Raw genomic sequence first — 225,422 nt, forward strand, 5'->3', positions numbered from 1 at the left:
ACCAGCCCGCCGCCCTTCGGGCTCATGCACAGGCCGTCCTTGTAGTTGACGGTCGAATATTCGACCGCAACCGTCACGTCCCCTTCGGGCAGATCGTCAAGCTCAAGCTGCTGGACCGCCGCTGTTGCCTTGCCGTCTTCGTCCTGCGTCATCACGAGTGCGTTGAACATTTTCCGTCTCCTTTGATTTTCCTTCGGCCTTGTCGTCTGGCCCTTGATGGTCCGGGGGCCGGGGCGTGGCCCCGGTCCGGTTCTGCGGGCGCTATCCTACGCCCGGATTGTCCGCTCCGCTATCGCAGCCTGCAGCGGGTCGACGCTTCGACCCCGTCTCTTCCGTATTTCAGGCGGATCACGCATCCTCCGGCATGAAGATCAGATCGCTCACCGGCGGGGTCTCTCCCGCCTCGCTTAGCATCTGGTGGACCTGGCCGCGATGGTGGGTCTGGTGGTTGAACATATGCGCGATGCACATCGCCGTCGGCTGGCTGACTGTCCGGCCAAGGGTCGCGGAATGAAAGCTGAGCGTTCCGTGCAGATCGACGTTCGACAGGGTCTGCGCCCAGATCCTGATTCGCCCGTCGAGCCGGAAACGCGCGCCGTCCCAGTCGGACGGCGTGACCTTGAACGCGGTATTCTCGGCCGCCGGAACATCCGGTGCAGGCACGTCGCTGCACCAGCGGCTCATCCAGAGGGTATCGGCCCACAGGATGTGGTTGAGCGTGGCAAAGATCGACCCGAAGAACGCGCCACGATCCTGCCGCAGCGCCTTGTCGTCCATCCGCTTGATGGTGTGACGCAACTGGCTGTTCTGCCAGCCGTTGTAGCGCGCCATCGTCAGAACATAGCCCTTGTCGATCAAGGCTTGGGGCCTTTCCAGTCGATCGGGCATATCTCGGCGGATTTGCCGCCGAAGTCCCAAACCCGACCGTAATCGCGCACTTTGGATTTCAGACCGCGCGCCGCGATGATATCCGGCCCCATCCAGTATTTCGAATTCGAGATCATGACCGGATGCTCGGGATCCTTGCCGGCAATTGTCTCGATCTCGCCTGAGATCTTGCGCCCGATCTGGATCGCGCGGCGGTTTCCATCGCGTATGATCTGCACCGGCGCACGTTCGGCCCCGATGATCTCGGACACCAGCATGGTGAACAGGCCCGTCGTGCCGCCAGCCGCGCCCGAGAATATCTGCAAGATCCCGTTGTAGGCCTTGCCGCTGGCCCGTTCGTCCACGTAGGCGGCAACCTTCCAGTTGCCTTCGCCCATGCGCCCCGGAATATCGACCAAAAGCCCCACGTTGAGCCCGCCGAGGTCTTCGCCCTCGTAGTGGCCTTCGTCGATGGCGATCGCCATCCACGCATGACAGTGCCCTTCGGTCGGGGGGTGCGCGCCCAGGCTGACAACGCAGGGGCAGAAAACCTCGCACGAACAATTCAGGAAAAGCTCCCCCTTGATCGCCCAGTCCGTCGGGGTCGCCTCGCGCCGTTTCGGATTGGGCATGCGGCTGTCGATCCTCTGGCTGATCGGCAGCCTGTCGGCATCGCTGCGTTTATTGGTCGCCATTGGTTATCCTCCCGAAATGATGGGCCAGCCTGCCACGACGCCTGCGCCGAGGATCAGGGCGAAACCCATTGGTCTTGTTACAACGTGTCCGATTTGCGGCAGCTTTTCCAGCACCATAAAGAGCGTCGCCAGCCCCATCCACGCAAGGTTCATCACACCGCCCGCAAATCCCAGCGCCATGAAGCCCCAGCAGCAGCCCACGCAAAAGCCCCCCAGCCCCGAGCCCATGCGCAGCCCGCCCGCAAAACCGGTGCGCCAGTGGCCCAGAAAATACATCGCGGGCGCGTGGCACACGCCGTGGCAGACCTCCTTGGCGCGGGTGAACTGGAACAGGCCGACCGCCAGCAGCAGCGCGACCGCAAACCAGCGGGACGTCGCGATGCCCAGCATGTCGATCATCCCACCGAAGAGCAGCGCCAGTTGGAGCCCCGCCAGCCCCAGCGCCGCCACGAGCCATACGCCGAAGTATCCCGCGACCACGCCGGCCCATCCCGCGCGGGTGCCATTGGCGCTGACCATCAGGTCCTCGTAGGCGCGCAGGGTCGGCACCAGCGTCGGCAGCATCATCGCCGCCATCATCAGCGCCCACATCGACGCCAGCGGCCAGAATTCGGCCATCGGCATCTGCATGTCCATGCGCGGGTCCATCCGGCGCATGGCTTCGGCAATCCCGCCGGGCCGGCCCAGCAAATCCAGCCCCATATCAAGGCTCGCAACGGCCAGCATCCACCACGCGGCAAGGATCAGCCCGAAAAAGCCAAGCCAGAGCGTGGATCGCAGCAGATGGGGCATCAAGGACCGACCTCGTGGATGTTTCGAAGCGCTGAATTTCCGGCAGAAAAACCGGAATCACCCCAAGGGTAAATGCCAAACCCCCGAAAAGACGAAAAAACGCGATACGGCGCGGCACAGCCGTTGGCTGCCGGTGCCGCCTGCCCTGTGCGCTGCACCAATGCTGAACCAATTCGGTGTCACATGCGTTGAAGGGCAGACCACCCGCCGCCCGAAAGGACACACCATGGACCTGATTTCCGTCATCAACGTGCTGCTTGCCCTGTTTACCATCGGCTTTGGCGCCGTCGGCTGGCTGGCCCCGAAATACACTATGGACACGGTCGATCTGAAAGATACGGGGTCCTCGATGGGCACATCGGAAGTGCGTGCAGCCTCGGGCGCGCTATTCGTGATGGCGGGCATCGGCGCGCTGATCCTCGGCACGCCGGGCGCATATGCGATGATCGGCTTCATCTGGGCCGGTGGCGGTCTGGGCCGCATCACATCGCTGATCCTTGACGGGCAGACCCGCCGCAAGTGGATTTTCTTTGCCAGCGAGGTGGCGGTGGCGGTGATCGCGCTCGGCGTGAACCTGTAGCCCCTTGAAGAACGGCCGCAATTGACCTATCTCAGAGGTGTCCTTCGGGACTATGGACATAAACGCGCTCGTAATAAGCGGATCGGACCCGGGGGCGGTACCCGGCGGCTCCACCAAACATCCTTCATTTGGGGATCATGGGGCCGAAATAGGATCGACGAACGTCTAAAGGGGTTATGCTTTGTCTCGGCTGACTGCCACCGTTATCGGCGTAAAACGTACAATTGCAAATGACAATCGTGCACCAGTAGCGATGGCCGCGTAAGCGGTCGGAGCGACTGAAACTTAAGTCCTAGTGCTTTGCAGCGCTAGGCGGGGTTCGCAGGCACCTGGCAACAGAAGCCTGCATTTACACCTTCCCCGTTTTCCCGACCCGCGCGCCAGCGGGCGCAGACCCACCTGACGGGGCGGATCACATCATTTTGCCGCTGAAATGACTGTTTTATTTGCCATTTATCGCGTTCTGCACCGCGCGACGGGGGCTGTACCGCGACTTGTCTTCTGGCCCCTTTCGCTTGGATTAGAAATCGCTATGGTGGCTATAACGATCATACGGGGATGAGCGATGAGCCGCAGTATCGATTACGGAAACCTGATGCATGACGCCATGCGCGGCCTGATCCGCAAGGTACTTCTGGACGTTGCGGAAAACGGGCTGCCCGGCGCACATCACTTCTTCATAACCTTCGACACCAGCCATCCGGATGCTGAACTGGCCGACTGGCTGTCAGACCGCTATCCCAGCGAGATGACAGTGGTCATGCAGCATTGGTACGACAATCTCGACGTGACCGAAGAAGGTTTCGGCATCACGCTCAATTTCGGCGATGCGCCCGAACCCCTCTATATCCCTTATGACGCGATCCGCACCTTCGTGGACCCTTCGGTCGAATTCGGCCTGCGGTTCGAACAGCAGGGCGAGGATGACGAGGACGATACTCCGCCCGCGCCAAAGGACGGCAAGGCCAAGACCTCCACGTCGAAACCAGATACCGCGCCCGAGAAAAAAGCCGAAATCGTCTCGCTCGACAGTTTTCGCAAAACATAGGTTTGCGCGGCGGCGGACAGGCCGCTAAACAGCCCCTGACCGGAACATACGATCAGGAGCGCCGCACATGGCCGATACCCGCACCGAAACCGACAGCTTTGGCCCTCTCGAAGTGCCCGCAGACAAGTATTGGGGCGCGCAAACCCAGCGTTCGATCATGAACTTTCCCATCGGCTGGGAAAAACAGCCGGTGGCGATCGTGCGCGCGCTCGGCGTTATCAAGCAGGCCTGCGCCATGGCGAACAAACGCTCTGGAAAGCTGGACGAAAAACTGGCCGATGCCATCATCACGGCAGCCAGCGAAGTCGTATCCGGCAAGTTCGACGACAACTTTCCGCTGGTCGTGTGGCAAACCGGATCCGGCACGCAATCCAACATGAATGCCAACGAGGTCATCGCCAACCGCGCGATCGAGATCCTCGGAGGGGAGCTGGGCACGAAAGATCCCGTTCACCCCAACGACCACTGCAACATGGGGCAGTCGTCGAACGACACCTTCCCGACCGCGATGCACATCGCGACCGCGATGACCGCGCGCGATGTCACCCTGCCCGGCCTCGAGAAACTGCATGCGGCGCTGGCCGAAAAAGTGCGCGAATTCGACGGCATCATCAAGATCGGCCGCACCCACACACAGGACGCGACACCGCTGACGCTGAGCCAGGAGTTCTCCGGCTACACCCATCAGGTCGCCATGGGCATCCGCCGCGTAAAGGACGCACTGGGCCGCATTTACGAACTGGCACAGGGCGGCACCGCCGTGGGCACCGGCCTCAACACGGCCAAGGGATGGGATGTCGAAGTCGCCGCGAACATGGCCGAAATCACCGATCTGCCCTTCGTCACGGCGCCCAACAAATTCGAGGCGCTGGCCGCCCATGACGCGATGGTCGAGATGTCCGGTGCGCTGAAAACCGTTGCCGCGTCGCTGTTCAAGATTGCCAACGACATCCGTTTCCTCGGCTCAGGCCCGCGCTGCGGTCTGGGCGAACTGATCTTGCCCGAAAACGAACCCGGATCGTCGATCATGCCCGGCAAGGTCAACCCGACGCAATGCGAGGCGCTGACGCAGGTTTGCGCGCATGTCATGGGCAATGACGCCGCCGTCGGTTTCGCCGGCAGCCAGGGCCATTTCGAGCTGAACGTCTACAAACCGATGATGGCCTATAACGTGCTGCAATCCATGCAGCTTCTGGGCGATGCCGCATCCGCATTCACCGACAACCTGATTGTGGGTCTGAAGGCGGACGCCGACCGCATCGAACGCCTGATGCGCGAATCCCTCATGCTGGTTACGGCGCTCGCGCCCGAAATCGGCTATGACAACGCCACCAAGGTCGCCAAGACCGCGCACAAGAACGGCACAACCCTGAAGGAAGAGGCGATTGCACTGGGGTTTGTTGATGCCGAGACATTCGACCGCGTCGTGCGTCCCGAGAACATGATCGGGCCCAAGTGAGCACGCCGGTCAACCTCAACAAGGTCCGCAAGGATCGGGCGCGTCAGCAACGGCGCGCCCGCGCGGACGAAAACGCAGTGAAATTCGGCCGCACCAAGGCCGAGCGCCAGCGCGAGGCGGCCGAGGCGGACCAGAACATACGCAAGATCGACCAGCACAAGCGCGAGCCATGACGGCGCGGCCTGTCAAACATTCGGTCACGCTGCACGGACACCGCACGTCCATATCACTGGAAGAACCGTTCTGGCGCGAATTGCGCCGGATCGCACGCGAACGGGATACACCGATCAACGCGCTGGTGGCCGAGATCGACGCCGCGCGCGGGATGCAAAGCGGTCTGGCTTCCGCGATCCGGATCTTCGTGCTCGAAAATCTCAAGCAACGCGCGGACCGCTCGGGCTGAAGACCGCCACCCGGTCAGGGCGGCGGATTTCACGTTCCGAAAGGATCTCCTAGGCGATGGACGCCGCGTAGATCGCCTCGACATTGGCGGCGAGGGCGGCGTTGAATTCCGCATCCGACATTTTCACGTTCAGACCTTCCGCCAGTGCGCGGCTGAAGGATGCGATCATCTTGTGGTTCTGCGCCAGCAGTGCACAGGCCTCATCGGTCGAATATCCCCCCGACAGCGCCACGACGCGCACGACACGGGCGTGATCCGCTGCCGCATCGTAAAGCCCGGCTTTCGTGGGGATCGTCAGTTTCAGAATCACATCCACGCCTTCGGGCAACCCGTCGAGGTGTTCCATGATCCGGGCGTTCAGGATATCCTCTGCCTCGGCCTTGGAGTCGGAGTGGATGTTCACTTCGGGCTCGACGATCGGGACCAGACCCGCGGCGGCCACCTGACGCGCCACATCGAATTGCTGGGCCACCACATCGGCGATCCCCTTGGCGTCCGCGCGATGGATGAGCGAACGTTCCTTGGTGCCGAAGATCCCCTTTTCGTTGGCTTTCGCCAGCAATGCGTCCAGATCCGGCATCGGCTTGAGCATCTGGACCCCGTCGGCCTCATCCGCGAGACCCTTGTCGATCTTCAGGAAGGGCACCACGCCACGGTCTTCCCACAGCGCCTGCGCCGTCGGCTTGCCGTTCACCTCGCCATCCATCGTCCGCTCGAAGAGGATCGCGCCCAGCACCTTTTCGGAGGTGAAGGCATCGGCAGTGATGATCCGCGTGCGCATCGCGTGGACGGCTGCGAACATTTCGGCGTCGCCGTTGTAATCTTCGGGCTCGACACCGTATTGGCTCAGCGCCTTGGGGGTCGATCCCCCCGACTGGTCCAATGCGGCGATAAATCCGTTTCCGGTTGCGATCCGGTTGCGCTGTTCGTCTTTCGTGGCCATGGAACCTGCCCTTGTGCGAGTGCTGAAATCTGACAGTCTCTTAGAGGAAGCCCTGTCCATAATCCAGTCAAAGCCAGAGTGTTAACGCTCACGCCGCTCGATTTTCAGGCGAATGCCCCGATCCGAGCGCACCGTCAGATGTGCGACCGGAACCGGCGCGGGGCCGTCGGCGAGATCGAAGCGGAAATCGCGCAACAGCCGGCTGAGGATCAGCGGGCCTTCTATCATCGCGAACCCCGCACCGGGACAGACCCGCGCGCCCGCGCTGAAGGGGATGAAAGCGTCGCGCTGGCAGGCGCGCCCGTTCTGCGTATGCCAGCGGTCGGGATCAAAGCTGTCGGGCCCATCCCACAGCCGCTCGTGCCGGTGCAGGTGCCACGGGCTGACCACCAGTTGCGAGCCGCGTCTGACAGGCCGGTCGCGGAACCGCTCAGGGCAGCTGTTTTCGCGCACCATCATCGGCACCGGCGGATAAAGCCGCAGGGTTTCGCGAAATACATCACGGCTGAGCCGCAACTGCGACATGACCGCGAAATCGCAGGTCCCGAGCGCTTCGGCCTCGAGGGCAAGCCGGTCCTGCCAGTCAGGGTAAAGCGCCATCAGATAGAGGGCCCAGGCCAATGTCGATGCGCTGGTCTCGTGCCCGGCAAGAAAGAAGATCGCGACCTGATCGACCATCTCTTCGGTGCTGAAGGTGTCGCCGGTTTCGGGGTCGCGCGTGGTCATGATCTTGGTCGCGAGGTCGTCGGGCGCATCGCCCGCCGCGATTTCATCCGCGCGGGCGCGGGTCAGATCGGTAATCAGGCGGCGGATATGCGCGGCACTGCGCCGCGTGGTACGCCCGAAGGGGCGCGGCATCCAGCGCGGCAGCGGGACAAGTGCCGCAAGGTTCAGGATCGGCTGGCTGCGCTGGTAGCTGCGGAAGGCCTGAAAGGTCTCCTGCGCCAACCGGTGTTCAATGGGCAGCGAAAAGAGCGTGCGAAAGATGACGTCGGCGGCGGCGTGGCTTGCCTCTTCCTCGATCTCGACCTCGCGGCCCGCAAGCGCATCGAGACGCAGCGCCGCCGCCTCTGCCGCGTCCCACATCGCGGGGAATGTATCGCGCAGCCGCCCGCCCTCGAACGCGGGGTCGATGATCCGGCGCTGGCGTTTCCAGGTTTCGCCATTGGTCACGAAGACCGAGTTGCCCAGAAGCGGTCGCAGCCCCTCGCCCACCCGCGCGGACTTGGGGAAATCCTCGGGCCGGTCCTTCAGCACCGTACGCACAAGATCGGGTTCGTTGATCAGGTAGCTGCGGAAGAACGGCGTGCGGAACTCGGCCATCCACGCGCGGTAGAGCCGTCCGGGCTGCGCCGACAGGATATCCGCGCGAAACAGCCGTGCGTATTGCCACAGCGATACACGGTCCGGGCGACTGGGCGGTTTCGGCGGTATGGGCGCAGTCATCGGCTGGTGGCCGTGAACCGGTTGACGGGTTTTTCGATCCGCGACGCCGACGGCTTGCGGCCCGCATAGCGGTCCGCGAGTGTCAGCGGCCCTGCCGTGATCCGGAAATAGTCGTAGTCACCGGGCCGGTCGAAGGCGCAGAGATACTGGAAATGCAGGCGGAAGAAACGCCAGCGCAGCGCGCGCCACCGCTCCGGGCTGAGAGTTTGCGTAAAGGCCGCCGAGAAGACCAGCGGCCAGACCTTGTCCGGCGGGGCAACACCGCTGACCGCAACAGGATCGCACAGGGCAAAGGCGCAGCCGTCGCCGGGGGCGGTCACATCGACCCATGCGATGGCATGCTGTCGCGACAGAAATGCCAGATCGGCGCGCAGGCGGTAAGCCTCCGGCAGAAACGACACCATCGGCACGACCTGCCCCAAACTCAGAAATCCCAGCGCGGGACCATCGTGGGGAACCCTGCCCGCGCGCAGCAGATCGGCCAGCACGCTGACCCCCAGATGCGCGCCGGACGAATGGCCGACGACAAGCACCTCGTCGATATCGTCTTGCGACAGCGCGTCGGCAATGGCATCGGCGAACTGGCTGATCCGGGTCTCCAGCGCGGGAGGATTCGCCCCGCGCGTCGCCGCGCCAAAGGCGTAGTCATGCATGAGGTAATAGGCAAAGAACTTGCCGTCCTTGGCCTTGAACCACCGCAGCAGGCGCCACGCGGCCACCAGACCCAAGACCGCCGCCCCCGCCTGCACCGCGACACCGCCGCCCGCGAGGACAGCCGCCGCAATGACCGCCACCACAAGAAGAGCGGCAAGGGCGGCCTGCCCCAGCAGCATACCGACTGGATAGAGCGCCGCGATCACCGGCCCCTTGCGCAGGCGCATCAGCCGCCACAGCGCTCCCGTCGACATATAGACCCACGCGGTGCGCAGAAGTTGCCAGTAGGTCGCGGGAATCGAGGTGTTCATGCTGTCGCGCACGATGTCCGACCACACCAGGACATCCACCGAAGCATCCACAGCAATATCATCAATTAGCGCGTTGATATTCCAACCGTATCTTTCACCGCCCTGACGCGGCGACAGAGTTATCTCGTAGCCCGAGCATTCCGCCTGCGCGGCGCCCTCCTTGCGGTAGAGTTCACGGTAGCGGCGCGGATGGATCGGATCGTATCCCGGTATGTAGAAAACCCGCCGGCGGGCGACGGTGGCGGAATTGCGGGGCATCTTGCTGCTGGGCCTCTGGCGGTTTTACCCATGCTAACGCGGGTTTCCGGCCAAAGTAAGACATTTGGTTCCCGGCGCGTCAGCCCAAAGCGCCCAGGGCGGGGAAGGTTTCGAGCAGCCAGAAGCTGAAGGTCGAAAACGCACCGGTCAGCATGGCCACGCCAACGACCAGCAAAAGCAGGCCCATGACACGCTCGATCGTTTTCATATGCCGCTTCAGCCTGTTCATCATGCCCATGGCACGGGTCATGAACATCGCGGCCAGAAGAAACGGAATTCCCAGACCGAAGGCGTAGATCGCCAACAGCAGGGTGCCGCGGGTGACCGATGCCTCGCTTGCGGCAAGCGACAGGATCGCGCCCAGCTGCGGCCCGATGCACGGTGTCCAGCCAAAGGCGAACGCCAGCCCCAGAATATAGGCCCCGAAGGACGTTCCGCCCTTGTCCCCTGCATCCATCCGCGCCTCGCGGTCCAGAAACGGAATTCTGAAAACGCTCAGGAAATGGAGGCCGAAAACAATGATCACCACCCCGGAAATCTGGGTGAACAATAGCTGGTTCTGCAAGAAGAACGCCCCGAAGGCCGAGGCGGTGAAACCCAGCAGGATAAATACGGTACTCAGCCCCAGCACGAAAAACAGCGCCGCCACGATAGCGCGACGTCGCGCCGCACGTTCTGAGGACATGTCAGACAGGCTGACCCCGCTCATATACGCCAGATAGGGCGGCACGATGGGCAGAACACAGGGCGACAGAAAGCTGATGATCCCCGCCACAAGGGCGATGGTCATGGCGGGCAAGAGGCTCGCGTCAATAAGATCGATTCCTTCCATGCGCTACAGCTAGCCTTTGAAGAGGCCGCCGTCACCCACAAGAGCGGTCACAAGGTTGTGGACAGCGTGAAACATCTGCCTTAGCTGAATGGATATGAAAGAGATCCTTGATGCGACCGGCCTGTTGTGCCCCCTGCCCGTGCTGAAAGCGCGCAAACGTCTGCAGTCGCTCGCCGTGGGCGACCGGCTGGAAATGCGCGCGGACGATCCCGCCGCCGTGATCGACGTCCCGCATTTCTGCGCGGAATCGGGGCATCAGTTGGTTGAAACCCGCGAAGAAGCGTCAGGCGTACAGGTCTACCTGATCGAGAAACGCTAGGGCCTTTCGGCGGTACAACAGCCCGAACTGAAAAAGGCAGGCCAGCTGGCCTGCCTTTCTCGTTTCATTCACCGTGTCGTGCCGGTCAGCGACCACCCAGAGACCACCAGCCCTTGCGGCGGGATTTGTCTTTTTTGGGCTCTTCGGCCACTTCCGCCTCTGCGGGCTCAGCTGCTGCCGGCTCTTTAGCCGGTGCTTCGGAGGCTACTTCGGCAGGTGCTGCTGCTTGCGGTTCAGCCGGTGCTTCCGCTGCCGCTTGGGCAGGCGCTTCGCTTTGAGGTTCAGCCGGTGCTTCGGGCGCTGCCTGGGCAGGCTCCTCTTTCGCCGCCGCAGGCTCCGCGCTCTCGGCCGGAGCCTCAGCAACGTCCTTCTTGGGCGCCTTCGGCTTGCGGGTACGCTTCGGCTTCGGCTTCTCGGCCTTCGCTTCTGCGGCCGGTTCTTCCTTTACCTCTTCGGCAGGCTCGGCCTGCGGGGCATCCGCTGCGGGTGTGTCCGCTGCGGTATCGGCCTGCTCCGCGGGCTTGTCGGCCTTGGGCTTGCGGCTTCGCGAGCGACTGCGCGGCTTCGGCTTGTCCTCGGATGACGCCTTGGCGTCGTCCTTGCTGTCGGCATCCTCGGCCTTGGCGGGTGACGCGTTATCGGCTTTCTCGGACGACGCATCGTCGTTGGACTTGTCATCCGACCCGCCGTTTTCACTGTTCTGGTCATCGCCGTTGCCCGACCGGCCACCACGGCTGCGCCGCCGCCGGCGCCGCTTGCGCTTGGGCTTGCCATCCGTGTCGTCACCGTCACCGTTGCCGCTGTTCTGCGGCTGGTTCTGCTTGGTCTCGGACTGTTCCTCGTCGGCTTCGTCCTCGCTTGCGACATCCTCGTCGATCTGGTCCATCAGCGACGTGTCTACCGACACGACCGCCTCGGTCTGGGCCACGGTGCGGGTCGCGGTCTTGAACTTCTCCATCGAGAAATCGGGGCTGACCAGATGCGGCTCGCCCTCGATGCGGACGGACATGCCGTAGCGCGCCTCGATATGGGCGATATGCTCACGCTTCTGGTTCATCAGGAAGTTGGCGATGCCCACCGGCGCCTTGATCAGCACCTCGCGGGTGCGCCGACGGGTGCCTTCCTCTTCGATCTGGCGCAGGATCGACAGCGCAAGGTTGTCGTCCGAACGGATCAGGCCGGTGCCGTGGCACGCGCCGCAGGGCTGCGTTGTCGCCTCGATCATGCCGGGCCGTAGACGCTGGCGCGACATTTCCATCAGACCAAATCCCGAGATGCGGCCCACCTGGATGCGCGCGCGGTCGGTCTTGAGCTTGTCTTTCATCCGCTTCTCGACGGCGGCGTTGTTCTTGCGCTCGTCCATGTCGATGAAGTCGATCACGATCAGACCTGCAAGGTCGCGCAGACGCAGCTGACGGGCAACTTCCTCGGCGGCCTCGAGGTTGGTCTTGACCGCTGTCTGTTCGATCGACCCTTCCTTGGTGGCACGGCCCGAGTTCACGTCGACGGCGACCAGCGCTTCGGTCACGCCGATGACGATGTAGCCCCCCGAAGGCAGCTGCACCGTTGGGTTGAACATGCCCGACAGGTAGCTTTCCACCTGATAGCGCGCGAAGAGCGGCAGCTGGTCCTCGTAGCGCTTCACGTTCTTGGCGTGGGACGGCATGATCATCTTCATGAAGTCCTTGGCGATGCGGTAGCCGCGCTCGCCCTCCACGAAAACTTCGTCGATGTCGCGGTTATAGAGATCGCGGATCGAGCGTTTGATCAGATCGCCCTCTTCGTAGATCTTCGCGGGAGCGATGGATTTCAGCGTCAGCGCGCGGATCTGTTCCCACAGGCGTTGCAGGTACTCGTAGTCGCGCTTGATCTCGGCCTTGGTCCGTTTCGCACCGGCGGTCCGCACGATCAGGCCGGCACCCTTGGGCACCTTGATCTCGTTGGCGATTTCCTTGAGCTTCTTGCGGTCCGCAGCATTGGTGATCTTGCGGGATATCCCGCCGCCGCGCGCGGTGTTCGGCATCAGGACGCAGTAGCGGCCCGCGAGGCTGAGATAGGTTGTCAGCGCCGCACCCTTGTTGCCGCGCTCTTCCTTGACGACCTGCACCAGCAGGATCTGGCGGACCTTGATGACTTCCTGAATCTTGTACCGGCGCGGGCGCGGTTTGCGCACGGGGCGGATGTCTTCGTGGTCGTCATCGTCGGCAACGGATTCGATGCTGTCGTCCTTCGACGCCGCATCGGATTTGGTATCGCCGTCGTCCTCGTCGTCCTCGTCCACATCCGGTGTGTCGACCGGCGTCTCCTTCACCCGCTCCATGGGCGAGGACGCCTCGTCGTCTGGCACATCGATGTCACCATCGTCACCCAGATCGACGGTTTCCATACCCTCGATCTCGGCGGAGGTTGTCGCGTCGTCCGTCACGGTATCCTGCGCCTTGGCGCGGGGCTTGCGCGACCGCGAGCGGCCCGACCGCTTGGGTTTGCTGTCTTCGTCGTCCTTGTCTTCCTGCGCCTGGGCAAAAGCGCGCTCTTCTTCCAGCAGCGCTTCGCGGTCGGCAACGGGGATCTGGTAGTAATCGGGGTGGATTTCCGAGAACGCGAGGAACCCGTGACGGTTGCCGCCGTAGTCGACAAAGGCCGCCTGAAGCGACGGCTCGACCCGTGTTACTTTTGCAAGATAGATGTTGCCGGCAAGCTGGCGTCTGTTCTCGGATTCAAAATCAAATTCCTCGACCTTGTTTCCGTCGACCACCACAACGCGGGTTTCTTCCGCGTGGGTGGCATCGATAAGCATTTTCTTAGGCATGATACTCTTCTGCACAAACTCCGGCGCGCAGGACGACCCGGGGGCGCTGCGCGAAAAGTTATGTGTCTTGTCAGGGCGATAGGTGACGGCGCGGCCAGTCTGCCCGAAGGGCAACCTGTTCCATTTCTGTGTGCACGCACGCGCGTCATCGCGGTTCTTCTCCGATGCGCGACCGCGTCAGAGTGCCCCTGCCGCCGTGCGCATCCGTTTATGACTGTGCCGCCTCGGGATCCTTTGTGCGGTCCTCGGCATACATCAGCGTCTCATGTGCCATTTCTGGCGCTACCCTTCTGTCACACGCCGCGTTTTCGCGCGGGGTAACAGCGAATTCTCTAGCGGTCCAATGCCGTAACGGAAACCGGACCCCATCCTTCTAAATAAGGGGAGCGCCACCCCAAACACAATGGGGAATCTCATTTGCGGCACTTGAATTGGCAGATTTGGTAGCACGAGGGTCGAAATGAGGCAGATAGGGTCACTTGCGAAAGGTTGCCCAAGGCGGGCCGAATGGCTACGCTCCGGGTCACAACCGGCCTTGAAAAGCCGGATACCGAATATCTGGAGACACCATGCGCCTTTTCCTGCGACCCGCGACAGCCCTCTGCGTCGGCTTTCTGGCTCTTGCCGCCTGTGACCCGGCGGAATTCGATTCCGATCCGGACGTGCGCCGTGACGCAAAAGCGAACCGCACCTGCGTGAACGCTGTCGAAAACCAGACCGGCGCGGCGGCGCAGCTGAACACGACGCTGCCCATCGTCGAGATCAACCAGTATATCATCGACGTTCCGGCCCTTCAGGAACGCTGGATGTGCCGCACGGAAGATGACGGCACTGCATCGCAGCTTTACAAGATGGGACAGGGATAACGCCGCAAGGCGCCATCCCCTTCCTTTCGGACCCTAGAGGTAATCCGCGCGCTGAAGCTGGTATTTCGCCATCTTCTCGTTCAGCGTGCGCCTTGGCAGGCACAGCTCTTCCATGACACTGGCGATGGAGCCCTTGTGGCGGCGCATCGTATTGTCGATCAGCATCCGCTCGAACGCTTCGACGTATTCCTTAAGCGGCTTGCCTTCGGTGGTCATCACCGGCTGCATCTCGTCGGGGTCCGACATCAGCAGGGACGCGATGGTCCCCGACCCCCGGCGCGATTGCAGAACCGCGCGTTCGGCCACGTTGATCAACTGGCGCACGTTGCCCGGCCATGGCGCCTGCAACAGCTGAGCGGCCTCCTGCGCGCTGACCTGCGGCGCTTCGCAGCCGTATTCGTCCGCGAACTGGTCGCTCAGACGGGTGAACAGGCTCAGGATATCCTCGCCGCGCTGGCGCAGCGGCGGCACGGTGATCCGCAGCGCCGCCAGACGGTAGAACAGATCGGAGCGCAACGCGTCTTCGGAGGTGCGCCCCGCTTCCTGAAGGTTCGAGATCGCGACGATGCGCGTCTCGGCCGGTGTGCCCTGCTCGTTGATCGCCGACAGCAGTTTGGCCTGCAGCGCCTCCGACAGTGTTTCGATGTCTTCGAGGACCAGAGTGCCGCCGCGCGCTTCCTCGATCGCCGGCAGGGTGGCGTCCTCGGGCATCATCGGGCCGAACAGGCGCTTGCTCAGCGCATCTTCCTCGTAGGCCGAACAGCTGATCAGCACGAATTTCTTGCCCGCGCGGCTGCCCACGGCGTGCAGCGCATGCGCCACCAGCGTCTTGCCGGTGCCGGTCTCGCCGTCGATCAGGACGTGACCGTCGGCCTGGCCGAGGTCCAGGATATCCTCGCGCAGGCGCTCCATCACGGGCGACTGCCCGATCAGCTTTTTCATCAACTGGCCGCCGTCCGACAGCTCGCGTCGCAGCGCGCGGGTGTCCATCACCAGACGCCGCCGTGCAGTTGCCTTCTTGGCAAGCTCGCTCATGCGGTCGGGATTGAACGGCTTTTCCAGAAAATCGAAAGCACCCACGCGCATCGCCTCGACGGCCATGGGCACATCGCCGTGGCCCGTGATCATGATGACCGGCAGCGAGCTGTCGTTGCCCATCAGCTTCTTGAGAAACTGCATCCCGTCCATGCCCGGCATCTTGATATCCGAGATCACGATCCCCGGATAATCCGGCCCCAGAACCTTCAGCGCATCCTCGGCGCTGGCAAAGGTTTCCGTGTCATAGCCAGACAGGGCCAGCCACTGGCTGATCGACTGGCGCATGTCCTGTTCGTCATCGACAATCGCTATCTTCATCGCTTGAGCCATTGCTTTACTCCGCTGCTTCAATTTCGCTTTCGCCCTGGTAAAGGGGCAGCTGCATTTCAAAAACCGCGCCACCGGCCTGTCCGTTCCGTGCCGTGAGCCGCCCGCCCAGATCGCCGACGATCCCAGAGGAGATCGCAAGGCCCAGACCAACGCCGTCGCCGGGCTGCTTGGTCGTATAGAACGGCTCGAAGAGCGCATCCAGATCCTCGATCCCCGGGCCATTGTCGCGCACCGCGAGGGTTGCCGTCTCGCCCACGGACAAGATGATCTCGACGGTCGGGTTCCGTTCGGATTTGGTGGCGTCGAGCGCGTTGCGCAAGAGATTGACCAAAACCTGTTCGATGCGCATCCGGTCGCCCAGCACAAGAACCGGCTGGTCGGGCAGAATGCGCGTGATCTGTACCTTACGCTGTTTCAGCTGCGGTTCCATCATGCTGAGCGAACTGGCCAGCGCGTTGCCCATGTTGACCGGCGACAGGGCCTGCTGGCCCTTGCGGGCATAGGATTTCAGCTGCCGCGTGATCGCGCCCATCCGCTCGATCAGGTCGTCGATCCGCCGGAACGAACTCAGCGCCTCGTCGGGGCGGTTCCGATTCAGCAGCAGGCGCGCCCCCGCCAGATAGGTTTTCATCGCCGCCAGCGGCTGGTTCAACTCGTGGCTGACGGCGGCCGACATCTCGCCCAGAGCGGCGAGCTTGGACGACTGCTCCAGCGTTTGTTCGGCCACCGCAAGCGTTTCCTGCACGCGCTTGCGCTCGGCGATTTCCCTCTGAAGGGCCACGTTCAATGCGCGAAGCTCCGCCGACTCACGCTGGAACAGGGCCGCGCGGCCCGCCGTCCGGCGGCTGAGAAAGTAGAACGCCAGCGCCAGAAGAATCGCGAATCCCATGACTTCAAGCGCGAGAACGCCGTTCACACGCTCGCGCACGGAGGCGTAGGTCGTATAGCTGACCATGCGCCAGCCGCGAAAATTGACCCGCTGTTCCAGCCGCATCACCGCCTCGCCCTGCAGGTAGGCATCGGGCGGCAGCGCGGTCCAGTCCGCCGTTGCCTGTATCGCGCGCTCGATCGCGCTTTGCGGGGTCTGTTTGGCCAGCGCATCGGCTTCGGTCTTGCCGCGCCAGCGCGGTTCCGTCGCCAGCAGGATCTCGCCATTGCTGTCGGTCACGATCACCGCGTCCGAGATCCCCGCCCAGGCCCGCTCGAACTTGCGCAGATCGACCTCGACGGCGATGACACCAACGGTCGCGCCGCCGCTCTGGATCCGGCGGGAGTAGAAGAAATCATACGCGCCCGTCTCTCCGGCGATCACGCTGAAGATCGTCGCGTTCGAGCGGATGGCATCAACGAAATAGGGCGCCGACCGGTGGGCGGCCCCGATCCGGTTGCGATCCGTGGCCGCCACCGTGCGCCCGTCCGTATCGAGCAGCATCAGCGACGCGGCCCCGATTTCCTCGACGAATGAGATCAGGCGCTGTGTCGAAAGGGTGTAATCCCCGCTTTCGAGCGCCGAAATCAGCGTGGGATCACGCGCCAGCAGCTGCGGAACGATGGCGTTCTGGCGCAGCTCGGCCAACAGGTTGCCGCCGTAAAGCGCGATCCTCAGTTCGGCACGGTTGCGGGTGGTTTCGGTAAACCGGTCCGTCAACAGCTTGTTGGTGATCGAAATGACTGTCACGGCGAGGATCAGCAGAAACACCAGTGCCACGCGCACACGCCAACTGATGGCGGCGGGCTGCCACGTTGTCTTTGTGCTCTGGGTGCTGTCGCTCATTACGCCACCCTATCCTTCGGGCGGGTGGCGCTCAAGTCAGGCCTCGGTCAGCGCGCCCGCCAATGCGCGGAAGAGCGCCTGCCCGTCCGTACCGCCGTGCCCCGCGTCAGCGGCGCGTTCGGGGTGGGGCATCATGCCCAGCACGCGGCGGTTTTCCGACAGGATGCCCGCGATATCCGCCTGCGCCCCGTTGGGATTGTCGGTGTAGGTAAACGCGATCCGGTCCTCGTCTTTCAGACGCTTGATCGTGTCGGCATCGGCGAAATAGTTGCCGTCATGGTGCGCGATCGGAATGTCGATCACGTCACCCGCGTTGTAGCCTTGCGTAAAGTCGGAGGCCGAGGTTTCGACCCTGAGGCCGACCGTCTTGCAGATGTATTTCAGGCCCGCGTTGCGCAAAAGCGCGCCGGGCAGCAGGCCGGTTTCGGTAAGCACCTGAAAACCGTTGCAGATCCCCATGACATAACCGCCGCGCGCGGCATGATCGGCAACCGATTTGCAGATCGGCGAATTGGCGGCAATGGCCCCGCAGCGCAGGTAGTCTCCGTAAGAAAAGCCGCCGGGAATGCCCACGATATCAATGCCTTCGGGCAGCGCGCTGTCCTTGTGCCAGACCATGGTAACATCCGCGCCCGACTGTTCGAACGCCACCGCAAGGTCGCGGTCGCAGTTGGATCCGGGAAAAACGACGACTGCGGCGCGCATCTCAGGACATCTCCACCGTGTAGCTTTCGATGACCGTGTTCGCGAGCAGACGCTCGCACATCTCGGTCACGTCCGCTTCGGTCGCTCCTTCGGCAAGATCGAGTTCGATCACCTTGCCTTGGCGGACCCCTTCGACCCCGTCAAAGCCCATCGCCCCCAGCGCGTGGCGCACGGCCTCGCCCTGCGGATCCAGAACACCGTTTTTCAGCATCACATGCACCCGTGCCTTCATTGCGCGGTCTCCTGCTTCGTCTTGTCGTGGCGGCCCTTGGGCCGGATCAGTTGATAAGGGTCGGTTTCGTCACCGGCCCGCTGTTCTTGGGGATGACCCCAAGGCGCGTGGCGACTTCGGTATAGGCATCGGTCAGCGAGCCGAGATCGCGGCGGAACACGTCCTTGTCGAGATGCCGACCGGTTTCGATGTCCCACAAACGGCAGCTGTCCGGCGAAATCTCGTCGGCGACGATCAGGCGCTGGAAATCACCGTCGTAGACGCGGCCGACTTCGATCTTGAAGTCCACCAGACGGATACCGACCGCCATCATCACACCCGACAGGAAATCGTTCACGCGCAGTGCGAGCGACAGGATATCGTCCATATCCTGCTGACTGGCCCAGCCGAAGGCGGCGATATGTTCCTCGGTCACCAGCGGATCGCCAAGTGCATCGTCTTTGTAGCAATATTCGACGATCGGGCGCGGCAGTTGCGTTCCCTCGTCGATGCCAAGGCGCTTGGACATGGTGCCGGCGGCGTAGTTGCGCACGATCACTTCAAGCGGCACGATTTCGACCTGCCGGACAAGCTGTTCGCGCATGTTCAGGCGTTTGATAAAATGCGTCGGCACGCCGATCTGGTTGAGACCGGTCATGAAAAATTCCGACAGGCGGTTGTTCAGAACGCCCTTGCCGTCGATCACGTCCTTTTTCTGGGCGTTGAACGCGGTCGCGTCGTCCTTGAAATACTGCACGATCGTGCCCGGTTCGGGGCCCTCGTACAGGATCTTTGCCTTGCCTTCGTAGATTTTCTTGCGGCGGGCCATGGGCGTCCCTCATGTCACACGGTGGCGGGATGGGCCCGCCACGCTGTTGCGCTCCTCTTAGTGCAAGCCCGCCTGCCCTGCAAGCATGCCGACACTTGTAGATGCATCAACCGCTCCCCACATCAATAAGGTCATGCACCCAAGGAGGTAGACATGGACAATTTCAAAGAACGTGAAAAAGCCTTCGAGAAGAAGTTCGCCCATGACGCAGAAATGCAGTTCAGGGCAGAGGCGCGCCGCAACCGGCTGGTGGGCCAGTGGGCGGCAGGCCTTTTGGGAATGACCGAGGTCGAGGCGCAGGCCTATGCCCAGGAAGTCGTGAAAGCCGATTTCGAGGAAGCGGGCGACGGTGACGTGATGCGCAAGCTCGAAACCGATCTCGGCGACAGGGCAGACCGCGCCACGATCCGCGCCAAGATGGACGAACTCCTCGCCGTCGCGCGCGCGCAGATCATGGCCGAACACAGCTAACCGCGCAGGGCGCGACACCATCACCCCCGGCCTCATGAAGAGATGAGGCATTTGATGATTGCCGCGCCCGCCCGCGCGTGAGAAAACCGGAAAAAGTCCCAATTCCGGAGCACTGGCCCGTGTCAAACCTGTTTATCGATCTTCTTGCCGAAAAAGGCGTCTTGCTGGCCGATGGGGCCACCGGCACCAACCTGTTCAACATGGGTCTGGAATCGGGCGATGCGCCCGAGTTCTGGAACACCGACCAGCCCAAGAAAATCATCGCGCTCTATCGCGGTGCGGTCGATGCGGGATCGGACCTGTTCCTGACCAACAGTTTCGGGGCCAATGCCTCGCGCCTCAAGCTTCACGATGCGCAAAAGCGCGCGCATGAGCTGAGCCGTGTCGCCGCCGAGCTGGCGCGCGAGGTTGCCGATACAGCTGGACGCCCGGTGGTCGTGGCAGGCTCTGTCGGCCCCACGGGCGAGATCATGGAACCCGTCGGCACGCTGAGCCATGCCTCCGCAGTCGAGATGTTCCACGAAACGGCGGACGGGCTGAAGGCCGGTGGCGTCGACATCGGCTGGCTTGAGACCATCTCGGCCCCCGAGGAATACCGCGCCGCCGCCGAAGGATTCGCGCTGGCCGGTCTGCCGTGGTGCGGCACCATGAGCTTTGACACCGCAGGCCGGACCATGATGGGCATGACCTCGGCCGGGATGGTCGACATGGTCGACGAGATCGACAATGCGCCGCTGGCTTTCGGCGCGAACTGCGGCACCGGGGCGTCGGACCTGCTGCGCACCGTGCTGGGCTTTGCCGCCAAGGATCCGTCGCGCCCGATCATCGCCAAGGGCAACGCGGGCATTCCGAAATACCACGATGGCCACATCCATTATGACGGCACCCCCGAGCTGATGGCCACCTACGCGCTCATGGCCCGCAACTGCGGGGCCAGCATCATCGGCGGCTGCTGTGGCACCATGCCCTCGCACCTCGAGAAGATGCGCGAAGCGCTGGACACGACCCCCAAAGGAGCGGCCCCCGACCTTGAAGAAATCGCGGCGGCACTTGGCGGATTCTCGTCGGACAATGACGGCACCGAAGAAGGGTCCGATCCTTCCGCGAAGCGCGTGCGTCGCGGACGGCGGCGCAGCTGACCGCATCGCCCCCTAGAAAAGGGCAAGCTGCCGGTCGTCCCGGTGCGGCGCGCGAAACAGGTCGCATCGCATCGGGGCTGCGCGTTCAGACAGGCCCAGCCGCTTGACCGCGATCTCGAACCGCCGCGCGATCATCTCGGCATAGGGCCCGTCGCCGCGCATACGCCGGTGCCACTGCGAATCGTAGAGCGCCCCGCCGTGCATCTCGCGCAGCCGCCCGAGGATCCGCGCCGCGCGGCCCGGAAAGTGCGCCTCCAGCCATTCCTGCACCAGTGGCGATACCTCGCGCGGCAGCCGCAGCATGATCCAGCTTGCGTGGCGGGCACCGGCGGCGCGGCCCTGTTCGAGGATCTGTTCCAGTTCGGGATCCGTGAGAGTGGGGATCAGCGGCGACGCCATGATGCGCACCGGCACCCCTGCCCCGGCCAGCAAGCGGATCGTGCGCAACCGCCGCGCGGGCGCGGGCGCGCGCGGCTCCATCAGGCGCGACAACGCGGGATCGAGCGTAGTGACCGAAATGCCGACACGCACCAGACCGCGCCGCGCCATATCGCCCAGAATGTCGATATCCCGCTCGATCAGGCTGCCTTTGGTCACGATGGCGACCGGATGGCCCGCCTGCGACAGCACTTCAAGGCAACCGCGGGTTACCGCGTGGGTCTTTTCGATCGGCTGGTAGGGGTCGGTATTCGTGCCGATCGCGATGGGCGCAACGCGGTAGGACCGCGCGGCAAGCTCCCGGGACAGCACCTGCGGCGCGTCGGGCCGCGCGACCAGCCGGGTTTCAAAATCCAGACCCGGCGACAGGCCCAGATAGGCATGGCTGGGCCGCGCGAAGCAATAGACGCAGCCGTGTTCGCAGCCCCGGTAGGGATTGATCGACCGGTCAAAGGGCAGATCGGGCGAGCGGTTGTAGGTGATGATGCTGCGCGGCTGCTCTATCGACGTTTCGGTGCGCAGCACCGGAAGCGCGTCCTCCTCCGCCCAGCCGTCATCGACAGCGTCCCGTGTCAGACGCTCGAACCGGCCCGCGTGATTGCTTTGCGCGGCGCGCCCCTTGAGCGTGTATCTGCGATCTTCCCTGTCCATCTCGACAGATTGGAACAAAATGGGAACATTTGCAAGATGCCGGCTTTCGGCGGCGATCCGACTGACGCGGCGTCGCGTAGAAATCGACGCATGTCGCAAAAGTGCATTCCGCAAATTGAAACGGTATGACAAAAGGGGCTAAATATCATGCCTGCACAGTCAGCAGAAGGAATGCCTCATGTCAGACCAAGAAGACGACATCATCCTCTCCGAACTCGACGACGAAGAGCTTGTCCAGCAAATGTTCGACGATCTCTACGACGGTCTGAAGGAAGAGATCGAGGAGGGCGTCAACATTCTTCTCGAACGCGGATGGGAACCCTACGATATCCTGACCAAGGCGCTGGTTGGCGGTATGACGATTGTCGGCGCGGATTTCCGTGACGGCATCCTTTTCGTGCCCGAAGTCCTGCTGGCCGCGAATGCCATGAAGGGCGGGATGGCGATTCTCAAGCCGCTGCTGGTCGAAACCGGCGCGCCGCGCGTCGGCAAGATGGTCATTGGCACGGTCAAGGGCGATATCCACGACATCGGCAAGAACCTTGTCAGCATGATGATGGAAGGTGCGGGCTTTGAAGTCGTCGATCTGGGCATCAACAACCCGGTCGAGGCCTATCTCGAAGCGCTGGAAACCGAAGGGCCCGACATTCTGGGCATGTCGGCGCTGCTGACGACGACGATGCCCTATATGAAGGTGGTCATCGACACGATGGTCGAACAGGGCATTCGCGACGATTACATCGTGCTTGTCGGTGGTGCGCCCCTGAACGAGGAATTCGGCCGCGCCATCGGTGCGGATGCCTATTGCCGGGATGCCGCCGTCGCGGTCGAGACGGCAAAGGAATGGGTCGGGCGCAAGCATAACAGCAAGTCGGCCTGAAGCGGGCCGCGCGATCACAAAGGGCCCTGCGGGGCCCTTTTTTATGCGCCCCTCCGCGCTTAGATTAAGGGCAAAGGAGTTTCCATGCCCAGATCGGTGTTTGCCATCCTCATCCTGTCCGTCATCGCGGCCGCTGCGGTAACGGTTGCGGCTCTTTCGGCCACGCCTGCCCTCTCTGCCGGGGCCGTGCTTGCCGCGCTGGGGGTCGCCGCGCTTGCTGCACGGCTGCTGCTGCGGTGATCGCGTCCGACGACACCCTGCGCGAAAGCGGCCTGCCCGCCCCCTCCGATCCACGCGGACGGGTGCTGGTGATCGCCTGTGGCGCGCTTGCGCGTGAAATCATCGACCTGCGCGACCAGAACGGCTGGCACCACATCGACCTGACCTGCCTGCCCGCCAAGCTGCACCTCTACCCCGACCGGATCACCGCCGAGGTGGAGGCCGCCGTTGCAAAACACCGCGACACCCATGCCCATATCTTCGTGGCCTACGCGGATTGCGGGACCGGCGGGTTGCTGAAAGCGGCCTGCGACCGTCTGGGGGTCGAGATGATCGCAGGGCCCCATTGCTACAGTTTTTTTGAGGGCAATGACCGCTTCGCGCGGATCAGCGAGGACGAGATCACCACATTCTACCTGACCGATTTTCTGGTCCGCCAGTTCGACGCGTTTATCATCAAGCCCATGGGCCTCGACCGGCGGCCGGAGCTGCGCGACATCTACTTCGGCAATTACGAGAAGTTGGTCTATCAGGCCCAGACCGACGATCCGGCCTTGACCGAAAAGGCCCGCGCCTGCGCGGACCGGCTGGGTCTTGCGTTTGAACGCCGGCTGACAGGCTATGGCGATCTTGAGGATGTTCTGGCCGATCTCTGACGCGGCCAGCGCTTTCCCATGAACCTTAAGGCCGGGGCTGGACCCCTTTCCTAGGCCGCCGCGCGCGCTGCCGTCTCGCGCACGCGCTCGATCATTGCGGTCAAGCCGTTCGACCGCTGGGCCGAAAGATGTTCGTTCAATCCCAGACGTCCCAGTTCGGCACGCGCATCGACCGCCATGACTTCCGACGGCGTCAGCCCGTTGTACAAAAGCCGCAGCACGGCAATCAGCCCCGATACGATCATCGCATCCGACGCCCCGTCGAAATGCAGGCGTCCGTCGCGCATCTCGGCGTGAAGCCAGACCTGGCTGGCGCATCCGTCTACCTTGGTCGCGGGTACCCGCAGCGCGGGATCGAGCGCGTCCATCTCGCGGCCCTGTTCGATCACGTGGCGATAGCGGTCTTCCCAGTCTTCCAGAAACTCGAAATCCTCGACAAGGTCCTCGAATGCGGCGTTGGCCATGGTGTGCTCCTCTGCGTCTCAGTCAGGAGGTAGGCAAGTGCGCGCCAAAGGTCCACCCCCGCACCCCCTTCCCAAGTGTCGCACGATGGGTTAGGTCAGATGGACAAGGAAAAACCAACCGGCAGGTCCAATGCGCAGTATACTTCCCGCCTTTCTGGTCGCCTCCCTGACACTGGGTGCCTGCGGCGTGGTCCGCGACAGCGCGCTCAACCCCGGCAACTGGTTCGGGCGCAGCACACCTGCCCCCGTCAGCGCCGAGACAGAGCCGGTCAACCCTTTGATCCCGACACGTTCGGGCCTGTTCGGCAGCCGCCCGGACAACAAGGAAATCTACCTCGGAGAGCCGTTTTACGAAATCGTCGATCTGACGATCGAACGGGTCGCGGGTGGCGCGATCATCCGTGCAACCGGTCGTGCCGAGCGGCAGGGCATCTTTGCCGTACAGCTGACCCCCGTCACCGAGGACGAGACGCCGGTCGACGGCACACTGTCCTACCGGCTCGAAGGCGTGGAGCGCACACAGCCGACACCAGTGGGCGCCCCCGCCACGCGCGAGGTGACAGCCGCCCGCCGGATCACGGACCAGCAGCTTGCCGGGGTCAGAGCGATCCGCGTCGAAGGGGCGCAGAACGCCCGCGTAGCCCGCCGCTAATCCGGATTTTACAGAATACGCTACGCAGCGGGCCGCTCGCCCGCCTGGTCCTGTCCGTCCGTCAGTGGCGAACCACGACGACCTGGCTGCCCTCGGCGGTCAGCGCAATCCGACCCGCGCATAGGTCGAGCGCGTCCGATCCGAAGACCTCGCGCCGCCAGCCCTTCAGCGCCTGAACGTTGCGTTCGCCCGCCGAAATCGCATCGAGATCGGAGGCCGTCGCGATCAGCTTCGCGGCCACGCCCGCACTTTCGACCTTTGCCTTCAGAAGGACGCGCAACAGATCCGCCAGCGCCGGATTTACCTGCATTTTCTCGCGGCGGCGGTCGGGTTCGGGCAGATCGGACTGGGGGCAGTCGATCCCCTCGGCCACGGCGGCAAGGATCCCTTCGGCGATCTCGCCCTTGCGGGCGTCGCGCAGCAACAGCCGCGCGCGGCTGAGCTCTTCCAGTGTCTTAGGCTTCAGCGAGGCCAGTTCGACCAGCGCGTCGTCCTTGTAGATGCGGTTGCGCGGGATGTTGCGCTCCTGCGCGATACGTTCGCGGAAGGCGGCGAGTGCGCGGACGAGCGCCAGAAAGCGCCCCGAATGCGTGCGGGTCTTCACCCGCTGCCACGCGTCTTCGGGGGTGTTGGTATAGGTCTCGGGCGCGGTGAGGATTTCCAGCTCCTCCGCCACCCATTTCTGGCGTCCGGACTTGGCCAGTTCGGCGGCGAGGTATTCGTAAATCTGGCGCAGGTGGGTGACATCGGCCAGCGCGTATTTCTTTTGCGCGTCAGACAAGGGCCTGCGCGACCAGTCGGTAAAGCGCGATGTCTTGTCCAGCTGCTCGCGCGCGATCTTGCGCACCAGCGTCTCGTAGCCGACCTGCTCGCCAAATCCGCAGACCATGGCGGCAACCTGCGTGTCGAACAGCGGCTCGGGGAACACTTCGGCATCGACAAAGAAGATTTCTAGATCCTGCCGCGCGGCGTGGAACACCTTGACCACCGAGGTATCGCGAAACAGCGTATAGAGCGGTTCGAGCGACATATCCCCGACCAGCGGATCGACCAGAACCGCACCGCTGTCGTCGGTGCCCGGCATCGCCAGCTGGATCAGGCACAGCTTCGAGTAATAGGTCCGTTCCCTGAGGAATTCGGTATCGACAGTCACATAATCGTGCTTGGCGGCTTCGTCGCAGTAGGCGGCGAGTTCTTCAGTCGTGGTAATCGTACGCATCACATCATCCTTGGCTTATCCCAGCGGTACAGAAAACGCGCGGGATTTACCAGTCAGGTCTTGAGCATCAGGGGCCGCCTGTCGCCCGCCGCGAAGCGCCGCAGGACAGCCGGATAGAGAGTATGCTCCTGCACCAGCACGCGGTCGGCCAGTGTCTCGGGGGTGTCACCGTCCAGAACGGGCACCTCGGCCTGTCCCAGAATCGGCCCGTCGTCCAAGGCTGCGGTCACCTCGTGCACGGTGCACCCGTGAACGCTGTCGCCCGCTTCCAGCGCGCGGGCGTGTGTGTGCAGCCCCTTGTACTTGGGCAGAAGCGACGGATGGACATTCAGCATTCGGCCCGCCCAGGCATCGGTGAAACCCGCGGTCAGCTTGCGCATGAAACCCGCCAGACAGATGATATCGGGCGCGTGCGGGACAAGGGCGCGGCTGATCGCTTCCTCGAAGGCGCTGCGGTCGCCGGCGAAGGGGCGGTGATCGACGACCTCGGTCGCCACGCCCATGGCAGCGGCCTTTTGCAAGCCGCCCGCCTCCGCGGTGTTCGACAGGACAACCGCAGGGGCCGCAGCGTGCCCCGCGCGTGCCATATCCTCCAGCAGCGCGACCATGTTCGACCCGCCACCGGAGATGAATACCGCGACTTTTTTCATTAAACGAGGCTGCCCTCGTAGCGCACACCGGCCGTGGCTGTCACTTCGCCGATCGCGAAGACCTCCTCGCCCGCGTCGCGCAGCAGCTTCATGGCTTCTTCCACCGAGTCCTTGGGCACCACGGCAACCATGCCGATGCCGGCATTGAAGGTCTTGAGAAGCTCGTCCTCGTCCATCCCGCCGTGCGCCGTCAGCCAGCGGAAGACCGGCGGCAGTTCCCAGCTGTCCAGATCGATGCGGACACCGGTGCCCGCGGGCAGGATCCGCGGCAGGTTCTCGGTCAGACCGCCGCCGGTGATATGGGCGAACCCATGCGCCAGACCGGCCTGCGACAGCGACATCGCCGCCTTTACATAAAGACGCGTGGGCGTCAGCAGCACCTCGCCCAGCGTACCCGCATCCCAGGGGCACGGATCGTCCCACGCGAGGCCGGAATGGTCGACAATGACCCGCACGAGGCTGTAGCCGTTCGAATGCACACCCGCACTGCCCAGACCCAGCAGCACATCACCGGCGCTTACGTTCTTGGGCAGGGTCGCCCCCCGCTCCATCGCGCCCACGGAAAATCCGGCCAGATCGAAATCACCTTCGGCGTACATCCCGGGCATCTCGGCAGTCTCTCCGCCGATCAGCGCACAGCCCGAAAGCTCGCATCCCTTGGCGATCCCCTCGATGATCGCGGTTCCCTGATCCAGGTCGAGCTTGCCGGTGGCGAAATAGTCGAGGAAGAAGAGCGGCTCCGCCCCCTGACAGACCAGATCGTTCACGCACATCGCGACCAGATCGATACCGATCTTGTCGACATTGCCGGTATCGATGGCAATCCGCAGCTTGGTGCCGACACCGTCAGTCGCGGCCACGAGGACCGGATCTTCGAACCCGGCCGCCTTGAGATCGAACAGGGCGCCAAATCCACCCAGACCCGACATGGTTCCCGGTCTCGAGGTCTTCTTGGCCGCAGGCTTGATGCGTTCAACCAATGCGTTACCTGCATCGATATCGACACCGGCATCTGCGTAGGTGATCCCTCTTTTGGTCATGGTGTCTTCCCGTTGAATGGTGTCACCGGTGCGATACCCGATCATATTGGGTCAGGCAACCGATACTGCCCCGCAAGGCGCATCCGACCCGCCGGTGCGCGTGGATTTATCCGCAACCATCTCAAAATTGATGCGACCGTTCGGGTGATTGCACAGCCCCGCCCCATAGACCGAGCACAACGGCGCACCAATCAGGCACCGCGCGCCTCGATCGTCGAGGGCTGGAACGCCTGTTCATCAAAGCGAGTTCACGCAGCCGTCCGGTTGCCCGCATTTCGCCGCGGCCAAACGCATCCCCGCGCCAGCCCGGAAGGCGCAGAGCTGTGCCATCGCCGTACCGCGCAGAATGCAAGCGCCCGCACGCCAATTGCATCCGATGTACCGAAATGGCGCAACTACCCTGCCCCACCCGCAACCGCACAAAGCGGCTGATGCCCCCAGCATAGAGCAGCGAGCACCTATCATCGCTCCACATTCAGCAGATCGCCCGGCAAGAATGCGGTAACCCAGCCGCGCTCCCGGAGGTCTCCTCCGATCTCTCGGCGCAAACCGCCGTACGCTTCATCTTGCGCGCGCCAAGAAAAACCCGCCTCGCCACGCCCCAACCGGTCTTGACGCGCGGCCTGCGCGCGCATACCCAAAACATCGGCGGGCCTGTAGCTCAATTGGTTAGAGCAGAGCGCTCATAACGCTTTGGTTGCGGGTTCAAGTCCTGCCGGGCCTACCACATTTACCGCCAAGTCATTGTAAAATATAAAAAGACACTGCCCCACGGATGTGGAAGGTGCTCCATGGAATTCAATGGGTTAGAATGGATGCGCCCACGATTCCAGAGACTTCATCCGTCTGGCCTGCCATTCGCGCCTGTTACGAAGCCCGCGCAACGTGCTGCACCGCAACCGTCTGGCCCTCTTGCACGCCCTGAAGCGCCGCCTCGTACAAAGGCAGAGCAGCCGCGAAGTCTAGCGCGTGAACGCGATCACGACCGAAACTACACGAAAGCGGCTCGACAGCTCCGCCCGACGCGCTGGAAACCGAGGGCGCGACCCAAGGATGATGCCGATCCTTGACCCAATACGCGCAGATCTTTTTCCTTGCACGGAGGCCGCGGCAGTCAGGAGCGCAGAACGCCTGACACACATGCCCTGTCCGGTGACCCTCGCTTAAGACGGCAAGCCACTTGGAGAATGTCGGTTGAACTAGTAGGATATTGGCGCATCCCGATCCGGATCGCCAAAGGGCAGGCGCTGCCCGGTACGGGTCTTTTTGGTCGCATAGAGCAGGAGTTTTTTTAAAGTGGCTGATTTCCGATCCTCTCCTTTGTCATTTGGTCAGCGTGTAGAAAGCACGCTCGGTCCAACCGATAATCTCGACTACTACCGGATCTTTCTTGAGCCGGGGGGTATCTACTATCTCGACGTTGAAGGTGATGCGTCCTTCCACGTCGTCTACGGCGTGCACATGTGGGAAGGTGCTGGCCGCGACGGCTATTTCCAGCTGGACAGCCTTCTTACCGGGCCGACCGCCCATGTGCTGATCGAGGTGCGCAAAACCACGCCGGGCGAGGAAGACTACGCCTTCGAGATCACAGAGCCGGTCTATGTCGCCGCCGGTCCTGGCGATGATTGGTTGTTCTGGCAAGGCCGCGAGACCTTTTACGAAGGCGGCCCGGGGTACGACAGCCTGTCTTTTGCCAATTATACTGGCGGTGGCGGGGTTAAATTCGATTTCGGGAGAGGCAGCGTCACGATCGGGATTGACCTGCCAGCGTACGCATCGTTTGCCACAGGCGGTGAGGTTGTGGGCGGATACCAGAAGAACTACAATTCTGGCCAGATGGTCTGGCGCAATGTCGAAAGTTTTACGGGGACGTCGGAGAATGACCATTTTGTTGGCAGCTCTGGCAGGCCTTCAGGCAATGTTGAAATGCGCGGCCTGGGTGGGCGCGACTGGTTCGAAGCCAGCAATGCCTGCGAAATCTTTGATGGCGGTGCGGGTTGGGACCGGGTCAGCCTGGGCTACGTCGATCCCGTTGTTCCGGACGAACATGTGTCGCTGCTGCGCGGCAAGGGTTGGTCCGGCACCGCCAGTGGCGATACCTTCCTGTTTATCGAGGAGCTCGAAGGCGCGGCTGGCGATGACCATTTCACCGGCGACCGCAATTCCAACCGGCTGATTGGGGGCGCGGGCGACGATACCCTGATCGGCAATGCCGGGCAGGATGTGCTTGTGGGTGGGTACGGTACGGACGTTGCGGTGTTCAACTATGACCGCGATCAGTATGTCGTCGGCCCACAATTTCCTTTTGCGCCCTTTAGTCCGACTGAGGTCCGCTACATTGGGCCGGGTGCAGGAGACGGCGTTGATTACCTGACTGGGATCGAGATCCTGCGCTTTGCCGATGGGGATGAATTTATCTGATCGGCAGTGCACCGCCTTCGGTGATGTTGACAGAACCGGATATCGATCTTTAACCGTCTGGCCAGTTCGGGGTGGCAGGCCATCTCCGAGCCGCGCGGTTTTAGGTTATGCTCTTGCGCAAAGCGGCTGGTAGTCGTCTTAACTGGCAGGTGAAGCTGTCGAACGCGGCCTCGGCCCCATGCCATCCATTTTGCAAAGAATAACAAAACGTGCCTTGCGCTCGATCATGGTGCTTACGACCAATGCTGCTCACCCATTCCGCCGGCGCCTACGAGTAGCTGGCTGCGCCGGCTCCATGTGGCAAGGAACCGGCACAACGCAAAGACGATTGCTTGACCAATCGTTGATGAGGTGGCCCACGACCGATTTCGTGGGCCACTTTTTCAATGTAATGATTTGTAATTTATTGTCATTATTGACCCCGCACAGGTCCTGCCGGGCCTACCACGCCTCCCGCTGAGAATTGCCGCTTTCGCTGCATCCGAGCCTCTCGGATCACTGATCGCTACCGCGCGATCACGATGTCCGCCCTGAGACCGCCCAGCCGGTCGGACACGCCCAGCCGCAGCATGCCGCCATGACCGCGTGCGACATCCATTGCGATCGCAAGCCCGAGGCCGACACCGCCGCCCTTGTCCTGGTTGCGCGCCGGATCGAGCCTGCTGAAGGGTTTGAGCGCCTGCTCACGCGAGGCCTCCGGGATGCCGGGGCCGTCATCCTCGACCCGGATGCGAAGGGTCCGGTCGGTCAGCAGAACGGAAATCTCGGCCCGGGTGCCGTAGCGGACCGCGTTGCCGATCAGGTTGTCGACCGCGCGCCGCATCGCCCCCTCGCGCAGGCGGACCGTACCGGCCCCCTCGCCTTCGAGCGGCAACAGCGTGACATCGCGGCCCGCGCGCGCCGCCTCTGCCACGAGGGATTCGACCATCGCCACAGGATCGACCCTTTCGGGGGTGCCCTCGGCCATGCCCTTGGCAAAATTGAGAAATTCGTCGAGCATCATCTGCATGTCGTCAACGTCGCGCAACAGCGGCTCTGCGTCTTCCTCGTCGATCATCGACAACCCCAGCCGCAGCCGCGTCAGAGGCGTCCGCAGATCGTGGCTGACCCCCGACAGCATCAGGGTGCGCTGTTCGATGTGCCGCTCGATCCGGTTGCGCATGTCCACGAAGGCGTTGCCCGCGGCACGCAGTTCGACCGCGCCCGCCGGTGTCAGCGGCACATGCCTGCCCTTGCCGAATGCCTCTGCGGCGCGGGCCAGCTTCTTGATCGGGCGCAACTGGTTGCGCAGATAGATGATCGAGATCAGCGTCATTAAGAGACCAAGAATAACCGTGTAAACGAAAAGCTGATGCGGATTGTTCGCCGTGATCCGCTTTCTGTCGAAACCCACGCGCATCAGGCCATGGGTATCCTCGAAGTAGACGACAACACGGTCGCTATCGCTCAGATCCACCGCACGAAATCCCGGCATCCGTTCACCCAGCCTCTGGATGACCCGTCGGCCGGAATAGTCGTACCAGGCAAGTGTGTTCTCCGGTGCAGCCGTCCCGACGGAGCCGAGCGTCACCTCAAGCGGCGCAAGCTCCTGCGCCACGCGCGCCACGGCGGCACTGGCATCCGGGGCCTCGCGCGCCACCTCGCGCACCAGATTGATCTCGCGCAGGACGGTGTCGGTCATCTGGTAGGTGACGCCCTCGAAATGGCGCTGTGCGAAAATCACGGTGACCACCAGTTGCAGCGAGACGACCGGCAGCAGCAGGATCAGCGCCGCACGCGCGTAGATGCCTCGGGGCATATAGTGTTTGAGCCATGCGAAGGACATGCGCTAGACCCTACTGACCCACCCTGCGCTGCGAAAGGCAAAACCTTGACACCACCAGACGACTTCGACCCGCCCATCGGCGTGGCAGAGCAGCTAGAGCCCGGCCTGCGCCGCATCGTGGCGCCGAATCCGTCGCCGATGACCTACCGTGGCACGAATACCTACCTGCTGGGCACCGGCGATCTGGCCGTGATCGACCCCGGGCCGGCAAACCCGCAGCACCTGGATGCGATTCTCGCGGCCCTGCGCCCCGGCGAGCGGATCAGCCATATCGTGGTGACGCATACCCATCTCGACCACTCCCCGCTGGCCCGCCCGTTGTCGCGGAAAACCGGCGCGCCGATCCTTGCCTTCGGCGGCGCAACCGCCGGTCGGTCCGAAGTGATGCAGATGCTGGCCGATCAGGGCGACATCGGTGGCGGTGAGGGCATCGACCATGACTTCAGCCCCGATGAAACCCTCACCGATGGTGCGGTGCTCGCAGGCGACGGCTGGCAGCTCGAGGCGATCCACACGCCCGGCCACATCGGCAACCATCTCAGCCTCGCGTGGGGTGAGAGATGCTTTACCGCCGATCACGTGATGGGATGGGCGTCTTCGCTGGTCTCTCCCCCCGACGGGGACCTGACCGACTTCATGGCGTCCTGCGCGCGGCTGCAATCGCGCGACTGGTCGGTTTTCTACCCCGGTCACGGTGCGGCCATCACCAGTCCCGCCGACCGGCTGTCGTGGCTGGTCACCCATCGCCGCAGCCGCGAGAGTGCCATCCTCGACGCCCTGCAGAAAGGCCCGTCGGATGCCGCGACACTCGCGGCAGAGATCTACACCGAGACCCCCGCAGCGCTCCTCGGAGCGGCCACGCGCAACGTGCTTGCCCATCTTCTGGACCTGCACGGCCGCGACCTTGCCCGCAGCATCGGCACCCTGCGCGCGGACGCAACTTTCGCCCTGCGCTAGCGCGTGAAACGAAATCGTAATTTTTTGTATTTTTCCGGCCCAAACCCTCTGGACGCGCGAAATACGCCTCGCTATACGGTGCGGACCGTTCCGGCGTAGCTCAGCGGTAGAGCAGTTGACTGTTAATCAATTGGTCGTAGGTTCGATCCCTACCGCCGGAGCCAAAGAATTTATTTGTTTAGCGAGAAATCGTTGACCCATTTTTCGTTGGTCAACAACAATTCCACAACATTAACGCAGGTCCTACGCGCAGCAGAAATGGATCATCCCGTCGCGACAGTGGCACGCACCCTGCCCTCCCCGGATATCGGGGGCGTGACGGTGACAACGGTAGAACACAACCGCTGACGGGTAAGGGTTTGGCTGTCGGAAACCGGGATAGGTTCGCCGCCCGGATCGCTTATCTGAAGCTGAAGACCGTTCTGTATTTGGGCAAAGCGGCTGGGTGGCTCAAGAAATCATTGTAGCCACAGTTGAGGGGTTTGAAGCCTATAGAAACAGGCATCCTTCGATCCCAGCACGGAATAAAACGCCTGAGTATGCTGGCATGCGGGCACAAGAAAAACCTCGCCCTGAGACCGAAGATAATCTTGAACCGGTGACGGTTATCAGCCGCTGCATCAGATCCCCAGATAGGCCCGCCGAATACGGTCATCGTTGGCCAGATCGCGCGCGGCACCTTCGAACTCGATCTCGCCTGAGGCCATGACATAGGCGCGCTCGGCGCTCTCAAGAGCCAGCGACACGTTCTGTTCGACCAAAAGGACAGAAACGCCGCTTGCATGGATTTCGTGGAACCGCTCGTGCATCTCCTCGACCACCATGGGGGCGAGACCCAGACTCGGCTCGTCAAGGATCAGCAGTTTCGGCTCGAGCATCATCCCGCGTCCGACAGCGACCATCTGCTGCTCGCCGCCCGAGAGCGTGCCGGCCGGCTGGCTACGGCGTTCCTTCAGGCGCGGAAAGAGATCGTAGATCCGCGTCAGCGTGCCGGCGATGGAGGTTTCCCGCCCCCGCGTGAAAGCACCCGTGATCAGGTTTTCCTCGACAGTCATGTCCGGAAAGACATGACGCCCCTCGGGCACATGCGCGATCCCCAGGGCCGGAATGCGGTGCGACTCGGTGGCGATCAGGTCATGGCCCATGAAAGAGATCGCACCGGTGACCTTCGGCATGAGGCCCGATATCGCCTTCAGAAGCGTGCTCTTGCCGGCGGTATTGGCGCCGATGACCGCAAGAAACTCGCCCTGCTTCATCGAGATCGAGACATCACGCAGCACCCATGCCCCCCCGTAGGACGCCGAAATCGACGAGAGGGAGAGGAAGGGCGCCGGATCGGCGGCTTGCTGTGTCGTCGTCATACTATTTCCACCGGTTGTTCGTCGTGCTTCTTGGCAAAGCTCGCGCCCAGATAGGCCTCGATCACGCGCTCGTTGCGCGCGATCTCGACCGGCGTGCCATCGGCGATCAACTCGCCGAAATTGAGCACCAGAAGACGCTCGCAGAGCTTCATCACCGCCTTCATGTGGTGTTCGACCACGATAAAGGTGATGCCCTCGTCTCGCAGGGAGCGGACAAGATCGATGACCTCCTCCATCTCGGCAGGGGTGAGCGCGGCCATGACCTCGTCCAGCAGCAAAAGCTTTGGTTCGGTGCAGAGCGCGCGCGCGACCTCGACCCGGGCCCGTTCGGGGAACGACAGGTCGCCTGCGCGGACATCGGCGATGCCGGACAGACCGACCCGGTCGAGGATCGCCCGCGCCTTTTCCCGCGCCTCGGGCAGCGGATTGTTCAGCAACCCGCCCGTCACGACATTGTCGAGCACCGACGACTCCATGAACAGCGCAACGTTCTGGAAGGTCTTGGTCATGCCGCGGCGCGCGATCTTGTGCGGCTTCAGGCCACCGCTGGAGGTCCCCTCGAAGCGGATCTCGCCGGAACTGGGCTGGTAGATCCCGGTCAGCAGGTTGAACAGGGTCGTCTTCCCTGCCCCGTTGGGTCCGATCAGGCCGACGATCTCGCCTTCCTGGGCGGAAAAGGTGACGTCATTGACGGCAACAAGGCCCCCGAAACGCCGGGTCAGGCCCGAAACCTCAAGTAGCGGCGCGGTCATGCGGTGCCCCCTTTCCGAGGATGCGGTTCCAGAGCTGGCCGATCAGCGCCGTCAGCCCGTGCGGGTTGAGCAGGATGACGATCACAAGGATTGCGCCATAGGCGAATTGAGACAGGCCCGCGGCGGAACTGCCGAAATAGCTGTTGGCCATCTCCTCCATCGGAATGATGAAGGCAGCACCGACCAGCGGCCCGGACAGACGCCCTACCCCACCCAGAATGGCGATGAGCGCCATCTTGACCGAGATCGTTGCGATCCCGAAAACCGTATCGGGGTCGAAAAAGAACTGGAATTGCGCGTAGAGCGTGCCAAGGAAGGCCGTGATGGCAGCCGAAACGCAGGCGGCGATCAGCTTGGCGCGATATGTATCGACGCCGATCACCTCGGCCGCCTGCTCGTTCTGCTTGATGGCCCGCAGGCGGTAGCCCAAGGCGCCGGTCTGGATTTTCCAGAAGATCAGGCAGATCACGACGAGCGCCGCAAGAAACAGGTAGTAATTCGGAAGCACGGTAGAGAACTGCATCATCCACAGCCCCTCGCCGGGCATATAGGGGACAGAAATACCCACAGGTCCACCGGTGACATCGGCCCAGCTGTTGGCGATCACGCGCATCGCCTCGCCCGCCGCGAGGGTCGCCAGCGCATAGTAATGCCCTTTCAGCCGCACGGTCGGAATGCTGAGCAGCAGCGCAAAGCCCACGGCAAGCACCATGCCGAACAGCCCCCCAAGCCAGGGCGACAGGGTGAAAAGGTTCAGCAGGATCGTCGACGTATAGGCACCGATCCCGAAATAGGCGGCATGCCCGAGCGAGATCTGGTTCGCCAGACCACCCACGATGTTCCATGCCTGACCAAGTCCCGCGAAGAGCAGCATGATACACAAGATCCGCATCTCGTAGCCGCGAGGATCGAGGCCCAGCGGCGCCAGCACCATGACGATCAGCGCCAGAATGGCGAGGATGGGAAGAAATCGCTGAACGGTCATGCGCGTCTCCTCGCGACGAGGCCCTCAGGCCGAAGGGCAAGGACGAGAATGAAGATGACGAAGAGGGTCAGGTTCATGAGCTGGATCGGCAGGAACAGCGCCGAGAAGGACTGGATCAGCCCGACCATGATGCCCCCGACCACCGCGCCAGCGACAGAGCCCAGCCCGCCCAGCACCACGGCCGTGAACATGAGCACGACAAACTGCGCCCCCACCGTGGGAGAGGCGGTAATATAGGGAAGGATCACCGCACCGCCGAAGGCCGTGGTTCCGACGCCCAGCCCGAATGCGATCATGTACATGCGGTCGGTGTTGATGCCCATCAGGCGGGCCGCCATGGGATCCTGTGACGTGGCGCGCATCGCCCGCCCCCATCGTGTCCGGCTGAGGAAATACCACAGCGCGCCCCCGCTCAGCAGAGCCATCAGGAAGGCATAGAGCTTGTCCAGCGGAACGAGGAGCCTGCCCGCGTCACTGGAGAAGAGTGTCAGCGCCTGCGTCTGGTAGGATGTCGACACCGACCGGTAGTCGGCACCGAACAGCAGCAGCGCACCGTTCTCGAGCGCGAAGAGAAGACCCACCGTCAGGAAAATCTGCGACACCTGCGGCGCGTTGAGGATCGGCTTGATCAGCGTGCGCTGCATGACCATCCCGATCACGAATGTGACCCCGAGGGCGATGAAGGCGCCGAACATCGGGTCGATGCCGGCAAACGCCCAGGCGAACCAGGCGATGAACATGCCGATCATCAGGAATTCGGCATGGGCGAAGTTCACGATGTGCATGACACCGAAGACGAGGCTCAGCCCGATCGAGATCACGGCATAAACGCCGCCGATCAGGATGCCGTCGATCAGTGTCTGCAGGAACGTCAGGAGATTTTGCATATTTCAGGTCCGACCTTGTGGGAGCCCCGAAACGGATTGTCCGCTTCGGGGCTTGCTCTGACATTGGATCAGCTGTTCCAGACGACCTCGGCCTTGGCCAGTTCCTTGGGGTAAACCGTCGCCAGTTCACCACCCTGCCACTGGACCATCAGCGGAGATGCGTGCGGATTGCGACCCATCTCGTCGAACTCGACCTTGCCGCCGGTCATGACAGTCGCCCAGCCTTCGTCGAAGAGATCAGTGCGCAGGTGCTCGCTGATCGTGGCGGGGTCGGCTACGCCCGCAGCTTCGAGCGCCGAATGCAGGCAGCCCATGCAGGCGGCATGTTCCTGCGCCTCGTGCACCATGAAATAGCCGAACCGTTCGCGGAACCGTTCGGTGTATTCCGGCGCCTGATCGTAGGCCGCGGGCGAGATCGACAGAACATTGTCGGCCAGTTCGCCCAGCCCGTCGCGGAAGTCGGGGATGATGTAGCCTGCGGCGCCACCGATCGTGGGGATATTGAGCCCCTGCTGGCGCATTGCCCGGACAATAAGCAGCGAATCATTGAGGTAGGAGACCGGGAAGACCGCCTGCGCTTCGGCCCGGCGCAGCTGGTTGATCAGCGGGCTGACGTCGGTAATGCCCAGCGGATAGGCCTCGTCCATCGCCACCTCGATACCGGCGTCCGCGGCGGCCTGACGCAGACCCGCAGATTGCGAGGTCCCGTAGGCGGTGTCCTCGTACATGATAGCGATCCGCTCGAGCGTCTCGCCCGCATCCGCGGCCAACGCGCGGGTGTAATCGAACGTGGCCGCGCCGATCTGGCTGCCGACCGAGACGATCTGGAACACGTTCTGGAAGCCGCGCGCGGTGATCTGATCCGAGAACGACATGGTCAGAAGCGGAATGCCGCGGCGTTCGGTCACTTCCGAGATTGCCAGCGTCAGCGACGACGCAAAGGCACCAAGCACCGCGACGACGTTGTCCTGCGACATCATCCGCTGGGCCACGGTCGCGGCCTGCGTCGGGTTCGAGGTGGCATCGGCGATCACCAGATTGATCGGCGCGCCGCCCATCGACTTGATCCCGCCATTGGCGTTGATTTCATCCGCGACAAGCTGGATGCCGTTGCGGGAATTAATGCCGAACTGTGCGTTCGGCCCCGACAGGGGCACGATCACCCCGACATTCACCGCATCCTGTGCGTAGGCTCGACGCGACAGCGCCGGCACGGCCAGAGCCGCAGCCCCGGTTGCCAGAACAGCGCGGCGACTGATGCCCGCACGTGGACGGACCGAAAATTTTCCTGACGATTTCTGCATAACTTCCTCCCAAGAGTCGATTTCGACTTTCACAGAGGGTATGCTTCCGTATGAACACCTGTCAACCTTATTGACAGATTGTCTGACAATATGATTGATAAAGCTCGGAGGGCATCGAATGTCATCGAAATACGCGCTGAGCCGCGAGAACGTCACTTTAAGCGGCCGTCTGGTCGCCAGCATGCGCAGTGCGATCCTCGCCGGCGACCTGAAGGGGGGCGAGCGCTTGTCGGAGCGCTCGATGACCGAGATGTTCGGCGTCAGCCGCAGTCTCGTGCGCGAGGCAACTCAGGTGCTTGCCGCCGAAGGCCTGATCACGGTGGTGCCGCACAAGGGCCCGACGGTTACGTTGCTCGACCAGCGCTCCGCAGAGGACCTTTACCGCGTGAGGGCGGTTCTGGAAGGATTGGCCTGTCAGGAATTCGTCGAACACGCCTCAGACGCCGGACGCGAGGAGTTGTTCGCCATCTTCGAACGGTTGAAGGCGATGCTTGGACAGGACGATGCCGACGCGCTGGTCGAGGCCAAGAACGATTTCTACCGCTGCCTGCTGGCAGGGGCGCGAAACGAGGTGCTCGACCAGATGTTCACGCAACTCAACAACCGGATCGTGCAGCTGCGCCGCTTCACCCTCTCGGCGTCGGGCCGGTTCTCCGAAACCCTCGAAGAGATCGGCGCCGTGATCGACGCCATCCGCCGCCGCGACGGACAGGAGGCCCGGCATCTGGCCGAGGCGCATGTCGCCGCCGCCGCCAATGTGGTCATCCGCAGGTTCGCGGAACTGGAAGAAACGCAAGAAACAAAAGCGAAAGGACAATAACAATGGACAAGGCCACCTACGACAAGGGCATGGAAATCCGCCGGGCCACACTTGGAGACGAATATGTCGACAAGGCCGTGGACGGGATGGTCGATTTCACCCGCGATCTTCAGGAAATGGTGACAACCTACTGCTGGGGAGAAGTCTGGGGCCGGGAAGGTCTGGACCGCAAGACCCGCTCGACCATCAACATCGCCATGATCGCAGCCCTCAACCGCCAGCACGAACTGGCAGCCCATGTGCGCGGGGCGATCAACAACGGTCTTACCCCGGACGAGATCAAGGAGATCCTTTTGCAGGTCGGTATCTACTGCGGCGTGCCGGCAATGGTCGACAGCTTCCGCATCGCGCGCGGCGTACTCGAAGACATGGAGGAGATCTGACCTTGGCCTCTCTAGGATTCGTCGGAACCGGCACCATGGGTGCGCCCATGGTGCACTGCCTGGTCGAGAAAGGCTTTACGCCCATGGTGTTCGATTCCGTGCCCGAGGCAGCCGAGAAGGTCGCCGCGCGCGACGGGCTGAAGGCCGTAGCCTCGCTGGCAGAACTCGCCGGGGGCTGCGACACGGTCATCCTGATGCTGCCGACCTCGGCCATCGTCCGCGAGGTCTGTCTGGGCGAAGGCGGTCTGGTCGGGCATCTGCGACCCGGTGCGGTGATCATCGACATGAGCTCCTCCGACCCGATCGAGACGCGGTCGCTGGGCAAGGAGCTTGCCGAGCGGGATGTGATCCTTCTGGATGCGCCGGTTTCGGGCGGTCTGCGCAAGGCGGTCGCGGGGACGCTTGCGATCATGCTGGGCGGTGACGACGCCGCCGCGATGGATGCGGCGGAACCGGTCCTTCAGGCCATGGGCCGGGTGTTCCGCGCGGGCCCGCTGGGCGCCGGACATGCGACCAAGGCGCTGAACAACTACGTCTCGGCAGCCGGGCTTGTCGCGGCCTGCGAGGCCGTGATCATGGCCAAGGATTTCGGCCTCGACCCCGAGCGGATGACCGAGATCATCAACGCCTCGACCGGGCGCAACAACTCGACCGAGAACAAGATCGTGCAGTTCGTCCTGTCCGAACAGTTCCGCGATGCCGGCTTTGCCCTCAGCCTGATGACCAAGGATGTCGCTCTGGCCGCCGGGCTGGCGCAGCAATCGGGACGGCCCATGCCGGGCGTGGCGGCTGTATCCTCGATCTGGAACGATGCCGACCGCGTTCTGGGCCAGCGCGCGGACCATACCGAGATTTTCCGCTATCTCGACGGACTGGAGTGAGCCGTGACCGACAGGCTCGAATCCTGGCTCGCGCGCGCGGCAGATGACAGCGTCTTTGGCTGGTGCAGTCGGGGACTGACCTGCGGCATTTCGGTCTCCGATGGCGACCGGACGCTCACCCTGCGTCTCGGGGACAGGCCGAAGGTCGAGAACGACGGCGGTGGCGAGATCGCCCTGCGCTCGCCCCCTGCCCTGTGGGACCGCGTGCTGTCGGCCACGCCGCCGCCCGGATACCATTCCTTCGGAGCGCTCATGCGCAATCCCGACGGGCCCGAAATCTCCGGCGATCCGCTGACCGTCGCGCAGGCGCTGGCCGCGCTCGAGCGGCTGATCGAACTGGCGCGCCCGTCGGAGGCGCCATTCGCAGGCTTCGCCTTCGCCCATGACCCCGGATCCGTATCGGGACACCGGCGCGTGCTGACCGACGGTCGCGGCGCGACGGCCTGCCTTCACTGGCTCGAAGCGGGACAGGGTGTGCCCATCGTCTTTCTGCACACCGCCGGCGCCGATGCGCGCCAATACCTGCATCAAATGGCCGACCTCGAGCTGCAGAAGACCCACCGCCTGCTGGCCTTCGATATGCCATGGCACGGCCTGTCGTCGGGCGAGAATGACAGGGAGACGACCGCCGGCTACGAGCTGACCGAGGAAAGCTATCTGAGCTGGGTCGCCGCTTTCATCGAACAGGTGGCCGGCGGGCCCGCCCTGCTCGTGGGCTGTTCCATGGGCGCCTCCATGGCGCTGACCATGGCGGCACGCCGACCGGAGCTGCTGCGCGGCGCCATCGCGCTTGAGGCCCCGCTCAGATCGCCGGGGCGCAAGAGCGACCTGCTGACCGATGCGCGGGTCTCAAACGGGTTTCACAATCCGGCCTATGTGCGGGCGATGCTGGGCCCCTCCTGCCCGCAGAAACAACGCGACGAGGCCTGCGCGATCTATGCGCAGGGCCGCCCGGGGGTCTATATGGGCGACCTTCACTATTATTCGGAAGAATACGACGGCGAGGCCCTCGCCCCCGCCATCCGCGAAAGCGGCGTTCGGATCGAACTGCTGACCGGAAGCTACGATTATTCCGCGTCTCCCGAAAACACCCGCAGCATCGCCGCCCTGCTGGACCCCGAAAAGGTCCGTTTCACCGAAATGGACGGTCTGGGCCACTTCCCGATGATCGAGGATCCGGACCGCTTCCGGTTTTATTTCATCACGGCGCTGAACAAGCTGGAGGAGCGGTGATGTCGCCACACGCTTACGAAGTCTACGCGGTCCAATATGCCCGGTCCGTGCGGCCGGTGACGGATTACTACCTCGGTGCCGATCCGCATGACGGTTCCGAACCGATCTTCTACTATGTCTGGGTTCTGCGTCGCGGCAGCGACGTGATCCTCATCGATACCGGCTTCGATGCCGAACGCGCCCGCGCGCGCAAGCGCGACTTCCTGCGCTGCCCGATCGAGGCGCTGAGGGCTCTCGACATCGCGCCCGAGGACGTGGGAACGGTGATCATCACGCATCTTCACTACGACCATGCGGGCAATATGGACAAGCTGCCCAAGGCGCGCTTCGTCCTGCAGGACGAGGAGATGCGCTTTGCTACCGGACGCTACATGCGCCACGGCATGATACGGGCGCCGTTCGAGCTGTCGGACGTGCAGCTGATGGTGGCGCTGAACTACGCAGGTCGGGTCGATTTCGTGGATGGCGATTCCGATCTGACCGAAGGGGTCAGGCTCCATCACATCCCCGGCCACTCGCTTGGGCTTCAGGCCGTTACGGTGCAGAGCGAGGCGGGACGGCTTTGTCTGGCTTCGGACGCTGCGCATTTCTATGCCAACATTTCACGCGGCGCCCCCTTTCCGATCGTCGCCGATGTCGCGCGCACGCTCGACGGGCACGAAAAGGTCATGCAATTGGCGCGCGACCGGTCGCGACTGATCCCCGGCCACGATCCCGCCGTGGCCGAACTCTTCGAAAGCATCCCTGGCGACGACATGATCTTCGACCTGACGAAACCGAAAGGCTGACGGAATAGAGGCGTCACGCCCGAGAGATTGAGCCGGCCCGGGGCCTTCGCGGTGTCCGTCCGCAACCGGTATCCGGTCGCATAAGGGATTTCCCTTGAACTCCACCCAACCCGGCCCGGTGGAAAAGCTCTATCGCCGCAGTCAATTCGCCCGCTGTCATCGGAGCGCACCAAGCAACGTGGCCAAATCACCGGGGCGGCGCTTGAACCGCTTCGCATCTGGCCCATTTCGTCATCTATGGACACGACAGACCCCGATATCGCCCGTCTGCGCAGCCTTGCGCATGCCATGGACAGTGCTTTCAGAATACCGCTGATCGGCAAGCGGGTGGGCTGGGATTCGATAGTCGGGCTGGTTCCGGTCGTCGGGGATGCGCTGGCACTTGCGCCGGCTCTCTACATCGTGGCCACAGCGCGGCGCAAAGGGGTGCCGCTGGGCACGCTCGTGCGGATGGGCGGGAATATCGGGATCGACGCGCTGATCGGGTCGATCCCCCTTGTCGGGGATCTGTTCGATATCGGCTGGAAGGCAAACCTGCGGAACGTGGATCTGCTCGACAGGCATATCGCAGCCCAAGATGCACAAAGGGCGGCCCGAAGACCGCCCTTCGATAACTGACCCGTAAAAGGGTTTAGCCGACCAGTTCGAGACCGGAGAAGAAATACGCGATTTCGACCGCAGCCGTTTCGGGTGCGTCGGAACCGTGGACCGAGTTCTCGCCGACGGATTCAGCGAATTCCGCACGGATCGTGCCTTCGGCTGCATCCGCAGGGTTGGTGGCGCCCATGACTTCGCGGTTCTTCGTGATCGCGTTCTCGCCTTCGAGAACCTGCGCCACGATGGGGGCGGACGCCATGAATTCGCACAGTTCGTCGTAGAACGGACGCTCGGCGTGTACCTTATAGAACTCGCCTGCCTGTGCTTTTGTCAGGTGGATCCGCTTTTGCGCGACGATGCGCAGACCTGCGTCCTCGAATTTCTTGTTGATCGCGCCGGTCAGGTTGCGGCGGGTCGCGTCTGGTTTGATGATCGAGAATGTGCGCTCAAGAGCCATGTGTCGTCTCCTTGGGGTATGAATTTGGGGCGCGTCTACCACGCGCCCCCAAGGGGGGAAAGACCTTTGTGTGCAGAGCGTCCCCCCTGATTTTCCGCGCCTGTGCACCGGCCCTGCGCTGCGCTGCGACCGCCTCAGACACTCCCGGCACTGGCGCATGGCGCACACCCTATCGCGCCATATCGTGCGGCGAGGCCACCGCACCTGCGCCATTCGCGGGGCGTTGTGGGCAGGTGCGGGCGCGCGCGGCGCCCAAACTGCCGTTAATGCGCATTGACATGGCGTGGGCGGTCCGTCACAGCCTCGCCCATGCTACGTATCACAGACCTGTCCTATTCCGTCGAAGGCCGCCCGCTGTTCGAGGAAGCCTCCGCCACCATCCCCGACGGCCACAAGGTGGGCCTCGTTGGGCGCAACGGCGCGGGCAAGACCACGCTTTTCCGGCTGATCCGCGGGGAAATGCCGCTGGACGGTGGCACGATCACCCTGCCCAGCCGCGCCCGCATCGGCGGGGTCGCACAGGAGGTGCCGTCATCCGACGTGTCGCTGATCGACACCGTGCTTGCCGCCGACACGGAACGCGCGAGCCTGATGGCCGAAGCGGAAACCACCACCGATCCGGGACGGATCGCGGATGTGCAGTCCCGCCTCGCCGACATCGACGCATGGTCCGCCGAGGGGCGCGCGGCCTCGATCCTCAAGGGCCTCGGATTCGACGACCACGACCAGCAACAGCCCTGCTCGGCCTATTCGGGCGGCTGGCGGATGCGCGTGGCACTGGCGGGCGTGCTCTTCGCCCAGCCCGATCTGCTGCTGCTCGACGAGCCGACGAACTACCTCGACCTCGAAGGCGCGCTGTGGCTGGAACAGTATCTGGCCAGATACCCTCATACGGTCATCATCATCAGCCACGATCGCGGCCTTCTGAACCGCGCCGTGGGCGGCATCCTCCATCTGGAGGATCGCAAGCTGACCTATTACCAGGGTCCCTACGATCAGTTCGCACGCCAGCGCGCCGAACGCCGTGCGGTGCAGGCCGCGATGGCCAAGAAGCAGCAGGCCCGCAAGGACCACATGCAGGCCTTCGTGGACCGCTTCAAGGCCAAGGCCTCCAAGGCGAAGCAGGCGCAATCGCGTCTCAAGATGATCGAGAAGATGGACATGATCACGCCCCCCGAAGAGGCGGCGCGCAAGGTCTTTACCTTTCCCGAACCGGAAGAGCTGTCGCCGCCTATCATCCATATCGAGAACGGATCGACCGGCTATGACCGCGCAAATCCGGTCTTGCAGCGCCTGAACCTGCGCATCGACCAGGACGACCGCATCGCGCTTCTGGGCAAGAACGGTCAGGGCAAATCCACATTGGCGAAACTGCTGTCAGAGCGGCTGGAGCTGTTCGACGGCAAGTCGATCATCGCGGGCAAGCTGCGCGTGGGCTTTTTCGCGCAGCATCAGGTGGACGAACTCCACATCGACGAAACACCGCTGCAGCACATGATCTCGGCACGGCCCGGCGTGATGCAATCCAAGCTGCGGGCACAGCTTGCCGGGTTCGGCCTTGGTCCCGATCAGGCGGAAACCGCTGTCGGGCGTCTGTCGGGCGGCCAGAAGGCGCGCCTGTCGCTGCTTCTGGCGACACTGGACGCCCCTCACCTTCTGATCCTCGACGAGCCGACAAACCACCTCGATATCGAAAGCCGCGAGGCGCTGGTCGAGGCGCTGACCCGCTACTCGGGTGCCGTGATCCTTGTCAGCCACGACATGCATCTGCTGTCGATGGTGGCGGACAGGCTGTGGCTGGTGTCGAACGGTACGGTCAAACCCTACGAGGATGACCTCGAAGCCTATCGCAAGATGCTGCTGACCGTCGAAAAACCGGTCAGCAAGAACGCGAAACCCAAGGCCGAGGCCCCGAAACCAAAGCGCGCCAGCCGCGATGAGATCCTTGCCCTGCGCTCGGAAGCCCGCAAATCCGAGGGCCGCGTCGAAAAGCTGAACGAAATGCGCGACAAGCTGGCGAAGAAGCTGGCCGATCCCGCCCTTTACGAAAACGACAAGGTCGGCGAACTGGAAGTCTGGAACAAGAAATACGCCGAGGTGATGAACGCGCTCGAACGCGCCGAAGCCCTGTGGATGGGGGCGCTTGAGAAACTGGAGAAGGCCGAAGCATGATCCTTGATACCGCCTATATGATCACCGCCTTCGTGACCCTTTTCGTGGTGATCGACCCGATCGCGATCGCGCCGGTGTTTCTGGCGCTGACGCCGGGCCGCACCCCCAAAGAGCGTGAGCGCATCGCGCGGCGCGCGGTTCTGGTGGCCGGGCTGGTGCTGGTGGTCTTCGCCCTCTTCGGCGAGGCGGTTCTTGATTTCGTCGGTATTTCCATGCCCGCCTTCCGTGTCGCGGGTGGCATCCTGCTGTTCCTGACCGCGCTCGACATGCTGTTCGAGCGGCGCACGAAGCGCCGCGAGGACAAGGCCGAACCCGACGAACACGACCCCGACGATCCGTCGGTCTTTCCCATGGCGATCCCGCTGGTCGCGGGGCCCGGTGCGATTGCCTCGGTTATCCTGCTGGTCGGGCGCAAACCCGGCGGAGAGGGGCTGGTGACGATCCTTGCGATCACCGCTGTGATCCTGCTGCTGATGTATTTCATGCTGCGCATATCGGGCCATCTGGAGCGCGCCCTGGGCAAGGTCGGGATCAGTGTGATCACGCGGATTTTCGGGATGCTGCTGGCAGCGCTGTCCGTGCAGTTCGTGCTGGACGGTTTGGCGCAATTCGGATTTGTCGCCCCCGCCTGACCGGTTGGCGCGGCGGTCCGGCGTTCCTATATCGTGGAGGAACGAAAGGATCGCCCATGGCTTCTGACAATATCGCATCGCTGATCTATCTTGTGCTGCTGGGCTGCGCCGTGGGCGGTTGGTTCATCTTCCAGAACCGCGAAGGCGCGGGCAAGATGCTGCAACAGGCGATGGTCTGGGGATTTATCTTTCTCGGCGTCGTTGCAGCCTACGGGCTGTGGTCGGACGTGCAGCGCCAGACCACGGGCGGCCAGATGGTCCAGACCGGCGCAGGCCAGATCGCCGTGCCGCAACAGCGTGACGGCCATTATTACCTGACCCTCGGCATAAACGATGCGCAGGTGCGGTTTGTCGTCGACACCGGCGCGACGGACATGGTGCTGACACAGGCAGACGCCCGGCGCGCGGGCCTTGACGTGGACAGTCTGAACTATTTCGGGATCGCACGCACCGCCAATGGCGAGGTCCGCACCGCGCCTGTGCAACTCGACGAGGTGCGTCTGGGCGATATCGTGGACCGCAACGTGAGCGCCGTGGTGAACGAGGGCGAGATGTCGGGATCGCTTCTGGGGATGGGGTATCTGCAGCGCTTCGGCAGGATCGAAATCACCGGCGGAGAGCTGATCCTGACACGCTAGGACCCGGCCTGCGCCTTCATTTCCCAACGGCCCGACTCCTCGGACCAGTATTGCGCGGCCACGCCCGCACCGGTCAGGGCCTTCCACTGGCCGCGCGCGTGGGCCAGCGCCTCTTCGTCGTAGCCGTCGAACAGGATGCACACCCGCTCCAGCGCCGCAACCTCGTCGGCGGCAATCTCCGCAGAGTGGACGGCCATCACACATTGCGCCCCGTTCGGAACATCCCTTTCGGTCGTCAGAAGGACGGGCTGGCGCGCGTCCTGCGCCCCGCCCGCCATCCCGTGCGGCAAAAAGCTGTCCTCGGAGCCGAGCCAGAGCGCGCGGTCCAGCGCCTCCAGCCCGTCGCGGCGGGTCCCGCGGACGGCCACGCGCCATCCCGCCGCCAGAGACTTCTCCAGCAGCATCCGCAGCGTCGCATCGAGAGGCCGCTGCGTCAGATGATAAAACATGGCCGCGCCCAAGGGGTCACTCCGTCTCGTATGAGTTTGCGACCAGACGGTTCAGGGCCGCCACGCCCCAGCCGGTCGCGCCGACCGGTGCCAGCGCCGTCTCCGACTTGACCGAGGCCACCCCCGCGATATCAAGGTGGATCCACGGGCAATCCTCCTTCACGAAACGCTGGAGGAACTGCGCCGCCGTGATCGACCCTGCAGGCCGCCCGCCGATATTCTTCATATCCGCGATCCGGCTTTTCAGCAGCTTGTCGTAGCCGTCGCCCAGCGGCATCCGCCACGCGCCCTCGCCTTCGGTCTCGGCTGCCTTGAGGAAGGCGTTGCAGAACGCATCGTCGTTCGAGAACACGCCGGCGTTCTCATGGCCCAGCCCGATGATGATCGCGCCGGTCAGCGTGGCAAGGTCGATCATCGCCTTGGGCTTGAACTGCTCCTGCGCGTACCACATCACGTCACACAGAACGAGCCGGCCTTCGGCGTCGGTGTTGATCACCTCGACGGTATCGCCCTTCATCGAGCGGATGACATCACCGGGGCGCGTGGCATTGCCCGAAGGCATGTTTTCGACCAGACCGACCAGACCGACGACATTCGCCTTGGCCTTGCGGCGGGCCAGCGCGTGCATCGTGCCCACGACAACGGCGGACCCGCCCATGTCCATGGTCATGTCCTCCATCCCCGCGCCCGGTTTGAGGCTGATGCCGCCGGTATCGAACACCACGCCCTTGCCGACCAGCGCCAGGGGGGCATCGTCCTTGGCCCCGCCGTCCCAGCGCATCACGACCACATAGGACGGGCTGTCGGAGCCCTGCCCCACGGACAACAGCGTGCGCATGCCGAGCTTTGCCAGCTCCTCTTCGTTCAGCACGTCGACCTTGAGACCGAGGCTCTCCATCTGCTGGATCCGCTCGGCGTAGGCGGTGGTGGTCAGCACATTCGCGGGCTCGTTCGTCAGGTCGCGGGTCAGATGCGCGCCCTCGGCCACGGCGAGCAACGGCGCCGCCTGCGCCTCAAGCGCGTCGGGATCGCCGTGCATGACCGTTACCGCACCGCCACGGGTGCTTTCGGCGGTCTTGTGCGGCTCGAACGCGTAGTCGCGCATCGCAAAGCCGTAGAGAACCTCCTGCGCCCGGCGCAGCTGGCCCGCGAGGATCAGCAGATCGCCCTTGCCGCCGCGCGCCTTGGCAAGTGCGGCACCCGCCTTGCGCGCATCGGAGGCTTTCGCACCGCGCTCCAGCCGGATCACGTCCACAGCCTCTGCCGCCATCCCCGCAGGGAACGACAGGCTGACCTTGTCGCCTTCCTTGAGCTTGCCCCAACGATCCGATTCCACCAGCCGTGCCAGCGCACCCTTGGTCAGCTTGTTGACCCGCCGCGCACCCGGCGACAGTTTGCCATCCGCACCGATGAACACGGCCACGCGGCCCGTGTGGTCCGCGATCTTGTCGATATCGGTTGCGGCAAAGGAAATTGGTGTCAGATCGGTCATGGCGGTGCCCCTGTCATTGCGTGTTGACCAAGACCTATCGCGCCCGTCCGCGCATGGCCAGATATGAGTTTTCGCTCCCCGAGCTTTGCTTTAGTGTCCCCTTCACAACGACCGGCAAACGCCGAAGGAATGGAGGACATCGTGGCACGGGTTGACCGCTATCTGCTGTCGCAGTTCCTTGTCCTTTTCGGATTTTTCTCGCTCGTGCTGGTGGCGATCTTCTGGATCAACCGGGCGGTGGTTCTGTTCGACAGGCTGATCGCCGACGGGCAGACGGCGCTGGTGTTTCTGGAATTCACCGCACTCGGCCTGCCCAAGCTGATCTCGACCGTGCTGCCGATCTCGACCTTCGCGGCAGCGGTTTACGTGACCAACCGCATGACATCCGACAGCGAACTCACCGTGCTGCAAGCCACCGGCACGGGACCATGGCGGCTGGCGCGTCCGGTGCTGCTCTACGGTGTTCTTGTGGCGCTGGCGATGGCGGTCCTGATGAATTTTCTGGTCCCGCTGGCGCAGAGCGAACTGAAACAGCGCGAGAAAGAGATTTCCCAGAACGTCACCGCGCGCCTGCTGACCGAAGGCACCTTTCTGCATCCCACCGATCAGGTCACCTTCTACACCCGGCTCATAGACGAGGACGGGGTGTTGCGCGACGTTTTCCTGTCGGACCGCCGCAACGCCACGCGCGGCGTGATCTACACCGCTGCCGAAGCATATCTTGTGCGCAACGGCGAGGCCACGACGCTGATCATGGTAGACGGTCTGGCCCAGCGTCTGAATCGCGCCGACCAGCGCCTTTCGACCGCCAACTTCGCGGATTTCTCTTTCGACATATCGGGGCTGGTCAGCGGCGTCGCCGCCTCCGACGTCGATATCCGCAACATGGTTACCCCCGGATTGCTGTCCGACTGGGACGCGCTTGCCGCACGCGCCGGCGAGACACGCGGCGACATCGCGACCGAAGTGCACAGTCGCTTCGCCAGGCCGCTGTTTTGTGTGATTGCGGCACTGGTCGGCTTTGCGACCTTGCTCATCGGCGGGTTCTCGCGGTTCGGCATCTGGCGCGAGATCGTGATCGCCTTCGGACTGCTGATCGCACTGGACGGCACGCGCGGCACATTGGTGTCGATGGTCAAGGCCGATGCACAGCTCTGGCCGATTTTGTACCTGCCCTCCGGCATCGGGGCCGCGATCGTGGCGCTGATGCTGCTGCACGCGACCCGCCCCAACTGGGCCGCCCGGTTCAAGAGGACACCCGCAACGCCATGATCCTCGACCTGTATTTCGCCCGGCGCTTCGCCATGAGCTTTCTGCTGATCACGGCGGTGTTTTTCGTGCTGATCGTGCTCACAGGCCTGCTGGAACAGGCAGGCCGGTCCTTTGCCGTGCCCCTGTCTTTCGGGGATCTGCTGCGGCTGACGCTCTTGGATGCGCCACAAACGCTGAACGTGATCCTGCCGCTGATCATGGTGCTGGCAACCGTGACTTTGTTCGTATCGCTCGCGCGTTCGTCCGAGCTGATCGTGACGCGCGCCTCGGGGCGCTCGGCGCTGCGGTCGCTGGTGTCGCCCTTGTGCGTGGCGCTGATCATCGGCGCGATGATCGTCGGCATGTTCAATCCCATCGTCGCTGCCACCTCGCGACAGTACGAACTTCTGTCTGACAGCTTTCGCAGCAGCGGCGCGGCCGCCCTGTCGGTCTCGGAGGAAGGGCTGTGGCTGCGGCAGGGCACGCAGGACGGCCAGACCGTGATCCGCGCGTGGCGGTCGAACCTCGATGGCTCGGTGCTCTATGATGTGACCTTCATCTCCTACGGGACAGATACAGGCCCCATCCGGCGGATCGAGGCGGAAAGCGCGGCCTTGCGCGCCGATGGTTGGCACCTGCGCAACGCCAAATCCTGGCCCTTGCAGGCAGGGGTCAACTCCGAAGGCGAAAGCAGCTTTCACGAAACGCTCACCCTGCCCTCCACGCTCACGCTGGAGCGTATCCGCGACAGTTTCGGCAGCGCGGGCACGATTTCGATCTACGATCTGCCTTCGTTCATCCAGCAGCTTGAATATTCCGGGTTCAGCCCGCGGCGGCATCAGGTCTGGCTTCAGGTCGAACTCGCCCGACCGTTGTTTTTGGTGGCGATGGTTCTTGTTGCGAGCGCGTTTACCATGCGCCATACCAGATCGGGAGGAACGGGTGTTGCTGTCCTCTCGGCGGTCTTGTTGGGATTCGGTTTGTATTTTATCCGAAGTTTTGCGCAAATTCTGGGCGAAAACGGCCAGATACCGGTGCTGATGGCCGCATGGGCACCCCCCGTCGCCGCGATCATGCTGGCAATGGGCGTCCTGCTGCACCGCGAGGATGGCTGACAGATGCGCACGCTAGCCCTTCTCGCGATGCTTTTGGCGCTGCCTTTCGCGGCGCTTGCCCAGACCCCGACGCAGGATGCGGCCCTGCTGGTCGCGGACCAGCTTTATATCACGCGCGAACGGGTGCTGGTCGCCTCCGGCAACGTCGAGGCCTTTCGCAACGGCGTGCGCCTGCGCGCCAGGGAAATCCGGTACGATCAGGGAACCGGAGGGCTGGAGATCGAGGGGCCGATCACCCTGACCGACGGGCCCGATACGGTGATCGTCGCGGATGCAGCCTCTCTGGACGCAGGTCTGCGCAACGGCATCCTGACCGGCGCGCGTCTGGTTCTGGACGAGCAGTTGCAACTGGCGGCCCAGCAGATCGACCGCGTCGACGGGCGCTATAGCCAGCTTTACAAGACCGCCGTCACCTCGTGCCGTATCTGCGATGACGGGCGTCCGCCGCTCTGGCAGATACGGGCGCGCCGCGTGATCCACGACGAGGTCGAGCGGCAGCTTTATTTCGATGACGCCCAGTTCCGCATCGGCAGGATACCGGTGTTCTGGCTGCCGCGCCTGCGTCTGCCGGACCCCACCGTCGAACGGGCAACGGGTTTTCTGGTGCCATCCGTGCGCAGCACGTCGCAGTTGGGCGTCGGGCTGAAGATCCCCTATTTCATCCGGCTGAGCGAAAAGCGCGACCTGACACTTACGCCCTATCTGTCCAGTTCCACCACCACGCTGGAATTCCGCTACCGCCAAGCCTATCGCAACGGGCGCGTGGTCTTCAACGCCGCCATCACCCGCGACGATCTGCGCCCCAGCGAAACGCGCGGCTATCTGTTCGGGCGCGGTGTCTTCGCCCTGCCCGATGATTTCACGCTGTCCTTCGATATCGAAAGCGTCAGCGACGACGGCTATCTGGAAAACTACGGCTATTCCGACAAGGACCGTCTGCGGTCTGAACTGAGGATCAGCCGTGCGCGCCGCGACGAATTGGTCCGGGCGAGTTTCATCAACTTCAAGACGCTGCGCGATGGCGAGGTCAACGAAACCCTGCCGACCCTCGTTCTGGACGGTGAATACGAGCGGCGGTTCTTCCCGGAGCGGTTCGGCGGGGAATTGCGCGCGCGTCTGGTCGCCCATAGCCACAGGCGCGGATCGGACCTGCCCTTCGACAGCACCGATCCCGACGATATCGTGGACGGACGCGATGTATCGCGGCTGAACGCGCGGCTGGACTGGCTGCACAGCGCGACCTTCACCAGCGGTCTGCGCGCCGATACCCAGTTTGGCCTGTCCCTGAACAGTTTCAATATCTCGCAGGACGACACCACCCCGGACGATCCGACCGAGGTCACCCCCCTTGCGGCGCTGACCCTGCGCTATCCGCTGGCCAAGACCGGCGCGAACGGAGTCAGCCAGATCCTCGAACCCGTGGTACAGCTCAGCTGGACCGGTGGCAGCAGGCTCGATATCCCGAACGAGGAAAGCACCCGCGTCGAATTCGATCAGGGCAACCTTCTCAGCCTGTCACGTTTTCCGCGCGCCGACCGGCGCGAGCGTGGTCCGATGGCCGCCATCGGGCTGGGCTGGTCGCGGTTCGATCCGGTGGGCTGGAACGCGCATCTTGCCTTTGGTCAGGTCTTTCGGGAGGACCGCGATACCGCCTTTTCCTCCACCTCGGGTCTCAACGGGCTCAGCTCGGACTTTCTGCTGGCCGGCCAGATCGAGGGGCCGGGCGGTATGCGTCTGACCGCGCGCAGCCTGTTCGAAAAGAATTTCGCGCTCTCCAAGGCCGAACTGCGCGGCGATTTCGGATACCGGCGCGGGCGGGTCGGCGGCTCCTACGTCTGGCTCGAAGAAGATCCCGCCGAGGACCGCAACCGCGAAGTATCTGAATTCACGCTCGAAGGCAGCTTTGCGATCAATCAATTCTGGACCGCGAGCGCCGACTGGCGATACGACGTCGCCTCGGACCGCGCCGCAACGGCGGGTCTTGGCCTGTCTTACGAAAATGAATGCGTGACGGTCGATCTCAGGGTGAAGCGGCGTTATACCAGCTCGACAAGTGTTGAGCCCTCGACTGATTTCGGTTTTAACATCGGACTGCGCGGCTTTGCCGCCGATACAGGCACAGAAAGATACATCCGCTCATGTTCAAACTGACCCTCCGCACCCTTGCTACAGCCCTCGGTCTTGCGCTTGCCGTGGCCCAGCCGTCGCTTGGCCAGAACCTTTTCGCCCCCGTGGTGACCGTAAACGACAGCGTGGTGACCGAATTCGAGATCCAGCAGCGGGTGCGTTTTCTGCAGGTTCTGAACGCGCAGGGCGCGACCCGCGAGGCGGCGCTGGACAGTCTGATCAACGAAAGCCTGCGCGGACAGGCGATTCGCGAATCCGGTTTGCAGCTGACCCCCGAAGGCATCGATGGCGCGCTGGAGGAATTCGCGGGCCGTGCAAACCTGTCGCAAGCCGAATTCGTGCAGGCGCTGGAGCAAGCCGGTGTCGCGCGAGAGACGTTTCGCGATTTCGTCATCAACGGCGTGGCGTGGCGCGACCTGATCCGCGCCCGCTACGGCAGCCGCGTCCAGATCACCGAGGCCGAAATCGACCGCGCCCTGTCCAGCCAGAGCGGCGGTGGCTCCAACATCCGTGTGCTGGTGTCCGAGATCATCATCCCCGCGCCGCCGCCCCGCGCGCAAGAGGTGCAGGCGCTGGCCGAGCGGATCGCACAGTCCACCTCGACCGAACAGTTTTCGAGCTTTGCGCGCCAGTATTCGGCCACCGCCAGCCGCGGTGCCGGCGGGCGTCTGCCTTGGCAGGATCTGTCAAACCTGCCCCCCGCGCTGCAGCCGCTGATCCTGTCGCTGTCGCCCGGCGAAGTGACCCAACCGCTGAGCATTCCCAACGCCGTAGCCCTGTTCCAGCTGCGCGATATCGAGGAAACAGGCACCCCGGTGCAGGAATATGCCGCGATCGAATACGCAGCCTATTACATGGCCGGCGGACGCTCCGCCGAAACGCTTCAGCAGGCCGCCAACCTGCGCGCCGAAGTTGATGTTTGCGACGATCTCTACGGCTTTGCCAAGGGCCAGCCCGAAAGCGTGCTGGAGCGCGAGACCCGTACCCCGGCCGAGTTGCCGCAGGATTTCGCGATCGAACTCAGCAAGCTTGACGATGGCGAGGTATCGACCGCGCTGACCCGCGCGGATGGGCAGGCGCTGGTGTTCCTGATGCTTTGCGGACGCACCGCCGCACAGAACGCCGAGGCCAGCCGCGAGGACGTCGCGGCCAATATCCGCCAGCGCCGCCTCTCCGGCTTTGCCGACAGCCTGCTGGCCGAACTGCGCGCGGACGCCCGTATCGTCTATCAATGACACGCCCCATCGCGCTGACCTGCGGGGAGCCGGCGGGCATCGGACCGGAAATCGCGGTGCGCGCCTGGGCGGCACTCGCCGATGCGGTGCCGATGCTGTGGATCGGCGATCCCCGCCACCTGCCCGCTGACGCGATCTATCGGGTCATCGAAACGCCCGAAGAGGCCGCCGAAATCAGCCCCGACGCGCTGCCGGTTCTGGCGCACCGGTTTGCGAGCAACGCGACACCCGGACAGCCCGATCCAGCCAATGCGCAGGGGGTGATCGACGTGATCGCCCGTGCGGTGAAACTGGTACAGGACGGGTTTGCCGCCGCGATCTGCACCGCGCCGCTGCACAAGAAGGCGCTGAAGGACGGGGCCGATTTCGCCTATCCCGGCCATACCGAATACCTGGCCGCGCTTGCGGGATGCGAGGATGTGGTGATGATGCTGGCCTCGGACCAGTTGCGCGTGGTGCCCGCCACCATCCACATTCCGCTGCACCGCGTCAGCGCGGCGCTGACCCCCGCACTGTTGCGGCGCACGATTGAAATCACCCACGATGGCCTGCGCGACCAGTTCGGCATCGCGGCCCCGCGCATCGCTGTCTCGGGCCTGAACCCCCACGCCGGCGAAGGCGGCGCCATGGGCCGCGAGGAGATCGACTGGATCGCTCCGCTGATCGCGCAGATGGCGACGGAAGGCTATGACCTGCGCGGCCCCCTGCCCGCCGACACGATGTTTCACGCCGCCGCCCGTGCCACCTATGACGCGGCAATCGCGATGTACCACGATCAGGCCCTGATCCCGATCAAGACGCTGGATTTCGACCGCGGCGTGAACGTGACACTCGGCCTGCCCTTTGTCAGGACATCGCCCGACCACGGCACCGCCTTCGATATCGCGGGACAGGGCATCGCGAACCCGTCGAGCATGGTCGAGGCGATACGCCTGGCCCACAGGATGGCAAACCGATGAGCCAGATCGACGGCCTTCCTCCGCTGCGCGCGGTCATCGGCACCCACGGCCTGTCTGCGCGCAAGTCACTGGGGCAGAATTTCCTGCTGGATCTGAACCTGACCGCGAAAATCGCCCGTCAGGCCGGTAATCTGGAAGCCTGCGATGTGCTGGAAATCGGCCCCGGCCCCGGTGGTCTGACACGCGGGCTGCTGGCCGAAGGTGCGCGCAAGGTGCTGGCCATCGAGAAGGACCGTCGCTGCCTGCCCGCCCTGGCCGAGATCGCTGCCGCCTACCCCGGCAGGCTGGAGGTGATCGAAGGCGACGCGCTTGAAATCGACCCGCTGGCGCATCTGACACCGCCGATCCGCGTGGCTGCCAACCTGCCCTACAACATCGGAACCGAACTCCTGGTGCGGTGGCTTACGCCCGCAGACTGGCCGCCCTACTGGCAAAGCCTGACGCTGATGTTTCAGCGCGAGGTGGCGGAACGGATCGTGGCGCAGCCGGGCTCCAAAGCCTACGGGAGGCTGGCGATTCTGGCCCAGTGGCGCAGCGACGCGCGCATCGTTTTGTCCTTGCCACCCGAAGCCTTCACCCCGCCGCCGAAGATTTCCAGTGCCGTCGTGCATCTGACAGCGCTGGAAAAGCCGCGGTTCGAGGCCAACGCCGCCACGCTGTCGCGGGTGGTGGCAGCGGCGTTCAACCAGCGCCGCAAGATGCTGCGCGCGGCACTCAAGGGAACGGCTCCGGATATCGAGGACAGGCTTCTTGCCGCCGGACTCAAGCCGACGGAACGGGCGGAACAGATCTCTATCGAAGGGTTCTGCGCGCTGGCCCGCGCCATCGACGCGAGCTGACACGCCGCAATCCACGGACACCGCGCCCTTAAACGAAAAAGCCCCGCCGGAGCGGAGCTTTTCACTAAAGTACATGGTGCGACGCGCGGTTACTCGGCCGCGTCGGTGCGATTGTCCTCGCCACCCTCGCCTGCACCGGAGTCGCCGCCGTCTTCCGCGGCAACCTTGGGCTTGCGGCGCGGGGCGCGGCGGGTCTTGGGCTTGTTCTCGGGCGTCTCGACGAGGAAATTCTCGTCATCGCCGGACTCACCGTCTTCATTCTGCGCCTGCGCATCGCTTTGCTGCGGTGCGGGCTCTTTTTTCTTGCGGCTGCGCGGCTCTTTCGGCTTGGGCGCGTCCTGCGGCTGTTGCTGCGCCTGCTCCGCGTTGGGCTGGTCCTGTTCTTTCTGACCGGACTGCGCGGATTCGCGCTCCTGACGCTCTGCACGCTCGCGATCACGCTCGGCCTGCCGCTCGCGGTTCTGGCGCTCCTGCTCCTCGCGGCGCGCGTCCTGTTCTTTCTGCGCTTCGGAGAGAAGCCGCAGGTAGTGTTCCGCGTGCTGCTGGAAGTTTTCCATCGCCACCCGGTCGTTGGATAGCATCGCATCGCGGGCCAGCTGGTTATATTTCTCGATCACCTGCTGGGGGGTGCCGCGCACCTTGCCCTCCGGACCGGAACTGTCGAAAACGCGATTGACGACATTGCCGCCCTGATTTCCGCCACCACGGTTGCGGTTGTTCTTGTTACGCGAACGCGATCTTTGAGGTTTCATAGGAGAGGTCAGCCTTTTGGTGCTGTATCTGTCTCACGCTTGGCACAAACGTATCGAATGCCTCAGCGCATACTAATTCGGGGCTAATGCCGCTTGTTGTTGGCTTAACGCCGCGCGGGACCGCAATCTGCATCCACCGCTGCAACTCCTTACTGTTACCCTTCTCTGTATCGAAGGGAAAGGGCGAATAATCGCAATTTTCCGCAAAATCGGCCGGTTTGGAGGCTCTAGGCCGGATTTCGCGCCTGCACAACCCGGTCACGCCCGTCCAGATCGGGCAGAATCATCACATCGGCCCAGCCTTCGGCACGAAACAGCCCCGCCACTTCGGGCCCTTGTTTCCAGCCGATCTCGGCCAGCAGACGGCCGTCGGCTGTCAGATACCCCTGCGCTTGCTCGGCAAGCACGCGGTAGGCGGTCAGCCCGTCTGCCCCGTCGGTCAAGGCCATCGCCGGTTCATGGCGCGCCACTTCCGGCGCAACATCGGCCATTTCGGACTGGGCAAGATAAGGCGGATTGCTGACGATCAGATCATAGCGCCCCGCGACGGCGCCGAACCAGTCGGATTGGACGAAATGGGCGCGGTCGTCGACACCGTGCAGCACCGCATTGGCGCTGGCCTGAAGGCAGGCCGCCTCGGACAGGTCTACGCCGACGCCCCGCGCCGCTGCCCGTTCGGCCAGAAGCGTCACGAGGATGCACCCCGATCCGGTTCCGAGATCGAGAACCATGTCGAAAGGCGCACTCAGCGCGGCCTCGATGAGGGATTCGGTCTCGGGTCTCGGGTCCAGCACATCGCGGCTGACCTTGAAGGGGCGGCCATAGAAGGCACGCTCGCCCAGCAGATGGGACACAGGCACACGGATCGCCCGCAGCGCCACAAGGTGCTCAAAACGCTCCGCGATCTCCGGTGCGATTTCCTCGGGTGCGATCAGGGTCACGCGGGCGGCGTCGATAGATGCCGCATGGGCCAGCAGCAGCCGCGCGTCGCGCGCCGGGTCCGGCACGCCCGCCGCCCGCAACCGCGCGGCAGCTGTCGCCATTGCAACCGCTGCGGTTGTCACGAGCCCATCTCCGCCAGCATCTGCGCCTGCGCATCGGCGGTCAGCGCGTCGATGATCTCGTCCAGATCGCCCTGCAACACGGCTTCGAGCTTGTAGAGGGTCAGGTTGATGCGGTGATCAGTCAGGCGCCCCTGCGGAAAATTGTAGGTGCGGATACGTTCGGAGCGGTCGCCGCTGCCGACCTGTGCCGCCCGCGCACCCGCGCGTTCGCTGTCCACGCGCTGGCGCTCGGCGTCATAGAGACGGGTCTTGAGCACCTGCATCGCGATCTCGCGGTTGCGGTGCTGGGATTTCTCCGAACTGGTCACCACGATCCCCGTGGGAATATGCGTGATCCGCACCGCGGAATCGGTGGTGTTGACGTGCTGGCCGCCCGCCCCCGAGGACCGCATTGTGTCGATCCTGAGGTCGTTTGCGTCGATCTGGATGTCCACATCCTCGGCCTCGGGCAGCACGGCCACCGTCGCCGCCGAGGTGTGGATACGCCCGCCGCTTTCCGTACTGGGCACGCGCTGGACACGGTGCACGCCGCTTTCGAATTTCAGGCGCGCAAAGACATTGTCGCCCTTGATGTGCGCCACCACTTCCTTGATCCCGCCCAGTTCGGTGGCCTGATACTCGATCAGGTCCACGGACCACCCCCGCGCCTCGGCGTAGCGCTGGTACATCCGCAACAGATCACCGGCAAACAGCGCGGCCTCGTCCCCGCCGGTGCCCGGACGGATTTCCAGCATGGCGGGACGCACATCCGCTTCGTCACGGGGCAGCAGCGCCAGTTGCAGCGCGGCCTCGGCCGCAGGCAGGCGCGCTTCGATCTGGGCGATCTCGTCGCGGGCAAGCTCGGCCATATCGGGGTCCGACAGCATCTCGCGCGCGCCGTCGAGATCGCGCAACAAAGCGCGGTAGGCGCTGATCTGTTCAACCACCGGACGCAGCGCGTTATACTCGCGCGCCATTTTCGAAATATCTCCGCCTGCGGTCGCCATCGCCGCCTCGAGATATTCGAAACGGTCGGTCAACTGGGCAAGGCGGTCCATCGGTATCATGCCGGTGGAGTGGCGTATCAAAGACCTTTGGTCAAGCCCGCTCACATGCTATGATTGCCTCATGAAACGCGTTTTGCTGGTCTTGCTTTTGGCCTCTGGCCCGATGCATGCGGATGTGGTCACACCGCAGGGCAAAACCATTGACTGCTACTGTACCGACAGCAGCGGCAGCCGCGTCGAACTGGGCGAAAGCATCTGTTTGCAGGTGGACGGGCGCATGTTCACGGCGCAGTGCCAGATGTCGCTGAATGTGCCGATGTGGCGCGAAACCAGCGAAGGGTGCCTCAGCTCACGACTTGGCCCGTTTGGCGCGGACCGATTCGAGAACCCGCTCCAGTCGCGCGGCGTTGACGCCCATATCTGATCTGCCGAACCGCAGACGGGCGTAGAGCTTGATCTGGTTTCCGTCCTGTTCGATCGTCGTATAGTCGGGAAATCCGATCACTTTCGAACGGGTCACATAGGTCAGCCGCCCGTCCCCGACGCTACCTGCCAGCAATTCGGTGCGCGGCAGTGCCAGCATCACCTGATTAAGGTCGGACAGAAGGCCATCGGCGGCAGGGATCACCCGTGCGGCCCAGCCGTCGCCGGTCACGTTCTCCGCGGCTCCGACGGGACGGTGCCAGCGGCTGACGTCCGAAGGCGCGAGGCGGATATAGGCAAGACCGGCGACAAGCCCCGCGATGACAACGATCCAGATCATGCGGCGCTTCTCCATTCAGGGGTTTTCCATGGGGTCGTGTTTGGCACGGCGGTCATGCGGACGCGCCGGGCAGGATACAGAGCATTTCGTAGACGAGGTTCGCCGCTGTCAGCGCGGTGGTGCCCTGCATGTCGTAGGGTGGCGATACCTCGACCAGATCGCAACCGACGATGTTGATCCCCGCAAGCGCACGGATCAGTTCCAGCGCCTGCGGCGTGGTCAGCCCGCCGATCTCGGGCGTGCCCGTGCCCGGCGCGTAGGCCGGATCGAGGCTGTCGATATCGTAGGTCAGATACGTGGGCACATCGCCGATGTCGCGGCGGATCTCGGCGCCCAGCTGCGACAGGCTGCGGTGCCAAAGCTCTCCGGCCTGCCACTGCTGGAAGCCCCATTCCGCTGCCTCGGTAAAGTCGGAGGCGGCGTAGCCCGTACCGCGAAGTCCAATCTGGTAGGTTTTTTCGGGGTTTATGAGGTTTTCTTCATAGGCGCGTCGCAGGATGGTGCCGTGGGTTTCACGCTCGCCGAACATCTCGTCGTTCACATCGCCGTGGGCGTCCACGTGGATCAGCGCCACGGGCCCGTGCCGCCGGGCCATTGCCCGTAGGATCGGCAGGGTGATCGAATGGTCCCCGCCAAGGGCCACGGGCATCGCATCCGACTTTAGGATTTCATCGTAACTCTCTGCAATAATGCGCAAACTATCCTTCAGCGAGAAGGTATTGATCGCCAGATCGCCGATATCCGCCACCTGTAGCCGGTCGAAGGGCGCGGCACCGGTGGCCATATTATAGGGGCGGATCATGGCACTTTGTTCGCGGATCTGTTTCGGACCCATGCGGGTGCCCGACCGCCACGATGTACCGATGTCGAGCGGAATACCCAGAACAGCGACGTCCAACCCTTTGAGATCATTGGCAGAGGGCAGCCGCATAAAAGTGTTCGGCCCCGAAAACCGTGCCATTTCGTTGCCGCCGAGAGGTTGGTTCCTGTCCATCATGTGCTGCGTATCCTTGCCCCGATCAGGCACAAAAGCTCGGTCGCCACATGCGCACCGGCGATCGCGGTGGCGCCTGTGGTGTCGAAGGGGGGCGATACCTCGACCACATCGCCGCCCTGGATGTTGATCCCCGCCAGATCGCGCAGCATCGCCGCCGCCTGCCAGGTGGTCAACCCGCCCCATACCGGCGTCCCCGTCCCCGGCGCGAATGCCGGATCGAGCGCATCGATATCGAAGGTCAGATAGGTGGGGCGGTCGCCCAGCACCTGGCGGATCTGCGCCACGACCGAGGCCGTGCCACGTTCATGCACGTCGCGCGCGCTGATCGTGGTGACGCCCATCGTGTCGGGATTGGTGGTGCGGATGCCGACCTGAACGCTGGTTGCGGGATCAATCAGGCCCAGCTTGATCGCCTTGTAGAACATCGTGCCGTGGTCGATGCGGTCCATGTCATCGTCCACCCATGTGTCGGAATGGGCGTCGAAATGCAGCAGGCTCATCGGCCCGAATTTCTCGGCGTAGGCGCGCAGTATCGGAAAGCTGATGTAGTGATCGCCGCCCAGCGCAACACTGGCCGCCCCGGCATCGAGGATACCCCTGATATGCGCCGTCAGCGCAGCGGGAAACTGGGACACCTGCGCATAGTCGAACGCCAGATCGCCGTAGTCGGCGATGGCACATTCGCTCAGCACGTCGAAATCCCAGCCAAAGGGCGGATCATAGGGTTGCAGCGTCGATGCCTCGCGGATCGCGCGCGGGCCCAGCCTTGTGCCGGTGCGGTTGGTGACGGCCTGATCGAACGGCACGCCGGTAACGGCGATATCGACGCCGGTCAGATCCTTGGTATAGCGCCGCCGCAGGAACGATGTCGCACCGCCAAAGGCATTCTCGAACGACGGCCCCTTCAGATCCTCGCGGGTGAAAGCCTGGTCTACTTGTGTTTTCGCGTCCTCAAGGCTCATGTCAGGCAACTTCCCTGGCGGGCTGGGCGCGTTCGACGACGCGCGCGAAAAAGGATGCGCCGATGGGCGCAATATCATCGTTGAAATTATAGGCGGTGTTGTGGACCGAGGGCCCCTCGCCCTGACCCAGCATCAGATAGGCCCCCGGACGTGCCTCGAGCATATAGGCGAAATCCTCCGCACCCATGATCGGGGCCATGGCCGCATCGACCTGCGCGTCGCCGACGACTTCCTGCGCGACCGCGACAGCGAAATCGGTTTGCGCGGGGTGGTTGACCGTGGGCGGATAGCCGTATTCGAAATCCAGTCTGGCGGTCAGGTCATAGCCCGCCGCGACGTGTTCGACGATCTGGCCCATGCGCCGCACGACCATCGCCTGCACTTCCTTGTCAAAGGTGCGCACGGTGCCGTTGATATAGGCGGTATCGGGGATCACGTTGTCGACGGTGCCGGTGTGGATCTGCGTGGTCGAGATCACCAGCTGCTTTTCGGGATCGAGGTTACGGCTCGAGATCGTTTGCAGCGCCTGTACGATGCCGCAGGCAGCGACGACCGGATCGGCGGTCTCGTGCGGGCGCGCCCCGTGGCCGCCGCGACCGGTAATGTGGATGTGAAACGTATCCGCCGCTGCCATGATCGGGCCTGTCGTGGTGGCGAACATCCCCTCGGGCAGGCCGGGCGCATTGTGCATGGCATAGACCTCGCCGATGCCGAAGCGGTCCATGATCCCCTCGCGGCACATCGCGTCGCCGCCGCCGCCACCCTCTTCCGCCGGCTGGAAGATCAGCGCGACGCGGCCCGCGAAATTGCGTGTCTCGGCAAGGTACTTCGCCGCCCCGAGGAGCATCGTGGTATGTCCGTCATGCCCGCAGGCGTGCATCGCACCCGGCGTCTTGGACGCATAGTCGAGCCCCGTTTCCTCGGTCATCGGCAGGGCGTCCATATCGGCCCGCAGGCCGATTGTCGGGCCTTCACCGCGCCCTTCGATGATCGCCACCACACCGGTTTCGGCGATCCCTTCGTGGATCTCGTCCACGCCGAATTCACGCAGGCGTTCCACCACAAAGGCCGCTGTCTTGTGGCAGGCGAACTGCAATTCGGGGATCGTGTGCAGGTGACGGCGCCAGGTTGTCATGTCGCTGGCATAGTCTGCGATCCGGTTGATGATGGGCATGGGTGGACTCCTTCTTGGACGTGGCCTTATCTGACACCGAACCGGGAGGGCCCGCAATGGCTGACGATCTGATACACGACCAAAACGCGGGCATCGAACGCCTGCTCGAGATCATGCGCCGCCTGCGTGATCCGCAAACGGGCTGCCCGTGGGACATCGAGCAGGATTTCGACAGTATCGCCCCCTACACCATCGAAGAGGCCTATGAGGTCGCGGACGCGATCGAGCGGCGCGACTGGACCGATCTGGAGGGAGAGCTGGGCGATCTGCTGCTGCAATCGGTCTATCACACCGCCATGGGCGAGGAGGCGGGGCTGTTTTCCTTCCAGTCGGTGGTGCGCACCATCAGCGACAAGATGGTCGCGCGGCATCCGCATGTTTTCGGCGACGAGAGCCGGGACAAATCGGCCGAACAGCAGACCCGCGACTGGGAGGCAATCAAGGCCGCCGAACGCGCGGGCAAGGCCCAGCGCGGCACGCTCGACGGCGTGGCGGTCGGACTGCCCGCGCTCTTGCGCGCCTACAAGCTGCAAAAGCGTGCCGCGCGGGTGGGATTCGACTGGCCGGATGCCAGCCACGTCATCGACAAGATCCGCGAAGAGGCCGCCGAACTGGTCGAGGCGCGTGATACGCTCGGCCCCGACGAGATCGCGGAGGAATTCGGCGATCTGATGTTCGTGATGGCCAACCTCGGCCGCCATCTGGGGATCGAGCCGGAGGCCGCGCTGCGGGCCGCCAACAGCAAATTCACGCGCCGGTTCGAGGGGGTCGAGGCAAAGTTGCGCGCGCGGGGCAAAAAACCCGAAGACAGCGATCTGGCCGAGATGGACGCGCTGTGGGACGAGGTAAAGCGCGACGAAGGCCGCTAGCCCAGAAAAAGGATGCCGGGCATCTCGGCGAGCCGTTCCAGATCACGCGCGTACCGTCCCTGCAGGATCCGCTTCTGGCGGGCGGTGTATTCGGTAAGCCCGCGCGGCGCCGTATCCTCGCGGTGCTCTGCCACGATGCGCTGCCACGCCGCCCGTTCCAGTGTCTCGCCGCGCGCGTAGATCGCCTGCAGCGCCTCGAGCGCGGCATCGGTGGCGGAATGGTTCATCCGCTGCTCGGGTTCGACCACCGGCAGATGCACCGTTTCGGGCACCAGCAGGCGCAGCAGATCGACGCTTCCCTTGCGGCGTCCGTATTCCACCACCACCAGTTCCTGCACCCTCAGATGGGTCAGCACGAGTTCCGCCAGTTCGGGCCAGCCACGGTCCATATGCAGCAGGTTGTAGCGGCTGTCCCTGAACGGATCGCAGTGGTGGTCCTCGGCGCGTTTGCGCCACGCCGAGACATAGAGATCGGCGTAGGCCCGCACGACCAGCACCGCACGCAAAATCGGAACCCCCGCGCCTTGCGACAGGGCCAGCAGACGTTCTTCCGCCGCGGGGTAGAACGTGCCCGAAGCAAAGTGGATCATCCGGCCGGGGATGTTTTCTTCGGACAGGATCATCGCGTTACTGTCAGGCGCACTCAGCCCCTCAAGCTCTGCGGCGATATTGGGGACGAACCGCTTTTCCCACTGGTCCACATTGCGCGGATCGGGCAGCCGCAGGCCCAGCGTGCCGCCCGGAATATCGTCGCGCCCCGGATAGGCCAGATCGTAGCCGGCCCCGCGCAGCAACGCCGCGTTCTCAGCAAGCATCATCTGGAACGAAGACGTGCCCGTACGGTGCGCGCCAAGATGGAGATACAGCGGCTTCATCCCGTGATCGTTACGGGTGAGCGTGCCTGCGCGCAAGGGTGCGAACCGCGCTGGACAAGCTTCGCGGCGCTTGAAATGGTGGCGCAAATTTCACGAACCGAGGATTTCCCATGCCGCCCGCACAGATCATCATCGACACCGACCCCGGACAGGACGATGCGGTCGCCATCCTGCTGGCGCTTGCCAGCCCCGACGAAATCGAGGTGCTGGGGATCACCTGTGTCGCCGGAAACGTGCCCTTGGACCTGACGACGCGCAATGCGCGGATCGTGTGCGAACTGGCGGGCCGCAGGGATGTGCCCGTCTACGCGGGCTGCGACCGCCCGCTCGGTCGCGAACTGGTCACCGCCGAACACGTGCATGGCAAGACGGGCCTCGATGGTCCGACCCTGCCGGAGCCGACGATGCCGATGGCCGAGGGCCACGCCGTCGATTTCATCATCGATACGTTGCGCAGCGCAGAGCCCGGCAGCGTCACGCTGTGCCCGCTCGGCCCGTTGACGAACATTGCCACGGCCTTGCAGAAGGCCCCGGATATCGCCGGGCGCATCGCGCAGATCGTCCTGATGGGCGGTGCTTACTTCGAAGTGGGCAACATCACGCCCGCGGCTGAATTCAACATCTACGTGGACCCTGAAGCCGCCGACGTCGTCTTCTCCTGTGGGGCGCCGATCGTGGTGATGCCGCTCGACGTGACGCACAAGGCGCTGGTCACACGCGAACGCAATGATGCCTTCCGCGCGCTCGGCACCCCCGTCGGGGTGGCGGTGGCGCAGATGACCGACTTCTTCGAACGCTTCGACAAGGAAAAATACGGCTCGGCCGGCGCGCCGCTGCACGATCCCTGCGTGACAGCGTATCTGGTCAACCCCGATCTGTTCAAAGGCCGCCATATCAATGTAGAGATCGAAACCACATCGGAGCTGACGATGGGGATGACGGTCGCGGACTGGTGGGGCGTGACCGAGCGTGCACCGAACGCGACATTCATGGGGGACATCGACGCCGACGGCTTCTTTGCGCTTCTGACCGAAAGGCTGGCCCGCCTGTGAGTGCCGCGCTGACCCTCGCCGCGCCCGAGCATCTGGACAAACTTCTGGGCCTGGTGGCCGCGTTCCATGCCGAGGAAGGGATCGAAGCGACCGACGAGGCCCGCCGGGCGGGACTGGAGCCGCTGCTTCAAGGGATCCCCCACGGTTGCGCCTACCTGATAGGGCCGCCCCGCGCGCCCATCGGCTATGTCGTGATCACCTTTGGCTGGTCGGTGGAGTTCGGTGGCCTCGACGCCATCATCGACGAAATCTACGTGCGCCCCGGCGTGCGCGGACGCGGGATCGCCTCGGAGGCCCTGATCGCCCTGCCCCGTGCGCTTGCCGGTGGCGGCCTGCGCGCCATCCACCTCGAAGTCGACCGCGACAATGCCGCCGCGCTCAAGCTCTACCGCCGCGCGGGTTTCCAGCCGCGCGACAGCTATATGTTCATGTCCAGAAAGCTCTAGATCACGTTCAGCACGATCACCATCAGCAACGAATACAGCATGATACCGCCGATGATCAGCCATGTGCCGTAGTTCCGGCCAAAGCTTGCCTTGGCCAGTTCCTTGGCTTGATAGACCATGTCGGGCCACGTGTAGCTGACGAAATCGCCCTGCGTGAACACAGCCTTGATCCGGCCTTCGGCATCCACCACCGGCAACCGGCGGAAGCGGTCGTTCGACATGATCCGCAGCCAGTCCAGCACATCATCGGTTTCCTTGGCCAGTCGCGGCGATGAGGTCATCAGATCGCCCACCGTTGTCGATGCCGGATCGCGGCCGTGGTTGACCAGTTTGCGCATGATGTCGCGTTCGGTCATCACCCCGATCACCTTCTCGTCATCGTCCACGACGATGACCGACCCGAAGTTCTTGTCGCACATTGCGGCGACGGCATCCTTTACGCTCGCCTCCTTGCGGAATGTCAGGGGTTTGGGTTTATTGCTGAATTCGGGCCGGTCTCTCAGTTGCATACCGGCGTGGTTCTTTGCAGCCATGGGTCGCTCCCTTGTTGAGTTTCTCTTGGGTTTTGACCTAGCGCACAGCCACAAAGGGCAAGACATCTGGTGAATTCCGCCTCGCCCGCCTATATCTGGCCTATGGAAATTTCACTCGACTTCGATAACAGTTTCGCCGCCCTGCCCGACGGGTTCTACACACGCCTTGCCCCCACACCGGTCAAGGCCCCCAGGCTGCTTGCGTTCAACGCGCCACTGGCAAAAACCCTCGGGATCGAGGGGCGCGACGACGCTGCCCTCGCGCAGATATTTTCGGGCAACGAGGTGCCGGACGATGCGGCCCCGCTCGCTCAGCTCTACGCGGGCCACCAGTTCGGCAACTACACGCCACAGCTGGGCGATGGCCGCGCGATCCTTCTGGGCGAGGTCATCGACCGTAGCGGCGCGCGGCGCGACATCCAGCTCAAGGGTGCGGGCCGCACGCCTTATTCGCGCGGCGGCGACGGGCGGGCGTGGCTAGGCCCCGTGCTGCGCGAATACGTGGTGTCCGAAGCGATGCATGCCCTGGGCATTCCCACCACGCGCGCAATGGCCGCCGTGGCAACCGGCGAAGACATCTGGCGCGAGACCGCCCTGCCCGGCGCGGTGCTGACCCGCGTGGCCGACAGCCACCTTCGCGTCGGCCACTTCGAGGTCTTCGCCCACCGCGGCGATACCGACGCGCTGCGCCAGTTGACCGACTACGCCATCGCGCGCCATGCGCCGGATGCCTCCGGGCCACTGGATCTTTTGCGCGCCGTGACCGAACGGCAGGCGACGCTGGTCGCGGCATGGATGTCCGTGGGCTTCATCCACGGCGTGATGAACACCGACAACTGCACCATCTCGGGCGAGACGATCGATTACGGCCCCTGCGCGTTCATGGATGATTTCCACATGGGCCGCGTGTTTTCGTCGATCGACAGCCAGGGCCGCTACGCCTTTGGCAACCAGCCCAACATTCTGGTCTGGAATATGGCGCAATTCGCCACAGCACTGATCCAGCAGATGGACGACCGCGAGGCGGCGGCCGCCGAAGCGACCAAGATCATTCATGCAATGCCCGGCCTGATCGAAGCTGCGTGGCTGAAACGCTTTGCCGCCAAGATCGGTATCGCCGCTCCGCGCGACGGGGATTACGATCTGATCCAGCGCCTGCTGGATCTGATGCAGCGCGATGGCGCCGATTTCACCAACAGTTTCCGCGCCCTGTCCGAAGGCGACGCAGAGGCGCAGTTTACGGACCGTGCGGCCTTTGCCGACTGGTCGCGCGACCACCGCACCCGTTTGGCCGACGAGGACGCGCCCGAAGCGCTGATGCGGCAGAGCAATCCCGCCATCATTCCGCGCAACCACCGCATGGAAGAGATGATCACCGCCGCCGTGGCGGGCGACATGGCACCCTTCGAGCGGCTGATGAGCGCGCTTGCGACGCCCTATACCTCGACCGATCCCGCGCTTGAGACACAGCCGACCCCGTCCGAAGTGGTCGCCGCAACATTCTGCGGCACCTGACTGGCGCCTAACCCGGCCCGCCTACCTGCGCCCGCTGGCGGGGTTTGCGGTTGATCAGGGTGATGCCCACCGCGACCATCACCAGCGCGACCCAGACCTGCGGCGCGATCCGTTCGTCCAGTATCAACCAGCCGAAGATCACCGCGGCCACGGGCGACAGGAAACTGAAGGATGCGACCGAATTGGCAGGATAGCGTTTGAGCAGCCAGAACCAGGCCAGAAACCCCAGCGACGCGATCGCGATGATCTGGAACGCCATCCCTGCGATGTGAATCGGCGCGACCTCGCGCAGGAACGGACCAAAGAGCGGCGCCAGCAGCAAAAGCACCGGCGCCGATATGGCAAGCTGCCCGATAAGCTGGTGCTCCGGCGCGACATCCGCCAGCGGGGTCACCCGGACCAGCAAGGCAATCCCCGCCCACGAAAAGGCGGCAAGAAGCGCCAGGATATCACCGGTCCAGCTGGCCTGCCCGCTGCTGCGGTCCGACAGCGCCAGCACGACGCCGCCCATTGCCAACGCAAGCCCCAGCGTCTTGCGCAAGGTCAGCCCCTCGGACGGCAGCAGGACGGAACTCGCCAGTGCCAGCCAGACCGGCATCGAATAGAGAATGATCGACGCACGGCTCACGGCGGTCAGATCGAGCGCGATGAACAGGCACAGAAATTCGAAGGCGAAAAACAGCCCCGAGACCACAGCCCACGGCAGCGCGTTGCGTGGCATGCGCAAAGACACACCGCGCAGGTACATCCACAAAAGCAGGACCAGCACGGCCCCCGCAGACCGGAAACCGGCGGCAAAGACGGGGCTGAAGCCACCTGCGGTGACCTTGATCACCACCTGATTGAACGCAAGGTGCAGCGCGAAGGCGGTCAGGCATACCGCGCCGATGGCATCCATGCTGTCTTTTCTTTCCATGGCACACTCAAGGCCCGCGCGCGGCGCGATGTCAATCGCACCGGTGCAGGCGCCTTTCCGCTTTTCCCCCTGCAGGCCGCTTGGGATGTGGCAGAATGTGACTAGATGATACCCAAGAAAAGGAGGGCAGAGATGAGCCTGATGAAAACACTCGCCAAGGTCGCGGTCGGCGTGGCCATCGCGAAAGGTGCAAAGCACATGATGGACAGTTCGCGCAGCGGACAGGGCCGCGCGTCGGCCGGGACAGGCCGGCAAGGCGGGCTCGGTGGCTTGCTGGGCGGGCTGTCGGCCAACGGCGCCAGCACGTCGGCCCAGGGCGGGCTCGGCGGTATGCTGGGCGGTCTTCTGGGTGGCAGCAGCGCGGGCACCCGCGGTGGCGGCCTCGGCGGGCTTTTGCAGAACCTCGGCGGCGCGCAGGGTGGCACGGCCGGCACGCAGGGCGGTCTGGGTGGATTGCTTGGCGGTCTTGCCGGTGCTGCAGGCGCAGGTGGTCTGCTGGGCGGTCTGGGCAACACGGTGAACAAGGCCCCGCAGCAGAACGACCAGGATTTCGGCGCGGTGCTGAATTCGCAATTCGACGAGACACCGCAGCCCCCGATCACCCCGTCGCAGGAACAAGAAGCGACCGCCGCGCTGATGCTGGCAGCAATGATACAGGCCGCGAAATCGGACGGTCACTTCGACGCGGAGGAAGAGCGCAAGCTGCTGGACCACCTCGGCGATATCGACGCTGAAGAGGCGGCATTCATCCGCGACAGGATGAACGCGCCGGTGGATGTCGACGCGCTGGTCAACGAGACGCCGCAGGGCATGGGACCGCAGGTTTACGCCATGAGCCTACTGGCGATCGATCTCGATACGCAGGACGAGGCGCAGTATCTGCACAAACTCGCCCAGGGCTACGCGATGACCCCGACCGAGGTAAACGACATCCACGCCCAGCTTGGCGTGCCATCGCTTTATACCTGAGGCTCCGCACACTTCGCGAAGCCTGCCATTTCCGAAACGCAAAACGCGCGCCGCAGTCTCCTGCGGCGCGCGTCTCATATCGGGATAGAGGCTGGTTTCAGCCCTGCGCGGCCTGCTTGCCGCCACCGCCGCCACCGCGACGGCGCCTGCGCGCACCACCGGGGGCACCGGCACCCGCCGGTTTGGCAGCGCCCTGAGGCTGTCCACCGCCGCTGCCGCCGCCACGTCCGCCACGGCCCCGGCCGCGTCCTCCACGGCCTTTCGGCTTGGCGGGGTCTTCCAACACTTCCCACGGACGGCCAGATGCGACGGGAATAGAGGTCTTCATCGTTTTCTGGATGTCCTTCAACTCGCCCATCTCGTCGGGCGCACAGAAGGCAATCGCCGCGCCGTCCTTGCCCGCCCGCGCGGTCCGGCCAATGCGGTGGACGTAGTTGTCAGGTACATTCGGCAATTCGTAGTTGTAGACGAATTTCACGTCCGGAATGTCCAGACCGCGCGCGGCCACGTCGGTCGCCACCAGAACGGTGATCTTGCCGGACTTGAACGCCTCGATCGCGCGGTCGCGCTGGCCCTGGCTCTTGTTGCCGTGGATCGACGCGGCATCGAAGCCTGCCTTGACCAGATCCTTCATCAGCTTCTCGCAGCCGTGTTTGGTGCGCCCGAACACAAGCGCGCGTTCGCCGGGATGCTTGGCCAGAAGCTCTTTCAACAGCTCCTTCTTCTCGGCCTTGGCGATAAAGTGCACCTCTTGGGTGACCTTGTCGGCAGCCTTGCCCGGAGGCGAGACTTCGATCCGGATCGGCTTGTTCAGATAGCTTTCCGCGATCTCGTTCATCAGCTTCGGCATCGTGGCCGAGAACAGCATCGTCTGGCGTTCTGCCGGGATCAATTTCGAAATCTTGCGCAGGTCGTGGATGAAACCCATGTCGAGCATCTGGTCCGCCTCGTCGAGCACAAGGAAGGACGCCGCATCCAGACGCACCGCCCGCCGGTCCAGAAGATCGAGTAGCCGCCCCGGTGTCGCCACCAGCAAATCCACCCCCGGCGCCAGCCGCTTGATCTGGGTGTTGATGTTCTGGCCGCCGACGACCATCGCCACCTTCAGTGGGGTGTTCTGGGCGAAATCGCGCAGGTTCTCGCTGATCTGGGTGGCAAGTTCGCGGGTTGGCGCCAGCACCAGTCCGCGCACCGATTTGGGCGCGGGCCGGCCTTCAAGCTCCAGCATCTGCGCGATCAGCGGGATGCCGAAGGCGGCGGTCTTGCCGGTGCCGGTCTGGGCAAGGCCCATCACGTCGCGGCCGTTCAGCCCGTGCGGAATTGCCTGTTTCTGGATCGGCGTAGGCTCTGTCATGCCCATCAGTTCCAGTCGTTTTACCAGCGTCGCTGGCAGGTCCATCATGTCGAAATCGCTCATATAAGTCTCGCTCGCGCCAAGGTGGCGCGCATCAGGGTGCACGAAAGACGGATCGCGGCGGGGTGCCATCTGCACCGCGCCGTCCGCTTCGCGTTGGCCCCACGCGTGATCTTGGGAACAAAGGGGCGGCCTCTCATGGCAGATCACTGATGTGCTGCAACTGCTCACGCGGCAGGAAGCATCGCCCTGACCCCCACATGGGCCCTTGGGGAGCGGATGTCAACGGCGACGGCCCCCATGGTCTTCACGTCGTGATATGCTAAAGGGATGGCAAAACCTCATTACAGGAATTTGCCATGCCCCCCCGCGCCGACCGTGACCGCCCTTTGCTTGCCGTGTTGATCGACGCCGACAACGTTCCCGCGAAACACGCGGAGGCGATCCTGCGCGAGATCACCTCGATCGGCGAGCCGGCGCTGCGGCGGGTCTACGGCGACTGGTCCTCGGACCGGCTGCGGTCTTGGAACGACAAGCTTCTGTCGCTGGGTCTGGTCGCGGTGCAGGAAACCGCCAACACCAAGGGCAAGAACGCCTCGGACATCGGGCTGGTCATCGACGCCATGGACATCCTGCACGGGGGCCGGTTCGACGGCTTTGTGCTGGTCTCCTCGGACAGCGATTTCACGGCGCTGGCAAACCGGCTGCGCGAGGACGGGCTGACCGTGATCGGCATCGGCGAAAAGAAAACGCCCGAAGCGCTGCGCAACGTGGTCAACCGCTTCATCTTCATCGAGAACCTCGACGGCGAGACACCCAAGACCAAGCCCTCCGAAAAGTCGGCGAGCGCCCTGCCCCTGATCTATGACGCGATGGAAAAGATCGAACAGGAAGACGATTGGTACAACCTTGGCCTGATCGGCCAGACCATTCAGGCGGCCCACCCCGATTTCGACACCCGCAGCTACGGCTACAGCAAGCTTTCGGCGCTGGTGCGTGACATCCCCGCGCTGGAGACCCGCAAGGAAGGCGCGCGCCTGATGGTCCGCGAGAAATAGGGCCGCAACCGCCCGACACATTCCGAAGAAAGGCCCGACATGGATAATCTGCGCGGTGCGCTGCTGATGGTGCTGGCGATGCTCGGCTTCGCGCTGGAAGACGCGGTCATCAAGGTCCTGTCCGCCAGCTTGCCGGTCGGGCAGATACTGATGGGCATCGGCCTTGGCGGCGCCCTCGTGCTGGGGATCTGGGCGATGGCATTGGGGCAGGTTCCCTTCCGGCTTCGGTTCCTGACCGGCAACTCCGGGCTGCGCGCGCTGCTCGAAGGGCTCGCGGCGCTGGGATTCGTCTCGGCGCTGGCGCTGGTGCCGCTGTCGGTCGTCACCACGATCATTCAGGCCAACCCGTTGCTGGTAACACTCGGCGCGGCCCTGTTTCTGGGCGAAACCGTCGGCATCCGCCGCTGGAGCGCGATTGCCGTGGGTCTGGGCGGAGTGCTTCTGGTCCTGCGGCCCTTCGGCACCGAGTTCGACACCGCCGCGCTTTTTGCCGTGGGCGGTGTGCTGGCCATGTCCGCGCGCGATCTGGTCACGCGCCGGATCAAACGTGAGATCACCACGATCCAGCTGTCGATCGTGGGTTTTCTGGCCTCTGTGCCCGCGGGAATTGTCGCCCTTGCCATAGCGGGCACCGCGCCCGTGCTGCCCACAACGCAGGGCTGGCTGTTGCTGGCCACCGCCATCGCCTTCGGCATCCCGTCGATCTACTGCATCATCGCGGCGATGCGTATCGGGGATGTCAGTTTCGTTGCGCCCTTCCGCTATTCACGGATCGTCTTCGGTCTGTCGCTGGGGGTGCTGGTTTTCTCCGAGGAGTTGGACGCGCTCGTGCTGTGCGGTGCGGCGATCATCGCGGCTTCGGGGCTTTATACCTTCTGGCGTGAGCGCAAACAGCGCCATGCCCCCCTTTCAAACACGCCCGGCCCGGTCTAAACCGTCGCTGACCTCAACCTTGACCCAAGGAAATACGCCATGAGCACCATCATCGACATCCACGCCCGCGAGATCCTCGACAGCCGTGGCAACCCCACCGTCGAGGTGGATGTGGTCCTCGAGGACGGCACGATGGGCCGCGCCGCCGTGCCCTCGGGTGCCTCGACCGGCGCCCACGAAGCCGTGGAAAAACGCGACGGTGACAAGAGCCGCTACATGGGCAAGGGCGTTCTGGAAGCCTGCGCCGCCGTCAACGGCGAGATCGCCGAGGCGCTGGTAGGCAGCGACGCCACCGAACAGGTCGAGATCGACGAGATGATGATCGAACTCGACGGCACGCCGAACAAATCGCGGCTGGGTGCCAACGCGATCCTCGGTGTTTCGCTTGCCACGGCCAAGGCCGCCGCCGATTTCTGCTCGCAGCCGCTCTATCGCTATGTGGGCGGCACCTCTGCCCGCGTCCTGCCCGTCCCCATGATGAACATCATCAATGGCGGTGAGCACGCCGACAACCCCATCGACATTCAGGAATTCATGATCATGCCGGTGGCTGCGGACAACATCCGCGACGCCGTTCGCATGGGCGCCGAAGTCTTCCACACCCTGAAGAAAGAACTCTCCGCCGCAGGTCTGGCGACCGGCGTGGGCGACGAAGGCGGCTTTGCGCCCAACATCAGTTCCACCCGTGACGCGCTTGATTTCATTCTGAAATCCATCGAAAAAGCAGGCTACAAGCCCGGCGATGAAATCTATCTCGCCCTCGATTGCGCCGCGACGGAATACTATAAGGATGGCAAATACGTCCTCTCCGGCGAAGGCAAAACGCTCAGCTCGGAGGAAAACGTCGACTACCTCAAGGCGCTGGTTTCCGACTATCCCATCATCTCGATCGAGGATGGCATGTCGGAGGATGACTGGGACGGCTGGCAGGCGCTGACCGCCGCGATCGGCGACAAGGTGCAATTGGTGGGCGACGATCTCTTCGTGACAAACCCCGCCCGTCTTGCCGACGGGATCAGCCGCAAGGCGGCAAACTCGATGCTGGTCAAGGTCAACCAGATCGGATCGCTGACCGAGACGCTGAAAGCCGTCGATATGGCGCACCGTGCCGGGTTCACCAACGTGATGTCCCACCGCTCCGGCGAAACCGAGGATGCCACCATCGCCGATCTGGCGGTTGCCACCAACTGCGGCCAGATCAAGACCGGCAGCCTCGCGCGCTCGGACCGGCTGGCGAAATACAACCAGTTGATCCGCATCGAGGAAGCGCTCGATGCCTCCGCGGAATATGCAGGCCGTGGCATCCTGAAATAAGCGCCTGCCCGCCCGTCACAGGGGACGGCCTCGCGTCGCGCACAAAAAAAGGGAGGGCTGATGCCCTCCCTTTTCGCATTCCGCGTACCCGTTCAGTCGTCGAAGATGCCCTCGTCGACTTCGGGCAGTGCTTCCAATTCCTCTTCGGTCAGGTTCGTGACGTAGTTGAACTGACGATCTTCACCGCCGCCTACGAATTTCACCGTTTCCATCGACAGGATCACGTCGCGGTCACCGATGTCGAGGAAGCCACCGATCTCTGCCAGAACGCCGACCATCTGGCCATCGCGGTTCAGCAGAACGTCGCTGATGTCGCCGACTTTCACCCAGTTGGTATCGACGGTGGTATAGGTCGCATCGTCGGTCCAAGTGGTGCCTTCGACAGTGGTGTCCATGCGGTAGATCGCGCCATCCTCGATCTGGCCAGCGGCGATCAGGTTGGATGTGTCCATCATCCCCCCGCTGCTGTGGGACTCGGCAAAGGCCATCCCGGCTGTCGTGGCGAGGATCGCGGCGGCTGTTGTCATCATCTTGCGTGTCATTGTCTGCTCCTTCTTGAGTGTTCAGTGGCCAAACGCATGCCCCGACCAGAGAGTTCGCGGAAATCCGGTTTTTCTTCGCCGCAGGATAAACTAGTTTACACGCGAATTCAGGAAGCACCTGCCCCATGACCATCACCGACCAGCCAACACTGATGCTCCGCGCCGCGACAGATGCCGATGATCTCGCGCAGGTGCAGCAGCTGTGTTGGGAGTACCGCAGCCATCTGATGCAAAACTCCCCCATCGACGCCAAACTGACCGAGACATTCTATCCCGATCCGGTGTACCGGCAGCTGATGGAGGACCTGCCAAAGCTGCACGCGCGGCCCGGCGGTGTCATCCTGCTGGCAAGCTTGGGCGGGCGTGCGGTCGGTTGCGGCATGACCCATGCGCTGTCCCCCGACACCGCCGAGATCAAGCGCGTCTTCACCGCGCCCGACGCACGCGGCCACGGCGTGGCGAGGGCGTTGATCACGGCACTTCTCGATCAGGCCCGCGCCGACGGCTTTTCCCGCGCGGTTCTCGATACATCGGTCAATCTTGGCCCCGCCCGTGCGCTTTACACCAGTCTGGGCTTTCGCGAACGCGGCCCCTACCAGGACATCCCGGAGGACGTTCTGCCCCATTTGGTTTTCTTCGAGGCACTCTTGTGACCGGCACAAACGTGGCCCCGATGACGCCCGAAGAGATCATCGCCCATCTCGATCTGGCACCGCATCCCGAAGGCGGCCATTACCGCCAGACATGGATCGCCGGGAACGAAGGCCGCCCGACCGGCACCTGCATCTATTTTCTGCTCCGCGCGGGCGAGCGCAGCGATTGGCACCGCGTCGATGCGACCGAGATCTGGCACTTTCACGCGGGCGATCCGCTGCAACTGGAACTCGCAGAATCAGAAAGCGGACCGGCGCGCACGCATCTGCTGACCGGTGATCTGCGTCAGGGGATGCCTCAGATCATCGTGCCGCAGGACCACTGGCAAAGGGCGGCCAGCACCGGTGCCTATACGCTGGTCAGCTGCACGGTATCGCCGGGGTTCCGCTTCGAAGGGTTCGAGCTGCGCCCCGATCTTGAGATTCCGCGCTGAAACGCGCGCAACATCGCCTGCGGACTGCCGCCCGTCGCCGCGGGCGGTCCCTGAAACATGGCGTGCGCGCCAGCGCGCCGCGGGATCACTGCACGGCGGCCATGCCCTCGCCGGGATAGCTTACGGTTCCGCCGCCCACCGCCGCGCCAACACCAGTTGTGCTGGGACAGGAGGTGGGAAGCCCCCGCGCCACCCGCACGGCCAGAAACGCAAAGGCCTGCGCCTCCAGCATATCGCCGTCCAGACCGACATCCTCCACCGGCGCCACCGGACAATCCAGCGCCACGCGCAGCATTTCCATCAGAACCGGGTTTTGCCGCCCCCCGCCGGTGACGAGAACTTTCGAGGGCGGCGCGGGGCAATGCTGCATTGCCTCCACCACGCCTGCGGCGCACATCGCAGTCAGCGTTGCGGCGGCGTCGGCATCCGACAATTCGCCCACCAGCGCGACCATCTCCGCGAAATCGTTACGGTCCAGCGATTTCGGCGGGATCCGCGCGAAATAGGGTTCGGCAAGGAACAGCTCCAGCGCGCCGGCCTCTACCGTGCCGCGCCGCGCCAGCGCACCGTCGCGGTCGAATGGCTGGCCGCGACGGGCCTGCATCAGATCATTCAGCGGCGCATTCGCCGGACCGGTATCGAAGGCCAGCAGCGCGCCCTCGTCCTGCGGTGCCGCAATCGCGGGATCGACCCAGGTCAGATTGCCCACCCCGCCGAGGTTCAGGAACGCGACCGGCTCCCTGGCCCCGATATGGCGCGCGCAGGCGTGGTGGAAAAACGGCGCCAGCGGCGCGCCCTCCCCGCCCAGCTCGACATCCGCGCTGCGAAAATCCCAGACCACCGGCACCCCCAGCCTGTCCGACAGCATCGCCCCGTCGCCCACCTGCAACGTCCCGTGGACGCGCGGGGCATGGGCCAGCGTCTGCCCGTGAAAGCCGATCAGGTCCGCATCGCGAAATCCCTCCAGCGCCTCCAGATGCGCCGCCTCGATGATGCGCGTGGCCTCGGCCACCTCGGCACCCGACCATTTGCCAAGCCCCGCCGCGATCCCGCTGCGCTCGGCCTGCGAATAGCCGCGATAGGCGTGCCGCCCGAAACTTTCGATCCGGTGGCCATCGGTGCGCAGCACCGCCACATCGACGCCGTCCAGAGACGTGCCCGACATGGCCCCTGCGGCCGTCAGCATTCCGGTTTTCGCTATGCGCCCGCTCATCGGTTTTGATGCCTTTTCCTTTGGTCTTGCCCGGCCTATAGATGCCCCGCAACACCACGCGAGGGCAAGCGCCATGACATATCATCCCAAGTCCGATTTCGTCGCCGTGATGATGGAGCGCGGCTATCTCGCCGACTGCACCGACTACCAGGGGCTGGACGAGGCGCTCAAGGTCGGCGGCCAGCCGGGCTATATCGGCTTCGACGCGACGGCGAAATCGCTGCACGTGGGGTCTCTGATCCAGATCATGATGCTGCGCTGGCTGCAAAAGACCGGCGGCAAGCCGATCACCCTGATGGGGGGCGGCACCACCAAGGTGGGCGATCCGTCGTTTCGGGCGGACGAACGCCCGCTGCTGGGGCCTGAGCAGATCGACGCCAATATCGCGGGCATCAAGCAGGTCTTTTCCGCCTACCTGACCTACGGCGACGGGCCGACCGATGCGATGATGATCAACAACGCGGAATGGCTCGATGATCTGAACTACCTCGATTTCCTGCGTGACATCGGGCGGCATTTCTCGATCAACAGGATGCTGTCGTTCGAAAGTGTGAAATCGCGTCTGGACCGCGAGCAATCACTGTCGTTTCTCGAATTCAACTACATGATCCTTCAGGCATACGATTTCATGGAGCTGCACCGGCGCTACGGATGCATCCTGCAGATGGGCGGCAGCGACCAGTGGGGCAATATCGTCAACGGGATCGACCTGACCCGCAGGGTCATCGACGGCGAGGTCTACGGTCTGACATCGCCCTTGCTGACCACCAGCGATGGCAAGAAGATGGGCAAATCGCAGTCCGGTGCGATCTGGCTCAACGGCGACATGCTCAGCCCCTATGAATTCTGGCAGTTCTGGCGCAATACCACCGACGCGGATGTGGGCCGGTTCCTCAAGCTTTATACCGAGCTTCCGGTCGACGAATGCGACCGTCTGGGCGCGCTGGCCGGATCCGAGATCAACGAGGCAAAGATCCGCCTTGCCAACGAGGTGACAACCCTGCTGCACGGGGCCGAGGCCGCCGCCGGCGCCGAGGCCACCGCGCGCGACGTGTTCGAGCGCGGCGGCGTGGGCGAGGATCTGCCCACCCTGACCCTGACCGCCGAAGAAGTCGGCGACGGTATTTCCGTGGTACAGTTGATCGTCCGCGCGGGTCTGGTGAAATCGGGCAAGGAAGCCAAGCGGCTGATCGCCGAGAACGGGGCGCGCATCGATGACCGGCCGCTCGGGGATGCCGGCCTGATGCTGGACCGCGCGGCGCTCGCTTCCCCGGTGAAGCTGTCAGCGGGCAAGAAGCGTCACGCGCTGGTGCAAATCGCGGGCTGACTGTCGTCATTAATCGGGTATTAACCATTTCCGGGCGATTGTCCGGCAATGTACCATGCTCCGATCCATCCCGACCGCCCCCGTGATCCGCACGCGCTGATGCAGGATCCCGCCTTTGCCGCGGCACTCCGGCTCTACGGCGAGGACCCGCTTGAATTGCCGGGCGGCCAGATCCTGCTGCGGCGGCGTCTCATGGGGATGACCGTGGCGATGCTGCCGCGATGCGCCCCGCCGCCCGATCTGGATGCCGCGCTGCGCGCCCATGGCCTGCACCGCCAACCGCTGATCCTGTCGCCGCAAGCGCCTGCGCCGGTGCCGGGCGCCCTGCGTCTGTGCGCGCCGCGCGAACGGCTCGTCCTGCCCATCGCCCCCGGTGCAGACCAGCGGCGCGCCCTGCTTCACCAGAAATGGCGCAACCAGCTGCGCCGTGCAGAGGATGCCGGACTGCAGGTCACCTACGCGCCGCTTCGGCCCGACGACGATCTGCTCTGCGCCGCCGAACAGCAGTCGCATTTTCGCGGGTACAGGGATTGGCCGACGGCACTGACGCGGGCCTTTGCGCAGGTGGCGCCCGACCAGACCCGTCTTTTCACCGCGCATCACTGCGGGGCCCCGGTGGCATGGATGCTGTTCTTGGTGCACGGCTCGGCGGCGACCTACCACATCGGGCTGACGACGGACCACGGGCGCGCGGTCCATGCCCATAACCTCGTTCTGTGGCGGGCCCTTGGCTGGCTTGCGGCCCGCGGCATTGCCTCGCTCGACATGGGGCTGAGCGTGCCGGAAGCTGCCGGGCTTGACCGGTTCAAGCAGCGCGCCGGTGCGGTACGACAGCAGACAGGCGGCACATGGCTGCGCTGGCGCCCCCTTGCACGCGGCAGGAAGCCGTGATTATCTGAACACCTGTTCAGAAAGGGAGAGCGGAATGGACCTGTCGACCACGGCTGCCATCATCACGGGCGGCGCATCCGGACTGGGCGAGGCAACGGCCCGCCATTTCGCGAAAAAAGGCGCTCAGGTCACTCTTCTCGACCGCGACACGGAACGCGGCGCCTCCGTTGCGCAGGACATCGGCGGCCATTTCGTCGAAACGGACGTCACCGATGAAGCGTCGGTGCAGAACGCCGTCGAGACGGCCATCGCCCGGATGGGGCGGATCACCGCCGCCGTGAACTGCGCGGGCATCGCCCTCGGCATCAAGACCACGGGCAAGGACGGCCCCCACCCGCTGGACGCGTTCCAGCGCACGGTGGACATCAACCTTGTCGGCAGCTTCAACGTGGCGCGTCTGGCGGCCACGGCCATGGCGAAAAATGAACCCGACGCCGATGGCGCGCGCGGCGTCATTATCAATACCGCCTCCGTGGCGGCCTTTGACGGGCAAAAGGGTCAGGCGGCCTATGCCGCGTCCAAGGGCGGCATCGTCGGCATGACCCTCCCCATGGCCCGCGATCTGGCGAAAGAGCGTATTCGGGTGATGACCATCGCGCCGGGCATCTTCGGCACGCCGATGCTGCGCGGCCTGCCGCAGGAGGTGCAGGACAGCCTCGCCGCGACGGTGCCGAATCCGCCACGGCTTGGCGATCCTGACGAATACGCGCGGATGGTCGGGTTCATCGTCGAAATGGGCTATCTCAACGGCGAGGTCATCCGCCTGGACGGTGCGCTGCGGATGCAGTGACCCGCCTTCGCGGAGAGAAACCCGGCTAGAGACACCACCGGCTCAGCAACGCTCAGCTGCGCCTTGCCTCTTTCACCGGCTTCTTGACTGGCGACCAAAGCGGCTGATCTCAGCCCGCGGCGCGCTCTTCCAGTGCCAGCCATTCCTCTTCGGCGGCGTCGAGCTTGGACTGCCGCTCGATCAGCGCATCGGTGGCTTTCTGGAACTTCACCGGCTCGCGGGTGAAAAGATCCGGGTCGCTCATCAGCTCTTGCAGCTTGGCGATCTCCGCTTCCAGCCGCTCGATCTCTTTCGGCAGCGCCTCCAGCCGGTGTTTCTCGGTGAAGCTCAGGCCTGATTTCGGCTTCTCCGCCTCGGCCTGCTTCTTTGCGGGACCGGTCTTGGATTTGGTCACGCTGCCGCTGAAATCATCCTGCCCCCGCTGGGCGATGTAATCGCTCCAACCGCCCGCATAGACGGTGGCACGGCCGTTGCCTTCCATCGCGATGGTGGTGGCCGCCACACGGTCCAGAAAGTCCCGGTCGTGGCTGACGAGGATCACGGTGCCATCGTAGGTATCCAGAAGCTCTTGCAGCAGGTCCAGCGTTTCAACGTCCAGATCGTTGGTCGGTTCGTCGAGCACCAGCAGATTGCTTTCGCGGGCCATGATCTTGGCCAGCAGCAGACGCGCCTTTTCGCCCCCCGACAGGGACCGCACCGGCGCACGCGCCTGCGCCTCGTCAAAGAGAAATTCCTTGAGGTATCCGACCACATGCTTGGGCTGTCCGCGCACCAGCACCTGATCGGCCTTGCCCGACACCCGCATCTCCGGATCGCCGGTCAGGCTGTCCCAGAGCGACATGTTCCCGTCCAGCTGGTCGCGCCCCTGATCCAGCAGCGCCAGCTCGAGGTTGGTGCCGATCTTGATCGTGCCGCTGTCGGGCTCTTCGCGCCCGATCATCATGTTCAGAAGCGTCGTCTTGCCAACGCCGTTGGGGCCGACCAGCGCGATCCGGTCGCCGCGCTGCACCGTGATCGAAAAATCGCGCAGGATCGTCTTGTCGCCGAACGACTTTGCCACGCCGTCGGCCTCGATCACCTTGCGGCCCGATTTCGGCCCGGCCTCCAGCGCCATGGCGGCGGTGCCTTGCCGTTTGATCTGGCCCGCGCGTTCGGCCCGCAGGTCTTGCAGGGCGCGCACCCTGCCCTGATTGCGCTTGCGCCGCGCCGAGATGCCCTCGACAGCCCAACGGGCTTCGGCCTTGATCTTCCGGTCCAGCTTGTGGCGCTGCTGGTCCTCGTCTTCCCAGACCTTGTCCCGCCACGCCTCGAAGCCGTCGAAACCGATGTCCTGACGGCGCACCGCACCGCGGTCGATCCAGAGCGTGCCGCGCGTGAGCGCACGCAGGAACGCGCGGTCGTGGCTGATCACCACAAAGGCGGTGCGCGTGGCCTTCAGCTCCTGTTCGAGCCAGCCGATCGCCTCGATATCCAAGTGGTTCGTCGGCTCGTCGAGCAGCATCAGCTCGGGCTCGGACGCCATCAGCTTGGCCAGCGCCGCGCGGCGGCGTTCGCCACCCGATGCGGTCGCCACCGGGCGAGCCGGATCGAATTTCAGCCCCTCACCCGCGCGCTCGACCTTGTAAAGCTCGCCGGGGTCCAGCCCGTCGGAGGCAAAATCGCCCAGTGTCTCGAAATCACCGAGATCGGGATCCTGCTCCATATAGCCGACCTGCACGCCGGGACCGGTGACCACGTCACCGCTGTCGGCATCGACAAGCCCGGCCATGACTTTCATGAGGGTGGATTTGCCCGACCCGTTGCGCCCGACAAGGGCCAGACGGTCGCCCGGCTGAACCACCAGCGAGAGGTCGGAAAAGACAGGATCGCCCCCGAAGGTGAGCGATATGTCGGTGAGCTGTAAAAGGGGTGCGCGTGCCATGACCCGCGCCTACTCTGCCGCGCGGAAATCGTCAATCGCTAGCCCGCGAGCGCGCGTAACAGCCGTTTGCGGCTTTCGGGGATGGCGGCAATTTCGAGCCCTGTAAAGACGTGCAGCGTGTCCATCTCGCGGTCGATCACCGCATGGTCGCTGACCCAGCCGCCCATCGCCAGATAGGTCCGCAAAAGGGGCGGTATCGCTGCCTGCGCGCGGCGCAGATCGGGCCGTTGGTCCGCAAGGGCGGCGAAACGGACCACCTCGGGCGCCTTGATGCCCGGACGCCACGGCGCAGGCGCGAGGTGACGGTGCCCGAGCAGCGCGAAGGCCTCCAGATAGGGGGCGGGCGTGGTGCCCGGAAAGGACGCGCAGCCCATCAGCATACCCACCGCCTGCGCATCGACGACCGATGTCATCCCCGCCCAGGCCAGCCGCAGGATGTCGGGATCGGGCCTGTCGGGTGCGGTGCAGAAACGCCCGAGCTCCAGCATCGGCCCCGGAAAGGCAGCCAAGCCATCCAGCGCGTAGGACTGCCCCGCATAGCTGTCCTGCACCGAGGCGCCTGACAAAAGGGTCAGCCGGAAGGTACAGACGATATCGCCGCTGTCGCGGTGGCGCACGATCACATGTGTCGCCTCGGCATCGAAACGGTCGCGGACCCCACCAGCCGGTCCGAAGCAGCGCGCGCGCAGTGCCATCGCATCCGCCAGATCCCCGGCGGACACGGCGGCGCACAGGCTGTAGCGGCCCGTGTCCTTCGGGATCAATTGAAAGGGACGGTCCAGTGACATCATCCGAATGTAGCGCGGGGCCAGCGGCAGTCGCGTGAAATCAGCCTGCCAGACCCGCAGGGTTGAAACGGCCCAGATTGCCCAGAAGCTGGCGCAGGAAGCTGGTGTTGCGCACGCCCGAGGTGGTCACCCGGCGCGACAGCGGCACGACATTGCCCCGCTCGAGCCCGAAGCGTTCCACGTTGGTCACCACGCCCGCCGTATCGAAGCTGATCGCGAGAACCTCGCGTTCGATGACACGCGGCGCAAAGGCGCCGATAGTGCGCTTGCGGCTGCGCACATAATAATAGCCGCCGTCGTTCACCACACCCGATGTGACCGGAACGCCGATGCTTTCTTCGACGGATGCGCGGGTGTCGACACCCACAACGATCTGGTCGAGGTCTTCCTGGGGTGGGATATAGCCGTGGTTCGCGTATTGCGGCGCGCAGGCGGCAACCGACAGGGCCAGTGCCGCGCCAAGCAAAAGACGGCGCAAAAGCGGCGCGATGTTGGTAGTGCCCATTGTGCTGCCCCTTGCCCTTCTGTCGCATGGCTTCTATCTCGCATACCCAAGAACGGCACCCGGTTCAAGAAACGAAAGCAACAGACCCATGGCAACGTCCCGTCCGAGCCCCACAAGTCTGCGCGTGGCAGAACTGTCTACCAAAGCGCCGACACCCTTCGATGTGCGCCCCGGCAAACCCGCAATGGCGGAACTCCAGAGCCTTCTGGGGCTGGAGGGCCTGCGCAAACTGTCCTTCACCGGCCAGATCGCACCGACCGGCAGCGCCGACTGGCTGCTGACCGGAATGCTGGGGGCGACCGTGGTCCAGCCCTGCGTTGTCACGCTGGAGCCTGTGACCACCCGCATCGACGTGCCGGTGCAGCGCACCTACCTGCGCGATTTCGATCTGCCGGACGAGCCCGAGGTTGAGATGCCCGAGGACGACACCGCCGAGCAACTGGGCGCGTGGATTGATCCGGGCCGCGTGATGCAGGAAGAACTGGCGCTCGCCCTGCCCGAATACCCGCGCAAGGCCGAGGCACCGCTGGAGCCCGTCCGCGTGACCGAGCCGGGCAAGACCCCGATGCAGGACGAAGACGCCCGCCCCTTCGCCGGACTTGCCGATCTCAAGGCAAAGCTCGACGCGGGATCGAAGGACGACGAATAGCCCCGCCTGCGAGAACCTTCCTGCGCGGGGCAAAAACACGCAGTGAAAAGAGTCTCTTCCGGGGGCTTGCGGATCGGCGGATAAACAGTATTTTGCGCCGCTCTTGCCATTTAGCGTTGGACAAGTGGACAGGCTTTGCCTAAACGCACGTCACGCCCAAATGGCACTTGAAATGAAACCCTGGCTGCGGGCGGCAACTGATGCCGCGCCCGGGCCCCGAGAGCAAAGGCACCCGACATGGCTGTCCAACAGAACAAAGTTTCCAAATCGCGCCGCAACAACCGCCGCGCGCACGACTCGCTGGACGCGGCAAACCCCAACGAGTGCTCCAACTGCGGCGAGCTCAAGCGCCCTCACCACATTTGCGCGTCCTGCGGTCACTATGCGGACAACGAGATTGTCGCGCTGACGGACGAGATTGATCTCGAAGACGACGCGGCTTAAGTTCGCCCGCGAGCGTTAACAACTGAAGGCATTCGCAGACATGACGGCCTCGTCCGATCGTAGAGACGCGAAAGCCCGTACCCTCATCTCGGTTGACGCGATGGGGGGCGATCAGGGACCGGCAGCCGTGGTTGCCGGTTGCGTCATCTCCGCAAAGATCAATCCCGACATCGCCTTTGTCCTCCACGGGCGAGAGGCGGAACTGACCGCGCTGGTCGACAAACACCCCGAACTGCGGGGCCGCACCCAGATTCGCAACGCGACCGATATCGTCACGATGGACGACAAGCCCAGCCAGGTCGTGCGCACCGGCAAGGACACCTCCATGTGGTCGGCGATCGAATCCGTGCGCACGGGCGAGGCGAGCGTTGCCGTGTCCTGCGGCAATACCGGCGCGCTGATGGCGCTGAGCATGATCCGTCTGCGCAAGCTGCCGGGCGTGAACCGTCCTGCCATTGCCGTGCTCTACCCCTCCTCCAATACCCAAGGCTTCAACGTGATGCTTGATGTTGGCGCGGATATCCGTGCCGACGCGCAGGATCTTCTGCGCTTTGCGCTGATGGGCATGTCCTATGCGCGCAACGGCCAGAACGTGAAACGCCCGCGCATCGGGCTGCTGAACGTGGGCACCGAAGAACACAAGGGCCGCACCGAGCTGAAAGAGGCACACGACCTGATTCGCGACCACGCCGATACGGCCGGGTTCGAATTCGTGGGCTTCGTCGAGGGGGGCGATATTTCTGGAAACCGCACCGATGTGATCGTGACGGACGGGTTTACCGGCAATATCGCGATCAAGACCGGTGAAGGCACGGCAAGCCTGATCGGACGTCGTCTGCGCGAGGCGTTCAAATATTCCATGCTGTCGCGCATCGCGTCGGTTCTGGCCTATACCTCGCTCATGCGCCTGCGTCACAAGATCGACCCCCGCCGCGTCAATGGCGGTGTGTTTCTGGGTCTGAACGGCACTGTGGTCAAATCCCACGGGTCCGCCGATGCCACAGGTGTATCCGCCGCGATCAAGCTTGCCGCGCAACTGGCCGAGAACGGCTTCAATGACAAGCTGGCCGCGCGCGTTGCCGCCGCACTGCCGACCGAAAAGGAGCCCACCCCATGACTCTACGCGCCGTGGTCAGCGGAGTGGGACATTATCTGCCCCGCCGTGTCGTCGAGAATGCCGAATTCGAAGAATCGCTCGAAACCAGCGATGAATGGATCCGCGCGCGATCGGGCATCGAGCGCCGCCATTTCGCCGGTGAGGGCGAGACGACCGCCACAATGGCTGCCGCCGCCGCCCGCGCCGCACTGGAGATGGCCGGCAAGGAGGCCGGCGATGTGGACGCGATCATCGTTGCCACATCCACCGCCGATCTGACATTCCCCTCTGCCGCCACGATGGTGCAGTCCGAACTCGGGCTGCGGACGGGATTTGCCTTCGACATTCAGGCCGTCTGCGCGGGGTTCGTCTTTGCGCTGGCCAACGCCAACGCGCTTATCCTCTCCGGACAGGTCAAACGCGTACTCGTGATCGGGGCAGAGACCTTCAGCCGGATCATGGACTGGACTGACCGCAGCACCTGCGTGCTTTTCGGGGACGGCGCCGGTGCCCTGTTGCTCGAAGCGCAGGAAGGGGACGGCACCGCGGCGGACCGCGGCATCCTCTCCACCGACCTCAACTCCGACGGAACGCATCGCGATCTGCTTTACGTCGACGGTGGCGTGTCGACGGGAACAACCGGATATCTGCGGATGCAGGGCAATCAGGTGTTCCGCCACGCGGTCGAGAAACTTGCGGCGACGGCGGATACCGCCATGACGCGCGCCGGTGTGACAGCGGCCGATATCGACTGGGTCGTTCCCCATCAGGCCAATATCCGCATCATCCAGGGCACTGCGAAAAAGCTTGGCGTTTCGATGGATAACGTCGTGGTCACCGTGCAGGACCACGGCAATACCTCGGCGGCGTCCATCCCGCTTGCACTGTCCGTCGGCCACGCGCGCGGCCAGATCAAACAGGGCGACCTGATCGTGACCGAAGCCATCGGCGGTGGCCTTGCCTGGGGTGCCGTGGTCCTTCGGTGGTAGCGCGCCGGCCTGCGCAGCGCTGTTGACTTGATTGGGCAACCTGTCCAAAGTTGCGAAAACACGGGGGAAGTTATGACCAGCAAGACACTGACACGCATGGATTTAAGCGAGGCTGTCTTTCGCGAGGTGGGCCTTTCGCGCAACGAAAGCGCCGAGTTGGTTGAATCCGTTCTCGAAGAAATGTCGGATGCGCTGGTGCGCGGAGAGCAGGTCAAGATTTCGTCTTTCGGAACATTTTCGGTGCGCGACAAGTCGGCCCGCATCGGTCGCAACCCCAAGACCGGCGAAGAAGTGCCGATCAATCCACGGCGCGTCCTGACCTTCCGCCCGTCGCATCTGATGAAGGATCGCGTGGCAGACGGTAACAAGGGCTGACCCATGCCAAAATCGCCCGACGCGTTCCGGACCATATCTGAAGTGGCCGACTGGCTCGGTGTGCAGGCGCATGTCCTGCGCTTCTGGGAAAGCAAGTTCACCCAGGTCAAACCGATCAAACGCGCCGGCGGGCGACGCTACTATCGCCCCAACGACATGTTGTTGCTGGGCGGTATCAAGCAATTGCTCCACGACGACGGGCTGACCATCAAGGGTGTGCAAAAGATCCTGCGCGAACAGGGCATGAGCCACGTCGCGTCCCTGTCCGCCCCCCTCGAAGGCGCGGAAACGATCGACGCCGAGGAGATTGCACCCGCGCCCGTAGCGGAGCCCCCGACGCCGCAACCCGAAGGAAAAGTGCTCCCCTTCGAGCCGCCCACCAAAGAACCGGACCCCGAAGCGGTAGCAGAGGAGCCCGAGGAGGCACCCGAAGCGAAAGCGGAGGAGCCCGAGGAGGCGCCCGAAGCGAAAGCGCAGGAGCCCGAGGAGGCCCCCGAAACGACAGCGCAGGAGCCCGAGGAAGTGCCCGAAGCGATAGCGCAGGAGCCCGAGGAGGCAGCCGAAGCGACAGCGCAGGAGCCCGAGGAGGCAGCCGAAGCGAAAGCACAGGAGCCCGAGGAGGCACCCGAAGCGAAAGCACAGGAGCCCGAGGAGGCACCCGAAGCGAAAGCGCAGGAGACCGAGGAGGCGCCCGAAGCGAAAGCGCAGGAGACCGAGGAGGCGCCCGAAGCGAAAGCGCAGGAGACCGAGGAGGCCCCCGAAGCAAAAGCGCCCGAAAGCGACATGTCACCCCTGCCCGATTTCCTGCGCCCCTCTTCGGGTCAGAAACATTTCTCGACCACAAACGACGAGAAACCCGCATCCGTCGAAGGCTCCGACCGAACCGAAGACATTTCCACGCCAGAAAAGGCGCCCGCCCCGCGCCCGCGCGACATCGGCATGCCGGTCATCCAGACCGAACAGGACATTCACGCCGAAACCGCCATGCTGTCCCGTGGTTTCCGGCTTCGACATCTCGACCGCAGTTCCGCCGAAGAAATCGCGCCGCTGCTCGCCCAGCTGACCGCGTTGCGCGACCGGATGGCGTCACGACGGGGCGGCGGCGCAGGTAAACCCTGACCAAGATGACCGACGCCGTAATTCCCCCTTGCGCCGCCGTTCAATTGCGGTATGAACGCCCCCATGTCGGGCTATGGCGCAGCCTGGTAGCGCGTCCGTCTGGGGGACGGAAGGTCGCAGGTTCGAGTCCTGCTAGCCCGACCACGACATACCCGAAACGCCCGCGACCCTCAGGGTCCGGGCGTTTCGTTTTTCACAAGGACGTCCCATGGCCGGCGTGATCCCGAACCAGCTTCTTCAACGGATGATCACCGACGGCTCGATCGCCGCAGATCCCGCGATAGACCCCGCGCAGATCCAGCCCGCCAGCCTTGATCTCAGGCTCGGCACCGTCGCGTACCGCGTCCGCGCGTCCTTCCTTGCCGGTCACGGCCGAACCGTCGGCGAAAGGCTTGCCGATTTCGAAATGCACCGGGTTGATCTGAGCCATGGCGCGGTGCTGGAAAAAGGTGCTGTCTATGTGGTGCCGCTGATGGAGCGCCTCGCCCTGCCCGCGGGCACCAGCGCTGTCGCCAACGCCAAGAGCTCGACCGGCAGGCTGGATCTGCTGACGCGCACCATCACCGATGGCGGGACCGAATTCGACCGTGTGACGGATGGCTACACCGGCCCCCTCTACGCCGAGATCTGCCCCCGCTCCTTCTCCGTGCTCGTCCGCCCGGGCATGCGACTCAACCAGATCCGGTTCGGCACCGGCCCCGCGACGCTGGACGACACCGAACTGGCCACCCTCCATGCGCAGACACCGCTTGTCGATGGCCCTGCCGTCATCGACGACGGTCTGGGCTTCTCCGTAGATCTGCGCCCTGCCAGGGGCACGCTCGTGGGCTACCGGGCGAAACCGCACACCGGCCTGATCGACCTCGACCGCATCGGCCACTACGCGCCCGCAGATTACTGGGAAGAGGTCCACAGCGACAACGGGCAAATCATTCTCGACCCCGGCGCCTTCTATATCCTCGTCAGCCGCGAGGCGGTGACGATCCCGCCCGACTACGCGGCGGAAATGGCGCCGTTCCTTGCCATGGTTGGCGAGTTTCGCGTCCATTACGCGGGGTTTTTCGACCCCGGTTTCGGCCACGCGACAGCCGGTGGGGCCGGATCACGCGGCGTGCTCGAGGTACGCTGCCACGAAGCGCCCTTTGTACTGGAGCACGGGCAGATTGTCGGGCGGCTCATCTACGAGCGGATGCTCGAGCCGCCCACACAGCTTTACGGTGCCGGGATCGCGTCAAACTATCAGGGTCAGGGCCTGAAACTGTCCAAGCATTTCGCCGCCTGACCGGGCGCGGTCGTGCCCACGGAACAGGCTGAGCCGGCTCAGAACCGCCCCACACGCCGCAACGAGCGCATCGCCTGCTTGGCCTGTCTCATCTGCGCCTCGTGACCCTTCTGCACCGGTGCCTTGCTCTGCTGCTGCTGCTGCGGATCACGCATCTCCTGGGATTTGCCGTCGCTCTTGCGCATCCGTGACGCGCGATCAAATCCCGCATCAATGCCTTTGCTCACGACCTTGCGCATCACGATGCGGAGAATCATGTTGATGATCTGGTTCATGGTCCTGCTCCCTTCTGGGCTTTTCCGACCACTATACGCGGATTATGGCGATTCTGGGATCAATCCTCGAAGAGTTCGCTTTGGCCTTCGGTCGCCTCCGGCTCGTCTTCGCCGTCGCCGACCTGCGGACCGAAACTGGGCGGTGGACGATTCTCCAGAAGCCCCGCGGCGCGCAATTCCTTCAGCCCCGGCAGATCGCGCGCGTTTTCCAGACCGAAATGGTCGAGGAAGCCTTCGGTCACCACGAAGGTGATCGGGCGGCCCGGCGTCATCTTGCGTCGGCCAAAGCGGATCCATTCCAGCTCCAGCAACTGGTCAACCGTTCCGCGCGACACCGACACGCCGCGAATCTCCTCGATCTCGGCGCGGGTGACGGGCTGGTGATAGGCAATGATCGCCAGCGTTTCGATGGCGGCCCGGCTCAGCTTGCGGGTTTCGACGGTTTCCTTCTGCATCAGGAATCCCAGATCGGGTGCGGTGCGCATGGCGTAGGCATCCCCGATCTTCATCACCTGCACGCCGCGCCCTTCGTAGCGCCGGCGCAGGTGGACCATCGCCTCACCCGCGTCGCAGCCATGGGGCATGCGGGCTTCGAGATCGCGCAGGCTCACCGGTTCCGCACTGGCAAAAAGCACCGCTTCGATCATGCGCTCCTGTTCAGCCATCGGCGGCGCCTCGAACAGGCTTTCCTCTTTTTCTTCATGGTCTTCCGGCAAGATTCTAATCCTTTTTGCGCAGCTGGATCGGCGCGAAGGTTTCGCTCTGGCGGATTTCCAGATGGCCTTCTTTGACCAATTCCAGCGAGGCCGCGAAGGTCGCGGCCGTGGCGGAGCGGCGGCGCACGGGGTCGCTTTCCCAGCCTTCCGGCAGAAAGCTCATCAAATCCCCCCAGTCGCCCGCAAAGCCGATCAGCCCGCGCATCCGGTCCAGCGCCTGCTCCATGGTAAAGACTTTCTCGCGGTCCATCACGAAGGGACGGAATTCGTCGCGGGTCCGGATGCGGGCGTAGCCCTGCATCAGGTCCAGCAGGGTCGCCGTATAGGTCACCTTGCGCACCCGTTCGACCAGTTGCGTCTGTCCGCGCGCGAAGAAATCGCGCCCCAGCTGATCGCGCGCCATCAGCCGCGCCGCGACATCGCGCATCGCCTGCAACCGTTCCAGCTGGAATGCCAGATGCGCGGCGAGCTCCTCTCCCGAGGGGCCTTCCTCGCTGGGATCCGGCGGCAGCAACAGACGGCTTTTCAGAAACGCCAGCCACGCGGCCATGACAAGGTAATCCGCGGCCAGCTCCAGCCGCAGCGCCTTGGCCTTTTCCACGAACGCGAGATACTGCTCGGCCAGATGCAGCACGGAAATCTGGCGTAGATCGACCTTCTGCGTGCGGCTGAGTGTCAGCAACACATCGAGCGGCCCTTCGAAGCCATCGACATCAACGATCAGCGCTTCGGCAGCCATCCGTTCGGCGACCGTGACCTTGTCTTCCTCGAATGTGGTTTCAGCCATAAGCCGCCCCGCCCAACAGCGCCTTAAGCTGCGCATCGAGGGCGGGAATGTCAACATCGTCAGGGGCGTTGCGATAGCCGAGCGCGCGTTCGGCACGCGACTGCGCGGCGTCCGACATCTCGCCCGCAGCCGCGGCCACCGTGGCGCGTTCAGCCAAGGGGGCATTGCAATGCAGGACCACGTCGCATCCCGCGTCCAGCGACGCGCGGGTCAGATCGGTCAGGCTGCCGGACAGGGCTTTCATGCTGATGTCGTCGGTCATGATCAGGTTGTCGAAACCGATGTCCTCGCGGATCACCTTCATCATCGCGGGCGACAGGGTTGCGGGGGCATCGTCGACCGCTTCGAAAACCACATGCGCGGTCATCCCCATCGGCGTATCGCGCAGCGCACGGAACGGGGCGAAATCGACCGCCTTCAGATCGTCAAGCGGGGCGGCGACGCGCGGCAATTCGAAATGGCTGTCCGCCGTGGCACGACCGTGGCCGGGGATGTGTTTGATAACCGGCAGAACCCCGCCCGCCAGCATCCCGTCGCTGGCCGCCTGCCCCATCCGGATAATCTGGTCGGCCGCGGTGCCGTAACAGCGGTTGTAAAGAAATTCATGCGTGGCCGGGCCGGGAACGTCGACCATTGGCGCGCAATTGCTGTCGATCCCCAGCGCGTGAAGCTCGTGCGCGATCAGTCGGAAGCGCAGATACATCGCCTCGGCTGCGGCCTCGCCCGCGCGCTGCACAAACTCAAGCGGCGGCAGCCATTCACGCCAGACCGGGCCGCGCAGCCGCTGCACGCGTCCGCCTTCCTGATCGATCGTGATCGGCGCATCGCGCCCGACTGCTTCGCGGAAATCCCCGCAAAGCGCGCGGATCTGGTCGGGCGTGTCGATGTTGCGGGCAAAGAGGATGAAACCGAAAGGGTTGGTGTCGCGGAACAGCGCCTTTTCCTCCGCCGTCAGCCGCAGGCCGTCGGCATCGAGGATCGTCGCGCCGAAACGGCTCATCGCGTGACCACGGGAATGCAGTCAACGCTTTCCGCGACCAGCGCCGAGCAGAACCGGCGCGCATCGCCGATATCCTCGAACCCGTGGGCGCGCAAACGGTAGAAGGTGCGCCCGCCCGAGCTCGCCTCCTGCACGATACGCGATTTACCGGCCATGAACGGCGCAAAGCGCGACGCAAGGCGTGCCCATTGTTCGCGTGCAATGTCGGGCGTGTCGAAGGCGCCAAGCTGCACCAGCCGGGTGCCTGCGGGCAGGCTGGCCAGATCGATCTCGACCCCGGCGGCGGGGGCCGCTGCGGAGGCGGTTTGGGGCTCGGCCCTGCGGGCGGGCGAAAACCCAGCCGGACGGATCGACGGGCGCAGCGACGCGCGAAGGCCCGGACCGGTCAGGACCGCCGGAACCGGATCGTCGGCACTGAGCGCGGCGAGGATCTCTTCGGCATTTTCCTGTGCTTCCAGAGGAGCGACACCGTTGGTCAACTGCGCGACAAGATCGTCGACATTGCCGCTTTCCAGCGCGGCGGCCACGTCGAACGCCGCCTCTTCGTCGCTGTCGCTGTCGTCGGTGTCTGCCTGTGCTTCGGTCACGACCGGGGTCGTCTCTTGCGGTATGGGCTGGTCTTCTTCATCCAGATCAACCGGTTGCGGGGCGAGCTTCAAGCGGTCGGCTGCGGTATCCGCCGTGCCGATGGCCGCGACGGAATTGACCGAAAGGCCCTGATGCTCTGCGAACTGGCCACCGGGGTTTTCGGGCCGGACCCGCATTTCGCCCGCGGCGGCGCGGACCACCGGAATACCGCTGACGTCACGCACCAGAAGCTTGTAGCCCCAGACACCGACGCCCACCACAAGCGCCAGCGATATGGCCGCGCCCGCGAAATTGGTCAGCCTGCCCAGACGCCGCGCCGGAGAAACCGCGTATTCAGGGTGGGTATGCCGGGCGTACTCTCCCCGGGGAGTTTGCGTGAAATCTGCCATTTTTGCCTCGCTGCCCGCGTGGGTACACTGCCCTGCGGATCGTTCGGTTTGCCTGTGTCCGCCTGCGGCTGCGCGTGCGTTATCGCATCTCTTCCGCAGGTTTCACGCCGAGGATACCCAAGCCCGCCGCGATTACAATCGCCACGGCCCGTGCCAATGCAATTTTAGACTGGCTTGTTGCAGGATCGTCCTCCTGGATGAAGCGCAGCTGGGTTTCGTCATTGCCCCGGTTCCACAGGCCGTGCAGATCCCCGGCGAGTTCGTACAGATAGAACGCGACGCGGTGCGGCTCGTTGGTGCGCGCGGCGGTTTCGACCAGCCGTGGCCATTCCGCCAGCTTTTTCAGCACGCCCTGTTCGGCCACGTGATCCAGCCGCGACAGGTCGGCGGATTTCAACGCCGCATCCGACACGTCGATGCCGGCCTCTGCGGCGCGGCGCAGCACCGATGCCACGCGGGCATGGGCGTACTGGACGTAGAACACCGGGTTCTCGCGGCTCTGTTCCATCACCTTGTCGAAATCGAAATCCAGCGGCGCGTCGTTCTTGCGGGTCAGCATGACGAAACGGGTCACGTCGCTGCCCACCTCGTCGATGAGATCGCGCAGCGTGACGAAATTGCCCGCCCGCTTGGACATCTTGAATTCCTTGCCGTTCTTGAACAGCTTGACCAGCTGCGTCAGCTTGATGTCGAGCGGCACTTCACCACCGCTCAGCGCCTTCACGGCCGCTTTCATCCGCTTGACGTAACCGCCGTGGTCGGCGCCGAACACGTTGATCAGCGCGTCAAAGCCGCGCTCGATCTTGTCGTTGTGATAAGCGATGTCGGGGGCGAAATAGGTCCATGACCCGTCGTTCTTCTTGATCGGGCGGTCCTGATCGTCGCCGAATTCGGTCGATTTGAACAGCGTCTGTTCGCGCGCTTCCCAATCGTCGGGCAGCTTGCCCTTCGGCGGCTCCAGCGTGCCGGTATAGATCAGACCCATCTGGTCGAGCTTGGCGAGGCAGGCTTCGATCTTGCCGGTGTTATAGAGCGACTTCTCCGAGAAGAAGTGGTCCATCTTCACACCCAGAAGCGCCAGATCCTCGCGGATCAGGTCCATCATCTCGTCGGTGGCGAAGTCGCGGATGGGGATCAGCCATGTCTCTTCGGGCTGGCCCACGAATTTGTCGCCGACCTGTTCCTTCAGCTTCTGCCCGACGGGGATCAGATAATCGCCGGGATAGGTGCCATCGGGAAAGGCCACGTCCTGCCCGTGCGCTTCGAGGTAGCGCAGGTAGACAGAGCGCGCGAGCGCATCGATCTGGCTGCCACCGTCGTTGATCACGTATTCCCGCGTCACGTCGAAACCCGCGAACGCCAGCAGCGACGCCAGCGCATCGCCAAAGACCGCGCCGCGCGTGTGGCCCACGTGCAGCGGGCCCGTGGGGTTGGCCGACACATATTCGACGTTGACCCTCTTGCCCGCGCCCAGATCGCCGCGCCCGAAATCGGTCCCGGCCTCCAGCACCGCACCGGCGACGCCCTGCCAGACCGATGGCGCAAGCCGCAGGTTCAGGAACCCCGGCCCCGCCACCTCGGCGGAAGTGATGCGCGGATCCTCGGCCAGCCGCTGGCTGAGCTTTTCGGCGATGTCACGCGGCTTGAGGCCGGCGGGCTTGGCCAGAACCATTGCCGCGTTGGTCGCCATATCGCCGTGCGCGGGATCGCGCGGCGGCTCGACCGTGACGTTGTCGGTGGCGAGGCCTGCTGGCAGATCGCCAGCCGCTTGCATCGCTTCCAGCGCGTTCAGGACAAGATGGCGGATATCGGCGAAGAGGTTCATTGGTCTTGGGCTCTCTGGTCGGGGGACTGGCCGCTTCTGTACCAGCTTTGCCTGCCGCGTCAATCAAAGCCGCAATTCGCCCCCTGTCAGCGGCCCGACGGCCCGGATGAGCAGGCCCATGACAGCGGTGCGGGCGGGTGCGACAGCCCCCTCGCCCACGTTGACCAGATTCAGCGACAGGCCGTCGCGTTTCAGCGCCTGCGCATAGGCCGCCTGTACCGACACCAGCGCGGGTGCCATGGCGCCGGTCGCGACATCCAGCGGCTGATCGGGCCGCGCGACCACGGTGATGATCTGCCCCTCGCGGGCCGACAGCGCGGGCATGAAGCCCTGCACCAGCCCCTGGATCGTGGCGATGTTCAGGTCGATCTCATGCGAGTGGCGCAGCGGCATCAGGTTCAGCACGGCGTCCAGCCGCGTCTCGCCCCAGCCGCGGCCGATGCGGCGCAACCCGACCTCGGGCGCGTCGCGCAGATGCAGCGACGTCGGCACGCCGATTTTCTTCAGCCCGGTTGCACTGGAGTCGATCGCGACGATCTGCGCGCCTTCGGCATCGAGCGCGCGCACCATGCTGCGCCCGAAGGCGCAGGCCGCGCCAAGGATGATGATGCGCTTGCCCTGCAGCGCACCGCGGGTTTTCCTCTGGGTCTCGGTCTGCGTATCAAGCATGTGAAATTCTTCCCCCTGCTCTTGGTGTATTTCCGACCAGCCGCGCGTGTTCCTGTAGCGCAAAGCGATCTGTCATGCCCGCGATGTAATCCGCGACCATCCGTGCCAGCATTGTACGGTCTCCGGCCGCTGCGACAATCGATTCCCCCCAGTGTTTCGGCAACAGTTCCGGTCGATCCAGAAACAATGGGAACAGATCCTCGATCACGCGCGTCACCTCGGCGCGGATTTCCATCACCGCAGGGGCACGGTACATCCGTGTGAACAGGAAATCACGGATGCTTTGCAGATCCGCGCGCAGCGGATCCGAGAACCGGATCACCGGACGACCCAGATGCCGGATGTCCTCGGCGGACGCCGCGCCCGAGGTCACCAGCAGATGGCGCGAGGTATCGATCACATCGGCCACCATCACGCCGAACACCCGCCGCAACGCTTCGTGGCGGCGCCGGTCGGCATCCAGACCGGGATGCGCCGCGTCGACCTCGGCATAGGCCGGCCCGATGATCGGCAACTCGCAAATCTCGGCGTCGGTGAAGAGCTGCGCGCGCAGCCCGTCGTGCAGGTCGTGATTGTTGTAGGCAATATCGTCCGACAGGGCAGCGACCTGCGCCTCGGCGCTGGCGTGGGTGTGCAGTTCCAGATCGTGCAGCGCGTTATAATCGGCCAAGGCGTGGGGCAACTCTCCCAGCACGGGGCCGTTATGCTTGGCGATTCCCTCCAGCGTCTCCCACGTCAGGTTCAGCCCGTCGAACAGCGCATAGTGGCGCTCCAGCGAGGTGACGATCTTGATCGCCTGCGCGTTGTGGTCGAACCCGCCGTAGGGCGCCATCAGCGCGGCCAGCGCATCCTCGCCCGTGTGGCCGAACGGCGGATGACCCAAATCATGGGCCAGCGCGACCGCCTCGGTCAGCTCGCCGTTCAGATAGAGCGCACCGGCAATGGTCCGCGCGACCTGCGCGACCTCGATCGAATGGGTCAGTCGGGTGCGGTAATAATCGCCTTCATGTTCGACGAACACCTGCGTCTTGTGCTTGAGCCGCCGGAAGGCGCTGGCGTGGATGATCCGATCACGGTCGCGCTGGAAACACGAGCGGAAGCTGCTCTCGTCCTCGGGCACGCGGCGGCCCCGGGCGAGGTCCGGATCGGAAGCGAAAGAAGCACGCATCGAATATGTCCCAATTGGGCGGGGTTCTTGTGGCCCGCTCTCGGGGTTTCTATATTACTGACAGGGCTGAAATGAAACACATGCACCGGAGTTCCAAAATGAACCTACCGCCGAAAGTGACCGAACGCGCCTTTGCCCGGCTGAGCGAGATCGGCGCAAGCGAGGATGGCAAGGCTTTGCGCGTCGCCGTCGAAGGCGGCGGGTGTTCCGGTTTCCAGTACGAAATCGTGCTCGACGAGCCGAAAGAGGACGACCTGATTCTCGAAGGATCGGGCCAGAAAGTCGTGGTGGACAGCGTATCGCTGCCGTTTCTGGCGAATGCGGTGATCGATTTCACCGAAGAGCTGATCGGCGCGCGCTTCGTGATCGACAATCCCAATGCCACATCCTCCTGCGGCTGCGGCACATCGTTTTCCATGTAAAATTCAGCGCGAAACGGTTCAGCCATTGAGGTGCGTGTGCACCGCAACCGGGCGGAACCGGCGTATCCCGTCGGGTTTACACAGTGTCTGGCGCACCTCACTGCGCCCGGCATTGCCCCTCGGGGTCGGGATCCGGTCCCGCTCGATCTTGGTTCCGTGCTGGCTACGACAGGTAGGGGTGTGTTGGGCACCCCTATGGCGTTTGCGCAGTATGCGCGAATTCGTATCTTTCCCACGCGTTTTGCGTGGTTCGCTACGGGATCGCGGGGTCTGTCACCGCTTTCACCCTCAAATCCTAGCACCGATCACCCCCTGAGAGAAGCACTCATCGCGACTGCAATCAAGAGTTGTTCCCACCCGCCTGTGCCTTGTCCTCGCGCGGCGGATCGGCGATAGCTGATCGCGACCAAGCAGGAGCAACCCATGAAGATCGCCACCTTCAACATCAACGGGATCAAGGCCCGGATCGAAGCCCTGCCCGCGTGGCTCGACACGGCAGAGCCAGACGTGGTGTTGCTGCAAGAGATCAAGTCAGTCGACGAGGGCTTTCCCGCCGAAATTTTCGAGGAACGCGGCTATAACGTCGAAACCCACGGACAAAAATCGTTCAACGGGGTGGCGATCCTGTCGAAACTGCCGCTGGAGGATGTCTCTCGCGGGTTGGCGGGGGACGAAGACGACGAACAGGCCCGCTATATCGAGGCGACGGTCGTCGGCGAACGCGATGCCGTGCGGCTGTGCGGCCTCTACCTGCCGAACGGCAATCCCGTGCCGGGTCCGAAGTATGATTACAAACTGGCGTGGATGGATCGCCTGCGGGCCCGTGCCCAGGAGTTGCTGCTGGAAGAAACGCCGTTTCTGATGGCGGGCGACTACAACATCATTCCGCAGGCCGAAGATGCGGCCAAGCCCGACAGTTGGCGCGATGACGCGCTGTTCAGGCCCGAGTCGCGCGAAAAATGGCGGCAGCTGGTCAATCTGGGGCTGACCGATGCCTTTCGCGCGCGCACCCAAGGGCCCGAACACTACAGCTTCTGGGACTATCAGGCCGGGGCGTGGAACAAAAACAACGGCATCCGCATCGACCATTTCCTGCTCTGCCCCTATACCGCCGACCGGCTGCGCGATTGCCAGATCGACAAGCATGTGCGCGGTGGGGAAAAGCCCTCGGATCACGTGCCGGTCTGGGTGGATCTGGACCTGTAGCCGCAAGGCGGCCTGCGGCTTTTCACGGGGCCGCTTTGCGGGTCGCTGTCATGCGGTATTTGTCGGTGCAAAATTAGGGCACTGGCAAAGGCAACTCGCCCAAGGCTGATCCAGCGCCTGATGCCCCGCAAAGAGGCTCTCAAATGCTAACCCGTTGGCAAAGATGATTTCAGGTCCATCGGGCAAAAGGGGATCGGCGCGGGCGGCTGTGACATCTTCCGCGCCGTCAACCCCTGGGCTGCCCACCGGATGTTTTGCCGCGGCGCTGTGGCAGCACTTCGAAAAGGGCCGCCATGACAACCATCGCGCCGCCGATCAGCTCAACAGGGGCAAGCTCTTCGCCCGCGAAAACAGCGGCGGACACCGCCGCGACAAGCACCTCGCTCATCAACAGGATGCCCACGCGCGCGGGATCCAGCTGCCGTGTCGCCCACATCAGCCCCGCCATCGCCGCCCCCCACCAGAGCGCGCCGGTACCGATGGCAACCACACCGCCCCAAAGCGACGGATCAGCGCCCCCCGCAAGGAAAGGCACCAAGGCGCAGGAGATCGCCGCGCCACCGCAGACGAAAACGAAGGCCGCCGGAAGCGGCGGCAGGTCACCGCGCAGCTTGATCCCTGTCGATCCGATGGCCCAGACGATCCCCGATATCAGGCCCAGCCATTCGCCCAACTGGCGCGGGATCGGCCAATCTCCGGATGCGCTCAGCATCACGGCCAGACCGGCAAGACCCAGAAGGATCGCCACAAGCCGCAAGGCCGGCGTCCGCCAGCCCAGCACGAAACGCGCGATCAGCGTGCTCCAGACCGGTGTCAGGAAAAACAGAAGGACGACGATCGCGACACGGCCATAGATCAAGGCGATGGAATACAGCGCGAAACCCGCGCCACCCAGCGCGATGGCCAGTATCCCCAGACGGTCGGCCCGCGCAAAGGCCACGCGGTAGCGCAGCATGAAGGGCGCCAATGTCAGAACGCCCGCGCCCGTGATCGCGACAGTGCCCCACGCAACCTCGAACCCCGCCTGTTCCAGCAGGCGCACGGGCGCCCAGTAGAACCCCCATATCACGCCGGTTACCAGCACGATCAGACTTGCCATGGTGGACCGCGAATGTGTCATGCGGCCGCGCTACAGGCCGCAGGACGCGGGATCAAGCCTCCAGTTCGGCGTCCCAGTACAGAAAATCCATCCAGCTTTCGTGGAGGTGGTTCGGCGGAAATTTCCGGCCGAGATTGCGCAATTCCTCGGCACCGGGCGGACGCGGCGGACGGCGCAGGGAAAACCCGACCTGCCGCAGCGATTTCGAACCTTTCTTGAGGTTGCACGGGCTGCACGCGGCCACAACGTTCTGCCAGCTTGTCACGCCCCCAGACGCCCGCGGGATCACGTGATCGAAGGTCAGATCCCCGCGTGCCCCGCAGTACTGGCAGCGGAACTGGTCCCTCAGAAATAAATTAAAGCGCGTGAAGGCCACGCGCTTTTGGGGTTTTACGTAATCTTTCAGCACCACGACCGAGGGGATCCTCAGCGTGGTGGTGGGACTGTGTACACAGTCTTCGTATTCCGCCACGATATCGACCCGGTCGAGGTATTTGGCTTTTACCGCTTCCTGCCAGGACCACAGCGACAGCGGGTAATAGCTGAGCGGACGATAGTCCGCGTTGAGCACCAGCGCCGGACGGTGCTTCAGCCCGGCGGGTTGTCTTACGAATTCGGTCCTGAAATCTCCGTCCATTCTGCCACAGCCCCCTTGTGGTTCTGACCTGACTATATCTCGTGGTTTGAAGCTGGCAAGCCTCTCTATTGCACAAGATGTCGCAGACCGGATAGGGCCTGTTCATTGCGTAATTATGACGCAAAGATCGCGGGCCCTCCTCTGGTCCGCTGCGGGGGGATGGGTCAGAAACTCAGCTTGTCGCGCATGAAGGCCAGCGCCACCGACAGCCCGTCGGGTGCAATGCCGTGCGCGGTGCCTTTCATGACATGGGCATAGACTTCGGTCCAACCGGCCTCTTGCAGGGCCTCGGCGGCCTGCGGCAGCGACTGCGGGGGAACCACGTCGTCCTGATCGCCATGCACCAGCAACACCGGCGGGCGCGACACGACCTCGTCCTTCAGCGTCTCGGGGTTCAGCAGCCGGCCAGAAAATGCAACGATTCCCGCGATTTCATCCTCGCGGCGGGGCGCCACATGCAGCGACATCATCGTCCCTTGCGAAAAGCCGAAAAGCACAACCTGCTCGGGCAGCACATCCTCGTCCACCATCAGCGCATCGAGATAGGCGTTGAGGTCGGAGACCGCCATCGCCATCCCGCGCGCGGCCTCTTCCTCGGAAGAGCCGTCGATCCATGGGATCGGGAACCACTGGAAGCCGTTCGGCATACCCGCAACCGTTTCGGGCGCATCGGGGGCCACGAACAGCGTATCGGGCAGATGTTCGCCCAGAGGATCGGCCAGCCCCAGCAGATCGGCGCCATTCGCACCGTAGCCGTGAAGGAACACTACGACCGACCGCGTTGTGCCGCTGACCGGCTCGCGGCGCTCTGAATGGAGTACCCGTGTCATGTGATCCCTTCCCGTGATTTTCTCACACGGTAGTAGGTGAAGAGAAGCCGTGCCGCAACCGCCCGCCACGGCGACCAGTCCTCGGCCAGCGCGGCCAGAGCCTTCGGTGCGGGCCGTTCGGGCAGGTCGAACAGGAGCCGCGCCGCCTCCTGCAATGCCAGATCACCGGGCGCAAAGACGTCCCTACGCCCGAGATTGAACATCAGGTAGACCTGCGCGGTCCAGATCCCGATGCCCGGCACCGCCGTCAGCCGCGCGATCACTTCGGCGTCCGTGGCGCTGCGCAGGGCGTCGAAATCCACATCCGCATCGGCCAGCGCGCGGGCATAGCGCACCTTGGGGCGGCTCAGGCCCACGCCGCGCAGCTCGTCGTCGCTGGCGCGGCGGATCGCGTCGGGGGTGGTCAGGCCCGCCTGCCCGACCCGCCCCCAGATTGCCCGCGCCGATGCGACCGATACCTGCTGGCTGACGATCTTGCCCAGCAAGGCGGAAAAGCCGTCGGGCTCCAGCCGCAGGGGCAGCGGGCCGGTCTCGTCCAGCGCCTGTGCCAGCCGTGGATCGCGGGCCGCCAGCCACGCGGCCCCTTCGGCGACATCAGCGTCGCAGGTGATCCGCCCGCTCATAGTGCATCCACCCAGGCCAGCGCCGCATCGACATCCGCGACCGATGTGATGCCTTGCGGCAGTGCGGGCCGGTCGACGAGAATCGTTTGCAGCCCCAGTGCGGCCGCCGCGTCGACCTTGGGGCGGCTCGCCCGACCGCCGAGGTTGCGGCACACCAGCGTATCGATCCGCAAATCCCGAAACAGCGCGATTTCATCCGCTTGCGAGAATGGCGGATCGCCGAAAACGAGATCCACAAAGTCGAAGGGCGCGGGGCGGTCGTGACGCCGGGTTTGTCGCAACAGCAATCGCGCGCCGGGAAAGGGCCGGAAGTCTTCCATGCTGTTCCAGCCGGTCGCGGCAAAGACGCGCGCACCGGGTGCGATACGCGCCCGCGCGGCGGAGACGGATGCCGCAGCCTCGCAAGCGCCCCCGGTGACCTCCCAAGGGAGGCGTTCGAGCCGCAGATAGGGCACCGAAAGGGCAGCCGATAAGGCCGCCGCCTGCGCGGTCTGCGTCCGGTCGAACATATGGCTGGCATCCAGAATCGCCCCGATGCGCCGGTCCTTGACGAAGCGCGCCATGTCATCGGCATCCCCGAAACGCCTGAGCAGCGGCGATTGCGGCAGCGTGGCCCTGCCCCGCGGCGGTTCGGGCATGACGATCACCAGCGGCAAGCCCCGCGCGGCAAGCGCCTCGGCCAGTTGCCGCGCCTCGAAGCTGCCCGCGAGCAGCAGTATCTTGCCTGCTTCTGTCATGGCACGGACAATCGCCCGCGCGCGGCGATAGCGCAAGCGGGGGGTTGCCGGGCCTGCGGCACGGCGCTAGCGATACCGGGAGCACATGGGTAAGGATGAGTGACATGATTGACGATGGCCGCGCGAAACGCAATGTCGTGGTGCTGGTTCTGGCGCAGGCCATCCTAGGCTCACAGATGCCGATGATCTTTCTCGTGGGCGGGCTGGCCGGACAATCGCTGGCCAGCAACGTCTGTTTTGCGACGCTCCCGATCTCGATGATCGTGCTGGGGTCGATGCTGTCGGCCACGCCGGTGTCGGCGATCATGCAGCGGTTCGGCCGCCGGGCCGGGTTCTTTCTGGGGGCAGCGGGCGGCGCCACCGGCGCGCTGGTGGCGGCCTACGGGCTCTATAACGCGTCCTTTCCCATATTCCTCGCCGGATCGTTCCTGACCGGTATCTATATGTCCGCGCAGGGTTTCTACCGCTTTGCCGCAGCAGATACCGCTTCGGACGAATACCGCGCCAAGGCGATTTCCTACGTCATGGCAGGCGGCCTTGCCTCCGCGATCATCGGTCCGCAGCTCGCTTCGGCCACATCGCTGAGCCTGTCGGCGGTGCCCTTCGTGGGCACCTATATCGCGGTGGCGGTGCTCAACGTGCTGGGCTCTATGCTGTTCTTGTTCATCGACATCCCCAAGCCGCCGGTGCCCTCGGTGGACGGACCGAAGGGCCGCAGCCGTCTTGAGCTGTTGCGCACGCCGCGCATCGCCGTGGCGGTGATCTGCGCCATGGTATCCTACGCGCTGATGAACCTTGTGATGACATCGACGCCGCTGGCCGTCGTGGGCTGCGGGATCGCCGGTGACACCAGCGTGCCCCCGTTTCTGGCCGATATGTTTTCGGGTGCCGAGACATCGGCCCTGTTCAAGATCATCGCGGGCTTCGTGGTCACCGGGCATGTGCTGGCGATGTTCGCGCCGTCCTTCTTTACCGGCCACCTCATCAACCGCTTCGGCGTCGAGCGCATCGTCGGCACGGGGATCATGATCCTCGGCGCTGCTGGGATTGTCGCCCTGCAGGGCGTCGCGCTGGGAAATTTCTTTGTCGCCCTCGTGCTGCTCGGCATCGGATGGAACTTCGGCTTTATCGGGGCCACGACGATGCTGGCGGGCGCCCATGCCCCGCACGAGAGGGGCCGGATGCAAGGTCTGAACGATCTGCTGGTCTTCGGCGGCGTGACCTTCGCCTCGCTCGCGTCGGGCGGGTTGATGAACTGCTCGGGCGGCTCGGCTGTCGAAGGATGGGCCGCGGTCAACTGGGCGATGGTGCCCTTCCTGCTGCTGGCGGGCGGATCGCTGGTCTGGCTTGCCCTGCGCGAGCGGCGCGTGACGGCCTGATCACCAGCGCCCCAGCGCGGCCCGCAGCGTAAGGCCCAGTCCCGCCTCGGGCAATGTGCCCTCGGCCACGTGCTCCGGCGCGCGGTCCGCCGCCCGAAGCGCCGGTTCCGACGCGGTCGCGGGCCACAGAGCGGGAACCGCGCCGCGCGGGATACCGCCCGCGCGCCGCGCGGATGCCAACGCATCAAGACCGCGCCGCGCCAGTGCCGCAACACCGCTTCGTGTTCCGTCGACCAGCGGCACACGCCCCTGCCGCTCAAGCTCGGGCACCGCGCGCAGGAACCCCGCGACCCCGCTGGCGTATCCTGCCCCGGCCACCGCGCTGCTGTCGGGGGCACCCAGCAATTCGGCGGCGACTTCCATCAATGTGGCGGCGGTCTGGGTCAGATAGCGGTCCAGATCCTGCGCATCCTCGAAAGGGTCGCGGTAGATATCCCAGCGACGCGCGGCGACCAGCGTATCGAGCCGGTTCGCCTGCGCGGGCTGCAACAGCGCCGCAAGCGGCGTCGCAACCTCGTGGCGCCGCACCGGACCGCCGCCGGCGATTTCCTCCAGCACGTCGCGCCACCATTGCAGGCGCATTTCCGCGATCATCGCCTCCTGCGTCACCCATGGCGCGCGCGACACCTCGACATTGAAGGCATAGAGCACGAAGAGCGCCTCGCGCGCGGCCATTGGCGCCATCATCGCGGTGCGGAAACGGGCCGGATCGCCGCGCTCCACCAGTGCCGCACAGGCTGCGATATCGCTGGTACCGCTCACGCGGGGCGTACCACGCTCAGCAGGTAACCGAATTCGTCACGGTGCGCGCGCCAGCAGGCCGCTTCCTCCTCGGCCTCGTCCAGTACCTTGGCCAGTGCGTCGTCTTTCGCGGCCGCATCGCGCAGCGCGGCGATCCGCGCATCGAGCGGGCCGAAATACCCCTCCCATGCGGCATCGGACAGCCAGCGCTGGTCCACGACCTCGTAGCCCGCTGCCGCGACATGCGCGTTGATGCCCGCGCGGTCGGTCATCGCGGCGTAGCCGTCCCAAACCGCCCGGGCGCGATCCGATCGCGTATCGCCCTTCCAGCAGACTTCGGAGAAGGCAACCACGCCCTGCGGCTTCAGCGCCGCGCGCCAGTTGCGCAAGGCCGTCTCGATACCGATGAAATAGACCGCCCCCGCACACCAGATCATGTCATGGCGGTTCTTGATGACGGTCATGTCCGCGCGCAGGGTGGTCACCCGCGGATCATCCGCCCAGCGCGCCCGCGCCGCGTCGACGAAATGCGGCGTCAGGTCCAGTGCGGTCACATGGCCCTCTGGGGCGGCCTGCAACAGCGCGGCCACATCGCCGCCGGGACCGCAGGCAGCATCGGCGATCTGCGCGTCGGCGGGCAGCTCTGCCACCTTGGCCGCCCATGCCACGTCCGAAGGCTCCCCCGGTCCTTCGCGGGGCAGGTCGCGGTGCAGGGTGAAAAACGCGGTCTGTCGCGGATCGTCGGTCATTCAATCGCCTTTCAAAGGGGGCGGCACGGCCTGCCCGGCCGTCCTGTCGCATTGGTCGCGGAACGTAGGGCCGCCGGGCGCGGTTGCCAGCCGCACGCAGGGGCACCAACGTCTCGTCGCGTCACGTGGCGCCATCGTGGATCAGTTTCCAGCGGATCGCGTCGAGAAGCGCCTCGAACGACGCGTCCACTATGTTGGCCGAGACCCCGACGGTAGACCACCGCTGCCCCTGCCCGTCCTCGCTGTCGATGATCACGCGGGTGACAGCCTCGGTTCCGCCCTGCGTGATGCGCACCTTGAAATCCACCAGACGCATGTCGCGCAGGCTGTCCGAATATTGCCCCAGATCCTTGACCAGCGCCTTCGCCAGCGCGTTCACCGGACCGCGGTCATTACCGGTCTCGTCCATGCTTTCCGACACGCTCAACCGCTTTTCGCCGTCCACCTTCACCACGACCACAGCTTCGGAGAGGCTGATCATCTGGTCGTACTTGTTCTTGCGCCGCTCCACGGTGACGCGGTAGCGCTTGACCTCGAAGAGCTCCGGCATCCGGCCCAGCACACTGCGCGCCAGCAGTTCGAAACTCGCCTGTGCGGTATCGTAGCTATAGCCTTCGGCCTCGCGCGCCTTCACCTCGTCGAGAATGGCTGCCAGCGCCGGATCCCCCGGTTCGACCGTCAGACCGGCACTGGCCAGACGGCGCCGCAGGTTCGACTGCCCGGCCTGGTTCGACATGGGAATAACCCGTGCGTTCCCGACAATGGCAGGGTCGATATGCTCGTATGTCGAGGGATCCTTGAGGATCGCACTGGCGTGCAGACCCGCCTTGTGGGCAAAGGCCGAAGAGCCGACGAAACCCGCCTGCTTCATCGGTACACGGTTCAGGATCTCGTCCAGCATCCTGCTGGTGCGTGTCAGGTCCTGAAGTGCCGCGGTCGTGATCCCCGTCTCATACCGACTTGCGTAGGGCTCTTTCAGGGCAAGGATCGGGATAAGCGCGGTCAGGTTGGCATTGCCGCACCGCTCGCCCAGCCCGTTCAGCGTGCCCTGGATCTGGCGCGCGCCCGCATCGACGGCGGCCAGCGAACAGGCGACGGCGTTCTCGGTATCGTTGTGGGTATGAATGCCCAGACGGTCGCCCGGAATGCCCGCGGCGATAACCTCGGAGACGATCCGCGTCACTTCGGCAGGAAGGGTGCCGCCGTTGGTGTCGCACAGCACGATCCAGCGCGCCCCGGCGTCAAAGGCCGCGCGAATGGCCTCCAGCGCGTAGTCGGGATTGGCCTTGTAGCCGTCGAAAAAATGTTCGGCATCGAAGAGCGCCTCGCGGCCTTGGGAGACCAGATAGGCTACCGTCCGCGCGATATTGTCGGTGTTTTCGGCCAGCGTGATGCCCAGCGCCTTCTCAACGTGGAAATCATGGGTCTTGCCCACGAGGCACACGCTTTTGGTGCGCGCATTCATCACCGCGGCGAGGACGTTGTCGTTTTCCGCCGACATGCCGTTGCGCTTGGTCATGCCAAAGGCCGTCATCCGCGCGCGCGTCTGCGGGGCCGCGTCGAAAAAGGCGCTGTCGGTGGGATTCGCGCCGGGCCAGCCCCCTTCGATGTAATCGACACCCAGCGCGTCCAGCGCCAGCGCGATCTGCTGCTTTTCCTCGGTGGAAAACTGCACACCCTGCGTTTGCTGCCCGTCGCGCAGGGTCGTGTCATAGAGCCAGAGCCGCTCTTTCATCGGACGCCCTCCTGCGGTGTCTGCGTCTTCGGGAGGGCGGGCGGGGCGATGTGCGCCCGCGCGCACGAGCGTCGCACGGTCTCGCGCATCACAAAGCCTCCAGCTTGCCCGCGTCGAACGCCGGCGTGGGGGTCAGAACGACGCCGTCACGGCTCATCTGCACTTCCACGCCCGCATCCATCAGCATCTTCTTGATCCGGTCCACATGGGTGAAATCCTTGGTCTCGATCGCGGTGACACGGGCATCGGACAGGAAGGCCTCGTAATCGGTCAGGTCAAATGCCTTCTGCGCGGCCCATTCGGGGATCAGCCCGCCCATCAACCCCAGCAGCTGCAGCCCTGCCCGCAGGGCAGCGGCGTCCCCCGCACCGGCCAACCTGTGCAGATGCGCGATGGCGCCAGCGGTGTTCAGATCGTCGCTCAGAAGCTCCATCAGCAGGTCGTCGGGCCTGCCTGCATCTTCGGTGATCGCCAGCGCGTACCACTTGCGCAGGGTCTTTTCCGCCTCGTCGCGCTTCTTCTCGGTCCAGTCCATCGGCTTGCGGTAATGGGTCGACAGCATGACAAAGCGGATGACCTCTCCCGGCACGCCCTGATCCAGCAGGTCACGCACGGTAAAGAAGTTGCCCAGCGATTTGGACATCTTGCGGCCCTCGACCTGCAACATCTCGTTGTGCACCCATATGCGCGCAAAACCGTGCCCGGGGTGGGCGCAGACCGATTGCGCGATCTCGTTCTCGTGGTGCGGAAACATCAGGTCGTTACCGCCGCCATGAATGTCGAAATCCCGCCCCAAAAGCGCGTCTGCCATGGCCGAGCATTCGATATGCCAGCCCGGCCGCCCCCGGCCCCACGGGCTGTCCCAGCCCGGCGTCTCCGCGTCCGACGGCTTCCACAGCACGAAATCCATCGGGTTGCGCTTGAACGGGGCTACCTCGACACGCGCACCGGCGATCATATCGTCCACCGACCGCCCCGACAGCTTGCCATAGTCGCGATAGCTTTCGACCGCGAACAGCACATGGCCCTCGGCCTCATAGGCGTGGCCCTTGGCTATCAGATCCTCGATCATCGCCACCATCTCGGCGATATAGGATGTCGCGCGTGGCATGTGATCGGGCTGCAACGCGCCGACCGCTGCCATATCCTCCAGAAACCACGCAACCGTCTCTTCGGTGATCTGGCCGATGTCGCGCCCGCTGTCGGCGGCACGGGCGTTGATCTTGTCGTCCACGTCCGTGAAGTTGCGCACGTAGGTTACGTGATCGTCCCCGTAGACATGCCGCAGGACCCTGTTGAGCACGTCGAACACGATGACCGGGCGTGCGTTGCCCAGGTGCGCCCGGTCATAGACCGTGGGTCCGCACACATACATCCGCACGTTCTGCGGATCGATGGGGGTCAGCACCTCGCGTTTGCGGGTCTTGGTGTTGTGCAGTTTTATCGTCGTCATGGAACAGTCCCTTCGGCGCGGTCTTGCGCGGGACATGGCACAGTTTCAGATGGAAGAAAACAACGTGAACTAGGCCCGCGAGAGAGGTCTCAGCAGCGAATAATGCAGCAGGTCGTAATGGCCAGAGTCGTCATGGGTGTCACGCCTACCCCAGCCCTTCGTTTCCCGTCAACCCTGATTGACAATCCGGTCGCCGTCTGCGCCCCTGCGCGCCAAACGAAGGACGGAGGCATTCATGCAGGTTTCAAAGCGTATCGACACCCTTTTGGGCGGCGGATCGGACGGCTGGGAGGTCTTCAACCGTGCCCGCCAGATGATCGCATCGGGGGAAGCGGTGACCGAGCTGACCATCGGCGAGCATGACATCCGCACCGCCGCGCCGATCCTTCAGGACATGCACCGCGCGGCGATGGCGGGCCATACCGGCTATGCCTCGGTGCCGGGCATCCCTGCCCTGCGCGATGCCATCGCGGCCCGTGTCACCGCCCGCACCGGCGTCGAGACGCGGCGCGAGAACGTGATGATCACGCCCGGCGGACAGGCGGGCCTTTTCGCCACCCATATGGCCGTGATCGATCCCGGTGATACCGCCCTCTATATCGATCCCTTCTATGCAACCTACCCCGGCACGCTGCGCGGCGCTTCCGCCCGGCCCGTGGCCATCCGCACCCGGGCCGAGGACGCGTTCGAGCCGCGTGCGGAAGACATCGCCGCCCACGCGGACGACGCCCGGTCGCTTCTGGTCAATTCCCCCAACAACCCGACCGGCGTGGTCTACAGCCGCGCCACGATGGAAGGGATCGCGCAGGTCTGCCACGACCACGACCTGTGGCTGATCTCGGACGAGGTTTACGACACACAGGTCTGGGAAGGCGCGCATCTGTCGCCGCGGGCGCTGCCCGGCATGGCCGAGCGCACGCTGGTTGTGGGATCGATGTCCAAAAGTCACGCGATGACCGGATCGCGCATCGGCTGGATCATCGGCCCCGAGAAGATCATCGGCGATCTGATCAACCTGGCCACGCACACGACCTATGGCGTGCCCGGCTACATCCAGGAGGCCGCACATTTCGCGCTCTCGCTCGGTCCCGATTTCGAGGCCGAGATCGCCGAGCCTTTCCGCCGCCGCCGCGCGCTGGCGCACCGCATTCTGGCGGAACAGAATGCCGTGGGTCTGATCCCCAGCGCCGGGGCGATGTATCTGATGCTGGATGTCCGCAGCACCGGGATGAGCGGCGAGGCTTTCGCCAATGCGCTGCTGGACGCGCACAGGATCGCGGTGATGCCCGGCGAAAGCTTCGGCGCGGCGGCGGCAGGCCATCTCAGGGTTGCCATGACGATCGAGGACGCAGCATTCGAGCGTGCCCTGCGCACCCTCTGCCAGTTCGCCAAGGACTGCGTCGACCGCGGCTGAGCCGCCCCCGCCCGCACCGCGCGCAAGAAAAAAGGCGCCCCATTTCGGGGGCGCCTTTCCTTTCCGTTACGTGGTCCGCTTAGAAGCGGTAGGACCCACGCAGGTTCAGCGTTGTCGCGTTGGCGTCAAGGCCCGACCCTTCGATGTCGTCGAAGCGGTGGCCCAGAAGCTCTGCACCGACGGTGAAGTCTTCGTTGACCTTGTAGGCCGCACCGACACCGACGAAGGCGCCTGTGTCATCACCGATCGACGTGCTGACGCGTGCCGCACCGGCTGTCGCATAGACCAGTGTGCTGCCCAGATCGTAACCGCCGCGCAGTTTCAGACGTGCCACATCGTCGGCTTGCGCGCCGCCGTCCAGATCGATGTCGAGCTTGTCGTATTCGACCTCTGCACCCAGCACATAGTTGCCGAAGTCATAGTCGTAGCCCATGTGGATACCGTAGGTGCCACCGTTGCCGTCGATACCGCCGTCACCGTTGATGTCGGCGTAACCGAGGTTCACACCACCGTAGAAACCGGTCCAGTCGCTGGCGGGAACCACGGGTGCGGGTGTTTCATAGACCGGCTGTTCGATCACGGGATCGGCCAGGTTGCCTGCAAATGCCGCGCCACCGAGCGCTGTGCTGGAAAGGGCGGCGATTGCTGTGATTTTTGTCATGCGTTTCATAGAGTTCTCCTTGGAACGTGCTCGTTACTCAAGGCAGTCGAACTGCCTTCACATGCCACTAACAACGCGCAGCGCGGGAAGTTCCAGCAAGATTGCCCAATCGTTAAAGACAGTGCGATTTCCCGCTGAAACCGGCCAGATGGTGGCTGATTGTTGCCTATTCGCGACAGTCCCCGACGGGGCGGGTTGTCGCAAACAGAACAGATTGCCGCAGAACCTGTGCCAGCATCGAGAAAAGGGAGATCGCAGGATGCAGCACGTGAACTGCACGGCCATATTGGTTGCACGCACGATCGGTGCAATGCGCGGGCGCGCGGCACGCGGCCGACCACTGGGATGGACTTCGATGCCGCCCCTTCCCGCCTGCTCCCTTCGAAAGACATAGCCATGAACGTCCAGACCCAAGCCCGCTCCGGTGGCCGCAACGCGCGCCGCGCGGCGCGTGCCGCCGCCCTGCCCGACCATCTGCGCCCCGTCCGTCCCGGCCTGAGCGGCGGGCAGTACAAACCGCTGACAGATGCAGATGTGCAGCGCATCCATACCGCGGCGCTCGACGCGCTGGAAACCATCGGCCTTGCCGACGCGCCGCCCTCCGGCGTGGCCTATCTGACCGGTGCGGGCGCAGTCGAGGGCGCGGACGGGCGCATCCGCTTTCCCCGCTCGGTCGTCGAGGACGCGCTGGCGCGCGCGAACCGCGATGTCACGCTGAACAGCCGCGACGGGCGCAACGATCTCGACCTCTCGGGCACGCGCGTCCACTACGGCACCGCTGGCGCCGCCGTGCATATGGTCGACGTCGACGGCCGCAGCTACCGCGACAGCACGGTGCAGGACCTGCACGATGCGGCGCGGATCGTCGACGTGCTGGACAACATCCATTTCTGCCAGCGCCCGATGGTCTGCCGCGATATTGCCGATAACTTCGAGATGGACCTCAATTCCGTCTATGCCTGCGTCACCGGCACCACCAAACATGTGGGCGTTTCCTTTACCGATCCGTCCTACGTGGGGCCCATCGTCGAAATGCTGCACATGATCGCGGGCGGCGAGGACGCGTGGCGCGCGCGCCCCTTCGTGTCGAATTCCAACTGCTTTGTCGTGCCGCCGATGAAATTCGCCACCGAAAGCTGTCTGGTGATGAAGGAATGTATCCGCCACGGCCTGCCGGTGCTGTTGCTCTCGGCGGGCATGGCCGGTGCCACCGCGCCCTCGACCATTGCGGGCGCCATCGTGCAGGCCGTTGCTGAATGCCTTGCCGGTCTTGTCTACGTCAACGCCATTGCGCCGGGCCATCCGGCGATCTTCGGCACATGGCCTTTCGGGCTGGACCTGCGCACCGGTGCGATGACCGGCGGGTCCGGCGAACAGGCGCTGCTGTCGGCGGGATGCGCGCAGATGCACGCCTTTTACGGCTTGCCCGGCGGTGCCGCGGGGGGCATCGCGGACAGCAAGCTGCCTGATATGCAGGCCGGGTGGGAGCAGATGTGCTCGAACGTGATGGCGGGCCTTTCGGGGCTCAACATGGTGTACGAGGCGGCGGGGATGCATGCCTCTCTGCTGGGGTTCTGCCACGAAAGCCTGATCCTCGGAGACGATCTGATCGGTCAGGCGCTGCGCTGCGTGCGCGGGATCGAGGTGACGGACGAAACCCTCGCGCTGGACCAGATCGCGCAGGTCTGCATGGGTGGGCCGGGACACTACCTCGGCACCGCGCAGACGCTGGGCCGGATGCAATCGGATCATTGCTATCCCGCGACCGGAAACCGGATGTCGCCGAAGGAATGGGTGGAAAAGGACCGGCCCGACCTCATCGCGACAGCGACCGCGCGCAAGGAGGAAATCCTGTCGAAACGCTCTGCCGCCGCACTTGACCCGCGTCTGGACCGCGCCCTTAGGGAGCGTTTCCGGATCCATTTGCCGATCTGAAACGATCCAGTTGCCCGCCGCGCGCCTTTGGCGACGTCATGCGCGTGACAGAAAAAGGGGGGACCGAAGTCCCCCCATTAAGTCTCGCCACCAGGGCTCGATTTGTTAACCGCTCGATGTTTTTTTGCCTGCGGCCCTGGCTGCGTCAGGGGCGAGCGCACCCGCCCCATGTAAAGGTGGGAAGGAACAAAGTACCGTTCCCACCCTATCTGCGTGTGCCACCCCCTTGCCGGGGGTGGCAAGGCATCAGCTGCACCCGCTCGTGCCGCCGCAGGTGTTGCACTTCATGCAGGTCCCGTTGCGCACCAGTGTGAAGTTGCCGCACTCGCCGCAGGCCTCGCCTTCGTAGCCCTGCATCTTGGCCTTGGTGCGCGCGTCCATCGACACGGCCCCCGAAGCCACTGTCGTGCTCGGCTGCATCACCGCCACGTCGCCGGCGACTTCCGCCGCTGCCGAACTGACCGCCTGCGCGATGGCCGACTGGCCCCCCTGCAACACGGTGAAGTTCTGCGGCACGCGGTTGCGCAGGTAACCGGGCGAAGTGATCTGCTTGAGCACTTCGAGCGATTTTGCCGCCGCGCTTTCGCTCAGTTCGGAGACGTTGGCCACGCCCTCGTCCTCGCCCCGGCCCAGATCGTCAAAGGTCGCCCCTTGCGGCTGGACATGCGCCAGATCGGTCCGGTCCAGATAGCTGACCGCCAGTTCGCGGAAGATATAGTCGAGGATCGATGTCGCGTTCTTGATGCTGTCGTTGCCCTGCACCATGCCCGCCGGTTCGAACTTGGTGAAGGTGAAGGCGTCGACGAACTCTTCCAGCGGCACGCCGTACTGAAGACCGACGGAGACCGCGATGGCGAAGTTGTTCATCATCGCCCGGAACCCGGCCCCTTCTTTGTGCATGTCGATGAAGATCTCGCCAAGCGAGCCGTCCTTGTACTCGCCCGTGCGCAGATAGACCTTGTGCCCGCCGACGATCGCCTTCTGGGTATAGCCCTTGCGGCGTTCCGGCATCTTCTCGCGGTGGGATTTGACGATTTCCTTGACGATCACCTTCTCGACGATCTTTTCGGCCAGCACCGCGGCCTTTTCCTGGATCGAGCCGCTCTCCAGCGTTTCCGCCGCCTCGTCGTCGTCCTCGACCAGCGCCGCCGCCAGAGGCTGCGACAGTTTCGATCCGTCACGGTAGAGCGCGTTGGCCTTCACCCCCAGCGACCAGCTGAGTTCATAGGCCTTCTGGCAATCCTCGATGGTGGCATCGTTGGGCATGTTGATGGTTTTCGAGATCGCCCCCGAGATGAAGGACTGTGCAGCGGCCATCATGGAGATGTGGCTGTTCACGCTCAGGAACCGCTTGCCCTTCTTGCCGCAGGGGTTGGCGCAGTCGAAAATGCCGTAGTGTTCGGCCTTGAGGTGCGGCGCCCCTTCCAGCGTCATGGTCCCGCAGACGTGATCGTTTGCCGCTTCGATATCCTTGCGCGAGAAGCCCAGCGATTTCAGCAGATCGAATGTCGGATCGTTCAGCTTTTCGGTGGGGATGCCCAGCACCTGCGTGCAGAACTCTTCGCCCAGCGTCCACTGGTTGAATACGAACCGGATGTCGAAGGCGGACCCGAGTGCTGCCTCGACCTTCTCGAGCTCGTTGGGTCCGAAACCGTGGCCCATCAGCGAGGTGTGGTTGATCCCCGGCGCGTTGCCGATGGTGCCGTGCCCGACGGCGTAACCGACGATTTCCTCGATCTGGGCCGAGCCGTAGCCCAGCTTTTCCAGTGCCGCCGGCACCGACTGATTGATGATCTTGAAATAGCCGCCACCGGCAAGCTTCTTGAACTTCACCAGCGCGAAATCGGGCTCGATCCCCGTGGTGTCGCAATCCATGACCAGACCGATGGTGCCGGTGGGCGCGATGACCGACACCTGCGCGTTGCGGTAGCCGTGCGCCTCGCCCAGCGTCAGCGCCTCGTCCCATGTGGACATCGCCACATCGACCAGACCCGGCTGCGGGCAGTTCGCGTGATCGAGCGGCACGGGCTTCACGCTCAGCTTCTCGTAGCCTGTCGCCTCGCCATAGGCCGCGTTGCGGTGGTTGCGGATGACACGCAGCATATGCGCGGCATTCTTGGCATAGCCCGGGAATGCGCCCAGCTCCGCCGCCATCTCGGCGGAGGTCGCGTAGGACACGCCGGTCATGATCGCGGTCAGCGCCCCGCAGAGCGCGCGGCCCTCGTCGCTGTCATAGGAATACCCCATGTTCATCAGCAGGCCGCCGATGTTGGCATAGCCCAGACCCAGCGTGCGGAAATCGAACGACCGCTGCGCGATTTCCTTCGACGGGAACTGCGCCATCATCACCGAGATTTCCAGCGTGACGGTCCACAGCCGGCTGGCGTGCATGTAATCCTCGACCTGGAACTCCCCGTCCTTGAGGAACGTGAGCAGGTTCATCGAGGCAAGGTTACAGGCCGTATCGTCGAGGAACATGTATTCCGAACACGGGTTCGAGCCACGGATCGCGCCGTCCTCGGGGCAAGTGTGCCAGTCGTTGACCGTGTCGTGGTACTGGATGCCGGGGTCGGCGCAGGCCCATGCGGCGTGACCGACCTGATCCCACAGGTCGCGGGCGCGGATGGTCTTGGACACCTTGCCAGTGGTGCGGTCCAGCAGTTCCCAGTCGGCGTCTTTCTCGACCGCCGTCAGGAAGGCGTTGGTCACGCGGATCGAGTTGTTGGAGTTCTGGCCCGAAACGGAGTTGTAGGCTTCGGAATCCCAGTCTGTGTCGTAGGTGGGGAATTCGATGCTGGTGTGGCCCTGCTTGGCGTAATCCAGCACGCGCTTGACGTAAGTTTCTGGGATCGCGACCTTCTTGGCTTCGCGGATGGCGTTTTTCAGCGCCTCGTTCTTCGCCGGATCATAGGCGTCCGCCTCCAGACCGTCCCAGGCGGCAATCGCCTTGAAGATCAGGTTCAGCTTCTGCTCGTGCATTTTCGAGCCGGCGACGATGGACGCAACCTTCTGCTCTTCGAGCACCTTCCAGTTGATGAAATCCTCGATGTCGGGATGGTCTGCATCGACGATCACCATCTTCGCCGCGCGGCGGGTGGTGCCGCCCGATTTGATGGCGCCGGCTGCACGATCGCCGATCTTCAGAAAACCCATCAAACCGGACGATTTGCCGCCGCCCGACAGCTTCTCGCCCTCTCCACGGAGAGACGAAAAATTGGTGCCCGTGCCCGAGCCGTATTTGAACAGGCGCGCCTCGCGCACCCACAGGTCCATGATGCCGCCGTCACCGACCAGATCGTCCGCCACGGACTGGATGAAGCAGGCGTGCGGCTGCGGGTGCTCGTAGGAGGATTTCGACCGTGTCAGCTTGCCGGTCTTGTAGTCGACGTAATAGTGGCCCTGCGCGGGTCCATCGATGCCGTAGGCCCAGTGCAGGCCGGTGTTGAACCACTGCGGGCTGTTGGGCGCCGCGCGCTGGGTCGCCAGCATGTAGCGCATCTCGTCGTAGTAGGTGCGTGCGTCCTCTTCGGTGGTGAAATAGCCACCCTTCCAGCCCCAGTAGGCCCATGCCCCGGCCAGACGGTCGAAAACCTGCTTGGACGATGTTTCGCCGCCCATCTCGGCGCCCTCATCGGGAACCGAGCGCCACAGGAACTCGGGCACGCCTTTTTCCTTCACGCGCTTGAGCTTGGACGGAACACCGGCCTTGCGGAAATACTTCTGCGCGATGACGTCGGAGGCCACCTGGCTCCAGCTTCTCGGGACTTCGACATTGTCGAGCTTGAAGACTGTGGATCCGTCAGGATTGCGGATTTCCGACACGGTCGACACGAAGTCGAGCGCCGCATATGCATCCTGGCCTTCGGTGGTGAATTTACGTTCAATCTTCATCGCGCTGCCCCATATCCAGCTTTTACCTTGTGGCGCGGATCGCTCCGCCACCGCTCTCTGCGCTGCTGACAAAAACACCGGCGCACCGCCGATCGACAACGCACCGTTGCCGTCCGAAGGGCTGATCCACCTAGGTTGTGATCGTTCGCCTGTCCCTGTCAGATGGCCCGCCTATTGAGCGTTTTACCACTACATATTGTGGCGTCACCATCAGCCATCACAAACTGGCGTATCAGGACATAGTGGGTCAACGGATTTATTCGCAAATTATTCATAAATTTTCAGTTGACGTGACGCCTGCGTAATCCCGCGCCACTGGCGCTGTGATTGATCCACAGCGGTTAATCTTTTGCCGCTGCCCCGCTCGCCCAGCCGCGGGGACAAAAAACAAAGGCATTAGGCCCGTTTAACAAAGCAGCTTTTGCCGGGGCGCAAAGTTGCCCCCGTGATATCCCCAGAGTTGCCCTCAGAATCGCCCGGCCGTTTCGCGGCCCCTCCGGCCCGGCGGCGGCTTGCGGAATTTGTTGCAGCGCTGCCGCAGTCGCGGCCCATCCCGTCAGATCTTGCGCGGCATTGCCGCGATCCCGGTCTGAACCACCAGATCTTGTGTCTCGCGGCGAATAGAATCGCATCGGGTTGACCACCGCACCCGGAACGCAAAAGGCCCCACCAGTGACGGTGGGGCCTTTTAGCGGGATCCAAGGATCCGGATGGTCGGGGCGGCAGGATTCGAACCTACGACCCCCTGTACCCAAAACAGGTGCGCTACCAGACTGCGCCACGCCCCGACTGCCGCATTCTCTAGCGAAGCGTCGCGGGATTGAAAAGCGGAAATCTGCGGCTGCGCGGGATTTTTCGACCGGCCTAGTCCGCCGTGTCGCACGACCACGGTTCTTGCTCGCTGACAAAGGCCGGATGGCGCAGCACGTCGCCCTCTTCGATGCCCAGACGCCGCGCAAGCCCGCCGTTGATTTCAAGCACACCGCGCAACAGCATCGGTCCCGGAGAGATCACGCTTTCGTCCAGCGGCTGCGCGCGGTGGTGAATGTGCCGGATCACCCCCGCGTCATCCAGAAACAGCATATCGAGGGGAATCAGCGTGTTGCGCATCCAGAAGCTCATCTGTTGCGGACGGTCGTAAACGAACAACATCCCCTGGCTCAGCGGCATGCTTTCGACGTGCATGAGCCCCTGCGCGCGCGTGCTTTCGGTATCTGCGATATCGACGTTGAACGCGGCCTTGCCAAAGCTGCCGGTGATCGTAACCCGCCCCGTCGGACAGCTCTGGGCCAGCGCGCCGCGCGCCACAAGCGGCGCGGACAGCACCCCTAGGACAAATGCGCGTCTGCCGAGATTACCGTTTCCCATGCCTGCACCTCCGCTGCCATCCGGCCTCTTTTACCGTCGATAACGCGCATCGCGATCGCCTCGCCCGGTTGCAGATCGGACAGGCCGGACTGCCGCAGCACGTCAATATGTACAAAGACATCCTCGCTCCGGCCAAAAACATTGGCAAACCCGAAGCCCTTGGATTTGTCGAACCACTTTACACGCGCCGCTTCAAGCGGCGTCTTCGCGATCTCTTCGCCGTTCAGGCCGATGATATCCGCCAGCGCCGATTGCGTGCCTTCCGGCGGGGTGATCGACACGACCTCCGCCGCCTGCACGCCGCGGTCTGTCTTGTGCGCCATCAGCGTCACACGCGACCCGTCCGCGACCGAACTTTGCCCGAAATTGCGCAGCACATTGACGTGCAGCAGGATGTCCGGCCCGCCTTCGTCGGAGACGACGAATCCGAAGCCTTTGACCGGATCAAACCATTTGACCGACCCCACGACCCTGAAAGGTCCGACCTGCTGTTCGTCCATATGTCCCATGGTGTATACCGTATATCAAAAAGGCGTTCGAAAGCAAAAAACACGGACGCGCCGAAATTGGCGGGGCCGGCGTGGATGGCGCGACTACGGATTCAGCCTGGTGATTTCCCAATCGGAATTGATCGTACTGCGCCGCCACTGGAAACGGTTGTGCAGCCGCGCCTCCCCGTCCGCCCAGAATTCCAGCTCCAGAGGCTCCAGCCGGAACCCTCCCCAGTAGGGCGGCCGGGGCGGATTATCGCCGTGTTCGGCTTTCGCCTGCTCCAGCGCCGCTTCGAGCGCTTCGCGATTCTCCAGCGGGCGCGACTGGCGCGAGGCCCATGCCCCCAGCCTGCTTTTGGGCGACCGGGAGGCGAAATAGGCGTCAGCCTTTGCGCCGTCCTCGCGGGTGATGAGCCCGCGCGCGCGCACCTGGCGGCGCAGGGATTTCCAGTGGATCACGAACGCAGCCTTGCCCGCGAAATCCAGTTCCCGCGCCTTGGCGCTTTCATAGTTGGTATAAAAGACAAACGCGTTGTCCTCGATCCCCTTGAGCAGGACGACGCGCGCATTGGGCATTCCCGTCTCGTCGACAGTGGCCAGCGCCATGGCGTTCGGATCGTTCAGCTCTTGTGGATCGGCCTCGGACAGCCAGTCACGCACCAGCGCGAAAGGGTCCTCCCCTGCGAAAATTCCGTCCCGGTCTGCCATTGGTTCCCCGCCACCTGTCAGTACGCTACTTCCTGATTCCTATGGAAAATTCCAAGGCAGAGCAACACTGCAATATTTTAGGGCCCTGATACACGCAAGGCGTGTGGCAAGCGGCGCCCGGACAGCGGCCCCTGTCTTGATGCCCTGCGGCCTTTGGCATAGACCTGTCGTAACACTGTTCTGCGAAAGGCGCGTCCCATGTCCAACAACCTTATGACCGGCAAGCGGGGGCTCATCATGGGATTGGCCAACGACAAGTCCATCGCCTGGGGCATCGCGCGCCAGCTGGCCGAGGCCGGTGCCGATCTGGCCTTTTCCTACCAGGGCGATGCGCTGAAGAAACGGGTCGATCCTCTGGCGAAACAGCTCGGCTCGGACATCGTCCTGCCCTGCGACGTCAGCGACGAAGCCTCGATCGACGGGCTTTTCGACGGGCTCAAGGAACATTGGGACTCGCTGGATTTCATCGTCCACGCCATCGGCTTTTCCGACAAAAGCGAATTGCGTGGCCGTTACGTCGATACCAGCCGCGCCAATTTCGCGATGTCGATGGACATCTCGGTCTATTCCTTCACCGCCGTCGTGCAGCGGGCGGAAAAGATGATGACCGAAGGCGGCTCCTGCCTGACGCTCACCTACTACGGCGCGGAGAAGGTGATGCCGCACTATAATGTCATGGGCGTGGCCAAGGCCGCCCTCGAGGCATCGGTACAGTATCTCGCCGAAGATCTGGGCAAGAAGGGCATCCGCGTGAACGCGATTTCCGCCGGCCCGATAAAGACGCTCGCCGCCTCGGGCATCGGTGATTTCCGCTACATCATGAAGTGGAACGAATATAACTCGCCCCTGCGCCGCAACGTGACCATCGACGAGGTCGGCAAATCCGCGCTCTACCTGCTCAGCGATCTCGGCTCGGGCACGACGGGCGAGAATCTGCATGTCGACGCGGGCTACCACGTTGTCGGGATGAAGGCGGTGGACGCCCCGGACATCGAGAAATGATGCCCCGCCGCTGCCCGGCGGGCCACGCACCGGTCGCGGCGTTGCCAAAGCGGGCCAGACCATGACGATTTCCCACCTGCTGGCCTTCAACGCGGTGCTGATCGTGTCGATCCTCAGCCCCGGCGCGGCCTTTCTGACGGCGGTGCGGGCGTCGGTCTCCTACGGGCGCCGCGCGGGGATCGCAACCGGCCTCGGCCTCGGGACGATGGCAAGCCTCTGGACGCTGGCCGCGCTTCTGGGAATGGACGCGATCTTTGCCCTGTTTCCCTGGGCCTTCGCCCTGCTCAAGACGGGCGGCGCGCTGTATCTGATCTGGCTGGCCTACAAGACCTGGCGCGGGGCGGCGTCGCTGCCTTCCGCCACCGGCAGGCCGACCCGCCGCGCCTTCGTGGACGGCTTTCTGGTCAATCTGGGCAATCCCAAGTCGGTTCTCTTCGCGGCCGCCGTGCTGGTCGTGGTTTTCCCGCCCGACCTGACCGCGGGCGAGATCGCGTTTATCACGCTCAATCACCTGACCCTCGAAATCCTCTTCTATACCGGTTGCGCCGTGCTGCTGAATGCCCCCGCCGCGCGCAGTCGCTATCTTGCGGTCAAGCCGCTGCTCGACCGGCTCTCGGCCCTGCTGCTGGGGGCGCTCGGCCTCAAACTTCTGCTTCAAAGGTAACGTCCCGATGTCCGACAAAGTCAAAGATCCCTCCCGCCTGCCGCACGAGAAAGGGTTCCACATCAGCTGGGACCAGATCCACCGTGACAGCCGCGCGCTCGCGTGGCGTCTGGATGGACAGGGGCCCGATGACGGCGGCTGGCGCGCGGTGGTGGCCATCACCCGTGGCGGCATGGCCCCCGCGATGATTGTCGCCCGCGAGCTCGATATCCGCACCGTGGACACGATTTCCGTGAAATCCTACGACCATCAGGACCAGTCCGCGGCCCAGGTGCTCAAGGCGCCCGACGAGGCGCTGATGGGCGACGGCACCGGTATTCTGGTCGTCGACGATCTCGTCGACAGCGGCAAGACGCTGGAACTGGTGCGCAGCCTATACCCCAAAGCCCATTTCGCCACCGTCTACGCCAAGCCCAAGGGCCGCCCGCAAGTCGAAACCTTCATCACCGAAGTCAGCCAGGACACATGGATTTTCTTCCCCTGGGATATGGCCCTGCAATACGTCGAACCCTACCGCGGCAAGGACTGATGGCACACCGCCCTCTCTCCATTTTGCCTTTAAACTCAATCCTGCCCTCTGTGCATCCGGATCGCCCAACATGACCACACCCCGCACCGCAACCACCTTCGCACCGCCGGTGATGGAGGCACGCCGCTGGCTCGACGGTGTGACCTTCCGCGCCGACCGCCCGCTGATCAACGTCAGCCAGGCCGCCCCCGTCGATCCGCCCCACCCGCAGATGCGCGCGGCGATGTCGGCGGCGGTACTGGAAGACGACGACATCCATCTCTACGGGCCGGTGCTGGGTCTGCCCGCCTTGCGCCAGACCCTCGCACAGCGCACCACGGCGATCTACGGCGGCGCGGTCGCGCCCGATCAGGTCGCGATCACCTCGGGCTGCAACCAGGCCTTCGCGGCGGCCATTGCATCGCTCTGCGCCGAGGGAGACGAGGTGATCCTGCCCACACCTTGGTATTTCAATCACAAGATGTGGCTCGATATGGCGGGTGTGCAGGCCGTGCCGCTGGCCTGCGACGACAGCATGCTGCCCAACGTGGAGGCCTGCGCCGCGCTGATCAGCGACCGCACCCGCGCCATCGCACTGGTCACACCCAACAACCCCACAGGACAGGAATACCCCGCTCCCCTGATGGAGGCCTTCTTCGACCTCGCGCAGAGCCGTGGCATCGCGCTGATCGTCGACGAGACATACCGCGATTTCCACCTTCAAAGCGGCGCGCCACACGCGCTCTTCACCCGCGCGGATTGGGACGACACGCTGATCCATCTCTATTCCTTCTCGAAAGCCTACCGGCTGACCGGTCACCGCGTGGGCGCGCTGATCACCTCCGCCGCGCGGCTGGCCGAAGTAGAAAAGTTCCTCGATACAGTCGCCATCTGCCCCAGCCAGCTCGGGCAGCACGCAGCCCTCTGGGGCATGCGCAACCTCGACCAGTGGCTCGCGGGCGAACGCGAGGAGATCCTCTTGCGCCGTGCCGCCATCGCCGAACACTTCCCCCCCTTCGCCGCCGACGGCTGGACGCTGCTGGGTCTTGGCGGGTATTTCGCCTACCTGCGGCATCCCTTCGCGCTCTCCAGCGCCGATCTGGCGCCCCTGCTGGTGCGCGAGGCGGGCATTCTGTGCCTGCCGGGAACCATGTTCCATCCCGACGGTGCGGCCGCCGGCGAAACCGAGCTGCGCATCGCCTTCGCCAATCTCGACGCCACCGGCATCGGCGAGATGTTCGCGCGGCTCGCCAAGCTGGATCTGCCCCGCCGCTAGGCCGCCCTTGCCCCTTGCGGGGCGGTCGCATAGACAGTCGCAAACAGCACGAAAAGGGCGCGTGACATGGCCAAGCGATCGAGCATTTCGAAAACCGCGATGTGGATTCTGATGGGGCTTTTGTTCCTCGGTCTGGGCGGCTTTGGCGCCGTCAACCTGAGCGGCAACATCCGCACCATCGGCACCGTCGGGGACAAGTCGATTGCCGTGGATACTTACGCGCGCGAGTTGCAGCAGGAATTGCGCGCCATCGGCCAGCAGACCGGTGAGGCGATGACATTCCAGCAGGCCCAGCAACTGGGCCTCGACCGCGCGGTACTGGTGCGGCTGATGCGCGACCGCGCGCTCGACCACGAGGCGGACCAGATCGGCCTGTCCATCGGGGATGCGGCGCTGCGCGAACGCATCGTGTCGATCCCCGCCTTTCAGGGGCTGGACGGCACCTTCGATCGCGATGCCTATGCCGACACGCTCAACCGCGTGGGCCTTGGCGAGGCCGAATTCGAAACCGACCTGCGCAACGAAGCCGCCCGCCAGATCCTTCAGGGCGCGGTGACAAGCGGCGTGGAGATGCCCGCCGCCTACGCCGAAACCCTTGTGGCCTACGTCGGAGAGACCCGTGATTTCACTTGGGTCCGTCTGGACGAGACCATGCTGGAAGAGCCTGTCGAGGACCCCGAGACAGAGGCCTTGCGCGCCTATTTCGACGCCAACACCGGTGATTTCACCCTGCCCGCCACAAAGCGGATCACCTATGCCATGCTCTCGCCCGCCGACATCATCGACACCGTCGAGTTGCCGGAAGAAGAACTGCGTGCCGAATACGCGGCCCGCGAAGCCCAGTACAACCAGCCCGAGCGGCGGCTGGTCGAGCGTCTGGTCTTTGCCAATCAGGAGGCCGCCGACCGCGCCGCGGCAGCGCTGGAAGTCAACGGCAGCACCTTCGAGGCGCTGGTCGAGGAGCGCGGCCTGTCGTTGCAGGACATCGATCTGGGCGATGTAGCCCGCAGTGATCTGGGTGCCGCCGCCGACGCGGTCTTCAGCGCCGAGGCGGGCAGCGTGGTCGGCCCCGCGCCCACACCGCTCGGCCCCGCGCTGTTTCGTGTGAACGCCGTGCTGCCCGCGCAGGAAATCACCTTCGAGGAAGCAGAGCCGGAATTGCGCGACGCCCTTGCCACCGACCGCGCGATCCGCGTGGTCGAGGCGATGGCCGAGGACTTCGACGACCGCCTTGCGGGGGGCGCGACCCTCGAACAGCTGGGCGAGAATACCGAGATGACGGTCCGACAAATCGACTGGACCGAAGAGACCAGCGACGACATTGCCGCCTACGAAGGTTTCCGCGCGGCGGCCCGTGACCTCGCCGAGGGCGATTTCCCGCAGATCCGCCAGCTTGCGGATGGCAGCGTCTTCGCGATGCGTCTCGACGAATCCCTGCCCGAGCGCCCCGCCACTTTCGAGGAAGTGCGCGAGGAGGTCACGCAGGCATGGCGCAACGAGCGCATCGTCACCCGCCTGACCGCCCGCGCCGAAGAAATCGCAGCGGCGCTGGCGAACGGCACATCGCTGGCCGAACAGGGGCTGAACCCGCAGACCGTGACCGACCAGGACCGCAGCGCCTTTATCACCGGCACGCCGACCGGCTTCATGAACGAGGTCTTCGAAATGGATCTGGATGAGACCCGCGTTCTTCCGGGTGCACAATCCGTGGCGCTGGTGCGCCTCGATGCCGTCAATCCCGCCTCCGAGAACGCGCAGGCACAGGCGCTGGCCGACCAGCTGCGCGAACAGCAGAACGAGGCGCTGTCGCGCGCCCTGTTCAGTGTCTACGCGCAGGATGTTCTCAACCGCGCGGGACAGGCCATCGACCAGCGTGCGATCAACGCCGTGCATGTGAATTTCCAGTAACATGGCGCTGACACCCGACTTCCCCGCCTTCGAAGCCGCCTATGCCGCCGGTCGGCATCAGGTGGTCTTTACCCGCCTCGCCGCCGATCTCGACACGCCGGTGTCGCTGATGCTCAAGCTGGGGGGTGCGGCCGAAAACGCCTTCATGCTCGAATCCGTCACCGGCGGAGAGGTGCGCGGGCGCTATTCGATCATCGGGATGAAGCCAGACCTGATCTGGCGCTGCCGTGGCGAAACCTCCGAGGTCAACCGCGCCGCCCGCTACGATCCCGATGCGTTCACGCCGATGCAGGGCAATCCGCTCGACTCGCTGCGCGCGCTGATCGACGAAAGCCGCATCGAGTTGCCCGAGGGTCTGCCGCAGGCGGCGGCGGGTCTGTTCGGCTATCTCGGCTACGACATGATCCGGCTGGTAGAACGCCTGCCGGACGTCAACCCCGATCCGCTGGGCCTTCCGGATGCGATGATGCTGCGCCCGTCGGTGATTGCCGTGCTGGACGGGGTGAAGGGCGAAGTGACCGTCGTGTCCCCCGCATGGGTGACCGAAGGCCAGAGCGCGCGCGCCGCCTACGCGCAGGCGGCCGAGCGCGTCATGGATGCGGTGCGTGATCTCGAACGCGCGCCGGCCAGTGCCACCCGCGATCTGGGCGATGCGGCGCCCGCCCCCGAACCGGTGAGCAACTTCACCCGCGACGGATACAAGGCCGCCGTCGAGAAAGCCCGCGACTACATCAAGGCGGGCGATATCTTTCAGGTGGTGCCAAGCCAGCGGTGGGCGCAGGAATTCCGCCAGCCGCCCTTCGCGCTCTACCGGTCGCTTCGCCGCACGAATCCCTCGCCGTTCATGTTCTATTTCAACTTCGGCGGCTTCCACATCGTGGGCGCGAGCCCCGAAATCCTCGTCCGGGTCTTCGGGCAGGAAATCACCATCCGGCCCATTGCGGGCACCCGCCCCCGGGGCGCCACGCCGGAAGAGGATCGCGCGCTCGAAGCCGACCTGATGGCGGACGAAAAGGAACTGGCCGAGCACCTTATGCTGTTCGATCTGGGCCGCAACGATGTGGGCCGTGTCGCCAAGATCGGCACTGTGCGCCCGACCGAGGAATTCATCGTCGAGCGCTACAGCCACGTGATGCATATCGTGTCGAACGTTGTGGGCGAGTTGGCCGAGGACAAGGACGCGCTCGATGCCTTCTTTGCGGGGATGCCCGCAGGCACCGTTTCGGGCGCGCCGAAAGTCCGCGCCATGCAGATCATCGACGAGCTGGAACCCGAAAAGCGCGGTATCTACGGTGGCGGTGTCGGCTATTTCAGCGCGGGCGGCGACATGGATATGTGCATCGCCCTGCGGACCGCCGTAATCAAGGACGAAACGCTTTATATTCAGGCCGGTGGCGGCGTCGTATACGACAGCGACCCCGAAGCCGAGTATATGGAAACCGTCCATAAATCCGGCGCGATACGCCGCGCCGCCGAAGACGCAGCACGCTTCGGCGGGGGCGGCAGTAACCGCTAGAAGCGGTTCAGCGGTATCTTGAGATAGCGGTTCCCGTCGCCTTCGGCGTCGGGAAGACGGCCCGCGCGAAGGTTAATCTGCAACACTTCCAGCATACGGTCCGGCAGGGTCAGCGTCGCATCGCGGCTCTCGCGCAGCGCGATATAGCTGTCGCGATCGGTGCCTCCGCCCAGATGGATGTTGTGGCGCCGCTGCTCGGCGACCGTGGAGTCCCACTGCGGCATCTTGCGGTATTCGGTGCCGTAATCGTGGCCGATGAACAGCCGCGTATGCTCCGGCAGCGCGAGGATCGACTGGAGCGATTGCCACAGATCGCTGGCCGATCCGCCGGGGAAGTCCGCGCGCGATGTGCCCGCATCCGGCTGCATGAAGGTATCGTGCACGAATGCCGCATCCTTGCCCACCACATAGGTGATCGACCCCAGTGTGTGCCCCGGCGACAGCATCACCCGCACGTCCAGAGATCCTATGCGAAACCTGTCCCCGTCCTCGAACAGGCGATCGAAATCGCGGTCGGGGTCGAAACTGTCCGGCAGGTTGTAAAGGTCGCGCCACAGCTCGGCGATGTCACGCACCCGCGCGCCGATGGCATTGGGCACGCCAAGCCTCTCGCGCAGGAAGGATGACGCCATAAGGTGATCCGCATGGGGGTGGGTGTCGAGGATCCATTCAATCTCGACCCCTTCGCTTTCGGCGAAACGCAGGATCGCTTCGGCACTGGTGCTGTCGGTCGAGGCCGATTGCGGATGAAAGCTCAGCACCGTGTCGATCAGCGCGCCCTTGCGCGTCTGTGGATCGACGGCAAGGTACTGGATGCTGCCGGTCGGTGCGTCGTAAAAGCCCGTGATTTCAGCGGAACCGGCCCCCGCAGAAGGGCTCGTGCGCGAGAGGAACATGGTGTTTCCTTACATATTTCATCTTGGCACTATAATGCAGACGCTTGGCATCAGTTCCCACCCCGTTTCGCGGGTGTACACCACAGTGCGGGCCGGCCCGAAACCCCAAGAGGCCCCGCAGCCGGTTTACAACTGGTCGAGCAGAACCGCCGATACCGGTGCGAGCGCCACGCTGCTTGCGCGGTCCGCAAGGCCCCAGACCAGCAGCGCCTTTACGGTCTCGGGGCGCAAACGGCCCAGCATGATGACCGCGCCCTCCTGCCCCGCCTTGAACGCGGCCTGATCGAGGAACCGCCGGATCACCCGCGCGTCCTGACCGTTGCTGTCGAAATCGCGGAACACGGGTGCGGCCGGAACGCCCTCCTTGACCGCGAGCTTTGGCATGCTGTCGAGCCCCTTGCTCTGCGCGACCAGTCCCAGACCCTCGCTCTTGAGGATCTGCGTCACCTGATCGGCGGTTTCGCGGCTGGCTTGCAGCCCCTCGCCGGTCCCGTCCAGAACGCCGACGACTTCTGTCAGACCGCCAAGGGCGACGCCCAGCGATACCTCGGCGTCCGCAGGCCGCGCGCCGGTGGGCAAATCGACCATGGCAAGCACCTCGAAGCCTTCCGCACGGTAGCGCGCCATCCGCTCTGCCGCATCGGGCAGATTGGCCGCAACCGCGAAGCTGACGGGATAGGGAAAGCTCGACAGTGCCGGAAGCCCGATTTCACCACCGGCAAGGTCCACACCCTCGTCAATCAGGACAATGCTCATCAACGGTTTGTCCTGCGGATTCTCGAAGGGTGCGGCGAACCGCCGGATCGGCGGAAGCTCCGCGCCCTCGTCCGCGGATTCGGTCATGTCGATGGTTTCGATGTCGGTGGTTTGCGGGGCGGGATTGATCAATGTGTTTGCCGGTGTCCCGATGCGCGGCCGCGAGTTGGCGGTTTGCGCCACACCCTGTGTGCCCGGCACGGCCAGAACGCGCGGGCGATCGGACTGTGCGGTCCGTCTGTCCGCCGGCAATGCCTCATCGCTTTCGGTCTGGGCCGGTTCATCCGTTCCGGTGGTGCCGGTGTCTGGCACAGCGGCGGGCGCCGGATCAGGCGCCGCTGGCGCAGGCTCCACCACGACAAAGCTCTCCCCGTCTTCCGGCACAACCGTAGGCAGCGGGGCCGCCGCCGTGGTGTCGACGCCTGGGTCGGCGGTGTCATCGGGGATCATCGGGGCCAGCGCCTGCGGGTTCGGCAATACGGGCTCGTCCTCTTCGGCAACCGGGGCCACGGTCGGCGGCACTGGCGCCGCATCCCCAAGATCGGCCACCGGACCGGTTTCCGGCAGCGAGGGACGATCCGGAATATCGGGTGTTGCATCCGCGACTGTCGTATCTGTCGGGCGCGCGGGCGCCTCGGTGGCGCGGGACACGGTTTCATCCGCTGGCGGGACGGTGACCGGCGCGGGGGCCGGTGCCTGCGCGCTCTCGGTCCGGGGCGGCTCGGAAGTTACGGCGGGCGGCTGCGCAGCTGCGGCGGGCGCTTCTGGCGCGACCTCCTCGGCAGGGGCGCGCAGGGTTACCTGCGGCTGCGTCGAGGTCGCCACGCTGCCGCCTTGCGGCACGACGGTGACGGACGGTGCGGGCAACGGCTCCGGCGCGGGGGCGACACCATCGACAAGCGCGGTCTCGGGCGCGCGCGCCGGCTGGACCGGAACCAGAACGGAGATCGCAACTGCCGCTCCGACGCTGAATACCGCGCCCAATCCGATACCGCTCAACACGCCTCGCGCCATGGTCTGCTCCTCGTGGTCCCGCTCTTTGCCTTCGATACGCGGCTGTCCGCGCTTGTTGCGTCGGTTTATGCCCCTTCAGACCGGCCCGGCTCTTGACCCCATGGGCGAAGCCTGACCATCTGTGCCCCGTACTATACCGCGTCCGGACGCGGTGTCTCCAGTCCTAAAGCGAAGAATGCTCCGAATGCTGCTGCTGATCGACAATTATGACAGTTTCACCTATAATCTGGTCCATTATCTGGGCCAGCTTGGTGCCGAAATGGAGGTGCACCGCAACGACGCGCTGAGCGTCGAGGACGTGCTTGCAAAGCGCCCGAGCGCGATCCTGTTGTCCCCCGGTCCCTGCGATCCCGCCCGTGCGGGCATCTGCGTTCCACTGACGCAGGCGGCGGCGGAAAACCGCATACCGCTGTTGGGCGTGTGCCTCGGCCACCAGACGCTGGGCGAGGCTTTCGGCGGCAAGGTCGTGCGCGCCGCCGACATCGTCCACGGCAAGCTGGGGCAGATGCACCACCACGGAAAGGGTGTCTTCGCGGGTCTTCCCAACCCCTTTGCCGCCACCCGCTACCATTCGCTGATCGTCGAGCGCGAGAGCCTGCCCGACTGCCTCGAAATCACGGCAGGGCTGGAGGACGGGACGATCATGGGGCTGCAACACCGCGAGTTGCCGCTGCACGGGGTGCAGTTCCATCCCGAATCCATCCGGTCCGAACACGGCCACAAGCTGCTGCAAAATTTCCTCGATACGGTGAAGGAGCCGGCATGAGCGAGCGCCTCAAACCCCTGATCGATGCCGCCGCTGACGGGCCGCTGACCCGCCAGCAGGCCGAGGAAGCCTTCCAGATCCTGTTCGACGGCGAAGCAACGCCAAGCCAGATCGGCGGCTTTCTGATGGCTCTGCGCACGCGGGGCGAAACGGTGGACGAATACGCCGCCGCCGCCGCCGTGATGCGCGCCAAGTGCCACAAGGTGAACGCCCCCGCGGGCGCCATCGACATCGTGGGCACCGGGGGCGACGGCAAGGGTACGCTGAATATCTCGACCGCGACGGCCTTTGTCGTGGCGGGGGCCGGTGTCATCGTGGCCAAGCACGGCAACCGCAACCTCAGTTCGAAATCCGGTGCAGCGGATGCGCTGACCCAGATGGGCCTGAAAACCATGGTCGGTGCCAAGGTGGTCGAGGAAGCGCTGAAGGAAACCGGTATCGGGTTCATGATGGCGCCGATGCACCACCCTGCGATCGCCCATGTGATGCCTACGCGGTCTGAACTGGGGACGCGCACGATCTTCAACATTCTCGGGCCCCTGACCAACCCCGCAGGCGTCAAGCGGCAGCTGACGGGTGCCTACCGGCGCGACCTGATCCGCCCCATGGCCGAGACGCTGAAGGCGCTCGGGTCCGAGGCCGCGTGGCTGGTCCACGGGTCGGACGGCACGGACGAGCTGACGATTACCGGCGTCTCCTGGGTGGCAGCGTTGAGCGACGGTGCGATCACCGATACCGAAGTGCATCCGGACGATGCAGGCCTGCCCGTGCATCCCTTCGAGGCGATCGAGGGCGGAACACCCGCCGACAACGCGCGCGCCTTCAACGCGCTCTTGGATGGCGAGCCGTCCGCCTACCGCGACGCGGTGCTGCTCAACAGTGCGGCGGCGATCATGATCGCGGGGGCCTGCGACGACCTGCCAGCGGGCGTTGAGATGGCCCGCGAAAGCATCGATTCCGGCGCCGCCCGCGCCAAGATCACCGCCGTGGCCCGCATCACCCAGAATGCTTGACCAAAGCCGTCTGGGCCGCTGGACAGAGCTGCCCTTCTTTGCGCGCGACCTGCCCGCGATCGAGGCAGCACTCGCTGCCGACACACGCGCGGTCCTGCCGCCCGCCCCGCAGGTTTTCAACGCGCTTGAGCGGGTTCAGCCCGACGAGGTGCGTGTCGTCATCCTCGGGCAGGATCCCTACCACACCCCCGGCAAGGCCGACGGTCTTGCCTTTTCGATCCGCGGTGATTTTCGCGGTAAACTGGACAGTCTGGGAAACATATTCAAAGAGTTGCACAGCGATCTGGGCATCACGCGCACCCGCACGCAACTTGACGACTGGGCCGATCAGGGTGTCTTGCTGCTCAACACCGCGCTGACCGTGCCGGAAGGCGCCGCAAAGGGCCACGCCCGCATCGGCTGGGACGCGCTGACCGCACAGGTGCTGGCGCGTCTGGCGGACAGTCCACGGGCCTATCTGCTCTGGGGCGGCCCCGCCCAGAAGGCGGCAAACACGGTCGATCCCGAGCGGAACCTGAAGCTCGAAACCGCACACCCGTCGCCGCTTTCGGCATATCGCGGGTTCTTCGGGGCGCGCCCGTTCAGCCGTGTGAATGCATGGTTGCAGTCGCGGGGCCACAGCGCCATAAACTGGGGCGATCCGGAGGTGAAATGACCCAAACCATCCTAGAAAAAATCAAGGCGTACAAGCTGGATGAAATCGCTGCCGACAAGGCCGCGACCTCGTTCGAGGATATCGACAGCGCGGCGCGGAATGCCGATCCGGTACGCCCGTTTGCCGACGCGCTTTTCAATGCGTCCATCGAAGGCTACGGCCTGATCGCCGAAATCAAGAAGGCCAGCCCGTCCAAGGGGCTTATCCGTGCCGATTTCGATCCCGCGTCCCTCGCCGCCGCCTATGCGGAGGGTGGTGCCACCTGCCTTTCGGTCCTGACCGACACGCCCAGTTTTCAGGGCGCAAAGGAATTTCTGGTCGCGGCCCGCGCGGCCTGCGACCTGCCGGTCTTGCGCAAGGATTTCATGTACGATCCCTATCAGGTGGCCGAGGCCCGCAGTCTGGGCGCGGATTGCATCCTGATCATCATGGCATCCGTCTCGGACGCGCAGGCAGCCGAGCTTGAGGCCGCCGCAGCGGACTACGGTATGGACACGCTGATCGAGACCCACAACAGCGATGAACTCGAACGCGCGCTCAAACTTGAATCGCGCCTCATCGGGGTAAATAACCGAAATCTCAATACCTTCGAGACCACTCTTGATACGACCCGCGCCCTCGCGAAGCACATTCCGGGCGACCGGATGATCGTCTGCGAGAGCGGCTTGCGCACACCCGAGGATCTGGCCGATATGGCCCGCTTCGGGGCGCGGTGTTTCCTGATCGGGGAAACCCTGATGCGCGCCGATGACGTGGCGCTTGCCACCCGCGACCTGATCGCCGATCCGCTGACCGCAGGAGGCATGTGATGGCGCTGACGCATTTTGACGGGGACGGAAACGCCCATATGGTCGATGTGTCGGACAAGGCGGTCACCGCCCGTGTGGCGACGGCCGAAAACCACATCAAGATGCAGCGCGAAACCTTTGATATCATTACCGAAGGCCGCGCCAAAAAAGGGGATGTGCTTGGTGTCGCGCGTCTGGCGGGCATCATGGCGGCCAAGCGCACATCCGATCTGATCCCGCTGTGCCATCCGCTCCCGATCACGAACGTCAGCGTCGATCTGGAACCGGACGCGGACCTGCCCGGCATCCGCATCACTGCCACGGTCAAGACCACCGGCCAGACCGGCGTCGAGATGGAAGCGCTGACCGCCGCCTCCGTCGCCGCGCTCACGGTCTATGACATGTCGAAAGCCGTGGACAAGACGATGGAAATCGGCGGCCTGCGCGTCACCCTCAAGGACGGCGGCAAATCGGGCCGGTTCGAGGCCCGATGATCTCTGTCGAGGAGGCGCTCGAGGCGCTCTTTGCCCTCACGAGGGTGATGGAGACCGAGACGGTCCCCCTCAGACGCAGCGCCGGTCGGGTTCTGGCGCGCACCGTCACCGCGCAGCGCACGCAGCCCCCTTTCGCCGCCTCCTCCATGGACGGCTATGCCCTGCGCCGCGCCGAAGTCGAGCCGGACGCGATGTTCAAGGTGGTGGGCGAGGCCGCCGCCGGACACCGTTTCGACGGCACCGTCAAGGCCGGTCAGGCCGTGCGCATCTTCACCGGTGCACCGGTTCCCGAAGGCGCGGATTTCGTGGTGATCCAGGAGGACGTCACACGGCGCGGAAATCTTATCACCCTCGGCCACCGGATCGGTGACAAGGACAATATCCGCCCTGCCGCCGCGGATTTCTCGGCCGGAACCGCCTTTGACGCGCCTCGCATCCTGCGCGCGGCGGACATCGCCCTGCTGGCCGCGATGAACATCGCGAAGGTGCCCGTTTACCGCAAGCCCGTCGTCGCGATCATGGCCACCGGAGACGAATTGGTGCAGCCCGGCGAGGCACCGGGCCCCGACCAGATCATCGCCTCCAACAGCTACGGGCTGGCCGCGCAGGTCGAGGCATTGGGTGCCACCGCCCGCATGATCCCGATTGCGCGCGACACGCAAGAGTCGCTTCGGCGCGGGTTCGAGCTGGCCGCAGGGGCGGACCTGATCCTGACCATCGGGGGCGCGTCGGTGGGCGATCACGATCTCGTCGGCCCTGTCGCCGCCGACCTCGGGATGGAGCAGTCGTTCTACAAGGTCGCCATGCGGCCCGGAAAGCCGCTGATGGCGGGGCGTCTGGGCAAGTCGGCGATGGTCGGACTGCCCGGCAACCCTGTCTCGGCGCTGGTCTGCGGGACGATCTTCGTCGCACCGATGATCCGCGCGATGCTGGGCCTTGGCGCGCGCCCTGCCCCCCGCAGCGCGATGCCGCTGGGCGTGGATATGCCGCAAGGCTCTGGCCGCGAGCACTACATGCGCGCCCGCATCGTGGACGGCCGCGTGATCCCGGCCCAAAGCCAGGACAGCGCGTTGCTGAGCGTGCTGGCCGGTGCGGATGTGCTGGCGATCCGGCCCCCCGATGCCTCGCCCGCGGCTGCCGGCGACATGATAGAGGTCGTCGCGATCTGACAGCCTGTTGACACAAAACAGGAACGTCCCTAGAACAAAAAGGGATAACAGGGATGAGGACCGTTCAGTGCTGACCAAGAAACAACTCGATCTTCTGGCGTTCATTCACAAGCGCGTCCAACGCGACGGGGTGCCGCCCAGTTTCGATGAAATGAAAGACGCGCTGGATCTGCGGTCCAAATCCGGCATTCACCGTCTCATCACAGCATTGGAAGAACGCGGTTTCATCCGCAGGCTGGCCCACCGGGCGCGCGCCATCGAAGTGGTGAAGCTGCCCGACAGCATGGGCGGCAGCGGCTTTACCCCACGGGTGATCGACGGCGACCTGCCGGACACGCCACCGCCACCCGCCGCCGAGCCGGTCACAACGCTCGAGGCGGAGGAGCTGCCCGTCATGGGCCAGATCGCCGCCGGTGTCCCGATCGAGGCGATCAGCCAGCGCAGCCGTGGCGTCACGGTGCCCTCGTCGATGCTCTCCGGGGCCGGGTCGCATTACGCGCTCGAGGTCAGGGGTGACTCGATGATCGAAGCGGGGATCAACAACGGCGACGTCGTGGTGATCCGCGAAACCGCCGTCGCAGACGATGGCGATATCGTCGTGGCACTGGTCGAGGATCAGGAGGCCACGCTGAAGCGGTTCAAGCGGCGCGGCAGCACGGTCGTGCTGGAGGCGGCAAACCCTGCCTACGGCCCGCGCGAGCTGTCTGCCGACAAGGTGAAGGTACAGGGCCGTCTGGTGGGCCTGATCCGCACCTACTGAGACTGCTGCACCGATCCCGCGCGGGCCGTCTGGTAAGGTCCGGCGCGGGATTGCCTGCGCCCCTGTTCCGGCCAATGCGTCCAGAGCCTTTCGCCCGACACGGACCTCGCGGTCCGGTGCAGGACCCAGCCCTGTGGGGTGCGGCGGTATGACAGCGCACCGCTACTGCGCAGATCGGCGATGTCGTGAACGGTGCAGGGCAGGTTTGTCGGGTCCAGCCTCTGTGTGCTGACGACAATCTGGCCTTTCGTGCACCCGCTGAACCCCTGCGCCGCGCGCTTGCCGCGCAGATGGACGACCGAAGCGGTCCCGTCCCCGCCCCAACGCCCTGCCGCGTCGGGCTGGGCCGCGCCATCCCCGTCATTCTCCAACCAGTTCTGGGCAACGAACCCCGCGCCACGCTCCTTGCTGAGCGCGCGGCCCTCGGCGGTCATGACACCCACCAGCCCCCCGTCCGACGCGATCAGCAGATCGGGCCGGTCCTCGCCCACCCAGAGCACGAAGGACGCGGCGACCGCGACCAGCCCGGCCCACCGCAAACGCCCCTGCCAGAGCAGGAAAAACAGCGCCCCGAGCGCTAGAAGCGGCAGCACCCACGGCCCCGGCCCCGGCACGAATGTGCGCGCATCGGGCAAGGACGCGACCGTTTCGGCCACCCACAGGATCCACCGCACACCCAGGCCCATGGCCCACAGGCCGAGCGCCTCAAGCCCGAATGGCGCCAGAACGGCGGCAACTAGGGCTGCGGGGATCACCACCGCGCCCATCAGGGGAACCGACAGAAGGTTCGCGATCAGCCCGTATTGCGCGATGGCGTTGAAATGCGCCGCGGCGATCGGGGCTGTCGCCAGTCCCGCCACGGCGGACGATATGAACACCGCCACCGCCGGGCGCGCCCACGCGGGCCCCAACGGCCACTGCCTGTCGCGGATCACGCCGAAGACAGCCACCAGCGCGGTCGTGGCCGCAAAGGACATCTGGAAACCGGGGCTGAGCAACGCTTCGGGACGCAGCACCAGCACGATCACTGCCGCAACGGCCACGGCGCGCAGGCTGATTGCACGGCGCCCGACCATCAGCGCACAGAGTGCGACGGCGACCATCACGAATGCGCGCTGTGTCGCGACGTTCCCCCCCGACAGCGCAAGATAGCCTGCTGCCACCGCCAATGCGCCTGCGGCGGCGATACTGCGCGTGGGCCAGCGCAGCGCGATGGCGGGCACCAAGGCCATAACCAGCCTGAGCGCCGCAAAGACCACCCCGGACATCAGCCCCATATGAAGCCCCGAGATCGCCAGCAAATGGGCGAGGTTGCTGGCGCGCAGCGCATCCAGCGCCTCTGCGCTCATCCCCGCACGGTCACCGGTGGTGACCGCAGCGGCGAAACCGCCGATGTCACCGGGCAGGACCGCAGTGAACCGAGCCGATGCCGCCTTGCGCAGGCGCGCGACGTGCAGACCACCTGTGCTGTCGGCCACCCCCATCAGCGGTGTCCGGGCATACCCCACCGCCCCGAGCCTGACAAACCACGCGTGCCGCTGGAAATCGAAACCGCCCGGTTCGACCGGGCCCGAAGGCGGCGCCAGATGCGCCGTGACCATCACGCGCAGGCCGGGAAGCGGCGTGATATCGGCGCTGCGGTCCCCGTGCAACGACAGCCGCACCCGCAGCGGCGTGCGCGCGGGTGGCACGCGGTCCAGCCGCACCTCGTCCAGCGTCAGCCGCAGCGCATCGGACTGGCTGCGGTCGATGGCGATGATCCGCCCCTCCACCGCACCATAATAGCGAAACTCAAGCGTCGGCGCCGCAACAAGATAGCTGCGCGCCCCCGCCAGAAGCATCCCAGCCGCGACCAGCAGGAGCGCCGTTGCAAAGGGCCTGATCCCTTCTGGCAGCCGTCGCGCAGGCACGCACAGAGCAAGGACCGCAAGCGCGCCGTAAACCAGCGACAGCCGGGACGGATCGGACGGCAGGATGAAATAAAGGCCGATGCCCACGGCAAGCAGGATCGGCACCCAGCCAAACAGGGCGCCCCGCTGGGCGCGCATCATGGTCAGCAGTAGCCCTGCGTCCCGCATAGCTTGCCCCCGTTGGCCGCGCTGGATAGACAGACGCAAATACGCGCGGCCCCAGCCTAGCGGTCCCGTGGTTACCAAACGGTAAACGTGACCTAAGTGTTAAGACCGCAATGCCCGCCCCACTCCGAAAGGACTGCTTATGTGCTCTGATATCGTGACCCGCTTCGCCCCTTCCCCGACGGGATTCCTGCACATCGGCGGCGCGCGCACGGCGCTGTTCAACTGGCTCTACGCACGCGGGCGCGGCGGCAAATTTCTGTTGCGCATCGAGGATACGGACCGCGTACGCTACACCCCCGAAGCGACAGAGGCGATCCTGCAGGGGCTCGACTGGCTGGGTCTGGACCATGACGGCGACGTGGTAAGCCAGCACGATCAGGCGCCGCGGCATGTTGAGGTGGCTCACCAGCTGCTGGAAAAGGGCGCCGCCTTCAAATGCTTCGCAACCCAGGAAGAGATCGAAAGCTTCCGCGAAGAGGCCCGCGCGGCCGGACGCAGCACGCTCTATCGCTCGCCTTGGAGAGATGCGGATCCCTCCACGCATCCCGATGCGCCCTATGTCATCAGGATCAAGGCCCCCGACGGCGGCGAAACCGTGATCCGTGATGCCGTGCAGGGCGATGTGACCATCGACAATGCACAGCTGGACGACATGATCCTGCTGCGCTCTGACGGGTCGCCCGTCTATATGCTGGCGGTGGTGGTCGACGATCACGACATGGGCGTGACCCATGTGATCCGCGGGGACGATCACCTCAACAACGCGGCGCGGCAGATGATGATCTATCACGGCATGGGCTGGGATGTGCCGGTGTGGTCGCACATCCCGCTGATCCACGGCCCGGACGGCAAGAAGCTGAGCAAGCGCCACGGCGCTCTGGGGGCCGAAGAGTACCAGAAGATGGGCTATCCGGCTGCGGGGATGCGCAACTACCTCGCCCGCTTGGGATGGAGCCACGGCGACGACGAATTCTTTACCGACGCGCAGGCGCGTGAATGGTTCGATATCGACGGGATCCGCCGCAGCCCCGCGCAGTTCGACCTCAAGAAGCTGGAAAACATCTGCGGGCAGCATATCGCCATCGCCGATGATGCCGCATTGCGGCAAGAGACCGAAGACTACCTCGCAGCGGCCGGACTTCCGCCGCTGAGTGCCGAACAATCCAGCGGTCTTGAACGTGCGATGTACTGCCTGAAGGAAAGGGCCAAGACACTGCCGGAACTGCTTGAAAAGGGGCACTTTGTTCTGACATCCCGCCCGATCGAGCCGGATGAGAAATCGGCAAAGCACCTCGATCCGGTATCCCGTGGTATGCTGGGAGAATTGACGCCGCAGCTGCAAGGTGTTAGCTGGGAACGCGAAACGCTCGAAGGGGTTTTGAACGCTTTTGCAGAGGCGCGAGACGTGAAGTTCGGCAAGCTTGCCGGACCGCTGCGCGCCGCACTCGCAGGCCGCGCCGTGACCCCTTCGGTTTTTGATATGATGCTGGTGCTGGGACAGGACGAAACCCTCGCCCGCCTCCAGGATGCCGCATCCGGTTGACAGTGCTTGCCTGTCATAAAGGATCGCAAAGATAATGAAGAACGGACCCTCCCGGCATGCGCCGCGAGACAGTCCGACAGGCGCATGAGCCGCCCAAGACCAACCTAGAAGGGACCACGCATGGTAGAGAGTACAAAATCCGCAAAGCTGACAATCGGGGACAAGACCGTCGATCTACCGATGTTCACACCAACGTCCGGCCCCGATGTTGTCGATATCCGCAAGCTCTACGCGCAGGCCGGCGTGTTCACCTACGATCCGGGCTTTACCTCGACCGCGTCCTGCGACAGCACGATCACCTTCATCGACGGTGACGAGGGCATCCTGACCCACCGCGGCTATCCCATCGGGGAGCTGGCCGAAAACTCGCATTACCTCGAAGTCTGCTACCTGCTGCTCTACGGGGAGCTGCCCTCCCCCGCGCAGCTGGAGGATTTCGAGGACCGCGTCACAAACCACACCATGCTGCACGAGCAGATGATGAACTTCTTCCGCGGCTTCCGCCGCGACGCGCACCCGATGGCCGTCATGGTGGGTGTCGTGGGTGCAATGTCCGCCTTCTATCACGACAGCACCGACATCAACGACGAATGGCAGCGCGAGGTCGCGTCGATCCGCCTGATCGCCAAGATGCCGACCATCGCCGCGATGGCCTATAAATACACCATCGGTCAGCCGTTCATCTATCCGCGCAACGATCTGGATTATGCGTCGAACTTCCTGCGCATGTGCTTTGCCGTGCCGGCAGAGGAATATGTCGTCGATCCGATCCTCAGCCGCGCGATGGACCGTATCTTTACCCTGCATGCGGATCACGAACAGAACGCGTCGACCTCGACCGTGCGACTGGCGTCTTCGTCGGGGGCGAACCCCTTCGCCTGCATCGCGGCGGGCATCGCGTGCCTCTGGGGTCCCGCCCACGGTGGTGCGAACCAGGCGTGCCTGGAGATGCTCAAGGAGATCGGCACACCCGACCGCATCCCCGAATTCATCGCCCGCGCGAAGGACAAGAACGACCCATTCCGCCTGATGGGTTTCGGCCACCGCGTCTACAAGAACTTCGACCCCCGCGCGACCGTGATGAAGCAGTCGGCGGACGAGGTTCTGGAACTGCTGGGCGTGGAAAACAATCCGATCCTTCAGGTCGCCAAGGAACTGGAGAAACAGGCTCTCGAAGATCCGTATTTCGCGGACAAGAAGCTGTTCCCGAACGTAGATTTCTATTCCGGCATCATCCTCGAAGCGATGGGTTTCCCGACATCGATGTTCACACCGATCTTCGCGCTGGCGCGCACTGTCGGCTGGATTTCGCAGTGGAAAGAGCAGCTTACAGATCCCCAACTGAAAATCGGGCGCCCGCGCCAGCTGTATCTCGGCGAAGGCCAGCGGTCCTACGTGGATATCGAAAACAGATAAGTGCCCCTCAGGGGATGTTCCTGACCCCGGCAGCGTCGCTGTCGGGGTTTTTCTTTGCGCTCAGGTGGGTCAAACACCGGAGCACGCCCGCACGAATGGACCGTCGAGCGATGCGATCCGGGCGCGAGCGAATCAACGCAGGCTCCGTGATCACAGCTGTCGCCAATCCCCTCGCGGCGACGCGATTGTGCACCGCGCCCTCGGGCAAACAAGGCGATATTCTGCGCAAAGAAGGCGAAATTGGGGCATTGTTTCAGCCTCAGCCACAATAGTTAACGTACGCTTGACCGGTTGCCAAAACAGGCCCTAACTGACCTCAATCATGCATTAGGGGATACTGCCATGTTGATGTTACTTGGGTTACTGCCGCTCGCCCTGATCGGTTTCGTGTTCGACAGCGACACCGATGACGACGAAAATTCGATCACCGAAAACGGCACGGAAGGCAACGACACGATTGCCGGCGAAACCGGAGATGACTTCATCGACGGTGAAGGTGGTGACGATCTTCTGTCGGGCCTTGCGGGTGACGACACGATCTTTGGCCGCGACGGCGACGACGTGCTGGAAGGCGCAGATGGCCGCGACATGCTGTGCTCGGGCGATGGCGAAGATATCGTGACCGGCAACCGGGGCAGCGACCTCATCGAGGGTCAGGGCGGCGACGACTGGGTATCCGGCGATTACGGTTTTGATACCGTGCGCGGCGACGAAGGCGACGACACCGTGATCGGCGGTCGAGGCTCCGATACCGTGGTCGGCGGCGAAGGCGATGACCTGATCTTTGGCGGCATCCTGCAGGGCATCCCGCTGAGCCTTGAAGAAATGGCCGAAGTCCGCGACGGCGCATCCCTTGCCGAAGTCAACGGCGGCATCGACATGCGTGCCGACAGCCTTGGCAACGCCCTGCGCGGTGGCGATGGCGACGACGACATCATCCTGGGCGATCTGGATGTTGCCACCGGCAACGCCGGTGCGGACACCTTCCACATCATGTCCGAACAGCGCATCGGCGAGCCTTCGCAGATCAACGACTACAGCCCCGGCAGCGATGCGATCACCATCATCGTGGAAAATACCGAGGCCGAAGCCGATATCACGGTCACAGCCGACGGTCCGAATGCGATCATCAGCCTGAACGGCGTGATGCTCGCGACGGTCAACAACGCCGCGGACATCCTTCAGGCCAGCGATATCACCCTGATTGCCGAAGATACCGTCGAGGCGATGTTCGATCCGAACGCTGCGGCGGCTGCCTAAATTCCTGTCGCGGGTGGCGTGTTTCTGCCACCCGCAGTTCCCCCTCCAGACCACCACAGGAGACCCCCATGGCATCCTCTACCCCCCCATCATGCTACGAATGGTCCAAGGCCAAGGGTCTGCCCACCGCTTCGGAATGTGAAAAAGGCCCGAAAGGTGCATTGATCCCGGACCGCAACAAAGAGCATGACCACATCGCGGTCGTCTACGATCAGGGCGACACGCCACCGGAAATAACGATCAAGCAGATTTCGGGAACCGTGCATACGGTTCTGGCAGATGGCATCGCGGTGGCCGTTATCGCGGACACCACCGGCAAGGCGCCCAATGTCGCCGATGTCCTTCTGGTAGAGCGGCGCGGCTGAACCGCACCGCCCCTTATCCTGAAAAGCTCTAGCGCCCCTCGAATTTCGCGGGGCGTTTTTCCATGAAGGCCAGTACACCTTCCTTGAAATCGCGCGACTTGCCGCATTTGCCCTGTTCGCGCGCTTCGAGCGAAAGCTGGTCTTCGAACGAATTCTCCCAACTGTCGCGGATCGTCTGCTTCACCGCCGCGTAGGCCGCGGTCGGGCCCGCAGCAAGATGCGCAGCCTTCGATTTCCAGTGCTCCTCGAACTCGGCGTCGGGCACACATTCCCAGATCATGCCCCAATCGTCGGCCTGCCGCGCGCTGATCTTGTCCGCGAAAAGCGCCGCCCCCATGGCCTTGGCCATGCCCATCTGGCGCGGCAACACATAGGTCCCACCAGCGTCGGGGATCAGGCCGATCCGCGTGAAAGCCTGAAGGAAATAGGCGCTCTCGGTGGCGAAAACGACATCGGCAGCAAGGGCGATATTCGCCCCTGCCCCCGCCGCAGGGCCATTCACGGCGGCAATCGTGGGAACAGGGCAGTTCACGATCGCGCGCAGCAACGGTGCGTATTCGTCGCGCAGCGTCCGCTCCAGATCGATCGAGCCCGCGCTGGCGCGGTCCCCCAGATCCTGACCCGAACAGAATGCCTTGCCCGCGCCGGTGATCACGACGACGCGCGCTTCCTCGCCGCCGGTGCGGACCGCGTGTTCGATTTCGGCCCGCATCTGGGTGGTCAGCGCATTGTACTTGTCGGCACGGTTCAGCGTCACGACGGCAACGCCATCGGTCAGGTCATAGGTGATCGTCTGGTAATCCACGAAAAAATCCTCACGTTTCGGTGTCGAACGCGACTTTAGCACAGCAGGTCAGCGCCGCCAGCGCCAACCGGACGTCAGCGGTGCAGGATTTCTTCGAGCTCTTTCGCCTCTTCGGGGCTGAGGCCCGCGTCTTGCGGTGCAGGCGCCGTGGACCGCCGCCGCAGGTATGCCGCCCCTACCCCACCGGCGAGAAGCAGCATCAAGGGCCCCGCGCCCCAGAGGATCCAGTTCGCCCCGCCCGTGGTCGGGGTCAGAAGCACGTACTCGCCGTACCGGTCCACGATGAAAGCGACGGCTTCGTCGTCACTGTCGCCCGCGACCAGACGTTCGCGCACCAGAAGGCGCAGATCCTTGGCCAGCGAGGCGTTGCTTTCGTCGATGCTTTCGTTGCGGCAGACCAGACAGCGAAGGCCCTTTGACAGATCGCGCGCGCGTTGCTCCAGCACCGGATCGTCGAGCATTTCATCGGGCTCGACCGCTGCCAGCGGTGTGGCAAGCAGCATCAGGATCAGCGCAAGGGTTCTCATTCCGCGGGCACCGGTTTCGCGGTGTCACGCCGTGCGCCTGCGGCCACGCGGAACCTGCGGTCCGTCAGGCTCAGGAAGCCGCCAAGGGCCATCAAGGCCGATCCGATCCAGATCCAGTTGGTCATCGCCTTGATGTAGGTCCGCACGGCCCACCCGCCGCCGTTCTGTTCATCGCCGATCACCAGATACAGGTCGCGCGCCAGCGTCTGGTGGATCGCGGCCTCGGTGGTGGGCATCTGCGCCACGGGATAGAACCGCTTTTCGGGCAGAAGCGTTGCGATGAATTCGCCGTCACGGACCACGTCGATGGTCGCGCGCGTTGCGACATAGTTCGGCCCGTCAAGGTCTTCGACCCCGCGCAGGGTCATCTCGTATCCGCCGACCTCGAATGGCACATCGACGCGGGCCACGCGAATATCCTCGACCGTGTAGGCGGTCAGCCCCGCAATTCCCATCATCGTCACGCCCAGACCTGCGTGGGCGACGGCCTTGCCCCAGTCAGCCCGTGGCAGCCGCATCAGGCGCGACACCCGCGTGCCAATGAGGCCGCGACCCGTCCGTTGCATTAGATCAATCGCCACGCCCATCAGGATCCAGGCGGCAAGGAACATGCCGATCGGCCCGATCAGGCTGCGGCCCGTCTGCATTGCCCAGACAAGCCCACCGATCGCGATTGCCAGCACCAGCGCCATCCGCAGCGGCCGCAGGGCGCGCGCCAGATGCGCCCGTTTCCAAGGCAGCGCGGATCCCAGCGGCAGCACGATCCCCAAGGCGACCATGAAGGGCGTGAACGCCATGTTGAAAAACGGGGGTCCCACGCTGAGCTTGCGGTCAAAGAACATCTCGGCCAGCAGCGGCCACATGGTGCCAACGAAAACCACGAAACACGACACCGCCAGCAGCAGGTTGTTCACCACCAGCGCGCTTTCGCGGCTTTCCAGTGAAAAGACACCCTTCGCCTCCATCGCGCTGGCGCGCAGGGCAAAGAGGATCAGCGCGCCGCCCATGAAGAACGCCATGATCGCAAGGATGAACACGCCGCGTTCAGGATCGTTGGCGAAGGCGTGCACCGATGTCAGCAGCCCCGACCGCACGATGAATGTCCCGATCAGCGAAAAGCCGAAGGCAAGGATCGCCAGCAGGATTGTCCAGCTTTTCAGCGCCTCGCGCTTTTCCACCACGATGGCGGAGTGCAGCAAGGCAGCGGCCAGAAGCCACGGCATGAAGGACGCGTTCTCGACCGGATCCCAGAACCAGAAGCCGCCCCAGCCAAGCTCGTAATAGGCCCACCACGATCCCAATGCGATCCCGATGGTCAGGAAGACCCACGCTGCCAGCGTCCACGGGCGCACCCAGCGGCCCCATGCCGCGTCTACCCGCCCCTCGATGAGGGCCGCGACGGCAAAGCTGAACGCCATGCTCAGCCCCACATAGCCGAGGTAGAGAAACGGCGGATGGAACGCGAGGCCGGGATCCTGCAACAGCGGGTTGAGGTCCTGACCGTCAAAGGGCGGCACGACCAGGCGGGCGAACGGATTGGAGGTGAGCAGGATAAAGAGCAGGAACGCCACCCCGATCGCGGCCTGAACGCTGAGTACCCTTGCGCGCAGGCTGTCGGGCAACTGCGCGCCGAACCACGCGGCCATGGCGCCGAACAGCGACACGATCAGCACCCAGAGCAGCATCGACCCCTCGTGGTTGCCCCATGTGCCGCTGATCTTGTAGAGCATCGGCTTCATCGAGTGGCTGTTTGCCGTCACGACAGCGAGGCTGAAATCCGAGACGATGAAAGCGTGGGTGAGCGCACCGAACGACAGCGCCACCAGCACGAATTGCAGCGATGCCGCAGGTTCGGCGACCGCCATCCAGCCGGGCCAGCCCTTCGCCGCGCCCACCATCGGGACGATCATCTGCACGACGGCCACCCCGAGGGCGAGCAACAAGGCGAAATGTCCAAGCTCTGTAATCATGTGGCGTATATAGCCGCCACATGCCCCTCTTCCAATGACTTATCGCAGGGCAGTTCGCCGCAGTCAGCGTGCCGCGCGCCAGTCGTCGAGCGCCGGGTTCGCTTCGGATCGCAGGGCCTGCGCGGCGGCCCGTACATCGGGGCCGGGATCTGCCGCGCCGATGCTGTCCGCGCGCATCCGGCCGATCATGGCGATAGTGTCGACCACCGGCTGCACATGGGCGACAGTCTGCACGATACTGCGCTGAAATTCCTGCGCTTTCACCTGATGCCGCGCCCCGAAATAGAAGGACACGATAACCCCCAGCAGCCACCACAGCGGCTCCGGCACCAGCGCGATGCCCTGCATCCGCTGCGCAAACCACAGGGGGGCGACCATCGCAGAGACAAAGAGCCCCAGCGTGCCTAATGCCAGCGCCGGACGCGGCACCCGGTTCAACCCGTCCATGAACCGGTCAAAGCCCCCCTTGGAGGGTGCAGAAAACTCCGCGCCATACTGGCTCATCGCCTGTTTCTGGACCTCAGCACCCCGTGCGGCACCCGCTTCGGCATTCTCGCGAAACACCTCGACGGTGTCGCGAAGCACGTTGCGTTCGCCCCCGAAGACCGTGTTGAAGACCCGTTCGATCAACCCCATGGCGCAGTCCTTTCGCGAAATTCCGCTGTGGTCATGTGATAGCGCGGAGAGATGAACTCCTCGGCGCGTTTGATCCAGCCGCCCTTGCCGCCGGCGCGGGTCCGCGCGTATTTGCGACTGGCGGTCCGCCGGTCCGCAAGGCGGAAGTAGTAATTCCGCCGCGCGATGCCGTAGGCATCGACCAGATGATCGGGCGAGGCGTTGAAAGCCGCCCGCGCGGCGGCAACGCTCTGCGGCCCGAGCGCGCCATCCACGACCACGGCAAAGCCCATATCCGTCAGCAGGTTTTGCAGGATCTTCACCGCATTGGCACCCGCGTTGACGTACATGTCAAAGACCGACGCCTGAAGCGGTTGCGGCAGCTCCGCGATCAGCGGACGGGAGTAGTAATGCTTGAGAAAGATATCGACAGCCTGCTTGCGGTCGAGCTTGCGCACATCGGCGGCGGTGATCGCGCCGTCGTTGTCCAGATCGAGGCCCAGACGCCGCATGGTGTGGATCGTCACCCCGAAGTTCGTCGGCCCGCCCGGATCATCGGGATCGTTCACATAGCCGCCCTCGCGCTGGACGATTTCTTCGGCAATTTGTCTGACAGACTGCATGGCTTTCCCCCTTCAGGTCGGGGAACAAGCTGCGGCAGGACAGGTTAACGCAGGCTCACCTCAGCGTACGCTCAGCTGTCGGGTTCTTTGTAGACGCCCTGTTCCTTCAGCGCGTCCACGACTTCCTTGGGCATGTAGGTCTCGTCGTGTTTTGCAAGTATTTCAGTGGCCTGAAAGACGCCGTTGATGTAGGAGCCGGTACCCACCATGCCTTGGTTCTCTTCAAAGAGATCGGGCAGCACCCCTGAATAGACAACCGGAACGGAGGCGCCGCCATCGGTCACGGAAAAGCTGATCTGCTCGCCCTCGCCGCGCCGCAGGGTGCCTTCCTCGACCAGACCACCGATGCGGAATACCTCGGTCGGTCCGGGCGGTTCGGCAATGATCTGCGACGGCGCGCGAAAGAAATTGATCCCGTCGCGCATACCGTATCCGATCAGTGCGGTTGCGGCGATCAGTGCCACAACCGCCACTGCAATCACCTGTATACGGCGCTGCTTTTTCAGGCTTTTCATCTGATCCTCACGGGAAAAGAGGGGCCATCATCAATCCCTCGGTCTCCTCGATACCTAACATCAGATTGGCATTTTGCAACGCCTGGCCCGATGACCCCTTCGTGAGGTTGTCGAGCGCCGCCACGACGATCGCGCGCCCCTCGATCCGGTCACCGCTGACACCGATGTGGCAGAAGTTCGATCCGCGGATGTGCCGCGTACTCGGCGCTTCGCCGAAGGGCAGCACCTCAAGGAAGGGCTCGCTGGCATAGGCCGTCTGCAAGGCGGCATGGATCGCCTGCGGATCCCCCTTGACGTAAACGGTGGCAAGGATGCCACGGTTGGCGGGCACGAGATGCGGCGTGAACTGCACCTTTACGGGCCGTCCGGCAACGGCGGAAAATTCCTGATCGAATTCGCCCAGATGCCTGTGCGTGCCGCCCAGTGCATAGGCGTGATAGCCTTCCGACAGTTCCGCGTGCAGCAGGTTTTCCTTCAGCGACCGCCCCGCCCCCGATACCGCGCACTTCAGGTCGAGGATGATGTCGTCGAGGTCGATCAAACCGCGCTCGATCAGCGGGCGCAGAGCGAACTGGCCGGTCGCGGCATTGCAGCCGGTTCCGGCGACCAGCCGCGCGTTGCGGATATCCTCGCGGTAGAATTCGGTCAGCCCGTAAACCGCCTCGGCCTGCTGCTCCAGCGCGGCGTGGGGGTTGCCGTACCACCGCCGGTATTCCTCGGGATCGCGCAGCCGGAAGTCGGCCGACAGATCGACGATCTTCAGATCCTTCGGCAGCGCGCGAATAACCTCTTGCGAGGTCTTGTGCGGCAGGGCGCAAAAGCACAGGTCGATCTGGGAAAAATCGATCTCTTCCATGGTGACGAGATCGGGCAGATCGAGGTGGCGCAGGTGCGGGAAGACCTCGGCCAAGCTCTGCCCGGCTTTCGAATTTCCGCCCAGCGCCTTGATTTTCATCGAAGAATGGCCGGCAATCAGCCGGATCAGTTCGGCGCCGGTGTAGCCCGAGGCGCCAAGGATTGCGATATTATATGTCATGTTTTCCGTCCGAGAATATGGGGGTCTGCGTCGATGGGGCCGGTCAGGCCGATTGGAATTCCAATCGTCGTCGCAAGAACTGCGTCGCCCGGTCGCTGACCTTTTTCGGGTCGCCCGTGGTCAGGAAGGCTGCGGAGCCCTGCCCGGCTTTATCGGGATGGCGGTTCAGGTAATCGGCAAGGCTTTCGGCGACCAGTTCGGCCTGGCTGAACACCCGCACATCAGCGCCCAGCGCGTCCTGAAAGGCGTCATGCATCAGCGGGTAATGCGTACAGCCCAGGATCGCGCATTGCGGATGCGGCATCTTGCGCTTCAGCGCGTCGACATGGCTTTTCACCAGCGCCTCGGCAAGGATGAAATCACCGTCCTCGATCGCGTCGACGACACCGCCGCAGGCCTGCGCCTCGACGTCCACACCGATCGCACGGAACGCCAGCTCGCGCTGGAACGCCCGCGTGGCAACCGTTGCGGGGGTCGCGAACAGCGCCACCTCGGTCACCGACACTTCGCGCGGCGGAGAATTGTCGCCCCACTGCCGTTCGGTCAGCGCCTCGATCAGGGGCACGAATACCCCCAGAACCCGTTTGTCCGAAGGCACCCAGCTTTCCTGCATCCGTCGCAGTGCGGCGGCCGATGCGGTATTGCACGCAAGCACAACCAGATCGCAGCCGGCGTCGAACAGACGCTGGGTCGCGGCGACTGTCAGGTTATAGATGTCATCCGCGTCGCGCACCCCGTATGGCGCGTTCGCGCTGTCCGCCAGATAGACGAACTCGTGATCCGGCAGGCGCTTTTGCACCGCGTCCCAGATCGTCAGACCGCCCAGCCCGCTATCGAATATTCCAACCGCCATGCACGCCTCACCGGCTGCGATGCCGGTCCTCGAATTCATATCCCGCATGAGACCAATCAAGCGGTTCTGGAGCAAGCTCATACGTCTCTTTGCGCAGGAAATCCATCATTGCTTTGCCGTCTTTTGCAATCGGGTCCAGAACGTCGCGGGCGATCGGTTTTCCGATGACCAGCCTGACCGGTGTGTCGACCCTTGCACGGAACTCCTTGATCAGAAGGCCCAGCCGCAGGGTGGAATGCAGGTGGCTGGCGATCTGGAACATGCGGCTGGTGTGCCCGTCGAAGAATACCGGCAATACCGCCGCGTCGGATTTGGCAATCATCCGCGCGGTAAAGCTGCGCCAGTTGGGGTCCATCGGGCGGCTGAAGGGCTTTGCCGCCGTGCTCACGGTGCCGCCGGGGAAGATACCGATCGCGCCGCCCTGCCCCAGATACTCAAGCGCCGTGCGCCGCGTGGCGAGGTTGAGCGCAAGCGCCTCTTTGGTCTGATCGAAATCGATCGGCAGAAGCATCCGGTGCAGTTCCGGCGCGCGGGCAAAGACCGAGTTTGCCATGATCCGGAAATCCCCTCGGGTGCGCGCCAGAAGATGGCCCATGACCAGCCCGTCCAGAATGCCGTAGGGATGGTTCGCGATCACGATCAGGGGTCTGTCGCGCGGTATGTCGTCCAGACATCCCCCCACCACGTCAAGGCTCAGACCGTAGCGGTCCATCATCACGTCGAAGAAATTCCGCCCCTGCGCGATCTCGTCCTGATAGCCCCGCGCACGTTTCAGCAAGACCCGCCGCCCGGTGGTGTTTTCCAGCACGCGGATCATTGCCTTGCCGCCGCGTGTCTGCGCGGACCACGCATAGCTCAGATCGCGCGCGGAAGGGCTGTGCTCAGTCGGTTGCATCGGGGTCTCCGGTAATGTCCGCCCCGGTTCTAGAGGACGGACATGACAGATGTGTTACGCTATTGCGCCGCCTTGTCCATCCGCTCGCCCCCGGCGCGGATCAGCGCCAACAGTTCTTCGCGGCGCTTCGCGGCCTTGGCCTCGTTGGCCTGTTTGACGGGACCGAAGCCGCGAATCTGCAAGGGCAGTTCTGCAAGGGCCACAATCGCCTCGCGGGTATTTTCGGTCAGTTTTGGCAGCACCTCGGCCATGTCACGCTCGTATTGCGTGATCAGCGCGCGCTCCATCCGGCGCTCGGCCGTGTATCCGAACGGATCGAGCGGCGTGCCGCGCAGCCCCTTGAGCCGCGCCATTATACGCAGCGGCCTTTCCAGCCACGGCCCGAATTCGCGCTTGGCGGGGCGTCCGTCCGGACCGGTCCTGGACAGCAAGGGCGGGGCGAGGTTGAAGGTCATTTTGAAATCACCCTCGAATTCCGCCTGCGCGCGTTCGCGCGATGACAGCAGCAGCCGCGCGACTTCGTATTCGTCCTTGTAGGCCAGCACCTTGTGATAGCCCAGCGCCACGGCCTCGCGCAGTTTGGCATCCTCCACGCCCTCGACCATACGGCGATACCGCTTTGCCAGGCGTTTGCCCTGATAGGCGGTCAGGTGCTCGGCGCGGAATGCGATACGCTCGGCCAGGGTCTTGGGCAATTGCACCACCTTGGGATTGATCACCGCCTGCGCGTCCTGCGGATGCTCCACCGCCCAGCGGCCAAGCGTGAAGGCGCGCAGGTTGCGTTCGACCGCGGCGCCGTTCAGCTTGATCGCCGCCTCGATCGCCTCGAGCGAGAGAGGGATCAGACCACGCTGCCACGCGCCGCCGAAGATCATCATGTTGGAATAGATCGAATCGCCCAGCGTCGCCTTGGCCAGATCGGACGCGTCGAAGAGCACGACATCGTCCTTCAGCCGCGCCTGCAAAGACAGCTCCAGCTGCTCGTAGGGCATCTGGAATTCGGTATCGCGGGTGAAATCGCCGGTGATGATCTGGTGGGCATTCACCACTGCGCCCGTGCGTCCGGAGGACGTAAGGCCCAGCGTCTTGTGACCTGCCGATACCACCAGATCGCCGCCGATCAGCGCATCGCATTCGCCAGTCGCAACACGGATCGCGGTGATGTCCTCGGGCCGCTCCGCCAGACGGCAGTGGATGTGAACCGCGCCGCCCTTCTGGGCAAGGCCCGCCATTTCCATCATGCCCGCACCCTTGCCGTCGATCTGTGCGGCCTGCGCCAGCACCGCGCCGATGGTCACGACACCGGTACCACCGACACCGGTGATCACGACATTGAAGGTGCCGTCAATCGCGGGCAGCGTCGGCGCAGCCAGATCGGGGATCTTCACCTCGGTCGTGGCCTCGCGCCGCACCTTCGCCCCTTCGAGGGTCACGAAAGACGGGCAGAACCCTTTGACGCAGGAGAAATCCTTGTTGCAAGAGGACTGGTCGATGGCGCGTTTGCGGCCAAGTTCCGTTTCCTTGGGCACGATGGACACGCAGTTCGACTGTACCCCGCAATCGCCACAGCCTTCGCAGACGTCGGTGTTAATGAACACGCGCTTGTCGGGATCGGGAAACAGCCCGCGCTTGCGGCGGCGGCGTTTTTCGGCCGCACAGGTCTGGATATAGACGATCGCGCTCACGCCTTCCGTCTGGGCCAGTTTTTTCTGCACGCTATCAAGCTCGGCGCGCTCATGCAGCTCCACGCCCTTGAAGCGCGCGAAATCCACATCCTCTTTCTCGTCGTAGACCACGGCAAGGTTCTTGACGCCCATGGCGCGCAATTCGGCAACGATGCGCGGCGCGTCCAGATCGCCTTCGTTGTGCTGGCCGCCGGTCATGGCGACCGCATCGTTGTAGAGGATCTTGTAGGTGATGTTGGTGCCTGCCGCCAATGCCGCGCGGATCGCCTGCACGCCCGAGTGGTTGTAGGTGCCGTCGCCGAGGTTCTGGAACACATGCGGCGTATTCGAAAACGGCGCCTCACCGATCCAGTTCGCGCCTTCGCCGCCCATGTGGGTAAAGCCTAGGGTTTCGCGGTCCATCCACTGCGCCATGAAATGGCAGCCAATGCCCGCGTAGGCGCGGCTGCCCTCGGGCACCTTGGTCGACGTATTGTGCGGACAGCCCGAACAGAAATACGGCAGTCTGGCCGCCAGTTCCGGCGCGTTGTCCTGCCGGCGCGCCTCGTCCAGCTTGGCCATGCCCGCGCGGATACCTTCGGTGCCGCGGCCCTCCTCGCACAGAACCTCGCCCAGTTTGGTCGCGATATCCGTCGGATCAAGCGCCCAGCGCGCCGAGAAGAATTCCTCGCCGTTCTTGCGCCCGCCGTAGACGCGGTGGCGCATGTCGTCGTCAAACAGCGCTTCCTTGATCTGTACCTCGATCAGCTTGCGCTTTTCCTCGACCACCACGATCAGGTCCAGATCCTCGGCCCAGTCGTGAAAGCCCTTCATGTTCAGCGGCCAGGTCTGGCCCACCTTGTAGGTGGTGATGCCCAGCCGCTCTGCCTCTGCCTCGTCGATGCCCAGAAGGCTGAGCGCGTGCAAAAGGTCGAGCCAGTTCTTGCCCGCCGCGACAAAGCCGATCTTCGCACCGGGTTTGCCCCAGACGCGCTTGTCGATGCCGTTGGCGTGAGCGAAGGCTTCGGCGGCGTATCTCTTGTAGTCGATCAGGCGCGCTTCCTGGTCGACGCGGTCATCCACGAGACGGATGTTCAACCCGCCCTGCGGCATCTCGAATGCAGGTTCGACAAAGGACAATCTGTGCGGATCGCCGTCTACGACGGAGGTCACCTCGACAGTGTCCTTCATCGTCTTCAGCCCGACCCACAGACCCGAAAACCGCGACAGCGCCCAGCCGTAGATCGCGTAGTCCAGCATCTCCTGCACCCCGGCCGGCGAGACGATGGGCATATAGGCGTCCACCATCGCGAATTCCGACTGGTGCAGCACGGTCGAGGACTCGCCCGTGTGGTCGTCCCCCATTGCCATGATCACGCCACCGTACTTCGACGATCCGGCCATGTTCGCGTGGCGCATCACGTCGCCCGAACGATCCACGCCGGGCCCCTTGCCGTACCACAGCCCGAAGACCCCGTCGTATTTGCCCTCGCCACGCAGTTCGGCCTGCTGCGCACCCCAGAGCGCAGTCGCCGCGAGATCCTCGTTCAGACCGGGCTGAAAGGTGACGCGATACTCGGACAGTTGTTTCTCGGCCCGGGCCATCTGCATGTCCACGGCACCCAAGGGAGACCCACGGTATCCGGTCACCAGACCCGCGGTATTCAACCCCGCCGCCGTGTCGCGCGCTGACTGCATCATCATCGCGCGCACCAACGCTTGCGTTCCGTTCAACAGAACCTGTCGCTTTTTCAGGTCGAAACGGTCATTTAGTGAAATATCCTGCGTCGTCATGGTGTCCCTCCCAAGAAACCATAGGCATGAAATCCAGTTCATCATGCATCATTGATTAGCACAATAGGTCATAATATATGACCTGCATAGGGTATGTTCCGATTTTTTCGCACCGAACCGGCCCGAGGGGCTGTGTCGGTTACGTCTTATGATGTATTGGACAGATCACAGCGGAGGCGGGAGTTGGGATGGACTGGGATAAATTGCGGATATTTCATGCGGTCGCGGACGCGGGGTCTCTGACCCACGCGGGCGAGAAGCTGAACCTGTCACAATCCGCGGTCAGCCGCCAGATTCGCGGCCTCGAAGAGCAGTTGAACACCAACCTCTTCCACCGCCACGCCCGCGGGCTGATCCTGACCGAACAGGGCGAACTTCTGTTCGATGCGACCAGCGCGATGACCAAACGCGTCGATGCCGCCTCGGCGCGGATCCGCGACAGCGAGGAAGAGGTTTTCGGCGAGTTGCGCGTCACGACAACGACCGGTTTCGGCACGCTGTGGCTGGCGCCGCGCATGTCGAAGCTCTACGAGAAATATCCCGACCTGAAGGTCGACCTGATGCTCGAGGAGCGGGTGCTGGACTTGCCGATGCGCGAGGCCGATGTCGCCATCCGCCTCAAGGAGCCAAGCCAAGCCGATCTGGTGCGAAAGCGGCTGATGACAGTGCGTATGTGCCTCTACGCGTCGCCCGAGTATCTGGCCACGCGCGGCACGCCCGAGCGCCTTGAGGATCTGAGCAACCATCGCCTGATTTGCCAGAACACCGACAGCGATCAGGTCGGCGCGGGTCTCAGCCTGATCCAGCAGCTGATGCTCTATGACATCAAATCCTTGCTGACCGTGAACAATTACTTCGGCGTCTTGCAGGGGGTGTTGCACCATCTCGGCATCGGGGTGCTGCCCGACTACCTGATTCAGGATTTCCCGGATCTGGTGCAGGTCCTGCCGGATGTGGAATCAGCCGATGTGCCGGTTTTCCTCGCCTATCCCGAAGAGCTGCGGCAATCAAAAAGAGTCGCCGCTTTCAAGGATTTCGTTCAGGAAGAGATCATCGCCTACCGGAAACAGCTGAAAGAACGCTAGGTCCGGTCGGGCCTGTCGCGCGCAAAGCCATGCAGAAATCGCATATCTGCCATGACGGGCCAGCTTCGCATTTTGCCTTGATTAGAGGCATCGCGCCCCCTAATTCGGCAGCATGAGGCTGACGCGGCCCTGCCGCTCTCCTCATACCTCCCTGTTGGACTTGGCCGGGCCTTTGCGCCCGGTCTTTTTTTGCCCGCTCCTTTTTGGCCTTGGCAGGCGGAACAAGACGGGATGATGCATGATTGCCATTTCCTGCTGCACCGCATAACGCGCGGGCGTTTCACCGCCAGCTTCTGCCCCCGCACCTGTTCCAGCGGACGCGCATCGGGCCTAGTCTGCGAGAGCGCCCGCCTCCGGTCGCCAGAGCGTCACGCGATTTTCGAATGCAGCGGTTACCCATGGGGCCCTCTCCACCCCGCCCTGACCCATCGCATCTTCGGGGCCGCACACGACCGCACCCCAGATCCCCCCGGTTAGAAATCGTTGCCGGTGATACGGTCGTTACGGGTCACTGCACTCCCTCGCTCACTTCCCGAAATCTTGCGAAGATCGTTAACGACGCGTGAAATCCCGCGCGGTCTTTCGCTTTGTTCCAAGCTGTCATAAAAGGCCCCGACACAGCGCCGGGGAAACCTCATGTCCGATCCTGAAATCACACCAGACGTCATCGCCGCCCACGGGTTCACGCCCGCCGAATGGGAAGAGGTCAACCGCATCCTCGGGCGCGCCCCGAATTTCACCGAAATGGGGATCTTTTCGGCGATGTGGAACGAACACTGTTCCTACAAGTCGTCGAAGAAATGGCTTCGCACCCTGCCGACCGAAGGCCCGCAAGTGATCTGCGGTCCCGGCGAGAACGCGGGCGTTGTCGATATCGGGGACGGGCAGGCTGTCGTGTTCAAGATGGAAAGCCACAACCACCCCTCCTACATCGAGCCCTACCAGGGTGCGGCGACGGGTGTGGGCGGCATTCTGCGCGATGTCTTTACCATGGGCGCACGGCCCATCGCCTCGATGAACTCCCTCAGCTTCGGGGAACCTGCGCACCACAAGACGAAACAGCTGGTGCACGGGGTTGTCGCGGGTGTGGGCGGCTATGGCAACTGCTTCGGCGTCCCCTGCGCGGGGGGCGAGGTGCGTTTCGATCCCGCCTACAACGGCAACTGCCTTGTGAACGCCTTTGCCGCCGGTCTGGCGGATGCGGACAAGATTTTCTATTCTGCCGCATCGGGCGTGGGAATGCCCGTGGTCTATCTGGGGGCCAAGACCGGTCGCGACGGCGTCGGCGGTGCGACCATGGCCAGCGCGGAGTTCGACGATACCATCGAGGAAAAGCGCCCCACGGTGCAGGTCGGTGACCCGTTCACCGAAAAGCGCCTGATGGAAGCCACGCTCGAGCTGATGGCCACCGGTGCCGTCATCTCGATCCAGGACATGGGGGCCGCGGGCCTGACATGTTCGGCGGTCGAAATGGGCGACAAGGGCAATCTGGGCGTCGTGCTCGACCTCGAGAAAGTGCCGACACGCGAAGAGAACATGACCGCCTACGAGATGATGCTGTCGGAAAGCCAGGAACGGATGCTGATGGTCTTGCGTCCCGAGCTTGAGGCAGAAGCGAAAGCGGTCTTCGACAAATGGGACCTCGATTTCGCCATTGTCGGTGAAACCATCGCGGAAGACCGGTTCCTCATTCGCCTGAACGGCGAGATCAAGGCAGACCTGCCGCTGAAGGCGCTGTCCGGCACTGCCCCCGAATATGACCGCCCCTGGGAGCCGACGGCGCCTGCGCCCTCGCTGACCGACATCCCGTCGATCGACCCGATCGAAGGTCTGCGGGCGCTGATTTCCAGCCCCAATTACGCCAGCAAGGCGTGGGTGTACGAGCAATATGACACCATGGTCATGGCCGACAGCGCCCGCACACCCGGTTTCGGCGCGGGCCTGATTCGTGTGCACGGCACCGACAAGACGCTGGCATTCACCTCCGACGTGACGCCCCGCTATGTGAAGGCGAACCCGGTCGAGGGCGGCAAGCAGGCGGTCGCGGAAGCCTACCGCAACCTCACAGCCGTGGGCGCCGTGCCGCTGGCCACGACCGACAACCTGAACTTCGGAAATCCCGAGAAGCCCGCGATCATGGGTCAGTTCGTCGGTGCCATCAAAGGCATCGGAGAGGCGGTTGCCGCCCTCGACATGCCAATCGTGTCCGGCAACGTGTCGCTGTACAATGAAACCGACGGCACGGCGATCCTGCCGACACCGACCATCGGGGCTGTCGGCCTGATCGCGACCTCCGACCGGATCATCGGCTTCGACGTGCGCGAGGGCCATGTGGCCTTGCTGCTGGGTGCGGCGGGCAGCCATCTGGGGCAGTCGGCCTTGCTGGCGGAAGCCTTCGGTCGCAGCGAAGGCGACGCGCCGCCCGTGGATCTGGCCGCCGAAGCCGCGCACGGAGATTTCATCCGCGCCAATCACGCGATGCTTGGCGCCTGCACGGATCTGTCGGACGGCGGTCTGGCGCTGGCGGGCTTCGAGATGGCGCATCGCGCGGGACTGGGGCTGACACTGGCCACAGGCGATACCGCCGCGCTTTTCGGGGAGGATCAGGCGCGCTACCTGATCGCGGCCAGCGCGCAGGATGCGGACACGCTGCGCGCCTCTGCCGAATCGGCTGGTCTGACGCTGACCGAGGTGGGTCGTTTCGGCGGCGACACCGTGCGGTTCGGCGATGCCTCAGCGCCGCTGGCAGATCTGTCCGCCCTCTACGGGTCCGCCTTTGCGCAGACAGTCACCTGACGCCGGCAAAACGCATGATCGACGACGCCTCAGGCGTCGTTGATCATCTCCATCATGCGGGATTTCTCGCCCACGTCATCGGGACGTGAAATCGCCTCCGCCAATGCCTCGAGCGAGGCTATCGAATGGCCCGCGCGAAAGCTGTCGACATGGGGCAGCATCGCACGAATGCCCGCCGCCTTGGGCGCAAAGCCGTCCCAGCGCAGCAAGGGGTTGAGCCAGATGACCCTGCGCGCCGACAAATGCAGGCGCTGCATCTGGCGGGCCAGCGCATCGGGCGCGTCGCGGTCCAGCCCGTCGGTGATCAGCAGCACCACCGCCCCCTGCCCCATCACCCGCCGCGACCAGTCGCGGTTGAAGGCGGCAAGGCTCTGCCCGATGCGGGTGCCTCCCTCCCAGTCCTGCGCCTCGGCGCCGGCGGCCTTGAGTGCGGCATCGACATCGCGTGCGGCCAGATGGCGGGTGATATTGGTCAGCTGGGTGCCGAAGGTGAAGGCGTGGACCTGCGCCCAGCCCGCCCCCCGTTCGTTCGCAACCGCGTGCAGAAAATGCAGGATGATACGGGAATACTGGCTCATGGAGCCGGAGATGTCGCAGAGCACCACCAGGTTGGGCCATTTCGGGCGCGGTTTTTTCAGCGCCAGCGCGTTCATCTCGCCGCCGCGCCGCAGCGCGCCGCGCAGCGAGCGGGCAGCGTCGATGCGCCCCTGCCCGACACTGGGCGCCGCGCGGCGCGAGGGCAGCGGCCGGATCGGCAGGGTAAGCCGCGCCAGCATCCGTTTGGCCTGCGCAATTTCCTCAAGGCTCATCAACTCGAAGTCGAGCGTCTTGAGCCGCTCGTTCGCGGACATGGTGAGCGACGCGTCGACCTCGACCAGCGTCTCCTCCTCCTCGGTGTCTTGCGACTCCTCCTCGGAGGGGGGCGCCTCGGCACCGTCGAGCAGCGCCTCCGCCGCGCGTTTCTCGGCCGCCTGTGCGGGCCGCTCTTCCTGCACGCCGCGGATCGCGGGGAGCATGGCGGCCATCATGTGTTCGAGATAGCGCGGATCGCGCCAGTAGAGGCGAAAGAGCTGCGCGAAGATGCGGGCGTGTTCGGGACGGTTCACGAAACACGCGTGCAGCGTCCAGTAGAAGTCACGCTTGTCGGTAAACCCTGCGGCAGTGACCGCGTGGATCGCGTCGATCACCCGCCCCGGACCGATGGGCAGCCCTGCCCGCCGCAGCGCCCGCGCGAAATGGGTGATGTTGCCCGCAAGACGCGGATCGTCGGGCAGATCCAGCGGGAGGTATTCAGGCACCGTTGGCGCCCCCTTGAGGCACCTGCGGGCGGCGCGATGGAGGGATTGAGTTTATTGGCAAAATGGAGACCCCGTCACGCATCGAGGCTGTTGCGCGCCTCATCTAGGATGCGCTTTGCCTCGGAGCCATGCAGTTTGGCGATGTCGTCCTGGTATTTCAGGATCGCCCCCAGCGTGTCCGCGATGGTTTCGGGCGACAGGGTGACCACGTCGAGCGCGAGCAGGCATTTTGCCCAGTCGATGGTTTCGGCGACACCCGGTTTCTTGAACAGATCTTCGGTGCGCAGGCGCTGGACGAAAGACACGACTTCGCGGCTGAGGGTTTCGGCGGCTTCGGGAGCGCGCGCGGCGAGGATTTCCATCTCGCGGTCGAAATCGGGGTAGTCGACCCAATGGTAGAGGCACCGCCGCTTGAGCGCGTCGTGCACTTCGCGGGTGCGGTTGGATGTCAGGATCACGATGGGAGGCTCGGGCGCCCTGACCGTGCCCATCTCGGGAATGGTGACCTGAAAGTCGCTGAGCGCTTCGAGCAGGAACGCCTCGAACGGGGCATCGGTACGGTCAAGTTCGTCGATCAACAGGACGGGGGGGCCGTTTTCATGCCCGCGCATGGCCTGAAGCAGGGGCCGCTCGATCAGGAATTCCTCCGAGAAAAGCTCGGCGTTCAATTCGGCGCGGTCGGCCTTGCCTGCCGCCTCCGCCGTGCGGATCGCGACCATCTGGGCGGCGAAATTCCATTCGTAGACCGCCGATGCCGCGTCGAGCCCCTCGTAGCACTGGAGCCGGATCAGGCGGCGGCCGAGCCCCTTGGCCAGCGCCTTGGCGATCTCGGTCTTGCCGACGCCGGCCTCTCCTTCGAGAAAGAGCGGCCGGCCCAGCGTCAGGCCGAGAAACACCACCGTTCCCAGCGCGCGCCCGCAGACGTAGCCTTGTTCGCCAAGCATCTTCTGGACGGCGTCGATCGAAGAGATATCGGACATGAAGGGCTGCTCCTGCGGATGGATTTGCGCCAGAAGGCCAGCCCGCGCGCGCCGGGTCAAGGCACAGTTGGTAGATATGTCACGGCAGCCCCGCCAAGATCGACCGCGAGATTGACGGCGATTCGAGGAAATGCCAGTGTCTAAACCAGAAAAAAAGAGGTTTGCGGGCAGCTGGCACCCGAACCCGATCAAGAGGCGGACATGAGCGATTGCCACTCGACCAGCCCGGGCGGATGCCATGGGCGCTGATTTGAAGATCACCGCTGTCACCTGCGTCAAGAACGAGGGCCCCTTCCTGCTGGAATGGATCGCCTACCACCGGGTGCTGGGGGTCACGGACTTTCTCTTCTATTCCAACGACTGCTCGGACGGCACCGATACCTTGCTGGATGCTCTTGCGGCGCTCGGGGTCGTGACCCATCTTGCCAACCCCGCCAAGGGGCGCAATTACCAGATGGAGGCGCTGAAGGATGCCAAGGAGCAACCCGTGGTCAACGGCGCCGATTGGGTCTGGATCGCGGATGTGGACGAGTTTCCCAACATCCACACGGGCGATCATACCCTTCCCGCGCTGATCGAGGCCTGCGGCAATCCGATGGCGATCAGCCTGAATTTCCAGTTTTTCGCCAATGACGGCATCGACGCCTTCACCGATGCACCCGTGATCGGCCAGTTCGGCCGCAGTCACAACCCCGACCTGTGGTGCGGCGAGGCTGCGATCGAGGTGAAGACACTGGTGCGCAAGGATTTTCCGCTTCAGTACTACGGCGCGCACCGTCCCTTTCACAAGGGAAAGGGCAAGAAGGCGAAGGGGCTCGACTGGACCGACGGTTCGGGACGCGCGGTGCCGCACCGTTTTCTGGTTGCGGCCAACCCGCGCCGCATCCGCCGCTTTCCCGCCGCCGGCGCGCGGGATTTCGCCACGCTGAACCACTATGCGCTGCGCAGCCTCGACAGCTATCTGGTCAAGAACGACCGCGGGGATGTAAACCGCGAAAACCGTGATTTCGACGATACCTACTGGCGCGAACGCAACGATCCCGCGTGGGAGGATCTGTCGATCCGGCGCTACCTGCCGGCACTGGAGGCGCAGATCGCCGAGCTGAAAGCGATGGGCGATATCGCGGGCCTGCACGACGCCTGTGTTGCGGCCCATATCGCCAAGCGCGACGCGCTGCTTGCCGAAGAGAGCTACCGCGAGATGCGCGCGCAGCTGAAGGCCGCACCGAAACTGCCCCCGCAGGAAGAAGAGATGCTGCGTGATCTGGGTCTGCTGGAGGCGTCCTGATGGGGCTCGCGGTCGTCAACCTCGGCCTGCCGAAGACCGGCACGACCACCCTTGCACGGGCGCTGCGCATCGCGGGTTTCCGCGTGGCCGATCACCGCATCCGCCCCCGCCAGACGAAAACCGAGGATCTCAAGAACGCGTTCGTGGCCGATCTGCTCTATCGCGGGTATTTCCAGACCGGCGACCCCGGCGCGCTGTTCGGCAATTTCAACGCGCTTACCGAACTCAGCTGCCTCAGGCAGGGCAAATCTCTGTGGCCGCAAATGGATTTCGCCCTGATCGACGCGATCCGCACCCACCATCCCGAGGTCCGTTTTCTGGCGTCACGGCGCAGCAGCTGGGATGTATCGCAATCCATGCTTGCGTGGTCCGATCTTGGCACCGACAGGCTGCCTGCCTCGGACATTCCCGGCCTGCCCGAAGGCTACGGTGAAACCAGCGCCGAGCGGATCCAGTGGATCGACGGGCACTACGCCCATCTGGCGAAGATTTTCGCGGGCGACCCCGCCTATCTGGAATACGACGTCGCCCACCCCGACGCGAAGGATGCAGTGGGCCGGCATATCGGCGCTGACCTGACCTGGTGGGGCCAGGCGAATGCCAATCTCAAGGCAGTATGATGCGCATATACCTCCATATCGGGCCCGAAGAGGCCACCGCACACAGGCTGCAATCGGTCCTTGCCAAGCGGCGCGATGCACTGCTGTCCAGCGGCGTTCTCTACGCGCGCAGCCCCGGCAACAAGAACCACTCCCGTTTCTACATGGCCGTGACCGATCCTGCGCATGTGGACCCGCTGCGCTACAACCGCGGCTACATCGCGCCCGAAAAACAGGCGGTACTGCGCGCCGAAGTCTGCGCGGAACTGGCCGCAGAGGTAGACGCGCACCGTCCACACACGCTGATCCTGAGTGCCGCGCAACTGGGATCGAGCCTGTCGAGCGCGTCCGAGCTTGAACGGCTGCGCGATATGCTGACGCCGCTGTCCGATGACATCCGGATCGTCGCCCATGTCGATCACCCGTCGCGGATGCTGGTGCGCCGCTACGCCGAGCAAATTCTCGAAGGGCGCGGCGTGACGCTGGATGCCGAACTGGCGCTGGCAGGCAGCGAGAGCTGGTGGCACGCAGCGCTGGAGGCGCGCCCCATCATCGACCCCAAGGCCGGTGTTTTCGCGGAAACACAGGCACCGAACCACTGGCTCGACCTTGCGGGACTGGTGCGCTTCTGGGAGGCAGCATTCGGCGAGGGGGCGGTCACCCTGCGCGGCTATGACCCCGCTCTTTTTGCCAGTGCGTCGGTCACCGACGAGATTGCCGCCGCTTTCGGTCTGGACACAGCGATTGAACCGGCACGCGACATCGCACATGGCCCAGCCATGCCCGCGGCGGCACTGGCACGGGGCCGACAGCTCAACGCGTTGCTCCTGCAGGTTCTGTCGAGCCGCAAGCGCAGCCTGCCGCGCCAACTCTGGCGGCAATTCGTACAGGAAGTGGCCGTCGACGGCCCACCGCTGGAAAGCGGCAGCCTCAATCCCATAGCTCGGCACTTTGCAGCGGACCTTGCGGCGCTGGCGAAGACCCACGCGGGGATTGAACCGGCTACCTTCACGCCGCCCGCCCCCTTGCCGGACTGGACCGAAGCGGACACCCGGTTCGGTTTCCGGCCCTCGCAATACCTGCTTGGCTTCATGTGGCGGATAGACCGCGCCACGCGCGAGGATCACGAACGCCGTGTGGCCGAACTCCAGACCCTTGCGGAAACGCCCAGCCCACCGGCCGAAGCGCCCCCGCGCACCGACGAGGACCGCCCCGAGGCGCTAACCCAACAGGCGCGCAAACTGATGCCCGCCGCTGCCGTCGAGAATTTCGAGAAGCTGCGCACCTCGTCCTTTGCTCCGCACAACAGGCTGGGCGCGGTGGACGAGGAACAACTGGGCGCGGCCTATAGCGAAATCGCCCCGCGCAGGTTGTTGCCGGGCAGTTCGGGCAACGTGATCGTCGGCTGCATGAAGAACGAGGCGCCCTATATCCTTGAATGGATCGCCTACCACCGCGCCATCGGCGTGGACAACTTTCTGATCTATACCAACGGCTGCGAGGACGGCACCTCCGAACTTCTCGACCGGCTTCAGCAGATGGGGATCGTCGAGCACCGCAACAACGACGACTGGAAGGGTAATTCGCCCCAGCAATACGCCCTGAATCAGGCTCTGAAAGAACCGGTGATCCGCCGCGCCGAATGGATCATCCACATCGACGTGGACGAATTCATGAACATCCGCTGCGGCAACGGCACGGTGCAGGATTTTCTGGCCGCCGTGCCCGATGCCACGAATGTCGCGATGACGTGGCGCCTGTTCGGCCACAACGGCGTGACACGGCTGAGCGACGATTTCGTCATCGACCAGTTCGACAGCTGTGCACCGAAATTCTGCCCCAAGCCGCATACGGTCTGGGGCTTCAAGACGATGTTCAAGAACATAGGCGCCTACGAGAAAATCTCCTGCCACCGTCCCAACAAGCTAAACGAAGCTTTTGCGGACAAGGTAAAATGGGTCAATGGATCGGGCAAGGACATGACCCGCGAAGTGGCCAAGAACGGATGGCGGTCGTCGAAGAAATCCATCGGCTACGACCTGTTGCAGCTCAACCACTACGCATTGCGGTCGGCGGAATCCTTTCTGATCAAACGCCAGCGGGGCCGCGCGCTGCATGTGGACCGCTCTATCGGGATCAACTACTGGATCCGCATGGACTGGTCGGATTTCCGGGATGTCACGATCAAACGCAATATCCCCCGCCTGCAGGCCGAATATGACCGGCTGCTTGCCGATGACCGCCTGCGCCACTGGCACGAGGCCGGGTTGGCGTGGCACCGCGCAAAGGCGGAAGAATTGCACAAGACCCCCGAATTTGCAGAGCTTTACGCCGAGGCACTGACGGTCAAGCTGAACGAGACCGAGCGCGTCGCCTACGCGCTCGCGCTCGATATGGAAAGCTGATGCGCCACCTCGCGATCCTTTGCGTCCGCAACGAGGGGGCTTTCTTGCTGGAGTGGCTCGCGCATCACCGCGCGGTCGGCTTCAATGAATTCCTCGTGTTCTCGAACGACTGCGACGATGGCACTGACGCGATGCTCGACCGGCTTGCCGCGATGGGGATGCTGATCCACCTGCGCAACGACGGGCCCTACCACAAGGGCGGCATCCAGTTCACCGCGATGAAGGCGGCGGCCAAGCATGAAGCGGTCAGAAACGCCGACTGGATCCTGCCGCTGGACGTGGACGAATTCGTCAATATCCACTGCGGCGACCACACTCTGGGCGCGCTGCATGACGCGGTGCCGCAGGCGACCGCGATCACGCTGACATGGCGGCTGTTCGGGGCGGCGTCGCAAGTGCGCTACGCGGACACGCCGGTACTGGACACTTTCACCCGCTGCGCGCCGCGGGTGATGTACTGGCCGTGGCGCGCGGCAATGTTCAAGACGCTCTACCGCAACGATGGAACCTACCGCAAACCGGGCGTCCACCGCCCGCGTGACCTGAACGACCGCAAACTGGATCAGGCGCATTGGGTCGACGGCAACGGCAACACCCTGCCCGCGCAATTCGCCAAGCGCCGCATCTTCTCGAACTTCGGGCGCGACAACTACGGTCTTGTGCAACTCAACCACTATCCGCTCGGGTCGATGGAAAGCTACGTGATGAAGGCCGATCGCGGGCGGGCCGTCCACAGTGACGACATGCTCGGGCTCGACTACTGGGTCGAGAGGAACTTCAACACCGATGAAGACCACACGATCCAGAGCCTGAGCGCCCCGCGCGCGGCCGAGCTGGCCGCGCTCAAGGCCGATACCGAGCTTTCGCGCCTGCACGATGCCGCCGTGGCATGGCGCAAGGCCCGCTTCGAAACCCTTCTGACGCAAGAGCCCTACCGCGCGCTGTTCGGGCGGCTGATGATGACACCGCCCTCCGTGCCGCTGCAGCGCAAGGCGGCGCAGTTCCTCGTGCATCACGCCAATCTGGCCCGCGACCGGGCCGATGATGCCCCCTAAACAAGCCCGTTTTACCAAATTTTCGCCCTATTGACGCTATAGCCCTTGATCAAGCAGAACCGGTTCCAAGCGGTCGCGGGCAATTGAGGACAGTTCAATGGGCACAGATGGCCTGACATTCGAGACATCCCTTGCCGGGATGAAGAAAGCGGACTGGCTGTCCGCGATCGAAGAACTGTGCGACGACGAAGGCAGCTTCGAGCAGCTGGGCGCGCGGCACTACGCGGCGCTGGTCGAAAAATCGGGTACATTGCTGGTGTCCTTCGAAACGCTTCAGGGCATTCCGTCCCTGTCGTCCCGGGCCCAGCCGCTCGGGTGGGAAATGATGCAGTCGATGGGCTGGTCGAGCCTGTGTATCGCCTCGGACGGGGATACATGGTTCCGCGATGCGGATGTCTACGGCTATTTCGACCGTCTGATCGACGACGGTTTCTTCGACGAATTCGACAGTATCGTGTTTTATGGCGCAGGTCCCTGCGGCTATGCGGCTGCGGCCTACTCCGTTGCCGCACCGGGCGCGCGGGTGCTTGCCGTGCAACCGCAAGCCACGCTCGATCCGCGGATGAGCGAATGGGACGACCGGTTTGTCGAGATGCGCCGCCATGACTTCACCGACCGCTACGGATATGCACCCGACATGGTCGAGGGCGCAGATGCGGCCTATGTCGTCTACGATCCCCGCCAGCGGCTCGACGCGATGCATGCAGCGCTCTTTACCCGTGCCAACGTCAGCAAATTGAGGCTGCCCTACATGGGGGACGCGATCCAGACGGACCTTTTGGAAATGGAGCAGCTGTCGCCGATGCTGGCCGCCATTGCAGACGGCACTTTGGACGATCTGACCTTTGCGCGGATGATGCGCGCGCGCCGCCAGCACCCGCCCTACCTGCGCGCGCTGATGGCAGCACTCGACGCAGAGGGCCGCACGCCTTTGGTCTACGCACTGGCACGCAATGTCACCTCGCGCATGCACGCCCCGCGCTTCGCCCGCCGCCTGAAGGAACTCGAACGCGCAGGATCGCTCAAAGACGACTAGCGCGACCGCGCCCGGACGTGATAGCACGCGGGCATGACAAAGACCCTGACCATCCGCCGTCCTGACGACTGGCATCTCCACCTGCGCGACGGCGACATGCTGCGCGCCGTCCTGCCGCATACATCGCGCGATTTCGCCCGTGCGATCATCATGCCGAATCTCGTGCCCCCGGTGGTGACAGGTGACGACGCGCGCGCCTACCGCGACCGGATCATGGCCGCGCTGCCGGCGGACCACGACTTCACGCCACTAATGACCCTCTACCTGACCGAAAACACCGACCCCGACGACGTGGCCGCCGCCCATGCGGATGGCCTGATCGCGGCGGTCAAACTCTATCCGGCGGGGGCCACGACCAATTCGGCTTCTGGCGTGACGGATTTCACCCGCGTGGCGCCGGTGCTTGAACGGATGGCCCAGATCGGCCTGCCGCTGTGTACCCACGGCGAAGTCACCGACCCCGAGATCGACATTTTCGACCGCGAGGCCGTGTTCATCGACCGCGTGCTGGACCCGATGCGCCGCAACCACCCCGGCTTGCGGGTTGTGATGGAGCATATCACGACGTCGAACGCGGTGGACTACGTCAAGGCGCACGATACCGGCCTTGCCGCCACGATCACAACGCACCATCTGGTCATCAACCGCAATCACATCCTCGCGGGGGGCATCCGGCCCCATTACTACTGCCTGCCCGTGGCAAAACGCGAAACCCACCGTCTGGCGCTGCGCGCCGCCGCCACCTCGGGCGACCCACGGTTTTTCCTCGGCACCGACAGCGCGCCGCACACGGATGCGAACAAATTGCTGCCCTGTGGCTGCGCGGGATGTTTCACCGCGCCCAATACCCTGCCGATCCTTGCCGAGGTATTCGAGCAGGAAAATGCGCTGGACCGCCTCGAGGGTTTCACCTCGCTCAACGGGCCTGCGTTCTACGGCCTGCCCGCCAATGACGCCACGCTGACGCTGGTGCGCGAGACACCGGAAATCCCCGCACAGATCGACACGCCCGAAGGACCCGTCACCGTTTTCGATCCCGGCATGCCGTTGAACTGGACGGTCTGACTCCATTTTGCCAGTAAACTCAATCCCGCAGCCTGCCGCAGAGGACCGCCGCGCATGATCCCCGCAACCTACCCCACACCCGACGAAATCGCCCGCCTGACGGCGCGGATGCTGCTGGAAATCGGCGCCGTGAACTTCAACACTGAAGAGCCCTATACGCTGGCGTCCGGCCTGCCGTCGCCCAGCTATATCGACTGCCGCAAGCTGATAAGCCACCCGCGCATCCGCAGCACCCTGATGGATTTCCTGACCATCACCGTCATGCGCAACGCGGGCTTCGAGGCTTTCGACAACATCGCCGGCGGCGAGACCGCGGGCATCCCCTTCGCGGCACTGGTGGCCGAACGCATGGCCCTGCCCATGACCTACGTGCGCAAGAAGCCGAAAGGCTACGGCCGCAATGCCCGGATCGAAGGGGATATGTCCGAAGGCCAGCGCGTCCTTCTGGTCGAGGATCTGACAACCGACGGCGGATCGAAGCTCAGCTTCGTGGACGCCATTCGCGACACCGGCGCCACCTGCGCGCATACCGCCGTGATCTTCTACTACGATATCTTCCCCGAGACGCGAAAGACCCTGGGCGACCACGGTGTCAGCCTGCATCACCTGTGCACCTGGTGGGACGTTCTGGCCGAAGCCAAGGCGCAGCAATCCTTCCCCGCCGCGACGCTCGAAGAGGTGGAAAAATTTCTGAATTCTCCCCGTGAGTGGCAGGAAGCCCGCAAGGGCTGACACAAGCTGTTGACGCAACCCCTGCGCGCATCGCAAGATGTTGACGCGCGCGGGGTATCCACGGGTTATCCCCAGAAACATACAATTTGCGCCAAACGGCCCCCTTCGGTAAGACCACGCAGGGGCAAATCAGGGGCAGAAAAATGAACGAGATCTCATCCGTCAACACCGCAGGCATTGCCGTTCAGGCGGCCGAAACCATGCCGCATTCCATCGAGGCCGAGCAGCAGCTTCTGGGTGCGATTCTGACGAATAACGACATCTACGACCGCGTCGCCTCGATCATCGGTCCGCGGCATTTCTACGATCCCGTGCACGCGCGCATTTTCGAGATTGCCGCCGCCCGCATCGCCAAGAACAACCTCGCCAGCCCCGTCACGCTCAAGGCGTTCATGGAAGACGACGAGGGCCTCAAGGAACTCGGCGGGCCTGCCTACCTTGCCCGCCTCGCCTCTGCCGCGATCTCGGCCTTTGCGGTGCGCGACTACGCGCAGATGATCTATGATCTGGCCGTGCGCCGCGATCTGATCGCACTGGGCCGCGACATCGCCGCCAAGGCGGCGTCGGTGGATGTGGCGAACGAGCCGCGCGAGCAAATCGTCGAAGCCGAGCAGCAGCTTTACAAGCTTGCCGAACAGGGCCAGGTCGAAAGCGGTTTTCAGAGCTTTCTCAAGGCGGTAACGGACGCGGTGAATGTGGCCAACGCGGCCTACCAGCGCGACGGTGGCCTGTCTGGCGTCTCTACCGGCCTCATCGACATGGACAAGAAGCTCGGCGGTCTGCACCGGTCCGACCTTCTGATCCTCGCGGGGCGCCCGTCCATGGGCAAGACCTCGCTTGCCACCAACATCGCTTTCAACGTGGCCAAGGCCTACAAGCGCGGTCAATTGCCGGACGGCACGGAAGGCGCGGTGGACGGCGGTGTCGTCGGGTTCTACAGCCTCGAGATGAGCGCCGAACAGCTTGCCGCGCGGATCCTGTCGGAAGCCGCCGAGATTCCCAGCCAGCAGATCCGGTCGGGCGACATGACCGAACAGGAATTCCGCCGCTTCGTGGATGCCGCCAAGGCGCTGGAAGCCTGCCCGCTTTACATCGACGACACGCCCGCCCTGCCGATCTCCCAGCTTGCCGCACGGGCGCGGCGGCTGAAGCGGACGCATGGCCTTGACGTGTTGATCATCGACTATCTCCAGCTGGTGCGCGGCACCGGCAAATCCGAAAACCGCGTGAACGAGATTTCCGAGATCACCATGGGCCTCAAGGCCATCGCGAAAGAGCTCGATATCCCCGTGATCGCCCTGTCACAGCTCAGCCGTCAGGTGGAAAACCGCGAGGACAAGCGCCCGCAGCTGAGCGACCTTCGCGAATCCGGCTCCATCGAGCAGGATGCGGACGTGGTGATGTTCGTGTTCCGCGAGGAATACTACAAGGAGCGCGAGAAGCCGGGCGATCACGAGCTCGACAAGATGGCGGTCTGGCAGGAAGAGATGGAGCGCCTGCACGGGCGCGCCGAAGTCGTGATCGGCAAGCAGCGCCACGGGCCCATCGGCACTGTCGAGCTCAGCTTCGAGGGCCGGTTTACCCGCTTCGGCAATCTGGTGAAGCCCTGGCAGCAGGGCAGCGACGATCAGGAGTTCTGAGCGCGCCCTACCGCGTCGCTAATGCGCAGCGGCCCGCGCGATCTCGCCCTCGGTCAGGCCATAGCGGGTCGCGAAGCGCCGCCGCGCCGACACAAGGCGCGGATCGTCCGGCCGCAGGCCGAGTGTCCGGATGAATTCGCTTCGTTGGCGCGTTTTCAGCGTCTCGCGGTCGATGGCCGTTCCCATCGCGCGGTCGATCACGGCACCGCCGGGGCTGACGTGGAACCATTTGGTGAAGTCCCTGAAATGGTGCTGGTTGTGCAGGGTAGTCACATACCGCTCCACCCGCGTTTTGCGCACCGGCAGATGTGATGTCATGTGGAACCACTCATAGCCGAGGAACGCCAGCACCCCGCCCACAGGGACGATGGCAACCGCGATCCAGACAGCATCCGCCACGCCCAGCGCCGCAAGGATCGCCCAGAGCGCCCCGAAATTGAACAGCAGCATCGGCACGGCCACCCAGACCGGCACGAAGAACAGCTTTTCGTTCGTCGGAAAGTCGTGATGCCCGTAATGCGCGCGGTAGAGCAGATCAAACGCCCATTGCGCCCGCGGCGGCAGCAGATGAAAAACGAACCGGTGCAGATTGTATTCATTCAACATTTGCGCCCCGACCCCCAGCGGCACAAAGGCCCAGACCCAGCCCGGGCCCCATACCGCCAAAGCCGCCAGCGCAGAAAAGCACGCCGCGGCCATGAGGTTGACCGCGGCGTGGGATGTCAGGATGCGCAGGCGCTGCATCATTCAGGCGATTTGACCTCATAGGTCAGGCCCTTGGCCGTTCCCTCGTCAAAGCCCGCCCAGTAGCTGTGGTCCTCTTTCTCGGAGCCGTCATCGTTGACCGACCACACGCCGTCGTTCGAATTCTCGACCAGATCGAGGTATTCGCCCGCTTCGTTGCTGCCCTTGAGGTAACTGTCCATCCACGCGGTCACGAAATGCTGCGCGATGTTGTTCATCCGTGCGGTATCCCAGACCGGATCACTGTAGTGCTCGGAAATGTTGAAGCCTTTGTCTTCGTTGAAGTAATAGCTTTCCTCGGGGGCGGGCATGGGCGCGCCTGCGTTGTGGCCCGCGTTGACGTAGGTCAGCAACGCGGTCTCGACACCGGTGACATTCTCCCAGATCGCGCGGACGCCTTTTTCGTAGAGCGATGTATCGTCCTGCGACCCGGCAAGGAATAGCATCGGGATCTGCACACCGGCGAGGCCTTCGGCATCCCAGAAGCCCGTGTTCATGCCCCACGGGCCGAAGGCGACAGCGGTCTTGATCCGTGGATCGGGCAGATTGTTGTGCGTGTCAGACCCGGCCTGATGGATACCCAGCGTGCCATGCGGTGCGCCCCAGCTATAGCCCACGGAGGTTTCCGTGACACCGCCACCGGCAGTGATGATCGCGCCGTAGCCGCCCATCGAATAGCCGATAAGGCCGGTGTTGTCGGCATCATAGAGACCGGCGAACTCGCCGCCCTCGCCGCCCATCTTCGCCATCTCTTCGAGCACGAAAAGCTGGTCGAGCGACCGGTTCACCAGCGTCGATCCGAAAGCCGCCTGTGTGCGGTAGGTGCTGTCGGTATGGTCGATGGAGGCCACAACGTAGCCCTTGGAGGCCAGATTCTCGGCCAGATGCGCCATCAGAAAGCGGTTGCCGGGATACCCGTGGCTGATCAGGATCAGCGGATAGAGGCTGTCGGCAGCTGCGGCTTGCGCATCGCGCATCGCGCGGCCTGTCAGCGTCACTTCGGTCGTGCCGTCGCGCAGATAGGCGCGGTATTCGTTTGACCCGGTGGCCCCTTCGGCGGCGGGATACCACATTTCGACCGTCAGGGGGCGATCGTAGCGGGGGAATTCATCGGGTTTCTCGGCCGCGGGATCAATGGCGAGAATGTCGATCTGATCGGGGTTGACCAGTTCCATCTGGCGCACGCCAACGGGCAGATCGCCGTAGGCGGCCAGTTCGGGCGCATTCGGCAGCTGTGTGTCGATCGGGTTGGCAAGCGCCATTGTCCCCGACACGGCCATCGCGACAGGGACTAGCGTGGTAAGTGTTCTTTTCATTTTGGTCTCCTCCTGGTTGCGGGAGTGTAGCCGCTTCGCGCGGTCGCTCAAGAAACTTCCGCAGTTGACGTAGGGACCTTTCGCAGAGCGAAACGAAACCGTTATTGGACAGCTGACGCGGGATGCGTCAGCATGCGGATATGCGCCTTATTCCGATCGTCCTCGCCCTTCTGTGCCTTCCCGTCACGCTGTTCGCCCGCGAAGTCGATGTCGAACTGGTGCTTGCGGTCGATGTCTCGCGGTCGATGTCGCCAGCCGAGCTTGAGATCCAGCGCCGTGGCTACGCCGAAGCGCTGCGCGCACCCGAGGTGCTTCAGGCCATCGAAAGCGGCCTTCTGGGCCGGATCGCGCTGACATACGTGGAATGGGCGGGCGACGGCAGCCAGCGCATCATCGTCCCATGGACAGAGATCAGCGATGCCACCGGGGCGCAGTCTGTGGCGGAGGCCATCACCGCAACCTATGACGAGGGGCTGCGCCGCACGTCCCTGTCATCGGCGCTGCGGTTCGCCGCGCGCCTGATCGAAGAGAACAGCTTTGAAGGGCTGCGCAGGGTCATCGACATCTCCGGCGATGGGCCGAACAACATGGGACTGCCCGTGCGCGCCGCGCGCGACGAAATCGTCGCCCGCCGGATCACGATCAACGGGCTGCCGCTGATGACCCAGGACACGATGAGCGAACTCTGGGGCATTCCCGACCTCGACATATACTATGCCAATTGCGTCATCGGCGGGCCGGGTGCCTTTGTGCTGCCGGTGCTGGGGTGGGATGCCTTCGCCGACGCGGTCAAACGCAAGATGGTGCTGGAAATCGCGGGCGTGGGCCCGCAGCCGCCCCAGCCCGCGCAGATCCATCGCGCGCAGGCCTACGATTGTCAGGTCGGCGAGAAGATCTGGCAGCGCAATCGCGGCTATTTCGGCGTGCCCTGAGGGCTGTCGCTCTTGACTGTTTTGGTGATCCTGTCAAAACCGCGCCCATGACAACCGGCACACTCACCATTGATCTCGACGCCCTTGCGGGCAACTGGCGCGCGCTGGCGCAGATTGCGCAGGTGGAAACCGCCGCAGTCGTCAAGGCGGACGGCTACGGCCTCGGGGCGGAGCGCGTCGCCGCGCGTCTTGCCCGCGAGGGCGCGCGCGCGTTCTTTGTCGCCGTGGCGGAAGAAGGCACAGCGCTCAGGCGCGCGCTGGGACCGGGGCCGACGATTTCGGTCTTTTCGGGACATATGGAGGGGGATGCCGAGCGCATCGCCAGCGCCGACCTGACGCCGATGATCAATTCCATCGACCAGATGCTGCGCCATGTCGAAGCCCTGCCCGGCCACCCGTTCGGCCTGCAACTCGATACCGGCATGAACCGTCTGGGAATGGAGCCCGCCGAGTGGTCCGCCCTTCGCGACATCGCGCTGGCCCAGAACCCGACGCTTATCATGTCGCATCTGGCCTGCGCGGATGAGTTTGCCCATCCTATGAACGACCAGCAGCGCCGCGCCTTCGACGAGATGACAGCGGGCATCGACGTGCCCCGCTCGCTCGCGGCAACGGGCGGCACGCTGCTCGGACCCGATTTCCACTACGATCTTGTGCGCCCCGGTGTCGGCCTCTACGGCGGGCTGCCCTATGTGGATGCCCGTCCGGTGGTGACGCTGGATATTCCCGTCGTACAGGTGCGCGATGTTCTGCCCGGCGAAACGGTGGGCTATGCGAACGCGTGGACAGCGCAACGCCCCTCGCGGGTTGCGACGATATCGGCGGGCTATGCCGACGGTCTGATCCGCGCGATGGGCGGGGATGCGCGCCTGCACCACGGTGACATTGCCGTACCGGTGATCGGTCGCGTATCGATGGACCTCATCACAGTTGACGTGACGGATCTGCGCGAGACACCGCAAAGCCTGCAACTGATCGGGCTGCACCAGTCCGTCGACACTGTCGCGGGCTTTGCCGGGACCATCGGCTACGAGATCCTGACCAGCCTCGGCGCCAGATACCACCGCGTCTGGCGTGACTGACCCGCGCCGCGCCGCGCCCCGTGTGCTTGTCATCGCCAATCTTTGCCTGCTGGCGCTCTATCCGGTTGCGTGGTTCGCACCGCTGGTGCGCGCGGGGCTGCTGCCGCTCTTCGGGCTCGACGAGATTTCGGTGATAACGGGGCTGCAATCGCTGTGGCAGACGGACATTTTTCTGGCGCTGATGGTCACCGTCTTCGCGCTGGTCGCCCCCTGCCTCAAGACGCTCGGCCTGGCGCTTTTGCACTTCGGCCTGCTGGACAGGCGGCTGGAAGGACCCCTGTGGCATCTGGGCCGTCTGGCCATGGCGGATATCTTCCTGATCGCGCTTTTCATCACGGTCACGAAGGGAATCGGCATCGGCCGTGTCGAGGTCGCGTGGGGCCTTTACCTTTTCAGTTTCTGCATACTGGCGTCGCTGTGGATCAGCTGGAAAACCGCACAATCCGCGAAAAATCAAACAATTGCATAACGTAACGTCAACAGTCACATAATGGTGACATGAACAGGCGTAAATTTTTCCTTGCACAGTTTAGTTGGAACTTTACGCTGACTTCACGGGTTTTTCGGCAGGTTCTTGCTTATAGGTCCGGTGGGGTACAAAATGACGCATTTGAGGTCGATTGGTTTCTTTCTTCAGTATTTGATGCAGCGCGCAGCACTGGTGTTTTTCGCGGCCTGTGCCGCAGCGCTGACGACCGCCACCGCGATGGCGGCACTGGGTCTTTGGAACTGGATCGAGCTCCCGATCAGCTATGCCGGGGCACCTGTTGAAAACGCAGGAATGTACTTTCAGATTTTCCTGACCGTTCTGGCCGCCGCGATCTGTTTTTTCCTGCCAGCCAATGCCCGCATCATGCAGCTGGAAAACTCGCACCGCAGCTTCTCTGTCTCGATGAACGATGTGGCCCGCGCCTACGGTGCCGTGCATGCCGCCGACCGGGGCCGCACCTTCCAGCTCAGTTCGGAATTCGACAGCGTGCGCGAACGTCTTGCCTATCTGCGCGATCATCCCGATCTGGGGTCGCTGGAACCCGCCGTGCTGGAAACTGCCGCCCAGATGAGCCACGTCAGCCGCGAACTGGCGGATGTCTACGCGGATGAGAAGATCGAGCGCGCGCGCAGCTTCCTCAAGCAGCGGCAGGAAGAAATCGGTCAGTTCAACGACCGGCTCGAACAGGCCAAGGCGATCTCGACAGAGATGAAGCATTGGCTGCATGAAGTAGAGCTTGAGGAAAGCGTCGCCGCGGCCCAGCTTGCCCGCCTGCGCGAGGAAATGAACGAGATCATGCCACAACTCGGTCGCGAGACCACGGTCGCCCTCGCGCCCGATGCGCCCTCGGACAATAGGGCAGACACCCTCGACCCGACCATGCTTGACAACTCGGTCTATGAATTGCCCAAGGCAGCCGAATAAGGCGTCACCGGCACCCGTGCCAGTTTTCCTTTGACCCTGCCCCCTGCACGCTGCATCTAGGCGCCATGGCAAAACCCGTCACGACATTCACCTGCGCCAATTGCGGCGCGACCTATCCCAAATGGTCCGGGCGCTGCGATGCCTGCGGTGAGTGGAACACGATCCAGGAAGACAAAGGCATCTCTGCCGGTCCGCCATCCAAGTCGCTGGGCGCCCGCCGCGGATCCGCGATGACCCTGCTCGACCTTGCGACGGAAGAAGCACCGCCCGAGCGCAGCATGTCCGGCCTGTCCGAACTCGACCGGGTTCTGGGCGGCGGGCTGGTCGCCGCTTCTGCCACCCTTGTGGGCGGCGATCCGGGCATCGGCAAATCCACCCTCTTGCTTCAGGCCGCCGCCGCTTTTGCCGCGCGGGGCCTGAAGGTCGTCTATATCTCGGGCGAGGAAGCGTCGGCGCAGGTGCGTATGCGCGCAAGGCGATTGGGCCTTGCGGATGCGGCTGTCAAACTCGGCGCCGAGACGAACCTGCGCGATATCCTGACCACGCTGGACCGCGAGCGTCCCGATCTGGCGATCATCGACTCGATCCAGACCATGTGGGCGGACAACGTCGAAAGCGCGCCGGGATCGGTCAGTCAGGTCCGCGCGGCCAGTCACGAACTGACCAGCTTCGCCAAGCGCAGCGGCACCTCGGTGGTGCTGGTGGGCCATGTCACCAAAGACGGCCAGATCGCGGGGCCGCGCGTGGTCGAACATATGGTCGACACCGTCCTTTATTTCGAAGGCGAACGCGGCCACCCTTTCCGCATCCTGCGATCGGTCAAGAACCGCTTCGGTCCTGCGGACGAGATCGGCGTTTTCGAGATGACGGGCCGGGGCCTGTCCGAAGTCGCGAACCCCTCTGCCTTGTTCTTGTCCGAACGCGGCGCGCCCAGCCCGGGATCGGTGGTTTTCGCCGGGATCGAGGGCACGCGTCCGGTCCTGTGCGAGATACAGGCGCTGGTTGCCCCCTCTCCGCATGCACAGGCCAGACGGACGGTTGTGGGATGGGATGGCGGCCGGCTGGCGATGATCCTTGCCGTTCTGGAAGCGCGCTGCGGCATCCCCTTTGCGGGTCTCGATGTCTATCTCAATGTTGCCGGCGGCATGAAGATCAGCGAACCTGCCGCCGATCTGGCCGTGGCGGCGGCGCTTCTCAGCGCACGCGAGGATACGGCCCTTCCGGCGGAAACTGTTGTTTTCGGGGAACTTAGCCTTTCGGGCGCGCTGCGGCCTGCAACACAGACCGAAAACAGGTTGAAAGAGGCGCAGAAACTTGGTTTTACAAGCGCACTCGCGCCCCGGGGTGGAAAATCCGTCGGCGTCGACGGCATTACGGTACGGCCCATGGCCGATCTGATCGGATTTGTTGGTGAAATTTTCGGCGCTGGCTAGCGTCGCGAGATAAAGGTTGAGGCGCATGGAAGGGTTTACCGTCATTGACGGCGTTGTGGCGCTTGTGATCGTGATGTCAGCGCTGCTGGCCTACGGTCGCGGCTTCGTGCGCGAGCTGATGGCCATTGTCGGTTGGATCGCTGCCGCCGTGCTGGCCTATCTCTTCGCACCGCAGGTCGAACCTCTGGTCCGCGAACTGCCTGTCGTCGGAGAGTTCCTCGCAGACAGCTGCGAATTGTCGATCATCGGGGCGTTCACACTGGTCCTCGCGATCACGCTCGTGATCGTCTCGTTGTTCACGCCACTGTTTTCGTCGCTTGTGCAGCGTTCCATCCTCGGAGGCTTCGATCAGGCGCTCGGCTTTATCTTCGGCGTTGCGCGCGGCATCCTTCTGGTGGCCATCGCCTTCTTCGTTTATTCGACCGTCATCACCGGCCAGCAATTCACCATCGTCGACGAAAGCCGCTCTGCCGTTGTCTTCGGCCAATTCACCGACGACATCCAGAATTCCGATCCCGATCAGGCACTTGGCTGGATCACAGGCAAATACGAAGACCTCGTCGCAAGCTGCTCGGCCAGCTGATCCGGCAATTCGGTTGCCGCGATTAGGCTCGCATTAATCCCCACGCCCTACTGCTGTATTGCAAGTGGCGATGGAGAATGCGCATGTCGGAAACCGACCTGTTTGACCTTGTAGATTGTGTGCCGACGCCCGTCTTCGTGCTCCATGTCAGGCCGGACGGGCCACCGGTATATGCCCATTACAACGCCGAGGCCCTGCGCCGTCTGCGCAGGCCCCTCTCCGATTTCGTGGGCAGGTCGACCTCCGAAGCCTTCGGCGAGGAATACGGGCTGGCTGCCGAACGCGAACAGATGCAAACCATCGCGGAAGGCAAACAGCGGCGGTATGAATTCGAACTGCCTTTCGGCGAAGAAATCCGCATGGTGCGGACCACGCTGTGCCCGCAGTACGACAAGCAGGGCAATCTGCTGCGTCTCATCGGGCACTCCGAAGATGTCTCTTCCGAATGGATCGCCAATGCCACCCAGGCCAAGTTGCAGTCCATTGGATCCGAAGTCGAACAGTTCGTGAATATGGCAGCCCATGACTTGCGCACGCCGATGCGCAATGTCGCGATGCTGACCGAAATGCTGCGCGAGAATTTCGCCGATATGGGCGACGGCAAGCTCCGGATACTCGATCTGCTTGATAAGACGGCGAACAAGGCGATGACCCTGATCTCCGACGTTCTGGCCCATGCCAATGCCGTCAGCCATTCGGATCGGTCCTCGCTTTTCGATCTTGCCGATCTGGTAGGTGACATCCACAGCATCCTCGATCCGCAGCACAGCCATAGGGTGGAGTGCAGCCCGCTGTCGCTGACCGCCGAGAGGACGATCTTTCAGATCGTATTGCGGAACCTGATCGAAAACGCCTTCAAACACGGCAAGTCGGACAATCTGCACCTGTGCTGCCGCGCCGTACAGGCCGAGGGCAATATGATCGAGATATCGCTCAGCGATGATGGCGCCGGGTTTACCGACCCGGGGATCGCGTTTCTGGAAACCGGCGATTTCCGCGTGGACAGCGGCTACGGCCTCTTGGGCGTCAGGCGCCTGATCCGCGCCCGTGGCGGCCGGATCAGCGCAAGCAACAACCATGATTCCCCCGGCAGCACGGTCTGCTTCACCCTGCCCGGCAGCACCCTGTCGGCGCGTGAGGGCGTGATCGAACTGCCCCGCGCCCGCAATCATCCGACGACAGGCAGGCACCTGGACCGGCGCGGCGCCTGAGCCCTTGTGATTTGCGCAAAAACGATTAATTGACCGGTCAAGCGATGCATCTGCGACCCGCCCTTGGGGACAATGCGCAAACGGCGCGTGACTCTCCCAGCCGAGTTCCGTAAGAGAGCATCATCCCGTGCCGGTTTCAGGAGCCCTCCCTTGTCCCAGACCACGCCGAAGACAATGCCCCCCGCCCATCCGTTCGACGACAGCTATCTGAACGATGGCGAGGACGGCGACAAACTCAAAGAGGAATGCGGCATTTTCGGTGTCGTCGGCGTTGCCGACGCAGCGAATTTCGTGGCCCTCGGCCTGCACGCGCTACAGCACCGCGGCCAGGAGGCAGGCGGCATCGTGACCTACGACGACGAGGCCGGTTTCCAGTCCGCGCGCCGGTTCGGCTATGTCCGCGACAACTTCACATCCGAGACGATCATGAAAACGCTGCCCGGTTCTCTCGGGATCGGGCATGTGCGCTACTCCACCGCCGGAACGAAGGGCCAGACCGCGATCCGCGATGTGCAGCCTTTCTTCGGCGAATTTGCCATGGGCGGTGCCGCGATCGCGCACAACGGCAACATCACCAATGCCAATTCCCTGCGCCGCGAGCTGATCGAGCGCGGGTCGATCTTCCAGTCCTCGTCGGACAGTGAATGCATCATCCACCTGATGGCACGCTCGTTGCAGCGCAATATCCCCGAACGGATGGAAGACGCCCTGCGCCGCGTCGAAGGCGCGTTTTCCGTCGTCGCCATGACCCGCACCAAGCTGATCGGCGTGCGCGATCCGCTGGGCGTGCGCCCACTGGTGCTGGGCCGCATCGGCGATGGCTGGGCACTCAGCTCGGAAACCTGTGCGCTGGATATCATCGGCGCCGAATTCGTCCGCGAGATCAAGCCGGGCGAGATGGTCGTGATTACCGAAAAAGGTGTCGAAAGCCATTTCCCCTTCCGCCCGCAACCGTCCAAGTTCTGTATCTTCGAGCATGTCTATTTCTCGCGCCCCGACAGCATTCTGGGCGGGCGTTCCGTCTATGAAACCCGTGAGGCGATCGGGCGTGAACTGGCCATCGAAGCGCCCGTCGACGCCGATCTGGTCTGCCCGGTGCCCGATTCCGGCACACCCGCGGCCATCGGCTACAGCCTGCAATCGGGGATTCCCTACGCCATGGGGATCATCCGGAACCAGTACATGGGTCGTACCTTTATCGAGCCGACCGAGCAGATCCGCAATATGGGTGTGCGCCTGAAACTCAACGTGAACCGCGCGCTGATCCGCGGCAAGCGCGTGATCCTCGTTGACGACAGCGTGGTGCGCGGCACGACCAGCCGCAAGATCAAGGAGATGATCCTCGACGCCGGCGCCAAGGAGGTGCACTTCCGAATCGCCTCCCCGCCCACGTCCTGGCCGTGTTTCTACGGCGTCGATACGCCCGAACGGGACAAGCTGCTGGCCGCTACCATGTCCGAGGACGAGATGCGAGACCATCTGGGGGTCGACAGCCTCAGGTTCATCTCGCTCGACGGGCTATACCGCGCGGTGGGCGAGGCCGAAGGCCGCAAGAACGACTGCCCGCAGTATTGCGACGCGTGTTTCTCGGGCGAATACCCCGTTACGCCCGCCGACAAGGTCGAAGACGGCTTCGTGATGAAGCCAGCGGCCGAGTAACCCTACTGGACGCGGCCCCGAACCAGCCTAGGTTCGGGGCATGCGTAGACTTATCCTCCTCCTCTGCCTTGTTGCCGGCCCGCTTTGGGCCAACGATTGGGATGCGCTGAAAGAACCCGGTGCGATTGCGATCATGCGCCACGCACTGGCGCCCGGCACCGGCGATCCGGCGGAGTTCACGCTTGGTGATTGCGCCACCCAACGCAACCTCAGCGACAGAGGCCGTGCGCAGGCCCGCCGCACCGGCGACGCGCTGCGCGCCGAGGGGATTACCTTTGACACTGTGCTGACCAGCCAGTGGTGCCGCGCGCGCGAAACCGCAGAGCTGCTGGATTTCGGCGCGCCGCGCGATCTGCCTGCGCTGAACTCCTTCTTTCGCCGCTTCGAGCGCCGCGAACCGCAAACCGCCGACTTGCTGGAGGCGCTGCGGCAGACCGAAGGCCGCGTGATGCTGGTGACCCATCAGGTCAATATCTCTGCGCTGATCGGCACCGGCGCACGGTCGGGCGAGATCATCGTATTCCGGCTGGTGCCGGACGGGGTTGAGCGCCTTGGCAGCATCCTGATCGATCCGTGACGCAAGACAGGCGTGCCCTGCTCTGCTAGGCTGCGGGCATGAACGATCCCTTCGCCGCGACGACCGCTCTCTGGCCCGAGGCCGCACAGGACAGGTTCCGGCACCTGCGCGCGGTGATTCTAAACGCTGCGGCGGGCATGGACGCGGGCGAGATTGCAGAAAGCCTGAAGTGGGGCGAACCCGCCTGGCGGCCCAAACGCCTAAGGCAGGGCAGCACCCTGCGGGCCGCATGGCAGGTCAACTCGCCCCGGACACTTGCGCTTTTCGTCGATTGTAAAACCACGCTGGCGGCGACGATGCGCGACATCTATCCCGATGTATTCACCTATGAAAACAATCGTGCCCTGCGGTTCGATCTGGATGCGCCCGTGCCTGCCGATGCGGTCGACCACCTCGCCCGGCTGACCTTTGCGTATCACCTGAAACGCTGATCAGCACCTTTCGGCCCAGCCTCCGGCAAGGCTTTGCCGATCCATATCTTTACCGCTTTCGGTCGTCCCGGACCTTCGCTAGCTGCACGGACTGTAATCGACATTCCGGATTGGGAGAAGTCACATGGCAAGCGATCAGGACGGCACACCGACCCCCGAAAAGGTCAAGGAACTGGCAACGACCGAAGCAAAGCTCGACCGGATGGCCCTGCTGGGCGTTTTCGGCAGCACGTCCAATCCCTCCGCGCTGATCCGGCTGCCAAGGGGCGGCACCCAGCGGGTAGACGTGGGCGACAGCGTCAACGGTCGCACCGTTCAGGCCATCGGCGCGGACCGGGTGGTGCTGTCGGGTTTCGGCGGCCAAATGGTCATCAGCCTGCCGCGGGGCTGAGCAATCCCCTTGACCCCGCCCGCCCCTACACCGCATATGCGCGCCATGACACATACCGCATTGATCACAGGCGCGTCGCGCGGCCTCGGTGCCGCGCTGGCCGAGGCGCTGGCCCCCACCCATAACATCATCGCCGTGGCCCGCACCGTCGGCGCGCTGGAAGAGCTTGACGACCGGATCAAGGCCAAGGGTGGCGCCGCGACGCTTGCCCCGATGGATGTGACCGAAGCGGGCGCCATGGCGACCCTGTGCCGCGGCATCCACGACCGTTGGGGCAGTCTCGACCTCTGGCTGCATACGGCGATCCACGCAGCACCGCTGACACCCACACCGCATGTCGACGAAAAGGATCTGGCGAAGTCGCTGGAGTGCAACGTGACTGCCACCGCGCGGCTGATCACCTATGTCGCCCCGCTTCTGGGGCAAAGCGGGCGGGCGGTGTTTTTCGAGGATCCGGTCGCCGGACAGAGTTTCTTTGGCAGCTACGGCGCCACGAAAGACGCCCAGATCGCCCTCGCCCGCAGTTGGCAGACGGAAAGCAGCCGCATTGGCCCGAAGGTCGATGTTCTGACACCGAAACCGATGCCGACGGCGACCCGCGCACGGTTCTATCCGGGCGAAGATCGCGAGGCGCTGAACGACATCCATGCAGAAGCAGCACGCCTGCTGAAAGAGATCGGTCTCTGACCGCGACCCGCTTGCCCGTACCGCCCCTGCCGTCTATCAAGCGGACAGCCACGCAAAGGGGGCGTCATGCGTATACTGATCACCAACGACGACGGCATCAACGCACCGGGGCTCGTCACCCTCTCCGAAATCGCGCGCAAGCTCGCCGGTCCGGATGGCGAGGTCTGGACCGTCGCACCCGCGTTTGAACAATCCGGCGTCGGCCACTGCATCAACTACACCAAACCCACGCTGATCACGCAGCTCGAACCGCGCCGCTACATGATCGAGGGCAGCCCGGCTGACTGCGTGCTCTGCGCGATCTACGATCCGATGAAGGACACCCCGCCGGATCTGATCCTCTCCGGCGTGAACCGTGGCAATAACGCTGCCGAGAATACGCTCTACTCCGGCACCATCGGTGCGGCGATGGAAGGCGCGCTTCAGGGGGTGCCGTCGATTGCCCTGTCGCAATTCTACGGCCCCGGAAATCGCGATCTCGACGACCCGTTCGAGGCCGCCGCGGCCTACGGCGTCGAGGTCTGCCAGCGGATCCTGAAGCAGCCCGCCCGTGACGCAAACGGATATACCGTGTTCTGGAACGTCAATTTCCCGCCCGTCGCGGCAGCAGAGGTCAAAGGCATCCGCGCCGCGCCGCAGGGGCGGCGCACGGGCGTGAATTTCTCGACCATTCCGCACACGGCGCCCAGCGGCCGGCGGTTCCTGTGGATTTCGGGCGGCAACCAGCAGATTCCGCCCGCTGCCGGCACCGATGCTGCGGTCAATCTGGAAGGCTATGTGTCGGTCACGCCGATGCGCGCCGATCTTACCGCCCACGACGCGCTGCCCGCGCTGACGGACATCGACACATGACCGACGATCTCCCGCAGGATTCGTCAGCGGAACGCAAGATGCAGTTCCTCTACGCCCTGCGATCCAAAGGGGTGACCGACCGGCGGGTGCTCGAAGCGATGGAGTGGGTCGACCGCGGCCCGTTCATCCGCGGTATTTTCGCCGAACGCGCCTACGAGGATATGCCGCTGCCCATCGCCTGCGGGCAGACCATCAGCCAGCCCTCGGTGGTGGGTCTGATGACGCAGGCACTGGAGGTCAGCCCGCGCGACAAGGTGCTCGAAATCGGGACCGGTTCGGGCTATCAGGCCGCGATCCTGTCGCGGCTGGCGCGCCGTGTCTATACCGTCGACCGCCACCAGCGCCTCGTCCGCGAGGCGCGCGGTGTTTTCGACGCGCTCGATCTGACCAACATCACCGCGATCACCGCCGACGGCAGCTTCGGACTGCCCGAACAGGCGCCGTTCGACCGCATCATCGTGACCGCCGCCGCCGAGGACCCCCCCGGCCCGCTGCTCGCGCAGCTCAAGGAAGGGGGCGTCATGGTGCTGCCCGTAGGTCAGTCGGACGCGGTTCAGCACCTCATCCGCGTGCGCAAGACGGCGCAGGGTCTGGAATACGATGAAATGCGCCCGGTCCGCTTTGTCCCGCTTCTCGAAGGGTTGGGCAAGGACACATAATCTGATATAACTTACCCAGCCCCGGGCACACGGGATCGGCAGTGAAGAGGTTTTCCATGATACCGTTTATTCGTCACCGTGCCGTTTGGCACGTTCTCATGGCAGGAACTGCCAGCCTTGCCCTTTCGGCATGCTCGCAGCCGCTGGATATGGATCTGCGCGGCATCGGCGGCGGATTTACAACCGCAGACGCCGCTCAGGTGCCCCTGGCAGAGCGCCCCGAGCCGGACGACCGTGGCGTCATTTCCTATCCCAACTATCAGGTCGCAGTCGCACGGCGCGGCGATACGATCAACGATGTGGCCAGCCGCGTCGGGATCGAGCCGGGAAGACTGGCCTCGTTCAACGGAATTGCGCCGGATGTAGAGCTGCGGCGGAACGAGATCATCGCCCTGCCATCGCGCGTTGCCGAGCCCTCGCCTGCCACTGGCGCCGCCGCGAGCGGCCCGCTGCAACCTGTGGATATCGCCTCTGTCGCGGGGGGCGCGATTGACCGCGTGCCACCGACACCGGGCGTGCAGACGGCTCCGCTTGCACCTGCCACACAGGCAGCCCAGCCTGCGGCACCTGCACCTGCCCCCGTCCCCCGCGCGCAAGAGCCGATCCGCCACAAGGTCGAACGTGGCGAGACCGCCTTCACCATCGCGCGGCTTTACAACGTGCCGGTGAAGGATCTTGCCGAATGGAACGGCCTCGGCCCCGATTTCGCGATCCGGGCGGACCAGTTCCTGTTGATCCCCGTGCCGTCCGCACAGGCGCCGCGCCGTGCGCCCGCGCCGGAAACGGCCGCCGTTGTCCCGCGCCCAGGTGAGGGATCAGCGACCCCGACACCGCCCTCGGCCACCAAACCTCTGCCCGCCGAGAAGGTAGAGCCCGCCGCCGTCGCCAAACCGGCTGAACCGGCGGCAGCACCGCCCAAACCGGTCGCCGACATCGGCAAGACGACCGCCCCCGCCGCCGCTGGCAAACTGGTCCGGCCCGTAACGGGGACAATCATCCGTGATTACGTGAAGGGCAAGAACGAAGGCATCAACATCAAGGCCGCCCCCGGCACACCGGTCAACGCGGCGGACACCGGAACAGTCGCCGCGATCACCAAAAGCGCTGACGGCATCCCGATCATCGTGGTGCGCCACGCCGAGAACCTGCTGACGGTCTACGCCAACGTCACCGACGTGTCCGTGGCCAAGGGCGACAGCGTGTCGCGCGGGCAGTCGATCGCGAAACTGCGCGGCGGCGACGACAGCTTTGTGCATTTCGAGGTGCGCAAGGGCTTCGAGAGTGTCGATCCGAACCCCTATCTGAACTGACCGGCCAAACGCGCGCCCGATGCTGTCGGACGCGCGTTCCTGCACACGACTGGGGCCCGGTAGAGGCGATAGCTACTGGTTTTGGCGCAGGTGTGTCGGGACAGAGCAGGCTCAGCGCAGGGCGACGCCCTTGCGGCCCGCAAGATCCGTAAAATACTGCCAGGCCACGCGGCCCGACCGTGACCCGCGGGTCGCCTGCCATTCGACCGCTTCCGCGCGCAGGGTCGCATCGTCGATCTCGACACCGTGAGCATCGCAATACCCCCGGATCATCGAAAGATATTGGTCCTGATCGCAGGTGTGGAATCCCAGCCACAGACCGAACCGGTCCGACAGGGATACTTTCTCTTCGACCGCTTCACCGGGATTGATGCCCGACCCGCGCTCGTTCTCGATCATGTCGCGCGGCATCAGATGACGGCGGTTCGACGTGGCATAAAGCACAACGTTCTCCGGCCGTCCTTCGATTCCACCATCCAGCACCGCCTTGAGCGATTTGTAATGGGCGTCATCGTGGCCAAAGCTCAGATCATCGCAGTAGAGGATGAAACGCTCGGAGGCCCCCCGCAGGAGGTTGAGCAACCGCCCCACCGACGGCAGGTCCTCGCGCTGGAGCTCGACGATCTTCAACTCCGGGAAATCCGCGTGAAGAGAGCCGTGTATCGCTTTCACAAGGCTTGATTTTCCCATGCCACGCGCACCCCAGAGAAGTGCGTTGTTCGCAGGCAGTCCGGCGGCGAACTGGCGGGTGTTTTCCAGCAGCGTGTCACGCGCCCGTTCGATGCCCACCAGAAGGTCCAGATCGATCCGCGACACCCTGGCCACAGGTTCCAGCCTGTCCGGAGCGGTGTGCCACACGAAGGCACTGGCGCCAGCGAAATCGGGAGCCTTTAGCGGCGCCGGAGCAATCCGCTCCAGCGCCGCGGCGATACGGTCCATCGGATCGTCGATCATTTATCGCGGTCCTCGACGATGGGGTCTTCGTCGTCTGTAGCCAAGTCATCGCTCATGGTGTCAAAGTCTTCTTCGTCGTCGTAGTAGCCATCGGCGCGCAGCTGTGCCTCGCGCTTGGCGTCCACACGCGCCACCAGCCAGATCGAAATCTCGTAAAGCCCGTAAACCACGACAAACAGGATCACCTGCGTCACCACATCGGGTGGCGTGACCAGCGCCGCAAGCAGCAGGATCCCGACGACCGCGTATTTGCGGACGTTGCCCAGCCCTTCGGCAGTGACCAGCCCGGCCTTGCCCATGAGGGTCAGAAGCACCGGCAACTGAAAGCACAGCCCGAAGGCGACAATCATTTTAAGCGTGATATCAAGGCTTTCGTTCACCTTGCCGTTGAACACGATGTCGATGCCCGATGTGGCTGCCTCTCCCTCGACGATCATCGCGGCGAGAAAGGACGCCGCGTCCGAGAAGCCCAGAAAGAACTGCATCGCCAATGGCACGACAACGTAATGTGCAAAGGACGCGCCCAGCAGGAACAACACCGGAGAGGCGATCAGGAACGGAAGAAACGCGCTTTTCTCGTTCTTGTAGAGGCCCGGCGCCACGAAGCGCCACAGCTGGTTGGCGATCACCGGAAAACTGATCGCCAGCCCGCCCACCATGGAAATGCGCACGAGGGTAAAGAAATACTCCTGCGGCGCGGTATATTGCATGACCGGATTGGGGTTCCCGAGGTCGCGCATGGTCTTTTCGATCGGAACCAGCAGGAAATCGAGGATCGCCGAGCCGAAGCTGAAGCAGATGATCATGCCCACGATAAACGCCAGAACGGACCGGATGAGCCGCGTGCGCAGCTCAGCCAGGTGTTCGATCAGCGGGGCGGCGCTGTCGTCGATATCGTCCGAAGTGCTCATGTGTCAGTTTGCTTTCGTTGCAGCTTCCGCGTCCGCTTCCGGCGCTGGGGGGCTTTCATCCAGCGAGGCTTCAAGCGCCTCCGCCTTTTCCAGTGCCTCGCGCGCCTCGCGCGCCTTGCGTTCGGCGGCGGCACGGGCGCTGGAAGCCTCTATCTTCTTGGCGTTGGCCTTGCGCTCTGCCGAAAGCTTGCCTGTCTCGCTTGCCGGATCGAGATCGGTCAGCGATTTTGCGGCGCTCTTCACCCCGTCCATCGCGGACCCTACCGGATTGGAGGCGGCCTTGAGCGATTTGTTGATCCCGGACGAGATATCGCGCATCCCGGACTGGTCAGCCGCGTCGTTCATCGCACTGGTGAATTCACGCGCCATGCCTTTTGCCTTGCCGACGAACTGCCCGACCTTGCGGAACAGCACGGGCAGATCCTTGGGGCCGACGACGATCAACGCCACGATCCCCACAACCAGCATTTCGCTCCAGCCAAGATCGAACATGGCGGATTATACCTTGTCCTTGGTTTCGACGTCCGGCTGTGGTGTGCTGGCAATCTCACCTGTCTGCTCGTCGCTCAGGTCTTTCTCGCCTTCGGAAATGCCCTTCTTGAAGCTGGTGATGCCCTTGCCGACCTCACCCATCAGCGACGAAATCTTGCCCCGTCCGAAAAGAACCAGCACAACGACCGCGATCAGCAGCAGACCCGGCAGACCAATATTGTTCAGCATCTTCGTTCTCCCATGAATGAATGCTCAGTCCCGTGAAGGACCTGTATTGCCGTCTTTCCTAGCAGCCGCTGCGCCCCTGCAAAATGGTCCTCGCCGCGTCAGCACCGCGAAAACGGCGCGCGAGCCGTTGCCAGAGGCCGTTGCACGGACCAACTGACAGGTTTATGTCAGTATCCAGATGCCGGAGATCCAGATGCCCCGAAACACCCGCCCCTTCCAGATCATGCAGCTGTTGCGCGGCGGCGCGTTGCACCGGGCACGGGATATGGCGCAGCGGCTGGGGGTGTCCGAACGCACGCTTTACCGCGATATCGAGAAATTGCAGGCAGCGGGCGTACCCGTCGAGGGCACGCGGGGCGAAGGATACCGGCTGCACGCGCAGACGACCCTGCCGCCGCTTGCCCTGTCCCCGCAAGAGTTTGAGGCGCTGAACCTCGGTCTGGCCATCGCGGTGGAGCTGGCCGACCCCGAATTGCGCGCCGCCGCCGAAAGTGTCGCGGCGAAGATCGACGCGGGCCTGCCCGAGACTGTCGTGGATACGGCCGCGGTATGGCGGCATGCGCAAAGCCCCTTTGCCGATGCGGTGCGCGGGTTTGCCCAGATGCCGACCGTCCGCGCCGCGATCCGCGCGCGCCAGAAACTGCGGATCACCTATACCGCGGCGGACGGGACCGTCACCCTGCGCACGATACGCCCGCTGCATATGGATTATCTGGGCCGCGTCTGGTCTGTCACCGCATGGTGCGAACTGCGCGCGGCGCACAGGGTATTCCGTCTGGACCTGATCGAAAATGCCGAGGCGCTGCCGGAACTCTTTGCCGACGAGCCGGGCAAGACGCTTTCGGATTTCGATCCCGCCCGCGCCTGATCCCAGCGGCAAAGCGTTTCAGTCGGTCCTGTCGCTGAGTGTCCACCCCTCCTGCTGCGGCAAGAACGCCTCCACGGCAGCCTGGGCGACAACCACGGTTTCGCCGTTGACCTCCACGTTCAGGCCGCCATTGACGGCCCGTACTTCCGCGCGCCCCCTCGGAAGGACGGCGCGCAGGGCATCCAGATCGATCGCATCGGGGTCTTGCACTCCGACCGTCACCTGGACCCGCATCCGGTCGTGGGCCATGCCCGTGACGCCGAAGATCGGCAGGCTGGAATGGCGAAACGCGTACTCTATCGCGCGCTTCGCGGCCTTGGTGTAATCCATACCGTGCAGGTCGTTGCCCATGCCCATTTCGATGATCAGACGGCCCTCATCCATCGGTGCGCTCCATCTCGAAACCGACCGAAAGGGCGACGTTTGCCATCACTGTCGGATTGCCCTCTCCCTCGGGGCGCGGCACGTCCAGACCGCCCTTGGCCACATTCACCGTCACTTTTCCGTAAGGGAACACGGCGCGCAGCGCGTCCACATCGACGCGGTCGGGCTCCTGCACCCCGACATCGAGCGTGATACGCATGTCTTCCTTTTCAAATCCGAAAAGCTCCGCAAGGTTGATCGAATTGTGCCAGAGCGCATCCTCGACCGCGCGCTTGGCCGCTTGCGTGTAATCCCCGCGCCTGAGCGACGTTCCCATCCCGAACTCCACCAGCAAGGTCTTCATCCGCACCTCCTCAGGCCAGTTTTCCCGCTTCGAATACGAAACAGCGATTGCGCGGGACGGTCAACCACATCACGGTCCCGGGCTGCGGCAGGAAGACGTTCGGCACCGTGGATTTCAGCATGGTCCCGCCCTCATCGAGGGTGAATTCCACAAGGCTCTCGTTGCCCATGAACCGCGAACGGGTGACCACGGCGCGCGCCGCCGTCCCATCCTTGGCCGTCGGCAAAGGCCCCCGGCCCCCGCGATCGAAATCGATGCGCAGATGCTGCGGGCGGAACACGATGTCGACTTCGGTGCCCTCGGGCAGACCGGGGGCCAGAAACTGCCCGAAGGGCGTCTGCGCCAAGGCGCCGTGCACGCGCGACCGGATTACATTTGCATCCGAAAAGAACGCCACCGACGCGAGGTCGATGGGACGTGTATAAAGGTTATAGGGCGCGCCCTGCTGCACGATCCGCCCGTTGCGCATCAACGCGATCTCGTCGGCCATCCGCATCGCTTCGTCCGGTTCGTGCGTGACCAGCAGCACGGCGGTGTCTTCCTGCTTGAGAATGCCAAGCGTGTCGTCGCGGATCCCGTCCCGCAGCCGGTTGTCGAGGCCCGAGAAAGGCTCGTCCATCAGCATGATCTTGGGGCGCGGCGCGAGGGCGCGGGCAAGGGCCACGCGCTGTTGTTCGCCGCCCGAAAGCTGGTGGGGGAAGGTATCGATGTAGCGTTCCAGCTCGACCCGTTGCAAAAGCTCCTGCGCGCGCGCGCGCTTGTCCGCGCGGCTCATCTTGCGCAGGCCGTAGGCTACATTGTCGCCCACGCTCAGATGCGGAAACAGCGCGAAGTCCTGAAACATCAGCCCGATCTCGCGCCGCTCGGGGGGCACGCGAAACACCGTGTCGCAGACCAGCTTGCCGTCAACGTGGATCGATCCGCTGTCCTGCATCTCGACCCCGGCGATCATCCGCAGGGTGGTGGATTTGCCGCAGCCGGAGGGGCCCAGAAGGCAGGTCACCTGCCCGGGCATGATCTTGAGGCTCACATCATCGACGACACTGCGTCCATCGAAGCTGCGACACAGGTTGCGAATCTCGAGGCGCGGTGTCTGGTCCACGGCAGTTATCCGATCATTTCGGTCGGAGATCGCCTATCAGCCCCGCCGCATCCCTGCAAGCACCGCCACGAAACCGACCCCCAGCACAACGATGCAAATCACCAGCAGCTGCTCGTATTTGTGACCTTCGGGCAGCAGCGGGGCCACCGCCTCCCACGACCGTGCGAAATAGGCAAAAGCGCCCAGAATCGCGGCCCCGAAGGCAACCAGATAGGCCCAGAGGGCAATCGAGCGGCCCATCACCAGCCCCACGATCAGCACGGGTGCGAGGAACATCGACGCGGTGCCCGACACCGCGACCGCATCGAAGAGCGTCGCATTGCCCCACAACGTCAGCACCGTTCCGGCCACCATGAACACGACCATCACCGCACGCCCCGCGCCCAGCGTGCGCGGCAGGCCCCCTTCCTCGACCACCAGACGGGCGGCGGAGGACAGCGCTGAATCGAGCGTGCTGAGCGCCGAGACCAGCAGCGAGATCATCAGGAGCGCGAAGACCCAGGCCGGGAACATCCCCGCCCAGGTGCCGATCAGCTCGCCCTCGTAGGCGGCGCCGACCAGACCGGCCTGAATGCCGAAAAAGCCGAAGCCGATGATGCACAGGGTGCTGATCCAGAAGGCATGCAGGAAAGAGGCGCGCGTGGTTGCGGCATCGGCGATGAACCCGCGGTCCATCATCACCGGATCATGTGCGGGATAGCTGAACACCTGCAACGCGGCGACAGCCAGCAGGATCCATCCGTTGTAGGCCCCCGAAACGCCCGGCGCAGTCAGCACCGCCGGCAGATCGAACCCCGGTGCCGTGACCAGCGCGACGAAGGCCACCCCGAAAACCACAAGGAACACGATCATCTGCACCACATCCGTGCGCAGCGCCGCGCTGAGCCCGCCCCAGGCGGAATACGCAAGCCCCAGTCCCGCGACGATCAGGATCGCAGTTGTCCCGCTGCCGTCCAGCACGGCGTTGAAGATCAGCCCGACGACGATCAGATTGGCAAACACCTCGGACAGCAACCGCAGGGCAATGACGAAATTGTAGCAGCCGTTTCCAATTGTGCCGAACCGTGCCCCCAGCCAGTCCTGCACCGATCCCGCGCCGGTCTCGCGCAGGCGCATCACGATGAAGCCCCCGGTCAGGAACGACGCGTAATAGGCGGCATAGGCCAAGGTGCCCGCAATGCCGTAATAATACCCCAGGATAGCGGCATTCATCAGGGACCGGGCGAAAATCCAGGTGGTCACCTGGCTGAGTACAAGGGTCCAGAGTCCGGGGCTGCGCCCGTCCATGCCTGCCCCGCCAAAGAACCCTTCGACACTTGCGCGACGCGGCGCGGCGAGGATGGACAGGACGATGATAGCGCCGAATACGGCAATCAGGACAGCAGGTTGCATGGTTGGCCCACCTCTTTGGAAATGTGCCGCAGAGGTAAGCGAAGCCCGCACCGACTGCCATCCAAAAAAAGCACCCCTGCCGAATTTGTGATCGACAGGGGCGCCGGACCGAATCCGCTACGGGCCAAAGCCCTGCTACATGGTGAGGTTGGTCGCGCCGCCGTCGAGAAGGATCGATTGCCCCACGATAAAGCCCGCATGTTGCGAGCACAGGAACGCGCAGGCGGCACCGAACTCCTCGCGCGTGCCGTAGCGGCCCGCCGGAATGCCCGCAGCGCGTTGCTTGCGCGCCTCTTCGATCGTGATGCCCTGCTGTTTGACGACGGCGCCGTCCAGCGCATCGGCACGGTCGGTCGCGTGAATACCGGGCAGCAGGTTGTTGATCGTCACGCCGCTGCCCGCGACCTGCCGCGAGGTGCCCGCGACATAGCCGGTCAGACCCGTGCGCGCAGAATTGCTGAGCCCCAGAACGGCGATGGGTGCACGCACCGATTGCGACGTGATGTTGACCACGCGGCCCCAGCCACGGTCCATCATCCCCGGCACCAGCGCCTTGATCAGGGCAATCGGCGCGAGCATGTTCGCATCCAGCGCCGCGATGAAATCCGACCGGTCCCAGTCGGTCCACTTGCCCGGAGGCGGGCCGCCTGCGTTGTTGACAAGTATGTCCACCGCACCTGCCGCCGCGATCACAGCCGCCTGCCCCTCTTCGGTCGCGACGTCCGCCGCAACAGTCGTGATTTCCACCCCGTAGGCATCGCGCAGGCGCTGTGCCTCGGCCTCCAGCGTATCGGCACCGCGCGCGTTCATCACCAGATCGACGCCGGCCTCGGCCAGTGCCTCGGCACAGCCCAGCCCGAGCCCTTTGGACGACGCACAAACCAGTGCCTTCTTGCCCTTGATTCCAAGATCCATAACCCATCCTCCAGTCCAATTTCGCCGCCAATAAACACCAGCCCCGCAGCAGACGCCAGCAAAAGACCGCCCCGTTGACCGCGGATCGCCACAATCCTAGGCTAGCGTGCTGGCAACACACCCGCAGAGGTCAGAGCATGTCAATCGGCACCCCGTCATCGCAAAGCGTACCGGTCTACGTCGCCGCGCAGATCCGCGCGACGGACGGGGCGAACGTGGGCGATCTGATCTCTTTCGCGAACGAGCTGATCCTCGATGACGTCTATGAACTTGGTTTCGGATCCGAGCCCGCGCGCCTGTCGCTGGTCGCCCGCGACGGGCGCAGTTTCACCATCGGCCACGATACCGGTATCGGCACGCCGGGCGCTGTGCTGCATCTCGATTCCGCGCTGCTGTTCATGACCTACGAGGGCACCGCGCTCGATGCGCTGTTGCTGGTGGAAGTCGACGACGCAGGCGCGGTCACCGAAATTTACCTGATGCCGCTGAACGCGCTCAGCCCCAAGCAGGAAATGCGCCTTGTGGGCATCGACCGCGAGGGCGCGCAGCATAAGTTCGCGCAGGTCGCCTGCGTCAGCTTTACCCGCGGGACGCAGATCACCCTTGCCTCCGGCGCGCAATGCCCGGTCGAACAGCTGAAAGTCGGGGACCGTGTCCTGACCCGCGATGACGGCGTGCAACCGCTGCGCTGGATCGGTCATTCCACCGCCCGCGCGGTCGGCGAATTCGCCCCGATCCGCATTGCGGCGGGAACGCTGAACAACTCGGGCGACCTGATCGTCAGCCCCGACCACCGGCTGTTCATCTACCAGCGCACGGACGAGTTGGGTGCGGGCCGCGCCGAATTACTGGTAAAGGCACGCCACCTTGTGAACGGCGACAGCGTCACGGTCCTGCAAGGCGGCTATGTGGATTACTTCCAGCTGCTGTTCGACAGCCACCAGATCATCTATGCCGAAGGGATCGCGGCGGAATCGATGCTGATCGACAGCCGCACGCGTCCGGTCCTTCCGCAGGATCTGTCACAGGCCTTGGGAGAGGTCATCCCAGGCCATTCGGACCTGCCGCACGCGGGACTGGACGTTCAGGAAAAGCTGCTGAAACGTCCGGATGCCGCGGAGCTTCTGAAGAAAGCATCAAGCCGCTAGCCGATAGGTCCGCCCGCTCCGGGCTATTCGTTATAGAAGAACTCTTCGCGCACGATCTTGCCGTTCGCCACGTGATAGACCGCGATTTCGTCCATCGGCATCGTGGTGCCGCTTGCCTTTTCCGTCATCTCACCGTGAAAGCGTACCGCAAAGCGGTCGTCACCGTGCAGCATCGGATCGGAGGCTTCGACCGCGACATCGGTCATCGCGTTTTCGAACCATTCATGCTTGGCCCTGATCCCCTCCAGCCCCTGCGTGATGCGGGACTGCCCGCCCATATCGTTAGGCTCCACCGATACGGCGTCGGCTGCATACAGCCGGTCGAGGTTTTCCATCTCGCGCCCTTCGCGGCAGCCCGCGACAAGCTCTTGCGCAATCTCCAGCAGGGTCATCGCCCGCGCCCTCCGAATTGTTCACCCAATGTTCCTATCGTGCGCCGCACCTCGATTCGATGCAAGCGCCAGATTGCGCCGTCCCGCTGCAGCCCCTATACGGATGCCCATGCTTGACACAAATCGCCCTCCGCTTCCCCCTGAAATCGCCCGTCGCCGCACGTTCGCGATCATCAGCCACCCCGACGCCGGCAAGACCACGCTGACGGAGAAATTCCTGCTGTTCGGCGGGGCGATCCAGATGGCCGGACAGGTCCGCGCCAAGGGCGAGGCGCGGCGCACACGGTCCGATTTCATGGCGATGGAGAAAGACCGCGGCATTTCGGTTTCGGCCTCGGCGATGTCCTTCGACTTCACCACCAAGACCAACACCTACCGGTTCAACCTCGTCGACACGCCCGGCCACTCGGATTTCTCCGAAGATACCTACCGCACGCTGACGGCGGTGGACGCGGCGGTGATGGTGATCGACGGCGCCAAGGGTGTGGAAAGCCAGACCCAGAAGCTGTTCGAAGTCTGCCGCATGCGCGATCTGCCGATCCTGACCTTCTGTAACAAGATGGACCGCGAAAGCCGCGATGTGTTCGAGATCATCGACGAAATCCAGCAAAACCTCGCTATCGACGTGACGCCGGCCTCTTGGCCCATCGGCGTGGGCCGCGATTTTCTGGGATGCTACGATATCCTGCGCGACAGGCTGGAACTGATGGACCGCGCAGACCGCAACAAGGTCGCAGAATCGATCGAGATCAACGGACTCGATGATCCCAAGCTGGAAAAGCACGTGCCCGCCGACCTGCTGGAGAAACTGCGCGAAGACCTCGAGATGGTGCGCGAACTGATGCCCCCGCTCGATGCGGAGCTGATGGCCGAAGGATCGCTGACGCCGATCTGGTTCGGATCGGCGATCAACAGCTTCGGGGTGAAGGAATTGATGGAAGGCATCGCGCGTTTCGGGCCGGAACCCCAGATCCAGAGCGCGGTACCGCGCCAGATCCTGCCCGAAGAGGACAAGGTCGCGGGCTTCGTCTTCAAGGTGCAGGCCAACATGGACCCCAAACACCGCGACCGCGTGGCCTTTGTGCGTCTTGCCTCCGGCCATTTCGAGCGCGGCATGAAGCTGACGCATGTGCGCAGCAAGAAACCGATGTCGATCACCAATCCGGTGATGTTCCTTGCCGCTGACCGTGAACTGGCCGAAGAGGCATGGGCCGGCGACATCATCGGCATTCCCAACCACGGGCAGTTGCGCATCGGCGACACCCTGACCGAGGGCGAGGCCCTGCGCGTCTCGGGCATTCCTTCCTTCGCGCCCGAACTTTTGCAGGGCGTGCGTGCCGGTGACCCGATGAAGGCCAAGCATCTGGAAAAAGCGCTGATGCAATTCGCCGAGGAAGGCGCCGCCAAGGTCTTCAAACCGGCGATCGGGTCGGGCTTTGTCGTGGGCGTCGTCGGGCAGTTGCAGTTCGAAGTGCTGGCAAGCCGGATCGAGCTGGAATACGGCCTTCCGGTGCGGTTTGAAGCGTCGCAATTCACCTCGGCGCGCTGGGTCAACGGCACCCGTGCCGCCGTGGACAAGTTTACCGAGGCCAACAAGCAGCATATCGCCCATGACCATGACGGCGACGTTGTCTACCTGACCCGCCTGCAATGGGATATCGACCGCGTCGACCGCGATTATCCGGACGTGAAGCTGACCGCCACGAAGGAAATGATGGTCTGATGCAGACGTGGGGCGTCGTCTCCACCATCAAGGCGCCGGCGGCGTCGATCCTGCGGTGGGCCGCGTGGCATCTGGAGGCGGGGGCGCACCGTGTTACGGTCTATCTCGACGATGCCAACCCTGCGGCGCAGGCGGCACTGCGCGACCACCCCAAATGCCGCGTGCGGCGCTGCGATGACGGCTACTGGCAGCGCCAGCACGGCAAACGCCCCGACGCGCACCAGTCGCGGCAGACCTTCAACGCGACGCACGCCTACGCCCGCGCGGATGATGTCGACTGGCTGGTGCATCTGGATGCGGATGAATTTCTGGTCAGTGACCAGCCGGTGGCGTCGTACCTGTCCGACCTTCCCGCCGATGTGCTGTCGGCCCGCACGCGCCCGATGGAACTGCTCGCTGGCTCCGACGTGGCGCGCGATGCGGCCTTCAAGATGTTCATCCCCGCAGGCAAACAGCGTGAACGTATCGTGGCCAGTCTCTACCCGGAATTCGGCGCCCACCTGAAAGGCGGCTTTCTCAGCCATATTGCGGGCAAGGTGTTCTGCCGGACCGGCCTCGGGCCAGTCAAATTCCGCATCCACAATGTCTTTCTGGGCGAGGAAATGAACCCCGGCCATGTCGAGATCGACGATCTGCACCTCGCCCATTTCCACGCCCCCGACTGGGACAGCTGGCGCGCGCAGTATGACTACCGCTTCAGCCGTGGTGCCTACCGGGCCGATCTGGGGCCCGCGCGCCCGCGCGACCGCGGCGGTATCACCGTGCACGAACTCTTTTCGATCATCGTCGAGGACTCCGGAGAGGACGGTTTGCGCCGTTTCTTCGACGAGGTCTGCACCGACAGCGAAGACCTGCGCGCGCGCCTTGCGGCGCATGGGCTTCTGCTGACCACGCGCATCGATTTCGACACAGTGCTGGCGAAACATTTTCCTGACAGTGCAAAGATTTGACGCCACTGGGCGAAGTTGATAAGTGCGACTTCAGACGTGTCGTGGCGATATTCGCCGCTTGGGGCCATGCGGGCCGGCACGCGTGGCGCAGCGGGCCAAGTCAGTGTCCGCAACATACGGACATATATGACGAAATTCAGCGATCTAAACCTTAATCCAAAGGTACTCAAGGCGATCCTCGAAGCAGGATACGAAACGCCAACGCCGATTCAGGCAGGTGCCATTCCCCCCGCCCTCGAAGGGCGCGACGTTCTGGGCATCGCCCAGACCGGTACTGGCAAAACCGCCAGCTTCACGCTTCCCATGATAACGGCACTTGCCCGTGGACGCGCGCGGGCGCGGATGCCGCGCAGTCTGGTGCTCTGCCCGACCCGCGAACTCGCCGCACAGGTGGCCGAAAACTTCGATACCTATTCCAAACACGTCAAATTGACGAAGGCACTGCTGATCGGCGGTGTTTCGTTCAAGGAACAGGATGCCGCGATCGACAAGGGCGTCGACGTCCTGATTGCGACCCCCGGTCGTCTGCTCGACCATTTCGAGCGCGGCAAGCTGATCCTCAATGACGTCAAAGTCATGGTGGTCGACGAAGCGGACCGGATGCTGGACATGGGGTTCATCCCCGATATCGAACGGATCTTCGGTCTGGTGCCCTTCACCCGCCAGACGCTGTTCTTCTCGGCGACAATGGCGCCCGAAATCGAACGCATCACCAATACCTTCCTCAGCAATCCCGCGCGCATCGAAGTTGCACGTCAGGCCACGACCTCGGAAAACATCACCCAGGGCGTGCTGATGTTCAAAGCGTCCCGCAAGGACCGCGAGGCGACGGAAAAGCGCAAGGTGTTGCGCGCATTGATCGACGCCGAAGGCGACAAGTGCACGAACGCGATCATCTTCTGCAACCGCAAGTTGGACGTGGATACGGTGGCGAAGTCGCTGAAGAAATACGGCTACGATGCCGCGCCGATCCACGGCGATCTGGACCAGAGCCAGCGCACACGCACGCTCGACGGTTTCCGCGCGGGCGATCTGCGGTTTCTCGTGGCCTCTGATGTGGCCGCGCGCGGGCTCGACGTGCCTGCGGTCAGCCACGTCTTCAACTTCGATGTGCCCAGCCACGCCGAAGACTACGTGCACCGCATCGGCCGGACCGGCCGCGCGGGCCGTGACGGCAAGGCGATCATGATCTGTGTGCCGCGCGACGAGAAGAACCTCGAGGACGTCGAGCGTCTGGTGCAGAAGGAAATACCGCGCCTTGATGACCCGCTTGGCGGCAAAAAGGGCGAGGAGCGGCCGCAGGCGCAGCCGGAGGCCAGCGAGGAGCCCCGCGAGAAGCCAAAACGCACGCGCAGCCGTCGCAAGCCGAAGGACGAGGCGGCGGAGGTGAAAACCGACGGGCCCGCAGCCGAAACCCCCAAGGAAGCGCCAGAAAAGACTGCGCCGGAAGAAAACACCGCGAAACCCGCGGAGCAATCCGAGACGCCGGCACCGGCTGCACGGGAGCGCGATGACCGGTCCTCCGGCCGCGGACGTTCCGGGCGCGGGGGCAACCGCGGACGGGGCGACAACGGCAATCAGGGCGGAAACAACCGTGTTGTGGGCCTTGGCGATCACACGCCGACCTTCATCGAACTCAGCTTCGACGAGCGCCCCAAGGACTGACAACGCCCCTCCAGACGCAGTCGCAGAAAAAACCGCCCGGCGCTTTACGCACCGGGCGGTTTTTCGTCTCAACCACGTGGTGGCGGGTCAGCTCAGGCGGCTGACCACAACCGTCACTTCGGGTTTCTTGCCGATCTCGTTCTGTGCGGACTGGCGCGCGACCTTTTTCAGACCATCGTTCAGCGCGTCGTCGTCGCGCAGGGTTTTCGCCCCTGCCCGGCCCAGCCACTGGCTCAGATCGTGCTCGACCACTTCGGCAAGGCTCGCCTTGCTCACACCGGTTTCGGCCAGACCCATGGTGTCGACCCAAGGGTCGCCCAGAGGTTCGTCCTCTTCATCCAGCAGCACGGTCACGGTCATATGCCCGTTCAGCGCCATGCGGATCCGGTCGCGGATCACGCCGTCCAGCGCGCCGACCTGCACCGATCCGTCCAGATAGGTGCGCCCGGTCTCGACATATTCGGCAACCTTGGGCGCGTTGCCGGACAGGTCTATCATCATCCCGTTCACGGCCAGAACGCCGGTGATGCCCTTGCCGTCCGCGATCTTCACATGCTCGCGCAGGTGGCGGTGCTCCCCGTGCATCGGGATCAGGACTTGCGGCTTGAGGATGTCGTGCAGCGTCTCCAGATCGGGACGGTTGGCGTGGCCCGACACGTGATACTTGCCCGAACTGTCGTCGACCACATCGACGCCTTTTTCGGACAGCGCGTTTATGATCGCGATGACACCCTTCTCATTGCCCGGGATCGTCTTGGACGAGAACAGGAACAGGTCGCCCTCTTTCAGCTCGATGCCCTGATACTTGCCGCGCGCCAGCTGCGCGGACGCCGCGCGGCGTTCCCCCTGGCTGCCGGTAACCAGCAGCATCAGGTTCTCGCGCGGCACATCACGGGCCTGTTCGGGGCTGATCGTGCTGGGGAAATCCGTCAGCACGCCTGCCTCGACGCTGGCCTCGACCATGCGTTTCATCGCGCGGCCCATCAGCACGATCGACCGACCTGCCCGTTCAGCCGCCACTGCAAGGGTTTTCACCCGTGCAACATTCGATGCGAAGGTCGTCGCAATGACCATACCTGACGCACCAGAGACCAATTCCTCGATCGCAGGCGACAGAACCGCCTCGGAACGCCCTGCCTCCGGCGAGAAGACGTTGGTACTGTCACACACCAGCGCCTTGATCCCGTCCTTGGCGATCTCCTCGAAAGCAGCGGGATCGAAAGGTTCGCCCACGCCGGGGGTCAGGTCGACCTTGAAGTCGCCCGAGTGAACGATACGGCCCGCGGGCGTGTCGATCACCAAAGCCGAGCTTTCGGGGATCGAGTGGGAGATCGGCTGGAAGCCCACCTTGAACGGTCCGGCATCGACCTGATGGGGAAAGATGCCGACCGTGCGGATCGCGTCATCGGGATGGCCGTATTCGTCCATCTTGCGCTGCGCGATATTGGCCGTGAACCGGCGCGCGTAGATCGGCGCCTGCAAACGGTCGTAGGTGTGGGCGATGCCGCCCACGTGGTCTTCGTGCGCGTGGGTGACGAATACCGCTTCGATGCGGTCCTTGCGCTTTACCAGCCAATCGATATCGGCAATGATCAGGTCCACGCCGGGCGTGGTATCCATGTCGGGAAAGGCCACGCCGATATCCACGACGATCAGGCGCTCCTTGTCGGGGGCGCCATATCCGTAGACATATGCGTTCATACCAATTTCACCCGCCCCGCCGAGGGGAAGGTAGATCAAACGTTCGCTGCTCATATTATTCAGCTAATTCCTTGTTATACTTATGGATCACGGTCAGGCCGTGCATTGTCAGGTCATCTTGATAGTCATCAAATAAGGCTTCGGCTTGCTGAAACAACGGTGCCAGCCCGCCTGTGGCGATCACGCGCATGTCGCGCGCACGCTCTGCTTTGATCCGGGCACATATCTCACGAACGAGCCCGATGTAACCCCAGAAGATGCCGGATTGCATGCAGGCCACGGTATTCGTGCCGACAACCTGCTGTGGTTTCGAGATATCGACATGCGGCAAGGCTGCGGCGGCGGCGTGCAACGCCTCCAGCGACAGGTTCACACCCGGTGCGATCACCCCGCCCACATAGGCGCCATCGGTGTCGGCCACGTCGAAGGTCGTCGCCGTGCCGAAATCCACGATGATCAGATCGCCGCCGTAGATGTCATAGCCCGCAACCGTGTTGACCAGCCGGTCGGGCCCGACAGCCGTGCCCTCGTCCACGCGCACCGCAACCGGCAGCGCGCATTCGGGTTTGCCCACCACAATGGGGCGCGTATTGAAATACCGGTCCGACAGCACACGCAGGTTGAACACCACACGCGGCACCGTGGACGACACGATCACGTCGGTGATCTCTGCCTCGATCTTTTGCAGTTTCATCAGGGTCGACAGCCAGACGTAATACTGGTCCGCCGTGCGCTGCCATTCCGTTGCCGTCCGCCAGGTCGCGATAAATTCGGTCCCGTCCCAAATCGAAAAGACCGTGTTGGTGTTGCCGCAATCAATCGCCAAAAGCATCGGCTGTCCCCTTCTCTGGGATCAGAAATACACATCCGCGGCTGCAATAGCCACGCGCCCTTTTGCCGTGCGCAGGATCAGATTGCCAGCTTCATCGACATCTTCGAACACCCCTTCGGAGCTGTCGCGCATGGTCCGGGCTGTCACGACCTCGCCCAGCCGCGCTGCCTGTGCCAGCCACGCGCTGCGGATCGGCCCGAACCCATAAACCTGAAACTGTTCTTCGTACCGTGCGAAGGCTGCGGCCAGCGGGTCGAGCAAGTCGCGGGCAGAGACATCAACGCCAAGCTCCCCCGCAAGCGACACAGGTCGCAGGGCACCCGCCTCGACTTCGGACGGATCAGGGGCATGAGCCAAATTGACACCGATGCCGATCACCAGATGGGCACCGAGAGTTTCAAGCAGGATACCGGCGAGTTTGCCACCGTAGAGCAGAACATCGTTGGGCCACTTCAACGCAAACGGATCGCTTTGACCCGTGACCTCGATACAGGCGTCGCGCAGGGCAAGGCTGGCGACGAAACTGCGCAAGGCGGCCTGTGTGGGATCGGCGGGCATCGGCAGAACAACGGTTCCGGCGAAATTTCCACGCGGTGTCGCCCATGCCCGGCCCCGGCGGCCCCGCGCTGCGGTCTGTTCCTCCGCCATGATCCACGCGGGCCCGCGCAGATCGGATACCATGCGCGCCGCCTCGGCAAGCGTTGAATCGAGGCTGTCGAAAACGTGGCGCGCGTATCCCTGTGGCCAGCTCCTCAACGCAGCACCTATCCCACGCAAAGGCAGCGAAGCCCGGTCTTCGCCCGGACCCGTGCCTTAGTTGACAAGTGTCTCGGCCGCCAGCGCAGCCGCGCCCTCGACCCCGAACATGTTGATGATGCCGACAACCATGATCACCGCGGATGCGATCAGGAAACCGCCCAGAAGACCGCCGCGGTTCTGGTCCAACCCGTCGCTGCGCTCTTCGCCGAAGTACATGTAGAATACGATCCGCAAGTAGTAGAACGCGCCGATCACCGAGGCGATCACCCCCGCGATGGCCAGCCATGCAAGACCACCGTCGTAGGCCGCCCGCAGCACATAGAGCTTGGCGAAGAACCCAAGGAACGGAGGCACGCCCGCGAGGCTGAACATCAGCACCAGCAGCGCCGCCGCGCGGCCCGGATGGCTGCGCGCGTAGAGGTTCAGCGACGAAATTTCCACCACCGGCGCATCGTCCTTGCGCATCAGCAGGATGAAGGCAAAGACACCGACGTTCATCGTGACATAGATCGCCATGTAGATCAGCATCGCCTGCACGCCGAATGCGGTACCGGCAGCGAGACCCATCAGCGCATAGCCCATGTGGGCAATCGAGGAGAAGGCCATCAGGCGCTTGATGTTGGTCTGTCCGATCGCCGCGACAGCGCCGAGGAACATCGACAGCACGGACAACAGCGCGATGATCTGCTGCCAGTCGCCCACGGCACCGCCGAAGGCATCGTGCAAGACCCGCGCGAACAATGCCATCGCGGCGACCTTGGGAGCGGTCGCGAAGAAAGCGGTGACCGGTGTGGGCGACCCTTCGTAGACATCGGGTGTCCACATGTGGAACGGCACTGCCGAAACCTTGAACGCCATGCCCGAAATCAGGAACACGATACCGAAAAGCAGCCCGATCGATGTCTCACCCGACTGCGCGGTCGTGATAATCCCCGAAAACAGCGTGGTGCCGGCGTAGCCGTAGACCAGCGATGCACCGTAGAGCAGCAGGCCCGAGCTGAGCGCGCCAAGAACGAAGTACTTCAGCCCCGCCTCGGTCGATTTGATGCTGTCGCGCCGCAGCGATGCCACGACATAAAGCGCCAGCGACTGCAGTTCGAGCCCCATGTAGAGCGCCATCAGATCGCCCGCAGAGACCATCATCATCATGCCGACAACGCTCAGGGATACCAGCACGGGATATTCGAACCGCAACAGACCACGTTCCTGCATGTAGCCTTCGCTCATCAACAGGACAGCGGCGGCGGAAACGAGGATGGTGATCTTGGCGAACCGTGCGAAGCCGTCGTTGATGAACATCCCGCCGAACGCTTCGACCGTGCTGTTGGCACCCGTGCCGATCACGACGGCCAGCACCACCAGCAGCGCCGCCGTCAGCCACAAAAGCGGCCGGGCGATGGCGTCCTTGCCGAAATAGGCCCCGAACATCAAACCGGCAAGCGCGAAGCCCGCGAGGATGATTTCGGGCAGGATCTGGAAGAGGTCATTGCTCATCTTGGGATACCTTAGTTCTGGGCTTCGGCGGTCTGCGATGCGGCCTCGGCCGCGGCGACAGCCGTGTCGTATGAATCCACCAGTGCGGCGACGGAAGGCCCGATCGTGTCGAGCACCAGCGCAGGATAGACCCCGAGCAGCAGCGTCATCGCCACCAGCGGTGCAAAAATCCAACGCTCGCGCGATGTCATGTCAGTGATGGTCTTCAGGCTTTCCTTTATCAGGTCGCCCATCACCACGCGGCGGTAGAGCCATAGCGCATAGGCCGCCGAGAAGATCACACCCGAGGTCGCCACCACGGCCACCCAGGTGTTGACCTGGAAGATCGCCATCAGCGTCAGGAATTCACCCACGAACCCCGATGTGCCGGGCAGACCGACGTTCGCCATGGTGAACAGCATGAAGATCAGCGCGTAGACCGGCATCCGGTTGACCAGGCCGCCGTAGGCGTCGATGTCGCGGGTGTGCATCCGGTCATAGACCACGCCCACGCACAGAAACAGCGCCCCCGAAATGAAACCGTGGCTGATCATCTGGAAGATCGCCCCGTCCAGACCCTGCTGGTTGGTGGCGAAGATGCCCATGGTCACGAAACCCATATGCGCGACCGAGGAATAGGCGATCAGCTTCTTCATGTCTTCCTGAACCAGCGCCACCAGTGAGGTGTAGACGATCGCAATCGCGCTCAGCCACAGGATCAGCGGGCCGACGACCTCGGACCCTACCGGGAACATCGGCAGCGAGAACCGCAGGAAACCGTAACCGCCCATTTTCAGCAGGATCGCCGCAAGCACGACGGAACCGGCGGTTGGCGCCTGAACGTGGGCGTCGGGTAGCCATGTGTGCACCGGCCACATCGGCATCTTCACGGCAAAGCTGGCGAAGAAGGCGATGAAAAGCAGCGTCTGCATGCCACCGATAATCTGCACCCCAAGGATGCTGAACGTCTCGGACCCGAAGCGGTGTGTCAGCAGGCTGACATCACAGCCGCCGATGCAGGTGGTGCCCGCATCCGCGAACATCGCCACCATGGCCACCAGCATCAGCACAGACCCGAAGAAGGTGTAGAGGAAGAACTTGAACGACGCATAGATGCGGTTCGCACCGCCCCAGATGCCGATGATCAGGAACATCGGGATCAGCGAGGCCTCGAAGAACACGTAGAACAGCACCAGATCCAGTGCCATGAACACGCCCAGCATGAGCGTTTCCAGCACCAGAAACGCGATCATGTATTCCTTGACGCGGGTTTTCACGTCCCAGCTGGCGGCGATAACCAGCGGCATCATGAAGGTGGTCAGCATGACGAACAGGACAGAGATACCGTCAACGCCCATCCGGTAGCTCAGACCCAGAAGCCACTCGGCCTCGTCCACCATCTGGAACTCGGTATTCGAGGGGTCGAACTCGAGATAGACGAAGATCGACACGATGAACGTCACGGTGGTGGTGATCAGCGCCAGCCACTTTGCGTTGCGTTGCGCCGCTTCGTCCTCGCCGCGCAGGAACACGGCCAGGATCAGGGCCGCGAAGGCGGGCATGAAGGTGACAATGGAAAGAAGATTGTTTTCCATCAGTTCGCTCCTCCGCTCAGCGTCATCCATGTGACGAGGACCGCGATCCCGATCACCATGGCGAAGGCATAGGTAAAGATATAGCCGGACTGCGCGCGACCTGCGAGGCGGGTAAAGAAGGGCACGATCCCCAGCGCGAGCCCGTTGAGGCCCCCGTCGATCACGCTGCCGTCGCCGCGCTTCCACAGGAAGCGGCCGATGGCCTTGGCGGGCCCTACGAAGATAAAGTCATAGGCTTCGTCGAAGTACCATTTGTTCTTGAGGAACAGGTACAAGGGCCGCTGCGTATCGGCCAACCGGCCGGGAAGCGACGGGTTCTTGATGTAGAAGAGCCACGCTGTGGCAAACCCGATAAGCATTGCGATGAACGGCGAGGTCTTGACCCAGTAGGGCACCTTGTGCGCGTCATCCAGCAGCGTGTTGTCCGGCGCGATATAGAGTGCGCCCTCTCCGGGCTCGCCTGCGAACATGTAGTGGTGCTCGGACGAATACTCGCCCTCGCCGCCTTCCTTCGCCTCTTCGGCGCCTTCGACTTTCTCTGCGCCCTCGTGGCCTTCTTCGGCATAAGGCACGCCGTAGAACTTCGCGACCTGATCGACGTGGCCGAAGAACGAACTGTACCAGACCATGCCCGCCAGTGCGGCACCCAGCGCCAGCACACCGAGCGGAAGCAGCATGACCATCGGGCTTTCGTGCGCGTGCTCATGCGTGTGCTTGTTGCCGCGCGGCGTGCCGTAGAACGTCAGGAACATCAGCCGCCAGCTGTAGAAGCTGGTGAAAAGCGCCGCGATCACCAGCATCCAGAACCCGTACATGGAGCCCGCCGCAAAGGCGCTTTCCACGATCGCGTCCTTCGACTGGAAGCCTGCGAAACCGATGGGGATTTCGCCCAGCGTGATGATCCACACAGGGATACCCACACCGGTGATCGCCAGCGTGCCGATCATCATGGCCCAGAACGTATAGGGGATCTTCTTGCGCAGGCCGCCGTAGTTCATCATGTCCTGCTCGTGGTGCATGGCATGAATGACCGAGCCCGCGCCCAGAAACAGCATCGCCTTGAAGAAGGCGTGCGTGAACAGGTGGAACATCGCCGCCGAATACATGCCCACGCCCGCGGCCACGAACATGTAGCCAAGCTGCGACATGGTGGAATAGGCAATCACGCGCTTGATGTCGGTCTGTACCAGACCGATGGTCGCCGCGACGAAGGCCGTCGTGGCCCCCAGCACGGTTACGAACATCATCGCCTCGGGCGCGAATTCCATCACCGGGGACATGCGGCAGACGAGGAACACACCGGCGGTAACCATCGTCGCCGCGTGGATCAGCGCCGACACGGGTGTCGGACCTTCCATCGCATCGGGCAGCCATGTGTGCAGGAAAAGTTGCGCCGATTTGCCCATCGCACCGATGAACAGCAGGAAGGCGATCAGGTTCGCCGCGTTCCAGTCGGTCCACAAAAAGCGGATGGATGTCTCCGCCAGCTCGGGCGCTGCCGCGAAGATGTCGGAGAAGTTGATGCTGTCGGTCAGCAGGAACAGGCCGAAGATCCCCAGCGCGAAGCCGAAATCGCCCACGCGATTGACCACGAAAGCCTTGATCGCGGCGGCGTTTGCAGAGGGTTTCTTGTAATAGAAACCGATCAGCAGGTACGAAGCCACACCGACGCCTTCCCAGCCGAAGAACATCTGCACAAGGTTGTCGGAGGTCACCAGCATCAGCATCGCGAAGGTGAAGAACGACAGATAGGCGAAGAAGCGCGGCTTGTAGCTGACCCCTTCGGCGAAGTGATCGTCATGCGCCATGTAGCCGAAGCTGTAGAGGTGCACGAGGCTCGACACCGTGGTGATCACGATCAGCATGATCGCGGTCAGCCGGTCCAGGCGGATCGCCCAGTCGGTGCTCAGGCTGCCGCTTTCGATGAAACGCAGGATCTGGATGGTTTCGGTCGTGCCGTCGAAGGTCAGGAAGATGATCCAGCTGAGCAGCGCGGACAGGAACAAAAGGCCCGTCGCGATCCAGCAGGCGGCGGTTTCGCCGATGATCTTCCACGAAAATCCGCAGATCAGCGCGCCGATCAGAGGGGCGAAAAGGAGCGTGGTTTCCATGATCTCAGCCCTTCATCACGTTGACGTCTTCCACGGCGATCGTGCCACGGTTGCGGAAGAAACAGACGAGAATGGCAAGGCCGATCGCGGCCTCGGCGGCTGCGACGGTCAGGACGAACAGGGTATAGACCTGCCCCACCATATCCCCGAGGAAACTGGAGAAGGCGACGAAGTTGATGTTCACCGCCAGTAGCATCAATTCGATGCTCATCAGCAGGATGATCACATTCTTGCGGTTCAGAAAGAGCCCGAAGATGCCGATGACGAAAAGCGTCGCCGCTACCGTCAGATAATGTTCCAGTCCGATCATGTCGTCCCTCGAATGCACCCGTTTGCCGGGCTTTTAGTCCTAGTTCTTCCCGATTTCCACCGGGGTTTCACGGGCCTAGCCGAGAAAACTGTAACCGCCGAAAAGTATGATCAAGATGACCACAAGGGCGACGATTGTCGTGCGTGACACAGTCCTAGTCCTTCCATGTTGTCCGGCCGGTTCCGCTGGGCACCAGCGACACGCGACAGACCTTTCAAAAGATCCCGCACCGGCAGCGGTGCGGGATCCAATTCTCTCTAAAGCCCCTGCCCGGGCTTCACGTCGTGCAACTCCATCGCCTTCTTCGGATCCCGCATCATCTGCGCCACGACATCCTGACGCTTCACGTCACCGCGGTGGCGCAGCGTCAGCACAATCGCACCGATCATGGCGACCAGCAGGATCAGACCTGCCAGCTGGAACAGCAGGAAGTAGTCGTCATAAAGCATCAGACCCAGGGCCGCGGTATTCTCGACCGCAAGGTCGGTGGGCTGTCCGCGCAACCCTTCGGCGGCGGCGTTGGTTTCCCATGCGCCAAAGGCCATGACGAACTGCATCAGGATCACCAGACCGATCAGAAGCGCGAGCGGCATGTATTTCGCCATCTCTGCCTTCAGTTCGGCGAAATCCACGTCGAGCATCATCACAACGAAAAGGAACAATACCGCGACCGCGCCGACGTAGACGATGATCAGCAGCATCGCTACGAATTCCGCGCCCAGCAGAACGAACAGCCCCGCAGATGACAGGAACGCAAGGATCAGCCAGAGCACCGAGTGTACGGGATTGCGGCTGACCACCGTAAAGAGGCCACCGGCCACCACGCTGATCGCAAAAAGATAGAATGCGAAAACGCTCATGCGTCATCCTCCTTCTCGTCGAAGACCTGTCCGGCCAGCTCCATCGCACGGGTCATCGCGGGGATGCCGGCGAAAACAGATGTCTGCGCGATGGTTTCCTTGATGTGCTGCTGGGTCGCCCCGGCCTCAAGCGCGTGCCGCACGGTCTGGCGCACGACAGTGTCGTTCTGCGCGCCCTGCATCGTCAGCCCCGAGATCGTCAGCAGCAGCCGTGTACGCGCATCGAGCCCGTCCTTGTTGACGCCGTTGCCGAACATCATTTCCATCATGTCGCGCGGCATCGTGCCCATCATCGCCTCGAACACCTTGGGCGAAAACGCGTCCATCGCAGGAAACGCCTTGGTCATCTCCTGCGCCTGCTTGAACAGCGCCTCGAAAGGATTGATGGGATCGGTCATCTGTAGGGTGCATCCATCTCGAGGTTGCGTGCGATCTCGGCTTCCCAGCGGTCACCGTTCTCCAGCAGCTTTGCCTTGTCGTAATACAGCTCTTCGCGGGTCTCGGTCGAAAATTCGAAGTTGGGACCCTCGACGATGGCATCGACCGGGCAGGCCTCCTGACAGAAGCCGCAGTAGATGCATTTGGTCATGTCGATGTCATAGCGCGTGGTGCGGCGGCTGCCGTCGATCCGCGGCTCGGCGTCGATTGTGATCGCCTGCGCAGGGCATACCGCTTCGCACAGCTTGCACGCGATGCAGCGCTCTTCGCCGTTGGGATAGCGGCGCAGCGCGTGCTCTCCGCGGAAGCGCGGCGAAAGCGGCCCCTTCTCGTGCGGATAGTTCAGCGTCGCCTTGGGCTTGAACATGTACTTCAGGCCCAGCTTGATCCCCTGATAGAAATCCTGAAGCAGGAAGTACTTCGCGTGGCGTGTATAGTCGGTAGAGCTCATATCAGCCTCCTACGGTCCAGCGGGCATAGATGCCCCAGAACCATTCGAATTTGGCGGCAAAGGCCACAAAAACCACCCAGACAAGGCTGAACGGAAGGAAGACCTTCCAGCCCAGACGCATCAGCTGGTCATAGCGGTAGCGTGGTGTGATCGCCTTGATCATCGAGAACATGAAGAACACCAGACCCATCTTGAGGATCATCCAGAAGATCCCGTCGGGCAGCCCCGGAATGGGCGACAGCCAGCCGCCGAAGAACATCAGCGAGATCAGCGCGCACATCAGAACCACGGCGACAAGTTCACCGATCATGAACAGCAGGAAGGGCGTGGAGGAATATTCGACCTGATAGCCCGCGACCAGTTCCGATTCAGCCTCGGGCAGGTCGAAAGGCGGGCGGTTGGTTTCGGCCAGTGCCGAGATGAAGAACAGGATCAGCATCGGGAAATGCGGCAGCCAGTACCAGCTCAGCAGCCCGTAATCGCTGTCCTGCGCGTTGACGATGCCCGAAAAGTTCATCGACCCGGTCGAGATGATGACGCCGATGATGATCAGGCCGATGCTGACCTCGTAAGAGATCATCTGCGCGGCGGAGCGCAGCGAGCCGAGGAACGGATATTTGGAGTTCGACGCCCAGCCGCCCATGATCACACCGTAGACTTCGAGCGAAGAGACCGCGAAGACGAAGAGGATCGCCACGTTGATGTCCGACAGCACCCAGCCGTCATTGAAGGGAATCACCGCCCAGGCGACCAGTGCCATCACGAGGCTGATCATCGGCGCGAGGAAGAAGACCGGCCTGTCGGCCCCGGCGGGCACGACGATTTCCTTGACGATATATTTTCCGAAATCCGCGAAGGATTGCAGCAGGCCGTAGACCCCCACAACGTTCGGACCGCGGCGCAGCTGCACGGAGGCCCAGATCTTGCGGTCCGCGTACATCAGGAAGGCAAGCGCCACCAGAAGCGGGATCACCACGAGGAAAATCTGTCCGACGATCAGCAGGATCGCCCCCAGCGTGGTGTTGAAAAAGAAATCAGCCATATTCGGTCCTCACACCGTCGGGATACCCTTCTCGCGGCAATTGGCAGTCACCACTTCGGCATCGATCGTCTTCAAGCCCCGGGGGAGGCTTGGCGAGATTGTGTAAACAGCATCGGCCCGCCAAATGCCACCCTCGATTTCCACATTTGTGCGCACATGTCTTGCGAATCCGTAGCCCCGGATAAGCGCATATTGCGCGGCGGCGCATTCGGCGTAGGCCGCGACGTTCGCCGGCTCCCTCGCCTTGGTCATCGCCACGTTGAACTGCACCAGATCCCCGTCCAGAAGCACGGTTTCCACCCCCTTGTACTCGGGGATGAAATCCTCTGCCGTGGGCGGGGCCGGTTCACACGCACTGAGGGCCAGCAGCCCTATCGCGGCCAGACGCTTCACTCTGCCGCCATCGCCTCCGTCCGGCGCGCTTTCGCGTTGGCCGACAGACGGGCCATGACCTCGGACGCCCGCGCGATGGGGTTGCTGAGATAGAAGTCCGCGACCGGATACTGAAGCGGTGCGGCATCGATGCTGCCGGTCGCCTCCGCTTGCCAGTCGTTTTCGGCAACTTCATCCACAAGACCCAGATGCGCGTGCTCTTTCACCAGCGCGCGGCGCAGCGCGGCAAGGCTGTCGTAGGGCAGCGTGGCTTCCAGCTCAGCGCTCAACGCGCGCAGGATGGCCCAGTTTTCCTTGGCCTGACCGGGTGCAAAGCTGGCGCGCTGTGCGATCTGCGGGCGTCCTTCGGTGTTGACGAAAAGGCCCGGCTCTTCGGTATAGGCGGCACTTGGCAGGATGATGTCGGCGCGATGCGCCCCGCGGTCACCGTGGCTGCCCTGATAAATCACGAAGGGACCTGCGGGAATGTCACCTTCGTCGGCGCCGAGGTTATAGATCACCTCGGCTTCGAGCGCCTGTGCAATGCCGCCTTCGGTGGTGGCCCCCACGTCCATGGCCCCGACACGGCCCGCAGCGGTATGCAGCACCATGAATTTCGATTTCGTGCTCTCGGCCAACGCCATGGCCTGCGCCAGAATGGCCGCGCCGTCCTCGCGAGCAAGCGCGCCCATGCCGACGACGATCACCGACCGCTTGTCCGCGACCGCGCTGTGGTCACGCCCGGCCAGATCGTCAAGCACCGTTGGGCTGTCGCCCAGATGGTCATAGTCATAGGTCAGATCGACCTTCGGACCGACGACACCCACATTCGCGCCCCGGATCCACGCCTTGCGGATGCGCGCGTTCAGCACAGGGGCCTCGACCGCCGGATTGGTCCCGATCAGCATGACCGATTCCGCAGTGTCCAGATCCTCGACCGCTGCCGTCCCGACATAGCCGGAGCGGTTGCCGGCGGGCAGTTTCGCCCCGTCGGTGCGGCATTCGACGACACCGCCCTGCCCCTCGATCAGCTGTTTCAGCGCATAGGCCGCTTCCACGGGCGCAAGGTCCCCGACCAGACCGGCCACGGACTTGCCCTTGATGGCTTCGGCCGCGGCAGCCAGCGCTTCGGGCCATTCGACGGCTGTCAGCTTGCCGTTCTTGCGCACATAGGGTTTGTCCAGCCGCTGGCGGCGCAGACCGTCCCAGACAAAGCGGGTCTTGTCGGAAATCCATTCCTCGTTCACGCCGTCGTGGTTGCGCGGCAGGAACCGCATCACTTCGCGGCCCTTGGTGTCGACACGCACGTTCGATCCCAGTGCGTCCATCACATCGATTGATTCGGTCTTGGTCAGCTCCCACGGACGCGCGGTGAAGGCGTAGGGCTTGGACACCAGCGCACCGACGGGGCACAGATCGATGATGTTGCCCTGCATGTTGCTGTCGAGCGTTTCGCCCAGATAGGCCGTGATCTCGGCATCCTCACCGCGGCCGGTCTGGCCCATCTGGCTGATGCCCGCGACCTCGGTCGTGAAACGCACGCAGCGGGTGCAGGAAATGCAGCGCGTCATATGGGTCTCGACCAGCGGTCCGAGATCCAGATCCTCGGTGGCGCGCTTGGGTTCGCGGTAGCGCGAAAAATCCACGCCGTAGGCCATCGCCTGATCCTGAAGATCGCATTCGCCGCCCTGATCGCAGATCGGGCAATCGAGCGGGTGGTTGATCAGCAGGAACTCCATGACGCCCTCGCGGGCCTTCTTGACCATGGGCGAGTTGGTTTTCACCACCGGCGGCTCTCCGTCCTTGCCCGGACGCAGGTCGCGCACCTGCATGGCACAGGATGCCGCGGGTTTTGGCGGGCCGCCGACGACTTCCACAAGACACATCCGGCAATTGCCCGCGATGGACAAACGCTCGTGATAGCAGAAGCGCGGCACCTCGATCCCGGCCTGTTCACAGGCCTGGATAAGGGTCATCGCCCCGTCCACTTCCACTTCGTTCCCGTCGATGATGATCTTGCGTAGGTCGCTCATGGTATCACTTCACTTTCAGCAACGAACCTATCCGGCTCGATTTCTCAATCTCTTTGCGCCCCAGTGCGCAATAGCTTTGCGGGTCGTCTTTTACGACCCCGTTGGCCTTGAAATAGGCCGCGCCCTTGGCACGCAGGCGATCCTTTTCGACGTCCGAATCCGCATAGGCGTCGATTTCGGCCTTCGTGTATCCCAGATCTCGTGCTTCGGACTTCACGTCCGAGTACAGCTTCAGCGCCCGGAACATCCGGGCCGAGATGTCGGGGCAGTTTTTTCGTATCTCGTTGGCAATCGCAACATCGAAAACAGCGTCGTCGATAGACTTAACGTCGCGCAGGGCGGGTTTTGCGGCCAGCGGCTGTGTCGACAGCGCCAGAACGCTCAAAATGATCGCAAGGTGTCGCATGAAATCTCCTCAGATGCTCGGCGGGCCTTCGCCCGGTCTGGCACATGTGGGCTATCCCCTTGTTATGCAATAACCGCGCCGCGCAGCGCAGGTTCCGGGCGGACGGTGGTCATGGTCAGCGCGCGCCGGGGCACTGGCCTTGCAGCGTCAGCGTGTCGCTCTCGATCGGCAGGCTTTGCTGCGGTGTCTCAGGTCCGACCGCCCAGATGATATCCGAAGAGCCGAAGGTGTTCACGCAATACTCGATCGCCGCGTATTCGCCCGCTTCCAACGCGCCGGCGAGCGAGCGCGACACCGGGCGGACGGTAACAGTGAAAGTGTCGAGTTGGCGTTCCACCTTGCGCAGCTTCGCGTTGTAGAACTGCCCGTCGAAGGCAATACGGTCATCGTCGGATGTGCACCCGGCCAGCAGCACCGTTGCGGTAGCAAGGATCAACCAAGACTTCATCAACACTCCTCCGCCCCTCGCGGGCGCGGTCCTTCTCGAACTTGGCGACGTTATCGCGCAATTCACGCCAGAGGGCCAGCGGTTATGACTTTTGCGCCTTGATCTTCGCACGTTTGCCCAGCGTCAGCTCGAAACCGACAGTCGGGTCCTTGCAGATGATCGCCTTGGCCATGCTGGTCCAGATCGGTCGGCGCACTTCGGATGCGAACTGGCAGACCGCCCGCGACACATCCGGCCAGTTGCCATAGTCGTCGCACAGCATCACGCCATCATCGGCCAAAAGGTCCCAGTAGTTGCGGAAATCGTGCAAACAGGCCTCGTATTCGTGGCTTGCGTCGATGTGGATCATGTCCGCCTTCACCCCCAGTCGCGTCAGGGCAAAGGCCGCCAAAGTCCCGTCCATCGGGAGCGGCACGATCACATCCGTCATGCCCTTGGAGTGCACATTCGCCAGGAACGTCTGGTAAAGCGTGGGATAGCCGTTCTGCGGGCGCAGCTCGTCGCGCCGGCCGCTGGTCGACAAATGCGCGGACGATCCCAGCCAGGTGTCGATCGACAGGATCTCGGTCTTGAGGCCCAGTTTCTTCGACTGCACCGCCATGTGCAGAGAAGACATCCCCTTCCACACGCCCAGTTCGATGATCAGCTTCGGCTGGAACTCTTCCAGCAGCCGGCGAAAGAACGGATGGGTGGAATTCCAGCCCGAGAAATCGACGCGCGACTCATCGAACTGGTAATCGGCAAAAGCGTCCCCCAGCCCCAGAAGATCACGGATCGAGCCGGTGCCTGCGTCTTTCATCCGTCTCTCCCGTCCGGCGTGTGAAGTTACTCTGCTGCGACCGGCTGCACCGGGCGGCTGCGCTTGTGCTTGATGCGGTCCTCGATTTCATCGCGAAAGTGGCGGATCAGGCCCTGGATCGGCCAGGCCGCCGCATCGCCGAGCGCGCAGATCGTGTGGCCTTCGACCTGCTTGGTCACATCCAGCAGCATGTCGATTTCCTCGGGCTCGGCATCGCCTTTGACCAGACGGTCCATGACCCGCATCATCCAGCCCGTGCCCTCGCGGCAGGGCGTGCACTGGCCGCAGGATTCGTGCTTGTAGAACTTCGACAACCGCCAGATCGCCTTGATCACATCGGTGGAGTTATCCATCACGATCACCGCCGCCGTGCCGAGGCCCGAGCGCTGCTCGCGCAGGTAATCGAAATCCATGATCGCGTCGCGCATGTCCTTGCCCGGGATCATCGGCACCGACGACCCGCCGGGGATCACCGCCTTGAGGTTGTCCCAGCCGCCGCGAATGCCGCCGCAATGCTTCTCGATCAGTTCCTCGAAGGTAATGCTCATCGCTTCTTCGACGACGCAGGGATTGTTGACGTGGCCCGAGATCGCAAACAGCTTGGTGCCCGCGTTATTGGGGCGACCGAAGCCCGCGAACCAGCCGCCGCCGCGCCGCAGGATCGTCGGGACCACGGCAATCGATTCGACGTTGTTCACGGTGGTCGGACAGCCATAGAGCCCCGCGCCCGCCGGGAACGGCGGCTTCATGCGCGGCATCCCCTTCTTGCCTTCAAGGCTTTCCAGCAGCGCGGTTTCCTCGCCGCAGATATAGGCCCCCGCACCATGGGCGAGATAGAGATCGAAGTCCCAGCCGGAACCGGCGGCGTTCTTGCCCAGAAGCCCCGCATCATAGGCTTCGTCGATGGCGGCCTGCAGCGCTTCCTTCTCGCGGATGTATTCACCGCGGATGTAGATGTAGCACGCATGCGCGTTCATCGCGAAAGACGCGATCAGGCAACCCTCGACCAGCGTATGCGGGTCGTGACGCATGATTTCGCGGTCCTTGCAGGTACCGGGTTCGGATTCGTCCGCGTTGACCACCAGATAGCTGGGGCGGCCATCGCTTTCCTTGGGCATGAACGACCATTTCAGACCGGTCGGAAAGCCCGCGCCACCGCGCCCGCGCAGGCCGCTCGCCTTCATCTCGTCCACGATCCAGTCGCGGCCTTTCTTGATGATATCGGCGGTTCCGTCCCAATGTCCGCGCTGCTGCGCGCCTTTCAGCGTGCGGTCGTGCATACCGTAGATATTGGTGAAAATCCGGTCTTTGTCCTGCAACATGCGATTACCCATCCTTCTCGGACTGGCGCGTGCGCCACATCCTGACTGCTTGTATGACCACCCAGAGGAAAATGGCGGCAACGCCGAGTTCCAACAGGCCCATGATCTGGTTCGACCAGCCAAGGCTGGCCCCGGCGAACTCGATGCCGATAAAGGCAAAGGCCGCGACAACACTTACCAAGGCAAGCCGCCGTCCGTCTCGTGACAGTTTGTCATCGCGCTGGCTCACGGACGGCGGTTTCCTCAGGTTTTCTTTTGCTTCTTGCGCGAGAATTCGGTTTCACCGCCCTCGGCAAGGATTTTGGCCTGGCTCATCCAATCGTCGCGCTGGATCCGGCCCTTGAAGCGCAGGCGGTTGTCCACCCACGCGATTTCTTCGGGGCCCCATGCCGCGACCTGCTCGAAATGCCAGATGCCCAGACTGTTGAGCGTCTCTTCCAGCTTCGGACCGACGCCGCTGATCAGCTTGAGGTCGTCCTTGCCACCGTCGCGCGGGCCTTCCATCAAGGCAGGCTTGCTTTCCTCCGCACCGTCCGGCGCACCGGCATTGGCTGCGTCCGCAGGTGGCGCAGCAGCGTCCGCTTCGGCAGGCACACCACCGGGAACGTCAGCGGCCGGGGTGGCGACCTCCTGCTTTTCGTATTTCCACTCACCCTTGCGCTCGGCAAGTTCCTTCTGCCCCGGCAACTCCTTGCTCGGCTTGACGGCGAAGGCTTCGGAAGACGCGTTGCTGACTGCGGCCATGGTCCCCGCAGGAGCGGTTTTGTCGGCGCCCGGACGTGCGGCTGTGGTTGCATCGGCATTGACGCCTGCGGTGCCCGCCTTGCGGACTTCGGAGGGATCCCGACGCTTTGCGGCAGCTTTCGCAGCGTAGCGCTGAGCGGGCTTGGTCGCCTCGGAGGCGAGATCGGCGGCAGCGGTCTGGCCGCGACAAATGAAGAGGCTAAGCACCAGCCCCAGAACGAAACCAATCACGCCGCCGCAGAAGATCGCCTGCAGCGCGCTGAAACCGCCCATCCAGTAAAGCAGAAACATCGACAGGAAGCCCGCCACGCCGGCGATCCCCCAGCAGATGAACGCGCATTCGTTGGAATTCTGTTGCTGTGCCATAAAACCTAATTATCCCCCAGTGGACATGATAGGGCGATCAATCGTAGCGCCCATCTTTGCTAGCCTTGGCGGAGAACTCGGTGGCTTCGCCCCGCGCAAGACGCCCGGCCTGATCGACCCAGGCGTCACGTGACGCGCGGCCCTTGAACCCTTCGAGGTTCTGATCAACCCATGCAAGTTCATCTTTGCCCCATTTTGCAATTTGGTCAAAATGGAAAAATCCCATGGAGTTCAGCAGTTTTTCCAGCTTGGGTCCGACACCGCGAATGAGCTTGAGGTCATCCGCGCCGCCCTCGCGGGGGCTGTCCAGCGTTTCGGGCTTGCGTGTCGCCTCTCCCGAAACCGCCTGCACGTCGTTTTCAGGGTTTGGCGCGACAGAGCCTTCCTCCGGCTTGGCCTTGGCTTGCACGTCTTTTGCTTCGCCGGGCGCCTCGGAAACCTTGTCGGACGCATCCCCGCGGTCGCGCGGTGCGGCCGCTTCGCCAGCGGTGCGCCCGCCCTGCTTGCCGTCCGGGCCGTCGGGCGGCATCAGATCATCGCGCGACTTCGACGCGGGCTTGCCACCCTTGTTGGCGGGCTTGCCTTGCCATGGCGTCAGCAGTGGCACTTCGGTTCCGTCGATGCGCTTGATCGTGTCACCGATGTCAGTGGCAAGCTGCACCGAGGCGTTATACTGCGTCTTGCCGCTGTCCCATTCGGTCAGGCTGGTCAGACCGGCCAACGGCTCGGAAGCGTAACGGCCATTCTGCGGCCCGGGCACCGGCACCTCTCCCGCCGCCAGCTTGTCCAGCAGCGCATTGAAGTTTTCGGCGGTCAGGTCTTCGTAGTAATCCTTGCCGATCTGCGCCATCGGCGCGTTCGAACACGCCCCGAGGCACTCGACCTCTTCCCACGAAAACTTGCCGTCCGCGCTCAATTCATGCGGTTTCTTGGCGATACGCTCCTGACAGATGCCGATCAGGTCCTCGGCGCCGCAGATCATGCAGGACGTGGTGCCGCACACCTGAATATGTGCAACGCTGCCAACGGGTTGAAGCTGGAACATGAAGTAAAATGTCGCCACTTCGAGGCCGCGGATATAGGCCATGCCCAGCATTTCGGACACATGCTCGATTGCCGGACGGGTCAACCAGCCCTCCTGCTCCTGCGCGCGCCACAGCAACGGGATGATGGCGCTCGCCTGACGGCCTTCGGGGTACTTCGTGATCTGCCCTTCGGCCCAGGCCTGGTTGGCGGGCGTGAAGGCAAAGCTTTCGGGTTGGTCGTGATGCAATCTGCGCAGCATGTCTTTATCCTTGTCGCGTTAGCTGGTGCACGCGGGCGGCAGCAGCAAAAGCGTTTCTTCGTCGGCGGCAAAGGTCGCGATGCCCTCCGCCATCATCTCTCGCGACAGCGTGATCGCTGTCGCCCGATCGATCCCCAGCTGGGGCATCTGAACATCGGCCTGCTCGGTCGTCATCTGGCAGCCGTTCTTGTTCATCGCCTCGATCAGGGCGGCTTTCTTGTCTTCGTCGGCCACAACCGGCGTTGCACATACAAACGCCAGAGTTGCGATTGCCCGCTTCACCTGTCCACCTCCCCGAACACGATATCCATCGTGCCGATGATCGCGGCCACATCGGCCAGCTGGTGGCCGCGCGCCATGTGGTCCATCGCCTGAAGGTGCAGATATCCGGGCGCACGCAGCTTGGCGCGGTAGGGTTTGTTGGTCCCGTCCGCCACGAGATACACACCGAATTCGCCCTTCGGCGCTTCCACGGCGGCATAGACCTCTCCGGCGGGCACGTGGAACCCTTCGGTATAAAGCTTGAAGTGGTGGATCAGGCTTTCCATGTCGGTCTTCATGTCCGTCCGCTTGGGCGGCGTGATCTTGCCGCGCGCAAGGATGTCCCCCTTGCCCTCGGGCGCGCGCAGCTTCTCGATCGCCTGCAACATGATGCTGGCCGATTGACGCATCTCTTCCATGCGCACGAGATACCGGTCGTAGCAGTCACCGTTCTTGCCCACGGGGATCTGGAAATCGAATTCGTCGTAGCACTCATAGGGCTGCGCACGGCGTAGATCCCAGGCAAGCCCCGACCCGCGCACCATCACGCCGGAGAAGCCCCAGTCCTGGATCTCTTCCTCGGAGACGATCCCGATATCGACGTTACGCTGTTTAAAAATACGGTTTTCGGTCAGCAGGTTGTCGATATCGACCATGAAACCGCTGAGGAACTTGTGCGTCCATGTCTCGATGTCGTCGATCAGGTCTTCGGGAAGATCCTGGTGCACCCCGCCGGGGCGGAAATACGCAGCGTGCAGACGCGCACCGCAGGCGCGTTCGTAGAAGATCATCAGATCCTCACGTTCCTCGAATCCCCAAAGCGGCGGCGTCAGCGCGCCTACGTCCATCGCCTGCGTGGTGACGTTCAGCAGATGCGACAGGATGCGGCCGATTTCGGAATAGAGCACGCGGATCAGGGAGGCACGGCGAGGCACTTCGACGCCGGTCAGCCGTTCGATGGCCAGACACCACGCATGTTCCTGATTCATCGGGCTGACGTAATCCAGCCGGTCGAAATACGGCAGGTTTTGCAGGTAGGTGCGGCTTTCCATCAGCTTTTCGGTGCCACGGTGCAGCAGGCCGATATGCGGATCGCAGCGCTCGACAACTTCGCCGTCCAGTTCCAGAACCAGACGCAGCACCCCGTGCGCCGCAGGGTGCTGCGGGCCGAAGTTGATGTTGAAGTTGCGGATCTTCTGTTCGCCCGTCTGGGCGTCTTCGAAACCTTTGGTGCCGTCCATCATTTGGATGCCTCTTTCTCGTCACCGGGCAGGACATACTCGGCCCCTTCCCACGGCGACATGAAGTCAAACTGACGATATTCCTGAACCAGCGACACCGGCTCGTAAACGACCCGCTTTTCCGCCTCGTCGTAGCGGACTTCGGTATAGCCGGTCGTCGGGAAGTCCTTGCGCAGCGGATGGCCGCGGAATCCGTAGTCGGTCAGGATGCGGCGCAGATCGGGGTGGCCGGAGAAAAGGATGCCGAACATGTCGAAAACTTCACGCTCGAACCAGTTGGCCGAGGGATGGACAGAGACCAGCGAGGGCACCAGATCGCTTTCGCGGACCGCAACCCGCAGACGGATGCGGTGGTTCTGGTACATGCTCAGAAGGTGGTAGACGACATCGAACCGCTTCGCGCGACCGGGATAGTCCACGGCAGTGATATCCACCAGCGACGAGAACCGGCAGGTGGCATCCCCCTTCAGGAACTCTACCAGACCGGCGATATTCGACGGCGTTACATCGAGGTTCAGCTCGTCATGCGACACGTCCCACGCCAGAACGCAGTCCGGACGCTTCGCCTCGATATAGGCACCAAGCTCTTGCAATTGTTCGCTCATTGTCAATCCTGTCCCGCGCGCGACGCGCGTTTCACGCCCGTTTAGCGTACGATGGTCCCGGTGCGGCGCATCTTGCGCTGCAATTGCATGATCCCGTACAACAGCGCCTCCGCCGTTGGCGGGCAGCCGGGCACGTAGATATCCACCGGCACGATCCGGTCACAGCCACGCACTACCGAATAGCTGTAGTGGTAATAGCCGCCGCCATTGGCGCAGCTGCCCATCGAGATCACATAACGCGGCTCGGGCATCTGGTCGTAGACCTTGCGCAGGGCCGGTGCCATCTTGTTGGTCAGTGTACCGGCAACGATCATCAGGTCCGACTGGCGCGGGCTGGCGCGCGGCGCCGTGCCGAACCGCTCAAGATCGTAGCGCGGCATCGAGGTGTGCATCATCTCAACGGCGCAGCAGGCCAGACCGAAGGTCATCCAGTGCAGCGAACCGGTGCGTGCCCAGTTGATCAGATCCTCGGTGGAGGTCAGCAAGAACCCCTTGTCCTGCAACGCGGTGTTGAGGTTCTGGGTCGCCACATCGCGATCCATGCCGGCTGTGGCGGGGATATTCGTCTGGGTTACTGCCATTCCAGTGCCCCTTTCTTCCATTCATAAGCGAAACCGGCGGTCAGAACGCCCAGGAAAACCATCATCGACCAGAATGCCGCCATCGATATATCGGCAAAGGCGACCGCCCAAGGAAACAGGAACGCGATCTCGAGGTCGAAAATGATGAAGAGAATCGAGACCAGATAGAATCGCACGTCGAATTTCATCCGTGCATCGTCGAAGGCGTTGAAGCCGCATTCGTAGGCGGACACCTTCTCGGGATCTGGGTTGCGCACCGCCAGAACCACCGCGGCGAGGATCAGCGCAAGGCCCAGACCGATCGCGACAGCAAGGAATATGAGGATCGGCAGGTATTCCCGAAGCATATCTTCCAAGGGTGGCTCCTTTCTTGGATGGCGCGGGAAGCGGCCCCGCTCTACGCTCGTTTAGGGATGTAACCCCGTGGCCCGGTGGGGTCAACGGGATGCGCACGGGAAAGGTGTCGCAGGCGCGGGCGATTTCTGCGCCATATGCCCGCGCCTAGACCACCCATGAGGCTTTGCGTTTCTCGAAGAAGGCGCCGATCCCTTCGGCGGCCTCTTCGGTTTCCCAGCGTGCGGCGAGTGCGGCGATCGACATGTCGACATCCGCCTGCCGCGCGGCACCGCCGAGATCCTGTGCCAGCTTCTTGGCTGCCGCCACCGCACCGGGCGCGCAGGCCAGATAGGGTGCGACCTCGCGCTCGACGGCGGCGTCCAGTTCCTCCTCGGGCACGGCACGCGCCAGAAGCCCCAGCTCCACCGCTTCGGCGGCATCGAACACGCGGCCCGACATGAACACGCGCCGCGCGCGGCCCTCCCCCATGCGCGCGATCACGTAGGGGCCGATGGTGGCGGGAATGATCCCCAGCCTCGTTTCCGTCAGCGCCATTTTCAGACCATCGACACCGACGGCCACATCGCAGACCGCCGCCATGCCGACGCCACCGCCGAAGGCATTTCCGTGCAGACGTCCGATCAGGGGTTTCGGCAGGCGGTTCAGCACTCCCAGCATGGTCGCAAGCTTGCCCGCCTCGCGGGCGCGGGTCGCGGCGTCCATCTCCATCTGGGCCTGCATCCAGCCCAGATCGCCACCGGCGCAGAATGTCTTGCCCCGTGCCGCCAGCACGACAACGCGCACCGCAGGGTCCGCGCCCAGCGCCTCGCCCGCCGCGGTGAGGTCGGCAAGCATCTGCGCGGACATCGCGTTATGCTTTTCAGGTCGCGCCATCCACAGGGTCGCGACGCCACGGGCGTCGGTTTCTACGGTAACTGTCTCGTAAGACGTATCTTGCATCGCGTTTCCTTTTTCTGGTGCTGTATCACGCGGGCCGTTCAGCCGCGCATCGCCTTTGCCATCGCCGCAGCCTCGGCGATCTTGTCGGCATCCAGACCGGTCTCGTACCCCAGCGCGGCCAGATGGGCGGCGACCGCTTCCGTCGCGACGTTGCCCTCGGCCCCCGGCGCATAGGGGCATCCGCCAAGGCCGCCCACCGCCGCGTCAAACACCCTGATCCCGAGGCTGAGCGAGGCGTCGATATTCGCCATCGCCCGACCGCCGGTGTCATGGTAATGGCCCGCAAGGCGACCGACCGGCACAACGTCACGGACCGCCAGCAACATCCGCGCGATGCTGTCGGGTGTTCCCGCTCCGATGGTATCGCCCAGCGAAATCTCGTAACAGCCCATCGCAAAGAGCTTGTCGGCCACCGCCGCCACCGCCTGCGGCGAGACCTTGCCGTCGTAGGGGCATTCGACCACGCAGGACACATATCCCCGCACCGGCAGGTCAATGTGCCGCGCCTCCTCCAGAATGGGCGCAAACCGCTCGAAGCTTTCCGCGATGCTGGCGTTGATATTCTTGCGGCTGAATCCTTCCGAGGCCGACGCGAAAATGGCGATTTCATCCGCCCCCGCGGCGACAGCGTCCTCGTAGCCGCGCATGTTCGGCGTCAGCGCGGCATAGCGCACCCCCTCGGCGCGGGTGATCCCGGCCAGAACCTCGGCGGATCCGGCCATTTGCGGTACCCATTTGGGCGAGACGAAGCTTGCGCATTCGATCCGGCGAAACCCTGCCGCGCTCAGCCTGTCCACCAGCGCGACCTTCTCCGACACCGGTATCTCTCGCGCCTCGTTCTGCAACCCGTCCCGCGGGCCGACCTCGAAAATCTCACAGGGTCCAAGGGTCATCGCTGTCGTCCTTTCATGTATTTCACCGATGATCCTACGCGCTTTGCGCGACATTGCTACGCCTTGTGCGGATCAGCTTGCCGGAATCGGCCAGGGCACAAAGAAATCCTCGGTAAACAGACGCGTTCCCTCCTCCGGCAGCGAGGCCTTGAACGCAGGCCGCGCCGAAAGCCGTGCGTACCAGTCGCGCAAGGCGGGATAGGGATCGCACCGCGCGAAATAGCGCGCCATATAGACCGCCTGCCCGACCGAAATATCCGCTGCCGAAAATCCCCCGTCCAGCAGATAGCTCCGCCCCGCAAGCCGCGCCTCGAGAGCACCATAGCATTTCTCGATCCGCGCGGCCTCCAGCTTCATCACGATGGGGCTGCGCATATGATCCTCGCGCAGCGCCACATGCTGCTGGGTCAGCGCCGCCGCATGCTGGCTGATCGTTTCGGCAAAATGCACCCATGTCAGCCACGCCGCCCGTTCGGGGTGCCCCGCAGGCCGCCCGAGACCGTCCGCAGAGTAGCGCTCGCACAGAACTTCGGTGATCGCTCCGGTCTCGAACAGCGCCTCTCCGTGCAGGTCCAGTGCGGGCACCCGTCCTGCCGGGCTTCTGGCCAGAAACTCCGGGCTGCGCAGCGTCTTGTCGAAAGGGTAGATCTGCACATCGAAGGGCACGCCGAGTTCGTGAAGCAACCACAGGCTGCGCATGGAACGGGTCTGCGGACAGTGATGCAGGGTAATCATGCCGCGTCTTCCGCCTCCGCTTCGAGCCGCACCAGCGCCGCGCCCGCCGCGACCTGATCGCCTTCAGCGGCCAGCACCTCGGCAACGGTGCCATCCCGCGCGGCCAGCAAGGCATGCTCCATCTTCATCGCTTCCAGAACGGCCAGCCGGTCCCCCTTGGCGACCCGCTGCCCCACCGTCGCCGTCAGGCTGCGCACCAGACCCGGCATCGGCGCCTCGATCAAGGTGCCGTCGCCCGATCCGCTTTCGGCCATCGCCAGCGGATCAACGAGCTCGAACGCCATGCCGTACCCCTCGAAGACGGTGATCCGGTCGCCCGCCACCGCAACATGCGCGGCGGTATGCCCGTCGATGCGCCAGGTGCCGCCAATCCGCTCGGCCACAACCTCGTCGCCGGCGATGTTCCACAACTGCCGGTGCGGCCCGTCGACCGCGACCTTGAGGATGTGCTGCGCGCCCGCCCACTCCAGCGTGACCTGCCGCACCAAGGGCTGCCAAAGGGTAAACCCCGTCTCGGAGCCCGGGTGTAACAGATCCAGTGCCGCCATACCCGCAAGCGCCACGTGACGCGGCGCCGGTTCCGGTGCGGCAACAAGCGTGTCCAGATCACGCGCGATCAGCCCGGTATCGACCTCGCCGCGCCCGAATCCGGCGTGCCGCGCCAAAGCGCCCAGAAAGGCAAGGTTCGTCACAGTCCCTGCGACCTCGGTCGCCGCCAGCGCCCGGCGCAACCGGGACAGCGCGATCGCGCGGGTCGGGCCGTGAACGGTGATCTTGGCAATCATCGGATCGTAGAAGGGGCTGATCGTATCCCCCGCACGCACGCCGCTGTCCGACCTGCAATCGGGATCGAAGACCAGATGCGACAGCGTGCCTGTCGCGGGCAGAAAGCCCTTTGCGACGTCCTCCGCATAGAGCCGCGCCTCGAAAGCGTGGCCGTCGATCGACAACTCCTCCTGCCGCATCGGCAAGGGCTCGCCCGCCGCCACGCGCAACTGCCATGACACCAGATCGACGCCGGTAATGGCTTCGGTAACCGGATGCTCCACCTGAAGACGTGTGTTCATCTCCATGAAAAAGAACCCATCCGCCCTCAGCCCGCCGGATCCGTCGACGATGAATTCGACCGTGCCCGCTCCCTTGTATCCGATCGCTTCGGCCGCCCGCACGGCCGCCGCTCCCATGGCCGCGCGCATCTCTTCGGTCATCCCGGGGGCCGGCGCTTCCTCGATCACCTTCTGGTGGCGCCGCTGAAGCGAACAGTCGCGCTCGAACAGATGCACGGCACGGGTGCCATCGCCGAAAACCTGCACCTCGATGTGGCGCGGCTGGCTCACGAATTTCTCGACCAGCACATCGGCATTGCCGAACGCGCCCTTCGCCTCCGACCGCGCCGAGGCGAGCGCATCCGCAAACCCGTCGGGGCTGTCCACCTGCCGCATCCCCTTGCCGCCGCCACCGGCAACCGCCTTGATCAGCACCGGATAGCCGATGCGCGCGGCTTCCCGCGCCAGCAGGTCATCGGACTGGTCCTTGCCGTGATAGCCCGGCACCACCGGAACGCCCGCCTCTTCCATCAGCGCCTTCGCGGCGTCCTTCAGGCCCATCGCGCGGATCGCGTCCGCCGACGGCCCGATGAAAGTCAGACCGGCGGCGTCCACCGCTTCGACGAAATCGGGATTCTCCGACAGAAAACCATAGCCGGGATGGATCGCCTGCGCCCCGCTTTCCAGCGCCGCCGCGATGATCCGGTCGCCGCGCAAATAGCTGTCGGCGGGCGCGGAGCCGCCGACGTGAACCGCCGCATCCGCCATCTCGACATGTTTCGCACCCGCATCGGCATCCGAATAGACCGCGACGCAGCGCACGCCCATGGCCTGCGCGGTCTGCATCACGCGGCACGCGATCTCGCCCCGGTTGGCAATCAGTATGGTGTCAAACATTCCATCTCTCCTCTTCGGGCGACAGAGCAGCGCCCGGCCCTTTTTGCCTGATCCCGCCTAGCGTGCCGCGGATCCACTTCTTTTTCTGCACAACGCCGGGGCTCCATTTTGCCCCTAAACTCAATCCCGCACTGTCGTCCGGCCGCACTGTCTCTTTTGGCCGCCCCGAACCCGCCCCGCGCCCTCAGCCACCGCCCGTCCCACCGGCGGCGAAATCCTCCACCACCTCGAAACGCTCGACCAGCAGTGGCACATCCGGCGCAAACGCGCCCGCGCGGGTCAGATAGGCCTCGTAGCCCGCGCGCCACTGGGCGAGGTCGCGGAATTCACCCTGCGGCCTGACCAGATCTTCCGTCATCCCGTCGAAGGGTATGCGCATCACCTCCAACTTGCGCAGGGCCAGTTGCGGCGCGCCGTCCCAATCCGTCGCGATGTCGATCCGTCCGGCCTCCGGCAGCGGCTCGCCGCGCGCCTCGAAGGACGCGACCGCGTCGCAGGTCACGGTCTTGTCGCCCGCGCGCACCAGCGCCAGGATCTCGGCATTGAGCGTGGGGCTGTCACCGTAGCGGAAGCCAATCGATCCCGGATACCGCGCCTGCGCATCTGCAAGTTTCATCTGCTTTCCCCCGCGCGTGGCCTTGCCATCCGTCTCACATCCGGAACACGCCGAAACGTGTCTCCTCGATCGGGGCATTCAGGCTCGCGGACAGGCTCAGGAACAGGGTGTCGCGGGTCTTGCGCGGATCAACGATCCCGTCGTCCCACAACCGCGCCGTCGCATAGAGCGGGTGCGACTGGCGCTCGAACATATCGATGGTCGGCTGCTTGAAGGCCGCTTCCTCCTCGGCGGACCAAGCGCCCCCCTGCCGTTCGATCGCGTCGCGCTTCACCGTAGCCAGCACACCTGCGGCCTGCGCCCCACCCATCACCGAAATCCGGCTGTTCGGCCAGGTCCACATGAAACGCGGCGAATAGGCGCGTCCGGCCATGCCGTAGTTCCCCGCCCCGAAGGAGCCGCCCACCAGCATGGTGATCTTGGGCACATTGGTCGACGCGACAGCGGTGACCATCTTGGCCCCGTGACGCGCGATGCCTTCGTTCTCGTATTTCCGCCCGACCATGAAGCCGGTGATGTTTTGCAGAAATACCAGCGGAATACGCCGCTGCGAGCACAGCTCGACGAAATGCGCCCCCTTCTGCGCGGCTTCCGAAAACAACACGCCGTTGTTGGCGACGATGCCGATCGGGCAGCCCTTGAGGTGCGCGAAACCGGTCACCAGCGTCTCGCCGAAGCGCGGCTTGAACTCATCGAGGCGGCTGCCGTCCACCACCCGCGCGATCACCTCGCGGATGTCATAGGGGGTCCGCAGGTCGGCGGGCACCACGCCAAGGATC

General features: G+C 63.8%; 227 protein-coding genes, 4 tRNA genes, 1 other RNA gene and 1 pseudogene (2 of these 233 running past the window's edge). 107 read left to right on the plus strand and 126 right to left on the minus strand.

Going from position 1 to position 225,422, the window contains the following annotated elements; genetic code table 11:
* The 4 genes from acuI to ABMC89_RS04540 form a co-directional block, all read right to left on the minus strand.
* On the minus strand, positions 1-170 hold the 5' portion of the coding sequence (gene acuI / locus ABMC89_RS04525) for an acryloyl-CoA reductase (RefSeq protein WP_349565629.1). 817 nt of this gene lie to the left of the window's left edge; the window shows 170 of its 987 coding nt (coding positions 1-170); its start codon is at positions 168-170; the stop codon falls past the left edge of the window.
* Positions 171-348: 178 nt separating this feature from the next.
* Entirely contained in the window at positions 349-858 is a 510-nt protein-coding gene (locus ABMC89_RS04530; protein ID WP_349565631.1) for a DinB family protein, read from the minus strand.
* The gene (locus ABMC89_RS04535) at positions 855-1,562 is read right to left on the minus strand and encodes a DUF1326 domain-containing protein (protein ID WP_349565633.1); all 708 of its coding nucleotides are present in this window, start codon (positions 1,560-1,562) and stop codon (positions 855-857) included. Before ABMC89_RS04535 ends, ABMC89_RS04530 begins: the two co-directional genes overlap by 4 nt.
* Positions 1,563-1,565: 3 nt before the next feature.
* Positions 1,566-2,354, minus strand: coding sequence for a DUF2182 domain-containing protein (locus tag ABMC89_RS04540; protein ID WP_349565635.1), 789 nt, complete (start codon positions 2,352-2,354; stop codon positions 1,566-1,568).
* Positions 2,355-2,580: 226 nt separating this feature from the next.
* On the opposite strand from ABMC89_RS04540, the gene ABMC89_RS04545 reads away from it, so the two are divergent.
* The 6 genes from ABMC89_RS04545 (at position 2,581) to ABMC89_RS04570 (ending at position 5,844) form a co-directional block, all read left to right on the plus strand.
* Complete coding sequence (locus ABMC89_RS04545; protein ID WP_349565638.1) at positions 2,581-2,934, plus strand: DUF4345 family protein; 354 nt, start codon at positions 2,581-2,583, stop codon at positions 2,932-2,934.
* Positions 2,935-3,284, plus strand: a transfer-messenger RNA (tmRNA) gene (gene ssrA / locus ABMC89_RS04550). It begins immediately after the preceding gene.
* A gap of 215 nt (positions 3,285-3,499) precedes the next feature.
* Positions 3,500-3,982: an SspB family protein gene (locus ABMC89_RS04555; protein ID WP_349565640.1), complete on the plus strand. Its 483-nt coding sequence runs from the start codon at positions 3,500-3,502 to the stop codon at positions 3,980-3,982.
* Positions 3,983-4,049: 67 nt separating this feature from the next.
* The gene (gene fumC / locus ABMC89_RS04560) at positions 4,050-5,441 is read left to right on the plus strand and encodes a class II fumarate hydratase (RefSeq protein WP_349565642.1); all 1,392 of its coding nucleotides are present in this window, start codon (positions 4,050-4,052) and stop codon (positions 5,439-5,441) included.
* Positions 5,438-5,614, plus strand: coding sequence for a DUF4169 family protein (locus ABMC89_RS04565; RefSeq protein WP_349565644.1), 177 nt, complete (start codon positions 5,438-5,440; stop codon positions 5,612-5,614). The genes fumC and ABMC89_RS04565 overlap by 4 nt, the downstream gene beginning before the upstream one ends.
* Positions 5,611-5,844 carry a ribbon-helix-helix domain-containing protein gene (locus tag ABMC89_RS04570; protein WP_349565646.1) on the plus strand — a complete coding sequence of 78 codons (234 nt, stop codon included), beginning with the start codon at positions 5,611-5,613 and terminating at the stop codon, positions 5,842-5,844. The genes ABMC89_RS04565 and ABMC89_RS04570 overlap by 4 nt, the downstream gene beginning before the upstream one ends.
* 49 nt (positions 5,845-5,893) lie before the next feature.
* On the opposite strand, the gene ABMC89_RS04575 is transcribed toward ABMC89_RS04570, so the two are convergent.
* From ABMC89_RS04575 to ABMC89_RS04590, 4 genes are all read right to left on the minus strand, one after another.
* Positions 5,894-6,787, minus strand: coding sequence for a fructose bisphosphate aldolase (locus tag ABMC89_RS04575; protein ID WP_349565648.1), 894 nt, complete (start codon positions 6,785-6,787; stop codon positions 5,894-5,896).
* An 81-nt stretch (positions 6,788-6,868) separates the two neighbouring features.
* Positions 6,869-8,233: a cytochrome P450 gene (locus ABMC89_RS04580; protein ID WP_349565650.1), complete on the minus strand. Its 1,365-nt coding sequence runs from the start codon at positions 8,231-8,233 to the stop codon at positions 6,869-6,871.
* Positions 8,230-9,456, minus strand: coding sequence for a hypothetical protein (locus tag ABMC89_RS04585; protein ID WP_349565652.1), 1,227 nt, complete (start codon positions 9,454-9,456; stop codon positions 8,230-8,232). The genes ABMC89_RS04580 and ABMC89_RS04585 overlap by 4 nt, the downstream gene beginning before the upstream one ends.
* 79 nt (positions 9,457-9,535) lie before the next feature.
* Positions 9,536-10,288, minus strand: coding sequence for a cytochrome c biogenesis CcdA family protein (locus tag ABMC89_RS04590; protein WP_349565654.1), 753 nt, complete (start codon positions 10,286-10,288; stop codon positions 9,536-9,538).
* A gap of 88 nt (positions 10,289-10,376) precedes the next feature.
* On the opposite strand from ABMC89_RS04590, the gene ABMC89_RS04595 reads away from it, so the two are divergent.
* Positions 10,377-10,607 (plus strand): sulfurtransferase TusA family protein, encoded by a 231-nt coding sequence (locus tag ABMC89_RS04595; RefSeq protein ID WP_349565656.1) that lies wholly within the window; start codon positions 10,377-10,379, stop codon positions 10,605-10,607.
* An 85-nt stretch (positions 10,608-10,692) separates the two neighbouring features.
* Here the strand turns inward: ABMC89_RS04595 and ABMC89_RS04600 are convergent, their stop codons facing one another.
* Positions 10,693-13,416 (minus strand): Rne/Rng family ribonuclease, encoded by a 2,724-nt coding sequence (locus ABMC89_RS04600; protein WP_349565659.1) that lies wholly within the window; start codon positions 13,414-13,416, stop codon positions 10,693-10,695.
* Between the two features lie 569 nt (positions 13,417-13,985).
* Here ABMC89_RS04600 and ABMC89_RS04605 point away from each other — a divergent pair.
* Entirely contained in the window at positions 13,986-14,282 is a 297-nt protein-coding gene (locus tag ABMC89_RS04605; protein WP_349565661.1) for a hypothetical protein, read from the plus strand.
* 33 nt (positions 14,283-14,315) lie between these two features.
* Here the strand turns inward: ABMC89_RS04605 and ABMC89_RS04610 are convergent, their stop codons facing one another.
* Genes ABMC89_RS04610 through purC form a run of 5 tightly spaced genes read right to left on the minus strand, consistent with a single transcriptional unit; the run spans position 14,316 to position 19,169 of the window.
* A complete protein-coding gene (locus tag ABMC89_RS04610) occupies positions 14,316-15,650 on the minus strand; it encodes a sigma-54-dependent transcriptional regulator (protein ID WP_349565663.1) in 1,335 nt (444 codons plus the stop codon).
* 4 nt (positions 15,651-15,654) lie between these two features.
* Positions 15,655-17,424, minus strand: coding sequence for a sensor histidine kinase (locus tag ABMC89_RS04615; protein ID WP_349565665.1), 1,770 nt, complete (start codon positions 17,422-17,424; stop codon positions 15,655-15,657).
* 36 nt (positions 17,425-17,460) lie between these two features.
* Positions 17,461-18,129, minus strand: coding sequence for a phosphoribosylformylglycinamidine synthase subunit PurQ (gene purQ, locus ABMC89_RS04620; protein ID WP_349565667.1), 669 nt, complete (start codon positions 18,127-18,129; stop codon positions 17,461-17,463).
* 1 nt (position 18,130) lies between these two features.
* Positions 18,131-18,361 carry a phosphoribosylformylglycinamidine synthase subunit PurS gene (gene purS / locus ABMC89_RS04625; RefSeq protein WP_349565670.1) on the minus strand — a complete coding sequence of 77 codons (231 nt, stop codon included), beginning with the start codon at positions 18,359-18,361 and terminating at the stop codon, positions 18,131-18,133.
* A gap of 46 nt (positions 18,362-18,407) precedes the next feature.
* On the minus strand, positions 18,408-19,169 hold the full coding sequence (gene purC / locus ABMC89_RS04630; protein WP_349565672.1) for a phosphoribosylaminoimidazolesuccinocarboxamide synthase: 762 nt from the start codon (positions 19,167-19,169) through the stop codon (positions 18,408-18,410).
* 153 nt (positions 19,170-19,322) lie between these two features.
* On the opposite strand from purC, the gene ABMC89_RS04635 reads away from it, so the two are divergent.
* Together ABMC89_RS04635 and bmt are read left to right on the plus strand one after the other, a co-directional pair.
* Positions 19,323-19,640 carry a DUF1476 domain-containing protein gene (locus ABMC89_RS04635; RefSeq protein ID WP_349565674.1) on the plus strand — a complete coding sequence of 106 codons (318 nt, stop codon included), beginning with the start codon at positions 19,323-19,325 and terminating at the stop codon, positions 19,638-19,640.
* Positions 19,641-19,759: 119 nt separating this feature from the next.
* Positions 19,760-20,779, plus strand: coding sequence for a betaine--homocysteine S-methyltransferase (gene bmt / locus ABMC89_RS04640; protein ID WP_349565676.1), 1,020 nt, complete (start codon positions 19,760-19,762; stop codon positions 20,777-20,779).
* Between the two features lie 12 nt (positions 20,780-20,791).
* On the opposite strand, the gene ABMC89_RS04645 is transcribed toward bmt, so the two are convergent.
* Positions 20,792-21,868, minus strand: a complete 1,077-nt coding sequence (locus tag ABMC89_RS04645) for a PA0069 family radical SAM protein (protein WP_349565678.1) — start codon at positions 21,866-21,868, stop codon at positions 20,792-20,794.
* A gap of 178 nt (positions 21,869-22,046) precedes the next feature.
* On the opposite strand from ABMC89_RS04645, the gene ABMC89_RS04650 reads away from it, so the two are divergent.
* From ABMC89_RS04650 to ABMC89_RS04660, 3 genes are all read left to right on the plus strand, one after another.
* A complete protein-coding gene (locus ABMC89_RS04650) occupies positions 22,047-22,748 on the plus strand; it encodes a corrinoid protein (protein WP_349565681.1) in 702 nt (233 codons plus the stop codon).
* Positions 22,749-22,832: 84 nt separating this feature from the next.
* Complete coding sequence (locus tag ABMC89_RS04655; RefSeq protein ID WP_349565684.1) at positions 22,833-22,988, plus strand: hypothetical protein; 156 nt, start codon at positions 22,833-22,835, stop codon at positions 22,986-22,988.
* Positions 22,985-23,623 (plus strand): DUF1638 domain-containing protein, encoded by a 639-nt coding sequence (locus ABMC89_RS04660; protein ID WP_349565686.1) that lies wholly within the window; start codon positions 22,985-22,987, stop codon positions 23,621-23,623. The genes ABMC89_RS04655 and ABMC89_RS04660 overlap by 4 nt, the downstream gene beginning before the upstream one ends.
* A 50-nt stretch (positions 23,624-23,673) precedes the next feature.
* Here ABMC89_RS04660 and ABMC89_RS04665 read toward each other — a convergent pair whose 3' ends face one another.
* Positions 23,674-24,087, minus strand: coding sequence for a SufE family protein (locus ABMC89_RS04665; protein WP_349565688.1), 414 nt, complete (start codon positions 24,085-24,087; stop codon positions 23,674-23,676).
* Between the two features lie 130 nt (positions 24,088-24,217).
* Between ABMC89_RS04665 and ABMC89_RS04670 the strand changes: the two genes are divergently transcribed.
* Positions 24,218-24,739 (plus strand): hypothetical protein, encoded by a 522-nt coding sequence (locus tag ABMC89_RS04670; RefSeq protein ID WP_349565690.1) that lies wholly within the window; start codon positions 24,218-24,220, stop codon positions 24,737-24,739.
* Positions 24,740-24,800: 61 nt separating this feature from the next.
* Here ABMC89_RS04670 and rnd read toward each other — a convergent pair whose 3' ends face one another.
* From rnd to purM, 3 genes are read right to left on the minus strand one after another with little or no spacing between them, the layout of a single operon-like run.
* A complete protein-coding gene (gene rnd / locus ABMC89_RS04675; protein ID WP_349565692.1) occupies positions 24,801-25,958 on the minus strand; it encodes a ribonuclease D in 1,158 nt (385 codons plus the stop codon).
* 53 nt (positions 25,959-26,011) lie between these two features.
* Complete coding sequence (purN, locus tag ABMC89_RS04680; protein ID WP_349565694.1) at positions 26,012-26,608, minus strand: phosphoribosylglycinamide formyltransferase; 597 nt, start codon at positions 26,606-26,608, stop codon at positions 26,012-26,014.
* Positions 26,608-27,648 (minus strand): phosphoribosylformylglycinamidine cyclo-ligase, encoded by a 1,041-nt coding sequence (gene purM, locus ABMC89_RS04685; protein ID WP_349565696.1) that lies wholly within the window; start codon positions 27,646-27,648, stop codon positions 26,608-26,610. Before purM ends, purN begins: the two co-directional genes overlap by 1 nt.
* A gap of 650 nt (positions 27,649-28,298) precedes the next feature.
* On the opposite strand from purM, the gene ABMC89_RS04690 reads away from it, so the two are divergent.
* Positions 28,299-28,375: transfer RNA gene (locus ABMC89_RS04690), tRNA-Ile, on the plus strand.
* 569 nt (positions 28,376-28,944) lie between these two features.
* A complete protein-coding gene (locus ABMC89_RS04695) occupies positions 28,945-30,069 on the plus strand; it encodes a calcium-binding protein (RefSeq protein ID WP_349565698.1) in 1,125 nt (374 codons plus the stop codon).
* A gap of 20 nt (positions 30,070-30,089) precedes the next feature.
* On the opposite strand, the pseudogene ABMC89_RS19055 reads toward ABMC89_RS04695, so the two are convergent.
* Positions 30,090-30,306: pseudogene (locus ABMC89_RS19055) on the minus strand (IS30 family transposase); the annotation flags it as partial.
* 268 nt (positions 30,307-30,574) lie between these two features.
* Positions 30,575-31,894 carry an ATP-binding protein gene (locus ABMC89_RS04700; RefSeq protein ID WP_349565700.1) on the minus strand — a complete coding sequence of 440 codons (1,320 nt, stop codon included), beginning with the start codon at positions 31,892-31,894 and terminating at the stop codon, positions 30,575-30,577.
* A gap of 45 nt (positions 31,895-31,939) precedes the next feature.
* On the opposite strand from ABMC89_RS04700, the gene ABMC89_RS04705 reads away from it, so the two are divergent.
* Positions 31,940-32,851: an MBL fold metallo-hydrolase gene (locus ABMC89_RS04705; RefSeq protein ID WP_349565702.1), complete on the plus strand. Its 912-nt coding sequence runs from the start codon at positions 31,940-31,942 to the stop codon at positions 32,849-32,851.
* Between the two features lie 89 nt (positions 32,852-32,940).
* Positions 32,941-33,015, plus strand: a tRNA-Asn gene (locus tag ABMC89_RS04710).
* A gap of 456 nt (positions 33,016-33,471) precedes the next feature.
* Here ABMC89_RS04710 and ABMC89_RS04715 read toward each other — a convergent pair.
* The 5 genes from ABMC89_RS04715 to ABMC89_RS04735 form a co-directional block, all read right to left on the minus strand.
* The gene (locus ABMC89_RS04715; RefSeq protein ID WP_349565704.1) at positions 33,472-34,212 is read right to left on the minus strand and encodes an ABC transporter ATP-binding protein; all 741 of its coding nucleotides are present in this window, start codon (positions 34,210-34,212) and stop codon (positions 33,472-33,474) included.
* A complete protein-coding gene (locus ABMC89_RS04720; protein ID WP_349565706.1) occupies positions 34,209-34,964 on the minus strand; it encodes an ABC transporter ATP-binding protein in 756 nt (251 codons plus the stop codon). The genes ABMC89_RS04715 and ABMC89_RS04720 overlap by 4 nt, the downstream gene beginning before the upstream one ends.
* A complete protein-coding gene (locus tag ABMC89_RS04725) occupies positions 34,945-35,949 on the minus strand; it encodes a branched-chain amino acid ABC transporter permease (RefSeq protein WP_349565708.1) in 1,005 nt (334 codons plus the stop codon). The genes ABMC89_RS04720 and ABMC89_RS04725 overlap by 20 nt, the downstream gene beginning before the upstream one ends.
* On the minus strand, positions 35,946-36,836 hold the full coding sequence (locus ABMC89_RS04730) for a branched-chain amino acid ABC transporter permease (RefSeq protein WP_349565711.1): 891 nt from the start codon (positions 36,834-36,836) through the stop codon (positions 35,946-35,948). Before ABMC89_RS04730 ends, ABMC89_RS04725 begins: the two co-directional genes overlap by 4 nt.
* 68 nt (positions 36,837-36,904) lie before the next feature.
* Positions 36,905-38,140: an ABC transporter substrate-binding protein gene (locus tag ABMC89_RS04735; protein WP_349565713.1), complete on the minus strand. Its 1,236-nt coding sequence runs from the start codon at positions 38,138-38,140 to the stop codon at positions 36,905-36,907.
* Between the two features lie 118 nt (positions 38,141-38,258).
* On the opposite strand from ABMC89_RS04735, the gene ABMC89_RS04740 reads away from it, so the two are divergent.
* The 6 genes from ABMC89_RS04740 to ABMC89_RS04765 all read left to right on the plus strand — a co-directional run bounded on the left by ABMC89_RS04740 (position 38,259) and on the right by ABMC89_RS04765 (position 42,863).
* Positions 38,259-38,960, plus strand: coding sequence for a GntR family transcriptional regulator (locus tag ABMC89_RS04740; protein ID WP_349565715.1), 702 nt, complete (start codon positions 38,259-38,261; stop codon positions 38,958-38,960).
* 2 nt (positions 38,961-38,962) lie between these two features.
* Positions 38,963-39,343 carry a carboxymuconolactone decarboxylase family protein gene (locus ABMC89_RS04745; protein WP_349565717.1) on the plus strand — a complete coding sequence of 127 codons (381 nt, stop codon included), beginning with the start codon at positions 38,963-38,965 and terminating at the stop codon, positions 39,341-39,343.
* Between the two features lie 2 nt (positions 39,344-39,345).
* Positions 39,346-40,224 carry an NAD(P)-dependent oxidoreductase gene (locus ABMC89_RS04750; protein WP_349565719.1) on the plus strand — a complete coding sequence of 293 codons (879 nt, stop codon included), beginning with the start codon at positions 39,346-39,348 and terminating at the stop codon, positions 40,222-40,224.
* 3 nt (positions 40,225-40,227) lie between these two features.
* Positions 40,228-41,457, plus strand: a complete 1,230-nt coding sequence (locus tag ABMC89_RS04755) for an alpha/beta fold hydrolase (protein WP_349565721.1) — start codon at positions 40,228-40,230, stop codon at positions 41,455-41,457.
* The gene (locus ABMC89_RS04760) at positions 41,457-42,245 is read left to right on the plus strand and encodes an N-acyl homoserine lactonase family protein (RefSeq protein WP_349565723.1); all 789 of its coding nucleotides are present in this window, start codon (positions 41,457-41,459) and stop codon (positions 42,243-42,245) included. The genes ABMC89_RS04755 and ABMC89_RS04760 overlap by 1 nt, the downstream gene beginning before the upstream one ends.
* Positions 42,246-42,482: 237 nt before the next feature.
* The gene (locus ABMC89_RS04765) at positions 42,483-42,863 is read left to right on the plus strand and encodes a DUF4112 domain-containing protein (protein ID WP_349565725.1); all 381 of its coding nucleotides are present in this window, start codon (positions 42,483-42,485) and stop codon (positions 42,861-42,863) included.
* Between the two features lie 13 nt (positions 42,864-42,876).
* Here ABMC89_RS04765 and ndk read toward each other — a convergent pair whose 3' ends face one another.
* Positions 42,877-43,299 carry a nucleoside-diphosphate kinase gene (ndk, locus tag ABMC89_RS04770; protein WP_349565727.1) on the minus strand — a complete coding sequence of 141 codons (423 nt, stop codon included), beginning with the start codon at positions 43,297-43,299 and terminating at the stop codon, positions 42,877-42,879.
* A 309-nt stretch (positions 43,300-43,608) separates the two neighbouring features.
* Between ndk and ABMC89_RS04775 the strand changes: the two genes are divergently transcribed.
* The 3 genes from ABMC89_RS04775 to ABMC89_RS04785 are packed head-to-tail and all read left to right on the plus strand — an operon-like array spanning position 43,609 to position 46,741.
* Entirely contained in the window at positions 43,609-45,471 is a 1,863-nt protein-coding gene (locus ABMC89_RS04775) for an ABC-F family ATP-binding cassette domain-containing protein (RefSeq protein ID WP_349565729.1), read from the plus strand.
* The gene (locus ABMC89_RS04780) at positions 45,468-46,103 is read left to right on the plus strand and encodes a MarC family protein (protein WP_349565731.1); all 636 of its coding nucleotides are present in this window, start codon (positions 45,468-45,470) and stop codon (positions 46,101-46,103) included. Before ABMC89_RS04775 ends, ABMC89_RS04780 begins: the two co-directional genes overlap by 4 nt.
* 56 nt (positions 46,104-46,159) lie before the next feature.
* Entirely contained in the window at positions 46,160-46,741 is a 582-nt protein-coding gene (locus tag ABMC89_RS04785; RefSeq protein ID WP_349565733.1) for a retropepsin-like aspartic protease family protein, read from the plus strand.
* On the opposite strand, the gene ABMC89_RS04790 is transcribed toward ABMC89_RS04785, so the two are convergent.
* Together ABMC89_RS04790 and ABMC89_RS04795 are read right to left on the minus strand one after the other, a co-directional pair.
* Complete coding sequence (locus ABMC89_RS04790; RefSeq protein WP_349565735.1) at positions 46,738-47,202, minus strand: DNA polymerase III subunit chi; 465 nt, start codon at positions 47,200-47,202, stop codon at positions 46,738-46,740. The genes ABMC89_RS04785 and ABMC89_RS04790 overlap by 4 nt on opposite strands.
* A 4-nt stretch (positions 47,203-47,206) precedes the next feature.
* Positions 47,207-48,682 (minus strand): leucyl aminopeptidase, encoded by a 1,476-nt coding sequence (locus ABMC89_RS04795; RefSeq protein WP_349565737.1) that lies wholly within the window; start codon positions 48,680-48,682, stop codon positions 47,207-47,209.
* 141 nt (positions 48,683-48,823) lie between these two features.
* On the opposite strand from ABMC89_RS04795, the gene lptF reads away from it, so the two are divergent.
* Genes lptF through rsmA form a run of 6 tightly spaced genes read left to right on the plus strand, consistent with a single transcriptional unit; the run spans position 48,824 to position 56,208 of the window.
* A complete protein-coding gene (gene lptF / locus ABMC89_RS04800) occupies positions 48,824-49,954 on the plus strand; it encodes an LPS export ABC transporter permease LptF (RefSeq protein WP_349565739.1) in 1,131 nt (376 codons plus the stop codon).
* Positions 49,951-51,048, plus strand: a complete 1,098-nt coding sequence (gene lptG, locus ABMC89_RS04805) for an LPS export ABC transporter permease LptG (RefSeq protein WP_349565741.1) — start codon at positions 49,951-49,953, stop codon at positions 51,046-51,048. Before lptF ends, lptG begins: the two co-directional genes overlap by 4 nt.
* Before the next feature lie 3 nt (positions 51,049-51,051).
* Positions 51,052-53,199 (plus strand): LPS-assembly protein LptD, encoded by a 2,148-nt coding sequence (locus tag ABMC89_RS04810; protein WP_349565743.1) that lies wholly within the window; start codon positions 51,052-51,054, stop codon positions 53,197-53,199.
* Positions 53,187-54,410, plus strand: a complete 1,224-nt coding sequence (locus ABMC89_RS04815; protein ID WP_349565745.1) for a peptidylprolyl isomerase — start codon at positions 53,187-53,189, stop codon at positions 54,408-54,410. Before ABMC89_RS04810 ends, ABMC89_RS04815 begins: the two co-directional genes overlap by 13 nt.
* Entirely contained in the window at positions 54,407-55,369 is a 963-nt protein-coding gene (gene pdxA, locus ABMC89_RS04820; RefSeq protein ID WP_349565747.1) for a 4-hydroxythreonine-4-phosphate dehydrogenase PdxA, read from the plus strand. Before ABMC89_RS04815 ends, pdxA begins: the two co-directional genes overlap by 4 nt.
* Positions 55,366-56,208 (plus strand): 16S rRNA (adenine(1518)-N(6)/adenine(1519)-N(6))-dimethyltransferase RsmA, encoded by an 843-nt coding sequence (gene rsmA, locus ABMC89_RS04825; RefSeq protein WP_349565749.1) that lies wholly within the window; start codon positions 55,366-55,368, stop codon positions 56,206-56,208. The genes pdxA and rsmA overlap by 4 nt, the downstream gene beginning before the upstream one ends.
* Positions 56,209-56,297: 89 nt before the next feature.
* On the opposite strand, the gene ABMC89_RS04830 is transcribed toward rsmA, so the two are convergent.
* The 3 genes from ABMC89_RS04830 to prfA form a co-directional block, all read right to left on the minus strand.
* Positions 56,298-56,960 (minus strand): DUF4167 domain-containing protein, encoded by a 663-nt coding sequence (locus ABMC89_RS04830; protein WP_349565751.1) that lies wholly within the window; start codon positions 56,958-56,960, stop codon positions 56,298-56,300.
* Positions 56,961-57,187: 227 nt separating this feature from the next.
* Complete coding sequence (gene prmC, locus ABMC89_RS04835) at positions 57,188-58,003, minus strand: peptide chain release factor N(5)-glutamine methyltransferase (protein WP_349568515.1); 816 nt, start codon at positions 58,001-58,003, stop codon at positions 57,188-57,190.
* Between the two features lie 17 nt (positions 58,004-58,020).
* Positions 58,021-59,070, minus strand: coding sequence for a peptide chain release factor 1 (prfA, locus tag ABMC89_RS04840; RefSeq protein WP_349565753.1), 1,050 nt, complete (start codon positions 59,068-59,070; stop codon positions 58,021-58,023).
* 61 nt (positions 59,071-59,131) lie between these two features.
* Here prfA and ABMC89_RS04845 point away from each other — a divergent pair, with 61 nt between their 5' ends.
* Entirely contained in the window at positions 59,132-59,434 is a 303-nt protein-coding gene (locus tag ABMC89_RS04845) for a hypothetical protein (protein WP_349565756.1), read from the plus strand.
* On the opposite strand, the gene ABMC89_RS04850 is transcribed toward ABMC89_RS04845, so the two are convergent.
* Genes ABMC89_RS04850 through ABMC89_RS04865 form a run of 4 tightly spaced genes read right to left on the minus strand, consistent with a single transcriptional unit; the run spans position 59,360 to position 62,906 of the window.
* A complete protein-coding gene (locus tag ABMC89_RS04850) occupies positions 59,360-59,788 on the minus strand; it encodes a DUF1499 domain-containing protein (RefSeq protein WP_349565758.1) in 429 nt (142 codons plus the stop codon). The genes ABMC89_RS04845 and ABMC89_RS04850 overlap by 75 nt on opposite strands.
* 37 nt (positions 59,789-59,825) lie before the next feature.
* Positions 59,826-60,770 (minus strand): agmatinase, encoded by a 945-nt coding sequence (gene speB, locus ABMC89_RS04855; protein ID WP_349565760.1) that lies wholly within the window; start codon positions 60,768-60,770, stop codon positions 59,826-59,828.
* A complete protein-coding gene (speB, locus tag ABMC89_RS04860; RefSeq protein WP_349565762.1) occupies positions 60,767-61,732 on the minus strand; it encodes an agmatinase in 966 nt (321 codons plus the stop codon). The genes speB (ABMC89_RS04855) and speB (ABMC89_RS04860) overlap by 4 nt, the downstream gene beginning before the upstream one ends.
* 1 nt (position 61,733) lies before the next feature.
* Positions 61,734-62,906: a M20 aminoacylase family protein gene (locus ABMC89_RS04865; protein WP_349565764.1), complete on the minus strand. Its 1,173-nt coding sequence runs from the start codon at positions 62,904-62,906 to the stop codon at positions 61,734-61,736.
* A gap of 56 nt (positions 62,907-62,962) precedes the next feature.
* On the opposite strand from ABMC89_RS04865, the gene mazG reads away from it, so the two are divergent.
* Positions 62,963-63,775 carry a nucleoside triphosphate pyrophosphohydrolase gene (gene mazG, locus ABMC89_RS04870; RefSeq protein WP_349565766.1) on the plus strand — a complete coding sequence of 271 codons (813 nt, stop codon included), beginning with the start codon at positions 62,963-62,965 and terminating at the stop codon, positions 63,773-63,775.
* On the opposite strand, the gene ABMC89_RS04875 is transcribed toward mazG, so the two are convergent.
* Positions 63,772-64,650, minus strand: coding sequence for a hypothetical protein (locus ABMC89_RS04875; RefSeq protein WP_349565768.1), 879 nt, complete (start codon positions 64,648-64,650; stop codon positions 63,772-63,774). The genes mazG and ABMC89_RS04875 overlap by 4 nt on opposite strands.
* 110 nt (positions 64,651-64,760) lie before the next feature.
* Between ABMC89_RS04875 and ABMC89_RS04880 the strand changes: the two genes are divergently transcribed.
* On the plus strand, positions 64,761-65,702 hold the full coding sequence (locus ABMC89_RS04880) for a nucleoside hydrolase (protein WP_349565770.1): 942 nt from the start codon (positions 64,761-64,763) through the stop codon (positions 65,700-65,702).
* A complete protein-coding gene (locus ABMC89_RS04885; protein WP_349565772.1) occupies positions 65,699-66,148 on the plus strand; it encodes a GNAT family N-acetyltransferase in 450 nt (149 codons plus the stop codon). The genes ABMC89_RS04880 and ABMC89_RS04885 overlap by 4 nt, the downstream gene beginning before the upstream one ends.
* Here ABMC89_RS04885 and ABMC89_RS04890 read toward each other — a convergent pair.
* Entirely contained in the window at positions 66,145-66,681 is a 537-nt protein-coding gene (locus ABMC89_RS04890; protein WP_349565774.1) for a CBS domain-containing protein, read from the minus strand. The two genes, ABMC89_RS04885 and ABMC89_RS04890, sit on opposite strands and share 4 nt — an antisense overlap.
* Positions 66,682-66,783: 102 nt before the next feature.
* Here ABMC89_RS04890 and ABMC89_RS04895 point away from each other — a divergent pair, with 102 nt between their 5' ends.
* Positions 66,784-68,196, plus strand: a complete 1,413-nt coding sequence (locus ABMC89_RS04895) for a protein adenylyltransferase SelO (RefSeq protein WP_349565776.1) — start codon at positions 66,784-66,786, stop codon at positions 68,194-68,196.
* Positions 68,197-68,203: 7 nt separating this feature from the next.
* On the opposite strand, the gene ABMC89_RS04900 is transcribed toward ABMC89_RS04895, so the two are convergent.
* Positions 68,204-69,112 carry a DMT family transporter gene (locus ABMC89_RS04900; RefSeq protein WP_349565778.1) on the minus strand — a complete coding sequence of 303 codons (909 nt, stop codon included), beginning with the start codon at positions 69,110-69,112 and terminating at the stop codon, positions 68,204-68,206.
* 132 nt (positions 69,113-69,244) lie between these two features.
* On the opposite strand from ABMC89_RS04900, the gene ABMC89_RS04905 reads away from it, so the two are divergent.
* Positions 69,245-70,081 (plus strand): tellurite resistance TerB family protein, encoded by an 837-nt coding sequence (locus ABMC89_RS04905; protein WP_349565780.1) that lies wholly within the window; start codon positions 69,245-69,247, stop codon positions 70,079-70,081.
* Between the two features lie 97 nt (positions 70,082-70,178).
* Here ABMC89_RS04905 and ABMC89_RS04910 read toward each other — a convergent pair whose 3' ends face one another.
* Entirely contained in the window at positions 70,179-71,498 is a 1,320-nt protein-coding gene (locus ABMC89_RS04910) for a DEAD/DEAH box helicase (protein WP_349568517.1), read from the minus strand.
* Positions 71,499-71,794: 296 nt separating this feature from the next.
* Between ABMC89_RS04910 and ABMC89_RS04915 the strand changes: the two genes are divergently transcribed.
* From ABMC89_RS04915 to eno, 3 genes are read left to right on the plus strand one after another with little or no spacing between them, the layout of a single operon-like run.
* A complete protein-coding gene (locus ABMC89_RS04915; RefSeq protein ID WP_349565782.1) occupies positions 71,795-72,493 on the plus strand; it encodes an NYN domain-containing protein in 699 nt (232 codons plus the stop codon).
* A 39-nt stretch (positions 72,494-72,532) separates the two neighbouring features.
* The gene (locus ABMC89_RS04920; RefSeq protein WP_349565784.1) at positions 72,533-73,426 is read left to right on the plus strand and encodes a DMT family transporter; all 894 of its coding nucleotides are present in this window, start codon (positions 72,533-72,535) and stop codon (positions 73,424-73,426) included.
* 39 nt (positions 73,427-73,465) lie between these two features.
* Positions 73,466-74,740, plus strand: coding sequence for a phosphopyruvate hydratase (gene eno, locus ABMC89_RS04925; protein ID WP_349565786.1), 1,275 nt, complete (start codon positions 73,466-73,468; stop codon positions 74,738-74,740).
* A gap of 92 nt (positions 74,741-74,832) precedes the next feature.
* Here eno and ABMC89_RS04930 read toward each other — a convergent pair whose 3' ends face one another.
* Complete coding sequence (locus tag ABMC89_RS04930) at positions 74,833-75,282, minus strand: PRC-barrel domain-containing protein (RefSeq protein ID WP_349565788.1); 450 nt, start codon at positions 75,280-75,282, stop codon at positions 74,833-74,835.
* A gap of 125 nt (positions 75,283-75,407) precedes the next feature.
* Here ABMC89_RS04930 and ABMC89_RS04935 point away from each other — a divergent pair, with 125 nt between their 5' ends.
* Both ABMC89_RS04935 and ABMC89_RS04940 read left to right on the plus strand, forming a co-directional pair.
* The gene (locus ABMC89_RS04935) at positions 75,408-75,935 is read left to right on the plus strand and encodes a GNAT family N-acetyltransferase (protein ID WP_349565790.1); all 528 of its coding nucleotides are present in this window, start codon (positions 75,408-75,410) and stop codon (positions 75,933-75,935) included.
* A gap of 20 nt (positions 75,936-75,955) precedes the next feature.
* Positions 75,956-76,369 (plus strand): cupin domain-containing protein, encoded by a 414-nt coding sequence (locus ABMC89_RS04940; protein ID WP_349568519.1) that lies wholly within the window; start codon positions 75,956-75,958, stop codon positions 76,367-76,369.
* A gap of 85 nt (positions 76,370-76,454) precedes the next feature.
* Here the strand turns inward: ABMC89_RS04940 and ABMC89_RS04945 are convergent, their stop codons facing one another.
* Complete coding sequence (locus ABMC89_RS04945; protein ID WP_349565792.1) at positions 76,455-77,582, minus strand: anhydro-N-acetylmuramic acid kinase; 1,128 nt, start codon at positions 77,580-77,582, stop codon at positions 76,455-76,457.
* Positions 77,583-77,655: 73 nt separating this feature from the next.
* Between ABMC89_RS04945 and tyrS the strand changes: the two genes are divergently transcribed.
* From tyrS to ABMC89_RS04960, 3 genes are read left to right on the plus strand one after another with little or no spacing between them, the layout of a single operon-like run.
* Positions 77,656-78,909 (plus strand): tyrosine--tRNA ligase, encoded by a 1,254-nt coding sequence (gene tyrS / locus ABMC89_RS04950; RefSeq protein ID WP_349565794.1) that lies wholly within the window; start codon positions 77,656-77,658, stop codon positions 78,907-78,909.
* Positions 78,910-78,957: 48 nt separating this feature from the next.
* Positions 78,958-79,800: a GNAT family N-acetyltransferase gene (locus tag ABMC89_RS04955; RefSeq protein ID WP_349565796.1), complete on the plus strand. Its 843-nt coding sequence runs from the start codon at positions 78,958-78,960 to the stop codon at positions 79,798-79,800.
* 34 nt (positions 79,801-79,834) lie between these two features.
* Positions 79,835-80,590 carry a 3-hydroxyacyl-CoA dehydrogenase gene (locus tag ABMC89_RS04960; RefSeq protein ID WP_349565798.1) on the plus strand — a complete coding sequence of 252 codons (756 nt, stop codon included), beginning with the start codon at positions 79,835-79,837 and terminating at the stop codon, positions 80,588-80,590.
* Between the two features lie 109 nt (positions 80,591-80,699).
* On the opposite strand, the gene ABMC89_RS04965 is transcribed toward ABMC89_RS04960, so the two are convergent.
* From ABMC89_RS04965 to ABMC89_RS04975, 3 genes are read right to left on the minus strand one after another with little or no spacing between them, the layout of a single operon-like run.
* Positions 80,700-82,511 carry an ABC-F family ATP-binding cassette domain-containing protein gene (locus tag ABMC89_RS04965; RefSeq protein ID WP_349565800.1) on the minus strand — a complete coding sequence of 604 codons (1,812 nt, stop codon included), beginning with the start codon at positions 82,509-82,511 and terminating at the stop codon, positions 80,700-80,702.
* Positions 82,512-82,549: 38 nt separating this feature from the next.
* Positions 82,550-83,299: a GNAT family N-acetyltransferase gene (locus ABMC89_RS04970; RefSeq protein ID WP_349565802.1), complete on the minus strand. Its 750-nt coding sequence runs from the start codon at positions 83,297-83,299 to the stop codon at positions 82,550-82,552.
* A 40-nt stretch (positions 83,300-83,339) separates the two neighbouring features.
* The gene (locus ABMC89_RS04975; protein ID WP_349565804.1) at positions 83,340-83,804 is read right to left on the minus strand and encodes an outer membrane protein assembly factor BamE; all 465 of its coding nucleotides are present in this window, start codon (positions 83,802-83,804) and stop codon (positions 83,340-83,342) included.
* Between the two features lie 88 nt (positions 83,805-83,892).
* On the opposite strand from ABMC89_RS04975, the gene ABMC89_RS04980 reads away from it, so the two are divergent.
* The 8 genes from ABMC89_RS04980 to ABMC89_RS05015 all read left to right on the plus strand — a co-directional run bounded on the left by ABMC89_RS04980 (position 83,893) and on the right by ABMC89_RS05015 (position 89,758).
* Positions 83,893-84,453: a YceD family protein gene (locus ABMC89_RS04980; RefSeq protein ID WP_349565806.1), complete on the plus strand. Its 561-nt coding sequence runs from the start codon at positions 83,893-83,895 to the stop codon at positions 84,451-84,453.
* Between the two features lie 237 nt (positions 84,454-84,690).
* The gene (gene rpmF, locus ABMC89_RS04985) at positions 84,691-84,897 is read left to right on the plus strand and encodes a 50S ribosomal protein L32 (RefSeq protein ID WP_349565808.1); all 207 of its coding nucleotides are present in this window, start codon (positions 84,691-84,693) and stop codon (positions 84,895-84,897) included.
* Positions 84,898-84,937: 40 nt separating this feature from the next.
* The gene (gene plsX / locus ABMC89_RS04990; RefSeq protein ID WP_349565810.1) at positions 84,938-86,014 is read left to right on the plus strand and encodes a phosphate acyltransferase PlsX; all 1,077 of its coding nucleotides are present in this window, start codon (positions 84,938-84,940) and stop codon (positions 86,012-86,014) included.
* Entirely contained in the window at positions 86,011-86,982 is a 972-nt protein-coding gene (locus tag ABMC89_RS04995) for a beta-ketoacyl-ACP synthase III (protein WP_349565812.1), read from the plus strand. The genes plsX and ABMC89_RS04995 overlap by 4 nt, the downstream gene beginning before the upstream one ends.
* A 72-nt stretch (positions 86,983-87,054) precedes the next feature.
* Positions 87,055-87,357, plus strand: a complete 303-nt coding sequence (gene ihfA / locus ABMC89_RS05000) for an integration host factor subunit alpha (protein WP_349565814.1) — start codon at positions 87,055-87,057, stop codon at positions 87,355-87,357.
* Between the two features lie 3 nt (positions 87,358-87,360).
* Positions 87,361-88,476 (plus strand): MerR family transcriptional regulator, encoded by a 1,116-nt coding sequence (locus tag ABMC89_RS05005; RefSeq protein WP_349565816.1) that lies wholly within the window; start codon positions 87,361-87,363, stop codon positions 88,474-88,476.
* A gap of 67 nt (positions 88,477-88,543) precedes the next feature.
* A tRNA-Pro gene (locus tag ABMC89_RS05010) sits at positions 88,544-88,620 on the plus strand.
* Between the two features lie 64 nt (positions 88,621-88,684).
* The gene (locus ABMC89_RS05015) at positions 88,685-89,758 is read left to right on the plus strand and encodes a 2'-deoxycytidine 5'-triphosphate deaminase (RefSeq protein WP_349565818.1); all 1,074 of its coding nucleotides are present in this window, start codon (positions 88,685-88,687) and stop codon (positions 89,756-89,758) included.
* Between the two features lie 38 nt (positions 89,759-89,796).
* On the opposite strand, the gene ABMC89_RS05020 is transcribed toward ABMC89_RS05015, so the two are convergent.
* The 8 genes from ABMC89_RS05020 to ABMC89_RS05055 all read right to left on the minus strand — a co-directional run bounded on the left by ABMC89_RS05020 (position 89,797) and on the right by ABMC89_RS05055 (position 97,175).
* Complete coding sequence (locus tag ABMC89_RS05020) at positions 89,797-90,033, minus strand: hypothetical protein (protein ID WP_349565820.1); 237 nt, start codon at positions 90,031-90,033, stop codon at positions 89,797-89,799.
* A 59-nt stretch (positions 90,034-90,092) separates the two neighbouring features.
* On the minus strand, positions 90,093-90,698 hold the full coding sequence (gene scpB / locus ABMC89_RS05025) for an SMC-Scp complex subunit ScpB (RefSeq protein ID WP_439655654.1): 606 nt from the start codon (positions 90,696-90,698) through the stop codon (positions 90,093-90,095).
* A 55-nt stretch (positions 90,699-90,753) separates the two neighbouring features.
* Positions 90,754-91,536 (minus strand): segregation and condensation protein A, encoded by a 783-nt coding sequence (locus ABMC89_RS05030; protein ID WP_349565824.1) that lies wholly within the window; start codon positions 91,534-91,536, stop codon positions 90,754-90,756.
* Positions 91,529-92,536: a beta-N-acetylhexosaminidase gene (nagZ, locus tag ABMC89_RS05035; protein WP_349565826.1), complete on the minus strand. Its 1,008-nt coding sequence runs from the start codon at positions 92,534-92,536 to the stop codon at positions 91,529-91,531. The genes ABMC89_RS05030 and nagZ overlap by 8 nt, the downstream gene beginning before the upstream one ends.
* Positions 92,533-93,513 carry an SPOR domain-containing protein gene (locus tag ABMC89_RS05040; protein ID WP_349565828.1) on the minus strand — a complete coding sequence of 327 codons (981 nt, stop codon included), beginning with the start codon at positions 93,511-93,513 and terminating at the stop codon, positions 92,533-92,535. Before ABMC89_RS05040 ends, nagZ begins: the two co-directional genes overlap by 4 nt.
* A gap of 79 nt (positions 93,514-93,592) precedes the next feature.
* Positions 93,593-95,338: an arginine--tRNA ligase gene (gene argS, locus ABMC89_RS05045; RefSeq protein WP_349565830.1), complete on the minus strand. Its 1,746-nt coding sequence runs from the start codon at positions 95,336-95,338 to the stop codon at positions 93,593-93,595.
* 63 nt (positions 95,339-95,401) lie between these two features.
* Entirely contained in the window at positions 95,402-96,007 is a 606-nt protein-coding gene (locus ABMC89_RS05050) for a Rossmann-fold NAD(P)-binding domain-containing protein (protein ID WP_349565832.1), read from the minus strand.
* Positions 96,000-97,175 (minus strand): deoxyguanosinetriphosphate triphosphohydrolase, encoded by a 1,176-nt coding sequence (locus ABMC89_RS05055; protein WP_349565834.1) that lies wholly within the window; start codon positions 97,173-97,175, stop codon positions 96,000-96,002. Before ABMC89_RS05055 ends, ABMC89_RS05050 begins: the two co-directional genes overlap by 8 nt.
* 98 nt (positions 97,176-97,273) lie before the next feature.
* Here ABMC89_RS05055 and ABMC89_RS05060 point away from each other — a divergent pair, with 98 nt between their 5' ends.
* The gene (locus tag ABMC89_RS05060; RefSeq protein WP_349565836.1) at positions 97,274-97,597 is read left to right on the plus strand and encodes a HesB/IscA family protein; all 324 of its coding nucleotides are present in this window, start codon (positions 97,274-97,276) and stop codon (positions 97,595-97,597) included.
* Positions 97,598-98,020: 423 nt separating this feature from the next.
* Complete coding sequence (gene xth, locus ABMC89_RS05065) at positions 98,021-98,803, plus strand: exodeoxyribonuclease III (protein WP_349565838.1); 783 nt, start codon at positions 98,021-98,023, stop codon at positions 98,801-98,803.
* 226 nt (positions 98,804-99,029) lie between these two features.
* Here xth and ABMC89_RS05070 read toward each other — a convergent pair whose 3' ends face one another.
* The 5 genes from ABMC89_RS05070 to ABMC89_RS05090 form a co-directional block, all read right to left on the minus strand.
* Entirely contained in the window at positions 99,030-99,902 is an 873-nt protein-coding gene (locus tag ABMC89_RS05070; protein ID WP_349565840.1) for a DMT family transporter, read from the minus strand.
* A 52-nt stretch (positions 99,903-99,954) separates the two neighbouring features.
* Positions 99,955-100,539, minus strand: coding sequence for an HNH endonuclease (locus ABMC89_RS05075; RefSeq protein WP_349565842.1), 585 nt, complete (start codon positions 100,537-100,539; stop codon positions 99,955-99,957).
* Positions 100,540-100,703: 164 nt separating this feature from the next.
* Positions 100,704-101,369, minus strand: coding sequence for an alpha/beta hydrolase (locus ABMC89_RS05080; RefSeq protein WP_349565844.1), 666 nt, complete (start codon positions 101,367-101,369; stop codon positions 100,704-100,706).
* Positions 101,366-101,992, minus strand: a complete 627-nt coding sequence (locus ABMC89_RS05085; protein ID WP_349565846.1) for a DNA-3-methyladenine glycosylase family protein — start codon at positions 101,990-101,992, stop codon at positions 101,366-101,368. Before ABMC89_RS05085 ends, ABMC89_RS05080 begins: the two co-directional genes overlap by 4 nt.
* The gene (locus ABMC89_RS05090) at positions 101,989-102,729 is read right to left on the minus strand and encodes a precorrin-6A/cobalt-precorrin-6A reductase (protein ID WP_349565848.1); all 741 of its coding nucleotides are present in this window, start codon (positions 102,727-102,729) and stop codon (positions 101,989-101,991) included. Before ABMC89_RS05090 ends, ABMC89_RS05085 begins: the two co-directional genes overlap by 4 nt.
* Before the next feature lie 104 nt (positions 102,730-102,833).
* Between ABMC89_RS05090 and ABMC89_RS05095 the strand changes: the two genes are divergently transcribed.
* A complete protein-coding gene (locus tag ABMC89_RS05095; protein WP_439655637.1) occupies positions 102,834-104,108 on the plus strand; it encodes an MFS transporter in 1,275 nt (424 codons plus the stop codon).
* Here the strand turns inward: ABMC89_RS05095 and ABMC89_RS05100 are convergent, their stop codons facing one another.
* The 4 genes from ABMC89_RS05100 to cysS all read right to left on the minus strand — a co-directional run bounded on the left by ABMC89_RS05100 (position 104,109) and on the right by cysS (position 108,786).
* Complete coding sequence (locus ABMC89_RS05100) at positions 104,109-104,870, minus strand: phytoene/squalene synthase family protein (protein WP_349565852.1); 762 nt, start codon at positions 104,868-104,870, stop codon at positions 104,109-104,111.
* A complete protein-coding gene (locus ABMC89_RS05105; RefSeq protein ID WP_349565854.1) occupies positions 104,867-105,598 on the minus strand; it encodes a class I SAM-dependent methyltransferase in 732 nt (243 codons plus the stop codon). The genes ABMC89_RS05100 and ABMC89_RS05105 overlap by 4 nt, the downstream gene beginning before the upstream one ends.
* Before the next feature lie 121 nt (positions 105,599-105,719).
* Entirely contained in the window at positions 105,720-107,333 is a 1,614-nt protein-coding gene (gene cimA / locus ABMC89_RS05110) for a citramalate synthase (RefSeq protein WP_349565856.1), read from the minus strand.
* A gap of 88 nt (positions 107,334-107,421) precedes the next feature.
* Positions 107,422-108,786: a cysteine--tRNA ligase gene (gene cysS, locus ABMC89_RS05115; RefSeq protein WP_349565859.1), complete on the minus strand. Its 1,365-nt coding sequence runs from the start codon at positions 108,784-108,786 to the stop codon at positions 107,422-107,424.
* 235 nt (positions 108,787-109,021) lie between these two features.
* Between cysS and ABMC89_RS05120 the strand changes: the two genes are divergently transcribed.
* A complete protein-coding gene (locus ABMC89_RS05120; protein WP_349565861.1) occupies positions 109,022-110,200 on the plus strand; it encodes a pyridoxal phosphate-dependent aminotransferase in 1,179 nt (392 codons plus the stop codon).
* A gap of 79 nt (positions 110,201-110,279) precedes the next feature.
* Here the strand turns inward: ABMC89_RS05120 and ABMC89_RS05125 are convergent, their stop codons facing one another.
* Complete coding sequence (locus ABMC89_RS05125) at positions 110,280-110,870, minus strand: outer membrane protein (RefSeq protein ID WP_349565863.1); 591 nt, start codon at positions 110,868-110,870, stop codon at positions 110,280-110,282.
* Between the two features lie 387 nt (positions 110,871-111,257).
* On the opposite strand from ABMC89_RS05125, the gene ABMC89_RS05130 reads away from it, so the two are divergent.
* Positions 111,258-112,796, plus strand: a complete 1,539-nt coding sequence (locus ABMC89_RS05130; protein ID WP_349565866.1) for a trimethylamine methyltransferase family protein — start codon at positions 111,258-111,260, stop codon at positions 112,794-112,796.
* Positions 112,797-113,042: 246 nt separating this feature from the next.
* On the opposite strand, the gene ABMC89_RS05135 is transcribed toward ABMC89_RS05130, so the two are convergent.
* From ABMC89_RS05135 to pdxH, 5 genes are all read right to left on the minus strand, one after another.
* Entirely contained in the window at positions 113,043-116,687 is a 3,645-nt protein-coding gene (locus ABMC89_RS05135) for a vitamin B12-dependent ribonucleotide reductase (RefSeq protein ID WP_349565868.1), read from the minus strand.
* A 711-nt stretch (positions 116,688-117,398) separates the two neighbouring features.
* Positions 117,399-117,475: transfer RNA gene (locus tag ABMC89_RS05140), tRNA-Pro, on the minus strand.
* Between the two features lie 76 nt (positions 117,476-117,551).
* A complete protein-coding gene (locus tag ABMC89_RS05145; RefSeq protein WP_349565870.1) occupies positions 117,552-118,055 on the minus strand; it encodes a DUF192 domain-containing protein in 504 nt (167 codons plus the stop codon).
* Positions 118,016-118,555, minus strand: a complete 540-nt coding sequence (locus tag ABMC89_RS05150) for a cold-shock protein (protein WP_439655655.1) — start codon at positions 118,553-118,555, stop codon at positions 118,016-118,018. Before ABMC89_RS05150 ends, ABMC89_RS05145 begins: the two co-directional genes overlap by 40 nt.
* Positions 118,556-118,648: 93 nt before the next feature.
* Positions 118,649-119,254, minus strand: a complete 606-nt coding sequence (pdxH, locus tag ABMC89_RS05155; RefSeq protein ID WP_349565874.1) for a pyridoxamine 5'-phosphate oxidase — start codon at positions 119,252-119,254, stop codon at positions 118,649-118,651.
* A 198-nt stretch (positions 119,255-119,452) separates the two neighbouring features.
* On the opposite strand from pdxH, the gene fabI reads away from it, so the two are divergent.
* From fabI to trpE, 6 genes are all read left to right on the plus strand, one after another.
* Entirely contained in the window at positions 119,453-120,256 is an 804-nt protein-coding gene (gene fabI, locus ABMC89_RS05160; protein WP_349565877.1) for an enoyl-ACP reductase FabI, read from the plus strand.
* 61 nt (positions 120,257-120,317) lie between these two features.
* Complete coding sequence (locus tag ABMC89_RS05165; protein WP_349565879.1) at positions 120,318-120,920, plus strand: LysE family translocator; 603 nt, start codon at positions 120,318-120,320, stop codon at positions 120,918-120,920.
* A 7-nt stretch (positions 120,921-120,927) separates the two neighbouring features.
* Positions 120,928-121,449, plus strand: coding sequence for a xanthine phosphoribosyltransferase (gene gpt, locus ABMC89_RS05170; protein ID WP_349565881.1), 522 nt, complete (start codon positions 120,928-120,930; stop codon positions 121,447-121,449).
* 70 nt (positions 121,450-121,519) lie between these two features.
* Positions 121,520-122,704 (plus strand): aminotransferase, encoded by a 1,185-nt coding sequence (locus tag ABMC89_RS05175; protein ID WP_349565883.1) that lies wholly within the window; start codon positions 121,520-121,522, stop codon positions 122,702-122,704.
* A 66-nt stretch (positions 122,705-122,770) separates the two neighbouring features.
* Positions 122,771-124,612, plus strand: a complete 1,842-nt coding sequence (locus ABMC89_RS05180; protein WP_349565885.1) for a peptidyl-prolyl cis-trans isomerase — start codon at positions 122,771-122,773, stop codon at positions 124,610-124,612.
* A gap of 1 nt (position 124,613) precedes the next feature.
* The gene (gene trpE, locus ABMC89_RS05185; RefSeq protein ID WP_349565887.1) at positions 124,614-126,128 is read left to right on the plus strand and encodes an anthranilate synthase component I; all 1,515 of its coding nucleotides are present in this window, start codon (positions 124,614-124,616) and stop codon (positions 126,126-126,128) included.
* Here the strand turns inward: trpE and ABMC89_RS05190 are convergent.
* Together ABMC89_RS05190 and ABMC89_RS05195 are read right to left on the minus strand one after the other, a co-directional pair.
* Positions 126,125-127,024, minus strand: coding sequence for an MBL fold metallo-hydrolase (locus ABMC89_RS05190; protein ID WP_349565889.1), 900 nt, complete (start codon positions 127,022-127,024; stop codon positions 126,125-126,127). The two genes, trpE and ABMC89_RS05190, sit on opposite strands and share 4 nt — an antisense overlap.
* A gap of 126 nt (positions 127,025-127,150) precedes the next feature.
* Positions 127,151-128,794, minus strand: a complete 1,644-nt coding sequence (locus tag ABMC89_RS05195) for a divergent polysaccharide deacetylase family protein (protein WP_349565891.1) — start codon at positions 128,792-128,794, stop codon at positions 127,151-127,153.
* A gap of 184 nt (positions 128,795-128,978) precedes the next feature.
* On the opposite strand from ABMC89_RS05195, the gene ABMC89_RS05200 reads away from it, so the two are divergent.
* The 7 genes from ABMC89_RS05200 to lexA all read left to right on the plus strand — a co-directional run bounded on the left by ABMC89_RS05200 (position 128,979) and on the right by lexA (position 134,439).
* A complete protein-coding gene (locus tag ABMC89_RS05200) occupies positions 128,979-129,560 on the plus strand; it encodes an anthranilate synthase component II (RefSeq protein ID WP_349568521.1) in 582 nt (193 codons plus the stop codon).
* Complete coding sequence (gene trpD, locus ABMC89_RS05205; protein WP_349565893.1) at positions 129,557-130,573, plus strand: anthranilate phosphoribosyltransferase; 1,017 nt, start codon at positions 129,557-129,559, stop codon at positions 130,571-130,573. Before ABMC89_RS05200 ends, trpD begins: the two co-directional genes overlap by 4 nt.
* The gene (locus ABMC89_RS05210) at positions 130,566-131,228 is read left to right on the plus strand and encodes a uracil-DNA glycosylase (RefSeq protein WP_349565895.1); all 663 of its coding nucleotides are present in this window, start codon (positions 130,566-130,568) and stop codon (positions 131,226-131,228) included. The genes trpD and ABMC89_RS05210 overlap by 8 nt, the downstream gene beginning before the upstream one ends.
* A complete protein-coding gene (gene trpC / locus ABMC89_RS05215) occupies positions 131,225-132,037 on the plus strand; it encodes an indole-3-glycerol phosphate synthase TrpC (protein WP_349565897.1) in 813 nt (270 codons plus the stop codon). Before ABMC89_RS05210 ends, trpC begins: the two co-directional genes overlap by 4 nt.
* The gene (gene moaC / locus ABMC89_RS05220) at positions 132,037-132,510 is read left to right on the plus strand and encodes a cyclic pyranopterin monophosphate synthase MoaC (RefSeq protein WP_349565899.1); all 474 of its coding nucleotides are present in this window, start codon (positions 132,037-132,039) and stop codon (positions 132,508-132,510) included. Before trpC ends, moaC begins: the two co-directional genes overlap by 1 nt.
* Positions 132,507-133,679, plus strand: coding sequence for a molybdopterin molybdotransferase MoeA (locus ABMC89_RS05225; RefSeq protein WP_349565901.1), 1,173 nt, complete (start codon positions 132,507-132,509; stop codon positions 133,677-133,679). The genes moaC and ABMC89_RS05225 overlap by 4 nt, the downstream gene beginning before the upstream one ends.
* A gap of 67 nt (positions 133,680-133,746) precedes the next feature.
* The gene (gene lexA / locus ABMC89_RS05230) at positions 133,747-134,439 is read left to right on the plus strand and encodes a transcriptional repressor LexA (RefSeq protein ID WP_349565903.1); all 693 of its coding nucleotides are present in this window, start codon (positions 133,747-133,749) and stop codon (positions 134,437-134,439) included.
* Here lexA and ABMC89_RS05235 read toward each other — a convergent pair.
* Positions 134,433-136,517 carry a ComEC/Rec2 family competence protein gene (locus ABMC89_RS05235; RefSeq protein ID WP_349565905.1) on the minus strand — a complete coding sequence of 695 codons (2,085 nt, stop codon included), beginning with the start codon at positions 136,515-136,517 and terminating at the stop codon, positions 134,433-134,435. The two genes, lexA and ABMC89_RS05235, sit on opposite strands and share 7 nt — an antisense overlap.
* A gap of 139 nt (positions 136,518-136,656) precedes the next feature.
* On the opposite strand from ABMC89_RS05235, the gene gltX reads away from it, so the two are divergent.
* From gltX to ABMC89_RS05255, 4 genes are all read left to right on the plus strand, one after another.
* Positions 136,657-138,060 carry a glutamate--tRNA ligase gene (gltX, locus tag ABMC89_RS05240; protein WP_349565907.1) on the plus strand — a complete coding sequence of 468 codons (1,404 nt, stop codon included), beginning with the start codon at positions 136,657-136,659 and terminating at the stop codon, positions 138,058-138,060.
* A 120-nt stretch (positions 138,061-138,180) separates the two neighbouring features.
* Positions 138,181-139,476 carry a citrate synthase gene (locus ABMC89_RS05245; RefSeq protein WP_349565909.1) on the plus strand — a complete coding sequence of 432 codons (1,296 nt, stop codon included), beginning with the start codon at positions 138,181-138,183 and terminating at the stop codon, positions 139,474-139,476.
* Positions 139,477-139,818: 342 nt separating this feature from the next.
* The gene (locus ABMC89_RS05250) at positions 139,819-140,736 is read left to right on the plus strand and encodes a calcium-binding protein (RefSeq protein ID WP_349565911.1); all 918 of its coding nucleotides are present in this window, start codon (positions 139,819-139,821) and stop codon (positions 140,734-140,736) included.
* 68 nt (positions 140,737-140,804) lie between these two features.
* Positions 140,805-141,101 carry a hypothetical protein gene (locus tag ABMC89_RS05255; RefSeq protein WP_349565913.1) on the plus strand — a complete coding sequence of 99 codons (297 nt, stop codon included), beginning with the start codon at positions 140,805-140,807 and terminating at the stop codon, positions 141,099-141,101.
* Between the two features lie 28 nt (positions 141,102-141,129).
* On the opposite strand, the gene ABMC89_RS05260 is transcribed toward ABMC89_RS05255, so the two are convergent.
* From ABMC89_RS05260 to ABMC89_RS05305, 10 genes are all read right to left on the minus strand, one after another.
* A complete protein-coding gene (locus tag ABMC89_RS05260; protein WP_349565915.1) occupies positions 141,130-141,906 on the minus strand; it encodes an enoyl-CoA hydratase-related protein in 777 nt (258 codons plus the stop codon).
* A gap of 74 nt (positions 141,907-141,980) precedes the next feature.
* Positions 141,981-142,433 carry a cytochrome c-type biogenesis protein gene (locus ABMC89_RS05265; protein ID WP_349565917.1) on the minus strand — a complete coding sequence of 151 codons (453 nt, stop codon included), beginning with the start codon at positions 142,431-142,433 and terminating at the stop codon, positions 141,981-141,983.
* Complete coding sequence (locus ABMC89_RS05270; protein ID WP_349565920.1) at positions 142,430-144,403, minus strand: heme lyase CcmF/NrfE family subunit; 1,974 nt, start codon at positions 144,401-144,403, stop codon at positions 142,430-142,432. Before ABMC89_RS05270 ends, ABMC89_RS05265 begins: the two co-directional genes overlap by 4 nt.
* Positions 144,404-144,466: 63 nt before the next feature.
* Entirely contained in the window at positions 144,467-145,039 is a 573-nt protein-coding gene (locus ABMC89_RS05275; RefSeq protein ID WP_349565922.1) for a holin family protein, read from the minus strand.
* Entirely contained in the window at positions 145,030-145,641 is a 612-nt protein-coding gene (locus ABMC89_RS05280) for a holin-associated N-acetylmuramidase (RefSeq protein WP_349565924.1), read from the minus strand. The genes ABMC89_RS05275 and ABMC89_RS05280 overlap by 10 nt, the downstream gene beginning before the upstream one ends.
* 71 nt (positions 145,642-145,712) lie before the next feature.
* Entirely contained in the window at positions 145,713-146,156 is a 444-nt protein-coding gene (gene ccmE / locus ABMC89_RS05285; protein ID WP_349565926.1) for a cytochrome c maturation protein CcmE, read from the minus strand.
* A 7-nt stretch (positions 146,157-146,163) separates the two neighbouring features.
* The gene (gene argC / locus ABMC89_RS05290; RefSeq protein WP_349565928.1) at positions 146,164-147,192 is read right to left on the minus strand and encodes an N-acetyl-gamma-glutamyl-phosphate reductase; all 1,029 of its coding nucleotides are present in this window, start codon (positions 147,190-147,192) and stop codon (positions 146,164-146,166) included.
* A 43-nt stretch (positions 147,193-147,235) separates the two neighbouring features.
* Positions 147,236-148,045: a glutamate racemase gene (locus ABMC89_RS05295; protein ID WP_349565930.1), complete on the minus strand. Its 810-nt coding sequence runs from the start codon at positions 148,043-148,045 to the stop codon at positions 147,236-147,238.
* A 7-nt stretch (positions 148,046-148,052) separates the two neighbouring features.
* Positions 148,053-148,940 carry a lysophospholipid acyltransferase family protein gene (locus ABMC89_RS05300; RefSeq protein ID WP_349565932.1) on the minus strand — a complete coding sequence of 296 codons (888 nt, stop codon included), beginning with the start codon at positions 148,938-148,940 and terminating at the stop codon, positions 148,053-148,055.
* Between the two features lie 59 nt (positions 148,941-148,999).
* Positions 149,000-152,398, minus strand: a complete 3,399-nt coding sequence (locus tag ABMC89_RS05305) for an indolepyruvate ferredoxin oxidoreductase family protein (protein WP_349565934.1) — start codon at positions 152,396-152,398, stop codon at positions 149,000-149,002.
* Between the two features lie 188 nt (positions 152,399-152,586).
* Here ABMC89_RS05305 and ABMC89_RS05310 point away from each other — a divergent pair, with 188 nt between their 5' ends.
* Both ABMC89_RS05310 and purL read left to right on the plus strand, forming a co-directional pair.
* Entirely contained in the window at positions 152,587-153,483 is an 897-nt protein-coding gene (locus ABMC89_RS05310) for a LysR family transcriptional regulator (RefSeq protein ID WP_349565936.1), read from the plus strand.
* 636 nt (positions 153,484-154,119) lie between these two features.
* Positions 154,120-156,279, plus strand: coding sequence for a phosphoribosylformylglycinamidine synthase subunit PurL (gene purL, locus ABMC89_RS05315; RefSeq protein ID WP_349565938.1), 2,160 nt, complete (start codon positions 154,120-154,122; stop codon positions 156,277-156,279).
* A 29-nt stretch (positions 156,280-156,308) separates the two neighbouring features.
* Here purL and ABMC89_RS05320 read toward each other — a convergent pair whose 3' ends face one another.
* The gene (locus ABMC89_RS05320) at positions 156,309-157,577 is read right to left on the minus strand and encodes a vWA domain-containing protein (RefSeq protein ID WP_349565940.1); all 1,269 of its coding nucleotides are present in this window, start codon (positions 157,575-157,577) and stop codon (positions 156,309-156,311) included.
* A gap of 74 nt (positions 157,578-157,651) precedes the next feature.
* Positions 157,652-158,557: an AAA family ATPase gene (locus tag ABMC89_RS05325; RefSeq protein ID WP_349565942.1), complete on the minus strand. Its 906-nt coding sequence runs from the start codon at positions 158,555-158,557 to the stop codon at positions 157,652-157,654.
* 250 nt (positions 158,558-158,807) lie between these two features.
* Here ABMC89_RS05325 and ABMC89_RS05330 point away from each other — a divergent pair, with 250 nt between their 5' ends.
* The 8 genes from ABMC89_RS05330 (at position 158,808) to ABMC89_RS05365 (ending at position 168,377) form a co-directional block, all read left to right on the plus strand.
* Positions 158,808-159,845 (plus strand): glycosyltransferase family 2 protein, encoded by a 1,038-nt coding sequence (locus tag ABMC89_RS05330; protein ID WP_349568523.1) that lies wholly within the window; start codon positions 158,808-158,810, stop codon positions 159,843-159,845.
* A complete protein-coding gene (locus tag ABMC89_RS05335) occupies positions 159,845-160,465 on the plus strand; it encodes a sulfotransferase (RefSeq protein ID WP_349565944.1) in 621 nt (206 codons plus the stop codon). Before ABMC89_RS05330 ends, ABMC89_RS05335 begins: the two co-directional genes overlap by 1 nt.
* Complete coding sequence (locus tag ABMC89_RS05340) at positions 160,465-162,849, plus strand: glycosyltransferase family 2 protein (protein ID WP_349565946.1); 2,385 nt, start codon at positions 160,465-160,467, stop codon at positions 162,847-162,849. The genes ABMC89_RS05335 and ABMC89_RS05340 overlap by 1 nt, the downstream gene beginning before the upstream one ends.
* Positions 162,849-163,904: a glycosyltransferase family 2 protein gene (locus ABMC89_RS05345; RefSeq protein ID WP_349565948.1), complete on the plus strand. Its 1,056-nt coding sequence runs from the start codon at positions 162,849-162,851 to the stop codon at positions 163,902-163,904. The genes ABMC89_RS05340 and ABMC89_RS05345 overlap by 1 nt, the downstream gene beginning before the upstream one ends.
* A gap of 97 nt (positions 163,905-164,001) precedes the next feature.
* Entirely contained in the window at positions 164,002-164,940 is a 939-nt protein-coding gene (locus ABMC89_RS05350; RefSeq protein ID WP_349565950.1) for a phosphoadenosine phosphosulfate reductase, read from the plus strand.
* A 33-nt stretch (positions 164,941-164,973) separates the two neighbouring features.
* Positions 164,974-166,005, plus strand: a complete 1,032-nt coding sequence (gene pyrC, locus ABMC89_RS05355; protein ID WP_349565952.1) for a dihydroorotase — start codon at positions 164,974-164,976, stop codon at positions 166,003-166,005.
* 54 nt (positions 166,006-166,059) lie between these two features.
* Positions 166,060-166,737, plus strand: a complete 678-nt coding sequence (locus ABMC89_RS05360) for an orotate phosphoribosyltransferase (protein ID WP_349565954.1) — start codon at positions 166,060-166,062, stop codon at positions 166,735-166,737.
* A gap of 143 nt (positions 166,738-166,880) precedes the next feature.
* Positions 166,881-168,377 carry a replicative DNA helicase gene (locus ABMC89_RS05365; protein WP_349565956.1) on the plus strand — a complete coding sequence of 499 codons (1,497 nt, stop codon included), beginning with the start codon at positions 166,881-166,883 and terminating at the stop codon, positions 168,375-168,377.
* A gap of 18 nt (positions 168,378-168,395) precedes the next feature.
* Here ABMC89_RS05365 and ABMC89_RS05370 read toward each other — a convergent pair whose 3' ends face one another.
* Positions 168,396-169,124, minus strand: a complete 729-nt coding sequence (locus ABMC89_RS05370) for a sterol desaturase family protein (protein WP_349565958.1) — start codon at positions 169,122-169,124, stop codon at positions 168,396-168,398.
* Positions 169,121-170,437, minus strand: coding sequence for an alpha/beta hydrolase family protein (locus ABMC89_RS05375; RefSeq protein ID WP_349565960.1), 1,317 nt, complete (start codon positions 170,435-170,437; stop codon positions 169,121-169,123). Before ABMC89_RS05375 ends, ABMC89_RS05370 begins: the two co-directional genes overlap by 4 nt.
* Before the next feature lie 140 nt (positions 170,438-170,577).
* On the opposite strand from ABMC89_RS05375, the gene ABMC89_RS05380 reads away from it, so the two are divergent.
* From ABMC89_RS05380 to ABMC89_RS05450, 15 genes are all read left to right on the plus strand, one after another.
* Positions 170,578-171,369, plus strand: coding sequence for a DUF1194 domain-containing protein (locus ABMC89_RS05380; RefSeq protein ID WP_349565962.1), 792 nt, complete (start codon positions 170,578-170,580; stop codon positions 171,367-171,369).
* A 47-nt stretch (positions 171,370-171,416) separates the two neighbouring features.
* Positions 171,417-172,451 (plus strand): alanine racemase, encoded by a 1,035-nt coding sequence (alr, locus tag ABMC89_RS05385; RefSeq protein WP_349565964.1) that lies wholly within the window; start codon positions 171,417-171,419, stop codon positions 172,449-172,451.
* Positions 172,444-172,920, plus strand: coding sequence for a paraquat-inducible protein A (locus ABMC89_RS05390; protein WP_349565966.1), 477 nt, complete (start codon positions 172,444-172,446; stop codon positions 172,918-172,920). The genes alr and ABMC89_RS05390 overlap by 8 nt, the downstream gene beginning before the upstream one ends.
* Positions 172,921-173,094: 174 nt before the next feature.
* A complete protein-coding gene (locus tag ABMC89_RS05395; protein ID WP_349565968.1) occupies positions 173,095-173,865 on the plus strand; it encodes a DNA repair protein in 771 nt (256 codons plus the stop codon).
* Between the two features lie 65 nt (positions 173,866-173,930).
* Positions 173,931-175,298, plus strand: a complete 1,368-nt coding sequence (gene radA / locus ABMC89_RS05400) for a DNA repair protein RadA (RefSeq protein ID WP_349565970.1) — start codon at positions 173,931-173,933, stop codon at positions 175,296-175,298.
* A 25-nt stretch (positions 175,299-175,323) separates the two neighbouring features.
* The gene (locus ABMC89_RS05405) at positions 175,324-175,881 is read left to right on the plus strand and encodes a CvpA family protein (protein ID WP_349565972.1); all 558 of its coding nucleotides are present in this window, start codon (positions 175,324-175,326) and stop codon (positions 175,879-175,881) included.
* 83 nt (positions 175,882-175,964) lie between these two features.
* Positions 175,965-177,092, plus strand: coding sequence for a PAS domain-containing sensor histidine kinase (locus tag ABMC89_RS05410; RefSeq protein WP_349565974.1), 1,128 nt, complete (start codon positions 175,965-175,967; stop codon positions 177,090-177,092).
* A 174-nt stretch (positions 177,093-177,266) separates the two neighbouring features.
* Positions 177,267-178,751 (plus strand): amidophosphoribosyltransferase, encoded by a 1,485-nt coding sequence (purF, locus tag ABMC89_RS05415; protein ID WP_349568525.1) that lies wholly within the window; start codon positions 177,267-177,269, stop codon positions 178,749-178,751.
* A 40-nt stretch (positions 178,752-178,791) separates the two neighbouring features.
* Positions 178,792-179,328 (plus strand): histidine phosphatase family protein, encoded by a 537-nt coding sequence (locus ABMC89_RS05420; RefSeq protein WP_349565976.1) that lies wholly within the window; start codon positions 178,792-178,794, stop codon positions 179,326-179,328.
* A 38-nt stretch (positions 179,329-179,366) separates the two neighbouring features.
* On the plus strand, positions 179,367-179,759 hold the full coding sequence (locus tag ABMC89_RS05425; RefSeq protein WP_349565979.1) for a DUF1801 domain-containing protein: 393 nt from the start codon (positions 179,367-179,369) through the stop codon (positions 179,757-179,759).
* Between the two features lie 124 nt (positions 179,760-179,883).
* Entirely contained in the window at positions 179,884-180,150 is a 267-nt protein-coding gene (locus ABMC89_RS05430; RefSeq protein ID WP_349565981.1) for a type II secretion system protein N, read from the plus strand.
* 45 nt (positions 180,151-180,195) lie between these two features.
* Complete coding sequence (locus ABMC89_RS05435) at positions 180,196-180,837, plus strand: SDR family NAD(P)-dependent oxidoreductase (protein WP_349565983.1); 642 nt, start codon at positions 180,196-180,198, stop codon at positions 180,835-180,837.
* A gap of 66 nt (positions 180,838-180,903) precedes the next feature.
* Entirely contained in the window at positions 180,904-181,689 is a 786-nt protein-coding gene (gene surE, locus ABMC89_RS05440) for a 5'/3'-nucleotidase SurE (RefSeq protein ID WP_349565985.1), read from the plus strand.
* On the plus strand, positions 181,686-182,348 hold the full coding sequence (locus ABMC89_RS05445; RefSeq protein ID WP_349565987.1) for a protein-L-isoaspartate(D-aspartate) O-methyltransferase: 663 nt from the start codon (positions 181,686-181,688) through the stop codon (positions 182,346-182,348). The genes surE and ABMC89_RS05445 overlap by 4 nt, the downstream gene beginning before the upstream one ends.
* Positions 182,349-182,446: 98 nt before the next feature.
* Positions 182,447-183,658, plus strand: coding sequence for a peptidoglycan DD-metalloendopeptidase family protein (locus ABMC89_RS05450; protein WP_349565989.1), 1,212 nt, complete (start codon positions 182,447-182,449; stop codon positions 183,656-183,658).
* Between the two features lie 111 nt (positions 183,659-183,769).
* Here the strand turns inward: ABMC89_RS05450 and ABMC89_RS05455 are convergent, their stop codons facing one another.
* Genes ABMC89_RS05455 through ABMC89_RS05470 form a run of 4 tightly spaced genes read right to left on the minus strand, consistent with a single transcriptional unit; the run spans position 183,770 to position 186,243 of the window.
* On the minus strand, positions 183,770-184,612 hold the full coding sequence (locus tag ABMC89_RS05455; RefSeq protein WP_349565991.1) for an ATP-binding protein: 843 nt from the start codon (positions 184,610-184,612) through the stop codon (positions 183,770-183,772).
* On the minus strand, positions 184,609-185,523 hold the full coding sequence (gene tatC, locus ABMC89_RS05460; protein ID WP_349565993.1) for a twin-arginine translocase subunit TatC: 915 nt from the start codon (positions 185,521-185,523) through the stop codon (positions 184,609-184,611). The genes ABMC89_RS05455 and tatC overlap by 4 nt, the downstream gene beginning before the upstream one ends.
* 3 nt (positions 185,524-185,526) lie before the next feature.
* Positions 185,527-186,015 (minus strand): Sec-independent protein translocase protein TatB, encoded by a 489-nt coding sequence (gene tatB / locus ABMC89_RS05465; protein ID WP_349565995.1) that lies wholly within the window; start codon positions 186,013-186,015, stop codon positions 185,527-185,529.
* A 6-nt stretch (positions 186,016-186,021) separates the two neighbouring features.
* Positions 186,022-186,243, minus strand: coding sequence for a twin-arginine translocase TatA/TatE family subunit (locus ABMC89_RS05470; RefSeq protein ID WP_349565997.1), 222 nt, complete (start codon positions 186,241-186,243; stop codon positions 186,022-186,024).
* A gap of 193 nt (positions 186,244-186,436) precedes the next feature.
* Between ABMC89_RS05470 and ABMC89_RS05475 the strand changes: the two genes are divergently transcribed.
* Positions 186,437-187,111, plus strand: a complete 675-nt coding sequence (locus ABMC89_RS05475) for a helix-turn-helix transcriptional regulator (RefSeq protein WP_349565999.1) — start codon at positions 186,437-186,439, stop codon at positions 187,109-187,111.
* A gap of 18 nt (positions 187,112-187,129) precedes the next feature.
* Here ABMC89_RS05475 and ABMC89_RS05480 read toward each other — a convergent pair whose 3' ends face one another.
* The 5 genes from ABMC89_RS05480 to ABMC89_RS05500 all read right to left on the minus strand — a co-directional run bounded on the left by ABMC89_RS05480 (position 187,130) and on the right by ABMC89_RS05500 (position 191,247).
* Entirely contained in the window at positions 187,130-187,495 is a 366-nt protein-coding gene (locus ABMC89_RS05480) for a Lin0512 family protein (RefSeq protein WP_349566001.1), read from the minus strand.
* Positions 187,488-187,838, minus strand: coding sequence for a Lin0512 family protein (locus tag ABMC89_RS05485; protein ID WP_349566003.1), 351 nt, complete (start codon positions 187,836-187,838; stop codon positions 187,488-187,490). Before ABMC89_RS05485 ends, ABMC89_RS05480 begins: the two co-directional genes overlap by 8 nt.
* Before the next feature lie 10 nt (positions 187,839-187,848).
* Positions 187,849-188,940 carry an ABC transporter ATP-binding protein gene (locus ABMC89_RS05490; RefSeq protein ID WP_349566005.1) on the minus strand — a complete coding sequence of 364 codons (1,092 nt, stop codon included), beginning with the start codon at positions 188,938-188,940 and terminating at the stop codon, positions 187,849-187,851.
* A gap of 36 nt (positions 188,941-188,976) precedes the next feature.
* On the minus strand, positions 188,977-190,332 hold the full coding sequence (locus ABMC89_RS05495) for a sodium:proline symporter (protein WP_349566006.1): 1,356 nt from the start codon (positions 190,330-190,332) through the stop codon (positions 188,977-188,979).
* 135 nt (positions 190,333-190,467) lie between these two features.
* Positions 190,468-191,247 (minus strand): SDR family oxidoreductase, encoded by a 780-nt coding sequence (locus ABMC89_RS05500; protein WP_349566008.1) that lies wholly within the window; start codon positions 191,245-191,247, stop codon positions 190,468-190,470.
* A 137-nt stretch (positions 191,248-191,384) separates the two neighbouring features.
* Here ABMC89_RS05500 and ABMC89_RS05505 point away from each other — a divergent pair, with 137 nt between their 5' ends.
* On the plus strand, positions 191,385-192,395 hold the full coding sequence (locus ABMC89_RS05505) for a Hint domain-containing protein (protein WP_349566010.1): 1,011 nt from the start codon (positions 191,385-191,387) through the stop codon (positions 192,393-192,395).
* A 23-nt stretch (positions 192,396-192,418) separates the two neighbouring features.
* Here ABMC89_RS05505 and ABMC89_RS05510 read toward each other — a convergent pair whose 3' ends face one another.
* On the minus strand, positions 192,419-192,787 hold the full coding sequence (locus ABMC89_RS05510) for a SnoaL-like domain-containing protein (RefSeq protein ID WP_349566012.1): 369 nt from the start codon (positions 192,785-192,787) through the stop codon (positions 192,419-192,421).
* Positions 192,788-192,896: 109 nt separating this feature from the next.
* Between ABMC89_RS05510 and ABMC89_RS05515 the strand changes: the two genes are divergently transcribed.
* The 3 genes from ABMC89_RS05515 to ABMC89_RS05525 all read left to right on the plus strand — a co-directional run bounded on the left by ABMC89_RS05515 (position 192,897) and on the right by ABMC89_RS05525 (position 197,125).
* A complete protein-coding gene (locus ABMC89_RS05515; RefSeq protein WP_349566014.1) occupies positions 192,897-194,510 on the plus strand; it encodes a peptide chain release factor 3 in 1,614 nt (537 codons plus the stop codon).
* Positions 194,510-195,460, plus strand: coding sequence for a glycosyltransferase family 2 protein (locus ABMC89_RS05520; RefSeq protein ID WP_349566016.1), 951 nt, complete (start codon positions 194,510-194,512; stop codon positions 195,458-195,460). The genes ABMC89_RS05515 and ABMC89_RS05520 overlap by 1 nt, the downstream gene beginning before the upstream one ends.
* Positions 195,461-195,586: 126 nt before the next feature.
* Positions 195,587-197,125, plus strand: coding sequence for a DEAD/DEAH box helicase (locus ABMC89_RS05525; RefSeq protein ID WP_349566018.1), 1,539 nt, complete (start codon positions 195,587-195,589; stop codon positions 197,123-197,125).
* A gap of 87 nt (positions 197,126-197,212) precedes the next feature.
* On the opposite strand, the gene ABMC89_RS05530 is transcribed toward ABMC89_RS05525, so the two are convergent.
* From ABMC89_RS05530 to ABMC89_RS05680, 31 genes are all read right to left on the minus strand, one after another.
* Positions 197,213-198,880, minus strand: a complete 1,668-nt coding sequence (locus ABMC89_RS05530; protein ID WP_349566020.1) for a ribonuclease J — start codon at positions 198,878-198,880, stop codon at positions 197,213-197,215.
* A 1-nt stretch (position 198,881) separates the two neighbouring features.
* Positions 198,882-199,658, minus strand: a complete 777-nt coding sequence (locus ABMC89_RS05535) for a type III pantothenate kinase (RefSeq protein ID WP_349566022.1) — start codon at positions 199,656-199,658, stop codon at positions 198,882-198,884.
* Between the two features lie 21 nt (positions 199,659-199,679).
* Positions 199,680-200,414 carry a biotin--[acetyl-CoA-carboxylase] ligase gene (locus ABMC89_RS05540; RefSeq protein WP_349566024.1) on the minus strand — a complete coding sequence of 245 codons (735 nt, stop codon included), beginning with the start codon at positions 200,412-200,414 and terminating at the stop codon, positions 199,680-199,682.
* 57 nt (positions 200,415-200,471) lie between these two features.
* On the minus strand, positions 200,472-201,911 hold the full coding sequence (nuoN, locus tag ABMC89_RS05545; protein ID WP_349566026.1) for an NADH-quinone oxidoreductase subunit NuoN: 1,440 nt from the start codon (positions 201,909-201,911) through the stop codon (positions 200,472-200,474).
* An 11-nt stretch (positions 201,912-201,922) separates the two neighbouring features.
* Positions 201,923-203,485, minus strand: coding sequence for an NADH-quinone oxidoreductase subunit M (locus tag ABMC89_RS05550; RefSeq protein ID WP_349566028.1), 1,563 nt, complete (start codon positions 203,483-203,485; stop codon positions 201,923-201,925).
* On the minus strand, positions 203,485-205,596 hold the full coding sequence (gene nuoL / locus ABMC89_RS05555; RefSeq protein ID WP_349566030.1) for an NADH-quinone oxidoreductase subunit L: 2,112 nt from the start codon (positions 205,594-205,596) through the stop codon (positions 203,485-203,487). The genes ABMC89_RS05550 and nuoL overlap by 1 nt, the downstream gene beginning before the upstream one ends.
* A gap of 4 nt (positions 205,597-205,600) precedes the next feature.
* A complete protein-coding gene (gene nuoK / locus ABMC89_RS05560; protein ID WP_349566032.1) occupies positions 205,601-205,906 on the minus strand; it encodes an NADH-quinone oxidoreductase subunit NuoK in 306 nt (101 codons plus the stop codon).
* 257 nt (positions 205,907-206,163) lie between these two features.
* The gene (locus tag ABMC89_RS05565; RefSeq protein ID WP_349566034.1) at positions 206,164-206,766 is read right to left on the minus strand and encodes an NADH-quinone oxidoreductase subunit J; all 603 of its coding nucleotides are present in this window, start codon (positions 206,764-206,766) and stop codon (positions 206,164-206,166) included.
* A complete protein-coding gene (locus ABMC89_RS05570; RefSeq protein WP_349566036.1) occupies positions 206,763-207,164 on the minus strand; it encodes a carboxymuconolactone decarboxylase family protein in 402 nt (133 codons plus the stop codon). Before ABMC89_RS05570 ends, ABMC89_RS05565 begins: the two co-directional genes overlap by 4 nt.
* Entirely contained in the window at positions 207,161-207,655 is a 495-nt protein-coding gene (gene nuoI / locus ABMC89_RS05575) for an NADH-quinone oxidoreductase subunit NuoI (protein ID WP_349566039.1), read from the minus strand. The genes ABMC89_RS05570 and nuoI overlap by 4 nt, the downstream gene beginning before the upstream one ends.
* Before the next feature lies 1 nt (position 207,656).
* Positions 207,657-208,697 carry an NADH-quinone oxidoreductase subunit NuoH gene (nuoH, locus tag ABMC89_RS05580; protein WP_349566042.1) on the minus strand — a complete coding sequence of 347 codons (1,041 nt, stop codon included), beginning with the start codon at positions 208,695-208,697 and terminating at the stop codon, positions 207,657-207,659.
* Positions 208,698-208,706: 9 nt separating this feature from the next.
* A complete protein-coding gene (locus ABMC89_RS05585) occupies positions 208,707-209,090 on the minus strand; it encodes a YNQ4 family lipoprotein (RefSeq protein WP_349566044.1) in 384 nt (127 codons plus the stop codon).
* The gene (gene nuoG, locus ABMC89_RS05590) at positions 209,087-211,102 is read right to left on the minus strand and encodes an NADH-quinone oxidoreductase subunit NuoG (RefSeq protein ID WP_349566046.1); all 2,016 of its coding nucleotides are present in this window, start codon (positions 211,100-211,102) and stop codon (positions 209,087-209,089) included. Before nuoG ends, ABMC89_RS05585 begins: the two co-directional genes overlap by 4 nt.
* Positions 211,103-211,106: 4 nt before the next feature.
* Positions 211,107-211,508, minus strand: a complete 402-nt coding sequence (locus ABMC89_RS05595) for a DUF5333 domain-containing protein (RefSeq protein ID WP_349566048.1) — start codon at positions 211,506-211,508, stop codon at positions 211,107-211,109.
* A 115-nt stretch (positions 211,509-211,623) separates the two neighbouring features.
* On the minus strand, positions 211,624-211,956 hold the full coding sequence (locus ABMC89_RS05600; protein ID WP_349566050.1) for a hypothetical protein: 333 nt from the start codon (positions 211,954-211,956) through the stop codon (positions 211,624-211,626).
* Positions 211,957-212,038: 82 nt separating this feature from the next.
* A complete protein-coding gene (locus ABMC89_RS05605; RefSeq protein WP_349566052.1) occupies positions 212,039-212,755 on the minus strand; it encodes a class I SAM-dependent methyltransferase in 717 nt (238 codons plus the stop codon).
* A 26-nt stretch (positions 212,756-212,781) separates the two neighbouring features.
* On the minus strand, positions 212,782-214,077 hold the full coding sequence (nuoF, locus tag ABMC89_RS05610) for an NADH-quinone oxidoreductase subunit NuoF (RefSeq protein ID WP_349566054.1): 1,296 nt from the start codon (positions 214,075-214,077) through the stop codon (positions 212,782-212,784).
* A gap of 4 nt (positions 214,078-214,081) precedes the next feature.
* Positions 214,082-214,306, minus strand: a complete 225-nt coding sequence (locus ABMC89_RS05615; protein WP_349566056.1) for a DUF5337 family protein — start codon at positions 214,304-214,306, stop codon at positions 214,082-214,084.
* Positions 214,307-214,320: 14 nt separating this feature from the next.
* Entirely contained in the window at positions 214,321-215,187 is an 867-nt protein-coding gene (locus ABMC89_RS05620; RefSeq protein ID WP_349566058.1) for a helix-hairpin-helix domain-containing protein, read from the minus strand.
* Positions 215,188-215,224: 37 nt separating this feature from the next.
* Positions 215,225-216,472 (minus strand): NADH-quinone oxidoreductase subunit E, encoded by a 1,248-nt coding sequence (locus tag ABMC89_RS05625; RefSeq protein WP_349566060.1) that lies wholly within the window; start codon positions 216,470-216,472, stop codon positions 215,225-215,227.
* A gap of 18 nt (positions 216,473-216,490) precedes the next feature.
* Positions 216,491-216,706 carry a hypothetical protein gene (locus tag ABMC89_RS05630; RefSeq protein WP_349566062.1) on the minus strand — a complete coding sequence of 72 codons (216 nt, stop codon included), beginning with the start codon at positions 216,704-216,706 and terminating at the stop codon, positions 216,491-216,493.
* Between the two features lie 44 nt (positions 216,707-216,750).
* On the minus strand, positions 216,751-217,977 hold the full coding sequence (locus ABMC89_RS05635; RefSeq protein ID WP_349566064.1) for an NADH-quinone oxidoreductase subunit D: 1,227 nt from the start codon (positions 217,975-217,977) through the stop codon (positions 216,751-216,753).
* On the minus strand, positions 217,974-218,579 hold the full coding sequence (locus ABMC89_RS05640; protein ID WP_349566066.1) for an NADH-quinone oxidoreductase subunit C: 606 nt from the start codon (positions 218,577-218,579) through the stop codon (positions 217,974-217,976). The genes ABMC89_RS05635 and ABMC89_RS05640 overlap by 4 nt, the downstream gene beginning before the upstream one ends.
* A 41-nt stretch (positions 218,580-218,620) precedes the next feature.
* The gene (locus ABMC89_RS05645; protein ID WP_349566068.1) at positions 218,621-219,160 is read right to left on the minus strand and encodes a NuoB/complex I 20 kDa subunit family protein; all 540 of its coding nucleotides are present in this window, start codon (positions 219,158-219,160) and stop codon (positions 218,621-218,623) included.
* A complete protein-coding gene (locus ABMC89_RS05650; RefSeq protein ID WP_349566070.1) occupies positions 219,151-219,516 on the minus strand; it encodes an NADH-quinone oxidoreductase subunit A in 366 nt (121 codons plus the stop codon). The genes ABMC89_RS05645 and ABMC89_RS05650 overlap by 10 nt, the downstream gene beginning before the upstream one ends.
* Positions 219,517-219,661: 145 nt before the next feature.
* The gene (locus tag ABMC89_RS05655) at positions 219,662-220,456 is read right to left on the minus strand and encodes a crotonase/enoyl-CoA hydratase family protein (RefSeq protein WP_349566072.1); all 795 of its coding nucleotides are present in this window, start codon (positions 220,454-220,456) and stop codon (positions 219,662-219,664) included.
* A 38-nt stretch (positions 220,457-220,494) separates the two neighbouring features.
* Complete coding sequence (locus ABMC89_RS05660; RefSeq protein ID WP_349566074.1) at positions 220,495-221,349, minus strand: hydroxymethylglutaryl-CoA lyase; 855 nt, start codon at positions 221,347-221,349, stop codon at positions 220,495-220,497.
* A 72-nt stretch (positions 221,350-221,421) separates the two neighbouring features.
* Entirely contained in the window at positions 221,422-222,084 is a 663-nt protein-coding gene (locus ABMC89_RS05665; RefSeq protein WP_349566076.1) for a glutathione S-transferase family protein, read from the minus strand.
* Positions 222,081-224,027, minus strand: a complete 1,947-nt coding sequence (locus ABMC89_RS05670) for an ATP-binding protein (RefSeq protein ID WP_349566078.1) — start codon at positions 224,025-224,027, stop codon at positions 222,081-222,083. Before ABMC89_RS05670 ends, ABMC89_RS05665 begins: the two co-directional genes overlap by 4 nt.
* Before the next feature lie 184 nt (positions 224,028-224,211).
* A complete protein-coding gene (locus tag ABMC89_RS05675; RefSeq protein ID WP_349566080.1) occupies positions 224,212-224,643 on the minus strand; it encodes an ASCH domain-containing protein in 432 nt (143 codons plus the stop codon).
* Positions 224,644-224,677: 34 nt separating this feature from the next.
* A protein-coding gene (locus tag ABMC89_RS05680) for a carboxyl transferase domain-containing protein (protein ID WP_349566082.1) crosses the window boundary here: on the minus strand, positions 224,678-225,422 show its 3' end. Its footprint extends 860 nt past the window's final position; the window shows 745 of its 1,605 coding nt (coding positions 861-1,605); its start codon lies off the right edge, out of view; it ends in the stop codon at positions 224,678-224,680.

It is taken from the genome of Sulfitobacter sp. HNIBRBA3233 (assembly GCF_040149665.1).
In the GTDB taxonomy this organism is placed as follows: domain Bacteria; phylum Pseudomonadota; class Alphaproteobacteria; order Rhodobacterales; family Rhodobacteraceae; genus Sulfitobacter; species Sulfitobacter marinivivus.

Coding starts and splice junctions, on each gene's coding strand:
- ABMC89_RS05270 (WP_349565920.1), bottom strand. CDS start 144,403: ATGATTACAGAGCTTGGACATTTCGCCTTGTTGCTCGCCCTCGGGGTG.
- ABMC89_RS05280 (WP_349565924.1), bottom strand. CDS start 145,641: ATGCAGTCTGTCAGACAAATTGCCGAAGAAATCGTCCAGCGCGAGGGC.
- ABMC89_RS05295 (WP_349565930.1), bottom strand. CDS start 148,045: ATGGCGGTTGGAATATTCGATAGCGGGCTGGGCGGTCTGACGATCTGG.
- ABMC89_RS04655 (WP_349565684.1), top strand. CDS start 22,833: ATGCCCAGATCGGTGTTTGCCATCCTCATCCTGTCCGTCATCGCGGCC.
- ABMC89_RS05125 (WP_349565863.1), bottom strand. CDS start 110,870: ATGAAACGCATGACAAAAATCACAGCAATCGCCGCCCTTTCCAGCACA.
- ABMC89_RS05255 (WP_349565913.1), top strand. CDS start 140,805: ATGGCATCCTCTACCCCCCCATCATGCTACGAATGGTCCAAGGCCAAG.
- ABMC89_RS05625 (WP_349566060.1), bottom strand. CDS start 216,472: ATGCTGCGCAGATTGCATCACGACCAACCCGAAAGCTTTGCCTTCACG.
- ABMC89_RS05130 (WP_349565866.1), top strand. CDS start 111,258: ATGAACGTCCAGACCCAAGCCCGCTCCGGTGGCCGCAACGCGCGCCGC.
- purF (WP_349568525.1), top strand. CDS start 177,267: ATGCCCCCCGCCCATCCGTTCGACGACAGCTATCTGAACGATGGCGAG.
- ABMC89_RS05310 (WP_349565936.1), top strand. CDS start 152,587: ATGGACTGGGATAAATTGCGGATATTTCATGCGGTCGCGGACGCGGGG.
- purN (WP_349565694.1), bottom strand. CDS start 26,608: ATGAAAAAAGTCGCGGTATTCATCTCCGGTGGCGGGTCGAACATGGTC.
- rnd (WP_349565692.1), bottom strand. CDS start 25,958: ATGCGTACGATTACCACGACTGAAGAACTCGCCGCCTACTGCGACGAA.
- ABMC89_RS05530 (WP_349566020.1), bottom strand. CDS start 198,880: ATGAGCAGCGAACGTTTGATCTACCTTCCCCTCGGCGGGGCGGGTGAA.
- ABMC89_RS04795 (WP_349565737.1), bottom strand. CDS start 48,682: ATGACCGATCTGACACCAATTTCCTTTGCCGCAACCGATATCGACAAG.
- nuoN (WP_349566026.1), bottom strand. CDS start 201,911: ATGAGCAATGACCTCTTCCAGATCCTGCCCGAAATCATCCTCGCGGGC.
- ABMC89_RS05375 (WP_349565960.1), bottom strand. CDS start 170,437: ATGAAAAGAACACTTACCACGCTAGTCCCTGTCGCGATGGCCGTGTCG.
- rsmA (WP_349565749.1), top strand. CDS start 55,366: ATGAGCCAGATCGACGGCCTTCCTCCGCTGCGCGCGGTCATCGGCACC.
- tatB (WP_349565995.1), bottom strand. CDS start 186,015: ATGTTCGATCTTGGCTGGAGCGAAATGCTGGTTGTGGGGATCGTGGCG.
- ABMC89_RS04635 (WP_349565674.1), top strand. CDS start 19,323: ATGGACAATTTCAAAGAACGTGAAAAAGCCTTCGAGAAGAAGTTCGCC.
- ABMC89_RS05405 (WP_349565972.1), top strand. CDS start 175,324: ATGGAAGGGTTTACCGTCATTGACGGCGTTGTGGCGCTTGTGATCGTG.
- ABMC89_RS05050 (WP_349565832.1), bottom strand. CDS start 96,007: ATGCTTGATACGCAGACCGAGACCCAGAGGAAAACCCGCGGTGCGCTG.
- prfA (WP_349565753.1), bottom strand. CDS start 59,070: ATGATACCGATGGACCGCCTTGCCCAGTTGACCGACCGTTTCGAATAT.
- ABMC89_RS05515 (WP_349566014.1), top strand. CDS start 192,897: ATGCTTGACACAAATCGCCCTCCGCTTCCCCCTGAAATCGCCCGTCGC.
- purM (WP_349565696.1), bottom strand. CDS start 27,648: ATGACCAAAAGAGGGATCACCTACGCAGATGCCGGTGTCGATATCGAT.
- ABMC89_RS04895 (WP_349565776.1), top strand. CDS start 66,784: ATGGAAATTTCACTCGACTTCGATAACAGTTTCGCCGCCCTGCCCGAC.
- ABMC89_RS05645 (WP_349566068.1), bottom strand. CDS start 219,160: ATGGCAGTAACCCAGACGAATATCCCCGCCACAGCCGGCATGGATCGC.
- ABMC89_RS05165 (WP_349565879.1), top strand. CDS start 120,318: ATGACGATTTCCCACCTGCTGGCCTTCAACGCGGTGCTGATCGTGTCG.
- ABMC89_RS04905 (WP_349565780.1), top strand. CDS start 69,245: ATGAGCCTGATGAAAACACTCGCCAAGGTCGCGGTCGGCGTGGCCATC.
- ABMC89_RS04960 (WP_349565798.1), top strand. CDS start 79,835: ATGGACCTGTCGACCACGGCTGCCATCATCACGGGCGGCGCATCCGGA.
- ABMC89_RS04650 (WP_349565681.1), top strand. CDS start 22,047: ATGTCAGACCAAGAAGACGACATCATCCTCTCCGAACTCGACGACGAA.
- speB (WP_349565760.1), bottom strand. CDS start 60,770: ATGATGGACAGGAACCAACCTCTCGGCGGCAACGAAATGGCACGGTTT.
- ABMC89_RS04540 (WP_349565635.1), bottom strand. CDS start 2,354: ATGCCCCATCTGCTGCGATCCACGCTCTGGCTTGGCTTTTTCGGGCTG.
- ABMC89_RS04935 (WP_349565790.1), top strand. CDS start 75,408: ATGACCATCACCGACCAGCCAACACTGATGCTCCGCGCCGCGACAGAT.
- ABMC89_RS05655 (WP_349566072.1), bottom strand. CDS start 220,456: ATGCAAGATACGTCTTACGAGACAGTTACCGTAGAAACCGACGCCCGT.
- eno (WP_349565786.1), top strand. CDS start 73,466: ATGAGCACCATCATCGACATCCACGCCCGCGAGATCCTCGACAGCCGT.
- ABMC89_RS04610 (WP_349565663.1), bottom strand. CDS start 15,650: ATGGCTCAAGCGATGAAGATAGCGATTGTCGATGACGAACAGGACATG.
- ABMC89_RS05475 (WP_349565999.1), top strand. CDS start 186,437: ATGCCCCGAAACACCCGCCCCTTCCAGATCATGCAGCTGTTGCGCGGC.
- ABMC89_RS05635 (WP_349566064.1), bottom strand. CDS start 217,977: ATGATGGACGGCACCAAAGGTTTCGAAGACGCCCAGACGGGCGAACAG.
- ABMC89_RS05305 (WP_349565934.1), bottom strand. CDS start 152,398: ATGACGACGCAGGATATTTCACTAAATGACCGTTTCGACCTGAAAAAG.
- ABMC89_RS04900 (WP_349565778.1), bottom strand. CDS start 69,112: ATGGAAAGAAAAGACAGCATGGATGCCATCGGCGCGGTATGCCTGACC.
- ABMC89_RS05605 (WP_349566052.1), bottom strand. CDS start 212,755: ATGAAAGACGCAGGCACCGGCTCGATCCGTGATCTTCTGGGGCTGGGG.
- ABMC89_RS05670 (WP_349566078.1), bottom strand. CDS start 224,027: ATGTTTGACACCATACTGATTGCCAACCGGGGCGAGATCGCGTGCCGC.
- ABMC89_RS04665 (WP_349565688.1), bottom strand. CDS start 24,087: ATGGCCAACGCCGCATTCGAGGACCTTGTCGAGGATTTCGAGTTTCTG.
- ABMC89_RS05350 (WP_349565950.1), top strand. CDS start 164,002: ATGGGCACAGATGGCCTGACATTCGAGACATCCCTTGCCGGGATGAAG.
- mazG (WP_349565766.1), top strand. CDS start 62,963: ATGGCTGACGATCTGATACACGACCAAAACGCGGGCATCGAACGCCTG.
- ABMC89_RS04890 (WP_349565774.1), bottom strand. CDS start 66,681: ATGGCTGCAAAGAACCACGCCGGTATGCAACTGAGAGACCGGCCCGAA.
- purQ (WP_349565667.1), bottom strand. CDS start 18,129: ATGCGCGCCGCAGTCGTCGTTTTTCCCGGATCCAACTGCGACCGCGAC.
- fumC (WP_349565642.1), top strand. CDS start 4,050: ATGGCCGATACCCGCACCGAAACCGACAGCTTTGGCCCTCTCGAAGTG.
- ABMC89_RS04850 (WP_349565758.1), bottom strand. CDS start 59,788: ATGGAGAAGCGCCGCATGATCTGGATCGTTGTCATCGCGGGGCTTGTC.
- purL (WP_349565938.1), top strand. CDS start 154,120: ATGTCCGATCCTGAAATCACACCAGACGTCATCGCCGCCCACGGGTTC.
- ABMC89_RS05040 (WP_349565828.1), bottom strand. CDS start 93,513: ATGGCAGATTTCACGCAAACTCCCCGGGGAGAGTACGCCCGGCATACC.
- ABMC89_RS05135 (WP_349565868.1), bottom strand. CDS start 116,687: ATGAAGATTGAACGTAAATTCACCACCGAAGGCCAGGATGCATATGCG.
- ABMC89_RS04605 (WP_349565661.1), top strand. CDS start 13,986: ATGCGCCTTTTCCTGCGACCCGCGACAGCCCTCTGCGTCGGCTTTCTG.
- ABMC89_RS05245 (WP_349565909.1), top strand. CDS start 138,181: ATGGTAGAGAGTACAAAATCCGCAAAGCTGACAATCGGGGACAAGACC.
- ABMC89_RS05195 (WP_349565891.1), bottom strand. CDS start 128,794: ATGGCGCGAGGCGTGTTGAGCGGTATCGGATTGGGCGCGGTATTCAGC.
- ABMC89_RS05235 (WP_349565905.1), bottom strand. CDS start 136,517: ATGCGGGACGCAGGGCTACTGCTGACCATGATGCGCGCCCAGCGGGGC.
- nuoL (WP_349566030.1), bottom strand. CDS start 205,596: ATGGAAACCACGCTCCTTTTCGCCCCTCTGATCGGCGCGCTGATCTGC.
- ABMC89_RS05120 (WP_349565861.1), top strand. CDS start 109,022: ATGCAGGTTTCAAAGCGTATCGACACCCTTTTGGGCGGCGGATCGGAC.
- ABMC89_RS04725 (WP_349565708.1), bottom strand. CDS start 35,949: ATGACCGTTCAGCGATTTCTTCCCATCCTCGCCATTCTGGCGCTGATC.
- ABMC89_RS04785 (WP_349565733.1), top strand. CDS start 46,160: ATGGCTTCTGACAATATCGCATCGCTGATCTATCTTGTGCTGCTGGGC.
- ABMC89_RS05660 (WP_349566074.1), bottom strand. CDS start 221,349: ATGACCCTTGGACCCTGTGAGATTTTCGAGGTCGGCCCGCGGGACGGG.
- ABMC89_RS05425 (WP_349565979.1), top strand. CDS start 179,367: ATGAACGATCCCTTCGCCGCGACGACCGCTCTCTGGCCCGAGGCCGCA.
- ABMC89_RS05020 (WP_349565820.1), bottom strand. CDS start 90,033: ATGAACCAGATCATCAACATGATTCTCCGCATCGTGATGCGCAAGGTC.
- pdxA (WP_349565747.1), top strand. CDS start 54,407: ATGACACGCCCCATCGCGCTGACCTGCGGGGAGCCGGCGGGCATCGGA.
- ABMC89_RS05565 (WP_349566034.1), bottom strand. CDS start 206,766: ATGAGCGTTTTCGCATTCTATCTTTTTGCGATCAGCGTGGTGGCCGGT.
- ABMC89_RS05455 (WP_349565991.1), bottom strand. CDS start 184,612: ATGATCGACGATCCGATGGACCGTATCGCCGCGGCGCTGGAGCGGATT.
- ABMC89_RS04535 (WP_349565633.1), bottom strand. CDS start 1,562: ATGGCGACCAATAAACGCAGCGATGCCGACAGGCTGCCGATCAGCCAG.
- ABMC89_RS05275 (WP_349565922.1), bottom strand. CDS start 145,039: ATGGGGTTGATCGAACGGGTCTTCAACACGGTCTTCGGGGGCGAACGC.
- ABMC89_RS05430 (WP_349565981.1), top strand. CDS start 179,884: ATGGCAAGCGATCAGGACGGCACACCGACCCCCGAAAAGGTCAAGGAA.
- fabI (WP_349565877.1), top strand. CDS start 119,453: ATGTCCAACAACCTTATGACCGGCAAGCGGGGGCTCATCATGGGATTG.
- ABMC89_RS05675 (WP_349566080.1), bottom strand. CDS start 224,643: ATGAAACTTGCAGATGCGCAGGCGCGGTATCCGGGATCGATTGGCTTC.
- ABMC89_RS04570 (WP_349565646.1), top strand. CDS start 5,611: ATGACGGCGCGGCCTGTCAAACATTCGGTCACGCTGCACGGACACCGC.
- ABMC89_RS05550 (WP_349566028.1), bottom strand. CDS start 203,485: ATGGAAAACAATCTTCTTTCCATTGTCACCTTCATGCCCGCCTTCGCG.
- trpE (WP_349565887.1), top strand. CDS start 124,614: ATGGCGCTGACACCCGACTTCCCCGCCTTCGAAGCCGCCTATGCCGCC.
- ABMC89_RS04830 (WP_349565751.1), bottom strand. CDS start 56,960: ATGAAACCTCAAAGATCGCGTTCGCGTAACAAGAACAACCGCAACCGT.
- ABMC89_RS05095 (WP_439655637.1), top strand. CDS start 102,834: ATGATTGACGATGGCCGCGCGAAACGCAATGTCGTGGTGCTGGTTCTG.
- ABMC89_RS05535 (WP_349566022.1), bottom strand. CDS start 199,658: ATGCTTTTGGCGATTGATTGCGGCAACACCAACACGGTCTTTTCGATT.
- radA (WP_349565970.1), top strand. CDS start 173,931: ATGGCAAAACCCGTCACGACATTCACCTGCGCCAATTGCGGCGCGACC.
- surE (WP_349565985.1), top strand. CDS start 180,904: ATGCGTATACTGATCACCAACGACGACGGCATCAACGCACCGGGGCTC.
- ABMC89_RS04975 (WP_349565804.1), bottom strand. CDS start 83,804: ATGGGCACTACCAACATCGCGCCGCTTTTGCGCCGTCTTTTGCTTGGC.
- ABMC89_RS05190 (WP_349565889.1), bottom strand. CDS start 127,024: ATGTTCCTCTCGCGCACGAGCCCTTCTGCGGGGGCCGGTTCCGCTGAA.
- ABMC89_RS05300 (WP_349565932.1), bottom strand. CDS start 148,940: ATGCAACCGACTGAGCACAGCCCTTCCGCGCGCGATCTGAGCTATGCG.
- ABMC89_RS05470 (WP_349565997.1), bottom strand. CDS start 186,243: ATGCTGAACAATATTGGTCTGCCGGGTCTGCTGCTGATCGCGGTCGTT.
- ABMC89_RS05570 (WP_349566036.1), bottom strand. CDS start 207,164: ATGACCGATCCCATCAATCCTTTCGAGGCGCTGTTCAAGCAGGCGCAG.
- ndk (WP_349565727.1), bottom strand. CDS start 43,299: ATGGCTCTTGAGCGCACATTCTCGATCATCAAACCAGACGCGACCCGC.
- ABMC89_RS04670 (WP_349565690.1), top strand. CDS start 24,218: ATGCGCAGTATACTTCCCGCCTTTCTGGTCGCCTCCCTGACACTGGGT.
- argS (WP_349565830.1), bottom strand. CDS start 95,338: ATGAACCTCTTCGCCGATATCCGCCATCTTGTCCTGAACGCGCTGGAA.
- ABMC89_RS05445 (WP_349565987.1), top strand. CDS start 181,686: ATGACCGACGATCTCCCGCAGGATTCGTCAGCGGAACGCAAGATGCAG.
- ABMC89_RS05085 (WP_349565846.1), bottom strand. CDS start 101,992: ATGAGCGGGCGGATCACCTGCGACGCTGATGTCGCCGAAGGGGCCGCG.
- ABMC89_RS05005 (WP_349565816.1), top strand. CDS start 87,361: ATGCCAAAATCGCCCGACGCGTTCCGGACCATATCTGAAGTGGCCGAC.
- tyrS (WP_349565794.1), top strand. CDS start 77,656: ATGACATATCATCCCAAGTCCGATTTCGTCGCCGTGATGATGGAGCGC.
- ABMC89_RS04760 (WP_349565723.1), top strand. CDS start 41,457: ATGTCGCCACACGCTTACGAAGTCTACGCGGTCCAATATGCCCGGTCC.
- alr (WP_349565964.1), top strand. CDS start 171,417: ATGACAACCGGCACACTCACCATTGATCTCGACGCCCTTGCGGGCAAC.
- ABMC89_RS04980 (WP_349565806.1), top strand. CDS start 83,893: ATGGCAACGTCCCGTCCGAGCCCCACAAGTCTGCGCGTGGCAGAACTG.
- nuoI (WP_349566039.1), bottom strand. CDS start 207,655: ATGAGCTCTACCGACTATACACGCCACGCGAAGTACTTCCTGCTTCAG.
- ABMC89_RS04580 (WP_349565650.1), bottom strand. CDS start 8,233: ATGACTGCGCCCATACCGCCGAAACCGCCCAGTCGCCCGGACCGTGTA.
- ABMC89_RS04555 (WP_349565640.1), top strand. CDS start 3,500: ATGAGCCGCAGTATCGATTACGGAAACCTGATGCATGACGCCATGCGC.
- ABMC89_RS04585 (WP_349565652.1), bottom strand. CDS start 9,456: ATGCCCCGCAATTCCGCCACCGTCGCCCGCCGGCGGGTTTTCTACATA.
- trpC (WP_349565897.1), top strand. CDS start 131,225: ATGACCCAAACCATCCTAGAAAAAATCAAGGCGTACAAGCTGGATGAA.
- ABMC89_RS04940 (WP_349568519.1), top strand. CDS start 75,956: ATGACGCCCGAAGAGATCATCGCCCATCTCGATCTGGCACCGCATCCC.
- ABMC89_RS05090 (WP_349565848.1), bottom strand. CDS start 102,729: ATGACAGAAGCAGGCAAGATACTGCTGCTCGCGGGCAGCTTCGAGGCG.
- ABMC89_RS05075 (WP_349565842.1), bottom strand. CDS start 100,539: ATGGACGGAGATTTCAGGACCGAATTCGTAAGACAACCCGCCGGGCTG.
- ABMC89_RS05225 (WP_349565901.1), top strand. CDS start 132,507: ATGATCTCTGTCGAGGAGGCGCTCGAGGCGCTCTTTGCCCTCACGAGG.
- ABMC89_RS05500 (WP_349566008.1), bottom strand. CDS start 191,247: ATGGATCTTGGAATCAAGGGCAAGAAGGCACTGGTTTGTGCGTCGTCC.
- ABMC89_RS04600 (WP_349565659.1), bottom strand. CDS start 13,416: ATGCCTAAGAAAATGCTTATCGATGCCACCCACGCGGAAGAAACCCGC.
- ihfA (WP_349565814.1), top strand. CDS start 87,055: ATGACCAGCAAGACACTGACACGCATGGATTTAAGCGAGGCTGTCTTT.
- ABMC89_RS04955 (WP_349565796.1), top strand. CDS start 78,958: ATGTACCATGCTCCGATCCATCCCGACCGCCCCCGTGATCCGCACGCG.
- cysS (WP_349565859.1), bottom strand. CDS start 108,786: ATGACGACGATAAAACTGCACAACACCAAGACCCGCAAACGCGAGGTG.
- ABMC89_RS04590 (WP_349565654.1), bottom strand. CDS start 10,288: ATGGAAGGAATCGATCTTATTGACGCGAGCCTCTTGCCCGCCATGACC.
- ABMC89_RS04865 (WP_349565764.1), bottom strand. CDS start 62,906: ATGCCCATCATCAACCGGATCGCAGACTATGCCAGCGACATGACAACC.
- purS (WP_349565670.1), bottom strand. CDS start 18,361: ATGAAGGCACGGGTGCATGTGATGCTGAAAAACGGTGTTCTGGATCCG.
- argC (WP_349565928.1), bottom strand. CDS start 147,192: ATGACATATAATATCGCAATCCTTGGCGCCTCGGGCTACACCGGCGCC.
- rpmF (WP_349565808.1), top strand. CDS start 84,691: ATGGCTGTCCAACAGAACAAAGTTTCCAAATCGCGCCGCAACAACCGC.
- nagZ (WP_349565826.1), bottom strand. CDS start 92,536: ATGAGCCGTTTCGGCGCGACGATCCTCGATGCCGACGGCCTGCGGCTG.
- ABMC89_RS04965 (WP_349565800.1), bottom strand. CDS start 82,511: ATGGCACGCGCACCCCTTTTACAGCTCACCGACATATCGCTCACCTTC.
- ABMC89_RS05030 (WP_349565824.1), bottom strand. CDS start 91,536: ATGGCTGAAACCACATTCGAGGAAGACAAGGTCACGGTCGCCGAACGG.
- ABMC89_RS04920 (WP_349565784.1), top strand. CDS start 72,533: ATGGATAATCTGCGCGGTGCGCTGCTGATGGTGCTGGCGATGCTCGGC.
- ABMC89_RS04730 (WP_349565711.1), bottom strand. CDS start 36,836: ATGCAAAATCTCCTGACGTTCCTGCAGACACTGATCGACGGCATCCTG.
- ABMC89_RS05370 (WP_349565958.1), bottom strand. CDS start 169,124: ATGATGCAGCGCCTGCGCATCCTGACATCCCACGCCGCGGTCAACCTC.
- ABMC89_RS05365 (WP_349565956.1), top strand. CDS start 166,881: ATGAACGAGATCTCATCCGTCAACACCGCAGGCATTGCCGTTCAGGCG.
- ABMC89_RS04715 (WP_349565704.1), bottom strand. CDS start 34,212: ATGACGACGACACAGCAAGCCGCCGATCCGGCGCCCTTCCTCTCCCTC.
- ABMC89_RS05525 (WP_349566018.1), top strand. CDS start 195,587: ATGACGAAATTCAGCGATCTAAACCTTAATCCAAAGGTACTCAAGGCG.
- ABMC89_RS04945 (WP_349565792.1), bottom strand. CDS start 77,582: ATGAGCGGGCGCATAGCGAAAACCGGAATGCTGACGGCCGCAGGGGCC.
- ABMC89_RS05150 (WP_439655655.1), bottom strand. CDS start 118,555: ATGGACGAACAGCAGGTCGGACCTTTCAGGGTCGTGGGGTCGGTCAAA.
- xth (WP_349565838.1), top strand. CDS start 98,021: ATGAAGATCGCCACCTTCAACATCAACGGGATCAAGGCCCGGATCGAA.
- ABMC89_RS04815 (WP_349565745.1), top strand. CDS start 53,187: ATGTTCAAACTGACCCTCCGCACCCTTGCTACAGCCCTCGGTCTTGCG.
- speB (WP_349565762.1), bottom strand. CDS start 61,732: ATGAGCCTTGAGGACGCGAAAACACAAGTAGACCAGGCTTTCACCCGC.
- ABMC89_RS04810 (WP_349565743.1), top strand. CDS start 51,052: ATGCGCACGCTAGCCCTTCTCGCGATGCTTTTGGCGCTGCCTTTCGCG.
- ABMC89_RS04615 (WP_349565665.1), bottom strand. CDS start 17,424: ATGAGCGACAGCACCCAGAGCACAAAGACAACGTGGCAGCCCGCCGCC.
- moaC (WP_349565899.1), top strand. CDS start 132,037: ATGGCGCTGACGCATTTTGACGGGGACGGAAACGCCCATATGGTCGAT.
- ABMC89_RS04915 (WP_349565782.1), top strand. CDS start 71,795: ATGCCCCCCCGCGCCGACCGTGACCGCCCTTTGCTTGCCGTGTTGATC.
- prmC (WP_349568515.1), bottom strand. CDS start 58,003: ATGGCGACAGCTGCCGCGCGGTTGCGGGCGGCGGGCGTGCCGGACCCG.
- ABMC89_RS05250 (WP_349565911.1), top strand. CDS start 139,819: ATGTTGATGTTACTTGGGTTACTGCCGCTCGCCCTGATCGGTTTCGTG.
- ABMC89_RS04780 (WP_349565731.1), top strand. CDS start 45,468: ATGATCCTTGATACCGCCTATATGATCACCGCCTTCGTGACCCTTTTC.
- ABMC89_RS05665 (WP_349566076.1), bottom strand. CDS start 222,084: ATGATTACCCTGCATCACTGTCCGCAGACCCGTTCCATGCGCAGCCTG.
- ABMC89_RS05210 (WP_349565895.1), top strand. CDS start 130,566: ATGCTTGACCAAAGCCGTCTGGGCCGCTGGACAGAGCTGCCCTTCTTT.
- ABMC89_RS04875 (WP_349565768.1), bottom strand. CDS start 64,650: ATGAAGCCGCTGTATCTCCATCTTGGCGCGCACCGTACGGGCACGTCT.
- nuoF (WP_349566054.1), bottom strand. CDS start 214,077: ATGTTGCAGGACAAAGACCGGATTTTCACCAATATCTACGGTATGCAC.
- ABMC89_RS04970 (WP_349565802.1), bottom strand. CDS start 83,299: ATGTCACTGGACCGTCCCTTTCAATTGATCCCGAAGGACACGGGCCGC.
- ABMC89_RS05435 (WP_349565983.1), top strand. CDS start 180,196: ATGACACATACCGCATTGATCACAGGCGCGTCGCGCGGCCTCGGTGCC.
- ABMC89_RS05420 (WP_349565976.1), top strand. CDS start 178,792: ATGCGTAGACTTATCCTCCTCCTCTGCCTTGTTGCCGGCCCGCTTTGG.
- ABMC89_RS05145 (WP_349565870.1), bottom strand. CDS start 118,055: ATGGGAAACGGTAATCTCGGCAGACGCGCATTTGTCCTAGGGGTGCTG.
- ABMC89_RS05450 (WP_349565989.1), top strand. CDS start 182,447: ATGGCAGGAACTGCCAGCCTTGCCCTTTCGGCATGCTCGCAGCCGCTG.
- ABMC89_RS04745 (WP_349565717.1), top strand. CDS start 38,963: ATGGACAAGGCCACCTACGACAAGGGCATGGAAATCCGCCGGGCCACA.
- ccmE (WP_349565926.1), bottom strand. CDS start 146,156: ATGAAAAGCCTGAAAAAGCAGCGCCGTATACAGGTGATTGCAGTGGCG.
- ABMC89_RS05015 (WP_349565818.1), top strand. CDS start 88,685: ATGGCCGGCGTGATCCCGAACCAGCTTCTTCAACGGATGATCACCGAC.
- ABMC89_RS05505 (WP_349566010.1), top strand. CDS start 191,385: ATGTCAATCGGCACCCCGTCATCGCAAAGCGTACCGGTCTACGTCGCC.
- ABMC89_RS05070 (WP_349565840.1), bottom strand. CDS start 99,902: ATGGCAAGTCTGATCGTGCTGGTAACCGGCGTGATATGGGGGTTCTAC.
- ABMC89_RS05600 (WP_349566050.1), bottom strand. CDS start 211,956: ATGAAGTCTTGGTTGATCCTTGCTACCGCAACGGTGCTGCTGGCCGGG.
- pyrC (WP_349565952.1), top strand. CDS start 164,974: ATGACAAAGACCCTGACCATCCGCCGTCCTGACGACTGGCATCTCCAC.
- ABMC89_RS05410 (WP_349565974.1), top strand. CDS start 175,965: ATGTCGGAAACCGACCTGTTTGACCTTGTAGATTGTGTGCCGACGCCC.
- ABMC89_RS05175 (WP_349565883.1), top strand. CDS start 121,520: ATGACCACACCCCGCACCGCAACCACCTTCGCACCGCCGGTGATGGAG.
- ABMC89_RS05105 (WP_349565854.1), bottom strand. CDS start 105,598: ATGACCGACGATCCGCGACAGACCGCGTTTTTCACCCTGCACCGCGAC.
- ABMC89_RS04700 (WP_349565700.1), bottom strand. CDS start 31,894: ATGTCCTTCGCATGGCTCAAACACTATATGCCCCGAGGCATCTACGCG.
- ABMC89_RS05595 (WP_349566048.1), bottom strand. CDS start 211,508: ATGCGACACCTTGCGATCATTTTGAGCGTTCTGGCGCTGTCGACACAG.
- cimA (WP_349565856.1), bottom strand. CDS start 107,333: ATGAAAGAGCGGCTCTGGCTCTATGACACGACCCTGCGCGACGGGCAG.
- ABMC89_RS04775 (WP_349565729.1), top strand. CDS start 43,609: ATGCTACGTATCACAGACCTGTCCTATTCCGTCGAAGGCCGCCCGCTG.
- ABMC89_RS04930 (WP_349565788.1), bottom strand. CDS start 75,282: ATGACACGCAAGATGATGACAACAGCCGCCGCGATCCTCGCCACGACA.
- nuoK (WP_349566032.1), bottom strand. CDS start 205,906: ATGATCGGACTGGAACATTATCTGACGGTAGCGGCGACGCTTTTCGTC.
- ABMC89_RS05345 (WP_349565948.1), top strand. CDS start 162,849: ATGCGCCACCTCGCGATCCTTTGCGTCCGCAACGAGGGGGCTTTCTTG.
- ABMC89_RS04545 (WP_349565638.1), top strand. CDS start 2,581: ATGGACCTGATTTCCGTCATCAACGTGCTGCTTGCCCTGTTTACCATC.
- trpD (WP_349565893.1), top strand. CDS start 129,557: ATGAGCGAGCGCCTCAAACCCCTGATCGATGCCGCCGCTGACGGGCCG.
- ABMC89_RS04575 (WP_349565648.1), bottom strand. CDS start 6,787: ATGGCCACGAAAGACGAACAGCGCAACCGGATCGCAACCGGAAACGGA.
- ABMC89_RS04910 (WP_349568517.1), bottom strand. CDS start 71,498: ATGAGCGATTTCGACATGATGGACCTGCCAGCGACGCTGGTAAAACGA.
- plsX (WP_349565810.1), top strand. CDS start 84,938: ATGACGGCCTCGTCCGATCGTAGAGACGCGAAAGCCCGTACCCTCATC.
- ABMC89_RS05335 (WP_349565944.1), top strand. CDS start 159,845: ATGGGGCTCGCGGTCGTCAACCTCGGCCTGCCGAAGACCGGCACGACC.
- ABMC89_RS05395 (WP_349565968.1), top strand. CDS start 173,095: ATGCAGCGCGCAGCACTGGTGTTTTTCGCGGCCTGTGCCGCAGCGCTG.
- gltX (WP_349565907.1), top strand. CDS start 136,657: ATGTGCTCTGATATCGTGACCCGCTTCGCCCCTTCCCCGACGGGATTC.
- purC (WP_349565672.1), bottom strand. CDS start 19,169: ATGGCCCGCCGCAAGAAAATCTACGAAGGCAAGGCAAAGATCCTGTAC.
- ABMC89_RS05325 (WP_349565942.1), bottom strand. CDS start 158,557: ATGTCCGATATCTCTTCGATCGACGCCGTCCAGAAGATGCTTGGCGAA.
- ABMC89_RS05180 (WP_349565885.1), top strand. CDS start 122,771: ATGGCCAAGCGATCGAGCATTTCGAAAACCGCGATGTGGATTCTGATG.
- ABMC89_RS05265 (WP_349565917.1), bottom strand. CDS start 142,433: ATGAGAACCCTTGCGCTGATCCTGATGCTGCTTGCCACACCGCTGGCA.
- ABMC89_RS05495 (WP_349566006.1), bottom strand. CDS start 190,332: ATGCAACCTGCTGTCCTGATTGCCGTATTCGGCGCTATCATCGTCCTG.
- ABMC89_RS05480 (WP_349566001.1), bottom strand. CDS start 187,495: ATGGATGAGGGCCGTCTGATCATCGAAATGGGCATGGGCAACGACCTG.
- nuoG (WP_349566046.1), bottom strand. CDS start 211,102: ATGAGCGACCTACGCAAGATCATCATCGACGGGAACGAAGTGGAAGTG.
- ABMC89_RS05340 (WP_349565946.1), top strand. CDS start 160,465: ATGCGCATATACCTCCATATCGGGCCCGAAGAGGCCACCGCACACAGG.
- ABMC89_RS05510 (WP_349566012.1), bottom strand. CDS start 192,787: ATGACCCTGCTGGAGATTGCGCAAGAGCTTGTCGCGGGCTGCCGCGAA.
- tatC (WP_349565993.1), bottom strand. CDS start 185,523: ATGAGCACTTCGGACGATATCGACGACAGCGCCGCCCCGCTGATCGAA.
- ABMC89_RS05060 (WP_349565836.1), top strand. CDS start 97,274: ATGAACCTACCGCCGAAAGTGACCGAACGCGCCTTTGCCCGGCTGAGC.
- ABMC89_RS04595 (WP_349565656.1), top strand. CDS start 10,377: ATGGATATGAAAGAGATCCTTGATGCGACCGGCCTGTTGTGCCCCCTG.
- ABMC89_RS04995 (WP_349565812.1), top strand. CDS start 86,011: ATGACTCTACGCGCCGTGGTCAGCGGAGTGGGACATTATCTGCCCCGC.
- ABMC89_RS05520 (WP_349566016.1), top strand. CDS start 194,510: ATGCAGACGTGGGGCGTCGTCTCCACCATCAAGGCGCCGGCGGCGTCG.
- nuoH (WP_349566042.1), bottom strand. CDS start 208,697: ATGGCTGATTTCTTTTTCAACACCACGCTGGGGGCGATCCTGCTGATC.
- ABMC89_RS04740 (WP_349565715.1), top strand. CDS start 38,259: ATGTCATCGAAATACGCGCTGAGCCGCGAGAACGTCACTTTAAGCGGC.
- ABMC89_RS04880 (WP_349565770.1), top strand. CDS start 64,761: ATGCCGCCCGCACAGATCATCATCGACACCGACCCCGGACAGGACGAT.
- scpB (WP_439655654.1), bottom strand. CDS start 90,698: ATGGCTGAACAGGAGCGCATGATCGAAGCGGTGCTTTTTGCCAGTGCG.
- ABMC89_RS05055 (WP_349565834.1), bottom strand. CDS start 97,175: ATGCGTGCTTCTTTCGCTTCCGATCCGGACCTCGCCCGGGGCCGCCGC.
- ABMC89_RS05620 (WP_349566058.1), bottom strand. CDS start 215,187: ATGGCACAGCAACAGAATTCCAACGAATGCGCGTTCATCTGCTGGGGG.
- ABMC89_RS05200 (WP_349568521.1), top strand. CDS start 128,979: ATGCTGCTGCTGATCGACAATTATGACAGTTTCACCTATAATCTGGTC.
- ABMC89_RS04735 (WP_349565713.1), bottom strand. CDS start 38,140: ATGCAGAAATCGTCAGGAAAATTTTCGGTCCGTCCACGTGCGGGCATC.
- ABMC89_RS04845 (WP_349565756.1), top strand. CDS start 59,132: ATGAAACGCGTTTTGCTGGTCTTGCTTTTGGCCTCTGGCCCGATGCAT.
- ABMC89_RS05080 (WP_349565844.1), bottom strand. CDS start 101,369: ATGACACGGGTACTCCATTCAGAGCGCCGCGAGCCGGTCAGCGGCACA.
- ABMC89_RS05640 (WP_349566066.1), bottom strand. CDS start 218,579: ATGAGCGAACAATTGCAAGAGCTTGGTGCCTATATCGAGGCGAAGCGT.
- ABMC89_RS05360 (WP_349565954.1), top strand. CDS start 166,060: ATGATCCCCGCAACCTACCCCACACCCGACGAAATCGCCCGCCTGACG.
- ABMC89_RS05380 (WP_349565962.1), top strand. CDS start 170,578: ATGCGCCTTATTCCGATCGTCCTCGCCCTTCTGTGCCTTCCCGTCACG.
- pdxH (WP_349565874.1), bottom strand. CDS start 119,254: ATGGCAGACCGGGACGGAATTTTCGCAGGGGAGGACCCTTTCGCGCTG.
- lptG (WP_349565741.1), top strand. CDS start 49,951: ATGATCCTCGACCTGTATTTCGCCCGGCGCTTCGCCATGAGCTTTCTG.
- ABMC89_RS04765 (WP_349565725.1), top strand. CDS start 42,483: ATGGACACGACAGACCCCGATATCGCCCGTCTGCGCAGCCTTGCGCAT.
- ABMC89_RS04645 (WP_349565678.1), bottom strand. CDS start 21,868: ATGGACAGGGAAGATCGCAGATACACGCTCAAGGGGCGCGCCGCGCAA.
- ABMC89_RS04720 (WP_349565706.1), bottom strand. CDS start 34,964: ATGACCGCGCCGCTACTTGAGGTTTCGGGCCTGACCCGGCGTTTCGGG.
- gpt (WP_349565881.1), top strand. CDS start 120,928: ATGTCCGACAAAGTCAAAGATCCCTCCCGCCTGCCGCACGAGAAAGGG.
- ABMC89_RS05485 (WP_349566003.1), bottom strand. CDS start 187,838: ATGAAGACCTTGCTGGTGGAGTTCGGGATGGGAACGTCGCTCAGGCGC.